209 protein-coding genes, 2 tRNA genes and 6 pseudogenes (2 of these 217 running past the window's edge) are annotated in these 222,839 nt (G+C 68.2%); 94 read left to right on the top strand and 123 right to left on the bottom strand.

Features of this window, described 5'->3' with window-relative positions:
• On the top strand, positions 1 to 765 hold the 3' portion of the coding sequence (locus IEY36_RS05230; protein ID WP_188965858.1) for an HpcH/HpaI aldolase family protein. Its footprint begins 15 nt before the window's first position; 765 of the gene's 780 nt are visible here — the last part of the coding sequence; the start codon falls outside the window, past its left edge; it ends in the stop codon at positions 763 to 765.
• Positions 766 to 784: 19 nt separating this feature from the next.
• Positions 785 to 1,723, top strand: a complete 939-nt coding sequence (locus IEY36_RS05225) for an SMP-30/gluconolactonase/LRE family protein (protein ID WP_188965857.1) — start codon at positions 785 to 787, stop codon at positions 1,721 to 1,723.
• Here the strand turns inward: IEY36_RS05225 and IEY36_RS05220 are convergent.
• Positions 1,710 to 2,660 carry a Bug family tripartite tricarboxylate transporter substrate binding protein gene (locus IEY36_RS05220; protein ID WP_188965856.1) on the bottom strand — a complete coding sequence of 317 codons (951 nt, stop codon included), beginning with the start codon at positions 2,658 to 2,660 and terminating at the stop codon, positions 1,710 to 1,712. The two genes, IEY36_RS05225 and IEY36_RS05220, sit on opposite strands and share 14 nt — an antisense overlap.
• Here IEY36_RS05220 and IEY36_RS05215 point away from each other — a divergent pair.
• Positions 2,650 to 3,921 (top strand): SMP-30/gluconolactonase/LRE family protein, encoded by a 1,272-nt coding sequence (locus IEY36_RS05215; RefSeq protein WP_229681143.1) that lies wholly within the window; start codon positions 2,650 to 2,652, stop codon positions 3,919 to 3,921. The two genes, IEY36_RS05220 and IEY36_RS05215, sit on opposite strands and share 11 nt — an antisense overlap.
• Positions 3,922 to 3,979: 58 nt before the next feature.
• Here IEY36_RS05215 and IEY36_RS05210 read toward each other — a convergent pair whose 3' ends face one another.
• Positions 3,980 to 4,822, bottom strand: coding sequence for an IclR family transcriptional regulator domain-containing protein (locus IEY36_RS05210; protein WP_188965855.1), 843 nt, complete (start codon positions 4,820 to 4,822; stop codon positions 3,980 to 3,982).
• Positions 4,823 to 4,909: 87 nt separating this feature from the next.
• On the opposite strand from IEY36_RS05210, the gene IEY36_RS05205 reads away from it, so the two are divergent.
• The 4 genes from IEY36_RS05205 to IEY36_RS05190 are packed head-to-tail and all read left to right on the top strand — an operon-like array spanning position 4,910 to position 8,761.
• Positions 4,910 to 5,890, top strand: a complete 981-nt coding sequence (locus tag IEY36_RS05205; RefSeq protein WP_188965854.1) for a Bug family tripartite tricarboxylate transporter substrate binding protein — start codon at positions 4,910 to 4,912, stop codon at positions 5,888 to 5,890.
• A gap of 5 nt (positions 5,891 to 5,895) precedes the next feature.
• On the top strand, positions 5,896 to 7,125 hold the full coding sequence (locus IEY36_RS05200) for a thiolase family protein (protein ID WP_188965853.1): 1,230 nt from the start codon (positions 5,896 to 5,898) through the stop codon (positions 7,123 to 7,125).
• Entirely contained in the window at positions 7,122 to 7,583 is a 462-nt protein-coding gene (locus IEY36_RS05195; protein WP_188965852.1) for a Zn-ribbon domain-containing OB-fold protein, read from the top strand. Before IEY36_RS05200 ends, IEY36_RS05195 begins: the two co-directional genes overlap by 4 nt.
• Positions 7,580 to 8,761: a CaiB/BaiF CoA transferase family protein gene (locus tag IEY36_RS05190; RefSeq protein WP_188965851.1), complete on the top strand. Its 1,182-nt coding sequence runs from the start codon at positions 7,580 to 7,582 to the stop codon at positions 8,759 to 8,761. Before IEY36_RS05195 ends, IEY36_RS05190 begins: the two co-directional genes overlap by 4 nt.
• A gap of 248 nt (positions 8,762 to 9,009) precedes the next feature.
• Here the strand turns inward: IEY36_RS05190 and IEY36_RS05185 are convergent, their stop codons facing one another.
• Entirely contained in the window at positions 9,010 to 9,951 is a 942-nt protein-coding gene (locus IEY36_RS05185; protein WP_188965850.1) for a LysR family transcriptional regulator, read from the bottom strand.
• Between the two features lie 124 nt (positions 9,952 to 10,075).
• Between IEY36_RS05185 and IEY36_RS05180 the strand changes: the two genes are divergently transcribed.
• The 8 genes from IEY36_RS05180 to IEY36_RS05145 are packed head-to-tail and all read left to right on the top strand — an operon-like array spanning position 10,076 to position 17,100.
• Positions 10,076 to 11,053 carry a Bug family tripartite tricarboxylate transporter substrate binding protein gene (locus tag IEY36_RS05180; protein ID WP_188965849.1) on the top strand — a complete coding sequence of 326 codons (978 nt, stop codon included), beginning with the start codon at positions 10,076 to 10,078 and terminating at the stop codon, positions 11,051 to 11,053.
• 21 nt (positions 11,054 to 11,074) lie between these two features.
• Complete coding sequence (locus IEY36_RS05175) at positions 11,075 to 11,734, top strand: RraA family protein (protein ID WP_188965848.1); 660 nt, start codon at positions 11,075 to 11,077, stop codon at positions 11,732 to 11,734.
• A gap of 14 nt (positions 11,735 to 11,748) precedes the next feature.
• The gene (locus tag IEY36_RS05170) at positions 11,749 to 12,711 is read left to right on the top strand and encodes a Bug family tripartite tricarboxylate transporter substrate binding protein (protein ID WP_188965847.1); all 963 of its coding nucleotides are present in this window, start codon (positions 11,749 to 11,751) and stop codon (positions 12,709 to 12,711) included.
• Between the two features lie 13 nt (positions 12,712 to 12,724).
• Positions 12,725 to 13,690: a Bug family tripartite tricarboxylate transporter substrate binding protein gene (locus IEY36_RS05165; RefSeq protein ID WP_188965846.1), complete on the top strand. Its 966-nt coding sequence runs from the start codon at positions 12,725 to 12,727 to the stop codon at positions 13,688 to 13,690.
• A gap of 9 nt (positions 13,691 to 13,699) precedes the next feature.
• On the top strand, positions 13,700 to 14,470 hold the full coding sequence (locus IEY36_RS05160; RefSeq protein WP_188965845.1) for an HpcH/HpaI aldolase family protein: 771 nt from the start codon (positions 13,700 to 13,702) through the stop codon (positions 14,468 to 14,470).
• A 13-nt stretch (positions 14,471 to 14,483) separates the two neighbouring features.
• Complete coding sequence (locus IEY36_RS05155; RefSeq protein ID WP_188965844.1) at positions 14,484 to 15,524, top strand: ABC transporter substrate-binding protein; 1,041 nt, start codon at positions 14,484 to 14,486, stop codon at positions 15,522 to 15,524.
• Positions 15,521 to 16,315 carry an ABC transporter ATP-binding protein gene (locus IEY36_RS05150; protein ID WP_188965843.1) on the top strand — a complete coding sequence of 265 codons (795 nt, stop codon included), beginning with the start codon at positions 15,521 to 15,523 and terminating at the stop codon, positions 16,313 to 16,315. The genes IEY36_RS05155 and IEY36_RS05150 overlap by 4 nt, the downstream gene beginning before the upstream one ends.
• On the top strand, positions 16,312 to 17,100 hold the full coding sequence (locus IEY36_RS05145) for an ABC transporter permease (protein ID WP_229681142.1): 789 nt from the start codon (positions 16,312 to 16,314) through the stop codon (positions 17,098 to 17,100). The genes IEY36_RS05150 and IEY36_RS05145 overlap by 4 nt, the downstream gene beginning before the upstream one ends.
• Positions 17,101 to 17,429: 329 nt before the next feature.
• Here IEY36_RS05145 and IEY36_RS05140 read toward each other — a convergent pair.
• Both IEY36_RS05140 and pip read right to left on the bottom strand, forming a co-directional pair.
• Positions 17,430 to 17,506: transfer RNA gene (locus IEY36_RS05140), tRNA-Arg, on the bottom strand.
• Between the two features lie 26 nt (positions 17,507 to 17,532).
• Positions 17,533 to 18,480, bottom strand: coding sequence for a prolyl aminopeptidase (gene pip / locus IEY36_RS05135; protein WP_188966113.1), 948 nt, complete (start codon positions 18,478 to 18,480; stop codon positions 17,533 to 17,535).
• 180 nt (positions 18,481 to 18,660) lie between these two features.
• Between pip and IEY36_RS05130 the strand changes: the two genes are divergently transcribed.
• The 3 genes from IEY36_RS05130 (at position 18,661) to IEY36_RS05120 (ending at position 21,234) form a co-directional block, all read left to right on the top strand.
• Positions 18,661 to 19,416: a hypothetical protein gene (locus IEY36_RS05130; protein WP_188965842.1), complete on the top strand. Its 756-nt coding sequence runs from the start codon at positions 18,661 to 18,663 to the stop codon at positions 19,414 to 19,416.
• Between the two features lie 77 nt (positions 19,417 to 19,493).
• Entirely contained in the window at positions 19,494 to 20,444 is a 951-nt protein-coding gene (locus tag IEY36_RS05125; RefSeq protein ID WP_229681141.1) for a metal ABC transporter substrate-binding protein, read from the top strand.
• Positions 20,445 to 20,538: 94 nt separating this feature from the next.
• The gene (locus IEY36_RS05120; RefSeq protein WP_229681140.1) at positions 20,539 to 21,234 is read left to right on the top strand and encodes an endonuclease V; all 696 of its coding nucleotides are present in this window, start codon (positions 20,539 to 20,541) and stop codon (positions 21,232 to 21,234) included.
• Between the two features lie 7 nt (positions 21,235 to 21,241).
• Here the strand turns inward: IEY36_RS05120 and pap are convergent, their stop codons facing one another.
• The 4 genes from pap to fsa all read right to left on the bottom strand — a co-directional run bounded on the left by pap (position 21,242) and on the right by fsa (position 25,176).
• Positions 21,242 to 22,720, bottom strand: a complete 1,479-nt coding sequence (gene pap, locus IEY36_RS05115) for a polyphosphate:AMP phosphotransferase (RefSeq protein WP_188965840.1) — start codon at positions 22,718 to 22,720, stop codon at positions 21,242 to 21,244.
• Positions 22,721 to 22,913: 193 nt separating this feature from the next.
• The gene (locus IEY36_RS05110) at positions 22,914 to 23,846 is read right to left on the bottom strand and encodes a tyrosine recombinase XerC (protein ID WP_188965839.1); all 933 of its coding nucleotides are present in this window, start codon (positions 23,844 to 23,846) and stop codon (positions 22,914 to 22,916) included.
• Positions 23,843 to 24,523 (bottom strand): DUF484 family protein, encoded by a 681-nt coding sequence (locus IEY36_RS05105; protein ID WP_188965838.1) that lies wholly within the window; start codon positions 24,521 to 24,523, stop codon positions 23,843 to 23,845. The genes IEY36_RS05110 and IEY36_RS05105 overlap by 4 nt, the downstream gene beginning before the upstream one ends.
• The gene (fsa, locus tag IEY36_RS05100) at positions 24,520 to 25,176 is read right to left on the bottom strand and encodes a fructose-6-phosphate aldolase (RefSeq protein WP_188965837.1); all 657 of its coding nucleotides are present in this window, start codon (positions 25,174 to 25,176) and stop codon (positions 24,520 to 24,522) included. The genes IEY36_RS05105 and fsa overlap by 4 nt, the downstream gene beginning before the upstream one ends.
• A gap of 73 nt (positions 25,177 to 25,249) precedes the next feature.
• Here fsa and IEY36_RS05095 point away from each other — a divergent pair, with 73 nt between their 5' ends.
• Complete coding sequence (locus IEY36_RS05095) at positions 25,250 to 27,472, top strand: primosomal protein N' (RefSeq protein WP_373290304.1); 2,223 nt, start codon at positions 25,250 to 25,252, stop codon at positions 27,470 to 27,472.
• A gap of 210 nt (positions 27,473 to 27,682) precedes the next feature.
• On the opposite strand, the gene IEY36_RS05090 is transcribed toward IEY36_RS05095, so the two are convergent.
• The 6 genes from IEY36_RS05090 to IEY36_RS05065 all read right to left on the bottom strand — a co-directional run bounded on the left by IEY36_RS05090 (position 27,683) and on the right by IEY36_RS05065 (position 31,805).
• On the bottom strand, positions 27,683 to 28,264 hold the full coding sequence (locus IEY36_RS05090) for a histidine phosphatase family protein (RefSeq protein WP_188965836.1): 582 nt from the start codon (positions 28,262 to 28,264) through the stop codon (positions 27,683 to 27,685).
• Positions 28,261 to 28,908: a glutathione S-transferase family protein gene (locus IEY36_RS05085; RefSeq protein WP_188965835.1), complete on the bottom strand. Its 648-nt coding sequence runs from the start codon at positions 28,906 to 28,908 to the stop codon at positions 28,261 to 28,263. The genes IEY36_RS05090 and IEY36_RS05085 overlap by 4 nt, the downstream gene beginning before the upstream one ends.
• Complete coding sequence (locus IEY36_RS05080; RefSeq protein ID WP_188965834.1) at positions 28,905 to 29,303, bottom strand: RidA family protein; 399 nt, start codon at positions 29,301 to 29,303, stop codon at positions 28,905 to 28,907. Before IEY36_RS05080 ends, IEY36_RS05085 begins: the two co-directional genes overlap by 4 nt.
• A complete protein-coding gene (locus tag IEY36_RS05075; protein WP_188965833.1) occupies positions 29,300 to 29,917 on the bottom strand; it encodes a glutathione S-transferase family protein in 618 nt (205 codons plus the stop codon). The genes IEY36_RS05080 and IEY36_RS05075 overlap by 4 nt, the downstream gene beginning before the upstream one ends.
• A gap of 74 nt (positions 29,918 to 29,991) precedes the next feature.
• The gene (locus IEY36_RS05070; protein ID WP_188965832.1) at positions 29,992 to 30,591 is read right to left on the bottom strand and encodes a class I SAM-dependent methyltransferase; all 600 of its coding nucleotides are present in this window, start codon (positions 30,589 to 30,591) and stop codon (positions 29,992 to 29,994) included.
• 281 nt (positions 30,592 to 30,872) lie between these two features.
• Complete coding sequence (locus IEY36_RS05065; protein WP_188965831.1) at positions 30,873 to 31,805, bottom strand: ribose-phosphate pyrophosphokinase; 933 nt, start codon at positions 31,803 to 31,805, stop codon at positions 30,873 to 30,875.
• 141 nt (positions 31,806 to 31,946) lie between these two features.
• Here IEY36_RS05065 and IEY36_RS05060 point away from each other — a divergent pair, with 141 nt between their 5' ends.
• Entirely contained in the window at positions 31,947 to 32,291 is a 345-nt protein-coding gene (locus IEY36_RS05060) for a hypothetical protein (RefSeq protein ID WP_188965830.1), read from the top strand.
• A gap of 220 nt (positions 32,292 to 32,511) precedes the next feature.
• On the opposite strand, the gene IEY36_RS05055 is transcribed toward IEY36_RS05060, so the two are convergent.
• The 7 genes from IEY36_RS05055 to IEY36_RS05025 all read right to left on the bottom strand — a co-directional run bounded on the left by IEY36_RS05055 (position 32,512) and on the right by IEY36_RS05025 (position 38,633).
• Positions 32,512 to 32,940, bottom strand: a complete 429-nt coding sequence (locus tag IEY36_RS05055; protein WP_229681139.1) for a phasin family protein — start codon at positions 32,938 to 32,940, stop codon at positions 32,512 to 32,514.
• Positions 32,941 to 33,107: 167 nt separating this feature from the next.
• Complete coding sequence (locus IEY36_RS05050) at positions 33,108 to 33,716, bottom strand: TetR family transcriptional regulator (RefSeq protein WP_188965829.1); 609 nt, start codon at positions 33,714 to 33,716, stop codon at positions 33,108 to 33,110.
• 25 nt (positions 33,717 to 33,741) lie between these two features.
• Positions 33,742 to 34,554 carry a pyrroline-5-carboxylate reductase gene (gene proC, locus IEY36_RS05045; protein ID WP_188965828.1) on the bottom strand — a complete coding sequence of 271 codons (813 nt, stop codon included), beginning with the start codon at positions 34,552 to 34,554 and terminating at the stop codon, positions 33,742 to 33,744.
• A gap of 144 nt (positions 34,555 to 34,698) precedes the next feature.
• Entirely contained in the window at positions 34,699 to 36,189 is a 1,491-nt protein-coding gene (locus IEY36_RS05040; RefSeq protein WP_188965827.1) for an MFS transporter, read from the bottom strand.
• An 84-nt stretch (positions 36,190 to 36,273) separates the two neighbouring features.
• Complete coding sequence (locus tag IEY36_RS05035; RefSeq protein ID WP_188965826.1) at positions 36,274 to 37,230, bottom strand: acetyl-CoA carboxylase carboxyltransferase subunit alpha; 957 nt, start codon at positions 37,228 to 37,230, stop codon at positions 36,274 to 36,276.
• 312 nt (positions 37,231 to 37,542) lie between these two features.
• Entirely contained in the window at positions 37,543 to 38,478 is a 936-nt protein-coding gene (locus IEY36_RS05030; protein WP_188965825.1) for a tyrosine recombinase, read from the bottom strand.
• A gap of 5 nt (positions 38,479 to 38,483) precedes the next feature.
• Positions 38,484 to 38,633, bottom strand: coding sequence for a hypothetical protein (locus tag IEY36_RS05025; protein WP_188965824.1), 150 nt, complete (start codon positions 38,631 to 38,633; stop codon positions 38,484 to 38,486).
• Between the two features lie 57 nt (positions 38,634 to 38,690).
• Here IEY36_RS05025 and aroB point away from each other — a divergent pair, with 57 nt between their 5' ends.
• Both aroB and IEY36_RS05015 read left to right on the top strand, forming a co-directional pair.
• The gene (aroB, locus tag IEY36_RS05020; protein ID WP_188965823.1) at positions 38,691 to 40,472 is read left to right on the top strand and encodes a 3-dehydroquinate synthase; all 1,782 of its coding nucleotides are present in this window, start codon (positions 38,691 to 38,693) and stop codon (positions 40,470 to 40,472) included.
• Between the two features lie 360 nt (positions 40,473 to 40,832).
• On the top strand, positions 40,833 to 41,399 hold the full coding sequence (locus IEY36_RS05015) for a DUF2889 domain-containing protein (protein WP_188965822.1): 567 nt from the start codon (positions 40,833 to 40,835) through the stop codon (positions 41,397 to 41,399).
• Between the two features lie 227 nt (positions 41,400 to 41,626).
• Here IEY36_RS05015 and IEY36_RS05010 read toward each other — a convergent pair whose 3' ends face one another.
• Entirely contained in the window at positions 41,627 to 42,580 is a 954-nt protein-coding gene (locus tag IEY36_RS05010) for a hypothetical protein (RefSeq protein WP_188965821.1), read from the bottom strand.
• 107 nt (positions 42,581 to 42,687) lie between these two features.
• On the opposite strand from IEY36_RS05010, the gene IEY36_RS05005 reads away from it, so the two are divergent.
• Positions 42,688 to 42,945 (top strand): hypothetical protein, encoded by a 258-nt coding sequence (locus IEY36_RS05005; protein ID WP_188965820.1) that lies wholly within the window; start codon positions 42,688 to 42,690, stop codon positions 42,943 to 42,945.
• A 40-nt stretch (positions 42,946 to 42,985) separates the two neighbouring features.
• Here the strand turns inward: IEY36_RS05005 and IEY36_RS05000 are convergent, their stop codons facing one another.
• From IEY36_RS05000 to IEY36_RS04985, 4 genes are all read right to left on the bottom strand, one after another.
• Positions 42,986 to 43,402 carry an META domain-containing protein gene (locus IEY36_RS05000; protein WP_188965819.1) on the bottom strand — a complete coding sequence of 139 codons (417 nt, stop codon included), beginning with the start codon at positions 43,400 to 43,402 and terminating at the stop codon, positions 42,986 to 42,988.
• 132 nt (positions 43,403 to 43,534) lie between these two features.
• On the bottom strand, positions 43,535 to 44,650 hold the full coding sequence (locus tag IEY36_RS04995; protein WP_188965818.1) for a THUMP domain-containing class I SAM-dependent RNA methyltransferase: 1,116 nt from the start codon (positions 44,648 to 44,650) through the stop codon (positions 43,535 to 43,537).
• A gap of 435 nt (positions 44,651 to 45,085) precedes the next feature.
• Positions 45,086 to 45,775 (bottom strand): J domain-containing protein, encoded by a 690-nt coding sequence (locus IEY36_RS04990; protein WP_188965817.1) that lies wholly within the window; start codon positions 45,773 to 45,775, stop codon positions 45,086 to 45,088.
• Positions 45,772 to 46,482 carry a vWA domain-containing protein gene (locus IEY36_RS04985; RefSeq protein WP_188965816.1) on the bottom strand — a complete coding sequence of 237 codons (711 nt, stop codon included), beginning with the start codon at positions 46,480 to 46,482 and terminating at the stop codon, positions 45,772 to 45,774. Before IEY36_RS04985 ends, IEY36_RS04990 begins: the two co-directional genes overlap by 4 nt.
• A 135-nt stretch (positions 46,483 to 46,617) precedes the next feature.
• Here IEY36_RS04985 and IEY36_RS31075 point away from each other — a divergent pair, with 135 nt between their 5' ends.
• On the top strand, positions 46,618 to 48,135 hold the full coding sequence (locus IEY36_RS31075) for a hypothetical protein (RefSeq protein ID WP_188965815.1): 1,518 nt from the start codon (positions 46,618 to 46,620) through the stop codon (positions 48,133 to 48,135).
• Between the two features lie 334 nt (positions 48,136 to 48,469).
• On the opposite strand, the gene IEY36_RS04975 is transcribed toward IEY36_RS31075, so the two are convergent.
• Together IEY36_RS04975 and IEY36_RS04970 are read right to left on the bottom strand one after the other, a co-directional pair.
• Positions 48,470 to 50,743 (bottom strand): NADP-dependent malic enzyme, encoded by a 2,274-nt coding sequence (locus IEY36_RS04975; RefSeq protein ID WP_188965814.1) that lies wholly within the window; start codon positions 50,741 to 50,743, stop codon positions 48,470 to 48,472.
• Positions 50,744 to 50,807: 64 nt separating this feature from the next.
• A complete protein-coding gene (locus IEY36_RS04970) occupies positions 50,808 to 52,100 on the bottom strand; it encodes a methyl-accepting chemotaxis protein (protein ID WP_188965813.1) in 1,293 nt (430 codons plus the stop codon).
• 386 nt (positions 52,101 to 52,486) lie between these two features.
• On the opposite strand from IEY36_RS04970, the gene IEY36_RS04965 reads away from it, so the two are divergent.
• The 4 genes from IEY36_RS04965 to IEY36_RS04950 all read left to right on the top strand — a co-directional run bounded on the left by IEY36_RS04965 (position 52,487) and on the right by IEY36_RS04950 (position 56,733).
• Complete coding sequence (locus IEY36_RS04965) at positions 52,487 to 53,839, top strand: tyrosine-type recombinase/integrase (protein ID WP_188965812.1); 1,353 nt, start codon at positions 52,487 to 52,489, stop codon at positions 53,837 to 53,839.
• The gene (locus IEY36_RS04960) at positions 53,836 to 54,423 is read left to right on the top strand and encodes a hypothetical protein (protein WP_188965811.1); all 588 of its coding nucleotides are present in this window, start codon (positions 53,836 to 53,838) and stop codon (positions 54,421 to 54,423) included. Before IEY36_RS04965 ends, IEY36_RS04960 begins: the two co-directional genes overlap by 4 nt.
• 117 nt (positions 54,424 to 54,540) lie before the next feature.
• Positions 54,541 to 54,765, top strand: coding sequence for a helix-turn-helix domain-containing protein (locus IEY36_RS04955; protein WP_188965810.1), 225 nt, complete (start codon positions 54,541 to 54,543; stop codon positions 54,763 to 54,765).
• Between the two features lie 147 nt (positions 54,766 to 54,912).
• Complete coding sequence (locus IEY36_RS04950) at positions 54,913 to 56,733, top strand: primase C-terminal domain-containing protein (RefSeq protein WP_188965809.1); 1,821 nt, start codon at positions 54,913 to 54,915, stop codon at positions 56,731 to 56,733.
• Between the two features lie 88 nt (positions 56,734 to 56,821).
• Here the strand turns inward: IEY36_RS04950 and IEY36_RS04945 are convergent, their stop codons facing one another.
• From IEY36_RS04945 to IEY36_RS04930, 4 genes and pseudogenes are all read right to left on the bottom strand, one after another.
• Positions 56,822 to 57,151, bottom strand: a complete 330-nt coding sequence (locus IEY36_RS04945; RefSeq protein WP_229681178.1) for a BRO-N domain-containing protein — start codon at positions 57,149 to 57,151, stop codon at positions 56,822 to 56,824.
• Positions 57,117 to 57,584, bottom strand: coding sequence for an antA/AntB antirepressor family protein (locus IEY36_RS31250; RefSeq protein ID WP_308423121.1), 468 nt, complete (start codon positions 57,582 to 57,584; stop codon positions 57,117 to 57,119). Before IEY36_RS31250 ends, IEY36_RS04945 begins: the two co-directional genes overlap by 35 nt.
• A gap of 483 nt (positions 57,585 to 58,067) precedes the next feature.
• The gene (locus tag IEY36_RS04935; protein ID WP_188965808.1) at positions 58,068 to 58,247 is read right to left on the bottom strand and encodes a hypothetical protein; all 180 of its coding nucleotides are present in this window, start codon (positions 58,245 to 58,247) and stop codon (positions 58,068 to 58,070) included.
• Between the two features lie 74 nt (positions 58,248 to 58,321).
• A pseudogene (locus IEY36_RS04930) lies at positions 58,322 to 58,852 on the bottom strand (transposase); the annotation flags it as partial.
• 540 nt (positions 58,853 to 59,392) lie between these two features.
• Between IEY36_RS04930 and IEY36_RS31300 the strand changes: the two are divergent.
• Together IEY36_RS31300 and IEY36_RS04925 are read left to right on the top strand one after the other, a co-directional pair.
• Positions 59,393 to 59,488 (top strand): annotated as a pseudogene (locus IEY36_RS31300) (hypothetical protein); the annotation flags it as partial.
• 114 nt (positions 59,489 to 59,602) lie between these two features.
• A pseudogene (locus IEY36_RS04925) lies at positions 59,603 to 60,838 on the top strand (IS3 family transposase).
• A gap of 441 nt (positions 60,839 to 61,279) precedes the next feature.
• Here IEY36_RS04925 and IEY36_RS04920 read toward each other — a convergent pair.
• Positions 61,280 to 62,313, bottom strand: a protein-coding gene (locus tag IEY36_RS04920) for an IS630 family transposase (RefSeq protein ID WP_188965807.1) whose coding sequence is annotated in 2 segments (ribosomal slippage) — positions 61,280 to 61,851 and positions 61,851 to 62,313 — 1,035 coding nt in all. Because the reading frame shifts where the segments join, the coding sequence is not laid out codon by codon here.
• 359 nt (positions 62,314 to 62,672) lie between these two features.
• Between IEY36_RS04920 and IEY36_RS04915 the strand changes: the two genes are divergently transcribed.
• Complete coding sequence (locus tag IEY36_RS04915) at positions 62,673 to 64,307, top strand: Na+/H+ antiporter (protein WP_188965806.1); 1,635 nt, start codon at positions 62,673 to 62,675, stop codon at positions 64,305 to 64,307.
• A 264-nt stretch (positions 64,308 to 64,571) separates the two neighbouring features.
• On the opposite strand, the gene IEY36_RS04910 is transcribed toward IEY36_RS04915, so the two are convergent.
• The 15 genes from IEY36_RS04910 to mdcA all read right to left on the bottom strand — a co-directional run bounded on the left by IEY36_RS04910 (position 64,572) and on the right by mdcA (position 79,609).
• Positions 64,572 to 66,011, bottom strand: a complete 1,440-nt coding sequence (locus IEY36_RS04910; protein WP_229681136.1) for a TolC family protein — start codon at positions 66,009 to 66,011, stop codon at positions 64,572 to 64,574.
• Between the two features lie 91 nt (positions 66,012 to 66,102).
• Complete coding sequence (locus tag IEY36_RS30555; RefSeq protein WP_229681135.1) at positions 66,103 to 67,953, bottom strand: FUSC family protein; 1,851 nt, start codon at positions 67,951 to 67,953, stop codon at positions 66,103 to 66,105.
• 70 nt (positions 67,954 to 68,023) lie between these two features.
• Positions 68,024 to 69,073, bottom strand: coding sequence for a multidrug transporter subunit MdtN (mdtN, locus tag IEY36_RS04905; protein WP_188965804.1), 1,050 nt, complete (start codon positions 69,071 to 69,073; stop codon positions 68,024 to 68,026).
• The gene (locus tag IEY36_RS04900) at positions 69,070 to 69,342 is read right to left on the bottom strand and encodes a YtcA family lipoprotein (RefSeq protein ID WP_188965803.1); all 273 of its coding nucleotides are present in this window, start codon (positions 69,340 to 69,342) and stop codon (positions 69,070 to 69,072) included. The genes mdtN and IEY36_RS04900 overlap by 4 nt, the downstream gene beginning before the upstream one ends.
• Before the next feature lie 13 nt (positions 69,343 to 69,355).
• Positions 69,356 to 69,742 carry a tautomerase family protein gene (locus IEY36_RS04895; RefSeq protein WP_188965802.1) on the bottom strand — a complete coding sequence of 129 codons (387 nt, stop codon included), beginning with the start codon at positions 69,740 to 69,742 and terminating at the stop codon, positions 69,356 to 69,358.
• Positions 69,743 to 69,769: 27 nt separating this feature from the next.
• On the bottom strand, positions 69,770 to 71,491 hold the full coding sequence (poxB, locus tag IEY36_RS04890; protein ID WP_188965801.1) for a ubiquinone-dependent pyruvate dehydrogenase: 1,722 nt from the start codon (positions 71,489 to 71,491) through the stop codon (positions 69,770 to 69,772).
• A gap of 30 nt (positions 71,492 to 71,521) precedes the next feature.
• Positions 71,522 to 72,322 (bottom strand): acetoacetate decarboxylase family protein, encoded by an 801-nt coding sequence (locus IEY36_RS04885; protein ID WP_188965800.1) that lies wholly within the window; start codon positions 72,320 to 72,322, stop codon positions 71,522 to 71,524.
• 122 nt (positions 72,323 to 72,444) lie between these two features.
• Entirely contained in the window at positions 72,445 to 73,383 is a 939-nt protein-coding gene (locus IEY36_RS04880; protein WP_229681134.1) for an acyltransferase domain-containing protein, read from the bottom strand.
• Complete coding sequence (locus IEY36_RS04875; protein ID WP_188965799.1) at positions 73,380 to 74,315, bottom strand: AEC family transporter; 936 nt, start codon at positions 74,313 to 74,315, stop codon at positions 73,380 to 73,382. The genes IEY36_RS04880 and IEY36_RS04875 overlap by 4 nt, the downstream gene beginning before the upstream one ends.
• Positions 74,312 to 75,190, bottom strand: coding sequence for a triphosphoribosyl-dephospho-CoA synthase MdcB (gene mdcB, locus IEY36_RS04870; RefSeq protein WP_188965798.1), 879 nt, complete (start codon positions 75,188 to 75,190; stop codon positions 74,312 to 74,314). Before mdcB ends, IEY36_RS04875 begins: the two co-directional genes overlap by 4 nt.
• Positions 75,187 to 75,876, bottom strand: a complete 690-nt coding sequence (gene mdcG / locus IEY36_RS04865) for a malonate decarboxylase holo-[acyl-carrier-protein] synthase (RefSeq protein WP_188965797.1) — start codon at positions 75,874 to 75,876, stop codon at positions 75,187 to 75,189. Before mdcG ends, mdcB begins: the two co-directional genes overlap by 4 nt.
• Positions 75,869 to 76,594 (bottom strand): biotin-independent malonate decarboxylase subunit gamma, encoded by a 726-nt coding sequence (locus tag IEY36_RS04860; RefSeq protein WP_188965796.1) that lies wholly within the window; start codon positions 76,592 to 76,594, stop codon positions 75,869 to 75,871. The genes mdcG and IEY36_RS04860 overlap by 8 nt, the downstream gene beginning before the upstream one ends.
• Positions 76,581 to 77,495: a biotin-independent malonate decarboxylase subunit beta gene (locus tag IEY36_RS04855; protein ID WP_188965795.1), complete on the bottom strand. Its 915-nt coding sequence runs from the start codon at positions 77,493 to 77,495 to the stop codon at positions 76,581 to 76,583. The genes IEY36_RS04860 and IEY36_RS04855 overlap by 14 nt, the downstream gene beginning before the upstream one ends.
• The gene (gene mdcC / locus IEY36_RS04850; protein ID WP_188965794.1) at positions 77,492 to 77,806 is read right to left on the bottom strand and encodes a malonate decarboxylase acyl carrier protein; all 315 of its coding nucleotides are present in this window, start codon (positions 77,804 to 77,806) and stop codon (positions 77,492 to 77,494) included. The genes IEY36_RS04855 and mdcC overlap by 4 nt, the downstream gene beginning before the upstream one ends.
• Positions 77,807 to 77,818: 12 nt before the next feature.
• Complete coding sequence (mdcA, locus tag IEY36_RS04845) at positions 77,819 to 79,609, bottom strand: malonate decarboxylase subunit alpha (protein ID WP_229681133.1); 1,791 nt, start codon at positions 79,607 to 79,609, stop codon at positions 77,819 to 77,821.
• 158 nt (positions 79,610 to 79,767) lie between these two features.
• Here mdcA and IEY36_RS04840 point away from each other — a divergent pair, with 158 nt between their 5' ends.
• Positions 79,768 to 80,430 (top strand): helix-turn-helix domain-containing protein, encoded by a 663-nt coding sequence (locus IEY36_RS04840; protein ID WP_229681132.1) that lies wholly within the window; start codon positions 79,768 to 79,770, stop codon positions 80,428 to 80,430.
• Positions 80,431 to 80,452: 22 nt separating this feature from the next.
• Here IEY36_RS04840 and IEY36_RS04835 read toward each other — a convergent pair whose 3' ends face one another.
• Positions 80,453 to 83,182, bottom strand: coding sequence for an ATP-binding protein (locus tag IEY36_RS04835; RefSeq protein ID WP_188965793.1), 2,730 nt, complete (start codon positions 83,180 to 83,182; stop codon positions 80,453 to 80,455).
• 298 nt (positions 83,183 to 83,480) lie between these two features.
• Here IEY36_RS04835 and IEY36_RS04830 point away from each other — a divergent pair, with 298 nt between their 5' ends.
• Positions 83,481 to 84,128 (top strand): response regulator transcription factor, encoded by a 648-nt coding sequence (locus IEY36_RS04830; RefSeq protein ID WP_188965792.1) that lies wholly within the window; start codon positions 83,481 to 83,483, stop codon positions 84,126 to 84,128.
• Between the two features lie 150 nt (positions 84,129 to 84,278).
• Here IEY36_RS04830 and IEY36_RS04825 read toward each other — a convergent pair whose 3' ends face one another.
• Positions 84,279 to 84,707: an organic hydroperoxide resistance protein gene (locus IEY36_RS04825; RefSeq protein WP_188965791.1), complete on the bottom strand. Its 429-nt coding sequence runs from the start codon at positions 84,705 to 84,707 to the stop codon at positions 84,279 to 84,281.
• 80 nt (positions 84,708 to 84,787) lie between these two features.
• Positions 84,788 to 85,573 (bottom strand): alpha/beta hydrolase, encoded by a 786-nt coding sequence (locus IEY36_RS04820; RefSeq protein ID WP_188965790.1) that lies wholly within the window; start codon positions 85,571 to 85,573, stop codon positions 84,788 to 84,790.
• A gap of 602 nt (positions 85,574 to 86,175) precedes the next feature.
• Between IEY36_RS04820 and IEY36_RS04815 the strand changes: the two genes are divergently transcribed.
• Complete coding sequence (locus IEY36_RS04815) at positions 86,176 to 87,741, top strand: ABC transporter substrate-binding protein (protein WP_188965789.1); 1,566 nt, start codon at positions 86,176 to 86,178, stop codon at positions 87,739 to 87,741.
• A gap of 597 nt (positions 87,742 to 88,338) precedes the next feature.
• Here IEY36_RS04815 and cydB read toward each other — a convergent pair.
• From cydB to IEY36_RS04790, 5 genes are all read right to left on the bottom strand, one after another.
• Positions 88,339 to 89,379 carry a cytochrome d ubiquinol oxidase subunit II gene (gene cydB / locus IEY36_RS04810; protein ID WP_188965788.1) on the bottom strand — a complete coding sequence of 347 codons (1,041 nt, stop codon included), beginning with the start codon at positions 89,377 to 89,379 and terminating at the stop codon, positions 88,339 to 88,341.
• A 4-nt stretch (positions 89,380 to 89,383) separates the two neighbouring features.
• Positions 89,384 to 90,769 (bottom strand): cytochrome ubiquinol oxidase subunit I, encoded by a 1,386-nt coding sequence (locus IEY36_RS04805; RefSeq protein WP_188965787.1) that lies wholly within the window; start codon positions 90,767 to 90,769, stop codon positions 89,384 to 89,386.
• Positions 90,770 to 90,771: 2 nt separating this feature from the next.
• Positions 90,772 to 93,072: an FdhF/YdeP family oxidoreductase gene (locus tag IEY36_RS04800; RefSeq protein WP_188965786.1), complete on the bottom strand. Its 2,301-nt coding sequence runs from the start codon at positions 93,070 to 93,072 to the stop codon at positions 90,772 to 90,774.
• 39 nt (positions 93,073 to 93,111) lie between these two features.
• Positions 93,112 to 93,630: a Dps family protein gene (locus tag IEY36_RS04795; RefSeq protein ID WP_188965785.1), complete on the bottom strand. Its 519-nt coding sequence runs from the start codon at positions 93,628 to 93,630 to the stop codon at positions 93,112 to 93,114.
• A 144-nt stretch (positions 93,631 to 93,774) separates the two neighbouring features.
• Positions 93,775 to 95,013, bottom strand: coding sequence for a cupin domain-containing protein (locus tag IEY36_RS04790; RefSeq protein WP_229681130.1), 1,239 nt, complete (start codon positions 95,011 to 95,013; stop codon positions 93,775 to 93,777).
• 212 nt (positions 95,014 to 95,225) lie between these two features.
• Here IEY36_RS04790 and IEY36_RS04785 point away from each other — a divergent pair, with 212 nt between their 5' ends.
• The 5 genes from IEY36_RS04785 (at position 95,226) to IEY36_RS04765 (ending at position 99,665) form a co-directional block, all read left to right on the top strand.
• On the top strand, positions 95,226 to 96,770 hold the full coding sequence (locus IEY36_RS04785; RefSeq protein WP_188965784.1) for a PAS domain-containing sensor histidine kinase: 1,545 nt from the start codon (positions 95,226 to 95,228) through the stop codon (positions 96,768 to 96,770).
• Between the two features lie 62 nt (positions 96,771 to 96,832).
• Entirely contained in the window at positions 96,833 to 97,423 is a 591-nt protein-coding gene (locus IEY36_RS04780) for a response regulator transcription factor (RefSeq protein WP_308423114.1), read from the top strand.
• Between the two features lie 110 nt (positions 97,424 to 97,533).
• Positions 97,534 to 97,950 (top strand): response regulator transcription factor, encoded by a 417-nt coding sequence (locus IEY36_RS04775; RefSeq protein ID WP_188965782.1) that lies wholly within the window; start codon positions 97,534 to 97,536, stop codon positions 97,948 to 97,950.
• 161 nt (positions 97,951 to 98,111) lie between these two features.
• On the top strand, positions 98,112 to 98,438 hold the full coding sequence (locus IEY36_RS04770) for a biotin/lipoyl-binding protein (protein ID WP_188965781.1): 327 nt from the start codon (positions 98,112 to 98,114) through the stop codon (positions 98,436 to 98,438).
• Between the two features lie 45 nt (positions 98,439 to 98,483).
• Entirely contained in the window at positions 98,484 to 99,665 is a 1,182-nt protein-coding gene (locus IEY36_RS04765) for a cysteine desulfurase family protein (RefSeq protein WP_308423113.1), read from the top strand.
• A gap of 6 nt (positions 99,666 to 99,671) precedes the next feature.
• Here IEY36_RS04765 and fdhD read toward each other — a convergent pair whose 3' ends face one another.
• Positions 99,672 to 100,514 carry a formate dehydrogenase accessory sulfurtransferase FdhD gene (gene fdhD, locus IEY36_RS04760; RefSeq protein WP_229681127.1) on the bottom strand — a complete coding sequence of 281 codons (843 nt, stop codon included), beginning with the start codon at positions 100,512 to 100,514 and terminating at the stop codon, positions 99,672 to 99,674.
• A 156-nt stretch (positions 100,515 to 100,670) separates the two neighbouring features.
• Positions 100,671 to 101,297: a helix-turn-helix domain-containing protein gene (locus IEY36_RS04755; protein ID WP_229681126.1), complete on the bottom strand. Its 627-nt coding sequence runs from the start codon at positions 101,295 to 101,297 to the stop codon at positions 100,671 to 100,673.
• Positions 101,298 to 101,547: 250 nt separating this feature from the next.
• Between IEY36_RS04755 and IEY36_RS04750 the strand changes: the two genes are divergently transcribed.
• Both IEY36_RS04750 and IEY36_RS04745 read left to right on the top strand, forming a co-directional pair.
• On the top strand, positions 101,548 to 102,660 hold the full coding sequence (locus IEY36_RS04750; protein WP_188965780.1) for an efflux RND transporter periplasmic adaptor subunit: 1,113 nt from the start codon (positions 101,548 to 101,550) through the stop codon (positions 102,658 to 102,660).
• Positions 102,657 to 105,761 carry an efflux RND transporter permease subunit gene (locus IEY36_RS04745; RefSeq protein WP_188965779.1) on the top strand — a complete coding sequence of 1,035 codons (3,105 nt, stop codon included), beginning with the start codon at positions 102,657 to 102,659 and terminating at the stop codon, positions 105,759 to 105,761. Before IEY36_RS04750 ends, IEY36_RS04745 begins: the two co-directional genes overlap by 4 nt.
• A gap of 540 nt (positions 105,762 to 106,301) precedes the next feature.
• Here IEY36_RS04745 and IEY36_RS04740 read toward each other — a convergent pair.
• On the bottom strand, positions 106,302 to 107,945 hold the full coding sequence (locus IEY36_RS04740; RefSeq protein WP_188965778.1) for a mechanosensitive ion channel family protein: 1,644 nt from the start codon (positions 107,943 to 107,945) through the stop codon (positions 106,302 to 106,304).
• Positions 107,946 to 108,659: 714 nt separating this feature from the next.
• Here IEY36_RS04740 and IEY36_RS04735 point away from each other — a divergent pair.
• Positions 108,660 to 108,827 carry a hypothetical protein gene (locus IEY36_RS04735; protein WP_188965777.1) on the top strand — a complete coding sequence of 56 codons (168 nt, stop codon included), beginning with the start codon at positions 108,660 to 108,662 and terminating at the stop codon, positions 108,825 to 108,827.
• On the opposite strand, the gene IEY36_RS04730 is transcribed toward IEY36_RS04735, so the two are convergent.
• The 4 genes from IEY36_RS04730 to IEY36_RS04715 form a co-directional block, all read right to left on the bottom strand.
• Positions 108,817 to 109,659 (bottom strand): alpha/beta fold hydrolase, encoded by an 843-nt coding sequence (locus IEY36_RS04730; protein ID WP_188965776.1) that lies wholly within the window; start codon positions 109,657 to 109,659, stop codon positions 108,817 to 108,819. The genes IEY36_RS04735 and IEY36_RS04730 overlap by 11 nt on opposite strands.
• A 62-nt stretch (positions 109,660 to 109,721) precedes the next feature.
• Entirely contained in the window at positions 109,722 to 110,267 is a 546-nt protein-coding gene (locus IEY36_RS04725; protein ID WP_188965775.1) for a DsbA family protein, read from the bottom strand.
• Entirely contained in the window at positions 110,264 to 110,773 is a 510-nt protein-coding gene (locus IEY36_RS04720; RefSeq protein ID WP_188965774.1) for a redoxin domain-containing protein, read from the bottom strand. The genes IEY36_RS04725 and IEY36_RS04720 overlap by 4 nt, the downstream gene beginning before the upstream one ends.
• Positions 110,774 to 110,804: 31 nt before the next feature.
• Positions 110,805 to 111,323 (bottom strand): Dps family protein, encoded by a 519-nt coding sequence (locus IEY36_RS04715; RefSeq protein ID WP_188965773.1) that lies wholly within the window; start codon positions 111,321 to 111,323, stop codon positions 110,805 to 110,807.
• Positions 111,324 to 111,505: 182 nt separating this feature from the next.
• On the opposite strand from IEY36_RS04715, the pseudogene IEY36_RS04710 reads away from it, so the two are divergent.
• A pseudogene (locus IEY36_RS04710) lies at positions 111,506 to 111,918 on the top strand (integrase core domain-containing protein); the annotation flags it as partial.
• A gap of 241 nt (positions 111,919 to 112,159) precedes the next feature.
• Here the strand turns inward: IEY36_RS04710 and IEY36_RS30550 are convergent.
• Together IEY36_RS30550 and IEY36_RS04705 are read right to left on the bottom strand one after the other, a co-directional pair.
• A pseudogene (locus tag IEY36_RS30550) lies at positions 112,160 to 112,614 on the bottom strand (IS3 family transposase); the annotation flags it as partial.
• Between the two features lie 412 nt (positions 112,615 to 113,026).
• Positions 113,027 to 113,380 (bottom strand): phage antirepressor KilAC domain-containing protein, encoded by a 354-nt coding sequence (locus tag IEY36_RS04705; protein WP_188965772.1) that lies wholly within the window; start codon positions 113,378 to 113,380, stop codon positions 113,027 to 113,029.
• A 286-nt stretch (positions 113,381 to 113,666) separates the two neighbouring features.
• Here IEY36_RS04705 and IEY36_RS04700 point away from each other — a divergent pair, with 286 nt between their 5' ends.
• Entirely contained in the window at positions 113,667 to 114,263 is a 597-nt protein-coding gene (locus tag IEY36_RS04700; RefSeq protein WP_188965771.1) for a hypothetical protein, read from the top strand.
• A gap of 204 nt (positions 114,264 to 114,467) precedes the next feature.
• On the opposite strand, the gene IEY36_RS31295 is transcribed toward IEY36_RS04700, so the two are convergent.
• Genes IEY36_RS31295 through IEY36_RS04680 form a run of 4 tightly spaced genes read right to left on the bottom strand, consistent with a single transcriptional unit; the run spans position 114,468 to position 116,993 of the window.
• On the bottom strand, positions 114,468 to 114,917 hold the full coding sequence (locus IEY36_RS31295; RefSeq protein ID WP_188965770.1) for a helix-turn-helix domain-containing protein: 450 nt from the start codon (positions 114,915 to 114,917) through the stop codon (positions 114,468 to 114,470).
• Positions 114,918 to 114,970: 53 nt separating this feature from the next.
• Positions 114,971 to 115,558, bottom strand: a complete 588-nt coding sequence (locus IEY36_RS04690; RefSeq protein ID WP_188965769.1) for a hypothetical protein — start codon at positions 115,556 to 115,558, stop codon at positions 114,971 to 114,973.
• Between the two features lie 5 nt (positions 115,559 to 115,563).
• Entirely contained in the window at positions 115,564 to 116,529 is a 966-nt protein-coding gene (locus IEY36_RS04685; RefSeq protein ID WP_188965768.1) for a Bug family tripartite tricarboxylate transporter substrate binding protein, read from the bottom strand.
• Between the two features lie 11 nt (positions 116,530 to 116,540).
• On the bottom strand, positions 116,541 to 116,993 hold the full coding sequence (locus tag IEY36_RS04680) for a PaaI family thioesterase (RefSeq protein WP_229681125.1): 453 nt from the start codon (positions 116,991 to 116,993) through the stop codon (positions 116,541 to 116,543).
• Positions 116,994 to 117,092: 99 nt separating this feature from the next.
• Here IEY36_RS04680 and IEY36_RS04675 point away from each other — a divergent pair, with 99 nt between their 5' ends.
• Positions 117,093 to 118,415 (top strand): hypothetical protein, encoded by a 1,323-nt coding sequence (locus IEY36_RS04675; RefSeq protein WP_188965767.1) that lies wholly within the window; start codon positions 117,093 to 117,095, stop codon positions 118,413 to 118,415.
• Between the two features lie 152 nt (positions 118,416 to 118,567).
• Here IEY36_RS04675 and IEY36_RS04670 read toward each other — a convergent pair whose 3' ends face one another.
• A complete protein-coding gene (locus tag IEY36_RS04670) occupies positions 118,568 to 120,199 on the bottom strand; it encodes a hypothetical protein (protein WP_188965766.1) in 1,632 nt (543 codons plus the stop codon).
• Positions 120,200 to 120,305: 106 nt separating this feature from the next.
• On the opposite strand from IEY36_RS04670, the gene IEY36_RS04665 reads away from it, so the two are divergent.
• The 4 genes and pseudogenes from IEY36_RS04665 (at position 120,306) to IEY36_RS04645 (ending at position 121,919) form a co-directional block, all read left to right on the top strand.
• The gene (locus tag IEY36_RS04665) at positions 120,306 to 120,479 is read left to right on the top strand and encodes a hypothetical protein (protein ID WP_188965765.1); all 174 of its coding nucleotides are present in this window, start codon (positions 120,306 to 120,308) and stop codon (positions 120,477 to 120,479) included.
• 33 nt (positions 120,480 to 120,512) lie between these two features.
• A complete protein-coding gene (locus IEY36_RS04660; protein ID WP_188965764.1) occupies positions 120,513 to 120,674 on the top strand; it encodes a hypothetical protein in 162 nt (53 codons plus the stop codon).
• A 71-nt stretch (positions 120,675 to 120,745) separates the two neighbouring features.
• Positions 120,746 to 121,485, top strand: a pseudogene (locus IEY36_RS31065) (SOS response-associated peptidase).
• 53 nt (positions 121,486 to 121,538) lie between these two features.
• A complete protein-coding gene (locus IEY36_RS04645) occupies positions 121,539 to 121,919 on the top strand; it encodes a nucleotidyltransferase domain-containing protein (RefSeq protein WP_188965761.1) in 381 nt (126 codons plus the stop codon).
• Between the two features lie 590 nt (positions 121,920 to 122,509).
• Here IEY36_RS04645 and IEY36_RS04640 read toward each other — a convergent pair.
• Positions 122,510 to 122,595 (bottom strand) — tRNA-Leu (locus tag IEY36_RS04640).
• 30 nt (positions 122,596 to 122,625) lie between these two features.
• On the opposite strand from IEY36_RS04640, the gene lipB reads away from it, so the two are divergent.
• Both lipB and IEY36_RS04630 read left to right on the top strand, forming a co-directional pair.
• On the top strand, positions 122,626 to 123,285 hold the full coding sequence (lipB, locus tag IEY36_RS04635) for a lipoyl(octanoyl) transferase LipB (protein WP_188965760.1): 660 nt from the start codon (positions 122,626 to 122,628) through the stop codon (positions 123,283 to 123,285).
• Positions 123,286 to 123,370: 85 nt separating this feature from the next.
• Complete coding sequence (locus tag IEY36_RS04630) at positions 123,371 to 124,369, top strand: TAXI family TRAP transporter solute-binding subunit (RefSeq protein WP_188965759.1); 999 nt, start codon at positions 123,371 to 123,373, stop codon at positions 124,367 to 124,369.
• 39 nt (positions 124,370 to 124,408) lie between these two features.
• Here IEY36_RS04630 and IEY36_RS04625 read toward each other — a convergent pair whose 3' ends face one another.
• The 6 genes from IEY36_RS04625 to IEY36_RS04600 all read right to left on the bottom strand — a co-directional run bounded on the left by IEY36_RS04625 (position 124,409) and on the right by IEY36_RS04600 (position 132,088).
• Positions 124,409 to 126,394 carry a TRAP transporter permease gene (locus IEY36_RS04625; protein WP_188965758.1) on the bottom strand — a complete coding sequence of 662 codons (1,986 nt, stop codon included), beginning with the start codon at positions 126,392 to 126,394 and terminating at the stop codon, positions 124,409 to 124,411.
• A gap of 219 nt (positions 126,395 to 126,613) precedes the next feature.
• Positions 126,614 to 127,306: a carbonic anhydrase gene (locus IEY36_RS04620; protein WP_188965757.1), complete on the bottom strand. Its 693-nt coding sequence runs from the start codon at positions 127,304 to 127,306 to the stop codon at positions 126,614 to 126,616.
• Between the two features lie 128 nt (positions 127,307 to 127,434).
• Positions 127,435 to 128,853, bottom strand: coding sequence for a DEAD/DEAH box helicase (locus tag IEY36_RS04615; protein WP_188965756.1), 1,419 nt, complete (start codon positions 128,851 to 128,853; stop codon positions 127,435 to 127,437).
• Positions 128,854 to 129,346: 493 nt separating this feature from the next.
• Complete coding sequence (locus tag IEY36_RS04610) at positions 129,347 to 130,684, bottom strand: ATP-binding protein (protein ID WP_188965755.1); 1,338 nt, start codon at positions 130,682 to 130,684, stop codon at positions 129,347 to 129,349.
• A gap of 142 nt (positions 130,685 to 130,826) precedes the next feature.
• On the bottom strand, positions 130,827 to 131,537 hold the full coding sequence (locus IEY36_RS04605) for a response regulator (protein WP_188965754.1): 711 nt from the start codon (positions 131,535 to 131,537) through the stop codon (positions 130,827 to 130,829).
• Positions 131,534 to 132,088 (bottom strand): MarR family winged helix-turn-helix transcriptional regulator, encoded by a 555-nt coding sequence (locus IEY36_RS04600; protein ID WP_188965753.1) that lies wholly within the window; start codon positions 132,086 to 132,088, stop codon positions 131,534 to 131,536. Before IEY36_RS04600 ends, IEY36_RS04605 begins: the two co-directional genes overlap by 4 nt.
• Before the next feature lie 256 nt (positions 132,089 to 132,344).
• Between IEY36_RS04600 and IEY36_RS04595 the strand changes: the two genes are divergently transcribed.
• Together IEY36_RS04595 and IEY36_RS04590 are read left to right on the top strand one after the other, a co-directional pair.
• Entirely contained in the window at positions 132,345 to 133,427 is a 1,083-nt protein-coding gene (locus tag IEY36_RS04595; RefSeq protein ID WP_188965752.1) for a branched-chain amino acid aminotransferase, read from the top strand.
• A gap of 17 nt (positions 133,428 to 133,444) precedes the next feature.
• Positions 133,445 to 133,966: a GNAT family N-acetyltransferase gene (locus IEY36_RS04590; protein WP_188965751.1), complete on the top strand. Its 522-nt coding sequence runs from the start codon at positions 133,445 to 133,447 to the stop codon at positions 133,964 to 133,966.
• 15 nt (positions 133,967 to 133,981) lie between these two features.
• Here IEY36_RS04590 and IEY36_RS04585 read toward each other — a convergent pair whose 3' ends face one another.
• The 5 genes from IEY36_RS04585 to IEY36_RS04565 all read right to left on the bottom strand — a co-directional run bounded on the left by IEY36_RS04585 (position 133,982) and on the right by IEY36_RS04565 (position 139,737).
• Entirely contained in the window at positions 133,982 to 135,061 is a 1,080-nt protein-coding gene (locus tag IEY36_RS04585; protein ID WP_188965750.1) for a linear amide C-N hydrolase, read from the bottom strand.
• A 156-nt stretch (positions 135,062 to 135,217) separates the two neighbouring features.
• Positions 135,218 to 135,493 carry an acylphosphatase gene (locus IEY36_RS04580; RefSeq protein ID WP_188965749.1) on the bottom strand — a complete coding sequence of 92 codons (276 nt, stop codon included), beginning with the start codon at positions 135,491 to 135,493 and terminating at the stop codon, positions 135,218 to 135,220.
• The gene (locus tag IEY36_RS04575) at positions 135,490 to 136,197 is read right to left on the bottom strand and encodes an ATP12 family chaperone protein (protein WP_188965748.1); all 708 of its coding nucleotides are present in this window, start codon (positions 136,195 to 136,197) and stop codon (positions 135,490 to 135,492) included. Before IEY36_RS04575 ends, IEY36_RS04580 begins: the two co-directional genes overlap by 4 nt.
• Positions 136,198 to 136,253: 56 nt before the next feature.
• Positions 136,254 to 138,761 (bottom strand): AsmA family protein, encoded by a 2,508-nt coding sequence (locus tag IEY36_RS04570; protein WP_188965747.1) that lies wholly within the window; start codon positions 138,759 to 138,761, stop codon positions 136,254 to 136,256.
• A 1-nt stretch (position 138,762) separates the two neighbouring features.
• Positions 138,763 to 139,737: an RluA family pseudouridine synthase gene (locus IEY36_RS04565; protein ID WP_188965746.1), complete on the bottom strand. Its 975-nt coding sequence runs from the start codon at positions 139,735 to 139,737 to the stop codon at positions 138,763 to 138,765.
• 68 nt (positions 139,738 to 139,805) lie between these two features.
• Between IEY36_RS04565 and IEY36_RS04560 the strand changes: the two genes are divergently transcribed.
• On the top strand, positions 139,806 to 140,912 hold the full coding sequence (locus tag IEY36_RS04560; protein WP_188966101.1) for a 4-oxalomesaconate tautomerase: 1,107 nt from the start codon (positions 139,806 to 139,808) through the stop codon (positions 140,910 to 140,912).
• On the opposite strand, the gene IEY36_RS04555 is transcribed toward IEY36_RS04560, so the two are convergent.
• A complete protein-coding gene (locus IEY36_RS04555) occupies positions 140,902 to 141,270 on the bottom strand; it encodes a fluoride efflux transporter FluC (protein ID WP_229681124.1) in 369 nt (122 codons plus the stop codon). The genes IEY36_RS04560 and IEY36_RS04555 overlap by 11 nt on opposite strands.
• Positions 141,271 to 141,394: 124 nt before the next feature.
• Here IEY36_RS04555 and IEY36_RS04550 point away from each other — a divergent pair, with 124 nt between their 5' ends.
• The 3 genes from IEY36_RS04550 (at position 141,395) to IEY36_RS04540 (ending at position 143,519) form a co-directional block, all read left to right on the top strand.
• Complete coding sequence (locus IEY36_RS04550) at positions 141,395 to 142,024, top strand: YopT-type cysteine protease domain-containing protein (protein WP_188965745.1); 630 nt, start codon at positions 141,395 to 141,397, stop codon at positions 142,022 to 142,024.
• A gap of 71 nt (positions 142,025 to 142,095) precedes the next feature.
• A complete protein-coding gene (locus IEY36_RS04545; protein WP_188965744.1) occupies positions 142,096 to 142,755 on the top strand; it encodes a hypothetical protein in 660 nt (219 codons plus the stop codon).
• Between the two features lie 347 nt (positions 142,756 to 143,102).
• Complete coding sequence (locus IEY36_RS04540) at positions 143,103 to 143,519, top strand: hypothetical protein (protein ID WP_188965743.1); 417 nt, start codon at positions 143,103 to 143,105, stop codon at positions 143,517 to 143,519.
• On the opposite strand, the gene IEY36_RS04535 is transcribed toward IEY36_RS04540, so the two are convergent.
• Positions 143,520 to 144,866 (bottom strand): replication-associated recombination protein A, encoded by a 1,347-nt coding sequence (locus IEY36_RS04535; protein ID WP_229681121.1) that lies wholly within the window; start codon positions 144,864 to 144,866, stop codon positions 143,520 to 143,522. It lies immediately after the preceding gene.
• Between the two features lie 232 nt (positions 144,867 to 145,098).
• Between IEY36_RS04535 and IEY36_RS04530 the strand changes: the two genes are divergently transcribed.
• Together IEY36_RS04530 and IEY36_RS04525 are read left to right on the top strand one after the other, a co-directional pair.
• Entirely contained in the window at positions 145,099 to 146,058 is a 960-nt protein-coding gene (locus IEY36_RS04530) for a Bug family tripartite tricarboxylate transporter substrate binding protein (RefSeq protein WP_188965741.1), read from the top strand.
• 203 nt (positions 146,059 to 146,261) lie between these two features.
• A complete protein-coding gene (locus IEY36_RS04525) occupies positions 146,262 to 146,954 on the top strand; it encodes a CBS domain-containing protein (protein ID WP_188965740.1) in 693 nt (230 codons plus the stop codon).
• A 37-nt stretch (positions 146,955 to 146,991) separates the two neighbouring features.
• On the opposite strand, the gene IEY36_RS04520 is transcribed toward IEY36_RS04525, so the two are convergent.
• Together IEY36_RS04520 and IEY36_RS04515 are read right to left on the bottom strand one after the other, a co-directional pair.
• Positions 146,992 to 147,957 carry a tripartite tricarboxylate transporter substrate binding protein gene (locus tag IEY36_RS04520; protein ID WP_188965739.1) on the bottom strand — a complete coding sequence of 322 codons (966 nt, stop codon included), beginning with the start codon at positions 147,955 to 147,957 and terminating at the stop codon, positions 146,992 to 146,994.
• Between the two features lie 10 nt (positions 147,958 to 147,967).
• Positions 147,968 to 148,966, bottom strand: a complete 999-nt coding sequence (locus tag IEY36_RS04515) for a tripartite tricarboxylate transporter substrate binding protein (RefSeq protein WP_188965738.1) — start codon at positions 148,964 to 148,966, stop codon at positions 147,968 to 147,970.
• Positions 148,967 to 149,137: 171 nt separating this feature from the next.
• Between IEY36_RS04515 and lpdA the strand changes: the two genes are divergently transcribed.
• Positions 149,138 to 150,556 (top strand): dihydrolipoyl dehydrogenase, encoded by a 1,419-nt coding sequence (lpdA, locus tag IEY36_RS04510; protein WP_188965737.1) that lies wholly within the window; start codon positions 149,138 to 149,140, stop codon positions 150,554 to 150,556.
• A 593-nt stretch (positions 150,557 to 151,149) separates the two neighbouring features.
• On the opposite strand, the gene IEY36_RS04505 is transcribed toward lpdA, so the two are convergent.
• Both IEY36_RS04505 and IEY36_RS04500 read right to left on the bottom strand, forming a co-directional pair.
• Positions 151,150 to 152,064, bottom strand: coding sequence for a DMT family transporter (locus IEY36_RS04505; protein ID WP_188965736.1), 915 nt, complete (start codon positions 152,062 to 152,064; stop codon positions 151,150 to 151,152).
• A 44-nt stretch (positions 152,065 to 152,108) separates the two neighbouring features.
• The gene (locus IEY36_RS04500; protein ID WP_229681118.1) at positions 152,109 to 152,270 is read right to left on the bottom strand and encodes a DUF1127 domain-containing protein; all 162 of its coding nucleotides are present in this window, start codon (positions 152,268 to 152,270) and stop codon (positions 152,109 to 152,111) included.
• 270 nt (positions 152,271 to 152,540) lie between these two features.
• Here IEY36_RS04500 and IEY36_RS04495 point away from each other — a divergent pair, with 270 nt between their 5' ends.
• Complete coding sequence (locus IEY36_RS04495; protein WP_188965734.1) at positions 152,541 to 154,133, top strand: winged helix-turn-helix domain-containing tetratricopeptide repeat protein; 1,593 nt, start codon at positions 152,541 to 152,543, stop codon at positions 154,131 to 154,133.
• Here IEY36_RS04495 and IEY36_RS04490 read toward each other — a convergent pair.
• The 7 genes from IEY36_RS04490 to IEY36_RS04460 form a co-directional block, all read right to left on the bottom strand.
• Positions 154,130 to 154,285, bottom strand: coding sequence for a hypothetical protein (locus IEY36_RS04490; RefSeq protein WP_188965733.1), 156 nt, complete (start codon positions 154,283 to 154,285; stop codon positions 154,130 to 154,132). The two genes, IEY36_RS04495 and IEY36_RS04490, sit on opposite strands and share 4 nt — an antisense overlap.
• Before the next feature lie 222 nt (positions 154,286 to 154,507).
• Positions 154,508 to 154,951, bottom strand: coding sequence for a MaoC family dehydratase (locus IEY36_RS04485; protein WP_188965732.1), 444 nt, complete (start codon positions 154,949 to 154,951; stop codon positions 154,508 to 154,510).
• Entirely contained in the window at positions 154,948 to 156,093 is a 1,146-nt protein-coding gene (locus tag IEY36_RS04480; RefSeq protein ID WP_229681116.1) for an NAD(P)/FAD-dependent oxidoreductase, read from the bottom strand. Before IEY36_RS04480 ends, IEY36_RS04485 begins: the two co-directional genes overlap by 4 nt.
• A gap of 14 nt (positions 156,094 to 156,107) precedes the next feature.
• Positions 156,108 to 157,340, bottom strand: a complete 1,233-nt coding sequence (locus IEY36_RS04475) for an NAD(P)-binding domain-containing protein (RefSeq protein WP_188965731.1) — start codon at positions 157,338 to 157,340, stop codon at positions 156,108 to 156,110.
• Between the two features lie 60 nt (positions 157,341 to 157,400).
• Positions 157,401 to 158,003, bottom strand: coding sequence for an OsmC family protein (locus IEY36_RS04470; protein ID WP_188965730.1), 603 nt, complete (start codon positions 158,001 to 158,003; stop codon positions 157,401 to 157,403).
• Positions 158,004 to 158,632: 629 nt separating this feature from the next.
• Positions 158,633 to 158,944 (bottom strand): hypothetical protein, encoded by a 312-nt coding sequence (locus IEY36_RS04465; RefSeq protein WP_188965729.1) that lies wholly within the window; start codon positions 158,942 to 158,944, stop codon positions 158,633 to 158,635.
• A 300-nt stretch (positions 158,945 to 159,244) separates the two neighbouring features.
• Positions 159,245 to 159,826, bottom strand: coding sequence for a CapA family protein (locus IEY36_RS04460; protein ID WP_229681115.1), 582 nt, complete (start codon positions 159,824 to 159,826; stop codon positions 159,245 to 159,247).
• On the opposite strand from IEY36_RS04460, the gene IEY36_RS04455 reads away from it, so the two are divergent.
• Positions 159,813 to 160,298 carry a GNAT family N-acetyltransferase gene (locus IEY36_RS04455; protein ID WP_188965727.1) on the top strand — a complete coding sequence of 162 codons (486 nt, stop codon included), beginning with the start codon at positions 159,813 to 159,815 and terminating at the stop codon, positions 160,296 to 160,298. The two genes, IEY36_RS04460 and IEY36_RS04455, sit on opposite strands and share 14 nt — an antisense overlap.
• A gap of 4 nt (positions 160,299 to 160,302) precedes the next feature.
• Here the strand turns inward: IEY36_RS04455 and IEY36_RS04450 are convergent, their stop codons facing one another.
• A complete protein-coding gene (locus tag IEY36_RS04450; protein WP_188965726.1) occupies positions 160,303 to 161,640 on the bottom strand; it encodes a sensor histidine kinase in 1,338 nt (445 codons plus the stop codon).
• A complete protein-coding gene (locus IEY36_RS04445) occupies positions 161,633 to 162,310 on the bottom strand; it encodes a winged helix-turn-helix domain-containing protein (RefSeq protein ID WP_188965725.1) in 678 nt (225 codons plus the stop codon). The genes IEY36_RS04450 and IEY36_RS04445 overlap by 8 nt, the downstream gene beginning before the upstream one ends.
• A gap of 232 nt (positions 162,311 to 162,542) precedes the next feature.
• Here IEY36_RS04445 and IEY36_RS04440 point away from each other — a divergent pair, with 232 nt between their 5' ends.
• Positions 162,543 to 163,994, top strand: a complete 1,452-nt coding sequence (locus tag IEY36_RS04440) for a Do family serine endopeptidase (RefSeq protein ID WP_188965724.1) — start codon at positions 162,543 to 162,545, stop codon at positions 163,992 to 163,994.
• A gap of 275 nt (positions 163,995 to 164,269) precedes the next feature.
• Here the strand turns inward: IEY36_RS04440 and ilvE are convergent, their stop codons facing one another.
• A complete protein-coding gene (gene ilvE, locus IEY36_RS04435; RefSeq protein ID WP_188965723.1) occupies positions 164,270 to 165,181 on the bottom strand; it encodes a branched-chain-amino-acid transaminase in 912 nt (303 codons plus the stop codon).
• Positions 165,182 to 165,306: 125 nt separating this feature from the next.
• On the opposite strand from ilvE, the gene IEY36_RS04430 reads away from it, so the two are divergent.
• From IEY36_RS04430 to IEY36_RS04400, 7 genes are read left to right on the top strand one after another with little or no spacing between them, the layout of a single operon-like run.
• Positions 165,307 to 166,125: an enoyl-CoA hydratase gene (locus IEY36_RS04430; protein WP_188965722.1), complete on the top strand. Its 819-nt coding sequence runs from the start codon at positions 165,307 to 165,309 to the stop codon at positions 166,123 to 166,125.
• 10 nt (positions 166,126 to 166,135) lie between these two features.
• On the top strand, positions 166,136 to 167,764 hold the full coding sequence (locus IEY36_RS04425; protein ID WP_188965721.1) for an acyl-CoA synthetase: 1,629 nt from the start codon (positions 166,136 to 166,138) through the stop codon (positions 167,762 to 167,764).
• The gene (locus IEY36_RS04420) at positions 167,761 to 169,149 is read left to right on the top strand and encodes a M20/M25/M40 family metallo-hydrolase (protein WP_188965720.1); all 1,389 of its coding nucleotides are present in this window, start codon (positions 167,761 to 167,763) and stop codon (positions 169,147 to 169,149) included. Before IEY36_RS04425 ends, IEY36_RS04420 begins: the two co-directional genes overlap by 4 nt.
• Before the next feature lie 24 nt (positions 169,150 to 169,173).
• Positions 169,174 to 170,088 carry a DnaJ C-terminal domain-containing protein gene (locus IEY36_RS04415; protein ID WP_188965719.1) on the top strand — a complete coding sequence of 305 codons (915 nt, stop codon included), beginning with the start codon at positions 169,174 to 169,176 and terminating at the stop codon, positions 170,086 to 170,088.
• 1 nt (position 170,089) lies between these two features.
• A complete protein-coding gene (locus IEY36_RS04410) occupies positions 170,090 to 170,410 on the top strand; it encodes a chaperone modulator CbpM (RefSeq protein ID WP_188965718.1) in 321 nt (106 codons plus the stop codon).
• Between the two features lie 43 nt (positions 170,411 to 170,453).
• Positions 170,454 to 171,629 carry a Bcr/CflA family multidrug efflux MFS transporter gene (locus IEY36_RS04405; RefSeq protein WP_229681113.1) on the top strand — a complete coding sequence of 392 codons (1,176 nt, stop codon included), beginning with the start codon at positions 170,454 to 170,456 and terminating at the stop codon, positions 171,627 to 171,629.
• Complete coding sequence (locus tag IEY36_RS04400) at positions 171,626 to 172,189, top strand: GNAT family N-acetyltransferase (protein ID WP_229681111.1); 564 nt, start codon at positions 171,626 to 171,628, stop codon at positions 172,187 to 172,189. Before IEY36_RS04405 ends, IEY36_RS04400 begins: the two co-directional genes overlap by 4 nt.
• A 113-nt stretch (positions 172,190 to 172,302) precedes the next feature.
• Here IEY36_RS04400 and IEY36_RS04395 read toward each other — a convergent pair whose 3' ends face one another.
• Positions 172,303 to 173,979: a thiamine pyrophosphate-binding protein gene (locus tag IEY36_RS04395; RefSeq protein ID WP_188965717.1), complete on the bottom strand. Its 1,677-nt coding sequence runs from the start codon at positions 173,977 to 173,979 to the stop codon at positions 172,303 to 172,305.
• 98 nt (positions 173,980 to 174,077) lie between these two features.
• Entirely contained in the window at positions 174,078 to 176,072 is a 1,995-nt protein-coding gene (locus IEY36_RS04390) for an elongation factor G (RefSeq protein WP_456307041.1), read from the bottom strand.
• A 324-nt stretch (positions 176,073 to 176,396) separates the two neighbouring features.
• On the opposite strand from IEY36_RS04390, the gene IEY36_RS04385 reads away from it, so the two are divergent.
• Both IEY36_RS04385 and IEY36_RS31290 read left to right on the top strand, forming a co-directional pair.
• Complete coding sequence (locus IEY36_RS04385; RefSeq protein ID WP_456307040.1) at positions 176,397 to 177,086, top strand: outer membrane protein; 690 nt, start codon at positions 176,397 to 176,399, stop codon at positions 177,084 to 177,086.
• Positions 177,061 to 177,375, top strand: coding sequence for an OmpA family protein (locus tag IEY36_RS31290; protein ID WP_373290298.1), 315 nt, complete (start codon positions 177,061 to 177,063; stop codon positions 177,373 to 177,375). The genes IEY36_RS04385 and IEY36_RS31290 overlap by 26 nt, the downstream gene beginning before the upstream one ends.
• 55 nt (positions 177,376 to 177,430) lie before the next feature.
• Here IEY36_RS31290 and IEY36_RS04380 read toward each other — a convergent pair whose 3' ends face one another.
• From IEY36_RS04380 to IEY36_RS04345, 8 genes are all read right to left on the bottom strand, one after another.
• Positions 177,431 to 178,276 carry a UPF0280 family protein gene (locus IEY36_RS04380; protein WP_188965716.1) on the bottom strand — a complete coding sequence of 282 codons (846 nt, stop codon included), beginning with the start codon at positions 178,274 to 178,276 and terminating at the stop codon, positions 177,431 to 177,433.
• A 169-nt stretch (positions 178,277 to 178,445) separates the two neighbouring features.
• Positions 178,446 to 179,930 (bottom strand): 6-hydroxynicotinate reductase, encoded by a 1,485-nt coding sequence (locus IEY36_RS04375; protein WP_188965715.1) that lies wholly within the window; start codon positions 179,928 to 179,930, stop codon positions 178,446 to 178,448.
• Positions 179,927 to 181,735, bottom strand: coding sequence for a hydantoinase B/oxoprolinase family protein (locus IEY36_RS04370; RefSeq protein ID WP_188965714.1), 1,809 nt, complete (start codon positions 181,733 to 181,735; stop codon positions 179,927 to 179,929). Before IEY36_RS04370 ends, IEY36_RS04375 begins: the two co-directional genes overlap by 4 nt.
• A gap of 145 nt (positions 181,736 to 181,880) precedes the next feature.
• Positions 181,881 to 183,899: a hydantoinase/oxoprolinase family protein gene (locus IEY36_RS04365; RefSeq protein ID WP_188965713.1), complete on the bottom strand. Its 2,019-nt coding sequence runs from the start codon at positions 183,897 to 183,899 to the stop codon at positions 181,881 to 181,883.
• Between the two features lie 5 nt (positions 183,900 to 183,904).
• Entirely contained in the window at positions 183,905 to 184,618 is a 714-nt protein-coding gene (locus IEY36_RS04360; protein ID WP_188965712.1) for an ABC transporter ATP-binding protein, read from the bottom strand.
• The gene (locus IEY36_RS04355; protein WP_188965711.1) at positions 184,611 to 185,393 is read right to left on the bottom strand and encodes an ABC transporter ATP-binding protein; all 783 of its coding nucleotides are present in this window, start codon (positions 185,391 to 185,393) and stop codon (positions 184,611 to 184,613) included. The genes IEY36_RS04360 and IEY36_RS04355 overlap by 8 nt, the downstream gene beginning before the upstream one ends.
• On the bottom strand, positions 185,390 to 187,243 hold the full coding sequence (locus IEY36_RS04350; RefSeq protein WP_188965710.1) for an ABC transporter permease: 1,854 nt from the start codon (positions 187,241 to 187,243) through the stop codon (positions 185,390 to 185,392). Before IEY36_RS04350 ends, IEY36_RS04355 begins: the two co-directional genes overlap by 4 nt.
• 6 nt (positions 187,244 to 187,249) lie before the next feature.
• The gene (locus IEY36_RS04345; RefSeq protein WP_188965709.1) at positions 187,250 to 188,464 is read right to left on the bottom strand and encodes an ABC transporter substrate-binding protein; all 1,215 of its coding nucleotides are present in this window, start codon (positions 188,462 to 188,464) and stop codon (positions 187,250 to 187,252) included.
• A gap of 114 nt (positions 188,465 to 188,578) precedes the next feature.
• On the opposite strand from IEY36_RS04345, the gene IEY36_RS04340 reads away from it, so the two are divergent.
• The 5 genes from IEY36_RS04340 to IEY36_RS04320 all read left to right on the top strand — a co-directional run bounded on the left by IEY36_RS04340 (position 188,579) and on the right by IEY36_RS04320 (position 192,244).
• A complete protein-coding gene (locus IEY36_RS04340; RefSeq protein WP_188965708.1) occupies positions 188,579 to 189,118 on the top strand; it encodes a sigma-70 family RNA polymerase sigma factor in 540 nt (179 codons plus the stop codon).
• The gene (locus IEY36_RS04335) at positions 189,115 to 189,801 is read left to right on the top strand and encodes an anti-sigma factor (protein WP_188965707.1); all 687 of its coding nucleotides are present in this window, start codon (positions 189,115 to 189,117) and stop codon (positions 189,799 to 189,801) included. Before IEY36_RS04340 ends, IEY36_RS04335 begins: the two co-directional genes overlap by 4 nt.
• A 128-nt stretch (positions 189,802 to 189,929) precedes the next feature.
• Positions 189,930 to 190,715, top strand: coding sequence for a DUF4394 domain-containing protein (locus tag IEY36_RS04330; RefSeq protein WP_188965706.1), 786 nt, complete (start codon positions 189,930 to 189,932; stop codon positions 190,713 to 190,715).
• A 124-nt stretch (positions 190,716 to 190,839) separates the two neighbouring features.
• On the top strand, positions 190,840 to 191,154 hold the full coding sequence (locus IEY36_RS04325; RefSeq protein WP_188965705.1) for a hypothetical protein: 315 nt from the start codon (positions 190,840 to 190,842) through the stop codon (positions 191,152 to 191,154).
• Between the two features lie 334 nt (positions 191,155 to 191,488).
• Positions 191,489 to 192,244 (top strand): hypothetical protein, encoded by a 756-nt coding sequence (locus tag IEY36_RS04320; protein ID WP_188965704.1) that lies wholly within the window; start codon positions 191,489 to 191,491, stop codon positions 192,242 to 192,244.
• 324 nt (positions 192,245 to 192,568) lie between these two features.
• On the opposite strand, the gene IEY36_RS04315 is transcribed toward IEY36_RS04320, so the two are convergent.
• Together IEY36_RS04315 and secA are read right to left on the bottom strand one after the other, a co-directional pair.
• Positions 192,569 to 193,042, bottom strand: coding sequence for a hypothetical protein (locus IEY36_RS04315; protein WP_188965703.1), 474 nt, complete (start codon positions 193,040 to 193,042; stop codon positions 192,569 to 192,571).
• Positions 193,043 to 193,044: 2 nt separating this feature from the next.
• Positions 193,045 to 195,789, bottom strand: coding sequence for a preprotein translocase subunit SecA (gene secA / locus IEY36_RS04310; protein ID WP_188965702.1), 2,745 nt, complete (start codon positions 195,787 to 195,789; stop codon positions 193,045 to 193,047).
• 312 nt (positions 195,790 to 196,101) lie between these two features.
• Here secA and IEY36_RS04305 point away from each other — a divergent pair, with 312 nt between their 5' ends.
• From IEY36_RS04305 to IEY36_RS31235, 5 genes are all read left to right on the top strand, one after another.
• Positions 196,102 to 197,058, top strand: a complete 957-nt coding sequence (locus tag IEY36_RS04305; RefSeq protein ID WP_188965701.1) for a peptidylprolyl isomerase — start codon at positions 196,102 to 196,104, stop codon at positions 197,056 to 197,058.
• A 38-nt stretch (positions 197,059 to 197,096) separates the two neighbouring features.
• Positions 197,097 to 198,326, top strand: a complete 1,230-nt coding sequence (argJ, locus tag IEY36_RS04300) for a bifunctional glutamate N-acetyltransferase/amino-acid acetyltransferase ArgJ (RefSeq protein ID WP_188965700.1) — start codon at positions 197,097 to 197,099, stop codon at positions 198,324 to 198,326.
• Positions 198,327 to 198,651: 325 nt separating this feature from the next.
• The gene (locus tag IEY36_RS04295) at positions 198,652 to 199,824 is read left to right on the top strand and encodes a glycosyltransferase (RefSeq protein WP_188965699.1); all 1,173 of its coding nucleotides are present in this window, start codon (positions 198,652 to 198,654) and stop codon (positions 199,822 to 199,824) included.
• A complete protein-coding gene (locus IEY36_RS04290) occupies positions 199,821 to 200,744 on the top strand; it encodes a class I SAM-dependent methyltransferase (RefSeq protein WP_188965698.1) in 924 nt (307 codons plus the stop codon). The genes IEY36_RS04295 and IEY36_RS04290 overlap by 4 nt, the downstream gene beginning before the upstream one ends.
• 34 nt (positions 200,745 to 200,778) lie before the next feature.
• Entirely contained in the window at positions 200,779 to 201,783 is a 1,005-nt protein-coding gene (locus IEY36_RS31235; protein WP_188965697.1) for a bifunctional GNAT family N-acetyltransferase/(deoxy)nucleoside triphosphate pyrophosphohydrolase, read from the top strand.
• 388 nt (positions 201,784 to 202,171) lie between these two features.
• On the opposite strand, the gene ybaL is transcribed toward IEY36_RS31235, so the two are convergent.
• Complete coding sequence (gene ybaL, locus IEY36_RS04280) at positions 202,172 to 203,848, bottom strand: YbaL family putative K(+) efflux transporter (protein WP_188965696.1); 1,677 nt, start codon at positions 203,846 to 203,848, stop codon at positions 202,172 to 202,174.
• Between the two features lie 110 nt (positions 203,849 to 203,958).
• Here ybaL and IEY36_RS04275 point away from each other — a divergent pair, with 110 nt between their 5' ends.
• The 4 genes from IEY36_RS04275 (at position 203,959) to IEY36_RS04260 (ending at position 207,973) form a co-directional block, all read left to right on the top strand.
• Positions 203,959 to 204,189, top strand: a complete 231-nt coding sequence (locus IEY36_RS04275) for a helix-turn-helix domain-containing protein (RefSeq protein ID WP_188965695.1) — start codon at positions 203,959 to 203,961, stop codon at positions 204,187 to 204,189.
• A gap of 91 nt (positions 204,190 to 204,280) precedes the next feature.
• Positions 204,281 to 206,314, top strand: coding sequence for a transketolase (gene tkt, locus IEY36_RS04270; protein WP_373290312.1), 2,034 nt, complete (start codon positions 204,281 to 204,283; stop codon positions 206,312 to 206,314).
• A gap of 35 nt (positions 206,315 to 206,349) precedes the next feature.
• Positions 206,350 to 207,372, top strand: coding sequence for a type I glyceraldehyde-3-phosphate dehydrogenase (gene gap, locus IEY36_RS04265; protein WP_188965694.1), 1,023 nt, complete (start codon positions 206,350 to 206,352; stop codon positions 207,370 to 207,372).
• A 70-nt stretch (positions 207,373 to 207,442) separates the two neighbouring features.
• The gene (locus tag IEY36_RS04260; RefSeq protein ID WP_188965693.1) at positions 207,443 to 207,973 is read left to right on the top strand and encodes a flavin reductase family protein; all 531 of its coding nucleotides are present in this window, start codon (positions 207,443 to 207,445) and stop codon (positions 207,971 to 207,973) included.
• A 198-nt stretch (positions 207,974 to 208,171) separates the two neighbouring features.
• Here IEY36_RS04260 and IEY36_RS04255 read toward each other — a convergent pair whose 3' ends face one another.
• From IEY36_RS04255 to IEY36_RS04235, 5 genes are all read right to left on the bottom strand, one after another.
• Positions 208,172 to 208,318, bottom strand: coding sequence for a hypothetical protein (locus IEY36_RS04255; protein WP_188965692.1), 147 nt, complete (start codon positions 208,316 to 208,318; stop codon positions 208,172 to 208,174).
• 90 nt (positions 208,319 to 208,408) lie between these two features.
• Positions 208,409 to 209,332 carry a Hint domain-containing protein gene (locus IEY36_RS04250; RefSeq protein ID WP_188965691.1) on the bottom strand — a complete coding sequence of 308 codons (924 nt, stop codon included), beginning with the start codon at positions 209,330 to 209,332 and terminating at the stop codon, positions 208,409 to 208,411.
• Positions 209,333 to 209,411: 79 nt separating this feature from the next.
• Complete coding sequence (locus IEY36_RS04245; RefSeq protein WP_188965690.1) at positions 209,412 to 209,654, bottom strand: hypothetical protein; 243 nt, start codon at positions 209,652 to 209,654, stop codon at positions 209,412 to 209,414.
• A 209-nt stretch (positions 209,655 to 209,863) separates the two neighbouring features.
• Complete coding sequence (locus IEY36_RS04240; protein ID WP_188965689.1) at positions 209,864 to 210,814, bottom strand: helix-turn-helix transcriptional regulator; 951 nt, start codon at positions 210,812 to 210,814, stop codon at positions 209,864 to 209,866.
• A gap of 139 nt (positions 210,815 to 210,953) precedes the next feature.
• Complete coding sequence (locus IEY36_RS04235; protein WP_188965688.1) at positions 210,954 to 211,340, bottom strand: DUF6636 domain-containing protein; 387 nt, start codon at positions 211,338 to 211,340, stop codon at positions 210,954 to 210,956.
• A gap of 31 nt (positions 211,341 to 211,371) precedes the next feature.
• Here IEY36_RS04235 and IEY36_RS04230 point away from each other — a divergent pair, with 31 nt between their 5' ends.
• The 4 genes from IEY36_RS04230 to IEY36_RS04215 all read left to right on the top strand — a co-directional run bounded on the left by IEY36_RS04230 (position 211,372) and on the right by IEY36_RS04215 (position 213,960).
• A complete protein-coding gene (locus IEY36_RS04230; RefSeq protein WP_188965687.1) occupies positions 211,372 to 212,565 on the top strand; it encodes a phosphoglycerate kinase in 1,194 nt (397 codons plus the stop codon).
• Between the two features lie 162 nt (positions 212,566 to 212,727).
• Positions 212,728 to 212,937 carry a hypothetical protein gene (locus IEY36_RS04225; protein ID WP_188965686.1) on the top strand — a complete coding sequence of 70 codons (210 nt, stop codon included), beginning with the start codon at positions 212,728 to 212,730 and terminating at the stop codon, positions 212,935 to 212,937.
• A gap of 82 nt (positions 212,938 to 213,019) precedes the next feature.
• A complete protein-coding gene (locus IEY36_RS04220) occupies positions 213,020 to 213,556 on the top strand; it encodes an NUDIX hydrolase (protein WP_188965685.1) in 537 nt (178 codons plus the stop codon).
• Positions 213,553 to 213,960, top strand: coding sequence for a hypothetical protein (locus IEY36_RS04215; RefSeq protein WP_188965684.1), 408 nt, complete (start codon positions 213,553 to 213,555; stop codon positions 213,958 to 213,960). The genes IEY36_RS04220 and IEY36_RS04215 overlap by 4 nt, the downstream gene beginning before the upstream one ends.
• 100 nt (positions 213,961 to 214,060) lie before the next feature.
• On the opposite strand, the gene IEY36_RS04210 is transcribed toward IEY36_RS04215, so the two are convergent.
• Positions 214,061 to 214,342 (bottom strand): BolA family protein, encoded by a 282-nt coding sequence (locus IEY36_RS04210; protein WP_188965683.1) that lies wholly within the window; start codon positions 214,340 to 214,342, stop codon positions 214,061 to 214,063.
• A 140-nt stretch (positions 214,343 to 214,482) separates the two neighbouring features.
• Here IEY36_RS04210 and IEY36_RS04205 point away from each other — a divergent pair, with 140 nt between their 5' ends.
• The 4 genes from IEY36_RS04205 to cobT are packed head-to-tail and all read left to right on the top strand — an operon-like array spanning position 214,483 to position 218,606.
• On the top strand, positions 214,483 to 215,040 hold the full coding sequence (locus tag IEY36_RS04205; protein ID WP_229681109.1) for a J domain-containing protein: 558 nt from the start codon (positions 214,483 to 214,485) through the stop codon (positions 215,038 to 215,040).
• A gap of 57 nt (positions 215,041 to 215,097) precedes the next feature.
• On the top strand, positions 215,098 to 216,102 hold the full coding sequence (gene cobS, locus IEY36_RS04200; RefSeq protein ID WP_188965681.1) for a cobaltochelatase subunit CobS: 1,005 nt from the start codon (positions 215,098 to 215,100) through the stop codon (positions 216,100 to 216,102).
• A gap of 3 nt (positions 216,103 to 216,105) precedes the next feature.
• Entirely contained in the window at positions 216,106 to 216,735 is a 630-nt protein-coding gene (locus IEY36_RS04195) for a glutathione S-transferase family protein (RefSeq protein WP_188965680.1), read from the top strand.
• Positions 216,732 to 218,606: a cobaltochelatase subunit CobT gene (gene cobT, locus IEY36_RS04190; protein ID WP_188965679.1), complete on the top strand. Its 1,875-nt coding sequence runs from the start codon at positions 216,732 to 216,734 to the stop codon at positions 218,604 to 218,606. Before IEY36_RS04195 ends, cobT begins: the two co-directional genes overlap by 4 nt.
• Before the next feature lie 33 nt (positions 218,607 to 218,639).
• Here cobT and IEY36_RS04185 read toward each other — a convergent pair whose 3' ends face one another.
• From IEY36_RS04185 to rfaD, 5 genes are all read right to left on the bottom strand, one after another.
• The gene (locus IEY36_RS04185; protein ID WP_188965678.1) at positions 218,640 to 219,632 is read right to left on the bottom strand and encodes a hypothetical protein; all 993 of its coding nucleotides are present in this window, start codon (positions 219,630 to 219,632) and stop codon (positions 218,640 to 218,642) included.
• Between the two features lie 389 nt (positions 219,633 to 220,021).
• Positions 220,022 to 220,795 carry a peptidoglycan editing factor PgeF gene (gene pgeF / locus IEY36_RS04180; protein ID WP_188965677.1) on the bottom strand — a complete coding sequence of 258 codons (774 nt, stop codon included), beginning with the start codon at positions 220,793 to 220,795 and terminating at the stop codon, positions 220,022 to 220,024.
• The gene (locus IEY36_RS04175) at positions 220,795 to 221,844 is read right to left on the bottom strand and encodes a class I SAM-dependent methyltransferase (RefSeq protein ID WP_229681107.1); all 1,050 of its coding nucleotides are present in this window, start codon (positions 221,842 to 221,844) and stop codon (positions 220,795 to 220,797) included. Before IEY36_RS04175 ends, pgeF begins: the two co-directional genes overlap by 1 nt.
• Entirely contained in the window at positions 221,837 to 222,640 is an 804-nt protein-coding gene (gene lgt, locus IEY36_RS04170) for a prolipoprotein diacylglyceryl transferase (RefSeq protein WP_188965675.1), read from the bottom strand. Before lgt ends, IEY36_RS04175 begins: the two co-directional genes overlap by 8 nt.
• On the bottom strand, positions 222,640 to 222,839 hold the end of the coding sequence (rfaD, locus tag IEY36_RS04165) for an ADP-glyceromanno-heptose 6-epimerase (protein WP_188965674.1). Its footprint extends 784 nt past the window's final position; the window shows 200 of its 984 coding nt (coding positions 785-984); its start codon lies off the right edge, out of view — the gene reads right to left on this strand; the stop codon is at positions 222,640 to 222,642. Before rfaD ends, lgt begins: the two co-directional genes overlap by 1 nt.

Here is a 222,839-nt window from a genome sequence, read left to right as displayed (position 1 = left end):
ACGCTGAAGGCCAAACTGCGCGCCCGCGAGCCAATGTTCGCCTGCTTCTGCAGCATGCCCTCGCCTGACATGGTGGAGATGATCGGCTACGCCGGCTTCGATTACGTGATCATCGATGCGGAGCATGGCACCATCTCACCTGAGACAATGGTGCACATGATCCGCGCCGCGGATGTCGCCGGCATCCCAGCGCTGGTGCGCGTGCCTTCCGCATCGGAGTTCCACATCCTCGGCGTGTTGGAGATGGGCGCGGCCGGCGTGCAGGTGCCGCATGTCCGCAATGCCGACCAGGCGCGGGAGATCGTGAAGCACGCTCTCTACTCGCCACTCGGCGAGCGCGGCATCAGCAGCCGAACGCGCGCCGCCATGCACGGCATGGTCCGGCCGGCCGACTATCTCTCGTCCCAGGCCCAGCAGACCAGCATCGTACTGATGATTGAGGATGCGGCGACGATCCCGGAAGTAGATGCAATCGCCCGCGTGCCGGGCGTGGATGCGATCTTCGTAGGGCCGTCCGACCTGTCGGCCTCGCTCGGCCGCATCGGCAATCCGAAGCATCCAGACGTGGTGGCGGCGCTGGACACCATCCACCGCAAGGTGCTGGCCGCTGAAGGGCCGGCGCTGGCGACAACGATTCAGACCGCCGCCGACATCCCCGCGATCCGTGCCGCCGGCGCCACAGCGCTGTGCCTCAACGCCGTCTACATCCTGGCGACGCGGCTGCAGGCGGTGGTGAAGGAGTTGCACCCCGAGGTCAGGCCGTGACGGTACGGAGCGTCGGGCGATGACGGGCCAGCGCGTCACCCGCCTGGAGCAGCCCTTCGACGTGGAGGCGGCGTGTTGGGCCCGCCTACCCGACGCACTGCGCCATACCGGCGAGCCCAGCGAATGGGCGCGAATGAATCGCCCCGGCCTGAGCATGCATTCCTTCCTCGAAGGCCCGTCCTTCGATGCCGATGGCAATCTCTGGCTGGTCGATATTCCTTATGGCCGCATCTTCTGCATCGACCCCGACGGCGGCTGGACCGTCGCACATGCCTATGACGGCAACCCACATTGCCTGGCGCATCTCGGCGATGGCCGCCTGGTGGTGACTGATCGCCGCGGTGGGCTGATGCGGCTCGACCCCGCGCGCGGCACCATGGACGTGATCTGTAGCGGCGTGAACTTCGAGAATTTTCGCGCTTTGAGCGACGTCGCTGTGGCGCCGAACGGCGATCTCTGGTTCACCGACCCCGGTCGCAGCAGCCCATCCGATCCGACGGGGCGGTTGATGCGGCTGCGGCGCGGGGCGGCCGGCCCCGAGATCGTGCTCGCTAACATCCCCTATCCCAACAGCGTGGCGCTGGACGCGAGCGGACGGCAGGTCTTCGTCTCGGTGACGCGCGCCAACTGCATCTGGCGGCTGCTCGCGGATGCGCCCGATCCGGTCTTCCCGATGGTGAGCACCTTCGCGCATCTGTCCGGCGGCAACGGGCCGGACGGGCTGTCCATCGACAACAGGGGCCGCGTTGCGGTGGCGCAGTCGCAGGCCGGGCGCGCCTATGTTTTCGATGCACTGGGCGATTTGCTCTGCCGCATCAGGACGCCGGGCGGCGCCTGGACCACCGCCTGCGCCTTCAGCCCGGATGGCGGCGCGCTCTATATCCTGGAGGCGCAGGAAGGCGCGGTGTACCGCGCCGACCTGGATTTCCTTGGGGCGGATCCCGTCACTCCGCCCTAATGCCGCGCTCGCGGACGATCCTCTCCCAGCGCGCCAGCTCGCTATCGATATGCTGCTGGAAGCGCTCGGGGGAGCCGCCCTCCGCCACCAGACTCATTTCGCGGAAGCGCGTCTGCACCATTTCGGTCTGCAGGGCCCGGTTGAAGGCGCTGTTCAGCGTGGCGACGACCGCCGGCGGCATATGGGCCGGACCGACGAAGCCGAACCAGGCGAGCACCACCATGTCGCGATAGCCGAGTTCCGTGAAGCTCGGCAGGTCGGGTGCGGCCTCGCTGCGCGTCGGGCCAGTGACGGCGAGCGGGCGGATGGCGCCGTCGCGCGCTGGACCCACCACGGTCGAGATGTTCTCGATCATGAAGTCGATGCGGCCGCCCATGAGATCCTGCATCGCCGGGCCGGCGCCGCGATAGGGCACGTGTTCAAAGCGCACGCCGAGCTGCGGTCCCAGCAGTTCCGCCGACATGTGATGCAGGCTGCCGATGCCGGAAGAGCCGTAGAAGAGCGTCCGCGTGCGTGCGAGGGCGATGAACTCCTCCACGTTGCGCACCGGCAGGCGGGCGTTGACGGCTAGCGCGTTGGTCAGGCTGACCGCCCAGAACACCGGCTGGATCTCGGTGCGGATGTCGTAGGGCATGCGGTAGAGGAACGGGTTCACCGTGCAGGTGCCGATCGCACAGTTGCCGAGCGTGTAGCCATCCGGCGCCGATTTCGCGACGGCATCCATGCCGACATTCCCGTTCCCACCAGGCCGGCTTTCCACCACCACTCGCTGACCCAGGAACGGTGTCGCCGCCTCCGCGATGATGCGCGTGACGATATCGGAACTGCCGCCGGGTGCGGTGGGGACGATGATGCGGATCGGGCGGTCGGGAAACTCCGCTCGGGCCGAGGTGGCGACGAGACAACACGCAGCGACCGCGCTGACGATGCGGATCATATGTTTCCTCCTGCACGCGACGTTCCGCGCCATTGTCAGCGCGGGGGGATTATCCTGGACCCGGGAACGACATCATCGTGTCGTTGATGTGTCAACACATATCGCGACAGGTTGTGGTCTGCTGGCGGTGGCTGTCCGAGGCTTTCGAGCACGGATCACCCGCCGTTTCATTATATGCGCGCTTCACGGCGATATCGAGATCGCAGCGATTGCGGACTGCTGGCATCGTCGCAGCACCGTGCCAATGATCGGCATGAAGTTGACTGATCAATCTAATTCAATACCCTCAGGGCGGCGAACCCACCGCCCAAGGCTCGCCGTCATCGGAGGAAGCAACCGCATGTATGCCCCACCGCGCGAAGTCCGTGCCGAGCTCTACACAGCCCTGCCCGACGCGCTGCACTGGAAGGGGCCGCCGAGCCTTTGGGCACGGACGCGCCCCGCGGCGATGGGCCCCGTACATTCCTTCCTCGAGGGTCCCGCCTTCGATCGTGAGGGGCAGCTCTGGTGCGTCGACATCCCGCATGGCCGCATCTTCCGCATCGATCGTGACCGATGCTGGACGCTGGCCGCGCAGTATGATGGCGAGCCGAATGGCTTAAAGATCCACCGGGACGGGCGCATCTTCCTGGCCGATCGCGAGCATGGGATCATGGTGATGGACCCGGTGGAGCGCGTCGTTCGCCCCTTCGCCACGCGGCCGAACTTCGAGCGTTTCCGCGGCCTCAACGATCTGTTCTTCGGACCGGATGGATCGCTCTATGTCACGGATCCCGGCCGGAGCCATCTCGGCGATCCGACCGGCCGCGTGTTTCGCGCCTCGCCGGACGGCGCGATCCTGGAATTGCTGGTGGACAACGTACCAACGCCCAACGGCCTGGTGCTGGATCAGGCAGGAACGCATCTGCTGCTCGGCGTGACGCGGGGGAACGCCGTGTGGCGCTTCCCTGTCGCGGGCGGTTACACGTCGCGTCAGATCGAATTGTTCATCCAATTGAGCGGCGGGCTCGGGCCGGACGGCATGGCGCTGGACGAGGCCGGCAACCTGATCGTCGTGCACGCACGCAACGGCATCGTCTGGCAGTTCTCGCCCAATGGAGAACCCCTCCTGCGCATTCGGTCCTGCACCGGCATGTACGTCACCAACGTTGCGTACGGCGGCCCAGACCGCCGCACGCTGTTCATCCTGGAGGCGCATACCGGGTCGGTGATGCAGGTGCCAATGGACGTGCCCGGTCGGGCCATGTACTCGCACGCCTGAGCGCGGCACGACAGAAGCCGGGACGCGGCGCGTCGGTCTTCGCTCGCGTGCCCGCGCATCACCGTCCTTGCAGGCTGTCGGCGTCGCGAGCCTTCAGCGCCTGCGCGAGAGACACGGCCGTCTCGCGCAGGCGCGGCAGGAAATGTGCCTCCATCTCAGACACTGAATTCCGGGAAACCTCGGTGCTGGTGCCGAGCGCGGCGACGACGCGTCCGCCCACCGTCACCGGTACGGCGAGGGAGCGCAGCCCCATGATGGTCTCCTGGTCGTTCAGCGCGTAGCCACGTTCGGCCACCATCGCGATCTGCCGCAGCAGTTCCTCGACATCCGTGACGGTACAGGGGGTCAGACGCTGCAGTTTCCGCCCCGCCAGCATAGCGCGCCGATCCCCATGCGGCATTCCCGCGAGCAGTACCTTGCCGGGCGAGGTTGCGTGCGCAGGCATGCGCGTACCGACCGACATATAGTCGCGCCGCAGATGCCGACCCGTGGCCCGCGCAACATAGACCACATCCATCCCGTCCAGCACCGCCACATAGGCCGTCTCCCCGGTCGCGCCGGTGGTTGCCGTCAGTAACGGCTGGGCGATCGCCACCGCCGGCAGCGAGGCGAGGTAGGAATAGCCAAGCTGAAGCGTGCGCGGCCGCAGCGAGTAGTGCCCGTCCGCGCACCCGACATAGCCGAGCCGGTCGAGGGTACGCAGGATCCGCTGCGCTGAGCCGGGCGTCACGCCGATGCGACGCGCCACTTCGCTCAACGTCATGCGCGGATGCTCGACATCGAAGGCCTCGATGGCGGCAAGGCCCTTTGCCAAAGACTGGACGAGGTCGGGCTCAAGCCCGCCAAAGCGCGTTGACAGGGGTGTGTTCTCCTTGCAGGCTTCTTCCGGTAAGCGGATCATCTTCCGGAATGCGGAAGTTTACATCGCTCCCGGACGCAGCGCCAGCGCCGCAGGGGGGGGCTCCAACAACGGCGCAGGAGACGTTCAATGTTCTCTCGCCGCATCGCGCTCAGCGCGTGGCTCGTGTCACCCGTGCTCGCTCCCTCGGCGTGGGCGCAGACAACCGAGCCTTTTCCGAACCGCCCGATCCGTCTGGTGGTACCCTATGCACCTGGCACCGCCACGGACCTGCTGGCGCGCACGCTCACGCCACGGTTCTCCGATGTGCTCGGCCAACGCATGGTGGTGGAGAACCGCGCCGGCGCAGGCGGCATCGTCGGCGCAGAAGCCGTCGCGCGCGCCACGCCGGATGGCTACACGCTGGGCTTCGCCGGCAGCCAGACGAACGCCATCAATGTCAGCCTCTATCGTTCGCTGCCGTACAATCCGCAGACCGACTTCACGCCGATCGCCCGCATCGCCGCCCAGCCCATGGTGCTGGTCGTGAATCCCGACCTGCCGGTGCGCTCGGTGGCCGAACTCGTCGCGCTCGCGAAGGCGCGTCCGGGCGAGCTCAACTTCGCTTCCACAGGCAGTGGCACCTCGGCGCATCTCTCGGGGGAGGCGCTGCGTAGCCAAGCGGCGATCGACATCGTCCATGTGCCCTATGCGAGCAGCGGGCAGGTCTTCACCGAGTTGCTCGCTGGGCGCACACAGCTGATGTTCTATCCCTATCAGCCACTGAAGCCGCATATCGATGCAGGACGGCTGCGGGCGCTCGCCACCACCGGTGAGACACGGCCGGCCTGGCTGCCCGACCTGCCAACCATGATCGAGGCAGGCTATTCGAATTTCGTTGTGATCCCCTGGTTCGCCCTGTTCGGCCCAGCCGGCACGCCGCAGGCCGCGGTGGCAACGCTGAGCGCCGCCACGGAGCGAGTGCTCGCCGATCCAGACCTGCGCGCCGCACTCGCCGCCACCGGCACCGAGCCATGGTTCGCCGGCCCACTGGTGCTCGCTGATTTCACGCAGGCCGAGATTGCGCGGTACCGTGAGGTCATCACGGCCTCCGGCGCGCGGGTGGATTGACGCGCATGGCTACGACCACCATCGGCAGCGCGACAGCCATCGTTGGCATGGGCCGGGCACTCGGCCAACGCGACGATCCGGACGGGCCGAAGACCCCGCTTCAACTCGGTGCCATCGCCGCTCGGCGCGCCATGGCTGCCGCCGGTATCACCCGTGCCGAGGTCGGCGCGCTGTTCACCGGCCGCACGCCGCAATCCTACATGGTGCTGCAATACAATCAGGCCCTGCTCAACGAGCTGAAGATCGGTCCTACGTTCAATACCGAGGTCACGGCACACGGAGGCGGCGCGCTGGGTACGCTGCAACTTGCGGCGCTCGCCCTGCATGCCGGGGTCATCGACTACGCACTCTGCGTGACGAACGAGGCGAGCGGCCTGTGGATGGACCAGGTCGGTTCCAATGCCGCCTGGGAGGGCGACCTGCAGTTCGAAGCGCCCTACGGTCCCTCGACACCCTCCATCTACGCTCAGTTCGCCTGCCGCTACATGCATGAGACCGGGACCACGCCCGAGATGTGTGCCCATGTGTCGGTCGAAAACCGGCACTGGGCGCTGCAACACCCGTATGCTGCGATGCGCCACAAGGGGCCGATCACCATCGAGGATGTTCTCGCCTCGCGCATGATCGCCTCGCCGCTGCGTATGCTCGACTGCGCTGTGTGGTATCCGGGCGGCATCGCGACGGCGATCGTGCTGACGCGCGCGGACATTGCCCGTGGCGGCCGCCACGCCGAGGCGACGTGGCTCGCGGGCTTTGGCCAATGCAGCACCCATGAATGGGTCGGCGAACGCATGGGCAGCTGGGGGTTCGCGCCTCTTGAGGACGGCCCAAACCTTGTCCGCACCGGGACCGCGCTTGCCGCGAAGCAGGCCTATGCCATGTCGGGCCTCAGCGCGCATGACATGCATATCGCGCAAAGCTCGGCACCATTTTCCTTCGCCAACCTCATGATACTCGAAGAACTCGGCTTCTGCCCCTTCGGTGAGGGCGGGCGGTTCGCGGCGGATGGCGGCATCGCGTTCGACGGCGGACTGCCCTTCAACACCATGGGCGGCTACCTGTCCTTCGGCCAGGTCGCCCAGGGCCTCTATAACCTCCAGGAGGTGGTGGACCAGATCCATGGCCGCGCCGAAGGCCGCCAGGTGCCCGGCGTCGAGGCCGGCATCGTGCACGGCCATGGCGGTCCAATGGCCTGCCATTCCGTCGTCATCCTCACTCGGGAGCCCACGCGATGAGCTTCGCGCCACAAAAAGTCGATTGGTCACGCGGCGTGCCGCTACGGGCCGGCGACTGGTTCATCGGTCTCTATCAACCGTCGCCAGAGACGGTCGGGTTCTGGGATGCCGTGCAGCACGGCGAGCTGGTGTTGAAATACTGCCCAGCCTGCGACAAGTGCTTTCATCCGAAGCGCATTGTCTGCACCGATTGCGGCTCTGCTGACCTGGCCTGGCGCACTGCCTCGGGCCGGGGGCATGTCTACAGCTACAGCGAGGTGCATCGCGCGCCGAGCGGCGACTTCGCGGGTTCCACGCCTTACACCGTCGGGATCGTGGCGCTGGAGGAAGGGGTGCACCTCTTCACACGGCTGATCGCCGAGCCGGAGCCGATAGCCATCGACGCACCTGTGACGGTGGATTTCCGTGTGTTGGAACTCGGTCAGCTGCTGCCGGTGTTCGTCGTGGGCGCGGCATGAGCGGGGGCCCTCTCGCGGGCATCCGCGTTCTCGACACGACGCGCGCCCTGGCAGGGCCGCTCGCGACCATGGTCCTGGGCGATCTCGGCGCCGAAGTGCTCAAGGTGGAGGTCCCCGGCGTGGGCGACGAGACACGCTTCTGGGGACCTCCCTTCGCCGGAGACGCCGGGCCGACACTGATCGGCTACAACCGCAACAAGAAGTCGGTGGCCATCGACCTGCGCACGACCGAAGGTCGACAGGCGTGCCTCGACCTGGCGCGCAGTTGCGACATCTTCGTGGAGAATTTTCGGCCCGGCACGGTCCGGCGCTTCGGTGTGGACTACAACGCGGTGCGGGTCGTCCGACCCGACGTCATCTACTGCTCGATCAGCGGTTATGGGCAGACCGGGCCGATGGCGTCACGTCCGGCGGTCGACCTCATGGTTCAGGCGGTAGGCGGCCTGATGGCGCAGACTGGTGAGGCCGATGGCCGCCCAATGAAGGCCGCCGCGCCGGTGGCCGACACGATGGGCGGGTTGTCTGCGGCCATCGCAATCCTCGGCGCGCTGATGGAACGAGGACGCACGGGCGAGGGTCGCTATCTCGACATCAGCATGCTCGACGGGTTGGTCGCGCTGATGGGCCAGTCGGTGGCCGCCTGGGGCATGAGCGGCAAGGTGCCGAGCCGCTGGGGCAATGCGCATCCGCTGATGGCACCTTACGAGAGCTTCCGCACTGCCGACCGCGAAATCGTCATCGCTGTCACCAACGAGAAGAACTGGACGGGCCTTGTGGCGCTGCCCGACTTTGCCCCACTCACTGCCGATCGGCGATACGAAGATCAGCCCTCCCGCAACCGCAACCGCGCGACTCTGGTGCCGGCAGTCGAGGCAATATTGATGACACGCCCGGCAACGCATTGGATCGCGGTGTTCGACGCCGCGGGCATTCCTGTCGAACCGATCAACACGCTCGCCGAGACGCTCGCGCTGCCGCAACTTGTCGAACGCGGGATGCTTGTCGAGGTGGAGTATCCCCCGGGTTCCGGCAACCGCATCCGTACGGCGGGCATGCCTTGGCGCGATGTGGCGCGCGAAGGCCCGGTACGCAGCCCACCCGCACTTGGGGAACACACCACGGAAGTGCTGAACGCGATTGAACGCGAGAGCCAGCCAACGCTCCCGCAATCGCAATGACCTGCCTTCTTCCAACGTAGGTGTGGCAGGCTGATCCTATAACTCGACCTTGACCCTCGGCGACCTCACCACAGATCGACGTCGCCGGCGACTCGCTCGCTTGTGGAGAAAGGCGCGCCGCACGCATTGCGCACCTACCTGCTGAACCGACCTGGCTGCCCCCACCACGTCGGTACATGCGTACGGCTCGATAGGCGACGCGAAGGTGCCCGATGCATCGTCGCCGATCACGGCGGCGTCCGGCGATGCTATCGGTGCCTTCGTTGCGTGGCGGTGGTCGCAGCAATGCCCGGCAATTCGCAATGCCTGATGCAGGCGCACATGATTTCCTCGAAGACCCGCATGCCGGCCGTAGGCACAAACGCCGAGGATTGCAGAATGCCCACCTCGCGCTCGATGACAGGGTCGGCCAAGGGCCGCATCGTCAGGTTCGGATGGTCAGGCTTTGGGCCACCGAGCATCGGCAATGCTGTCACGCCGACGCCGGCCTCGACCATCTTCAGCACCGTCGCCGACTGCGCCAGCGTCATGACCGGGCGCAACGCCAGGTTTGCCCGCTCCAGCCCATCGTGCAGCGCCTCATAACCGGCGCTGCCGGTGGGGAAGGCGATGAAGTCGTGCGCGAGGGCGTCGTTCCAGTTCACGGCAGCCTGGCGTGCGAGCGGGTGGCTGCGCGGCAGCACCAGGGCGAAGCGCTCGCGAAACAGTGGGCGAAAGCGCACCGTGTCCCGCTCTCGCAGGCGGCTGGCGAGGGCAAGGTCGATCTGGCCCGATTCAATGCCGGCATAGAGCACGTCCGAGGTGCCATCGGTCACGGCAACCTCGGCGGCCGGATAGCGCAGCCGGAACAGGCGGAGGATATCGGCAAGGAAGATCGTCGCATGCGACGGCAGCGTCCCGACCGAGATCCTGGGCCGCAGCGTAGCGCCCTGCCGTCGCACGGCGCCGACCGCGTCCTCGACGCTGGCGAGGATGGCCTCCGCATGCGGTACCAGCAGCGCGCCTTCCCGCGTCAGCCGAACCGAGCGCGTCGTGCGGTCGAACAGCCGCGCGTCCAGCGTGCCCTCCATCTGCGATATCGCCTGGCTGAGTGCGGGCTGGGACATGCCGAGGGCTTCCGCCGCGCGGGCGAAGGAGCCGAGGCGGGCGACCTTGAGGAAGGCGGCGAACTGGCGGAGCGTCGGACTCATAAGCGAAATGGAAGAATGCTTTGAATCTTCCGATTTGTCGAACAGTCGAGCTGCTCCTTAGATGACGTCGCCGCCATGAAGGATCCGGAACAGGGTTCTCAGATCGGGCGGCGAGGAAACGCCGATGTCCATTCGACCGTCCCGCCGGGCGTTGCTGGGGGGTGCTGCCACGCTGCTGAGCTTGCCCCGCATCGCGACGGCGCAAGCCTATCCCAGCCGACCCATCACCCTGATCGTGCCTTTCGCCGCGGGCAGTTCCACGGACGTGGTCGGCCGTCAGGCGGCGCGCGCGATTTCCGAGGCGATCGGCGGCCAGGTCGTCGTCGAGAATCGCACCGGCGCCGGCGGCATCATCGGTGCCCAGGCCGTCGCCCGGTCGCGGCCCGATGGCTACACGCTGCTCGTCGTCACCAATTCGACCCACGCGGCGAACACTGCGCTTTTCCGCAACCTGCCATACGATCCGGTGGCGGATTTCGCGCCGGTGTCTAACCTCGCGACTGGGCCGCTGGTGCTGCTCAGCCATCCCTCCCTGCCGGTGCGCAACGTGCAGCAACTGGTGGCGTATGGCCGCGCCAATCCCGGCAAGCTGACCTACGGCTATTCAGGCAGCTCGTCGCAGATCGCGGCGGTGATGCTGACGCATGACGGACAGTTCGAAGCGCTCGGCGTGCAGTACCGCTCGATCCCGCCGCAGGTGACAGACCTGCTGGGCGGGCAGCTCTCCTTCACCTTTGCCGACCCGGCCAATGCGCTGCCGCATATCCGTTCGGGCGGCGCGATCGGTCTCGGCGTCACCGCGGCAGCACGCACGCCGCTCGCCCCCGACCTGCCGACGCTGACCGAGGCCGGGCTGCCCGGCTTCCAGCTTGTGCCCTGGCAGGGCATGGCCGCGCCGGCCGGCACCGATCTGGCAATCATCCGTCGCCTCTTCGATGCGCTGCGCGCCCGCTACGACACGGAGGAGGTGCGGCGCACCTACGCAGCGCTCGGCTTCGAGGTGTCCCTCTCCGACTCCCCTGAAGCCTATGCCGACTTCATACGCAGCGAGACCAGGCGCTGGGGCGACCTGGTGCGGCTGGCGCGCATCGAACCTCAGTGACCGCCAAGGAAACGATACAGCATGAACGCGACTGACATGTCCGCCATCTGCGCCCGCCTGCGCGAGATCGGTCCGAGCACGGTGGGCGGCGCACTCGATGCGCTCGGCATCGAAGGGTTGGTGGTGCCGCCGATCCGCCCCGTCGCGGCGGACCGCAAATTCGCCGGACCGGCCTTCACAGTGAATGTCGCGGTCGGTGCGCTCGGCACCTTTGCGCCGGAGGAATTCGACATACCCGCCTATGTGGACAACGCCGCGCCGGGCGAGGTGATCGCGATCGATGCCGGTGGCGCCCATGTCTCGATGATGGGCGGGGCGGCGGCGACGGCGGCGAAGCTGCGCGGCATCGCCGGCATCGTGATCGATGGCGGCGTGCGCGACCTCGGCGAGATCATCGACAGCGGCATGGACCTCTTCGTGAAGCACGCCGTGCCGGTCAGCGGCCGCACCCGCGTGCGCACCGCCGTGACGCAGGTCCCGATCAAGCTGGAAGGTGTGACGGTGAATCCCGGCGACATCCTGGTCGGTGACAGTACCGGCGTCGTCTGCATCCCGCGCGCCCGACTGATGGAAGTCTTCGAGCGCGCCGAGAAGGCCGAGGCGATGGATCAGCGGATCTTCGAGCATGTGCGTGCCGGCAAGGGTATTGGCGAGGCGGCGCGCCTCGCCAAAGGCGGCTGAGGAGGAAGCGGGACATGGTCGCACGACGAAGCCTGCTCGCCACGCCAGCGTTGCTACTCGGTGCCGGATCCGCCTGGGCCCAGTCGGGTCGCCCGATGCGGCCGGTACGCATCATCGTCCCATATCCGCCCGGCGGGGTATCGGACATCACCGCACGCCTGCTTGCGGAACATCTGACCCCGATCTGGGGCCAGGCGGTGACGGTCGAGAACCGCCCCGGCGCCAACGGCATGATCGGCGCCGAGGCGATGGCGCGCGCCACGCCGGACGGAACAACGCTGTGCCTCGCCGGCACGGCGCATTCCATCAGCCCGGCACTGTACCGCACGCCCTACGACACGATGCGGGACATCGCCTACATCACGACGACGTCGCAGACGCCGCAGGCGCTGATCGTCGCTCCCGACTTCCCGCCGAACAGCGCCTCGGAGTTCGTGGCGTATGTGAAGGCGAGGCCCGGCCAGACGAGCTACGCGACCTTCGGGGCCCTCGGCATGGAACTGCTCTGCCACCAGGCGGGGCTGCAGATGACGCGCGTACCCTATCGCGGGTCCACGCAGGGTCATCCGGACCTGATCGCCGGGCGCGTGAACGCGATGCTCGACACCGTCACGCCGACGCTGCCGCATGTGCGCGCGGGCCGCATGAAGATGCTCGCGACGTGCGGTGCGGGTCGCGCATCGCAGGCGCTCGAGATCCCGACCGTGGGCGAGACCATCCTGCCCGGCTTCACCAGTACCGTCTGGGGCATCCTGATGGCCCCGGCCGGCACGCCGCCCGAGGTGATCGGGCGGATCCAGTCGGATGCGATGGCGCTGCTGCACCGCCCCGACATCGTGGCGAGGCACGACAGCCTCGGCACGACGATCTGGACATGCTCACCCGAGGAAGCGACGCGCTTCATGTCGAGCGAGGTGAGCAAATGGGAGGAGACCGCGCGGGCGATCGGCGCCGAGCGCGAGGCTCCGCCACGTTGATGGAGGCTGGCCGATGTTCCGTCGTATCCTGATCGGTCTCACGGCCGCGTGGGCTGTCACCGCCTCTGTCGCGGCGCAGGACGCCTGGCCGTCGCGGCCGATCCGCGTCATCGTGCCCTTCGGCGCTGGTGGCACGACCGACCTCACCGCGCGCATTGTTGGCGCGCCGCTGGCCCAGCGTCTGGGCCAGCCCTGGGTGGTGGAAAACCGCGCCGGCGCCGGCGGCAATGTCGGCAGCGATGCCTGTGCGAAGGCGCCGCCGGACGGCTACACGCTCTGCGTCGGCACGATCAGCAGCCATGCGATCAATAACGCGGTCTATGCGCGCATGCCCTATGACAATCTGCGGGACTTCGCACCGATCGCGCTGATCAGCCTGCAGCCGAATGCGCTGTTCGTGCCGGCTTCCTCAACGGCCAATAGCGTAGCGGAGCTGGTGGCTCAGATGCGCGCGCATCCGGGGCAGTTCAACTATGCCTCCTCCGGCGTCGGAACCTCGATCCATCTGGCCGGCGCGCTGTTCACCCAACTCACCGGCACGACGGCGGAGCATGTGCCCTATCGCTCCTCCGGTCAGCTCATGACCGAGCTGATGGCGGGTAACGTCCAGATGGCCTTCGACAACATCTCCTCCGGCCTGCCGCATGTGCGCGCCGGAACGATGAAGCTGCTTGGTGTGGCGAGCCCCGCGCGCGTCGCCATCGCGCCGGACGCACCCACCATCGCGGAGACGCTGCCCGGGTTCGAATCATTGACGTGGGGAGTGCTGTTTGCGCCGGCCGGAACGCCGCGACCCATCATCGAACGACTCAATCGGGAGGTGAACGCGGTGCTGCAGATGCCCGAGGTGGCCTCGCGCTTCGCCGAGCTCGGTATCACCACGCGTGCCCTGACGCCTGACGAAGTGGCCGCTTTCGTCGCCGCCGAGACGCGGCGCTGGGGTGAGGTCGCGCGCCGGGCGAATATCCGGGCGGAATAGGAGAACACCATGCTAGCCAATCGAATGGGCGCGGCGCTTGCGCGCGGCGAAGTGCAGATCGGCACCTGGGTGACCATGGTGCGCAACCCGTCCTTGCTGATGTTGCTGAAGGCTTCCGGCGTCGATTTCGCTCGGATTGACATGGAACATGCGGCGATGTCCATCGAGACGATCGCCGACATGGCGGCGATGGCCCGCGCGCTCGACTTCCCGATCGCGGTGCGCCCACCGCGCGCCAACCGGGAATGGATCACGCGGCTGCTCGATGTCGGGGTCTGGAACATCCATTGCCCGCAGGTGGAATCGGCCGCCCATGCGCGGGAAATCGTGGCGGCGTCGCGCTACGCCCCGCGCGGTCTGCGCGGCAATGGCGGCCTGAGCGCGATGACCGAATATCGCAACATGCCGGTAGCCGAACGCCGTGCCTTCGCCAACGAACAGGTCCATGTCACGGTGATGTTCGAGACCGGGGCTGCCTTCGCAGACCTCGATGCGATCGCTGCCATGGACGGCATCGACGCACTGACCTTGGGCCCGGCAGACCTCGCGCAGGATCTGGGCGTCTTCGGCACGCCGGACCAGGCGCGGATGATCGACGAGAAGCGCAACCTGATCCTCGATGCCGCACGCCGGCACAGCAAGACCTGCGCCATGCTGTGCTTCAGCCCCGAGCAGGTGCGGCAATGGAAGGAGGCCGGAGCGCTGCTGCTCGCCTATTCCAGCGATGTCGAAGTGCTCCAGGAGGGCTTCGCTGCCGCCATGAAGCGCCTGAAGGCGTAAGGGAGGACAGGACATGACGACACGCATCACCCGCCGCGCATTGAGTATTGGAACGGCCGCGGGGCTCGGCGCGCCGGCCCGGCTCGCCTTCGCCAAGGACAAGCTGACCGTCGTGATGTCCAGCTTCGACATGCTGTTCTGGGTGACGCTGACTGCCCAGGCGCTCGGCTACTTCGGCGCGCAGGACCTCGAGGTCGATATCGTGCGGGCCAATGGTGGCGCGCGCTCGCTGGCCGCGGTCGCCGGCGGCGACGCGCAGTTCAACATCGGCGCGCCGGCATCGGCGTTCCGGGCACGGGCACGCGGCAGCGACGTGATGATGATCGCCCCGGCTGTCGTGCAATACGTCGACAACATCACCATGTCCGGCGACTGGGCGCGCAAGCAGGGCATCACCGCGCAGAGCACCTACCAGGACCGGTTGCGCGCGCTGCGCGGCATGACACTCGCCGTCTCCTCCGTGGGCGGTGGAGCGGACCAGCTCGTGCGCTTCCTGTGCAAGCAGGCCGGCATCAACCCGGATCGCGAATTGACCATCACCGCCATCCCGGACGGAGCGAACATGTTGGCGGCCATGTCGCGCGGCCGCATCGACGGCTTCGTGATCCCGCCGCCGACCGGGGAGGATGCGGTGCGCAATCACGGCGCGCAGCCACTGATCTGGGCCGGCCGCGGCGAGGTCCCGCAGCTCGACGGATTCGTCTACATCGGCGTCATTGCGCGGGAATCCTGGTTGACGCGCAATCGCGAGGTCGCGATCCGGTTCCTGCGCGCGCAACAGCGCGCCATGACGGCCGTCCACAACGCCGAGGAAGGCATGCGCGCCCGGGAGGCGGTCTGGAACGGCTGGCATTCGCGGACCGACAAGGGCCTGTTCGACGAGGTCTGGCGCAACGCTATCCCTGCATATCCCCACAGCGTGGCGGTCGAGCCGGCAATGATCGACCGTATCGTCGCCTTCGTGAACGAGACCCAGCCCGAGCCGTTGGATGCCCAGGCGACGCGCTCCGCGTGGACGAACGACTACGCCGCGGCAGCGCTCCAGCAGACATGACGGCGGAAGCGCTCATTGCGTTCCGCGGCGTCGGCAAGACCTTCACTGTCGGCGACCGGGTTGTTGAGGCGGTGCGCAGTATCGATCTCGACGTCCGGCGCGGTGAGTTCGTGACGTTAGTTGGACCTTCCGGCTGCGGAAAATCCACCCTGCTGAACATGACGGCGGGTCTGTTTGCCCCAAGCAGCGGCACCGTGCAGTACGACGGCGGCCCGGTGACGGGCGTCAATCTGCGCACGGGCTACATGACGCAGAGCGACCACCTGCTGCCTTGGCGTACCGTCGCGGCGAACATCCAGGTGCCGCTCGAGATCCATGGTCGGCCGCGTGGCGAGATGCGCGACAGGGTGGCCGCCTTGATGGAGCTTGTCGGTCTGGCCGGCTTCGAGAAATCCTATCCTTCGCAACTCTCGGGCGGCATGCGCAAGCGGGCGGCGCTGGCACGGCTGCTGGCCTATGATCCCGAGACCCTTCTGCTTGACGAGCCCTTCGCGGCGCTCGACGCGCAGCTGCGGCTGAACATGCAGATCGAGCTTCTGCGGCTGAGCCGGCAGCTGAACAAGACCGTGCTGTTCGTGACGCATGACCTCGATGAGGCGGCGGCGCTGTGCGATCGCTGTGTCGTCTTCTCCGGCCGTCCGGGAACGATCCGCGCGGTCCTCGATTCGCCGCTGCCACGCGACCGCGACCTGCTGCGGCTCCGTCACGATGGCCGCTATGTCGCGCTCGCGGCTGAGCTGTGGGACATGATCACCCCGATGCTCACCCAGACGAGGGGAGAGAGTTCATGACCTCCGAGATCACCCCAACGCGCATGGTCGTCTACCGGTTGATTCTGGCAATGGCGATCCTGGTCGCCTGGGAGCTCGCCTCAGGTCGGCTGATTGCCGAGTTCTTCGTCAGCAAGCCAAGCGCCATCCTTGCTGCCTTTCGGCGGCTGATCGTCAGCGGCGATCTGTTCTTCCATGCCGCGGTTACCGCGAGCGAGGCCTTCGCGGGCTTCATCATCGGCGGCACCATCGGTATCGCGGCCGGGGTGCTGCTGGGCCGGAGCACCTTCCTGGCGGACCTGCTGCAACCGTTCATCCTGGCCTTCTACAGCCTGCCAAAGATTGCTCTCGCGCCGCTGTTCGTGCTGTGGATCGGTATCGGCATGTCAATGAAAATCGTGCTGACCGCGACTGTGGTGTTCTTTCTCGTCTTCCTCAATACCTTCACAGGCGTGCGCAGCGTCAGCCGGGAGCTCGTGACCATCGTCCGCCTGATGGGAGCGAATGAGCGTCACGTCCTCGGGAAAATCGTGCTGCCATCGGCCATTACCTGGGTCTTCGCCGGGCTGCGGATCTCGGTCCCCTATGCGCTGATCGGCGCGATCGTAGGCGAGTTGATCGCCGCCAATCGGGGGCTCGGCTTCGTACTGGCCAGTGCCTCCGGTCAGTTCGACACCGCCGGGGTCTTCGCCGCCCTTATCGCCATCATGATGCTGGCGTTTTCGCTAAACGCGATGGTGCGCATCGCCGAACGCAAGCTCATGCCCTGGAAGATATCTGAAGCGACACGGGAGGTAACGATTTGACGTTCCGGTCGCGCTCCGCACGGTAAGCGAGGCTGAGGCTCGGATTGCACCGAGTGATCCGGAAATGGTGCTGGGCGACATTCGGCCTAGATGTGGTGGCGGGTCCTTCCCGGCGGGTTGGCTACCGCAGGTATTTCGCGGCGCGGTCGGTCGCTGAATGTTTCAACAAAAACAACAGCTTATGCTGTTCGTCCTGTTCCTGACCGCTGGTGATCCTCGCGGTGCGCCAGTCATTCGCCCGCCCTGGGCAGGGGCTCGCAGATAAGTCCGCAGTGGTCGGCGTGCTTCAGGGCAGGGGCGGGCGGTTGGGCTGAAACCCAAGAAATCTGTGGTGTCCCCGGCGAGATTCGAACTCACGGCCCCAGGATTAGGAATCCTGTGCTCTATCCTGCTGAGCTACGGGGACCCACCGCCGCGCCCTATACCACGCGACTAACGCCGCCGGAACCGATCCACCGCGCCCACCAGTGCCGTCCGCACGCCCGGCTCCAGCGCCGAATGCCCCGCATCGGGCACCACCGTCAGCCGTGCCCCCGGCCAGGCTGCCGCCAGTTCGAAGGCCGTCTCCGGCGGGCAGACCATGTCGTAGCGCCCCTGCACGATCTCGGCCGGGATATTGGTCAGCCGGCCGATGCGCCCGAGCAGCCCTTCTTCCGGCAAGAACAGGTCATGCGCGAAGTAATGCGCCTCGATCCGCGCCAGCCCCAGCGCGGTGCGGTCCTGTGCGAAACTCGCCACGGTGTCGGGGGAGGGCAGCAGGGTCGAGCATGACCCCTCATACTGGCTCCAGGCGCGCGCCGCCGGCAGATGCACCGCCGGGTCCGGGTGGCAGAGCCGCTTCAGGTAATTGCCCAGCACGTCGCCGCGCTCGGCCTCCGGCAGATGCTCGACGAACAACGCCCAGGCATCGGGGAAGACGCGCTTCAGCCCATGGAGGAACCACTCCACCTCCGCCTGGCGCCCGAGGAAGACGCCGCGCAGCACGCAGCCCACCACCCGTTCCGGGTGCTCCTGCGCATAGGCCAAGGCCAGGGTGGACCCCCAGGAGCCGCCGAACAGCAGCCAGCGCTCGATGCCGAGGAAGCGGCGCAGCATCTCGATGTCCGAGACCAGATGCGGCGTCGTATTGTCGCGCAATTCGCCCAGCGGGCGCGACCGCCCGGCACCGCGTTGGTCGAAGATGATGACGCGCCAATGCCCCGGGTCAAAGAAACGCCGATGCACCGCCCCGGCCCCGGCGCCCGGACCGCCATGCAGGAACAGCACCGGCTGGCCGCGCGGATTGCCGACCTGCTCCCAATACATGACGTGCCCCCCCGACAGCGGTAGCAAGCCGGTTTCGTAGGGCGCGATATCGGGGAATAGGTCGCCGCGGGGCATGGACACCATGTGCCCAAGCCTGAGCCGCACTGCAATGGTGCAGCGGTTGTGGAAGGGCCGCCACCAGCGTGAATCGATCGTCTCGCGAAACCGTGACGGCATACGGCGATGCCTCAGATCGCGACGGGCACGCGCAACCCGATACCGGCGCCGCGCGAATTGGTCTAAGATGACTATTCCATGGCCGCGTCGTCCTCCGCCCAGCCCCGTTCCGCCACCGCAGGCCAGGTCGTCTGCGGCGTTTGCGGACGCGAGAGCCGGCAATCCCCCTTCCGCCCGCCGCCGCCCGAGCAGGCGCCCGACCTCGACCTGCGCCCGGGCGAGCCGGTGCGCTCGACCATGGCGCGCTGGCTGCAGCAATGCCCGCATTGCCACTACACCGCGCCGTCGATCGCCCGCGCGCATCCGGGTGCCGCCGCGGCGGTCTCGGCCGCCCCGTTCCGCGCGCTGATCCTCGATGCCGGCCACCCACCACTGGCGCGGCGTTTCCTCGCCTGGGCCCATGTGCTCGAGGAAACCGGCGCGCTGCACGCCGCCGCCGAGGCCACCCTGCACGCCGCCTGGGTCGCCGATGATGCCGGCAAGGCCGACCTCGCCCATCTCTGGCGGCAGGAAGCCATCGCCCTGTGGCGCAGCGGCCCGCCGCTCGATGCCGAACAGACCGTACGCATCATCGACGCGCTGCGCCGCGCCGAAGCATGGGAGGATGCCGAAGCCACGGCAGCCGAACTCACCATGCTCTCCCCGCCCGAGGCGGTCGGGCATGTCATCGCGCTGGAACGCCGCCTGGTCGCGGCCAAGGATGCCGGCCGGCACACCGTCGCCAGCGCGCTGCCGCCACCGGCGCGCCGCCCCCATGCGACGCATCGTCGCCGCGACTCCACGACGGGCGGCGGTATTGTCGGCTGGTTGAAGCGACTGTTCCGCAAGGGCTGACGCCAGGCAGGCACGACTCTTGCGGAGTTTCCGGCGCAATGGCAATGTTATGGTATAACATTTCAGGATTATCTGCCGTGAACCGTCGCTCCCTTCTCGCCTTGCCGGCGCTGTTCGCCGCGCGCATCGCCGCGGCGCAGACGACGCTGCCCGTCGTCGCCTCCTTCTCCATCCTCGGCGACATGGTGGCGCAGGTCGGCGGCGAGCGGATCAGCCTGCGCGTCATTGTCGGGCCGGATGTCGATGCGCATGGCTTCCAGCCCCGGCCTTCCGATGTCGTCGCGCTGCGCCAGGCAAGGCTGGTGCTGCGCAACGGCCTCGGCTTCGATGGCTGGATGGACCGCATGGTTGGCGCGGCCGGCTACCGCGGCCCGCTGGTGACGGCGACCGACGGCATCACGCCGCGCACCATGGACGCGGATGACGACGACCACGGCCATGCCCGCGGCACCGGACGCGCCCAGCCGCGCGGCACCGGCCCGCATCGCGTGCTCGACCCGCATGCCTGGCAGGATCTGCGCCTCGGCCAGGTCTATGTTCGCAACATCGCTGCCGGGTTGATCGCCGCCGACCCGGCCGGAGAAGCGTTCTACCGCCAGCGCGCCGAGGCCTACGCCGCCCGCCTCGCCGTGCTCGACGCCTGGGTGCGCGAGCAGATCGCCACTGTCCCCGAGGACCGCCGCCGCGTCGTCACCAGCCATGACGCCTTCGGCTATTTTGCCGCCGCCTATGGCGTCGAGTTCGCAGCGCCGCAGGGCGTCTCGACGGAATCGGAACCTTCCGCCGCTGAGGTCGCCCGGCTGATCCGCCAGATCCGCGCCGAACACGTCACCGCCATTTTCCTCGAGAACATGACGAGCCCGGCGATGATCCGCCGTGTTGCCGCAGAGGCCGGCGTCCATCTCGGCGGCCGGCTGTTCTCCGATGCGCTGTCACTGCCGAGCGGCCCGGCCACCACCTATGAGGCGATGTTCCGCAACAATGTCGGCCTGCTGGTCCCGGCCATGCGCGGCGAAACGGCACGATAAGACTACAGGTGATCGGGTGGCCGGGCGTGTCCCGTTTCCGGGGGGCGGCGGGCCGTTTCACCGCCGCCTGCCGAATCATGCGATGCTCCGGCCCATGAGGCCGCAGACCCCGTTTCACTGGCTGCACCCGCGCGACATCGCCGAGGCGCGCGCCGCCCAGGGGGAGATGGCCGCGCACCTCATCACCACGGATGATCTGCCACTCAACCTCGCCTGCCTTGGCGGTGCCGATGTCTCCAACACGCGCTTCGATCCGACGAAGCGCGTGCATGCGGCCCTGGTCACCCTCGATGCCACGACCGATGCGGCGCTGGCGACCGCGACCGAGACCCGCATCGCCGACTTTCCGTACGTGCCGGGCTATCTCGGCTTCCGCGAGGTGCCGTCGTTGGTCGCCGCCTGGTCGCGGCTCGCGACGAAGCCCGATGTCATGCTGGTGGACGGCCAGGGCATGGCACATCCGCGCGGCCTCGGCCTCGCCTGCCACCTCGGCCTGGTGCTCGGCGTGCCGACCATCGGCGTGGCGAAGTCATTGCTCGTGGGCGTCGGCGAGCCCGGCCCCGAGCCCGGCGACACCGCCCCGCTGCTGTGGAAGGGCGAGCGCATCGGTACGGCGCTGCGCAGCCGGCGCGGGGCGAAGCCGCTCTATGTCTCGGTCGGCCATCGCGTGTCGCTGGGCACGGCGGTCGCCATCGTGCTGGCGGCAACGCGCGGGCGCCGCCTCGCCGCGCCGATCCGTGCCGCGCATGACGCGGCGAACCGCGCCCGGCGCGCCGCCGCCCTCGCCTGAACGCCGCCTACCGCCGCAGCGCCGCCTCCACGCGGTCCGCCAGGGTCGAGATCACCTTCACGCGCGCGTGCAGCTTGTTGTCCGCCTCGACCAGCGTCCAGGGCGCCATCCCGGTCGAGGTGCGTTCGACCATCTCGCACACCGCCGCCTCGTAGGCATCCCACTTCTCGCGGTTGCGCCAATCCTCGGCGGTGATTTTGTGCTGCTTGAACGGCGTCGCCTCGCGTTCCTTGAAGCGGCGGTGCTGTTCATCCTTGCTGATGGCGAGCCAGAACTTCGCTATCACCACGCCGTGGCCGGCGAGCTGTTCCTCGAAATCATTGATCTCGCCATAGGCGCGGCGCCAGTCATGCTCGGCGGCGAACCCCTCGACGCGTTCGACCAGCACGCGCCCATACCAGGACCGGTCGAACACCGTCAGCCGGCCAGGCCGCGGCGCATGCCGCCAGAAACGCCAGAGATAGGGCTGCGCGCGCTCTTCCTCGGTGGGGGCGGCGACCGGCACGATGCGATAGGCGCGCGGATCCAGCGCCGCGCCGAGCCGGCGGATGGCGCCGCCCTTGCCGGCGGCGTCATTGCCCTCGAACACAGCGATGACGCTGATGTCGCCATAGCGCTTGTGCCGCGTGGCGCGCGCGAGCCTGCCCTGCGCCTCGACCAGCGCGTCGTCATACTGCTCGCGCGTCATCGGCTGCTTCAATGTGAGCGAACGGATGATGTTCACCTTGTCCGGCACGGGCGTGGTGGAGGCTGGAGGCACGGCCGGCGCCGTCGTCGTGGCCAGGCGCGCCTGCAGCGCCCCCAGCAGATGCCGCCCGACGAACAGCGCGCGGTACCGGTCATCGGCTGCCGGCACGACGGTCCAGGGCGCCTCGCCGGTCGAGGTCTCGCGCAGGAAGGGTTCGCAGACCGCGATGAACTCATCGTAGTGCTCGAACAGCGCGTGGTCGTAGCGGCTGACCTTCCACGACGTCTCGCGCCGCTTCTCCAGCGCCTTGATGCGCTTCTTCTGCTGCGTCTTGGACAGATGGAACCAGTATTTGATCAGCAGCACGCCCTCGGCGGCGAGCATGCGTTCCAGGCGCATGATCTCCTCCATCCGCGCCGCGAAGCCGCCGGCGCCGAGCTTGCCGAGCACGCGTTCGAGGATCGGCATGGTCTGCCAGGCGCCGAAGAACACGCCGATGCGCCCCTTGGCCGGCAGCGCGCGCCAGAAGCGCCACATTGGCGGATGGGCGGCCTCCTCCTCTGTCGGTAGGGCGAAGCCGGTCACCTCGATGAAGCGCGGATCGAGCCATTCATTCAGCAGATGAACCGTCTCGCTCTTGCCCGCCCCCTCGACGCCGGCGATCAGGATCAGCACCGGAAAGCGTCGCTGTTCGCCCAAGGCGCGCTGCGCGTCCAACAGGGTGCGGCGGAGGTCGGCCTCCTCCCGCTTGTAGTCGGCCTTGGCTACCTTGTGGTCGAGCTCGGCGGCTTCGAACATCGCGTCACCCTCCTGCCGCGCGCCTCGGGTTGGGCGCTTCACTGAACTGTCATGGTGCATGAGGCGATAGCGTCGCGATAGAGCGCGATGGCCGCAGGCGCGACGGCGCCGAAGGGCTGAATCGCGCGCCACAACGACGACCTGATCCATGCCATCCGACCCGAGGCGACCGCCACATCGACCCACGACGCGGTCACCCGGCCCGCGGATGCGCCTTCTTCCACGTCGCCAGCAGCCCTGCCGCATCCACCGCCGTGTAGCGCTGCGTGGTGGACAGGCTGGCATGGCCGAGAAGTTCCTGGATGGCGCGCAGATCCGCCCCTGCCCCCAGCAGATGCGTCGCGAAGGAATGCCGCAGCGCATGCGGCGTCGCATGCTCCGGCAGGCCGGCGAGGCGACGGAAATCGCGCAGCGCCTTCTGCGCTACCGCCGCATCCAAGCGCTTGCCGCGCGCGCCGAGGAACAGCGCCTCATCCGGCCCACCCGGCCCGCGTTGGCGCAGATACAGCGCGATCGCCGCACGCACCGCGGGCAGCACCGGCACCAGCCTTTCTTTCGATCCCTTGCCGATGACACGCAGCGCCGAATCCTGCCCCGGCAGCGGCGCGTCGCGCAAGTTGAGCGACAGTGCCTCGGCAATGCGCAGCCCGGCGCCATACAGCAGGGCGAACAGCGCCGTGTCCCGCGCCGCCTGCATCTCGGGCTTCTCGTGGTGCCCGAGCGCATAGGCCTCGCCGGCATCCCGTGCGACCGCGCGCGCCTGGTCGGGCGTTAGCGCGCGCGGGATGGGCGGCTTCGGCCGCGGCCCGCGGATCGCGCCGAGCGGCAGCGCCGTCATGCCGTGATGCCGGGTCAGGAATCGCAGGAAACCGCGGATCGCCGCCAGCCGTCGCGCCCGCGTGGCGGTGGAATCCCCCTGCATCGCCCGCTCGGCGAGGAAAGCCCGCAGATCGGCCGGGCGCAGCGCGCCGAGGGCGGCGAGGTCGACCTCCCCCCCCAGATGACGGGTCAGGAATCCAAGGAATTCGGCGGCGTCATGGCCATAGGCTTCGAGCGTATTGACGCTCGCCCGGCGTTCACGCGCCAGCCAGTCGAGCCAGGCGCTGCGTGCCTGGTCGCCGGTCACCGCGACAGCGCGGCAGCCACGGCACGCCCGAGGAAGGCAAGCACCGCAACAGTCTGCCGCGACGGCAGCGCGGCGGGGTCGCGCGCGCCGACCGCGATCAGCGTCGGCGGCCCGATCGGCAGCGGCACCCGGGCCAGCGCGTCGCGCACCACGAGCGGCGCGGCCTCGGCATGTAGCAGGTCGAGATCGGTCGGCGCGCTGCGCACCACCGCGTCGCGGCCATGGCCGACCAGCCGCGCCACCGCGCCACGCGGCAGACGCAACACGCCCGCCGGCAGGGCGCCGGGGCCCGAGGCGGGTTCGGATGCCAGGGTGCAGGTCTCGACCCCGAGCAGCGCCGGGATCTCGTGTGTCACCGCTTCCATCACATCAGAGGCGCGCATCAGTGCCAGCACTGCGAGGCGCACCCGCACCGTCAGCCCGGCCCCGGCGCGCCCGGCTTCCAGTGCCGAATGCACCTCCGCCTCCACCGCCCGCACGCGATTGCGTTCGGCGGCAAGCATCGCCGCCATATGGTCGGCGAGCGATTCACCGTGCACGCGCCGTGGTGGCAGCAGTACGCGGTAGATATCCGGCCGTTCCGTGAGGAATCCGGGATGGGCCCGCAGGAAGGCCTCTACCTCCTCCGCCTGGAGTTCCGGTATCGGGACAGCCGTGGCGCGGAGGGAGCGTCTCATAGGATGGATTGACCCGTCTTGTTCCAGTCGGCCAGGAAGGCCTCCAGGCCGCGATCGGTCAGCGGGTGCTTCAGCAGCATCCGGATGACGGAAGGCGGAAGGGTTGCGACATGGGCACCGAGCTTCGCCGATTCGATCAGATGGATCGGGTGGCGCACCGAGGCGACCAGAACCTCGGTCTTCAACGCGGGGTAGTTGCGGTAGATCTGGACGATGTCCGCGATCAGCCGCATCCCGTCGGTTGCGATGTCATCGAGCCGGCCGACGAAAGGAGAGATGAAGGTGGCACCCGCCTTGGCGGCCAGCAGCGCCTGTGCGGCACTGAAGCAGAGCGTGACGTTGACCATGGCACCCTCGCCCGACAACGTGCGGCAGGCGACGAGGCCGGCTTCGGTCAACGGCACCTTCACGCAGACATTGGGGGCGATGGCACGCAGCACGCGGCCTTCGGCGAGCATGCCGGCGGCATCGGTCGCGGTCACTTCGGCGCTGACGGGCCCGGGCGTGATGGCACAGATCTCGGCGACGACGGTCTTCATGTCGCGGCCGGACTTCGCGATCAGCGACGGGTTCGTCGTGACACCATCGACGAGGCCTGCCTCGGCAAGCGACCGTATGTCGGCAACCTCGGCGGTATCGACGAAGAACTTCATGCTTGGAGACCTTCCAACGGCAGATTGCGGCATCCGTGAAACGAAGACCGTGTTCGGGATCACAGTGTAACTCATGATGCATGCAAAAAAGGAGCAGCATGAAGACAAAATAGAGCTTGTTCCGTTCACGGTACGGCTGCGTGTCCTGCTGCCGCTGCCACTTGCCGATGCATATGATTACCGCGCGCCGGCCGGGCCACCTGTTCCGCTCGGGTCGTTCGTCGTGGTTCCGCTCGGCCGGCGCCAGGCGATCGGCGTGGTGTGGGACGGCACGCCCGACCCCAGCCTGCCCGAATCCCGGCTGCGCGGCGTGGAGCAGGTGCTCGACGCACCGCCGATGACCGAGACGCTGCGCCGCTTCGTCGCCTGGGTCGCGGCCTATACGCTCAGCCCGCCCGGCGCCGTGCTGCGCATGGCCATGAGCGCGCCCTCCGCCCTGGAAGCGCGCGCCCCGCAGGCCGGCTGGCGTCGCGCGCCGCACCCGCCCGAGGGCGCGCGCGTGACCCCGCCGCGTCGGCGCGTCCTCGATGCGGTGGCCGATGGCGTCCCACGCGCGGGCGGCGAGATCGCCGAGGCCGCCGGCGTCACCCCCGCCATCCTGCGCGGCATGGCCGATGCCGGGCTGATCGAACCCGCCCTGCTGCCCCATCGGCGCGTCTTCGCCACCCCCGACCCGGCCCATCCTGGCCCGGCGCTCGGCCCCGAACAGGCGGCCGCCGCGGCCACCCTGCGCGAGGCGGTCGGCCGCCACGCCTTCTCGACCACGCTGCTGACCGGCGTCACCGGGTCGGGCAAGACCGAGGTGTATTTCGAGGCCGTCGCCGCCTGCCTGGCGCAAGGCCGCCAGGCCCTGGTGCTGCTGCCGGAAATCGCCCTGTCATCGCAATGGCTCGACCGTTTCCGTGCCCGCTTCGGCGTGGCCCCGGCGCTGTGGCATTCCGAGCTGACTTCCCGCACCCGGCGCGAGACCTGGCGTGCCGTGGCGGAAGGCGAGGCCCCGGTGCTGGTCGGCGCCCGTTCGGCCTTGTTCCTGCCATTCCCCGATCTCGGCCTGATCGTTGTGGATGAGGAGCACGAGACCGCCTTCAAGCAGGAGGAAGGCGTCGTCTATCACGCCCGCGACATGGCGGTGGTGCGCGCGCGGCTGTCCTCGGCCACCTGCGTGCTGGCGAGTGCCACCCCCTCGCTGGAGAGCACGACCAATGCCGCCACCGGCCGCTACGCCACCGTCCACCTGCCGGCGCGCCACGGCGGGGCGGAGATGCCTGATGTCGCACTGATCGACCTGCGCCGCACGCCACCCGAACGCGGCCGGTTCCTCAGCCCGCCCTTGGTCGCGGCGGTGACGGAAACCCTGGCGCGCGGCGAACAGGCGATGCTGTTCCTGAACCGCCGCGGCTATGCGCCGATGACGCTGTGCCGCGCCTGCGGCCACCGCATGCGCTGCCCGAACTGCACCGCCTGGCTGGTCGAACACCGCGCCCAGCGTCGCCTGCAATGCCACCATTGCGGCCATGTCGAGGCCCCGCCCGAGGCCTGCCCCGAATGCGGCGCCGCCCACTCCACCGTGCCGATCGGCCCGGGTGTGGAGCGCGTGCTGGAGGAAGCCGCCGCCCTGTGGCCTGAGGCGCGGCGGCTGGTCATGGCGTCCGACACCATCCCCGGCCCCGCCGCCGCCGCCGCCGCCGCGCAATCCATCCAGCGACGCGAGGTGGACCTGATCATCGGCACCCAGATCGTCGCCAAGGGCTGGCATTTCCCGCATCTGACGCTGGTCGGCGTGGTCGATGCCGATCTCGGCCTCGCCGGTGGCGACCTGCGCGCGGCCGAGCGCACGGTGCAACTGCTGCACCAGGTGGCCGGCCGGGCCGGGCGGGAGGAGCATCGCGGCCATGTCCTGCTACAGTCCTTCGCGCCGGAGCATCCGGTGATGCAGGCGCTGGTCTCAGGCGACCTCGACGCCTTCATGGCGGCCGAGGCGGATGACCGTCGCCCCGGCCACTGGCCGCCCTTCGGCCGCCTCGCCGCGCTGATCGTCAGCGCGGAGGATGAACGCGCCGCCGACCGCACGGCGCGCGACCTTGGCCTGGCGGCGCCGGGCGGGGAGGGCATCGAGGTGCTCGGCCCCGCGCCCGCACCGCTGGCCATCCTGCGCGGACGGCATCGGCGACGCCTGTTGTTGAAGACGCGGCGGGACATCGCGGTGCAGCCGCTGCTGGAGGCTTGGCTCGCCAAGGTCAGCGTGCCCGGTAGCGTCCGGGTGCAGGTGGATGTGGACCCGGTGGGGTTCCTATGATGCCAAAAAGTTGGCGGGGCGACCCATGGTGCGGCGGTGAGAGCGGTTTGCGTTCGACTGCGCCCAGGCAAAACGATCTACGCCATTGTTTGATCGAGCATCTTCACGCGCCTGACTGACTCCGGTCAGGCGCGATCTGCTCCAGGAACCAGAGAGGGGCAAAGCCCCTTCTGTGTGCAGAGGATGAGCAGGGAAGCCTGGGACCAACAGTCAGGCCGGCAGATGCGGCAAGGTCACCGGGCTGATGTCCCACACCTTCCCGCTCGCCGGCGGCGCGCAGAGGGTCGGCAGCGCGTTCGGCGTGCGCACATTCGGCGCGTGGCCCAGCGCGCGGCGCAGCGCCCGGAACAGCGCGCCATGCGCCACCACAAGCACCGGCCCGGGCAACGCGGTGGCACGGTTGATCGCCGCGACCGCGCGGTCATGCAGGCCGTTGAAGGTCTCGGCACCGTCCGGCGTATAGGTGCCGGCGACCCAGTCGTCGTACCAGTCGCCCATCGGCTTGCCTTCCTCAGTGCCGAAGCAGACTTCCTGCAACTCGGCATCCGTACCGACCGGCAGGTTCAGCGCCTCGGCCACGATCTCCGCGGTGCGCAACGCGCGCGACAGCGGCGAGGCCACGATGGTGGTGATGTCGCGATCGACCATCGCCAGCGCCGCGCGCCGCGCCTGCGCCAGCCCCACCGTGTTCAGCGGGATGTCGGTGCGGCCCTGGCTGCGGCCCTCGGCGTTCCAGTCGGTCTCCCCGTGGCGGAGAAACCAGAAGGGAATGGGGTTCAGCACGAGGGTCATCCGATCTCCTGTTCCCGCGCGATGGCGGCGGCAATGGCGGGCACGGCGGCGACCTTGGTGCCGAGGGCGGTGAGGTGGGTGAGGTCATCCGTCGGCACGGCGAGGAAGCCCGCGAAACGCAGTATCGCGGCGAGGAAGATGTCGGCCGCACTCACCTGCGTCGTGCCGAGGATCGTGCCATTCGACTGTTTGGCGAGCTGCGCCTCGGCGAAGACCAGCGCCGCGCGCGCGCGGGTCGTGGCGGTGGCGCGCAATGCGGCGGCGGCGGCTTCATCCCCGCCGGTCAGGCGCTTGGCCTGGAAGGCGAGGGTGAAGGTATTGGCCATGCGGAAATGGCACCAGGCGAGCCATTCCATGCCCTTCGCCCGGCCGAGCGGGTCGATGGGCAGCAGGCCCGACGCCGGGGCGGCCTCGGCGAGCCACAGCGCCATGGCGGGGATTTCGGTGATGGTCACGCCGGCACCGGGCAATTGCAGGGCCGCGACCTCGCCCTTCGGGTTGATGGCAAGGTAGTCGGCCGTCTTGTGCTCGCCTTGGCGCAGGCTGATGAAGCGCACGTCGATGTCGAGCCCGGAGGCCGCGGCCATCTGGTGCACGATGGTCCCGCTGGTGTGGGTCGAGGTCCACAGGATCGGCCTGGTCATGACGCGTCTCCGGCTAGGGCGATGCAGGCGAAGGCGACCTTCGCCTCGGTCGGCACGCCGAAACGCGCGGTGTGGCGCGCTGGCAGGCCGTTCGGGAAATGCGTCACATATTCGGCGTTGCACTCGGCATAGTCGGCCGGGTCGGTGATCAGCATGGTCACCTGCACGGCGCGGTCGAGGCTGCTGCCCGCTTCGCGCAGGATGCTGTCCACCATAGCTAGGGCGTTGCGCGTCTGCTCGGCGGCGGTTGCACCGCGGTCGATGCCGGTGGCCGGGTCGTGCGGAGCGGAATGCCCCGACACGAACACCAGGCCACCGGCGCGCGTCGCCCGGCTGAAGGGGCGGCGCTCACCGGGGCCGGGATGGCCGATGATCGCGAAGGGCGTGTCGTTCACGCCAGGCCTTCGGCCGCCAGCACGCGCTGCACGGCGGGCCGCGCCTTCATGCGCGCGAAGTGCGCCGCGACATTGGCCGGCAATTCCTTGCCCATGCGGCCGTTCCACCAGAAGGAGACATAGAACAGCGCGCTGTCGGCGAAGGAATAGGTGCCGGCGAGCCATTCCTTGCCCTCCAGCGCCTTGTCCATCAGCGCCAGGCCCTTGGAGAAGATCTCGGCGCCGCGTGCCTTCACCGCCTCGGCATCGGCTTCGGAGGGGGCGAAGTTGGACGGGCGGAACATACGGGAGAAGCCCTGCATGTGCATCGTCGCGACACAGTAGTCAGCGCATTCCAGGGCCCGCGCCTGGGCGTCCATCCCTGCCGGCATCAGCCCCGCGGTCGGGAAGCGGGAGGCGAGCCAGAAGGCGATGGCGGGGTATTCGGTCATCACCGAACCATCGTCGCGTTCGAGGGTTGGGACCTTCGACTTCGGGTTGACGCCGGTGAATTCCGGCTTGAACTGCGCGCCCTCGCGCAGGTTGACCAGCACGGCCTCATACGGCGCGCCGATCTCCTCGAGCAGTACATGGATGCCGATCGAGCAGGCGCCGGGTGAATAGTAGAGCTTCATGCCGTGTTCCTTCCGTATCCGCGCAAGGCGGCCCGGCGGGAAGATCGGGCCGCTGGGAAGGCTTGGCAAGGCGGTCATCCGCGCTGGGCGAGCCATACGGTGCGGCCGCCACAGGACGGGTCCTCGGGCACATGATCCATCACGGCGAATCCCTGCGCGGCCAGTAGGGCGCGGTATTCCGCCGGGTCGAGGCTCGCATGAAACAACGTCTCGTCGGCGAAGCTTCCCAGCGCGATGCCATGCGACGGGCCCGAGGTGAACATCAGCGCGGCGCGCGGCGCGGCATGGGCGGCGAAGCGGGGGAACATGGCGCGCTGCGCGTCATGGTCGAGGTGGAAGAAACTGTCCCAGGCGACCAGCCCGTCGAAGGTCCGGCCGAGCGCGAGTTCGCGCATGTCGCCGAGGATCCATTGCTGTGCCGGGTGGCGTTCGCGCGCGAGGGCGAGCAGCGGCGGGGAGGCATCGAGGCCGGTGACCGGGTGGCCGGCGCGGACCAGCGTGCCGGCGATCGGCTCGCCACCGCCGCAGCCGAGGTCGAGCACAGTTCCGCCCGGTGGCAGCAGGGCCATGAAGCGGGCAGGCCAGGCGCCTTCGGCGGCCGCGGTGCCGCGCATGGCAACCCAGGCGAGGCCGTGGCGGGTGTAGAGGTCGATGATGGTGTCGGCTGGGTTCATGGCGCGCGTGGGATGGGGTGATGGAGGCTGCCCGGACGAGATGGGCTTTGCCGCTCTCGGGCTCTCCCCATCAAAGGCCTATGGGCGTCGGGACACCAATACCTGATGCTCGGCATCAATGCCTTGGCGCAGGGTGCGTGCGACGCGGGGGCAGCATGCCGATGATGCCCGTGCCAAACATGGCATTCTAAATGACACTGTCATTTCGCGGGGTGGTTTGGAGGGGCAGAGCCCCTCCAAACCTTGTTGCGGCACGCAGAAGCGGCGCCCGCCGATCCGGCTCAGTTGAACAGCGACGAGACCGACGATTCCTCGCTGATCCGCTTCATCGCCTCGGCGAGCAGCGGCGCGATGGTGAGCTGGCGCAGGTTGCGCGAGACGCGCACCGCCTCGGTCGCCTGGATCGAGTCGGTCACCGTCATCATCTCAATCGGTGCGGCGCCGATCCGCGCGACGGCGCCGCCCGAGAAGACGCCATGCGTCACATAGACGCCGACCGACTGCGCGCCGTTCTTCAGCAGCGCCTCGGCGGCGTTGCACAGCGTACCGCCGGAATCGACGATGTCATCGACCAGCAGGCAGTGGCGGCCTTCGACCTCGCCGATCACGTTCATCACTTCCGACACGCCGGCGCGCGGGCGCCGCTTGTCGATGATGGCAAGATCGACGCCAAGCCGTGCCGCGATCGCGCGCGCACGCACCACGCCGCCGACGTCGGGCGAGACGATCATCAATTCGCGGCCGGCGTAGCGTTCCTGGATGTCGCGCGAGAACAGCGGCGCGGCAAAGAGGTTGTCGACCGGGATGTCGAAGAAGCCCTGGATCTGCGCGGCGTGCAGATCCATCGTCAGCACGCGGTTGGCGCCCGCGGCGGTGATCAGGTTGGCCACCAGCTTGGCGCTGATCGGCGTGCGGGGACCGGATTTCCGATCCTGCCGGGCATAGCCAAAATACGGGATCACCGCCGTGATGCGCCGCGCGGAGGACCGCTTCAGCGCATCAAGGGTGATCAGCAGTTCGAGCAGGTTGTCATTCGCCGGGTAGCTGGTGGACTGCACCACGAAGACATCCTCGCCGCGGATGTTCTCGTGGATCTCCACGAACACCTCCATATCGGCGAAACGGCGGACCGAGGCGTTGGTCAGCGGTATTCCGCAGGCGGCGGCGACCGCCTCGGCCAGCGGCCGGTTGCTGTTGCAGGCGACAATTTTCATGGCCGGGGGGGCTCCGGGCGCCGCGGAGGCGACGGTGGCAGAAGGGCGGGCGGTTGGTAGCAACGTGACGCGATTGTGTAAATCAGATGGCCATATCTCCGCCGCAGCCTGACGCGACTTTGTTGGGACGGAGGACCCTTCATGCCCGCCACCATCAACCGCTTCGCCTATTTCCTGGTGCTGGCCGCGCTGGTCACCGCGCCGGGCGGCGTCGCGGCGCAGGTGGGCCGGCAATACGACTCGTCGGGCCGTTCCGTTGGCCGGGCCGAAGGGCAGGGAACCCAGCGGCAATACGACGCCGCGGGCCGGCTCACCGGACGGACCGAGACGCGGCGCGACACCACGCGCCGCTACGACGCGGCCGGCCGGTCGCAGGGCCGCAGCGAACAGCGCGGCGATACGCTGCGCCACTATGATTCATCGGGGCGTTCGGTGGGGCGCACGGAATGGTCGGGGGATCGTGCGCGGCTGTATGATTCCTCATGATTCCTCGGGCCGCAGCACCGGGCGCATCGAGCGCAGCGGCGACGGCTGGCGCCGCAATGACGCGCAGGGGCGCCTTGTCGGCCGCGGCACTGGGCCAGTGCCCGACCGGTAGGACAGCTGCCGTGCGGATAGGCGCCGCCGTACCGGCGGCGATGCCCGACCCGAAATGGCTGCCATGACGCTGCCGGCACGCGCCGTGCTGCACATGCCGGCCGGGCATTCAGCCCTTTGTGACGAGGCCCTTCACCTCATCCATCGCCTCGGCGAAGCGCTTGTTCAGCACGGAGAGCGCCTCGGCGTTCGACTTCTGGATGAGGTCGGCGATCTCCTGCAGGTTGCCCACCGCCTTCTCATAGGTGAGCTTGGCGATCTCGGCCTGCTTGGACGCCTTGTCCTGCGGGGCATCGGCGGTGGAGAAGGCCTTCATCATCTCGGTCATCTCGGTGACCGAGTTCTGCATGATCTCCATGTGCCGCCGCGCGACCGCCTGCGCGCCTTCCAGCGCGACGCGGTTGGCGGTGGACAGCGCCTCGATATTGCGTCGCTGGGCGGCCGCCAGCGCTTCCATGTTGGGCAGCGCCGGCATGCGGAACTCCCCGAGCGTCTTCATCATGTCGAAATCGGGCTTGAAACCGAATTTGTCAGACATCGCCTGCTCCCGCGCGTTGCGGAGACAGCCTAGACCCAATTTCGCCGCACTGCATCATGAACGGCATGTGTCATGCATTCCAGGCCATGACGCCCTGCACGGTCGGACGGGCGCGGCCCGAAGGCTTGAGGCCGCCGACGCGGATGCGCCCCGTGGCACGTGGCGGGTCAGGCCTCGGCCGGGGCCTCCGCCGCCGGCGCCGCCTCGGCGGGCAACAGCCGGAAGGTCCGCGCGACCTGCCCCGCACGGTCCAGCAGGCGGTCGAGCGCGGCCATGCTGTGGCCGAGATCCTCGCTGTCATCCTCGGCCCAGGCGCGCACCGTACCGCCCCAGACGCCGACCAGCCCAAGGGCCAGCAGGCGCCGTAGCCCGGCATCGGCCTCGACCTCGGCCGCATCCAGCATCCAGCGCATTGACAGCGCCAAGTGCGGGGCGAGCAGCGCGGCAAGCCCCGGGTCGCGCGGCACATCGCGCAGGAAGCGCAGGATGCCGGTGCGATGCGACTGCATGGCATCGAGCCGCCGCATCAGCACGTCGAACAGCCGGTCACGCGCGAGGCCTCCCTGGCCGGGGATGGTGCCGGCCAGCACGGCCCGGTCCACCACGCGGCCGTGCAGCACCAGCAGGTCGAGCCGGCTGGGGAAGCGTTCGCGCAGAAGCGACAACGGCAGGCCGGCCTCCGCCGCGAGGCGCCCCATGGTCAGGCCGCACCATCCATGCGCCGCGATGACGCGCCACAGCGCCGCGATCACGGTGTCGTCTTCGGTCTCGCTCATGGGGGCAGCATATGGGGTGACGGGGTCAACCCGCCAGTTCGCGGGCGCGATCGGTCGCGGCCTGGATCGCCTTCGACATCGCCGCCGGCCAAGCATCGGGCTCCATGAGCACCGCGAGCGCGCGTTCGGTGGTGCCCTTGGGGCTGGTCACGGCCTTGCGGAGGTCCGCCGCATCCTGCGTGCTGGCGGCGAGCAGCGCGCCGGACCCGGCGACGGTCGCACGCGCCATGCGCCGGGCGAGGTCGGGCGGCAGGCCCTGTTCGATCGCTGCCTTCTCCATCACCTCGGCGAGCAGGAAGACATAGGCCGGGCCACCACCCGAGACGGCGGTGACCGGGTTGATCTGGTCCTCCTCGGTGACCCAGGCGACCTCGCCCACCGCCTGGAGCAGGGCATCGGCCAGGGCCTTCTGGTTTTCCGTCACGCCGGCGGCGGGGAAGGCGGCGGTGAAACCCTGGCGCACCGCGGCGGGGGTGTTCGGCATGGCGCGCACCACCGCTGCCTGCGCACCGAGCGCGGCACGCATCGAGGCGACCGAGCGCCCGGCCATGATCGAGACGAACAGTGTCTCCCCGGTCGCGAAGCGGGCGAAGGCGGGCAGCGTGGCCGGCGCTTCCTGCGGCTTGATCGCGAGGATCACCGCGGCGGGGCGGAAATCGGCGGGGATCGAGGCGGCGTCCGGCACGATGGTGGCGCGCCCGGCGAAGGCCTCGGCGGCCGGCGCGTACGGCTCCACCACCACGGCGCGCGACAGGCCGCGTTCGAGCCAGCCGGACAGCATGGCGCCGCCCATCTTGCCACAGCCGATCAGAAGGAGGTCAGGGAGGGTCTCGTTCATGGCAATACCCTAGGAGCGTCGATGGCCGGCGGCTAGAAGCGGTTTCCGACCCGGCGGATGCGGCACCCCGGCCCGCACCCCCGCCAGGCCGGTCATCCCGGATCCGGTCGGATGCGACCCGGTGCAGGCTGATTGGAAGCCGCTCTAGAACCGCTGCAATGGCACGCGCCGGGCAAAGACCGCACCGGCCGCCGTCAGCACCGCGGCGCAGACGAACAGCATGCGGAACGCCTCGGCCAACTCGGTGCGCAGCACGGCCGCCGCTTCCGGCCCCATCGCGGCGACGAAGCCCGAGCCCTCCGCCACCAGACGTTGGAAGGCCGGCGCCGTCCCCGGGCCGGACAGGCTGATGGCAGCGAAAACGATGGCGGCGATCAGCGCCGTGCCCGTCGCCGCGCCGATACTGCGCGAGAAGGCGACCCCGGCCGAGGCGGCGCCAAGCCTCTCGCGCCCCGCCGCCGTCTGAACCGTGACCTGCACCACGGGGAAGGAACTTCCCGAACAGAAGGAGGCAGCGGCGAGCAGCGGGACGAAGGCGGTCAGCGGCAGGTCCGGCGCGTAGGCGGCGAGGCCCGCCCAGATCGCGCTGCCGACCGGCAGGAGCATGGCCGGCCAGCGCATGCCATGGCCGCTGCGCGCCACCATCCGCCCGGCGAAGAAGGCCCCCGAGGCACCCCCCACTGACATCGCCAGCAACATCAGCCCCGACTGGCCCGGCGCCAGGCCGCGCACCGTCTGCAACCAGACCGGCAAGAAGGAGACCACGCCCACCTGTGCGCCCACTACGCAGGCCGAGACCGCGTAGGAACGCCAGATCGACGGTTCGGCGAAGACGGCGATCGGCAGCAGCGGGTCGCGCGCCGCGCGCTCCACCCGCAGCAGCAGCGCCCCGGCGACCAACGCCAGCACGGCGAGCCCGCCAGCCAGCGGCAGCAAGGCCGGGTCGAGCCGTCGCGCCCGGTCGAGCGCCACCAGCGCCGAAGCCACCATCACCACGAACAGCCCGAGGCCGCTCCAGTCGAAGCGCAGCCTCACCCCCCGGCGCGCCGGTTCGACATGCGGCAGCCGTACCGCCAGCGCGGCGCAGAGCACCGCCAGCGGCAGCAGCGTCAGGAACACCGAGCGCCAGCCGAAGCCCTCGGTCAGGTAGCCGCCGGCGACCGGCCCGAAGGCCGAGGCGAAGGCGTAGGAACCGGCGATGCGCGCCTGGTAGCGGCCACGGTCGCGCGGCGGCACCGCCTCGCCGATCAGCGCCTGGGCGAGGGTCAGCAGCGCGCCGCCGCCGAATCCCTGCACGATGCGCGCGCTGACCAGCACCGGTAGCGTCGTTGACAGCGCGCAGCCCAGGCAGCCGGCGAAGAACACCGCCAGCGCGCCGAACAGCATGGTGCGCCGGCCGAATACGTCGCCCAATTGCCCGAAGACCGGCGCCGCGCAGGTGGCGGCCACCAGATAGGCGACCAGGATCCAGGAGGTGCGCTCGATACCCCCCATGCTGGCGGCGATGGCGGGCAGCGCGGTCGCGACGATGGTCTGGTCGACGGCGGAGAGGAAAATGACCAGCGCGACCGCCGGGAAGGCGCGCATGAAGCGGTCGCGCAGGGCGATGGCGTCGGGGTCAGCGGCTGCGGTCATGGGCGCTCATTGAGGGCGGGCAGGATACCCGCAAGCCGCCAGCCGTCCATTCGCCCCGCCAGTCCCGGGGCGGCGCGGCACGGGCTACAGACTCCCGCTGCGCCCCATTTCGAGGAACTTCTCCTGCCGCCGCGCCCGCAACGTCGCGCCATCCAGCTCGACCAGCGGGGCGAGCAGTTCGGCGATCTTGTCGCCAAGTGCTGCAATCGTCGCGGCCGCGTCGCGATGCGCGCCGCCGAGGGGTTCGGGCACCGTGGCATCGACCAGGTTCAGCCGGCGCAGATCCTCGGCGGTCAGCTTGAGTGCCTCGGCCGCCGTGGAGGCTTGGGCGGCGTCGCGCCACAGGATGGAGGCGCAGCCTTCCGGGCTGATCACCGAATAGATCGCGTGCTCCAGCATGATGATGCGGTCGGCCGCGGCGAGCGCGATGGCGCCGCCGGACCCGCCCTCACCGATGATGGTGGCGATGAAGGGCACCGGGGCGTCGAGCCCGGCCTCGATCGACCGCGCAATGGCCTCGGCCTGGCCGCGCGCCTCGGCATCGATGCCGGGAAAGGCGCCGGCGGTGTCGACGAAGGTCAGGATCGGCAGGCCGAAGCGGCCGGCCAGCTCCATCAGCCGGCGCGCCTTGCGGTAGCCCTCGGGCCGCGCCATGCCGAAATTGTGCTTCACCCGGCTTTCGGTGTCATTGCCGCGCTCGGTGCCCAGCACCATCACCGCACGGCCGCGGAAGCGGCCCATGCCGCCGATGATCGCCTGGTCATCGGCATAAGCGCGGTCGCCGGCGAGCGGGGTGTAGTCGTCGATCAGCGCGGCGATGAAGTCGGAACAATGCGGGCGATCCGGGTGGCGGGCGACCTGCGCCTTCTGCCACGGGGTCAGCTTGGCATAGGTGCCCTTGAGCAGGGCCTGCGCCTTGTCGCGCAGCCGGCCGACCTCCTCGGCAACATCGATGCCGCCGGCGTCGGTGGTGCGACGCAGCTCCTCGATCTTGCCCTCGAGCTCGGCGATCGGTTTTTCGAAATCCAGGAAATGGCGCATGGCGGGCCGGGGGTTAGCGGAATTCGGGGGCGGGCGCGAGACCCTGGGTGCGGGGAAGGGCGTGAGGTGGGGCCGGGTGGAAGGTTGGAGGGGCTCTGCCCCACCAAACCACCCCACCAAATGACAGTGTCATTGGGAAAGCCATCTGTTGGCACGGGGCTATGGTGACTGGCTGCCCGATGGCACGCGCGCCGTGCACAACGGCGGGTCTCCGGATGTCGTGTGCCCAATGCCAAGTATTTGGTGTCCAGAGGCCCTTTGGCCTTTGGTGGGGAGGGTCCGTGAGGGGCAAATCCCCTCCTGGCCTTTCTTTCACCTCGCCAGCGGGTGATGCGCCTCCACCAGCGCCTTCAACCGCCCTTCCAGCACCTTCGTATAAATCTGCGTAGTCGCGATATCCGCATGCCCCAGCAGCACCTGCAGGCTTCGCAGATCCGCCCCCCGCCCGAGCAGATGCGACGCGAAGGAATGCCGCAGCACATGCGGGCTGACCCGCTCCGGGTCGGTCCCGGCCGCCAGTGCCACGTCCTTCAACAGCAGCCCGAGCGATTGCCGCGTCAAATGCCCCGAGGCGGCGCGGGAGGGAAACAGCCAGCGCGCGCCCTTCGCCCCGGCCCGTTCCGCCGCCTCGGTGCGGGCGGCGAGCGCGAGGTCCCGCGCGCGGGCCGAGACGGGCACCAGGCGTTCCTTGCCGCCCTTGCCGCGCACGGCGACCAGCCCTTCCTCGGCACGCAGCGCACCGGCCGGCAGCGAGACCAATTCACTGGCGCGCAGGCCGGAACAGTACAGCAGCTCGACCGCGGCGGCGGCGACCAGGCCCTTGCGGCCAGGCAGGGCCGCAGCGGCGGCGATCAGCGACTCCATCTCGGCCTCGCTCAGCGCCTTGGGCAGGCTGGCCGGCAGGCGCGGGCTTTCGAGCAATTCGGTCGGGTCGTCGGGGCGGACGCCCTCGCGCGCCAGGAAGCGGTGGAATTGGCGGATCGCGGAGACGCGCCGCGCCTGGGTGCGCGCGGCATAGCCGGCGCCGGCGAGCTGCCGCACCCAGCCGCGCAGCGCATCGGCATCGGCGGCATGGATGGCGATGCCGCGCGCTGCGGTAAAGCCGGCGAAGTCATCGAGGTCCGCCTGGTAGGCGGCGAGCGTGTTGCGCGCCGCGCCACGTTCGGCGACCAGCATTTCCAGGAAGGCCTCGACATGGCGCGACGCCGCCGCGCCACCACCCGGAACGGCGCGGTCGGGGCGTGCCATGGCGCTCAGCGGCTCGACTGGAACCGTTCGTTCGGGATGGTACGCTGAACCGGCTCGGGGGGCACATTCGGCGGGAAGGCACCGAGCGCCAGCAGCCCGACGGCAACGGCGCCCAGGACCAGCAGCAGGATGAGGATGAATGGGCTGCGGGACATCGGGCGCGGCTTCTCCCTTGCGGATAGTCGTCAGATTGCCAGGGCAACGGACATAAGATGCTCAAGAATCGGGATATTTCAGGGCCCGAAATTCGTTGGGACGATTTCATCCGAACGGATATTGCTCTAGCCTCCGGCCCTGTGTCGCGCAACTCCGCCCTCGATCTTCATGATGAAGACCCCCCGAATGTCCTGCCCCCGTCCGCGCCGCAGCGGGCGGTGGTGCTGGTTGGCATGCCTGGCGCCGGGAAGACGGCGATCGGGCGGCGACTCGCCGCGCGCTTCGGCCTGCCGTTCCGCGACGCGGATACCGAGATCGAATCGGCCGCCGGCATGCCGATCACGGAAATTTTCGCCCGCTACGGCGAATCCCATTTCCGCGCTGGCGAGCGCCGGGTGATCACCCGCCTGCTGGCCGGCCCGCCGCTGGTGCTGGCAACCGGCGGCGGCGCCTTCGCCGACCCGGCGACACGCGCGGCGATCAAATCCTCCGGCGCCGTGACCGTCTGGCTGAAATGCGAATTGCCGACCCTGCTGCGCCGCGTGGCGGGGCGCGAACACCGGCCGATGTTCCTCAATGCCGACCCCGCCGTGGTGCTGCAGCGCCTGATGACGACGCGCCACCCCTTCTATGCCGAGGCCGACCTGACCGTGACCTGCACCGATGAAAGCCCCGAGGTGACCACCCGCCGCGTGCAGGACGCCGTGGAGGGTGCGAAGCCGCCGCAGCGCCTGCCGGTGGGCCTTGGCGACCGTGCCTATGACGTGGTGATCGGGCCCGGGCTGCTGGCGCGCGCCGGCGGGCTGATTGCCCCGGTGCTGCCGGCGCGGCGCGTGGTGGTGGTCAGCGACGCCTCGGTCGCCGCGATCCATCTGCCGGCCTTGCGCGCCGGCCTGGAGGTGGCGGGCTTCCACGTGCTGGCCGAGATCGCCGTGCCGCCCGGGGAGGGCTCCAAGGCCTTCGAGCGGTTGCAGGATGTGCTTGAGCAGATGCTCGGCGCCGGGCTGGACCGGCGGACGGCGGTCGTCGCGCTCGGCGGCGGTGTGGTTGGTGATTTGGCCGGTTTCGCCGCCGCCGTGGCGATGCGCGGTGTGCCCTTCGTGCAGGTGCCGACGACGCTGCTCGCCCAAGTCGATTCCTCGGTCGGCGGCAAGACGGGGGTGAATCTGCGCGCGGGCAAGAACCTCGCCGGGGCTTTCCACCAGCCGCGCATCGTGCTGGCCGATACCGACACGCTGGCGACGCTGCCCGCCCGTGAACTGCGCGCCGGCTATGCCGAGGTCGCCAAGCACGGGTTGTTGCAGGGGCCGCTGTGGGACTGGTGCGAGACGCATGGCGCCGCCGCGGTGGCTGGCGACATTGGCGCGCTGACCCATGCGGTGCTGGAATCCTGCCGGCTGAAGGCGGCTGTGGTTGCCGCGGATGAGCGCGAGGAAAGTGTGGAGGGCGGCCGCGCGCTGCTCAATCTCGGTCACACCTTCGGTCATGCGCTGGAGGCCGAGGCGGGGTTCGACGGCACGCTGCTGCATGGCGAGGCGGTGGCGATCGGGCTGGGCCTGGCGGCCTCGATCTCGGCACGGCTGGGGCATTGCAGCCAGGAATGGCCGTCGCGGGTCATCGCGCATCTGACGGCCTGCGGGTTGCCGGCGCGGATCGGCGATCTCGACCGGCGCTTCACCGTGGAGGCGCTGATGGGGCGGATGGCGAAGGACAAGAAGAACCGCGATGGCAGGATGCGCTTCGTGCTGCTGCGCGGGCCGGGGGATGTGTTCACCAGCGCGGATGTGCCCGCGGAGGCCGTGACGGCGCTGCTGTGGGATGAGGGGGCGGTCGGGTAGGTTGGAGGGGCGCCGCCCCTCCGAGCCACCCCGCAACCGGGCCACGCCCTCTTGAATGCCATCTTCGGCGTCGAGCGCCGTTGGCGCGATGAATGCCTGGACCCACTTTCGGGCCCGGCGGTTTCCTCGGGCCGGGTTGGCCCGTGACGCCGGCGCCAAATCGAGGTTTCCAAAGGCCGTTGGGCCAATGGGTACCCGTGGCGGGGTGAAGTCCGGAGCGTGGCGGCGCCGCTCTCCGTGTGCCCGTCGAGCCTCCGGCGCCCACCGACATGCCTGCCCCGCGCCGTGCTTGGCCAGTCGCGGGTTTCCCGATCTTGCGCGGCGACAATATGATGCGTCGCAGCAAGACCGGAACGAACCATGCCTCTTTCAGCCCCTGCCGACCGCGAGCCCCTGCATCGCCGCCAGATCGACATGCACGGCTATCGCCGGGCCGATGGGCTGTTCGACATCGAGGGCCATCTACTCGACACCAAGGCCTATGGTTTCGACAATGAGGAGAAGGGCTACCTCGCCCCCGGCACACCGCTGCACGGCATGTGGATCCGCCTGACCATCGACGACGACCTGTTGATCCATCACTGCGAGGCGGCGTCAGACCACACGCCCTATGCCGTCTGCCCGCAGGCAGCGCCGAATTTCGCGCGCCTGGCCGGGCTGAAGATCGGGCCGGGCTTCAACCGGGCGGTGCAGGAGCGGGTGGGTGGCGTGCTCGGCTGCACCCATATCCGGGAGATGTTGGCCCAGATCGCCACCGTTGCCTACCAGACGCTGTATCCGGTGCGGCGGCAGAAGGAATTGGCGCGCGAGGGGGTGACCGGCGTGCGGGAGAGGCCGCGCATCATCGGCACCTGCCTGGCCTATGAGCCGTCATCCCCGGTGGTGAAGATGCGCTGGCCGTGGCTGGTGCAGGACGCGGCGGAGTAGGGCAGATCCCGATCAGGTGGAATCACCTGATCGGGTGAAGATGCTCGTGAAGACAAATCTACGGAGCGGTTTTCGTGAGCCAGGGCGAACGGAAACCGCTCCAGCCGCCTGATCGCGGGTCGCGTTCAGAGGCCGTTTGATCAGCCCGGTAGTTGCCACACATTCGAGGACACTGGCGTGCGTGGCCGGGCGGCCGTGCGACCGGTGCCGCTTGATCCGAACAGGCGCTAACTTGGCCGGCGCATCATGGTGGCGTGCCAGCGCAGCAGCCGCAACCGGCCTTGCTGCATCAGGCGCAGGCGGAGCAGCCACGCCTCGGCCTCGGTCACCAGGGCAATGGCGGCCTGTGGGGTCGGGCGTTCCGATTCATGGCGCAGCGCCTCGAGAAGCGCGGCCCAGCCGAGCAAAGCCGACCGTTGGTGCCGAGCCCCGGCATCCTCGACGACATGGACGCGAAACCCAGACTTTTCGAGGGCGCGGGTCATGACGGTCTCGCCCGGCGGCGAGAGGCGGTCCTCCAGCTTGAGCCAACGCGCCTCGGTGATGGGTTCGCGCGCCACGAGGTCGAGCAGCACGACCTCGCCGCTGTCGCGCAGGGCCGAGGCGGTCGCCCGCAGCAGGCGTTCGGGCGCGCCACCGTGCCGGAAGGGTTCGAGCAGCAACGCGTGCTGGTGATAGGCGGGGCGGAATTCCGGGGCGTCGGGCGAAAAGTCGGCAGCGGTGACACGCTTGGGCGGCTTGCGGCGGCGCGGTGCCGCCTCGCCTGGGACGATCAGGTCATGGGCGGCGACGAAGCAACCGCGCGCCCCGGAGATCACCGTGCCGGCCGATTGCGCGCCGAGCCCCGCCAGCAGCACCGTATGCGCGGGCGCGAGCGGCAACAGGGCGGCCAGACGCAGCACTTCCTCCGCGCCGCCCGGCATGGCCATGCCCTCGCCCCAGAGCCGGTCCGTCCAGATGGTGCGACTGAAAGGAGCCGCCGGCCGGTGGGGTGATGCCTCGGCAGCCGGTGTCGCGGCGGTCGTCGGGACGGTCGTGCTCGGTACGGCCGGGGACAGGGCCGGCGCCTGGAAGCCGCGCAGCAGCCGCTGGCCGGAGGCGACCACGCGCCGCAACAGGCTGTCCTGTGCGTCCCAGGGCTGGACCTCGGCCAGAGGCTCGCGTCGCGACGGTGTGGCCATGGGCGCCATCAAGGCAGGGTTTGGTGAAGGAAGCCTTGCCGCGACGCGGTTCTTGACGGAATTAGGATTTTTGTCTTATATCCCGCCCGCAGGAAGGAGACTTGCCGATGCCCGCCGTGCCGGTTCTGCTCAAGGTCTCGCCCCAGGGACAGGTCACGCTGCGTCGCGCGATGCGGGCGGCGCTGAAGGATCCGCGCCACTTCGAAGCCTGGATCGAGAACGGGACCTTGATGCTGCGGCCGGCCCTGGCGGCCAGTCCGGCCGAGGCGGAAGCGCTGTTCAGCACCCAGGCGATCACCCGTGAGGTGCTGGTCGAGGCGCTGCGCGTGGTGCGGGAGCGGCGTGCGCGGCAATCGCGGTCTTGAAAAATTTCCTATGACAGGACTGAGTGTCGAGAATCAAGCATCATCCAGCCTCGGCGCGCAGCAGGCGCAGCACCGTGGCGCCCGTGCCATCGGTTAGCAGCAGCGCCGGCCCCTCGAGCCGCCAGCCGCGCACCGCGGCCAGGGCGTCGAGGAAGCGCTGTTCCACCTCCATCGCCGGCGGTTCGCAGGCCATGCGGGTGCCGGCGATCGGGTCGAAGCGCAGCGCGGCGCCGTCCAGCGTGAAGCCACCCATGAAGCGGCTGCAGCCACTGCTGCCATAGGCGCGGCCCTCGGCGCCGAAGGTGATGTCCGGGTGCGGCGTGGCGGGCAGTCGCGCCGCGCCGATGGCGTCGGTACGCCAGTGGCCAGAAAGGTTGGAAGGGGCCTGGGCGAAGGCCGCCGGCGCGGCGGTAAGAGCGAGGCAGGCGAGCATGGCGGAGCGGCGCGAGAGTGGCATGGGCGCAGCTTGGCCCATGGTTGGGGCAAGGGCGTGGCGGCGATCCGGCGAGGTCGAGACCGCCGGCGGCCTGTCGGGCTTTCGTGACGGCCTCCCTCGGCGAGGCGGGGCCAAGGCGGCGCGCCAGGACTGTCAGGCCAGCGGCGCGGTCTGGTACAGCGCAACCCGCAGTCCGCCATGCGGCACCGGCGGCCCGTTCGGCAGGAAGGGCAAGCCGGTCATGTGGGCCAGCCGCGCTTCATTGGCGATCAGCCCGATGCGCCAGCCCTTGAAGCGCGTCATCAGCGTCTGCCCGAAGGCTTGGTACAGCGGCGCGAGCTTCTTGCTGTCGCCCAGCCGGTTGCCATAGGGCGGGTTGGCGATGACCAGCCCCGGCGGCCCCTCGGGCGGGACAATCTCGCTGATCGTCGCCTGGCGGAATTCGGTGAACTCGCTGACGCCGGCGCGGGCGGCATTGGCGCGGCTCATCTCGACCGCCCCGGCATCGCGGTCGCTGCCGTAGAAGCGGCATGCCGGCACGCGGGCGCTCTTGACCGCGCGCATCGTCTGCCAGGCCTCGGCATCGAAGGTGGCGAGCAGTTCGAAGGCGAACGCACGCGCCCGGCCGGGGTTGAGCCGCGCGGCGATCTCCGCCGCCTCGATGACGAAGGTGCCGGAGCCGCACATCGGGTCGAGCACCGGCTCGCTGCCGTCGAAGCCACATTGGCGCAGGAACAGCGAGGCCATGGTCTCGCGCATCGGCGCGGCATTGACCGCCTCCTTGTAGCCGCGTTTGTGCAACGGCTCGCCCGAGGTATCGATGCTGATGGTGCAGAGATCGTTCTCGATGCGCGCCATCACCACGACGGCGGCCTCAGGTGAGGACGGCGCACCGAGTGTGTCGCGGATCGCGGTCTCGATCCGCTGCGCCGCCGCGCCGCTGTGATAGATGCGCGACCCGGCGCAGGAGGCCTCGACACGGAACGGCACATCGGGCCGCAGCACATCGGCCCAGGGCACGCGGTGGGCCAGGTCATCGAGCTGCGCGAGATGCACCACGCGGAAGGAGGCGATGCGGGCGAGCACACGCCCGGCGCCGCGCACCCACAGATTGGCCCGCCAGACGACCGGCCAGCCGCCCCTGATGGTGACGCCACCAGGCACCTGCTTTGGCTGCTTGAAACCCTTGAAGCGCACCTCGTCATGCAGCACGGGCTCCAGGCCCGGCGCCGTGGCGAGGAAGATCTCGAAATCCTGGGTATTCGTCATTGTGTCCGCGGGTCAAGAAGCGATGGTCGCAGCGGCAATTCTGTCCGTCCGCCAGAGTGACGGGGCAACAACAATGACGCCGGGCCTTCTACCAGCCCGGGCGACGGACAGCCATGGCGGCGTCTCGTGCCGGGGCCCTTGCCCCATGGGCGCGAAGCTTGCGCGGCGAGGCGGTGGGAGCCGGAGAGGGCTTTGCCCCCTCCGGACCTCCCCCACCAAAGGCCCGGGGCCTTTGGAAACCAATACGTGGCGTTGGGCCCGACGAGTGCGCCCATTCATGAACGCCGAGCCGGGTACGGGCGTACATTCGGGTATCCGTCCTGCCTGTCATGCCCTGCGCCAGGTAACGGTTTCCAAAGGCCTCGGGCCTTTGGCGGGGTGGCTTGGAGGGGCAGCGCCCCTCCGACCTCAGCGCCAATGAGCCCCCGGCTCCCCTCATTCCCCCAGCAACAGGTCCCGCGCCGCGTTCAACCGCGACGCCAGCCAGGCGCTGCCCCCCTGGTCCGGATGCGCGCCGCGCATCAGGCGCCGATGTGCGGCCTTGATCTCCGCCTCGGTCGCGCCCTCGGCCAACCCCAATACGGCCAGCGCTTCCGCCCGGTCGAGCGGGCCATCGGCGGTCGGCGGCGCGGCCTCCCGCCAGTCGGGATGCGCGCGGTCGAGCCAGGCTTCGAGCAGCGGTATACTTTCCGCGTCCTCCCGCGTGCAATCGTCGCGCAGGCCCAGCAGGTCCGGCAGCGACAACGCGGCGAGGTCGGTCCCGGCGAAGGCGCCGCGTTTCACCGTGCCGGTCATCCGCCCGCTGTCGTGGTGCAACACCATCTCCAGCGTCGCCGTATCGACCCGCGTCTCCTGCCCGGGGCTGGCCTGCCCACCACGGGAGAAGGTGCGGGCGCTCCGCCAGGACTGCCAGGCCCGCAGCAGCAGCGGGGCGAAGAAGCCGAGGGACCAGATCGCCTGCAACCCGCGCCCGCTGAGCAGCAGCGCGGCGAGCAGCACGACGCCGAGCCCGCCGGCAATCCAGGCGAGCGCCGCCTTCACGGTGCGGACCGGGGCGTTGGCGAAGGCGTTCAGCGCCATCATCAACACCACCAGCGCCAGGCCGCCAAGGGCAAGCCAGGTCATCGGGCTGCCTTCGGGGCCGGTAATTGCCCGGCGATGCGCGCGGCGGCCGGCCCGCCGAGCCGGGCCAGCGCGCTGCGCCCGCCGGCGGCGAAGACCGCGACGGCGCGCAACAGGTCGCGCAGCGTCCCGGCCGCCGAGGAATCGAAGGGCGCATAGGCCCCGCCCGAAACCTTGGCGATCTGGCGGAACGCATTGCCGGCGATGGCGTTGCCGCCCTCGTGGAAGCAGAACACGGGCGTGCCGCGCAGGCCGAGTTCGCCGGCGGCCTGGCACAGCGCGTCGATATCCTCCTCCACCGCATCGCCGACCAGGACGAGGGCGCCGACCTTCTCATGCTGCGTCTCGGCCAATGCGTGGCGCAGCGCGCGCAGGATTTGGGTATTGCCGCCGAGGCAGGTGACGGTGGACATCCGCCGCGCCAGCTCCGCTCCGTCGGTCAGGAAGGGGGTGGCGGCGAACTCGCCGAAGCCGCGCCAATAGGCCAGCGAGACGGCCAACCCGCCGAGGTCGCGGGTGGCGAGGAACATCTCCCCGGTCAGCGCGCAGGCACGGTCCCAGGCCGGTTGGCGGGAGGCGGTGGCATCGACGGCGAAGACCAGCCGGCCGGGCCTGGTGCTGGCGGCGCGGACAGCCGGCATGCGGGCCACCTTGTCGAGGAAGGCGGCGACTTCGGCACTCGGGCCTGGACGCGTCGGGGGGCGAGGCATGCTGCATCCCATGGTGGCATTCGTTGTCGAACATGTGAAATGCGTCACTCGCCACGCCAAGGGGGGACAGGCGAAGGTAGCGGCATCGCGGGCCGTGGGCTTTACTGCGGCGCCGCAACAGGAAGGGCGTCGGGAATGAACGCAGCACGCAGCATGGGTTTCAGGGCCGTGGCGCTGGCGACGGTCGCGGGGCTCGCCCTGTCGGGCGCGGCGATGGCGCAAAAGCCCTCCGCGCTGGGCGCGCCCGCGGCCCCTGCCTTGCCGACCGCCAAGCCGCCGCCGCTCGGCGCGCCGCAGCAGGTGGCGCCGGACCCGGTCCGCCCCACCCCGCCCGTGGTGCAGGCGCCTGCCCCGGCGCCCCCGCCCTCGATCGCCAGGCCGCAGGTCATCCCGCCCAATGAGCCGGCCGCGGTCACCCGGCTGCGCGGGCTGTTCGGTCCGGAGACGCGGCTCTCCTACGCCACGGTCGAGACGCTCGATGGCGCCGCCGGCGAGCAGGTGCGCATGACCGCCGTGGTGCTCGAACGCCCCGGCAAGCGCGCCACCATTGACGAGGTCGCGCTCAACGGCCTGCGCGCCGATGGCGTTGCCGAGGCGGTGCTGCGTGGCTTCGCCACCACCGAGGACGGCAATACCGTCAATATCGGCATGCTGCGCGTCGCCGGGCTGACGGTGCCGCGCAACCCGGGCGGCGGGCCGCCGCAGCCCGAACAGGTGAGCCTCGATACCCTGCAACTGTCGAACCTTCAGGTGTCCGGCACGACGACGCTGACGCTGGCCTCGCTGGAACTGGGCGGCTGGGCGGCGGGCAAGCCGACCCGCTTCGTCATGGAAGGGTTGCAGACCGCCCAGCCCGGCGCCGGCGTGGTCGACGGCGTGCGCATGGCCCGCTTGGCCATGAACGGGGTGGATGCGGCGCGCATCCTCGGTGCGGTGATCCGCGGCGAGCGGGTGCCGAGCCTGGTCGGCCATTCCAGCCTCGAGATGCGGGGCCTTGAGTTGACCGGAGCCGGCCAGCCGGTCGGCGGCATCTCCGAGCTTCAGATGGCGGCCGACCTGACCGCCGAGGATGGTTCGGGCCGCGGTACCTTCGCCGCCCGGGGCATCCGGGTGGAACCGCTGCCGATGATCGCGCCCTGGCTGACGCAGTTCGGCTACCAGGGGATCGAGGGCGAGATTTCCGCTTCGACCGTGCATGACGCGAGCACCGGTCGGGTCGAGGTCAACGACCTCACCATCGCGGCGCGGCAGGCCGGTACGCTGACCTTCTCGGTCACTGTGGACGGGGTGACGGCCGAGCGCCTGCAGGCGAGCGACTTCTCGCAGGCGCGGCTGGTCTCAGCCGCGCTGGGATATGCGGATGCCTCGCTGTTCGGGCGGTTCCTCGCCATGCAGTCGACGCAGACCCGCACGCCCGAGCCGCAGCTGCGCGAGCAATTCGCCGCCATGGTCGGCGGCACGTTGAGCCAGCCGGGGGCGGTGGCGCTCGACCCGATCCGCGAGGCGGTGCTGAGCTTCATCCGGGGGCAGGCGCAGTCGGTGCAGATCCAGCTGAAGCCGCCGCAGCCGATCGGCGTGGAGCAGATGCAGGCCGTGCCGCCAAGCCCGGCGGAGATGCAGCGCGTGCTGGGGATTACCGCCACGGCGCGGTGACGGGTTGGAGAGGCGGCGCTCCTTGCGCGCGGGGGGTGGAACCGGAGAGGGCATGGCCCCCTCCGGGCCACCCCACCAAAGGCCTGCGGCCTTTGGAAACCGATACCTGTTGAGGGCAGGGCGGGATGCTCACCCCGCCAGGAGCCATGCGTCTTGCGGGGCATCGGGCCCGGCAAGACGCTACCTTCTCGGTCAGACCGTCGGGCCCAACGCCAGGTCGAGGTGTCCAGAGGCCTTTAGGTCGATGGGCTCCCGTTGGCGTTGCTTCGCAACGTCATTGGGTACCCGTGGCGGGGTGAGGTCCGGCGAGGGGTGGCGCCCCTCTCCGTCCGGCTCAAGCCATCGCATTCGCCTGCGCCACGGCGAGCGCCGTGACGTTCAGGATGCCGCGCGCGGTGACGCTCGGCACCAGCACATGGATCGGCTTGTTCATCCCCAGCAGCAGCGGGCCGAGCTGCAGCCCGTCCGTCGCCGCCTTCACCAGGTTGAACGAGATGTTGGCGGCGTCGATCCCCGGCATCACCAGCAGGTTCGCCGCCCCTTCCAGCCGGCCATCATGCACGGCGCGGCTTCGGATGGCGGGGATCAGCGCGGCATCGGCGTGCATCTCCCCGTCCACTTCAAGGTCGGGGTTCTGCTGGCGGATCAAGGCCAGCGCCTGGCGCATCCGCCGTGCCGAGGGCGCATGCGACGCGCCGAAGGAGGAATGCGACAGTAGCGCGACCTTGGGCGTGATGCCGAAGGCATGCACCTGCTCGGCGGCGAGCAGCGTCATTTCGGCGATCTGCTCGGCGGTCGGCTCAAGGCATAGATGCGTGTCGACAACGAACAGGTGCTCGCCGGCGCGGGTGACGACGCCGGACAGCGCGTAGACGCGCCCGACATCGTCGCGCTTGCCGATGACGTCGAGCACATGCTTCCACTGCCCCATCCAGTCGCCGGTGCCACCGCAGATGGCCGCGTCCACATGCCCGGCTTCGAGCAGCAGGGAGGCGGCGACGGCCGGGCGCGTGCGCATCCGGCGGTCCACCGCGTCCGGCGGCGTGCCGCGGCGGCCGACCTTGACGCGGTAGAGTTCGGCGAGCGGACCGAAGACATCGGCATCCTGCGACGGGTCGAGAATGCGGACGCTGTCGCCCAGCGCCATGCGCAGGCCGAGCGCCTTGACCTTCGCCGCGATGATGTCGTGCCGGCCGATCAGGATCGGTTCGGCGATGCCCTCATCCACCACGGACTGGACGGCGCGGAGCGTGCGTTCGTCCTCGCCCTCGGCATAGGCGACGCGGCGGGGGCGCTTGCGGGCGGCCTCGAAGACCGGGCGCATCAGGTTGCCGGAGCGGAAGACGTTGCGCTCCAACTCGCGGCGATAGACGTCGAAATCGGGAATCGGGCGGGTCGCCACGCCGGATTCCATCGCCGCGCGGGCGACGGCCGGCGCGATCTCAAGGATCAGCCGCGGGTCGAAGGGCTTGGGGATGATGTAGTCCTGGCCGAAGACCGGCGCCTGGCCGCCATAGGCGGCGGCGACGACTTCCGAGGCCTCGACGCGTGCCAGCGCCGCGATGGCATCGGCGGCGGCGATCTTCATCTCCTCATTGATCGTGGTGGCGCCGCAATCCAGCGCGCCGCGGAAGATGAAGGGGAAGCACAGGACGTTGTTGACCTGGTTCGGGTAGTCGGTGCGCCCCGTCGCGACGATCGCATCCGGCCGCGCGGCGCGCACCGCCTCGGGCAGGATCTCCGGCTCGGGGTTGGCGAGGGCGAGCACCAGCGGCTTCGGCGCGAGCAGCTTCAACCATTCCGGCTTGAGCACGCGCGGCGCCGACAGGCCGAGAAAGATGTCCGCCCCCGGCAGCGCATCCTCCAGCGTGCGGGCCTCGGTGTCGCGGGCGTAGCGGGCGCGGTAGGGGTCGAGGTCGTTGCGTCCGGTATGGAGCACGCCGCCGATGTCGCAGACGGTGATGTTCTCCTGCTTCAGCCCCATCGAGACCAGCAGGTCGAGGCAGGCGAGGGCGGCCGCGCCGCCGCCGGTATTGACCAGCTTCACATCCTCGAGGCGCTTGCCCTGCACCAGCAGCCCGTTACGCACCGCGGCGGCGACGATAATGGCGGTGCCGTGCTGGTCGTCATGGAAGACCGGGATCTTCATCCGCTCGCGCAACGTGCGCTCGATGATGAAGCATTCGGGGGACTTGATGTCCTCGAGATTGATGGCGCCGAAGGAGGGTTCCAGCGCGGCGACGATCTCGATGAATTTCGCCGGGTCGCGTTCCTCGATCTCGATATCGATGGAATCGATGCCGGCGAACTTCTTGAAGAGGACCGCCTTGCCCTCCATTACCGGCTTGGAGGCGAGTGCGCCGATGGCACCGAGGCCCAGCACCGCCGTGCCATTGGTGATGACGGCGACCATGTTGCCGCGCGTGGTGTAGTCGTAGGCGGCGGCGGGGTCGGCGACGATCGCTTCGCAGGCGGCGGCGACGCCAGGCGAGTAGGCCATGCCGAGGTCGCGCTGCGTTGCCATGCGCTTGGTCGGCTCGACGGCCAGCTTCCCGGGGCGCGGGAGCCGGTGATAGTCGAGCGCAGCGCGCCGGAAATCGTCGTCCATCAGGTACCTCCGGCGCGGAGGATAGAGCCTTTGGCGCCGGAGCGTCAGTCCCGCAGGGCGGCCGTCAGGCCGCGCGCAGCTCTCCGAGGAAGCCATCGACGCGGGCGCGCATGGTCTGCGCCTGCTGGGCCAGTTCCTGTGCGGCTTGGGTCATGCCGCCGGACACCTTCCCGGTTTCCGATGCCGCGCCGCTGACCGCCTGAATGCTGCCGGCGACCTGCTGCGTGGCGCCGGCCATCTGGTGGACGTTGCGGGCGATCTCGGCGGTGGTGGCACCCTGTTCCTCGACCGCGGCGGCGATCGCGGTTGCGGCTTCGGCGAGCTGGTCTATGGTGCGGGCGACGGCGTCGATCGCGAGGGAGACATTGCCCGTCGCGTCGCGCACCGCGCTGATGCGGGCGGTGATCTCCTCAGTCGCCTTGGCGGTCTGGGCGGCCAGGGTCTTCACCTCGGAGGCGACCACGGCGAAGCCCTTGCCGGCTTCCCCGGCGCGGGCCGCCTCGATGGTGGCGTTGAGGGCGAGCAGGTTGGTCTGGCCGGCGATATCGCTGATCAGCTTCACCACATCGCCGATTTTCTGTACGTCGCCGACCAGACCATGCACCACCTGGGTCGCCTGCTGCGCCTGGTTGGTCGCGGTGCTCGTTGCCTGGGTGCTGCGCGTCACCTGCTGGGCGATTTCGCGAATCGAGGCGGTGACCTCCTCGGTCGCGGCGGTGACGGACTGGACATTGGCGGCGGCGGCCTCGGAGGCGGTGGCGACCTGGCCGGCGCGGCGCGAGGCCTCCCCGGCCGAGCCGTTCATCAGTCCGGCATCGCGTTCCAGCCGCTGGGCGGCGGCGGCGACATCGCCCACGGCGGCGAGGATCTCGGCTTCGAAGCGGCGCGCCAGCGTTTCGGTCATGTTGCGGCGCCTGGCCTCCGCCTCGCGCGCGTCATGGATGTCGACGAGGCTGCCACAGGCGCGGCGCGGCGTGCGGTTGGCATCGAGGATCACCCCGCCCGTCGCGCGGAACCAGCGATAGCTGCCGTCGCGCACCTTCAGGCGATAGGTGACGTCATAGCCGGCGCCGGTGGCCAGCGCCTGGCCAAAGGCGGCGAAGGTCGCGTCCACATCCTCGGGGTGCAGGCGGTCGGACCAGGACTGCACGACATCGGGAAATTCAGCGACGGAGGAAAAGCCGACCAAGCGGCGGAACTCGGCGGACCAGGTCCAGCGCGCCTTGGGGTGCATGGCGTCGCCATTGTACAGGATGGCGTCCCACAGGCCGACGCCGGCATGGCTGGACAGGACTTCGAGCCATTCGGCTGCATTGCGCAGGTCCTGGCTGGCGCTGTTGCGGTTCAGGAGTTTCATAGAGCCTCATCCTCTGAGGCCGCATCATGCGTCGGTTCTTGCTGCGGAACGCTTAATGGCGCGGCGGCAAGACTCGCCGAAGGAGAGCGCGAGACCCATGTGACGCAGCGGCGCCTGGCCGGCGCGACGATAGGGCGGCCATGAGACGCACGACGCCAGAGTATTCAGAGGCTCAGGAGAAAACTGGTGCGGTCGAGAGAAACCAAAATAGCGAATCAGACCGGATCAGGCTGATTCGATTTCTGAGGTATTAGCTAGAAAATCCGCCGTATTCTACGCCAACACGGATCACATCAGATCAGGCTAGCGCAGGCTTGATGTGGGCACTATTGTGGGCTCCGGATCAAGGCCCCGATGACGGTGCCCACATGCCCGGAGTGCGGAACGTGGCGCTGACGGTGAAGGCCCTAGATGCTCTGAAGGGTCGGGAGAAGCCCTATCGCGTCGTCGCGGGGAAGGGGCTCCTGGTGGTGGTGAAGCCCTCCGGTACCAAGACCTGGATCGCCAGGATCGTGATCGACGGGAGGCGCCGCGACATGGGCCTCGGCGGTGGCTATCCCGATATCGGCCTGAAGGAAGCGCAGGAGCGCGCCGATGCCGCGCGAAAGGCCGCGCGGGCCGGTGATGATCCGATCCGAACGGCGCGGGCTGAGAAGGAGGAGAAGCGCAATCAGCGTGCGGCCGAGGACGTGGCCATCGCCCGCACCTTCCGGCATGTCGCAGAGCGATGCATCAAAGCCGAGATGCCGGGCTGGAAAAGCCCGCGGACTGCGCAGCAGTGGGGTTCCGCTCTGGAACGGCACATCTATCCGAAGATCGGTGACACGCCCGTTGCAGATATCGACCGGGCCGCGGTGCGCGACGCCATAGGCGACGTTTGGGCGTCGGCGCCGGCGGTGGCCAAGAAGACGTTGCAGTATGTCGCCGTCATCCTTCGGTTCGCCGCGGCGCACGGCTGGCGCGCCAACGACAACCCCGCAGACCCCAAGATGCTGCGCTACACCGGGCTGGCGCCGCTTCGCGGGAAGCAGAAACAGCCGTCCCTCCCTTGGTTGAAGGTGCCTGCATTCTTCACGGCCCTGAAGAAGGTCGAGGGCGCGTCGGCGTTGGCGCTGCGCTTCCTCGGCCTGACGGCACTTCGCTCTGGCGAGGTGCGGCAGGCTCGGTGGTCTTGGTTATCGTTCGACGGTGCTACGCCAGTCATGACTATTCCCGGCGAGGTCATGAAGGGACGGAAGACGGCCGACAGGGTGGCGCACCGGGTTCCGCTGGTGCCCGCCGCCCTGGATGTTCTCGCCTTGGCCTATGCGGATGCCACCGGCATAGCGGCGACGACAGAGAAGCTCCCCGCCCTGGCCGCCCTGCGCGGAGATGCCATGATCTTTCAGGGCCGGAAGCGCACCGTGCCGCTGTCCGACATGTCGCTGTCCGCCGTCATGCGACGCATGAACGCCGATCGGCCGAACGGCGCGCCGGCGCCGTGGAGGGACCCGGACGGGCGTGAGGCGGTGCCGCATGGCCTGCGCTCCTCGTTCTCGACATGGGTTGACGACACCCGGCCTCACGAACGGGAAGCCGCCGAACGCGCGCTGGCCCACCAGATCGCAAACTCCGCGTCAGCGGCGTATCGGCGCAGTGACATGCTCGATCGGCGGATCAGCCTTATGGGGGCGTGGGCCTCCCACTGCTTGGGCGTGGACAGCGAGGAAGCGGGGAAAGGCAAGAGCGCGGGGCGATGATCCCAGCGGAGAAAGCCGAGCGGGCGCGGGCCGATGGCAAGGCCACCCAAAAGGCCGCGGCCGGGCGCCGGAAGCGATGGGAGTACGACTTCGCCCAGCTCCGGCGGCACCTCGCCATCGGAGCGCCCGAATTGACCGGTCCCAAAGGGATAGACCCCCAGATGAACGATCTCGCGTCTGCGAAAACCCAACAGGCATGGGATCGTGCTGTCGCGGGGCTTGTCGCCCGGCTCCTCCGCATCATCGGCCGGGGCGGCGATTCCTACGCCTCCAACCAGTACACCGTCGTCGTGGGGCGCCTGTCGGGCTTCCTCGCCAACGGGTTCGTGCCGGCGGCTGCAAAGGCCACGGACTCCGCTGCAATCCAGCATGAGGGCTGGATTTTGGAGCACGAGCAGCCGGGCACCCTGCCCGAAGCCGTGGCCGTGCTCGACCGCTGGGAACGGGCATCGCTGCTGCCCGGCCAGGAGTTTATCGAGGAGCCAGCCAAGACGAGAAATGATCGCCTGCGCCGCCGCGCCGAAACTGCTGCGAAGGCAGTCGGGATCAAGCTAGAGACAAGGCCGAAGGCCCCCTCCAAGTAGCCCCCTAGAAATGGAAATTAGGGGGTGCCTACTATCCATTTCCATAAACAAAATCATACGCTTACTAGGCGTGTCGGACCGGCGCACATCGCGCCATATCGCAGAGGCGAAACCGACATGACCACCCCCGACAGCAAGCAGAACACGCCGGGCGCGCGCCGTATCAACCCCCTGGCCTTCTCCTACACGCTGACCGATGCGGCCGAGATGAGCGGGCTGTCGATCGCGACGCTCCGCCGCCGCCAGAAGGATGGCGCGCTGGCTTTCGTGAATGCCGGCAAGCGCACGCTGGTGAATGGCGACAGCCTCCGCAAGTTCTGCGGCGCCACGGCCGCGGCGTAAGGGGGAAGGCCCAGAAAAGGAAACCGGCCGGCACCGCAAGGGCACCGACCGGGGGAAAGCACAAAGAAGTCGAGTTCGACGGCGCCATTCTACTAATAGTGCCTCCTCCGTTTCAAGCCCTACTATTTGTGGTGTCGCCAGCCTCCCATGGCGGCGATCCTCCCCATCCCCATCGAGCCTACTGCCCCCCGCGCCAGCTTCCGCGCGGCGGGCCGCGTAGGTGATTGGAACCGCCGCCGCCCCGACCTCCTGAGCGCGGCGCTCGATCGGGTTCGCCGAACCGCGCCGGCCGCGCTGGGCCTCGCTCACGAAATCCTGCCGCGCCTGCCCCGCAATGTGCGGTGCAGCCAGAATCATCGCACCAGTTGCCGCGCCCGCTTTTCGTTTGAGATCGGCCTGGATATCGCCGCCACCATCCCTTGGGTGTCCCTCGACAGCGAGACGCGCCGCAACGCCCTGGTCCTCGACATTGACCACGCCGACGTAATCGAGCTGGCCGCGGCGCTGCCTCCGCACGTCCGGCCAATGCTGGTGATCGACCCGCGCAGCGGCCGGAGCCATGCGATTTTCTTCCTCCGCACTCCCGTTGCGATGGGCAAGGACGCAAGCCGAAAAGCGCAATGGGCCGCCGACTATACGATCCGCCTGCTGGCGGCTTTCTTCCGCGCCACGCCGCTGGGGCACCGGTGCCTGGTGAAGAACCCGCTTGGCTTGGTGTCTGACCTGGCCGGCGAACGACTTCTGCGCGGCGTCAGGCCGGAGACGCCGGCTGTATGGGATGCGTGGAAGGCAGCCGGCACCGGGCTTGTGTGGCACACCATCCCCGGCGCCGGCCCGGTCGAGCTGCGCGACATCATCGCGGCGCTCGCCGAGGAGCATGGCGAGGAAGCGAAGGAGATGGCGCGGGAGCGCGCCCGGCGCGAACGCCGCCGGAAGGCCCGGCCGGAACCTTCGGCCCTCGGCCGCAACTGCTCGCTTTTCGACTTGGTCCGGTGGTGGGCCTACGACCGCGATGAACGCGACGGTGGCCTGATCCTGGCCGAGGCGATGCGCGTCAACGCCACCTTCGCCGAGCCGCTGCCCGCCGCTGAGGTGACGGCCACGGCGAAGTCGATCGCCAGGTTCATGCTGTCCCGGTTTCGGCCCGGCACCGGCGCCAGCAGCACGCGCGGGCGGGACAGCACCATCGGTGCAGGGCTGACCATCGAGGCGCGCCAGATCGTCGCCGGTCGCGTTTCAGCCGCCGCACGGGCCGCCACGACCGATGCGAAGATCGCCGCCGCGATGGATCGGCTGCGCGAAGGGGCAAAGCGCGTCACCCAGGCCGCAGTGGCGGGCGAGGCCGGCGTGTCGCTGCGGACGGTGAAGGCCCGCTGGATCGGCCTCACTCAGCCGCCGGTTATGGTGCAAGACGGTGTCCTATCAGGTAGTGCCACGGCTATCCGGGCCTCTCAGATGGAGGAGGAGACCCCGGCGGCGAGCGGCGCGGCAATTAGCGGCCGGCCGACCTTGGCGCCAGAACTGGACTCAATCGGCCAGGACACGCCGCGCGCTGGCGATGACGGTCTCGAGCTGGCGCCGTTCCACCACCAGCAGCCGGCGGCGGGCGGGGATGCAGGGGTGGCCAAGATCGGCCAGCGCCACCGCCAGCCGTTCCTTCGCCGCGACAAGGATGCGTCGCTCCGCCGCATGGGTCTCCGCCGCCAGCGCGGCCAGGTCGAGAAGGCGCGCACGCAGTTCGCCTATCGGCGGCATGGCGGATTCATCGGGCGGAGGCGGGTGCGGCACGCGCCGATGTCGCCGCAGCCCTCTCTCCGTCAGCGAGTCATTCGGCATTGGCGAAGGCGGCCCCGGGACGGACCCGATCGCCACAGCACCAGCTCGGCGCGCTTGCAACGCCCGGCGCTTCGCCTGATATTCGCCGCGGTGCTGCTTCCTACCCGTGTGGTGCGCCCTGGGGGTCGCTGAAAGGCACCCGACTGGCCGGTAACGGAGCTGTCGAATACCAGGAATGGTTGTTCCGAAACCCCGCCCTCACTCGGCGGGGTTTCCACTTTCAGGGCCTTTGCAAAGCGGGCACCGCGACGGCGAGCTGCGCCTTCTGGCGCTCGACGGTGGCCTGAAGCATCCCCATGGCGCGCGCCGCCAGCTCCTCAACCGTCTCCTCCGGGCGCGCCAGCATGTAGCCGCCATCCTTGCGGATCGACGGAAGCACCTCGCCCGTAACCCACTTCTTGAACCGGCGGGCGCCCTCCTTCCGGCTGGTCATCACGGTGGAGTAGAGGCCAGACTCGTTGACAAGGCCGGTTTTCTGCGGCCCGCCAGGGGTATCCATGGTGTGGATACCCTTCTCATCGTCGTCCAAGCGGGCGGCGGCGTTCCCCACATTCGTGATGCCCAGCACCGCGCAGACATCCGCCAGGACGAACCCACGGCGCGCCGTCGCGCATGACGACGCGCACCTCGGCGCCCTCGAAGACGAAGGGCATCGCCGCCGGCGGCGCCATGACGGCGGGCGCGTTGACAAGCGGCAGGGCCGACAGGTCGCCGTCCGCCGCCGCCTTCAGCCGGCGCTCGCAGCCGATGAAGTAGCGCCGCGCCTCACGCCCCTTCTCGTTCTTCTCGACCATGGCCAGCTCCTTTGCCATGTCGAGGGTCAGAAACCACTCCTTCGCCGGGCGGCCCCGCTTTCCCTTTTCCTTCAGATTTGAAGGAAAAGAATCGCGCACAAAATCAACACCTTCGCTGAAGCCGTATTCCTCAATGCGGCGCTCGAGCCATAGGGGGCACGCGGTCGCGAGCTCGAGGAAGGTGTGCAGCTTGGTCGCGGCGATGGTCTCGACCGGGCCCTCGCCGATGCGGTGCGGCTGAACCGGCAGGAGCTTCGCGATCGCAACCGCATCCAGAAACGCGAAACCCCGCCATAGGGCGGGGCTCGCCCAGTTCTACACGGTTTTCAGGGCGCCAGGCCCACCGCCATTCCTGGCGTTCCGCTGCCACCGCCTCCCGCGAAGGAGGGCGTCCGGCTGAGGCGCACCCTCTATGGCGGCTTCCGCTTGAACGGACAATGTCATGCCGGCTATCAGGCCCGTGCCGCGAGCGGATACCGCCCCAAAAGGCGATGGCAACCGGGCAGGCTTCGGCCGGCCGCGACCAGATGGCGCAGCAATCGGAAGTTCCGTAGCCCCCACTTCGCCCACCACGGGGTGGGGGCACCTCACCCGAGGTTCGACTTAAGTTGAACCTGTGGTCGCACTCAAGTTGAACCACCGCGACATGCGCCTCGCGCAAACCCAGCATCTTCAAGGCATTGCCACGCGCAGCAGGGCGATCGTCGCCACATCACCAGCCTGCGCCTCGAGCTGGTCCTGGTGCTCGGCGGCCAGGCGGAGGGCGGCGGAGAGCGTGCGCGGCATAGCCGGCCCGGCGGCACCTTTCAGCGTCGCCTCCAGCCGCTTCGTCGTCGTGGCGCGCGCGAACATTGCGATGCGCCGCCTCATGGTCGCGTCAAATGACCCAGCCGCCCCCGAATGGCGCTGGCTGATGGACGCGATCGAGGGGCTCGGCGAGCACTTTCAGGAAGCGTGCGAGGCGATCGGGCCGCCCGGTCCGCCTCGGTGTTTCGCTGCTTCGGCGCGGCGATGATGGTCGCATCCACGATCTGTCCGCCCATCGCCAGGTAGTCGGCAGCGCGCAGCGTGGCATCGAACTGCGCGAACAGCCGCTAGACCGCGCCGGTGCGCTTCAGCGCCTCGCGGAACGCCCAGATCGTGATGGCATCCGGCACCGGGTCGGCCAGCCTGAGGCCGAGGAAGCGCATGAACGCCAGACGGTCCTTGATGAGGTACTCGCAGCGTTCGTCCGAAAGCCCATGCATCGTCTGCAGTAGCAGGATCTTGAACATCAGCACGTGATCGAAGGCGGGCCGGCCGCCCTTGGTACCCTCCGAACGCGGCACGGCCTGCTCCAGCTCGGCGCGGAACATAGCGAAATCCACCAGCACGGCGATCCGCTCGAGGTCATCGCCTTTGGCTGATGATTCGCGCAGCGGTTCCTCAACATCGAAGAACCCAGGCGGCCGTATCATCGCCTTCTCCCGCCCCGATCTCATCTGCGAATCAGCTCGTGGGCATCATGACGAGAGGGTTTCTGGAGGCGTCCAACTCCCCCATTCGGCCCGCACGAGCCTCCCTATCGGCCAGCCTCGCGCGATCCGCACTGCTAGCAGCGCACGGGCGATCTTAGCCCGTCCTTGACTGGCGACCCCTGGCAGCGGCGGCTCCGATCAGATTCGGTTGCCTTCGATATTTACGTACAATTCGTATATTTATATTTACGTAATATACGTAAATTTATGATCGGTGCCGATGACGGAAACTCGCCGGTTCGAACTCCATACCTCCAAGGACCTGGATGCTCAGTTCAGCGCCTGGCGGGCCGTCACCCCGATCTGCCAGACCGCTCGAAGGCTGCGCGCCTTCTAGTTCAGCGCGGCACAGAAGCCGACAACGCGCTGGCGGCCGTAGCACCGGGTGCAACTGTCGCCGACCATACAATCCCGGCGCCGACGGCAAAGCCGTGGCGAGACGCACCCTGGAATGCAGCAACGGTGCGAGAGAATGGCGACATGCCCTGTAGTGCGCGCATAGGCGACCCCGAGGCCTACATCGCCGCCGTGCTCGACCGCCTCGCCAAGGGGCACCTCGCCACCAGGATCGATGATCTGATGCCGTGGAACATCAGCATAGAACCGCGAGCCGTGGGTGGAGCGGCCCCCAATTCGACCGGACAGGTGGCAGAGCCGGGAGGGCCTGGGTTCAAGCCTAGGCGCACGCCTATGTCGAAGCCCATCGAGCGCGTCGAGATCATCACCGGCATCCACCGCCGCCGGCGCTACACTGCCGAGGAAAAGGTCCGGCTGGTCGAGCAGACCATGCAGCCCGGCATGACGGTATCCGCCGTCGCGCGGCTGCACGGCGTCTCGCCCAGCCTGCTGTTCCAGTGGAGGCGGCGCATGGCCGAGGGCGGGCAGGAGGCGGTCAGGGCCGACGAGGAGGTCGTACCCATCTGCCGCGTCCGGGAACTCGAGAACCGCGTCCGCGAGCTCGAGCGCCTGCTCGGTCGCAAGACGATGGAAACCGAGATCCTGCGCGAGGCCCTCGAGCAGGCCCGCCCAAAAAGACACACGTGGCGCTTGCCGTCGCCGCCACCGGCAGGTTCGCGGTGAAAGCCGTGGCCGACACCATCGGCGTCGCCAGGTCCAACCTGGCCGACCATCTCCGCCGCCCCGAGCGGCCGCGGCGCGGCCCTTATCGCCGCGCCGAGGATAATGCCGTGCTGGCCGAGGTCCGCACCATCACCGACGCGCGCCCGACCTACGGATATCGCCGCGTCACGGCGCTGCTCAACCGCGCCAGGCGCAGCTCGGGCGAGGCCCCGCTCAATCACAAGCGCGTCTTCCGCCTCATGCGCCACGCTTCATTGCTGCTGCAACCCCACACCGGCCGGCGCGCCATCCGCGCGCACGAAGGCACCGTCGTCACCGCGGCCTCGAACCAGCGCTGGTCCTCGGACGGCTTCGAGATCCCCTGCTGGAATGGCGAGATCGTGCGCGTCGCCTTCGCCATCGACACCCACGACCGCGAGGTCATGGCCTGGGTCGCCACCACCGGCGGTGGCATCGGCGGCGAGATGATCCGCGACATGATGCTCGACTGCGTCGAACGGCGCTTCGATTCCCTGTGCCCCCGCAGCCCATTCAGTGGCTCGCCGACAACGGTTCCGCCTACACCGCCGGCGAGACCACCGACTTCGCCGTCGCACTGAACCTCGTAGCCTGCTTCACGCCCGTGCGCAGCCCGGAAAGCAACGGGGTCTGCGAGGCCTTCGTGAAGACCTTCAAGCGCGACTACGTCCGCGTGAGCCCCAGGCCAGACGCCATCTCGGTCCTCCAGCATCTGGTCGAATGGTTCGAGGACTACAACACCATCCACCCTCACAGCGGCTTGCGCATGCGCTCGCCCGTGAATTCATCGCTGCGCAATTAGCAACCCAAGCCGCATGTCCGGTTTGATGGGGGCAACTCCAGTGGGGAAGGGCTGACGCTTACGAAGCAACGCTGCCCGGCGCCGGTGATGAAGCCGCGGCGCACCCCTTCGGATCGGTGAGGAAAGGCGCCTTCGACTTCCTTACCCTCGCCTGTTCATCACGGCGCGGCGGTTGGCTGAAAGCTAGGCCGGTGCTGCGCTGCGCGACTTATCAACAGGTCCACTCGTGGGAAAAGTTCGCCGTCAGTGATGAGAATGTGAGGAAATCCGGGTTTCTAGGCTCGGTCGGTGATGAGGCTGCTGGCGGGATCGGAACAACCGCAGATTGGAAACTTCGGGACCTGCCACGCCCGGCAGTGCGCCAGTGCCGGCCGGGTGTTTGTGAGGTGGCAAGTAGGTGGTCGCGGAAGGTGGGGCGGCGCGACGGGCGCGCATCCTCGCAGTCGCCTTATACCAACTCCTGCTGATTAGAACCGATGTGCCCAATCGCGCAGTCCGATGGACATGATGCGCCAGGGTTGGTCGACGAGGCGGTTCCAGTGATGGCAGCAGTGTTCGACGATGTCGTCGTGGTCCTGGAAGACCCGGTTGGATAGCCAGTTGTCACGCATGAACTGCCAGACGTTCTCCATCACGTTCAGCTCCGGACATTTCGGCGGCAGCGGCAGCAGAGTGATGTTGTCCGGCACCGCGACGTCGCCCGAGAGGTGCCATCCGGCCTGATCGAGCAGCAGCACGGCGTGCTTGCCGGGGCTGACCATCTCGCCGATCTCGGCCAGATGGAGGTTCATCGCCGCGGTGTTGCAAAAGGGCAGGACCAGGGCCGCGCCCTTGCCGCCCTCGGGACAGACGGCGCCGAAGATGTAGGTCGATGCGTAGCGCTGGTCCTGCGGCGCGCAGGGCCTGGTCCCGCGCCGGGCCCAGCGCCGGGGGATGCTGTTTTTCTGGCCCACCCTGGCCTCGTCGGCGAACCAGATTTCTACCGCGTCGAGACCGAGGCCCTGCTCGCGCGCGATGCCTGCCAGCGTGGCGGGGAAGTTTTTTTGAACGTCTCGATGGCGCCCTCGGCCTGGGCATGGTGCTTCGGGCGCGCCGAGAGCTTGCGGTAGCCCATCGCGCGCACCTCCCGGCTCAATGTCTGCATCGAGACCGAGACGCCGAACTCCTCCCACAGCCACTGGCCGAGATCGACCAGCCGCCAGCGCACCACGCCGTGGCTTGCGGGGATCGGGCCGCGGTCGATCTGCGCGGCCAGCGCCTGACGGTGCACGTCGGTCAGCCTGTCCGGCCCCTCGGCGTTGAACCGCACCACCCAATCCCTGACGATCTGCATCGTCACGTTGCCGATCCGCGCCGCTTCCGAGCGCGTGCCGCCGTCGTAGATCGCTGCCAGCGCCAGCGCCAGCAGACGGCGGGCCTGGGCGGCATCCTTGCTACGCCGCGCCAGGCGGCGAAGCTCGGTAGCGCTGAAGTCGGAACGCAGGGCAATGGCGCGCGCCATGGTGAGCCTCCGAGGATCACCACCTTGAATCACATCACCGCCGCATCAGGGAATCCCTCCCGTGAGTCACACGCCACGGGAGTTGGTATTACACCTTGCGCAGGTCAACTCTCTCGAGACCAACTCCGACATGCGATCGCGCAACGATACCAATGATTGGAAATATCCGATGGGTTGAGGCACATACCATTGGTTAATGTTGGTCGGATGAGCGGAGGCGGACCACCCCCACGAAGCGTGATCACCCGGAGTGTTCCATGTCACCGAGTGTCTCGCCTCCGACACGAATGGAGGTCGCCCTGCCTACACTGATCGGCGCCGTCGCTGCGAGCGTATGGTCCGCGCCGGCCTGACGCGTCATGGGTCAGTTTGGCAACATTCTCCTCCTTTTGTCTGTGGTGGTTCTGACGCAATGGATCGCAAAGGTCCTTGGCAATCGCATCGCCTTGCCTCTTGTGCAGATATTGGCGGGCTCGATTCTCGGCCTGGCGATGGATCTCCGCCTCGAACTCGATCCGGCGCTCTTCTTCGTCCTCTTCTTGCCGCCATTGCTCTTCCTCGACGGCTGGCGGGTGCCGCAGCGGGATCTGCGGGCGAATGCCCGCACAGTGCTATCTCTAGCCTTCGGTCTGGTGTTCTTCACCGTGCTCGGCCTCGGCTACCTGCTCCACTTTCTTCTGGTATTCACGCCATTGCCAGTCTGCTTCGCGCTGGCGGCGGTACTCGCGCCAACCGATGTGGTGGCGGCGACGGCCATGCTAGCGAAAGTGCGCGTCCCGAATCGGGTCCTTCGAATCCTTCAGGGGGAGGCGCTGTTCAACGACGCATCCGGGCTTGTCTGCTTGCATCTTGCCGTCGTGGCCACGATGACCGGTGCCTTCTCGGTCTGGTGGACGGCGGGGGAAGTGGTATGGGCCGCCGCCGGTGGCATCACCGTCGGCGCAGCCTTCAGTTTTCTCGTCTCCATACTCAAGTTCCGTGTCACCGTGCGTCTTGGGGAGGAGGCACCGGTGCAGATCCTCATTAGCCTTCTCACGCCTTACGGTGCGTTCATCCTGGCCGATTCCCTAGATTGCTCCTCGGTACTCGCTGCGGTGGCCGCAGGCTTGGTGATGAGCCGGGTGGAAGTTGGTGGCCGTGCACTGGCCGAGACGCGGATCCAGCGCAACGCTGTCTGGCAGACTCTGCAATTCGTGCTGAACGGTGCGATCTTCCTACTCCTTGGTGAGCAGCTGCCAGGCATACTGGCGCGCGCGGAAATTCTTGCAGGTAGCGGCGACAAATCCGCGTGGCTCGCCCTCACTGTACTGATCGTCACCGTAACGTTGGCACTCCTTCGCTTCGCCTGGGTATGGACCTCGATCTTCGTGTGGCAGGGCGTAATTCGGCCACGGGAGCAGCGGCGCGAGTGGCCTAGTTGCCGGCTGACGACAGCGATGTCTGTGGCTGGCGTGCGCGGCGCAGTAAGTCTTGCCGGTGCTTTGAGTCTTCCTCTCGCGCTACCGGATGGCGGAGCGTTTCCATCGCGTGACCTTGTGATCATCATCGTGGCCGGCGTGATCCTGTTGTCGCTGCTGTCGGCAAACATCTTGTTGCCCCGTATGTTTCGTTCCCTCGGCGCCTTGCCAGAGGCTGTAATCGACGGACAGGAGAAACAGGCACGGATCGCCGCCGCCGAAGCGGCGATTGCCGTACTCACGGCCCGTACAGAAGCCACAACGGCTAGCGAAGAGGGGTTACACGGCGCGCTGGCAGTCGTCGCCGACCATTACCGTCAGCGCCTCGATTCTTTGCGTACGGACGATTCCATGCCCCAGACGGGAGGCAACCAGGAGCGGCAGACGGAGCGTGTACGGGTTATCGCGGTTCGCGCCGAGCGCTCAGCGATCGCCGGGTTAGCGCTGCATGGTCGTCTTTCAGACGATGTGGCGCATAAACTCCTGCGTGAGACGGACCTCGCCGAACTGGCCCTACGGGCACGGCTGGAGTCTTAGTGAGACCCGCATGCGGGTAGTCTCCTGCCGCCGCGCATTCTGGTGTCCGAGCACGTCTCATCGACGCACGCGGATCCTGACATGTGCGAGCCACGACTTACGTCTGCGGGATCTTCAGCAGCCTGTCAAACATCGTCCTGCCAAGGCGCCAACGACTGATGCTGGGCGACGTGGCCCCTGGATGCTTCCAGTCACGCGCAGAGTCCTCTGCTTTGGTGGCTGCTGATCCTGCCGCTCTGGTCGAAGATCGGCTCGCCCGTCGGCTCACGGTCCGCCACGTAGCATCCCCATCGCGAAAGCCAACCCGGCAGCAGCGATCTGCGCTGCGCTGTAGCTATCTTCGCGGGCCATCCGCGCATCGAGAAGGCCATTCTGCGCCACTGTGGCAGCGGTCAGCGTGCCCGTGCCGTTCCGATAGCTCGCCAGGGCCGCGTCGAAAGTCGTGTTCGCGGCAGATTCCAGGATTGTCGCCGCCACGTGCGACGCCACGCTCGTTCGCAGCGCATTCTCGGCCATGACGATGTCCCGCACCGCGTCGTCGCGCGTTCGCCGCAGCGCGGCCCCGGCGCTATCCGCTCGCGCCTGCGCCTGACGCAGCGTCGTGCTGCGGACGCCGCCGTCATAGATTGGCACGGCAAGGCCGCCGAGGATCAACGAGCTGAACTGGCGCCCCGACAGATTGAGCGTCGAGGTCCCCATCTCGCCTACGGCCGGCAAGGACGATATGCCGAGCCGCCCATCGGTTCCCGCGATATTGCCGGTGGCAAAGAAGCTCGGGAAGAAGGATGCGCGTGCTGCGGTTATGCCGGCCTCGGCGGCGCGCAGCCTGGCGAAGGCGGCGAGTACGTCCGGACGCCGCGCCACCGCCTCGTTCATGGTGGCCTCGGCCAGCGTGTCCACATTCGGGGGCAGCGGGCGCCGAGCCGTCGTGGCAACGCGCAGAGCCGCGCGCGGGGGCAGCCCCGTCGCGGTAACGATGGTCTGATGGCTGTCCTGGGCGCGGCCCCGCGCCTGGACCAGGCGCAGCTCCGTTTGCGCCGTCGCCTGGCGCGCCTGCGCCACCTCGACGACCGTTCCCTGGCCCTGCTGCACGGCCGCCTCAGCTGCCGCCTGGACCGCGCGGGCATTCGCCAGGGATCGTTCGAGCAGCGCAACGCGCTCCCGCGCCGTGGCATTCATGTAGTAGGCCAAGGTCACGTCGTAGATGACCTGCTGGTGCGCGGCCGTAAACGCTACGTTTGCGGCAATGGCCGTCTGTCCGGCCGCATCAACCAGCGCCGCCCGCTGCCCGAAATCGAAGATCAGCCACTGCAGCCCGAGAACCGCGGCGCCGCCCGTGAGGTTGTCGTCCGACTGGCTGCTCACGGCGCGTCGGCCCAGCTGTGTCGTGTCATCCCCGCTGCCGTAGCGGTAGCCGCCGACGACCACAGCGGTCAGTCGCGGCAGGAAGGTGCTCTGCGCAAGGCCCACGGCCAGCGCCGCCTCACGTGCGGCGTTCCAGGCGATGCGGGTGGATGGGTTGCTGCGTTGCGCGATGTCGATGAGTTCGGCGAGCGTGTGGGCCTGGTTCGCATTGGCGCCAGCCGCTTCGGGGATGGGTGGCAGCGCCCTGTTGGAGGGCAGAACGAACCCTCCCTGTGCCCCCGCCGCCGGTAGCACCGGGCGACCCGGCACGATCTCTCCGCTCGCATTCGTCGGCGGCACCCAAGGTTCGTCTGGCCGCGGTGGAGCGAGGTCGGCAGTCCCTGCACAGCCGGCCAGAGCGATGGATGCGGCAGGCAGCAAGCGCTGCAGGTTAAGACGCCACGGCATGTTGCACTCCCAACGGCGGCATGGGCTGCCGGAGTAGGTCACGTTCGATCCGCGACAGTCGCCACTCGATGCCCGGATCGAGCACAGGCCGGATGGGTTCCGGCCGCCTCCTGCCGTTCATTGCGGAGGCCAGGCACGCCTCGATCTGCGCTAGCCTGGTATCCACGACGGGGCGGTCACCCGCCCGCAAGCCGACCATCAACGCGGCCGAGAGCGCGGCCATGTCGGCGATCGCACGCGTGCGGCGCGCCACCAGCATGGGCTGCGGTCTGATGTTGGCGGGCTCCAGCGGGATCAGCGCGAACGCTTCCTCGGCCGCACGAAGCTCGGCCTGGAGCGGCCCCATCGCCGCGACACGCTGCGCCCGCGATGACGAGACGAGAGCTCGCATCAAGTCCACGACCCGCGACAGTGCGGGATCGATCCGGCGCGCCACGCTGGTCGGCCAGGCCGTTGTGAAGACGGCATAGACCACGACATTGCCCAGCAGGATCCCGATGACGCGGTCTCGCGCCGTCTCCATGTCGAAGGCCGGTCCGTAGCCCTGGATGACCGACAGGTAGCAGGCGAAGGCGAACTGGAAGCCGGCGTAGGCTATGCGCGGGCTTCCCGCGGCAACCCACCCACCGATGAGCGTGCAGAAGGCAATGACGAGCAGAAGCTGATCGATCCCCGTGATGGCGGGGACCACCATGATGATCGCACCGATCCCGACCGCCGCGCCGGCTATCGCGCCAGTGATCCGTAGGAGAAGCTTTTGAGTCGTCTCCGCCATGCTCGGTAGGGCGACGACGTAGCAGGTGAGGAAGGCCGTGTGGATCGTCGGCCAGTCGAGGATCATGTATAGGAAGTAGCAGGCGAGTGCCGCCGCCGTGGTCTTCAGCGCATAGCGCGCGTGATCGGGGTTGGTGAACGCGTCCGGCAGGAAGAAGCTGTCGCGCGGCATGGCAGGCGCATGAACGGCGTCGGTCACTGTGAAACGGCCCACTATCTCCCACAACTCCGTCGCTACGGGTCCGGCGCCGGTGCTGTCGGCTGGGATCGCCGCCGAGACTGGGACGCCGCCGGCGGCAAAGATCACCGCCATTTCGTCGATCGCCTCAGCGAGTGCCGCCCGCGTCGCCTCGGGCAGGGCCGCCGCCGGCGCTTGGCTCGTGAGGTCGAGCAGCGCCAGAAGTGCGACGCTGGAGGATGAGGCCTGGCGCAGGCTGGCGAGATCGCCCTCGGCCGAAACGTGTTCCAGTGCAGCGCGCTTCAGCAGACCGAGCAGCTCCGCATCGCCTTCGCGCAGCATTGTGGTCAGGGCGCTGCGGGTTTCATCGTCAGGGGAACGGAGGAAACGCGCGGCGATCCGAAGCCGCACGGCGAGCGCGCGCTGGACCAGACTGCGCGGCGTCGGCCCGACGAGTAGGTTCACAACGATCGAGATCCCCGCCGGCACGGCGATCACCAACCAAATGTAGAGCACTGCCCGTGTGGCCAGCTCGCCCACCGGCAATTGGCCAAGCGTGTCCAACGCATAGCCGACGATCAGTGCAACGGTGGCTGCGACGGGCCGCAGCTTGCTTGCCGATCCCAGAAAGAGCAGCAGGAAGGACAGCATGCCGATGCTCATGACCTGCCAGAAAGTCTGATCGACCGTCAGCAGCAGGACGCCCAGGATGAGAGTGATGCAGAATGTGAGCAGCAGCGTCATCGTCACGCAAACGATGATGCTGCTGGTGCGGTCCGGCCGGTTCAGGAAGAAGACGACATAGACGGCGAGCGCGAGATCGGGGAGCTGGTAGACCTCCCCCACCAACGCGACGACCACGGTGATCGCGGTCAGCCGCAAGGCGAATTCAAGGCGTCCGGGTGACGGCACCACCAGCAGGTGCGCCAGACTCCTGGGGGAGACCGCGGAGCTAACGACAGGCCGGGCCATGGCGGATCTCGATCGAGGCCGTGGCGCCGAGGCGCACCAGTTGCTCCGGCGGCGCCTCCAGCCGGATGCGAACAGGGAAGCGCTGTGCGACCCGGACCCAATCCATGGTTCGTGCGACGACTGGAAGCGCGCGCGGCAGGTTGATGCGGTCATCTGTCTGCACGCCCCAACCGATGCTCTCGACGCGGCCTGCAATCGGGTGCCGGCGATCAATCATCGAAAAGACGGTCGCGCAGTCGCCGACAGTGAGCCTGCGCAGATCCACTTCCCGTACATTTGCTACGGCGAACCATTCCGCGGTGCTGACAAGGGTGAACAGGGGCTGCGACGGCGCCAGGATCTCGCCGACAGTCTTCGTCAGCCCGGTGACCCGCCCGGGCACGGTGGCATGGACCTGGGTATGGCGCAGATCGCGCTGCGCCGTGGCAAGCATCGCCTGGGCCGCCTGCACGCCGGCGGTGGCGCCCTCCAGGGTGCCAATGGCGGTGCGCGACGCGGCCTCATGTTCGCGCGCCTGGGTCAGCGCGGTATCCGCGTCCCGCAGCGCGACCTGTGCCTGGTCCAATTGCTGTGCGGGAACGTAGCCGTGAGTGGCAAGCGGCCCCAGCCGCTCCACGGTCCGCGCGGCGAGGTCGCGATTGGTCTGGGCGCGAGTGACCTGCTCCTGCGCGATGGAGGCGTCCGTGGTTTCAGTCGAGACCACGCGCCGCCTTGTGTCCAGCGCCGCCCGCGAGATCGCGAGCGCTGCTTCGGCCCGATCCACGGCAAGCTGGTAGGGCTCTGGATCGATGCGAAACAGCAGGTCGCCCCGCGCCACCAGCTGGTTGTCGCGAATGGGGATCTCGATCACCCGGCCACCGACCGTGGCCGCGACCTGCACGATATCCGCATCGATGCTCGCATCATCGGACGAAGGGAAGGCGGTGACGCGGCGATCGACATAGATGCCGACGCCAACGGCAGCACCGACCAGCAGCAGCGCCAGGAGGGTGCCGACGAGATTGCGGCGTTGCAGCCCGACCGCCCTCATGGCGCGGGACCGTACCAGATCAGCCAGCACACAGCCGCGACCGTCACGGCGATCGCGCTGTAGGAGAACAGCCGAAATGCCATGATCGCATCGAGGCCGACCAGGATGAAGGCCGCGCGTGCTGCCAAGGCGGCGGCAATTCCGATCAGCGCGCAGAGCATCCAGGCCGGGAAATAGGACCCGAACAGGACGAGCGACGGGGCGCCCTGCGGCGCGCATCCCGTCAACAGCACCGTGGCCAGAGGGGCGGCTCGCCGGGCTTCGGTCATCGCCTGGGCCATCCTATGGCGCCGCCGACACATCGGCGACGTCCGGCATGGTGCGGCCCATCTCCATGGCCTGGCTGGGCGGCACTTCCTGGATATCGAGGACGATCTGGTCATCCGGCAGGCGTGTCGTTACTTGGACGATCGCCCAGATGCGTTGCAGGAGGTCGCGCTTGTAGTCCGACGACCGACCCGTGCGGATGACGAGCGTCAGCGCCAGTACCGGTGCAGGTACGCCGGCTGTAAAACCATGACCGGGCGCGTAGTCCTGAAAAACCACATGGATCCAGCTGGGCGGCACGCCGGCGGCTTCGGAATGCAGCGTGGTCAGCTTGCGCACGAGGTCCGATCGCTTCGCTTGGTCAAGCAACTTGGCCTCAGTCATCACTGTGTAGAGAGGCATCGCATCCACTCCTGGATCCGTCGGCGGTTATCGGAAGGCGTTCGTCCGAGCGAGGTCGATGAGCTCCCCAGCGCGGCCATCCAACACCGCCTTGAGCATGAACATCCCGAAGCTGCGGGCCTCGCCCAGGGTCTTGGTCGGCGGCATGACGAGCTCCTGGCGTGCGCTGACGACATCGAGCAGGGCCGGGCCATCATGCGCGAGGACCTCTTGCACCGCTGCGCGCAAGTCACCGGGGGCTTCGACGCGGACACCCTTGATGCCCATCGCCTCCGCCATCCGCGCGAAGTTCGGATTCTTCAGGTCACAGCCGGCGTCGAGGAAGCCCGATGCCTTCATCTCCAGCTCGACGAAGCCGAGCGTGCCGTTGTTCAGCACGATGACCTTCACCGGAAGTTCGTGCTGCAGAAGGGTCACGAACTCGCCCATCATCATTGTGAAGCCGCCATCACCCGAAAAGGAGATCACCTGGCGGTCCGGGAAGCGGGCCTGAGCGCCGATCGCATGCGGCAGGGCGTTCGCCATGGACCCGTGGTTGAAGGAGCCGACGAGCCGGCGGCGTCCGTTCATCGCCAGATAGCGAGCGGACCAGGCGACCGGCGTACCAACATCGCAGGTGAAGATGGCATCCTCTGTCGCCAGTTCACTGACAAGGCGGTACAGCAATTGCGGATGGATCACGTGGCCGTCTGGCTTCTCGACCGCCTGCGCGTCGAGACCACCGCGGGATCGGCGATAGTCAGCGAGTGCGGCGTCGAGATGGGTCCTGTCTTCCTTCCGGTCGATCAACGGCAGCAATGCATCGAGCGTGTCGACAACGGTCCCAAGGACGCCGAGTTCGATCGGACAGCGATTGCCTAGCGCGGCAGCGCGAATATCCACCTGCGCGATCCGCGCACCCTTCGGAAAAAACTGCCGGTAAGGAAAATCTGTGCCGAGCAGTAGAAGCGTGTCGCATTCCATCATGGCGCGGTAGCCGGACCCGAAGCCCAGCAGGCCGGTCATGCCGACATCGAACGGGTTGTCGTATTCGAGGTACTCCTTGCCGCGCAGGGCATGGACGACCGGTGCGTTCAGCACGTCAGCCAATGCCACGACCGTGTCGTGAGCATCGCGACAGCCTGCACCGCAGAACAGGGTTACGCGCTCCCCTGCGTTCAGCATCCCGGCCAATTCCGCCAGCGTGTCTTCGGCAGGGCGGACGACGGGCGGCGCTGGCAGCATCCATGATGGCGCGAGCGCGTCGAGCGGCTGGAGGGCGACGTCCCCGGGGATGACGACGACGGCCACGCCACGCTCTGCCACTGCCACGCGCACGGCCCGTGCCAGAACCTGCGGAAGCTGCTCCGCGTGACTCACCAGCTCCGTGTAATGGCTGCATTCCTTGAACAGCAATTCGGGATGCGTAGCCTGGAAATAGTCGATGCCGACTTCGCTGCTCGGGATGTGGGCCGCGATAGCCAGGACCGGTACCCGGCTGCGCTGCGCGTCGAAGAGACCGTTGATGAGATGAAGGTTGCCAGGCCCGCAACTGCCTGCGCAGACGGCCAGGCTTCCTGTCAGGTGCGCTTCCGCTCCGGCGGCGAAGGCGGCACCTTCTTCATGGCGCATATGGATCCAATCGATGGATCCGAGTCGCCTCAGCGCATCGGTGAAGCCGTTCAGGGAGTCACCCACCACGCCATAGATGCGACGCACGCCGATATCGGCCAGCGTCCTCGCGAGATAGTCGGCAGCGCTCGTGCTCATCCTACTGCTCCCCGAACCAGTTGTTGGCCGTCACGCCGTGTAGTCCTTGAGGATCTGCAGATCGGTCACGGAATAGGCCATGCTGAAGCGATAGCCGCGACCGACCTTGAGCGGGGCGAGGGTGTGCATCTCCTCGCCGCGCACCTCAGGAAGCTGGAGCTCGGCGGAGCCCGCCCAAAGGTCGACGATGGTCAGGTTGTCGGTCAGAGAAAGTGTCAGTTCGTTCACTGGCGGCTTGTCGCGATCGGTCAGAGTCAGGCGCGGAAAATAGCGACGGATCGTCGTCGGGCGCCTGAAGACGGTCGTAGGGTCGGCGATCGCCTCCTCAAGCTGGATACGTGCTGTCGCGATGCGTTCCCCATGCGCGGAGACGCTGGCGCCGAACCGACTGCCCGTCGCGAGCGGCGCGGCCGCCGGGCTCGGCGCAGCGAAGCTGCGGGTCTGGAAGATGCTGCCAAGCTTCTTCGGAAAGCCCTGGATCCAACCACGCGCAAGGGCGGCATCATTGTCGACGAAGATGAAGGGGCAGTAGTTGACCGCCATTCCCTCGAAGCGAGCCTCGGCGAGGATGAAGGCCTCCCGGTACTGGTAACGGGCGGGATCCGTGAGCTCGTCATTGGATCCGGTGAACTGCCAGTCGAGGAACCATAGGAAGCACCGGCCCATCGACGCGGTATCCGGCACCATGCCGGGCGGCAGCAGCGCCGCGACCGCCGCCGGGTCGGCCCAGTACTCGATCGCCATGCAGTCGCTCGAATAATGCCAGGGCGGCGGCGGCGTGAGCGCGGAGTTGCCCTGCGGCGTCAGCGGGACGGTGAAGCCCTGCAGCATCGGATCAGATCCTTCCTGGGCGGCCTCGACCGCGGTGCCGCATCTTCGTCTCGCGCAGGGCTTGGGATATTTCGTGCAGCACGCCGGGATTGCCGGTTCCCATGCGTCGTGCGGATCCGGCGTCAGCGCGTCGCCGCTTGGACCCAGTCGCGCAGGCCGGCGATACTGCGAAAATCCTCGACCGCGCGCAGGTTTCGAGCCGGGAACCACGCCGCAGCTCCACGACTCAGTATTGTCCCAGGCCCAAGCTCCAACGCGGCCTCCGCAAGGCAGGCCTGGCAGCTTTCCAGGCATGCCGCCCAGTCGATCGTGCAGGAGATCTGGCGCGCGAGTTTGTCGGCACCGGCCTCGATGTCCCGCACGCTTGTGCCGTCGATGCCGCTCAGCAATCGGCAAGCTGAGGCCGGAAGGCGCGGCGCCGTCGCGCGCAGCGCCTCCCGGAACGGCGCCGACGCAGAGCCCAGCCGTGGTGTGTGCGATGGGACCGCAACCCGTAGCCTCACCACCCGCCTTGCGCCCGCCGCCGCGGCATCCTGGCAGGCCGCATCGAGATCGGTTCCGGCACCGCCGATGACGAAAGTATCCACGTCGTCGATGATCGCGATGGAGACCGCGTGACGCGTGACGATGCTCTCCAAGGTCGCGCGGCGCAGGCCGACGATGGCGACGAGGCGGCCATCGGCCGGGGCCGCGTTGTCCATGAGCACTGCCCGCTGCTGTACCAGGCGGAGCAGCGGCTCGACGTCGATCGCGCCGGCGCAGCCCCAGGCCGCGACCTCGCCAACGCTGTAGCCTGCCATGACCGTGGAGCGCGGTTTCGCCGATCCGAGCGCTTCCCATGCCGCCATCGCAGCCGTGCAACAGAGGATCTGACCGATCCGGTCCGAGTAAAGGTCCGCCGCATCCGCCCTGTGCACGAAATCGCGCGGGTCCTGCCCGAGGATCAGTGACGCAGCGGCGAAAACGGGTTCCGCCTCGGAGCAGGTCGCGACCAGGTCGAACATCCCCGGATTCTGCGCGCCCTGACCGGAGCACAGGATCGCCAAAGGGCGATCAGTCACGTCAGGATCAGTGCGATGGGAAGGGTGATGGCGCTGGCGAGGGAGCTGACGATCAGCGTCGATCCGGCTAGGCCAGAATCGACGCCGTACCGCAAGGAGAACAGCGCGCCGAAGAAGCCGGATGGCAAGGCACAGAGCAGGATCGCCGCTCGCCGTGCCTCGGCATCCAGGGGCAGCGCCGCAAGCAGCACCATAGCAAGCACGGGGTGCGCGACGTTCTTCAAAAGCGCGCCGCTCCAGACATTGGTGCCCAGTGCGGTGCGCTGGGCAGAGAGGATTAGCCCGGTCAGGAACAGTGCAACGCCCCCAGCCGTCTGGCCGATCAGCGCAAAGGAGCGTTCCGCCGCATCGGGCAGCTCGATACCGAGCAGAGAGATGGCGATGCCGGCCAGTGGCGCCAGCACGACCGGTTTGCACAGCGAACGGCTGATGGCCCGGATCACACCAGCAGGTCCGGCTGCGCGGGGACCCCTGGCACTGCCGGCTTCGAGGACGGCGAGCGTGAGAGGTGACAGCACAATGGAGGCCGTGGCGAGGGCTAGCGCCACATAGAGGGTGCCGGCCGGACCGAAGACGGCAGCGCTCAGCGGCAGACCCGCGGCGGCATAGTTGGGCTGCGCCACCGTCAGGGCCTGCACGGATGCCGCCGCTGCGCCGAGGCCGTACAGCGTGCGCTGCATTGCGAAGGACACCGTATACAGCAGCAGCATCGAACCAGCGAAGACGCCAACGAGTGGTAGCTGGTCCAGCAACACGGCGCGTGGCGTCGCGGCGGTGGCGGCAAAGAGGGAGGCAGGCAACGCAAAGTCCATCACCAGCGCGGTCAGTTCTCCGACATGACGATTGTCGATGTCCCGCATCCAGCCCGCCAGGTAGCCGAGCGCCATGACGGCGAAGATCGGCGCCAATGCATTGAGCAGGATGGTTGTCATTGCGGCGCGTCCAGGCCGCCCAAGCTGCCGACGGTGTCGACGAACAGTGTCATGGCCAGTAGGTCGGCACAGCCGCCCGGGCTCAGGCCCAGAGCGACGAAGACCGCATGGGCCGCCGTCGCCCGCGCGCGCCAATCCCTGTTTCCGACCCCGCCGCACCGCAGAAAGAAGTCTGCCATCGTGGCAGCCATGCGTTGCCCGGACACCCCGCCGCGATGCAGCAGGTTGGTGTCCTGCACGCGTGCGATGAGGGCAAAGCATGCGTGGACGGCCGCCGCATCCCGGTCCTTTGGCTGCAGCGCGCGACCCCGACGCAAGGCCGGCAGGCCGATGTCGTGGACGCTGCGGAAGCCGCTGGCGGCTTCGGCCCGCGCGCCTCCAGCGCCGTATTGCCGTAGCGCGGCGGTGCCATGGCTGAAGAGCGGCACTGGGCCGCGCATTATCTCATGCCCCCAGCATCGCCGTACCACCTCGCCCAGGCCGGACGGCACGATCGCGCGCCCCATTTGCCCCGCGGCGGCGCACAGCAGCCCTAGTCCGAAGATCGCACCGCGATGCGTGTTCACACCGCCCGTCGCCGCGAGCATCGCCGTCTCGGCGCGTAGTCCGATCGCCCGTAATTCACCCATCGCCGCGCCAGCCTGCCCGGCCAGTGCGAGTTCGGCGAAGAACGGGCGCAGCGCCTCGGCGCTCTCCGCCAACATGTCGGCGTCCATATCCTTGTGGCTGCCACTGTCGATGCGGCTCACCAGACCCGGCTTCGGCCAGGCGTCAAGTTCCTTCAGCAGCGCGTCCACCGCGCAATCGGCAATGAGGCGCGAGGCTTCGGGCCGCGGCGGAATGGCAGCAAGCCGGCGAGACGGCGCGGCCATCATGCGTCGTACCCGGATGGCACAACGCTGCTCCGCGCGATTAGCCGCACACCAGCCAGGCTCTTTCCGAGGATCTCGGCATCGTCCGAGCCCAGCCTCGCATTCCAAAGCTCGCGCCACTGCACGGCCGTGCTGTCGGGCAGGATCAATTCGCCGTCTATCCTCAGGCACGCGGTCTGCTGAACGCGGGCGATGCCGTCCAGCAACGGATACGCGTCGCGAAGGCACCGGATCGGCCAGAGGAGATCCAGATCCGAACTGGGCGTCAGGTACGGCAGGCCCGTGAGGTGCTGCCACAGCAGGCTGCCGACGACGGCAGGTTCGACGTGTCGCCGTTCGCCCAGCTCGAGCAGGGCATTGATCGTCGCACGCCAGGCCGGGTCGGCTGCCCAGGCCGCCGCCCGGAGAGTTGGCGGTCGCCGGATATGCAGGATCGCCGCGCGTGGCAGCAGGAGTGCCACGCGATGTCGCCCTGCCCCGGGCGGCAGCGGCAGACCGACTGGCACGAGGTCGCTATCCTCATGCTCGGCGTGTCGGCGCAGGATGACGGGCCAGCCGCGCTCGGACCAACCACGCACGAAGGGCAGCTCGGCGACAAGGGGCGCGCTGCCAAGGGCGAGGCGCCAAGCCACGGGCGCCACCTGAAGCAGATCGTGCCGCTGCCAGGACCTGTCACGAATATCAGTCATGGGCGGCGGCCGCGGCGACCTGTCGTGCGACCTCCCCAGCCAGCAGGCGGCCATGCCGCTCGAACCCAAGCTGGTCCCGCGTATCCACCGCCGCATGGTCGCCCGCGAGCAGCACGGCCAAACGCGCGGCGAAGTCATCGCCGGCCTGCCACGCCTCCGTCACCGCTCCGGTGGCGAGGAGCGGCACAACGCCCGGCGCGAAGATTGGCGTTGTCTGCGCCAGGCTCGCCAGGCGGTCCAGCGGCAGTTTGGTGACGCGGGAGATGGATGGCAGGTCCATCACGCTCGGCGCGGCGCCGGGGAGCGCGACCAGGATCTGGCTGGAGAGAGCGGCGGCAATGAAAGCGCCTGCGGCGGCCGGGCCGTACAGCACGCTGACGGTCCGGTGCCCCTCCATCGCGGCGAAGGCCAGGCTCTTGGCAAGATGGGCTAGGTATTCGTTGAGCCCGAGCAGTTCCTCGCGCCGCGCCATCGCCTGGCTGGAGGTGTCGACCAGCACGATGATCGGCTCCTTCCGGCCGGCCCGCACGGCATCGAGGACATGACCCGCGAGCAGGAGGGCCCCGCCGATACCGAGCGGCGTGCCGCCGGCGATGCCAACGACGATGATCTCGCCCGCCCCTTTGATGCGCGCCGTGCCGTCGATGGTGCCGAAAGGGCCAGGCTGTACCGTATGGCCGCCAGGGAACAGGGCGGCCAGAACCTCATCGAGCGTCATGATCCGCCCCCGCTATCCGTGGCATGGTAAGAAACGCCTCGTCATCAATGTCGCCGACGCGGTCGGGCTCCGGCAGGCCGGCTGCCCGCCAGATCTCCGGTGCATCGCGGCAGGCGCCGAAGCGATGCAACCGGTCCGTGAGGCGCTGCTGTTCGGCCTGCAGCATCGTCATACCAAAGGACGGCACATCGGCGATCATCGCGGCGGCCGCCTTGCGCATTGCGGCGATGCTGCCGGTCACGTAGCCATCAGCGCCACCCAGCAGGTAGCGTGATCGAGCGCCGCAGACCCTCCAGACCAGCGCGCGGTCGCGGGAGTCGAATTCCTCCACACCCTTGTTGGTCTCGATTACCTCCGGACCGCTGACGCTGATCCGCGCATGCTCGGCCACCACGATGCGGCTGCAGCAGGCGGTGATGATGCCGCCGCCGCCGAAGGCACCGGCGCGGCCGCCGATCAGCGCTATGACCGGAACGCCGGAACGGCGCAGGTTCAGGATCGCGTGGATGACCTCGGAGATCGCGAGTTCCCCGGCATTCGCCTCCTGCAGGCGGACGCCGCCGGTATCAAGCAGCAGAAGGACGGCGCGTGGCGGGCGTTCGCGCGCTCCGCGCAACAGACCGAGGAGCTTCGCCCCATGGACCTCGCCGAAGGCACCGCCGAGGAAGCGACCCTCCTGCGCCGCGACCAGCACCGCCTGTCCATCGAGCGTCCCGCGCCCAACCGCGATGCCGTCATCAAAGGCACCGGTCAGGTCGAACTGGGCCAGATGCGGGCTCATGATCCGTTGCTCGGGACCGAGGAACTCGACGAAGCTCCCTGCATCGAGAAGGCCGGCGATACGATCTCGTGCCGATGCCTCGTACCAATCGGCGCGACCGATCTGAACCGCGGCGATCATGGCTCGCGCTCCATCAGCCGCACGCTTTGCAACAAGCGCAGCATCACGGTATCGGGCCGCGCACCGCCGTCGTTGATCGAAAAGCGCAGGCCGCCCGGCGAGGCGCGGGTGAAGAAATCCTGCGCGACCGCATCCCAGGTTCCGCGGAAGCCGGCGACAGCGGTCGTCACCTCGACCATGCACTCGTGGTCGGCAAGCACACGTTCCACCAGGATCTCGAGATTGCCGGACGCATTCACGCCGGTCAGTGCCTGGCGCCGCGTCCCGCCGGCCCGACGCACCGCCTTGCCCTGGAGTTGGAACTGCTCCATGCGAGTCTCTCCTCACCAGTTCCGGAAGCGCGAGGGCGGCCGGTAGAGACCGCCCGACCAACGCGCCAAATCCTCGATGGACCGCGCGGCAAGAAGCTGCCGGCTCACCGCGAGGAGATCGATGCCGAGATCCTCCGGCCGACGGATGATGCCGCGCCGGCGTAGATCCTCTGCCGCCACAGGGTCGCGGCCGCGACCGACCTCGGTGTAGCCTGCCACCCCGCGTATCGCCTGCTCGCGTTCGCCCGGACCGCGGCAGAGCAGCAGGTTGGCGATACCTTCCTCGGTGACGATATGCGTCACGTCGTCGCCGTAGATCATCACCGGCGCGAGTTCGAAATGCAGATCCTTCGCCATGGCGACGGCGTCGAGCGTTTCGACGAAGTTCGGCGTCATCTTGTCGCCGAAGGTCTCCAGGATCTGGACCACCAGCTTGCGCCCGCGCGTGAGTGTCGTGGGTTCGTCGACCGCCTCTCGTCCAGCCTTCAGCCAGGCGGGGCTCGGATGGCGACGGCCGCGAGCGTCCGAGCCCATGTTTGGTGCGCCGCCGAAACCCGCGATACGTCCGGTGGTGACAGTGGAGCTGTTGCCCATGAGATCGACCTGCAGGGTCGAGCCGATGAACATGTCGCAAGCGTAGAGACCGGCCGTTTGGCACAGCAAGCGATTGGACCGTAGCGTCCCGTCATGGCCAGTGAAGAACACATCGGGGCGGGCCGACATGTAGTTGTCCATGCCGACCTCGCTGCCGAAGCAGTGGACCTGCTGGACCCAGCCGCTTTCAATGGCGGGGATCAAGGTCGGATGAGGGTTGAGCGCCCAATGGGTCGCGATGCGGCCCTTCAGGCCGAGCGTCTCGCCATAGGTCGGCAGCAGTAATTCGATCGCCGCAGTGGGAAAGCCGATGCCGTGGTTGAGCCGCGTGACGCCATACTCGGCATAGATGCCCTTGATCGCCATCATGGCCATCAGGATCTGGGTTTCGGTGATCGCCGCGGGATCCCGGGTGAACAGCGGCTCAACATAGAAGGGACGGTCGACCTGGATCACGAAGTCCACGCGGTCGCCAGGTATGTCCACGCGCGGCAGCGTATCGACGATCCGATTGACCTGGGCGATGACGATGCCCGACTTAAAGGCGGTCGCCTCGACGATGGTCGGCGTGTCCTCCGTATTCGGGCCGGTGTAGAGGTTGCCGGCGTGATCGGCCTCCACCGCCGCAATCAACGCGACATGGGGCGTCAGGTCCACGAAGTAGCGAGCGAAAAGTTCGATATAGGTGTGGATCGCGCCAAGCTCGATCCGCCCGCCGGTCAGGGCGCGCGCAATGGCCGCGCCCTGCGGGCCGGAGTACGAAAAATCTAGCTTCCGCGCGATGCCCTTCTCAAAGAGATCGATATGGGCCTGGAGCACAAGCCCCGACTGGACGATGTGCAGGTCGTGGATGCGCTGGGGATCGACGGCCGCGAGGCATTCCGCCAGGAAATCCGCCTGCTTCTGGTTGTCTCCTTCGAGGCAGACCCTGTCACCGGGCCTGATGACCGCCTCGAGCAGCGCCTTCGCTTGGTCCGCCGCCACAATCTTGCGGGAGGCCGACGTTGCCGCCGCGCCGAGGCGAGCATCCCGGTCCTGTTTCTGTCTGTTCCAACCGTTCATGATCAGACTTGGCCCGCTAAACGGCGCTGGATCTCGGTTCGTGCCACCTTCTTCCCTCGCTCCCGACTGCGTGTCGTCCCGCGTCGAACGATACCGGCTGCGGCGATCGGGCTTTTCCGACCCCACGCAGAACTTGCCACTTCGCATGTCGCTATCCTCGCGGATGAACGCCTTCAGGTTTCTTCAGGATTGCGTCCGGGATTCCACGGCCCTCGACAACTACGGTCAGTCCCGGGCCCCCTTGGGTCCAGGCAGCGACAACGTCTGGATCCCTCCTGAGGAGCCAAGCAGAAGGAATCGACGCCATGCACGCGATCGGCACCCCCCCGCAGTTCCCAGGGAACTGGCAAGAGTGTTCGACTCAGGAAGTGAGTTGGGAGCAGTCAATTCCGGACGGCCGGATGGACCTCGCGATCATGCACTTCGCCCGGGCGATCCTGCCGGAGGATCAGGCCGAGGAGGTGATCCATGGCTACTACACCGAAGCGTTCCACGGGCGACTAATGGAATGCCTCTCGGCGTTGCGGGTGCAGCCGCGCCTGCGAGGCGGCCGACGGATCTCTCCCTTGCCGCGCTGGAAGCTGCGCAAGGTGGTCATGCATATCGACGCGAACATCGGCGACCGCATCCTGCTTGCCGAGGTTGCGAGCCACGTTGGACTCAGCGCAATGCATTTTGCGGCGCAGTTCAGGCTCGCAGCAGGCCAACGGCTGCATGACTACGTCACGCATCGCAGGATCCTTGTCGCACGCCAGCTTCTGCACAATTCGCGCGAACCGATCGTGCAAATCGCCCTCGCGGTCGGCTTCCAGACGCAAGCGCATTTCACGACGGTCTTCAAGCGTGTTGTCGGCGTGACGCCCAATCAATGGCGTCGGGGCGGGCGGGATGAGACCGCCGCAGGTGCGTCGTTCGAAGCCGGCGTCTCTTCCCCGACGGAGACCAACGCGGCAGCAAGCCGGTTCTGATCGCTCCCCGACGCCGTGCGGACTAGATGTTGGCCAAGCTCTCTGCCGCCTTCTGCTCCCAAAGCACGGCGCCTTGCTCGCGGGCCATTTCGAGGGCACGTCGGACGCATATCTCCGCTTCGGTGTCCTGGCCCAGCGACTTCCTCAGTTCGCCGGCGATCCGCAGAAGCTCCGGAAGGCACCAGAGCTCCCGACCGGCCTCCGCAAGTGCGATGGCACGCCTGATGGTTGTGGAAGCGTCAACGACATCACCGTTGAGCGCGAGCGCCTCGGCCAAGCTGCCCATGAATTCCGGGTTGCGCATCTGCCAGCCCGCACGGGCGCGGGGCTGTATCCCGGCGCGCAACAACGATATTGCGCGTGCCGGTTGCCCACGCCTTAGTTCGAACTGGCCTTGCAGGCACTGCGCCCAACCGTGCCAGAAGGTAATGCCGCTGAGGTTGGTGAGTTCGGAGAGGAGCGCAATGGCTGATTCTGCACGCGACAAGTTCCCCGACGTGAGCGCCACTGGGAAGACCGCATTGCGTAAGGCGTGGCAGATCGAAAGCTTGCTCCCCGTTCGATGGGCTTCTTCGAGGCTTTCCTCCGCTGTGCTTTGTGCCGACTCTACGTCGCCCTGCAGCAGCATGACGCGCGCGAGCATGGCGCGCGCGAAGTACCATGTCGCGCGCTCTGGTTCCCGGCTCGTTTGCCGTGCTTCAAGCGCGCGCTCCAACAGTAGGCGCGCCTCGGTCTGGCGCCCAAGATAATGCAATGCTGTCCCCCGGAACCTTAGTCCTGCCCTCGTGTCCGAAGGATTCCCGCGCCTCTCGGCAAGCTGGGAAAGCCGCTGAGCGGCCTGGTATGCCTCTTCAAAGAGGCCCTCATTGATATGCAAACTCCAAGTTGCTTTCAGCGCGCGCATTTGCGCTTCGGCGTTGCCGCTCTGCTCGGCGAGTCCGAGCCCCCGCTTCAGGACCTCACCCGCGTGATCAGCCGGCCCCAAGCTGTATAACATCGCTGACGCGAGATTCGTGCGCAGATCGATCGCGGAGATGTCATCCACGGCCAAACCAGACTCGAAGAACCCCAAGGCTCGACGAACGGCATCAGCGCACTCGGCGGCGAGGAGGAGGGCCAACCATACGGGGACATAGGCCGCAGTCAGCTCTACGCCGATGAGCGGATCTCCGTCGGGTCCGAACGACCAGGCGATGGCCGCCCTGACATTATCCAGTTCCAGCTCCAGCCGCGCGAGGTCCGACTGGGCTGCCCCGGCCGAGGTGGCTGCGACAATGAGGCCATGGACATGCGCGGCATGCCGCCGCCTCACTCCATTCAGTTCGCCGGCCTCCGTCAGGCACTCCATGGCGTAGGCGCGCGTCGTCTCCAACAGGCGCCACTGCGAGCGGCCCGCCGCATCTTCGAGCGTGATCATCGACTTCGCCGCCAGGTTGGAAAGTCCATCCACGACGGTGCTGGCGTCGCCAACGACATTGCCAGCCACGGCCAGGACCGCATCCATGGTCGCGGAAGCGGGAAACACCGACATGGCCCGCAGCAGCCTCTGATCCGACGCGTCCAGTAGGTCATAGCTCCAGTCGAGGGTCGCGCGCAGCGTGCGGTGTTTCGGCAGCGCGGTACGGCGGCCTCCGGTCAGTAAGCTGAATCGCTCATCGAGCCGTGCCAGGACGGGGGCAGTGCCGAGCGATGCGATCCGGCCGGCCGCGAGTTCAAGGGCAAGGGGAATCCCGTCCAGCCTGCGGCATATCGCAGCCAAACCCGGCATGTCCGCATCGCCAATCGACCCTTCACCGCGCTGGGCGGCGATCTGCGACAGCAGCAATCGGACGGCGCTGTGTTCCGCGAGGACCCGAGGATCTCGCAAACGCTCGGGCGGTGTGTCGAGCGCCGGGACACGAAAGCAGAACTCGCCGTCGATATGCAGCATCTCGCGGCTCGTTGCGAGAAGGTGCACGTTTGGACAGCGCCGCAGGATGGCGTCCGCCATGGAGGCGCTCGCTTCGAGGACATGTTCGCAGTTGTCCAGTACGATCAGGATCGCGCGATCACCAATTGCTTCCGCGATCCGTGCCGGCGAAGCATCGGCGGTGCCGAGGTCGAGCCGGACGGCGACGGCAAGGGCTGAGTGGACCACGCCGGGATCTCTCAGGGCGGCAAGATCGACGAAGCGCACATCCTGATCGGACCTCTTTGCCAGGCGTCCCGCCGCTTCGAGCGCGAGACGGGTTTTGCCGATACCGCCGGGACCAGTGAGCGTGACGAGGCGGTAGGCGGACAGATAATCATCCAGCCGACGTAGCGCATCAGTCCTGCCGATGAGCGGACCCGGCGCCAAGGGAATGTCGCCACTGCCCCTCGCAAAGGGGGGCGTGACCGCGATTTCGGCGGTCGGAGGCGCGGCGGGGGCGGTGTCGTCTCGCCGTCGCCAATCACCCGAGAGGGTGTAGCCACGCCCCCATACCGAGCGGAGCAGGCCATGATCGGCCCCCAAAGCCTTGCGGATAGCGCGGATATGCACCTGGAGGGTGTTCTCCTCCACGATTGCCCCGGGCCAGACCTCGGCCATCAGTGCAGACTTGGCGACGAGATGGCCGTTGGCGCTGACCAGGAGATGCAGGATGTCGAAGGCGCGGCCGCCCAAGGGCGAGACCACACCGCCGTTACGCATTTCCCGTCGAGCCGTGTCGATCACCCAGCCGCCATGGACGTACGCGGGAAGGGCTACTCGAAAGGCTCCGTCGGCCTGCATGCCAAGCGCCTCCCGTCCCACGTTCCGGTGTATGCCCACGAGGGGTCCAGCGTTGCGAGCGACGCTTTCCCAGCCACAGGTCTAAATAGACGAAGCATGGCAGGCGTCTATTATGGATTTCTATGACTCTGATCCCGGAATAGAATGACAAGGCAGGTGTTTTGAGGGCCGTGCTATCAGCGACGATAAGTATCATCAGGCAGGCGCAGTGCGTGGTTCGCGCCCGGTGTCGACTGTCGAGGATTTGGGCGCATCCGGCGATTCCCGACTTCACTCTGCCCACAATTTTGGACGACGCATGACTCAGATGCAGAGTGGGATCGTCTATATCGTCGATGATGATCGGCGTATTTGCGAGGCGCTGGGCGAGCTTCTGTCAGCAATCGGCGTTTCGTCGAAAGCTTTCCATTCGATCTCCGACTATCTGGAGCATCGGCGATCTGACGAGCCAAGTTGCCTGGTCCTTGACGTCAACCTCCCTGACATTAACGGCTTGGAGTTCCAGGAGCAGGCAGGAGACGGCCATCCACCGATCATATTCATTACCGGCCACGGCGACATTCGATCCTCGGTGCGCGCCATGAAGGCAGGCGCCGTAAACTACCTAACGAAGCCATTCGACGCGTCGGAACTCCTGGCGTCCATTGCGGCCGCGATCACGCAGGACCGGGCCGCGCGGCGCGATCGCCAGGAGCTTGCCGTCATGCGGGGATGCTATGCCAACCTCACCGCCCGGGAACGGGAGATATTGCCACTTGTGGTCAGCGGGCTCCGAACCAGACAGGCCGCGGCTGAACTCGGCATCAGCGAGGTCACCATGCAGATCCATCGCGGCAGGATCATGCAGAAAATGCAAGCGACTTCCCTCGCCGACCTTGTCCGCGTCGCGTATGAATTGGGTATTCCGGTCCGCCATACGCACAGACGCGACGATCGCGCGCAATGACGCGCGCTCCATTTGCGTCAAACTCCTCCGACTCGGAAGGCGTGTTCAAACGCGGGCAGTACGCAATCCTCTTGTATCGTTCGCTGGAACGGCTGCAGCCAATTTTCCTGGCCTGCTAGAGCGACGCTGATCCCTCGCCCCGCTGCGTCGTCATCGCACGGCGACTGAGATGGCGACTTCGACATTGCCGCGGATGGCGTTGGAATAGGGACAGATGTCGTCAGCACCGCGCACAAGCGTCTCGGCTGTGCCCTGATCGACGCTCGCGATGGTCACGGCGAGCGCTGCATGCAGCACGAAGGCGCCGGCTTCGTTGCGGCTGAGGCCGATCTCGGCGATCACCTCGACATCGCCGTCAGCGAAGCGATGGCCTGATTGGCGCCCGACGCGCAGCAGCGCATTCTCGAAGCAGGCCGCATAGCCTCCGGCAAAGAGCTGCTCCGGATTCGTTGCGCCACCCATGCCGCCCAGTTCCTTTGGAATGGCAAGCTGCAGATCCAGTATGCCGTCCGCACTGTGGATCCGGCCTTTCCGACCGCCAGCCGCGGAAACCCTGGTCGCATAGAGGATGATCGTCATCGGTCTTTCCTGAGTTGACGGCCCTGCTTCACAGAAGGCGGCCCGCCCCGGCGAACGGCGCGGGGCGGATCCGGCGATGCCTATCGCGTTCTTTCCAGAGCTTTTCGCGCGGCTTCCTCAATGACCGCGGCAACCTGCACGGGATGGGATTCATAGACGGAGTGGCTCGCGCCCGGGATGACGATGAAGGGTGCGCCGGCACGCTCGTAATAGAAGCGTTCAAGGTCGGGATTGATGATCTGGTCGTTGCCCGCGACGATGCCCCAGCTCGGCTTGGTCTTCCACGCGGCCTCGGTCAGCGGGGTGCTGAACACCTCTGCCTTGGCGAACACCTGAGAACGGGCGACGAACTCAGCCCGCTCGCGCGGCAGGTCAGGCGCGAAGAGCCGCGGAAACAGTTCGGGGTCCAGATAGGTGTAGCCATCGGGGGTGCGCTTGATCGCACCTTCCGTCCGCGCGAGCACGCTGGGCATCCTTCTGCCCAAGGCGGCCTCATCCTCGCCGACATCAGGCGCGTGGGCGGCGATATAGACGAGGCCGGCAACCTTCGGGTGCACGCCGGCCTCGGTGACAATCGATCCCCCATAGGAATGCCCAACCAGGATCGTCGGCCCATTCTGCATGTCGAGCACGCGCCGGGCCGCGTCGACATCGGCGCGGAAGGAGGTTTCAGGTTCCTGGACCATGGAGACGTTCAGATCCCTCCGCCGGAGGAGTTCATAGACTGGCTTCCAGCCGGAGCCATCCACCCAGGCACCATGCACAAGAACGACGTTCCTGATCGGGATGGCCTGCGCGGCTGCCGGTCCGGCGAGAGCAAGAACCGCGGCAGGGATCAGGGCGGCAGTGGCGCGGCGGGTTGGCATAAGGTCACCTCATCAATTGTGGCGGATGTCTCGGATGAGCGCCGAGACGACATGCGTTGCATTGGTGGGCACAACGCTGCCTCGAGGCTTCCATGCTGCTCTCCGCTCTTTCGGGAATCCCCGTCACCGTCGTCGACTCTTTCGCCCCATTCGGGTGACCTGCACCAGATAGGGATTCACGGGCTGAGAGCCTGACTCAGAAGTTATACAGCGACGCGGATCCGCGCCCGGTTGGTGGCACGATTATGCCGCCGAGGCCCGGATCGCCAGCAGCACCGTCGCAAGCAATGCGCCGCCCGTGCCGGCGATTTCGGCGCGGGCGCCTAGCTGAGCGTCGGTATCGACATCGCCGACACGATGGGCGCGAAGCCCGACTCGGAGGCTATGCCGGCTTGGTCACGCATCTGCGCAGCCTGGCCGCCCCGCCGCTGGCCGCGCGGCTGGCTTCTGCCACGACGATCGCGGGGCACGACTACGACTGGGCGCTGAACGACGCTGGCGGCTGACGCGCGCGGCCCGGCCGGTGGCACGGACCATTCCGGGGCTGCGCCCGGCCCCGGCGACGTGGCATGTTGAAAGCCCCATCGGCCGAGGTGAACCGCATGCGCCACACCCTCATCGCCCTGCTCGCGGCCGCCGTCCTGCCCGCGCCGGCGGCGGCGCAGACCTTGATCATGGGGGTCGGCGCACCCTCGACCTCGCTCGACCCGCATTTCTTCAACGCGGCGCCGAATACCGCGGTGGCCTCGCACATCTTCTCACGCCTGGTCGAACGCGACGCGCTGGTGCGCCCCTATTCGGGCCTGGCGGAATCCTGGCGCGCCGTATCATCCACCGTGTGGGAGTTCCGGCTGCGTCCGGGCGTGAAGTGGCATGATGGGCGGGATTTCACGGCGGACGACGTGGTCTTCACCTTCTCCCGCGCGTCCAACGTGCCCAACAGCCCCGGCGGCTTCGGCGGCTTCCTGCGCATGATCAAGAGCGTCGAGGTTGCCGACCCGCTGACGCTGCGCATCACCACGCACGCGCCGCACCCGCTCTTGCCGGTCGACCTCTCCTACATCTTCATCGTCTCGCGCCATGCCGGCCAAGCGGCGAGCACCGAGGACTACAATGCCGGACGCGCCGCCATCGGCACCGGCCCCTACCGGCTGCGCTCACACATGCCCGGCTCACGCGTGGAATTCGAGCGCAACGACGCCTATTGGGGCCCGCGCGAGCACTGGGCGCGCGCCACCTGGAGCGTGATCGCCAATGATTCCGCGCGCACCGCCGCGCTGATCGCTGGCGATGTGGACCTGATCGACCAGGTGCCGTCATCGGACGTCGACCGGCTGCGGCGCGATGCGCGGGTGGCGCTGCATCAGGTCCAGGGCCTCCGCATGATCTGCCTGCAGGCAGATTTCTCACGCGACGACAACGTGCCGGGCGTGTCAGACCATGCCGGCCAGCCCATCGCCGGCAATCCGTTCCGCGACCTGCGCGTGCGCCGTGCGCTGTCCGCCGCCATTGACCGCGAAGCGCTGGCCGAGCGCGTGATGGAAGGCAGCGCTGTGCCCTCGGGCCAGTGGCTGCCGCCCGGCGTCTACTCCTTCAACCCGGCTGTCCCGGTGCCCGCTTTCGATCCCGAGGCAGCGCGCCGCCTGCTGGCCGAGGCCGGCTTCCCGGAGGGCTTCCGCCTGACCTTGCATACGCCCAACGACCGCTATCCGAACGACGCGCGCACGGCGCAGGCCATTGCGCAAATGTGGACGCGCGTGGGCATCCGCACCGAGGTCGCGGCGCTGCCCTGGGCATCCTTCTCCGGACGCAGCTCGCGGCAGGAATTCGGTATGCGGCTGAGCGGTTGGGGATCCTCGACCGGCGAGGCCTCCTTTGCCGCCATTCACATCATGGGCACATACAACCGCGAACAGCGGCGCGGCGCGTCCAATATCGGGCGGTATTCCAACCCGGCAATGGATGCACTGGTGGATCGCGCGACGACCATCCTCGATGACGGCGAGCGCGAGGTCGTGCTGCACGAGGTGGTGCGCATGGCTATGGAGGATGTCGCCGTCATCCCATTGTTTCATCTGGTGAACAGCTGGGCGACGCGGCGCGGCGTGACCTACGAGGCACGGATGGACGAGACTACGCGTGCCATGGCGGCGCGCCCCGCGCTCTGAAGCGTGGCGCGGACGAGGCGGAGGACGGGAAGGCCGTCCTCACGAAGGCAGCAGGTTGAGCCGGCGGACCAGCGCGCGCTCCGGGTGGCCGGTGGGGGAGCGGGCCGGTGGAGGACGAGGAGGTGCTGCAATTAGGCCGCGATGTACCGCGAACTCGCCCGCCCGATCGAGCGCCTGCACGAGACATTGCCCGACGCCGTGGTGCTGCCCATCTGGCGCGCGCCGGGGGCATCGTGACGTCCGGCGCGGTGCGCATGGGCGCCGCCGGCGGCCTGATAAGGTGGTCTCATTCTGTCGGACAGTTTGACGGCCTGGCTGAGCTCGGTCTTGGTTGTCGTCAGGCCGCCAATCTCATCATCCCGGCCAGCCCGTAGGCCTCGTCGGGTGTCTGGGCCATTAGCGCCGCTATATGAGCCTTGACCCTCGCGCCATCAGCGATGCTCCCAACGTCAGCCTGCCCGCCCTGGCAACCTGACCGCGGCTCACACCCGCTCAGGAGACCAGGGCGCTCCTACACCACGTCACGGGACACGACCCGGAGAGATTCATTTCAGGGGGGACGTTAGTGCATGCTGGATCCCGTTCGGCGCGGCGGAGTCAGGGCTCACTGGCACTGGCCGCTGCACCATATCCCTGGCCGGGCCTCACCTTGCCGCGGAACACGCGATAGGCGTGCGCCTGGTAGGCGAGGACGACAGGCAATACGCAGGCTACGCCGACCCCGATGAAGACCAACGATTGGCGATCAGCGACCCCGTCCCAGATTGTGACGTGTCGCGGCACCACATAGGGCCAGAGACTGGCGACCAAACCCACAAAGCCCATGGCGAAGACTACCAACCCCATCAGGAACAGCAGGCCGTCCCGCCCGGTCCAGATGCGCCGCCACGCTGTGACCAGCGCGACAGCAGTCACGATCGGTGCCGGCGCCAGCCACAGGCTGTCGGGCCAGGAGATCCAGCGGGCTGCGACCTCGGGTACCAGAAGGGCGCTCAGCCCGCTGACGGTGCACAGCATGGCCGCCGTGAGGATCAGGGCCGAATGCGCAACCTCACGTGCAAACAGCTGCGTCTGCCCGCCGGTCTTCATGATCAGCCATCCGGCGCCGAGCAGCGCATAACCGCCGACCAGCCCCAACCCGCAGGCCAGCCCCAGAGGCGTGAGGAAGTCGAAAGTACCGCCGGCAAAGGCGCCATTGCGCATCGTGACGCCGGTGATGAGCCCACCGAGGACAATTCCCTGGCACAGCGCCGCGACGAGCGAACCGCCGGCGAAGACCACGTCCCACACCCTCTGCAAGTCGACCGACTCCTGGCGGAAGCCGAACGCGACGCCCCGCATGACCAAGGCGAAGAGCATGAAGATGATCGGCAGGTAGAAGGCCGGCAGCAGGACGTAGTAGCCGGCCGGAAAGGTCGCCAACAGCAGGACCCCGCCCATGACGAGCCAAGTCTCGTTGCCGTCCCAGGTCGGCTCGACACTCGCCAGCATCATGTCCCGCTCGGCCGGACGCGGGGCCAGAAGGAGCAGAATGCCGACGCCAATGTCGAAGCCGTCGGCGAGCACATAGACGACAACACAGAAGGCTACGAGCGCCGCGAACAGGACCGGCAGGTTGGCCGCAATCTCGATCGGCATTGGCTTAGTCTCCCGGATTGAGGTCGGCCACGGTCCCGGCCATCACGGTCGGCCGGCGCGCAGGCACGGGCGCGCCGGGGCCGAGAATCTGCGGTCCGCGCAACAGGATGCGTGCGATGAACCATAGAAAGACCAGCAGCAGCGCCGCGTAGATCACAACGAAGAGCAGCAGGCTCAGCAGCACCGCATGGGCTGCGACCGGTGACACCGCATCGGCGGTGCGGAGCGCGCCGTAGACGACCCAGGGCTGACGCCCAGCCTCTGTCGTGGTCCAGCCGGCAAGCACCGCGATGAAGCCGAGCGGCGCGGTTCCCATGGCCAGGAAATGAAACCAGCGACTGCTGTAGAGCCGACCGCGCAGGCGCAGGATTGCGCCCGTCACCGCCGTTGCCAACAGCACGACGCCGATGCCCACCATGATGCGGAACGCGAAGAAGACGATCGGCACGTTCGGCCAGTCTGCGCGCGGCACGGCATCGAGGCCTCGTACCTCGCCGTTCCACGAATGAGTCAGGTAGAGGCTCGCCAGATGCGGCACCTCGATCGCATAGAGATTGCGCGCCTGTTCCATATCCGGCCAGGCGATGATTGTCATCGGAGCGCCGCGGGTGGTCTGCCAGAGCCCTTCCATTGCGGCCAGCTTGGTTGGCTGATGGACCAAGGTGTTCCGCCCATGCATGTCGCCCAGCAGGATCTGGGTCGGGGTCAGGATCAGCGCCATCCACATGGCGAGGGAAAGTCCCAGCCGGCTCGCCTCCGGATGGCGGCCGCGCCAGAGGTGGAAGCAGGAGACGCCGGCGATGACAAAGGCCGACGTGATGAAACTCGCCACGACCATATGGGCGAGGCGGTGTGGGAAGGAGGGCGTGAAGACGACGCTCCACCAGTCGACAACATGGAAGATGCCGTCGGCATCGGCCACCGCACCAGCCGGCGTCTGCATCCAACTGTTAGCGGCGAGGATCCAAGTTGCCGAGAGCAGCGTGCCGAATGACACCATGCAGCAGGCGAAGGCATGGGCGCCCCGGCTGACGCGACCTTCGCCGAAAAGCATGATGCCGATGAAGCCAGCTTCGAGGAAAAAGGCGGTCAGCACCTCATAGGCGAAGAGCGGTCCGATGACATTGGACACAGCGCGGGAGAAGCCGGCCCAATTGGTGCCTATCTGGTAACTGAGCACAAGGCCGGTCACCACGCCCATGCCGAAGGCCAGAGCGAAGATCCGGCTCCAAAACCGGAACAGGTCACGATAGACAGGCCGTCCGGTGCGCCACCACAGAACGCTGAGCAGCGCCAGGAATCCCGCCAGCCCAATGGTGAAGGTCGGCCACAAGATGTGGAAGCCGACGGTGAAGGCGAATTGCAGCCTCGCGAGTATAACCGCGTCCATGTTCAGCGCACCTCCGTCGCGGGCTGGGCGCGCCGGATGCGGATCGGTATGCCCTTGTAGGACGGCGTGAAGCTCATGGGATCGTAGGCCCCGAGCGGCACCAGCGGATTGGTCTCCGGGTAGTAGGCGGCGCAGCTCCGGTCGGGAAAAGCGTAGGGGACGAGTTCGAAACCGTGTACGGCGCGCTCGATCCCATCGGACGATTCTGTCACGAGGTCGACACGATCGCCGGGTGAGAGGCCCCGCCGGGCGATCTCGGCCTCGCTGATGAACAGCACGTCGCGCCGGCCGAAGACGCCGCGGTAGCGGTCGGACATGGAATAGATCGTCGTGTTGTACTGGTCGTGGCTGCGGACACTGGTCAGCCAGAGGATTTCGGCATCCTCCGGGTCGGGATCCTCGGAGAGGCCATCATAGAGCAGGAGATTGGCCTTGCCGGACGGCGTCGCCCAGATGCGCTCGCGTGCCATTGAGGTCAGATGGAAGCCGCCGGGAACCCGGATGCGGTCATTGTAGCCCTGGAAAATGGGGAAGACCGCCTCGATGGCGTCGCGGATGCGGTCGTAGTCGGCCACCATCCCCTCCCAATCGACCACCGAGCGCTTGCCGAGCGTCGCGCGGGCAATACCGGCGACAATGGCCGGCTCGCTCCTCAGGTGCTCCGAAGCGGGGCGGTTCATCCCGCGCGAGGCATGAACCATCGACATCGAATCCTCGACGCTGACGGATTGCCGGCCGCCCGCCTGGCGGTCGATCTCTGTGCGGCCGAGGCAGGGCAGGATCAGTGCCGCCTTCCCGTGCACCAGATGGCTGCGGTTGAGCTTGGTCGAGACATGCACTGTCAGGTCGAGGCCGCGGAAGGCGGCATGGGTGACCTGCCAGTCCGGGATGGCCGCGGCGATATTGCCTCCCATGGCGAAGAAGACGCGCGACTGGCCGCGCCCCATCGCCTCCAGCGCGGTGACGACGTTGTGGCCATGGGCCTGGGGCGGCGTGAACCCGAAATGAGATCCCAGCCGCGAAAGGAATTCCGGCGTCGGAATCTCGGTGATGCCGACGGTGCGGTCACCCTGAACATTGGAATGGCCGCGCACCGGGCAGATCCCGGCACCGTCCTTCCCGATATTGCCGCGCAGCAGGCAGAGATTGGCGAGTTGCTGAACGTTGCGCGCGCCATGGCGGTGCTGCGTCAGCCCCATCCCATAGACGACGATGGCGCGCTGCGCACGCATGTAGATGTGCGCGGCTTCCTCGATGGCAGACCGCTGGAGCCCAGACCGCGCCTCGATATCCGGCCAGGTGGTCGTCTTCAGGTCGACGATGAGCGCCTCTACGCCTGTCGTGTGGCCTCGGATGAAGTCCCAGTCGAGGATCGGGCCCGTATTCTCTTTGCGGGTCTGTTCATCCTCCTCGACCATCACCTTCATCAGGCCCTTGAGGACGGCAATGTCGCCACCGACCCGGACCTGATGCAACGCCTCGCTGATCGGTGTCGAGGTCAAGGAAAGCATCTCGACCGGATTCTGCGGTGCTTGGAAGCGTTCGAGCGCACGTTCGCGGAAGGGATTGAACGAGATGATCGGCACCCCGCGGCGCGAGGCGTCTCGCAGGCTTGTCATCATCCGCGGACTGTTGGTGCCCGGATTCTGGCCGAAGATGAAGATGCAGTCGGTCTTGTCGAAATCCTCGAGCAGCACGGTTCCCTTGCCGACCCCGATCGATTGCGGAAGGCCGACGCTGGTTGCCTCGTGGCACATGTTCGAGCAGTCGGGGAAATTGTTGGTGCCAAATTCCCGGACGAAGAGCTGATACAGGAAGGCGGCCTCGTTCGACGTCCGGCCCGAGGTGTAGAATTCCGCCATGTTGGGGTCGGGCAGCGCGATCAGATGCCGCGCGATGGTCGCGAAGGCATCGTCCCAGCCGATCGGCACATAACGGTCGCTTGCTGCGTCATACGTCATGGGGTGTGTGAGGCGCCCGGCCATCTCGAGCTGATAGTCGCTCCAGCCACCCAGATCGGTGACGCTGTGTTCCGCGAAGAACTCGGGCGTGCAGCGCTTGGTCGTGACCTCCCAGGCGATGGCCTTCGCGCCGTTCTCGCAGAACTCGAAGGACGAAGTGTGCTTCGGGTCGGGCCAGGCGCAGCCGGGGCAGTCGAATCCCTCGGGTTGATTCATGCGCAGTAGGGTGGTGGCACCCTTGATGGGGATATCCTGCTCGATCAAATGGCTTCCAACGGCCCACAAGGCGCCCCAGCCGCCGGCCGGCTCGTCATAGCGTCGAATACGTGGCTTTTCCGACATCGGGCCCTCCGGTGGTGAGGAACGTGGCTAGGCAGGTCGTCAGGCAGCTGAACGCGTGCATTCGAAAAGGAACCATGCGCGACGTTCGGCCTCGTCGATCCAGACCTCGATCGCGCTGGTCGAGCCGACGTCGTTGTGCGCGTCGCAAACCGCATGAGCGGCACGCAGGAAGCCGATCAGCTGGCGATTGTCATCCGCCAGTTCCGCCAGCATATCTTCGGGCGGGACGTAGTCCGCTTCATTGTCGGACAGCCGTTGCAGCCGAGCGATGTGACCGATCGACCGCAGCGTCGTGCCGCCCACCTTGCGGACACGTTCGGCCAGCGCGTCGGTCGTCGCGAATATCTGATCGCCCTGCTCGTCGAGCATCAGGTGGTAGTCGCGGAAATGCGGGCCGGAGAGGTGCCAGTGGAAGTTCTTGGTCTTGAGGTAGAGCGCGAACATGTCGGCCAGGACGCCGGTCAGCGCGACCGAGATGTCCTTAGTGGCGTTGGGGCCCAGGTCGGTCGGTGTGCGCGGAGGCGCCTTCCGTCGGGCGGCACGAACGGTGTCATTCATCGCATCTCTCCTTCGTGGGCCCGGCCGGCATCAGCGCACGATACGTCGCGCCAAACCCCGGACAGCTGCCGGAAACGCTGGGGTTCCCGATCGATCAGGTGAATCGGAGGAAGGCATGCTCCGTTCATGCCTTCGTCTGACGATCTATCGTGGCGCGACGCCCGGGTCTTCGGATGCCAGTCGCGCTAGCACGGTCGGATCCATACGGAGATGCTGCGCGACCATCGCCGATGGCGTGCGCTTCAGCCACTCGATCAACGAGACTTCCTGGTACTCGGCGGCGCGGAACAGCGCGAGAAAGACCAGGTCCGTGTCGCCGGTGTTCTGCACATAGTGACCGCTGGCGCGAGGTACGACACCCACGTCACCGGCATGGAAGTCTGCGGTCTGCGCGCGCGGCCCGGCCGAAAAAACGGTCATGCGACCCTGCCCCTGGATGTAGTACTGCCATTCATCCGCGTTCGGGTGCCAATGCATGGTGCGGACGCCACCGGGCTTGATCGTCTCCAGCCCGGCGGCAATCGTCTTCGACGCCTTGAAGTTCGAACTGTCGGCGAGCCGGATTGATCCTCCGCGGGATTCCTTCAGCGGCGGTAGCGAGGCGAGCGAGAAGGTGAATGGTTCGGGCGGCGTGCCGCCCGAGCGTACTGCCGCCTGGTCGGCGGCGAGTGGCCCCGGTTCGGTGCCCTGGAAGATCCACAGGTCTGTGAGCGGGATGTCGCGGAAGCTGTCGGCTGGCACGCCGAAGTTGGCGGCAAGGATTTCCGGCGGCGTATGCGCCACCCAGTCGCTCAACAGCAGCGTATTGTATTCCGACTGGGATCCATCGTCGAAGGCGATCAGGAATTCGCACCCGTCCGGGCCGAGCCCCTGAAGCGAGTGCGGCAGGCCCGCCGGAAAGAACCACAGATCGCCGACGCCGACATCTTGGACATAGGCGCGTCCTTTGGCGTCCATCACCGTGATGCGGCATCGACCCGCGGTCATGTAGGCCCATTCGGAGGCCGTATGCCAATGCAGTTCACGGATACCGCCAGCGGCGAGCCGCATGTTCACGCCGGAGATGGTCGTGGCAATAGGGAACCCCTCCTGCGTGACCTGGCGTGCCCATCCGCCACCCTGGATCCGGCGATGCGCAATGTTGAAGGAACTCCAGAAGGGCTGCATCGTCCCGACATCGGTCGGGGGCGGGGAGAAGGAGGACGGAAACTGCCGCGTGATCGCCGGTGTCCGCGGCCCCGGGTCGCTCAACGCCTGGGGCGAGGCGTTCACCGCGCCTTCCGCGGGGCGGTCGGGATTGCCGAAACCGGTGGCGGAAGCCGGGATGGCGAGCGTGGCACCCGCGATGCCGGTCAGGCTGCGACGGCTGATCGAAGACATCATGGCCCCTTCTGACTGCGCAAGCACGACTTTGCCTGCAAGGCCATTCACACATGTTGGACGGCGGCGGTCTTTCGATCTGCAGCACCAAATCTTTCCTGAAGGCATGACATCCGGCCTCCGGGTTGCCTCACCCACGGTCAAACCTGAGTATGGTTTCGGCCATTCCTTCGGCGGGACATTCTGTGTCCGCTGGACAGTTGGGGATCGGGAATATGCAGAGCAGCGGGACAGCGAAGGATGAGTGGTCATCAGGCCTTCGACCCTCTCATCACGCGCCGCGCCTCGGCCACCTTTGGATCCCGGCGGGCCTGCTGACCCTGGCCATATTCCTCGTGGACATCCTCACGCCGATCGACGGCGCGGTCGCCGTTCTTTACGTCGTGGTGGTATTGATCTCCGGCCGCTCGGGGCGCCGGCGTGACACCCTGATCGCTGCCGGCGTGGCAATCCTGCTGACCATCTACGCTTATGCCGACACGCATGGGTTTCGTCACATCGGCTCACCAACCCTTCGTGTCTTCGTCAGCCTCGCAGCGATCGCCATCGCCGGCGTGCTCGTGCTCCAGGGACAGACCGCCGCTGGCGCTTTGTTGCGCAGCGAGCGGCGCTATAGGCGTATGTTCGATGCCAGCCGCATCGGCATCGTGGAGGAGGATTGGCGCGCAATCCGCAGTGCCGTTGGCGGGGCACCGCAAGACCGAGACGCCACTGTACGACGACTGCGGGGATTGATCCGCATAGTCGACGTCAATCCAGCGATGCTTGTCATGTTGGGCTGGGACACCGCTGCGCCAATCATCGGCACCGCGCACAACTTTCTGATGGTGAGCGAGCGCATTTTCGCCGAAACGCTCGACGCCTATCTGCGCGGCGACGCTTTTTTCGAGGCTGAGGCGGAGATCATGCGTGCAAACGGCAACACGCTTCCTGCGCTTCTCTCTATTACCTTCCCGCCGCGGGAGGACCCCGACGGAACGGTATTGATCTTCGTCGTGGACACCACCGAACGACGGCAGGCACAGCACGCGCTGCTGCGCGCCCAGGCCGAACTGGCCCACGCCGCGCGCACCGCCACCCTCGGCGAACTTTCGGCCTCGATTGCGCATGAGGTGAACCAGCCCTTGATGGCGGTCGTCACCAGCGGTGAGGCCGGTCTGCGCTGGTTGCGGCGCGACGAGCCCGATCTTGCCGAAGTCGAGCAGTCGATCACGCGTATCGTTGCCGAAGGCCGCCGCGCCAGCCAGATCGTCGCGCGCATCAGGTCCTTCGTGAAGAAGGCGCCGGTGCAGATGGAACTACTCGACGTCGCGACGCTCGTCGAGGATTCCGTGCTGTTGGTCGAAAGCGAGCTTTCGACCGTGCACGTCGTGCTTGACCGTGCTGTCGCACCGGGTCTGCCGGCGCTGCGCGGCGATCGGATCCAGCTTCAGCAGATCCTGGTGAACCTTATGGTCAATGCGAGCCAGGCCATGGCCGCGCAATCGGCGCCGCGGCGCCTACGCATCGCCGCACACCGCGACGGCGAGGATCGCATCCTGATCACGGTCGGTGACACCGGGCCAGGCATCGCGCCAGAGGACCTGCCACGCCTGTTCGAGCCCTTCTTCACCACGCGGCAGGAAGGCTTGGGCATGGGCCTGGCTATTTGCCGCACGACGGCCGAGGCGCATGGCGGCCGGCTTGCCGTCGAGAGCTGCCAGGGTGAGGGTACCGCCTTCATCTTGCGCCTACCCGCAGCGGAGACAGAGCTGGCATGATGCCCTCAGGAAAGAGCGGTGCAACGCCCGCGAAGCCGACCCCGGAAGCAATGATCATTATCGTGGACGACGACGCGGCGGTGCGGGAGTCCCTCGACAGCCTGTTCCGTTCCGTCGGTTTCGCAACGCGGCTCCATGCCGCCCCCGCCGAGCTGCTTGCGGCACCGCTGCCGGATCTGCCCGGCTGCATCATCCTCGATGTGCGGCTGCCGGGGATCAGCGGGCTGGACCTCCAGGGCGAACTGGCGCGCAGCGGCATCGCACTGCCGATCATCTTCATGACCGGCCATGGTGACATACCGATGAGCGTCCGAGCCATGAAGGCAGGCGCGGTGGATTTTCTAGCCAAGCCGTTCAGGGACCAGGACATGCTTGACGCCGCCTCGGTGGCGATCACGCGCGACCGGCAGCGCCGTCGCGAGACGCAGGCGGTGGACGGTCTTCGCGCCCGATACGAAACGCTGACGGCCCGCGAGCGCGAGGTGATGGTCCATGTCGTCGACGGGCTGATGAACAAGCAGGTCGCGGGTCGGCTGGGACTCAGCGAGATCACGGTGAAGATTCATCGCGGCAACGCCATGCGGAAAATGCTGGCAAGGTCCCTGGCCGAGTTGGTCCGCCAGGCAGAGACATTAGGCCTGCCACGACCATGATTGGCGGGGGCAAACCTCCGTATGATTCCATGCCCTTCCGCGCTGCGCCATAACCGACCCACGCCGCGCCGGGTATTGTCCCGAGCCATGCGGTGCGGAGGTACGTCTCGATGCATCCCGTTCCCCTGATTGCCGTCGTCGATGATGACGAGGCCGTACGGGGTTCGCTCTCGAGCCTGCTGCGGTCACTGGGCTATGGCGTGCGCTGCTACGGCTCTGCGGACGCATTCCTCAGGACCGAGGAACCTCGGCCGCCGGCCTGCCTCATTCTCGACGTTCAGATGCCGGGGATGACCGGGCCGGAGTTGCAGGTAAGCCTGGCCGCCTCGGGCCGTTCGATCCCGATCATCTTCATGACCGGCTTCCCCACCGAGGCGGTGCGCCAACAGGTCATGCAGGCCGGTGCCCGTGCGTATCTTAACAAGCCCGTCGATGGCGACACCATCGCGCAGTGCCTGGCGCACGCCCTTGCAGACGCATGTGTAGCAGGACCTTCGCGCGTCGATCCGGCCGCTTCATCCATGTGATCAGGCTTCTGCCGGCCCCGCCGCCGTTAGGAATGGCAAACAAGCGTGGTGTCACGGAAGCCGCGGATCGATCCAAGAATCAGAATGGCGACTGACGAGCGCTGGGTTGTCCCCCGAACAGCCGCTGGATGGTCTCGTCAGTAGGAAATGAGGTCCGTCCCATGGGTGATGATGCCGCCATGCTGTTCCCCGTCGCGAGGCCTGCGGATGCCACGCCCGCAATGCGGCCGCCGGTCGGGCGCACCAGCGTCCTTGTGTGCCATCCGCGACACGCCGTGGCGGCATCCCTCCTAGGGGTGTTGTTTCTTGCCGGCGGCGTCGTCCACCGGGACCACGCGCGCCGGTTCGACGCGATGGACGACGCCTTCATCACGGCGGGACCGATTGCCATCGCACCCCGAGTTTCGGGCAACCTCATGTCGCTCCCGATCACCGACAACCAGCATGTCGGCACCGGCGACGTGATCGTGCGCGTCTGCGCCACTTGACGCTGGGCGGCACACGCCACGACGCGCCTGAAGCCGGAGGTCCGCATGATTTCAGTCCAGGCAATCGATCCTGATACCGGCATCGCGGCGCGCCGCATGCCGATCTATCTGGATCACCATGCGACGACCCCACTCGACCCCCGCGTGCAGGACGCCATGCTGCCATTCTTCAACGCCCTATTTGGCAATGCCGGCTCTGCCGAACATCGATATGGATGGCGCGCGCAGGAAGCGGTCGAGGATGCCCGGGCCCGGGTCGCGGCACTGGTCGGGGCGCGATCCGCCGAGATCGTCTTCACCTCAGGGGCAACCGAGGCCAACAACATCGCCCTGATGGGTAGCGGTGACCACGCGAAGCGGCATCTGATCACGACTGGCATCGAACATGCCTCCGTGGCGGCTTGCGCTGCCGAACGCGAACGCCGAGGCGGTCCCATCACCATCCTTCCCGTCGATCGCGACGGCCGCATCGATCCGGCACAGGTCGCGACGGCGATCCGGCCCGACACCGGACTGATCTCGATTGCCTTGGCTAATCACGAAATCGGAGCCATCCAGCCGCTTGACGATATCGGTAACCTGGCGCGGCGGCACGGGATACTATTCCATGTCGATGCCACGCAGGCGGCCGGACACATCCCGGTCTCCCTACCCGCGCTGCAGGCTGATTTCCTTAGCCTTTCGGCCCACAAACTGCATGGACCGACGGGTGTCGGTGCACTCGTCGTGACCCGGCAGGCACGCCGACATCTTCGCCCCATCCTCTTCGGCGGCGACCAGGAGCGCGGCTTCCGACCCGGCACGCTGCCAGTGCCGTTGATCGTTGGCTTCGGCGCCGCGGCGGAGATCGCGCGCGAGGCGATGCCCGAGGAGTCTTTGCACCTCGCCGCGCTGCGTGGCCGGCTGCTCGACCGCCTGGCCGTCCTGCCGGGATTGCGCGTGCATGGCGGAATGCGATTCCGGCTGCCGGGAAACCTCAATGTCGGATGGCCGGGGCTGGTGGCGCGGGATCTGATCGACCTGCTCCGCGACCATGTCGCCCTCTCATCAGGCTCGGCGTGCGGATCGGCGACGCTGCACCCCTCGCCAGTGCTGCGAGCGATCGGATTGACGGCGGAGGAGGCCTTGGGCGGCCTACGCTTCGGTCTCGGCCGCTTCACGACTGAAGCCGAGGTGGAGCGGGCCGCCACCGCCATCCTGCGAGCCGCACCGCTGCTTCGGCGGTAGCGGCCGCTACGCGCCCCTGATGCGATGCGGATGCGTGCAGATCGTCCAGCGATCGCCGCGCGCCCATGCCGCCAAGGTCAGCCCCGCTTCCGCCGCAACATCCAGCGCAAGTTGCGTCGGTGCCGACATGGCGATGAGCACGCCGATGCCGGCGGCCACGGCTTTCTGCACCATCTCGTAACTGCAGCGGCTGGTGATGAGCGCGAAGCCCTGCGCGGGGTCCGCGCCCTGTGTCGCCATCGCGCCGATCAGCTTGTCGAGGGCATTATGCCGACCGACATCCTCACGCAGCAGAACCACCTCACCGCCGATGGAGGCCCAGCCGGCGGCATGTACCGCATGGTCCCTTTTGCGCAACGCCTGCAGACCAGGCAGCCCCGCCACAGCTCGGCGGATCGCATCGCCCGCGACGGTCGGCCCCGTCCCGGCCACCTCACCGCCGAAGCGTATCTGGTCCAGGCTCTCGACGCCGCACAGGCCACAGCCGGTTCGCCCGACCAGATTCCTCCTCCGCGACAGCAGCGCCGCGAAGCGTTCGTAGGTGACGGTCATCTCCACGGTCATGCCCCGGAACGCCGGCTTCACCTCGATGTCCAGCAATTCGTGCTCGCCGGCGATAGTGCCTTCCGTCAGCGAGAACCCCAAGGCGAGATCCTCAAGGTCCTGCGGCGTCGCCATCATGACCACATGGGATAGCCCGTTGTAGGTCAGGGCCACCGGCACTTCCTCCGCGATCTGGCGCAGCGGCCGGGCACGGGGCGATACCGCGCCCGCGTGGTGCGAGGCGGCGAGGGCGATGCGCCGTTTCAAATGAAGCGCGGCGCTGTCCACCTGATCGATCATGGCCATCCTGGCTCCTTCCCGCATCGTCTTGCCTATCGCGACAACGGCCCACGGGCTTTCCAATCACCGATCCGGAAGCAGGCCAGACGCACGACAACGTCACGTGCATAGAAGCTGCTGGGGGAGCCGCGCAGGCGGCGGTGCTTCCCCTTATCGTCCCCATCATTCGGCTGCGACTACATGGCCAAGCCGCGCTGTCGAGCGATCCTTGTCCTCGGTCAGCGCCGACTGGCGCCACCGATACGGCGTTATCCCCACCACTCGCTTGAAGGTTGTTGTGAAATGCGCCTGAGTTTGGAAGCCAACCGCCAGCGCCACCTGCACGATGGATTCGTTTGTCTCCATCATCATCCTCCGTGCGTGCTGGATCCGGCGATGCATCACGTAGTCATGCGGCCTCTGCCCGGTCGCGAGCCTGAACTGCGCGGCGAAGTGCATCTCGCTCAGCCCCGCGGCGCCGGCGAGATCGGCAAGGGTGATCCGCTCGCCGATGTTGTCGTTCACATGCGATTCTACCTGGCGAAGCTTCCACTTCGGCAGCGGACAGACCCGCCGCCGGCTCGTCTGGGTAGTGTCCCCCCGAAGCGCGGCGAGGCGGCTGAGCAAGCTGGCGTGGAATGCATCTGTGTAGAACCCGCTGAGTACCTCCTCCGCCTCCTGTGATGGCAGCAAGTGCCGCACGAAGCTCGCCATCGCCGCATCGCCAGGGCCATCGCGGCGCGGCAGGAGGGCCTCAGTCATCAGATGGTCGTGGGCGGATGCGGGGCTCGCCTGGCGTCCGATCATCATCAGTCTGTTTCCCTCGCTATCGTATTGGTGCACCCATATGACGACAGCCGGGACCGTAGTGAAATTCTACGCTTGGGGGTGCGCGTCGAACCTGCGGATGGCGTGACCTAAACGAAAGGATGGTCGGGCGAGGCCAACTGATCGTCGTGTGGCCCGGCAAAGCGTGGTGCGATTAGGAAGCACGGGGCGGTCGCCGGAAAGTATGCAGCCTGACGCGCTTCACCATCCGGCGCGGCGTGAGGAGGTGACCATGGCCCACAGGCTTTCCGCACGGATCAGGTTGCTACTACTGCTCCTCGCGGTGGCCGCGCCGGGCAGCGCCGCCGCGCAGGTGGCTCCGATCCCGGTGGAAATCGCAACGCTCCGTCTCGCGGATGTCCCGATTACGGTGGAAGGTATCGGCACGGTGCAGGCGGCGAACACCGTCAGTATCCGCGCGCAGGTTGACGGCATCCTGCAGGAGGTACGCTTCCGAGAGGGAGAGAGGGTGCGCCCCGGCGACGTGCTGGGCCAGATCGATCCTCGGCCATATCAGGCCGTGCTCGATCAGGTCTTGGCCCGAAAGGCGCAGGATGAGGCGCAGCTCCAAAACGCGCAGCTCAACCTTCAACGCTTCGCCACCTTGGCCCGGGACGACTTCGCCTCCAGGCAACAACTCACAAACCAGCAGGCAATGGTCGCGCAGCTTCAGGCGCAGGTGCAAGGTGACGAGGCCGCCATCTCCCAAGCCCGCGTGCAACTCGGGTTCACAACGCTGACCTCACCCACTGATGGCATTACCGGCATCAGGCAGGTGAGCCCCGGCAACCTGCTGCGTGCCGCGGAGGCGACCACGCTCGTCGTCATCACCCAGATTCAGCCGATCGACGTGATCTTCACCCTGCCGGCCGGCAACCTGACCGAGATCCGGCAGGCGATGGCCCGCGGTGCGTTGGAGGCAACAGTCTTTGAGCGCCAGGGCGACCGGACGCTCGGCGAGGGAACCCTGCTGCTGGTGGACAACGAGATCGACCCCTCGACCGGTCAACTGCGATTGAAGGCGCGCCTGCCCAACGCGGACGGAGCCTTGTGGCCCGGCCAGTTCGTCACGGTGCGCTTGCTGGTGCGGACCGATGCGGGCGTACCAACCATCCCATCCAGCGCGATCCAGCGCGGCCCCGACGGATACTGGGTCTATGTGGTGGGGTCGGAGGCGACGGTCACGCCACATCCCGTGCGGCTCCGTCATCTCGCGGGCGGGATTGCTGCGCTGGAGGACGGCCTTCCCGTCGGCACGCGGGTGGTGTCCGCGGGTCAGTACCGCCTCCAACCCGGAAGCCGCATCCTGGCCACGAACAGCGCACCTGCGGCGAGGCCGGAGTGAACATCTCGGCTCCGTTCATCGTTCGGCCTGTCGCGACCATCCTGCTGATGGTGGCGCTGCTGATGGCCGGCCTCATCAGCTATCGGCTGTTACCCGTTGCTCCCCTGCCGCAGATCGATTTCCCGACTATCACCGTCACCACACAGCTCCCCGGCGCGAGCCCTGAAATCATGGCCAGCTCGGTCACGGCGCCTCTCGAACGCCAGTTCGGGCAGATCCCGGGCGTCTCGTCCATGACATCCAGCAGCGTGCTCGGCACGAGCATCATCACGGTTCAGTTCGACCTCAGCCGAGCCATCGACGGTGCGGCCCTTGACGTCCAGGCCGCGATCAACCAGGCCGCGGGACAACTTCCCTCGAACCTCCCAGCCCCACCGCAATACCGGAAAGTGAATCCGGCCGATGCGCCGATCCTCGTCCTCGCCGTGCAGTCGGACCTGCTGCCGCTCATCCAGGTGGACGATTACGCCGAGACAGTCCTGGCCGAGCATATCGGTCAGATCGAAGGCGTCGCTCAGGTCGGCGTCAATGGGCAGCAGAAGCCCGCCGTGCGCATTCAGATCGATACGGCAAAGCTTGCTTCGCTTGGCCTGTCGCTTGAGGATGTGCGCACCGCCATTGGGGCGCTGACGACCATTGCTCCACAGGGATCCTTGGAACGCAACACCCGCAGCTTCACCATCTACGACAATGGCCAGCTGCTGAATGCCGAACCCTGGAACGATGCGATCATCGCCTACCGCAACGGGGCGCCGGTACGCGTCCGCGATGTGGGCCAGGCCGTGGACGCCGCCGAGAATGAACGCCTCGCCGCCTATGCCAATGGCCGGCCGGCGATCCTGCTGGCGATCAGCCGCGTGCCGGGGGCCAATGTGATCGACACGGTGGAGCGGATACGTGCCGCCCTGCCGCGGCTTCAGACCGCCATCCCGCCCACGGTGACGATCAGCGTGCTGAGCGACCGGACACAGACCATCCGTGCCGCCGTGGTGGACGTCCAACGCACCTTGCTGCTGACAATCGGCCTTGTCGTCGTCGTGATCTTCTTCTTCCTCGGCAGCGCGCGTATGACACTGATCCCGACACTGTCGGTGCCCTTGGCGCTGGTTGCGACCTTCGGCGTGCTCTACGTGCTGGGCTACAGCCTGGACAACCTTTCACTAATGGCGCTCACCATCGCGGTGGGCTTCGTCGTGGACGACGCCATCGTGATGCTCGAGAACATCGAGCGGCATCGCCAGGCCGGACTTGCGTCCAGGGAGGCGGCGCTGCGGGGATCGGCTGAAATCGGCTTCACCATCGTGTCCATCAGCCTCTCGCTCGTGGCCGTCTTCATACCGCTCTTCCTCATGCCAGGGGTCGTCGGTCGGTTGTTTCGCGAGTTCGCCGTGACCGTTGCGGCCACGATCGTGATCTCGGTCATTGTATCCTTGACCCTGACGCCGATGATGGCGGCACGGCTTCTGCCACCACGGGGCGCGGCGTCAGGCCCAGGGGCGTTCCAGCGCATGTCCGAGCGCGGCTTCAACACACTGCAGGCCGGCTATGAACGCCTTCTGGATACTGCGCTGCGCCACCACGCGCTGACCCTCATGGTCTTCCTCGCGAGCATCATCGCCACCGGCGTGGCCTTTATGAATATCCCGAAGGGCTTTTTCCCGCAGCAGGATACCGGGCTGATCCTCGGGACCATCCAGTCCGCGCCCGAGACGTCCTTCCGCGAAATGACACGGCTTTCGCTGCGGCTTTCCAGCCTTGTGCAGCAGGATCCCGATGTCGCCACCGTGGGCCTCAGCCTCGGTAGCGCCGCCGGGCTGACGGAGAACCAGGGGCGCCTATTCATCAGCCTCAAGCCGCGTGACGACAGGGCCGCATCGGCCGATGAAATCATCCGCCGTCTCGCACCACAGCTCGCCGGCGTGCCGGGCGTTCGGAGCTATCTACAGTCCGTACAGGACCTCAATGTGGGCGGGCGTCTGGCGAGCACGCAGTACCAGTATACGTTGCAGGATGCCGATGCCGAGGCCCTCGACACATGGGCGCCTCGCATCGCCACTGCGCTCGGCGCGCTGCCGCAGCTGCGAGACCTGGCCAGCGACCAGCAGAGCGGCGGAACCACCCTTACCATTGAGATCGATCGTGACGCCGCGGGCCGCTACGGCATCACCCCCCAAAAGATCAACAACACGCTCTACGACGCCTTCGGCCAGCGCCAGGCCACGCAATACTTCACCCAGACCAACGCCTACCACGTCGTGCTCGAGGCGCTGCCGACGATCCAGGCTTCCGCCTCCGCGCTCCAGCAAATCTTCATCACTTCGCCGGTCACTGGCCGCCCGGTGCCGATGTCATCCCTGGCGCGCTGGACCACGCGGCCGACGCGGCCGATTGCGGTCAATCACCAGGCGCTTTTCCCTTCGGTAACCCTCAGCTTTAACCTTGCGCCCGGTGTGGCGCTCAGCGAGGCGGTCGCAGCGATCGACCGAAGCATGAACGATCTCCGGCTTCCAGGCGGCCTGCGCGGAAGCTTCCAGGGCAACGCCCAAGCCTTCCAATCCTCGCTGAGTAGCGTGCCGCTCCTGATCCTCGGCGCGCTGTGCGTCATCTACCTGATCCTCGGCATTCTCTACGAAAGCTTCATCCACCCGCTGACAATCCTATCCACCCTGCCGTCCGCGGGGTTGGGCGCGATTCTCATCCTCTGGGCCACCGGGCATGAGTTCGACCTGATTGCCATGATCGCAGTCATTCTCCTGATCGGCATCGTCAAGAAGAACGGTATCATGCTGGTGGACTTTGCTCTGTCCGCTGAGCGCAATGACGGCAAGGCGCCCGCTGAAGCCATCCGCGAGGCCTGCCTGTTGCGCTTCCGCCCGATCCTCATGACCACCGCCGCGGCGCTGTTCGGTGCCGTTCCGCTCATGCTTGCGACTGGAACAGGAGCGGAACTGCGTGTGCCTCTCGGCCTTGCCATCGTTGGCGGCCTGGCTGTGAGCCAGGTCCTGACTCTCTTCACCACGCCTGTCATTTACCTTGCGCTAAACCGGCTACGGCGACGCATTCCGAGTGACGCCGTACATGGGGATGGCATCCAACCTTGAACTACCGAGGAGGCTATTGAATTCCGCCGGCTCAAAGGCGAGCCCGAATGATGTGAGGCCGACGAGGTGCGCGCCTATGCATATCAAATCGATCTGCGCCAGGACGGGCGCATAGTCGGCGAGCATCGTTGGGCGTCTGGGTGCGGCCACGTGGTGTTCGACCCTTGGCACTGGGCTCCATTACTGGCGCGCAATCTGGTGCATGGCCTGCATCTGCCGGCAGAGCAAAATTACCCGATGGTGGGCCCGGACGAGGGACACGCCTTGCGCCCCGCGCGACCAGCCCGAGGCAGGCTTCGTCCGCTGCTGCTAAACCCAGCACGTCTCCGCGCGGCTCGTCGTGCTTCAACTTGATCATGGCGCCGCCGGCCGCCTGCAAAACCGTTCGTCTAGCAATTCATGCGAGAAAACTAGCTCTCAAACCGAGTGTTCCCAGACCATGACGCCTCGCCGATCACGAGACCGGGCCCAGCAACAGCTCGCCGCACGATCCCGACAAATCAGGTGCTCTGCCGGCGCAACCACGCGCCCGAGTTCTCATCACAGAGGCTCGGCATTAGAATTTGACGCGGGCATGTCCGACACGGGCTCGTATGCGCCTACCCCGTCCAATGACGACAGAATGACCAGGATTAGTTCCTGTTGAACTTCAAGAAAGGTCGCCTCTTGCGACGTCAGGATCTGAGCCGCGATGTCGATCTCGAGCGATGTCTCGGTCACAGCGACCAATCGAGCGCGGGGCCAGCCGGGTAGAATGGCGACGCTTTCATGCGCCTCCAGCTTTGCCTGGATATCCTCCAACAGAGCGAGAATCCTTTCGCGTTTGGTGTGGCGCGGAACCCCGATGCGGTGCTGGAAAGTCCACCGTTCGCGCGCGGAGAGGTTGGTTACATGCGTCTTCGCCAAGTCCGCATTCGGCACGGTCGTAATCCGGCCGTCGCTGGCCCGGATCCGGCTCGATCGCGGGCCGATTGAAACGACCTGTCCGGTCGCGCTGCCAAAGGCAATGATATCGCCAACCCGAAACGGGCGGTCGGCGAAGATCGAGACACCACCATAAAGATTCTCTACCGTGGACTGCGCGGCAAGAGCCAGAGCCACACCGCCGATCGAAACGCCGGCTAGCAGGCCGAGTGCTGGAATTCCTATGTCGTTCGCGCCAAGCATGAGGAGCCCGCCTGCGCAGAGCAGCGATCCGACCCGTGCAACGAGGCGAATCAGGTTTGCGTCGTACATTTCGTTTGAGAACAATGGTGAGGCGACAACCGCCTCGGCCAGCAGCCACCAGCCCAGCCATGCTGCCCAGGCAGCCGCAATGTAGAGAATGATGACCACTGTCAACATTCCGATATCTGACACGATGCCGGTCGGGATCACCTCAAACAGGACAAAGGAATAGGTGAGGACGGCCAGCGCGGCCATCAGCAAGGGCGTTGTGAACGAGACCGCATAGGATTTCCATGGCGAGAGCTGCGCGCTCCATTGCCGCACTCGGCGCCACCACATGCTGGTTACGCCTAGCGTCACGAGGAAGGCGAGAAGAGTCGCCAGTGCTTTCCAGAGCGGGGTCTCGTCGATGGTGAAATGCAGGAAGGCGGGTAGCGAATTGGTAGGCAGATGCGAGAGAAGCGGTCCGGTCGCACTGCGCTGCATGCCTCGCCAGTTAAAAATCACTGTATCGCGGACCGGGGGGTCATTGATGATGTCAGCATGCCAGCTCGGGAGGGTGGCAAGAGTATGGGCGGAGAATACGTAGTCGCCTGCGCGCACACCATCCGTCAGGCGAACAAGCCGAATCTCAGTGCCCGGCAGCGTCCAATGCGCGGGCGGGTCGCCCGAAGGTGAGCCGCCGGTATATTCGGGGAGCCGATTGAGGATGTCCGCAAGATAGCCGACGCCAGTGGCCGCGTGCTTGAGCCGGGTCGCCGCTGGCACTTCGCGCAGGTCGAAGACTGCGGTGCCGAGGCGGAGATGGGCGCGAGCGACCGCGATCTCATTGGCGTAGGTTGGGTTCTGCTGATAGGCACGGAACAGGCCTTCAATGCGCTGCGTCTCGGCAATGAAGGAACGATAAGTGCTGATCGGGCTCGAGGTGTCGAGCTCCGACTGCAATCCGGCGGCTGACGAAAGCCGGCATGCTGTCATGCAGGCGAGAAGCGCTATCAGTAGCTGCAGTAGTCGCATCGACCTCTACCCGAAATGCTTTGCAGACAACCCAGCGCGGGCGGTCGCGATACCGCCAATCGACATCGGGGGATGCGCGCCAGTCCCGCACGGCTACGGCGAGCCAATGTCGAGATGGCTTTGGTCGTGGAGGGCGACGCGGCACCGTGTCGCATGGACCTCGTACCCATCAGCTTGGTCTTCCGCGCCCATGCATTGTGCGATCGCTTTGTCGACGATGATGGCGATACTGCGAACGAATTCGCGGCGCAGAAAGGTGTGACTAAATCCGGGATCACGCGCGTCGCCCGGCTATCCAGCGATCTTGTGTGGCTGTCGGCGCGCCTTTCGCGCCCGAGGGTGCTCAGCAATGGCTTTGACGGCGGGACTTTTGGCTCGCCGATATCGTTGTCAGGCAATACCCGTCCGCATCACGTCGAGACACAGTATGTATGCTTTGCAGCGCTTCCTGCTTTTGCGAAGCGGTACAGAGTTGCGTGTTGTCACGGTGGAGCGGCCCCTAATGCGCCCGGACCCGTGGATAGCCCAGAGGTCCTGAGTTCAAGCGGAAGGATACGTCCATGCTAAAGCCCTTGACCGCGTTGAGATCATCACCCGAACCCACCGCCGCAAATGCTGCACGGTTGAGGAAAAGGTCCGGCTGATTCAGCAGACCGCGCAGATCGGCATGACGGTCTCCGCCGGCTCCCGGCTGCGCGCGCGCAGGGTCTCATCATGACCGATTTGCCGGCGCATGGGACCTCTGCGCCCGCGTGCTCACCTCATCGCGCCTCGCGCATCTTCGCGTGCCCGCGCATTGGCAACGATCTCGGCGAGCCGCGGACGTTCCAGCGCTACCGCCGCCTTGTCCAGGAAGCCCTCAATCGCGCGTTCAGCCCCTGACGAAGGCCAGCAAGTCCGGGTTGATCACATTGGCGTGGGTCGTCAGCATGCCGTGCGGATAGCCAGGGTAAGTCTTCAGCACGCCATTCTTCAGCAGCTTCACCGACAGCAGTGCGGCGTCGGCGATCGGAACGATCTGGTCGTCCTCACCATGAAGCACCATCACCGGCACGCCGATCGCCTTCAGGTCCTCGGTCTGGTCGGTCTCAGAGAACGCCCTGATGCCGTCGTAATGGGCGTTGGTGCCGCCCATCATCCCCTGCCGCCACCAGTTCTGGATGACGCCCGGATAGCTCGTCGCGCCGGGACGGTTGAAGCCGTAGAAGGGCCCGGTCGGGACATCGAGGAAGAATTGCGCGCGATTGGCGGCGAGCGCGCTGCGGAAGCCATCGAACACCTCGATCGGCTGGCCGCCGGGGTTCGCCGCGGTCTTCAGCATCAGGGGCGGCACGGCGCTGACCAGGACGGCCTTGGCCACGCGGCCGCGCGGCTCGCCGAACTTCGCGACATAGCGCGCCACCTCGCCACCGCCGGTCGAATGGCCGATGTGAACGGCGCGGCGCAGGTCGAGGTGTTCCGCCACAGCCGCGGCATCCGCGGCGTAGTGGTCCATGTCGTGGCCGAAATCCACCTGCTGGGACCGGCCATGCCCACGACGATCGTGGGCGACGACACGGTAGCCCGCCTTGAGGAAGAACAGCATCTGCGCGTCCCAGTCATCGGACGACAGTGGCCAGCCGTGATGGAACACGATGGGCTGGGCATCCTTCGGGCCCCAATCCTTGTAGAAGATGGAAACGCCGTCCTGGGTGGTGACAAAATTGCTGTGCATGGGTGTCACGTCTCGCAATGTGGGTTGATCGAGGGTGGCGGGTTTCGGCCGTGTCAGACTGCTCACCCACCGCCGGCCGCGGACGACAAGGCTTCTGCCTGCCGCAGGATCATGATGAGGCTGTCGGCATCGCGCGGGCCGTCGTATCGCAAACCGTTGATGAACAGCGTCGGTGTGCCGTTGACGCCGCTGCGCACGCCGCCACGGAAGTCGTCGCGGATCTTCTGGTCGAAGCGCCCGTCAAAGGCGCCCGCCACGACGTCCGAGGGCAGGCCCAGGCGATGGCCATAGGCGAGAAGGTCGCGCTCGCCGAGCGCCTCCTGGTTTTCGTACAGCAGGTCATGGGCCTGCCAGAACAGCCCGGCGCCAGCCGCCATCTCGGCGAATTCGGCGGCACGCAGCGCGTGCGGGTGCATCTCCGTCAGCGGAAAGTTGCGAAAGACGAAGCGCAGGCCGTCCCCCATCGTACGCTGGACGGCCTTCAAGATCGGATAAGCCTCCCCGCAATGGGGGCATTGGTAGTCGCCGTACTCGACGAGGGTGACCGCGGCGTTGTCGGCGCCCTGCGCATGGTCGCTGGCGCTGACCGGAATGCTGAGGCGGCTCATGCCACGGTCTCCGTCTTGCCGGTGCTCGCCGCGATGTCCTGCAGCGCTTTAAGGATGCCGTCGGCACCGGGGTTGATGCCGAGCGGGGAGACATGGCTCCATCGGATGACGCCATCCGCATCGATGACGAAAAGGGCGCGCTCCGTGATGCCCTCCTTCTCGCGATAGACCCCGTAGCGTCGCGCGACATCTCCCTTTGGTTCGAAATCGGCGAGCAGCGGAAAGTGCAGCTTGCGCTCCGCTGCGAAGGCAGCATGGCACCAGACGCCATCGACCGAGATGCCGACGAGCTGCGCGCCGAGGCCGCGAAACTCGGACAGAATCTCGTTGTACAGCGCCATCTGGTCACCGCAGACCGGGCTCCAATCCGCGGGATAAAACGCCAGGATCACCGGACTGCCCCGCAGATCGCCGAGGGAGATTATCTGATCGGGTGTCGCGGGCAGGCTGAACGCCGGGGCGGTTGCCCCGGCACGCAGCGCCGCATCGGGTTGGTGGGAGGACATCGGGGGAACCTCGCTGAGCGGGATGGCGTGATCAGCGCGGGGCGCGTGTCGATTCGAATAGGAACCAGGCGCGGCGTTCGGCTTCGTCGATCCAGACCTCGAGCAGGCTCGTCGAGGCGGCGTCATTGTGAGCCTCGCACACGGCATGAGCGGCGCGCAGGAAACCGACCATGCGGCGATTATCCTCGGCCAGCTCCGCGAGCATGCCCTCCGGCGTGACGTAGTCGGCGTCATTGTCGGACAGCCGCTGCAGGCGTGCGATGTGGCCAATCGAACGTAGGGTCGTGCCGCCAACCTTGCGCGCCCGTTCGGCCAGCGCGTCGGTGGTCGCGAAGATCTGCTCGCCCTGCTCGTCCAGCATCAGGTGGTAGTCGCGGAAATGCGGCCCGGACATGTGCCAGTGGAAATTCTTGGTCTTGAGGTAGAGCGCGAACATGTCGGCGAGTACGCCGGTCAGCGCCGCGGCGATGTCCTTCGTGGCATTTGTGCCAAGGTCGGTCGGCGTGCGCAGCGGCGCCGTCTTGCGGGTCGCGAGCGTGGTGTCGGTCATCGTGGCTCTCCGTGGTTCGGTTCCGTCCGCCGGTTCGTCCGCCACCGGCGTCGTGCCGGTCTGCGGGCTGGTCCTGACGGGCGTTGTTCCCGTGGCCAGAGTCTTAGAAGACTGCCTGCCGGGAATGAATCAGCGGGAAGCATCGTCAGACCATACTTTGGTGCTACCGGCGGGACCGTATGAGGTTTCGCATGCTCAACATGATCGACGAGTTCACCCGGGAATGCCTGGCCATCCGGATTGACCGGAAGCTGAAGTCGACAGGCGTGATCGATGTGCTGTCGGATCTGTTCATCTTGCGCGGGGCGCCGGGGCCATATCCCCTCGGACAATCGGCCTGAATTCATCGCCAAGGCGGTGAGTGACTGGATCGCCGCGGTTGGCGGGCAGGGGGCGTTCATTGAGCCGGGCTGGCCTTGGGAGAACGGCTTTTGCGAGAGCTTCAACAGCAAGCTGCGCGACGAGTTGCTGAATGGGGAGATCTTCTACTCGCCGGCCAAGGCGCGGGTCGTCATTGAGCGCTGGCGTCAGCACCAAAACACAGTGCGTCCACACTCGTCGCTCGCATACAAGCCACCTGCACCAAGTGACTTGAGCTGGCCGCCGACACGGGCTCAGCCTGCCATACCGGTCACCCCGGACGTGGCAGACAAGCGGTCGATACATTATTTTCCACCCCGGACCACGTCATGGGGGCAGGCCAGAATATGCGTTTTGCCGCGAATGTCGCTCAGCCGCCGCATCCGGGCCGGTTCCCTCCATGTGCAACCTCTACAGCAGTGTCTCCGACCGCAGGCCGTCCTCCAGCTTTCGAGGGCGTCCGGGGGCGCGGCCGGCAAACGATGCCGCGCCGGCAAGTGGGACTGCGCGACGGTGCGGATGACTTCGAGCTTCTCGTTGGCGGGGTATCTCACGAATTGGTTATCGCCAGCCGCGAGAATGTTTTTTTCAGCAGGCGTAGTTCAAGTACCTGTTCGGCCACGACCTCCTTCAGCGCGCGGGCTTCCTGGCGGAGTTCCTTGCCCTCGTCGGTAGTGGCTGCGCACGCAGTGTCGCCGGTCAGGCGGAGCTTGCCGGCCTTCAGGAACTACTTCGACCAGACGTAGTACAGGCTCTCGGCGAAGGCTTCGCGGCGGTACAGGCAGCAATGCTGTCGTCGACGCGTAGGTCTTCGAGGACGATGCGGATCTTGTCCTCGGCCGAGCGGGGCTTTGCGGGTCGCGCGGCGGATGTCGCGCACCACCTTTTCGGCCGTCGACCTTGAGGCAGGGGCGGAGGAATTCTGGCTCATCTTCACTCTCTTGGGGGTTACGATGAGCCAGAAATCCTCCGCTCTTCAACGTCGCCATCCTGTCTCAGAGGTGATGACGCTGGACACTCGGTATTTCCGTAAACATCGTATATCAGCAATCCAGGGCCGTTCAGATGGACGAAAGCCGCGGCTATTGCCGGCAAGGCGGTGCCAGCGACAACCGTTAAGCCGGGGCGTGATGCCTTGTAGAATTCCGCATCTGCGCAAATGAATCGGACCGTTGTTGCAGCGAGCATTGTAAGCGGTGCCCGCGTCCCGGCTTGCCTAGTTGGACTGGGGGAGCCCGGTAAGCGGTGGCTCCCCCCATTCGCAGTCCGAGAGTGATATGAACCTGATTCGTAACAAAAATTAAGACATCCCTAGTAGAATTCGAACTGACGCTTCATCCCCTTTACTGAAGGGTTGCGCACCCGCGGTCCAATTGGGATCGGAACTCCTCCAGGACGCGCTTGTAAATTGCCGACGTATCGGGGAGGCCATTAATGCGGCGCGCGAGTTGCTCGAGGCCGCGCGCTGTGACGTGCGCGCGCCTCCGCATGAAGCCAAATTCGACGGCAAACTGGGTAGCCACCCACGCGCCGCCGTTGGACCTTTGGATCCACCCGATCGTGCTCATGAAATCGAAGAGCTGCCGAAGCTTCGTGAAGCGCAGCATTTTCCCGACATCGGAGATGCAGAACTCGCCTTCGCTTGTCCCCACTTTTTTAAGTTCTACCTCGTCGCTATCCCAACCGACCACGCACATGATCCCTTTCTGTGCAAGCTAGAGATTGTGGCCTAGCTGTCGTGCGATTCGCTGCATTCCATCAATGCAACAATCGCGGAGCAGATCTGCCAAATTCGGGAAGCTCGTATGTGTGGGCTCGCTCCGCGCCGTTGTTGAGTGCGCGGGTTCGACCGTTGCTCGCCGCTTGGTTGCGCCGGCCATTGACGGGTCGACTAACACCGCGACCCTCCCGATGCCCTGCCGCGCCTACACGGTGCTCGCCGGCATGTCTCCTGTGCTGCGGCACTTATGTAGTCGAGCACCCATGCCGAGCCGTCGCCGTTCGGGGTACGGCTCGCTGGCAATGCCAGCAAAGCCGCTCCTGCTGCAGCAGCGGCAATCAATGGGGGTTAGCGAGTTTCCGAAAATTACGGCAACATCGATATCCGGTAAATTCGTTCATTACGTAACATCATTCCTTGAGGACCGCGATATGCCCGAAACCCGCCGCTTCGAATTCCATGTTTCAAAAGAGCTGGACGACAATCTGGATGCGTGGCGGCGTCGCCACCCTGACCTGCCGGACCGCTCGAAGGCTGCGCGCCTTCTCATCCAGCGCGGCATCGAAGCTGATGGCGTAGCGGAGCCTCCTCGTCTCGAAGCGGTGCCGATCCATAAGCCCATCCCCACCCTCACTCCGCCCCCGACCCCGACGGCGAAGCCGTGGCGCGATGCGCCGTGGAATGCCGCGTCTGTCCGCGACGACCGCACCATCCCGTGCAACGCGCGAATCAACGAGCGTATCCACGTCCAACTAGATTGGCTCCTGGGTGCAACCCGGCGCGCAAAGAGGGAGGTCGTTGAGGCCGCCCTTTCGCAGTACCTTGCGCAGGAAATCGCTAAACACGGGATTAAGGTGTAGTCGAAGCGGGAGCGACCCGTTCGCAACGGCACTCCAAATGCGGAAACTGTGCGGTGTGCAAAGCCGATCCGCGCGATCAATCTTACTGACACGGGTCCGCGCTACGCAGATCGCGGGCCAGCCCCGTTGATGCCCACCACCAGCACCCAGGGCGGGGGCGGCCAGCGAAGGCCGACGCCCCTGGCCAAGTCAACCCGCCGGCACCTACTGGCCGGACTGCTGGACCGGGCCCAGATCGGCGACGTGGCCGGGGCGGAGGCCCTGATCCGCCTCGGCTTGACGGCGGACGCGGCGGCGCAGAAGGGACCGCGCCGCCGCGTCCGCCCCACCGGCGAGTAGCCGCGCCATTTCCGCCGATCTCCTCCCCGAGATGTTCCACTGCGGTCTCATACCGAGCGTACTAAGGAATGACCGGTCGGGCTCAATGGAAGTCGGCCAATGATCGGATGGCCCGCCGCGATTGTAGCGGATGACCCAGCCCCGCAACGTCTGCCGGTCCATCCCCGCAATCCGCGCCGCCGCCTGTCGACTCATGCCCTCCCGCGCCGCCGCAATCGCCAGCAGCCGCCGCGCCACGCGTGGGTCACTCTCGACCTTCGCCAGTCCTCGCAGTTCACCGGGCGGCCTGTCCTCTCGGATCATCAGCGCTGACATGCTCCGCTCCCCGACGCCACACCCGCCAATGAATTACACCCGACCGCGTCGCCTTAAGCCCACGGGTCAGCCCTTCGTGCGCCGGGTATCAGGACATGCGCCTGGCGGTCACCCGTGGCCCGCTCACCGAACTGGCGGTGGTGACGAACGCCGCCATGACCGGGCGCCTCCTCTACGCCAGGGAAGCGCCTGGTCGCCGTCCGGCATTGTTCACCGGCTCGGATGGCGTAGCGCCGTCGCGGAAGATCGGGAGCAGCATTGCCTGCGCTGGCCTGCTCGCCGGGGTGATGACCGCCGTCGGCAGGACCGTCGCCACGCATCGAGACAATCAACAGCGCCGGCATCGTGCAACTGCGCAGCATCGCGAAGAGATTGCCGCAGTTGCCAACGCCCGATGACTGGATCGCCAGCACGGACCGCATGCCCCCGAGCCAAGCGCCAGAAATGACGCCCACCCCTTCCTCCTCGGTTGTCAGCGGAACGACGGTAATGGCGGGATCCGCCTCGCAACGGGCGATAAGTGGGGCGTTCCCGCCGTCGGGCACATGCGCCAGGAGACGCACCCCACGTGCGGTCAGCGCGGTATGAATCGCCGCCGGCCAGGCGCCGCGGGCAGTGCCGAAATCGTAGTCCTCAGCCATTGCGTTCACTCCGCGCGCAGCCCAAGCGAGGTGACCAGACCGCTCCAACGGCTTGTCTCCTCGCGGACATAGGTTTCGAGGCGATCCTCGCCGACGCTGGACGGCTCGGCGCCCTGCTGCTGCCAGACCCGCTGCACGGCAGGAGAGGCAAGGGCCGCACGTACCTCCGCCCGCAACCGCGCCAGGATCGGCACGGGGATCCCGGCCGGTGCCCAAAGCGCATACCAGGTGCCGGCATCGATCGCAGGCCCGCCCGCCTCGGACATTGTCGGGATATCCGGGAAGAGCGCCGATCGCCGCGATACTGTGAGGGCAATCGGCCGAAGCCTCTGCCCCTGGATCTGCGGCGCCGAGGTGCCCATGCCGTCAAACATCATCGGGCACACTCCGGCGAGCAGGTCGTTCATCGCTGGTGCGGTACCGCGATACGGGACATGCAGCATGCGCAGCCCGGTCTCGCGCAGGAACATCTCCGCGATGATGTGCTGAGATGTGCCACTACCAGAGGAACAGTAGGTCAGGCTGTCCGGCGTCGCCCGCGCGCGGTCCATCAGGGTACGAAGGTCGGTCAACCCCGAAGCCGGGTTCACCACCAGCACGTTGGGCACGACAGCGGTTATCGCCACCGGGACGAAATCCGCATCGATGCGATATCCTCGCTGCGGATAGAGCGCCTCTGCCATCGGCTGGTGTACGCCGCCGGACAGCAGTGTGTAGCCATCGGCCGGAGCGCGCGCGGCATTCAGCACGCCTATGGTGCCGCCCGCGCCGGCGCGGTTATCCACGACGACGGACTGCCCGAGTTGTGCCTGGAGTTGCGCCGCTACCGGCCGCGTGAAGCTATCTACCCCACCGCCCGGACCATAGGGCACGACGATGCGGATGGGACGGTCGGGCCAGGCGGGTGCCTGGGCAAATGCGGGGGCGGTGGCCAGGCCGAGTGCGGCTGCCAGGAGAATTCGGGTGCTCATTTGGGCGTCTCCTACGGTTTCGCGGCTCTTTCGGCCGTCTTGAGTAGCTTCCAGGTGGAGGTGGCGTAGGCGATCAGCAGGCCTGCGTCGTCGCGCGCCTCGGCACGTAGGAAACAAGTGCCGCCCCGCCGCAGAGCCTCTCCTCGGCAGATCACACGCCCGGTGTGGATTGCCGCTAGGAACTGCACCTTCATTTCGAGCGTCGTGCCTGCCCCTGCCTGGTTGTGGATCAGATGCCCCATCGCGATGTCGAGCGCGGTGGCGAGGACGCCGCCATGGAGCGTGCCCTGCGGATTGAGTAGGAAGTCCTCCGCGTCGAAGGCCACCTCGCAGGCATCGCCCGGATAGGTAATCTGGAGACCCAGGAACCGCGCGAGGAAAAAGTTCCCGAATTGTTCCTGGCGTCCGGCCGCCGCGCGGTCGAATGCAGCACGGGCCCGGTCGATATCCACCTCGCGGGTCACGCCGGCGTCCCTAGCCAGTCCTGCATCACTTCTGCCTGGTGCTGGCCGAAGGCATTCGCCCTCTCCATTGTCGGGGAGAAGGGAGCTCCCCTCGCGGAGATGGCCAAGGCGTTTGCGACGGACGCGGAAATGCAAGAGGAGATCCTCGCGCGCGCCCGTCCCCTCCCTGACCGGTTGAGGTCGAAGCTGACTGATCACGTCTCCCGCAAGACCTCGGCTTCCCCGAGCTTGCGGGCGCTCCTCCCGCAGTACGTCGCCGAAAGAAACCCTATCGTCAGGGCGTCCGCCGAGACGGGGTATCACCGCCGACTGTCGAGGGACGAACGGACGAGCCCGGAAAACCTGGGCCGCCTTGCCTCCGAGATTCGGGCCGTCGGACCCGACTTGGACGTCGTGCGCGGGGCGGCTATCGCGGCCGCGATCGAATGTGAATGCCTGGGAGAGGTGCTGGCGATCGCATCGCCCGAAGGCGGGCCAATCTTCTCCTCCCTAAGTCACCTCAGGATGGGCGAGAACGGACGACTGCTGACAACCCTTCTCCGTAAGTGGAGCTACCTACGCAGCGTCCTGGGCGACGACGTCATCAAAGGTCTTCTCCGCGACGGAGGTGACAATGGTTATATCTGGGACCAACTGGCCACGGAACTGACTGGCGGCTCCGATGCCCGGCAACCGTTCCTGGACTACTGCTCGAGCGTCGAGAATGCGTTGGAACCTTCCTCTTTGCGAGCGCTGGCGCGCCTCGCGCCACATACGGCGCTGTTACGCGACCACTCGCTCCGCGCTGTGCGCATGCGGCCCGGTCAAGCTAACCTGCACCAATACCAGCGAAGCGTGGAGGCCGGCATAATTCTCGGCACAAGTTTCTCCGCCGACGCGGAAGTGGCACGGTGTCTGCAGCGCGAACTGGAGACCGACTCCGTCGGGGTCGTTGTCGGCCTGACGATCGGCTGGCCGCGGAGCCCGGACCTCGCGTCTTACGAGCAGGCTGCTAGGGTACAGGGGATGCAAATGCCGCGCGTGAGCGCGCTGAGTCTTCTCTCCGTCTTCGGCACGTCTGAGGGACGGACAAGAGCCATCCTGCGTAGCATCGACGAGATCACGGGTGACACATGGGATTTGGTGCCCGAGGTCGTCGCGGCGGCGATCCGAATCCTTCGGGCGGACGAGGAAGTCGGGAGAACCCTCCTCACCCGCTTAAATGGCGACGACGCTACCGCAAGCGAAAGGGCGTCAATCCCCCGCCTGCTCGCCGCCGCCGGGGTGGAGGGAGAGGCAGTACGTCGTTGGAGCGAGGCCGCGCTCGCCGCGTCCAGCGAGAACTATTCGCTTAGGGACGTCGGTCTCGACCTCGTAACTGGGGATCACCGGCCAGTTCCCCATGCCCTCCTCGATGTGCTTCTGCCGTATGGGCCGGGTTAACAGAAGGCCGGCACCCCGGATGACCGCGATTGCAAGCACGGACAATCAGCATGGCCGCAATCTCCGGTAAGTCATTCGCCAACGGACTACACATCCAAGACACCGCGCATGGACTGCTCGTTCAACAAGGCGATATCGATGCGATCGTCGGGCTACGGCGTTGGCCGCGGTGGATTCAGAAGCATCTGCTTTCGGCAGAACATCATGGCGGACAAGAAGTCGCGGGTCGCATCATGCAGCTCCGGCTCCGTCCAACTGGTCGTGCCCTGGTGTGTCCCGACGTTGCGGTTCAGGACGACCCGGAGAAGGGTCTGGCCCAGTTCACGCTGCGGGACACCGGGCGGGATCGCCGCGATTCTGAGCAGTTGATCCGCGCGGGTGGTTTCACCCCAGGTTGCGACTAAGCCCCTGTTTCCGGTGAGAAGGCCGGAAACCTCTGAATCCTCACGCCAGAAGCGACGCATCTTCGCCATGAGCTGGTCCGGCATGGGCACGCCGACCTCACGAAACATATCGTTGAGAAGCAGTTCCACCGCGTCGCCAAGGGACTGCACCTCCTTGGACAAAGCCTCTCGATCGACAGGGTCACCGCTGAACTGGCGCCTTATGATCTCCGCGATCGACAGCGCCACCCTGAATGACTGTCGACGTTCAAGCCAATCGCACAGATCCGTCACGTCTGAACTGGTTAGGGACAAGGCGCCTGCGGCCGGCGCGTTGGGGAGTACGCTGTGCTGTAGCGCTTGCTCAAGACGCTCGCGTGCTCCGCGCCACCAGTCAGGAAAGACAGCATCGAGCGTGAGCCCGAAATGTCCTGTCACGCGCCCGACCCGTTGCGCCAGAAGTTCGCGATCAAGGCTGTAGGCCGTCATCGCCATATTCGTCGCCAGCGCAATCTGCCGACGGTATTCGGCCGCCAGCAAGGAGCGGTCGCGATTTCGCCACTCGCCCCAGCGTTCGCAGAGATATCGAATGAACTCGACTACTGAATCCTCGGTCGCACCGAGCGCGTCGAGCGCCTGTAGAGCCCTTTCGCGCTGGGCTCGGTCAAGGTCAACTTGCTCGATCTCGCTTACGGGGGCGGGCGGACCGACATGATGGAGGGAGATGGACCACAATTTGCGCCGCCGAACCTCAAGCGTGCGCGCTGCCGCATCAAAATATCCGCTCCACCGAGTTCCTGTCGTGAGGCCGCGAGGTGCCCAGTAGGGGATCTCGCGGAATTTCGGAAATCCCTGGAGTTCTGCGAGCGATCCATTGTGGACGATGGTGTTCACTTCGGTTCTGCGGGTATCAACGATCACCCGCACGCCCGTTTCAACGGCATCTGCAACCAGCAACGCTTGCCAGTCGTGATAGTAGGTATCCACGGCGCCATCCGCGAAGTGGCCCGGATGGCCAGGATTGGGCACCTCCGTCCTGAATAGCTCCCACGCTTCGAACGCTTCGACAGCGACATCTTTTGTGATGAGTGAAGCGCCCGGGGAGCCAACTACGTCCAGCGGGTGCTCCGCCTCGGCTTCGGCATCGGGACCTCTCCAGCGACGCAAAGCGCTCATCAGAGCGTCCGCCTCCGCCCTTGCTTCCGCCGTGACTGGCGGGTCGGGAATACCGTCATGGTCCTCAACGATCATCCCGCGCGGCCAGCGGATGCGAGCCACCGGGACCACCATTCGCTCGCATTCAAGAAACTCTAAAATCTGGTCTTGGAAGATATTCTCTCGGATCTTCAGATCTGCGAGCAGGCGGCCAAACTCGCGCGTGGATAAGTATCGTCCCGTCACCGCGCATTCCTCTGAGTGTTAGTGCCGATGATAGCTACGGCTTCGGGCATCAGGCCGGGCGGCATCGGCGAACATGGCCGGAAAGATAGCCATGCGATCGTGCAAAATGCACGGAGCCGCCATAGCCTTCGCGGCGATGAACCACGCCCACCTCGAAGCCTGCAACCGCCACCTGTGGGTGGTCGCGGCAGGCACCCGCCTCGCCGATGATGCAATCCATGCAGCCCTGGGCCGGCCGGGCTACCCGCCACCCTATTCCACCGTCCCCGGGATGGCCTAGACGCTGATGCCGCCGGGATACGAGGCCTTCACCATGAGCCTGGGCAGGCGTTGGCATGCGATGTCGCGGCTGGGCGAGGCCGACCGCTTCACGGCGCAGGCGGCCAGCCCCGTCTTGTCCCGGCTGTCGGCGATCCTCCAGGCGGTGGCGCGGGAGGCCCGGCGCGGCGAGGGCGACCAATGGAGGGCAGGATGACCAAACGCAGCCATGACCTTGTGGGATTGAACTCCCTCATCAACCCGCCGGCGCCCGGGTAGGCCAGGGCGATGTGCGGCAGGTTCGCGAAGTTCGCATCCAGCGCCGAGCGTGCTGCCATGCGGGCGGAGGACTGGCGATCGATCCGAGAGGAATGGCGGCCTAGGCCGGGGCGCGAAGGCGCCGACCCGGATGGCCGGCTATCGCGGGGCCGCTTCAACATCGGCCCGGCCCAGACGATCAAGGCGATCCGCCGGAACCCCGAGACGGATGAACTGCTGACCGACCCGCTGCTGTGGGGCCTCGTCCCGCGATGGACCAAGGACCTGAAGCAGGCCCGCAAGCCCATCAACGCGAGGTCGGAGACGGTACGGACCTCGGGCATGTTCAAGGACTGCTTTGCGCGCCGGCGATGCCTCGTGCCGATGGATGCCTATTACGAATGGTCGGGCGAGAAGCCGCCGAAGCAGCCTTGGGCGATCGGGCGGCGCGACGGCCACGAGTTCCTTGTCGGGGCGATTTGGGACGGCTGGCGGGCGCGGATGGCGCGATCCTGCGGACCATCGCGCTGATCACTACCGTGCCGAACGAGCCACTGGCGAAGATTCACGACCGGATGCCGGTGATAGTCCGGCATGATGATGTGGAGACTTGGATCGGGGAGGATGCCGACGCGGCCGCGGGCCTGATGGTGTCGGCGCCGGACACGTACCTGCGCGCCTGGGCGGTTGGCAGGGCGGTGGGCGATGTGCGGAATGACGGGCCGGAACTGCTCGCGCCGATCAATCTGCCGGCGGGGCCGGATGAATGATCCGGGTGCCGTTCTATGCCGGCCAGCGGGACCCTGGGCGGAACTGAAGGGACATGCTCCCTGATCCGCCCATTGAGGCGATCCTGTCCGCGGAGGCTGACTGGGCGCGGCTGGAACCGCTGATCCGCTTCGTCTGGCTTTTCGGGAGCAGGGCGCGCGGCGACCACCGGCCGGATAGCGATATCGACCTCGCCGTCTCCCACGACATTGACCCGGAATTTCTGCGGCAGGTTCGGGGCGATGTCGCTTGGGCTCAGGCCCTGACGTGGTCAGGCTGCCACAAGCGAGGGGTCGCCACCCTGGCATCGGCCTTTCGGGTGCCTGTGCACGTTGAGGTCATTGGCCGCGACGACCAGCGGGTTAGGCCTGCGGTTCTTCGGGATGGGCTGCTGCTGTATTGGCGGGGCCGCCTCTTGCTGACCCAATGCCGCTGACCCGCCCGGCTCCCGGCGCCCCGGCCCGGACAGCCAGCCCCGGCCCTCCCAGCCGCCGCCCGTGCTGGCCCTGAGCCTGCCGGACCGCGCCCGGGGGCCTTTTTCCCCGCCCCGGCGCCGGGGCCCGTCCCTGCGCGTCCCCTGAGCGGCCCGGGACCGGCCCCGCGGGGCAGCCCGACCCGGCAGCCCGGAGCAGCGCCGGGACAGCGGCGGCCGTCCCCAAGCCCGCCGGGGGTGTCCCCGGCCGGCCCAAAGTGTCCCCTGCACGTCCCCGAATATCCTCGTTGGTAGCGGCGGGCGGACTTGAACCGCCGACCCCGGCATTATGAGGCCCATAACCACGGTTGAAGAGGCCCAATGCATCCTATCGGACAGCACGGATCTGACCGGCCAACCCTTCGTAAGCGCGCGGTGCCTTGCGCCATGGAAAGTGTGAAGGGCCAAATCGACGTCAAACGCGGAGGTTAGGCGGCGTCACATCGTATCACTGCGGATCAGACCAGCGCATTCCAAACGTGGGGACTAATGTGGGCGCCGATGCGTGCAGTGTTAATTTTATCGAGTAAATTCAAATTGTTAGCGTTAGAAAATGGTGCGGTCGAGAAGATTCGAACTTCCACAGGGTTGCCCCTACCAGCACCTCAAGCTGGCGCGTCTACCATTCCGCCACGACCGCAAACCGGGTAGAGGGCGCGGCGTATAACCCATGACCGCGCCGCCATCAACATGCCCTCTCGATTGGATCGTCAGCGAGGGGCGAACCCCCTATGCTGAGGCGCTCTCGGCCATGGAGGCCCACGTCGCCGCGATCCGCGCCGAGGGCGCACGCGAACGCGTCTGGCTGGTGGAGCACGACCCCACCTACACCGCCGGCACCTCGGCCAAGGCCGACGACCTGCGCGACGCCCGATTCCCGGTGTTCAACGCCGGGCGTGGCGGGCAATGGACCTATCACGGGCCCGGACAACGCACCGGCTACGTGATGCTTGACCTGCAGAACGCTCACGGGTCGGTGCCCGCCCGCGACATCCGCGCCTATGTCCATGGGCTGGAGGAATGGATGATCCGCGCCCTGGACCGGTTCAACGTCAGGGCGGAACGGCGCGAGGGCCGAGTCGGGCTGTGGGTGGCCAACCGCGCCGGCGGGGAAGACAAGATCGCCGCGATCGGCGTGCGGGTGACCCGGTGGGTGAGCTGGCACGGGGTTGCCCTGAACGTGGACCCGGATCTCGACCATTTCAGCGGGATCGTACCGTGCGGGATCAGTGAATTCGGGGTGACCAGCCTGCATGGGCAGGGGGTCCTGGCGACGATGGAAGAAGCGGATGCGGCACTGAAGGCGGCTTGGGGCGAGGTATTCGGCTGACGCCATGGCCGCCCGGGCAATGATTGCCATGCGTGCCGCCTGTCAGGCATTACAGAATCTACATCCAGATCACCGGGAGGATCCGATGACAATCAATAGACGCAACATGATGGCCGGCGCTGGCGCTGGCCTCGCCGTGCTGGGGCTTGGCCGGCAGGCCACTGCCCAACCGCGCAACCCGGCCTGGCCGCGCGCGCTCAACATGGGCACCGCGGCGCCCGGCGGCACCTATGCGCTGTATGGTCCGGCCTGGGGCCAGATCGTCCAGGAAGCGACGGGGATCAACATTTCCTTTCGCACGACGCAGGGGCCGAACCAGAATATCATCCTGGTCCAGCGTCGCGAGGTCGAACTCGGCATGGTGACCATGGGTGTCGCGCTGCAGGCCTGGAACGGCGAGGGCGCCTGGACGCAAGGCAACAAGTTCCGCGATATCCGCGCCCTGTTCCCGATGTATGACACGCCATTCCACGGCATCGCGTTGAAGCGCAGCGGCATCACCCAGATGTCGCAGCTGGCGGGCAAGAATGTCGGCGTCGGGCCGCGCGGCGGCACGCCCGGTACCTATTTCCCGCTGATGCTCGACCGGCTCGGCTACAAGCCGGCCACGATACGCTTCGGGTCGGGGTCTGACATGTCGGGGCAGTTGCAGGACGGGTTGCTGGACGCCTTCCTGTTCGCCTCGGGCGTGCCGATCCCGGCCTTCAGCGAGGCGGAGACGCAGGGTGAGGTCAATTTCCTCGACTTCACCGCCGAGGATGTGACGAAGCTGACCCAGGCCTTTCCGGAACTGTCCGCCGGTACCGTGGCGGGCAGCACCTATCGCACCGCGGGTCGCGACCTGCGCGTGGTCGGCATGTTCAACTTCGCCATCGGCCACAAGTCGCTGTCGGATGACCTGGTCTATGAGATGGTGAAGGCGGTGCTGAGCCAGAATGCGCGGCTGAAGCAGGTGATCGCGGCGGGATCGGAGACCTTGGCGTCGAACGCCAGCAAGAACACCTTCCTGCCGTTCCACCCTGGTGCCGCGCGCTACCTGCGCGAGGTGGGGCAGACGATCCCGGACAACCTGGTCCTGGCCTGAACAACGGGCGGCCGGGGCAGCGATGCGCCGGCCGCGCCGTCAGCTCTGCACCACCGCTCGGCCCGCGTCCTCCTTCGGGTAGAGACGTTGCTGCCGGAACCACAGCAGCCCCGCCACGGCCAGGCCGGCCACGTCCGTCATCAGTTCAGGCACCATCAGCCCCAGCCCTGCGGCGCCGCTGAGCAGCCGCAGCAGCAGTGGCAGGGGGCCGTTTTGCATCCAGCCCTCTGTCGCGCAGGCGAGCAGATAGACGCCGAGCGTCGCCGTGATGAAGGCCTGCAGGATGTCTGGCAGCGGCCCCTGGGCGAGCAGGGCCGGCGAGATCCAGAACATGTAGGGCACGATGAAGGTCGCCAGGCCCAGCTTCAGCGCGATCACGCTGGTCTTCCACATATCCGCCCTCGCCATCGAGGCGGCGGCGAAGGAGGCGAGCGCGACCGGTGGCGTGATCGCCGACAGGATCGCGAAGTAGAAGATGAACATATGCGCCGAGAGCGGTGGCACGCCGATACGGATCAGCCCCGGTGCAACCACGGCGGCGGCGATCGCGTAGGCTGCTGTCGTCGGGACCCCCATGCCGAGGATGATCGCCACGCACATGGCGAAGACCATCGCCAGGAAGGCCGAGGCGCCCGCGACATCGAGCAGCATGGTCGCGAAGCGCCCACCCACGCCGGTCACGCCAATAACGCCGGCGACGATGCCCGCGGCGGCGCAGACGGCGATGAGCTGCATCATCTCCTTCATCGAACCATGCAGCGTCGCGTAGATGGATGCCAACGTCTCGTGCAGCGCGCCGATCATCGCCACGAGGGGATTCTGGCCCTGGCGCGTGATGCGATGAGTCAGCGCGGTGCCGAGCATGATCACCAGCGTCGCCGCGATGCCCCAGGCAGCGGCGCGGAAGGGTGAGAAGCCCTGCACGAGCATGTAGATCAGCAACACCAAGGGGGCGGCCATGTAGGCATGGCGCGCGAGGTTCACCCAACGCGGCAATTCCTCCTTCGGCAAGCCGCGGATGCCGGATTTGCGCGCGTTCAGATCGCAGTGGATGTAGTTGGCGACATAGAAGAGCAGCGCCGGGATCAGCCCGGCGAGCGCGATTTCGGTGTAGGGGATGCCCAGCACCTCGGCCATGATGAAGGCACCGGCGCCCATCACCGGCGGGGTGATCTGGCCGCCGGTGGAGCTGGTGGCCTCCACCGCGCCGGCGGTGGCGCGGTCATAGCCGACGCGCCGCATCATCGGGATGGTGAAGGCGCCGGAGGCGACCACATTGGCGACCGCGGAGCCGGAAATGGTGCCGAAGAGGATGCCGGAGATGACGGTGACCTTGGCGGGGCCGCCACGCAGGCGGCCGACCAAGGCGAGGGCAAAGTCGTTGAAGTAGTCGCCGGCCTTCGAGGTCTGCAGGAAGGTCGCGAAGACCACGAACATGATGATGAAGGTGGCGCTGACCTGCACGATGGTGCCCAGCACGCCGTTGTTGTTGAAGAGTTCGACCAGTGCCTGGTCGAACGACACGCCACGGTGCCACAGGATGCCAGGCAGCCAGGGGCCGACGAAGCAATAGGCGATGAAGGTGATGGCGATCAGCGGCATGACCAGCCCGGCCGTGCGCCGCGCGAACTCCAGCACCAACAGGATGCCCACGCCGGCGGCGAGCAGGTCCTGCGTGTTGGGGCCCATGAAGGTCCGCATCTCGATGCCATCGGCATCGAAGATGTAGTGCAGAGGGATCAGCAAGGCCGGGATGATGAAGATCAGCTCATACCAGGGCACCCTGTTGCCCGGCTGGCCCGAACTGCGCGGGGCGAACAACGAAAAGCCCAATGCCGCACCGAAGAAGACATGAACGGCGCGCGAGACGGTGGGGTCCACCGGTTCGACCAGCAGAATCCATAAATGCCAGAAGACAAAGGCCGCGGCGCAGGCACGCCAGAGATGGACCTGCCAGCCGGTCAGCTCTCGCCGCGCGGAGGCGAACTCCATGTCGTCGACATCGGTGTTGACGGTGTCTGTCACTGAACGCGTGTCTGCCAACAGCCCGGCCCCCCTTTGATTAAGGCAGGGCTTAGACTGAAAAGCAGGGGCGGGGGAAGGTCAGTGCGCCCGAACTTTGTCTACTGCTGGGCCTAACCGCAGCGGGTGGGTGCGGCCGTCGCCCCCCGAGCATCCATTCGACAGACAAAGAACGGAGGGGGGGCGGGGGAGTTAGTTCTCTCCCCCGGCCTTCAGCCCGCCTCACAGGTCCAGCAACTCGATCTTCCCCTCATGCAGGTCGTACCGCGCTGCGACCACTTTCAGTTTCCCGGCGCTGATCTTCTCCGCGAAATCCGGCTGGCGGATCAGGGACCGGGCGCCGGCCTTGGCGTTTTCCCGTACGGCGTTGTCGATCATGTCGCCGGGTTGGTCGCGGACGGCGTTCACCGCGAAGATGATGGGCCCGAGCATGGGTTGCATGATGGGGGGCACCATGGCGCCGCGGGTGACGACGTCGACGGCGGCGGTGACGGCGCCGCAGCCTTCGTGGCCGAGCACCATGATGGCGGGCGTGCCGAGGGCTTCGACGCCGTAGGCGACGGTGGCCAGGTCGACGGGAGGGATGGTGTTGCCGGCGACGCGGCTGACGAAGACTTCGCCGAGGCCGGCGTGGACCAGGGTTTCGGGGGCGGCGCGGCTGTCGGCGCAGCAGATGATGGTGGCGAAGGGGGCTTGGCCGGCGGTCAGGCTGGCGCGGCGGCCGCGGCCGATGTCGACCGGGGAGGGGTCGTCGGCAACGAAGCGGCGGTTGCCGTCGAGCAGGCGTTCGATCGCTTGGTCGGGCGTGAGGGTGGTGCGGGCGACGGGGGTGTTGGCGCGCACGCGTGGCGCGGCGAAGAGGCCGGCGCAAGCCAGGCAGGCCATGCCGCCGAGGGCGGATCGTCGTGACAGCATTGGTGTCCTCACCGGTGATGACGGGGCGCTAACGGCCTGAAGTCTGTGTCATTACCGGTGAAGAACTGGTTTGCCGCCCGGGGGCGGCGTGGGTGGGGGAGGCGGGCTCCCCCGACCCGTGTGCCGGGTTACCGGCCGCGGCGCAGGAAGGCCGGGGCGGAGGAGCCGTCGCGGAAGTCGCCTTCGCGCCAGGAGCGGTCGCGGCGCGGTTCTTCCTGGCCGACGCCGGCGGTGGCGGTGCGGCGGCGGGCCTGTTCGCCGCCCTGGGAGGCGGGCTTGCCGTTGCCGGTCGGCTTGAAGGAGGTGCCGTGGCCAGCCGGGCGGTGCTGGGCCTGACGCTGCTGCGGCTTGCGCTGCTGCTGCTGGCGCGGCGGGCGCGGAGCCTCGGGCGGCCGGGCGGCCAGTTCCTCGGCCGTCGCGCCGGGGCGCTGTTCGGACGGGATGGTCTGGCGGATCAGCTTCTCGATCGCGCGCAGCTTGTCGCGGTCCTCGTGCGAGCACAGGGCCACGGCTTCGCCCGAGGCGCCGGCGCGCGCGGTGCGGCCGATGCGGTGGACGTAGGTTTCGGGCACTTCCGGCAGGTCGAACTGGATGACGTGGGTGACGCCGTCCACATCGATGCCGCGAGCGGCGATGTCGGTGGCGATCAGCACCGGCGCCGAGCCGTCGCGGAAGGCGGCCAGCGCCCGTTCGCGGGCGTTCTGCGCCTTGTTGCCGTGGATGGCGTTGGCGGCGATGCCGTCCTGGTCGAGTTGCTTCACGATGCGGTCGGCGCCGTGCTTGGTGCGGCTGAACACCAGGGTGCGGCCGACGCCTTCGCTCTTGAGGATTTCGGCGAGCACGCGGCGCTTGCCGGAAGCCGGCACGTTGATGACCCGCTGGGCGACCTTCTCGGCGGTCGTCGCCACGGGGGCGACGGCGACGCGGGCGGGGTCCTTCAGCATCTCGGCCGCGAGACGGTTGATTTCCTGCGGCATGGTGGCGCTGAAGAACAGCGTCTGGCGTTCCTTGGGGATGGTCTTGAGCAGGCGGCGGATGGCCGGCAGGAAGCCCTTGTCGAGCATCTGGTCGGCTTCATCGAGCACCAGGGTGGTGACCATGTCGAGCCGGCCGGCGTTCTGGTCGAGCAGGTCCTGCAGGCGGCCCGGCGTGGCGACGAGGATGTCGACGCCGCGCGAAAGCGCCTGGCGCTGCGGCCCGAAGCCGACGCCGCCGAAGATGACGGCGACCGACAGGCCGAGATGACGGCCGTAGGTCTTCACGCTGTCTGCGATCTGCGAGGCGAGTTCGCGCGTCGGGGACAGCACGAGCACGCGGCAGCCGCCGCGCGGCGGGCGCCCGGAAGTCTGCGACAGGCGGTGCAGGATCGGCAGCGCGAAGGCCGCCGTCTTGCCGGTGCCGGTCTGCGCGATGCCCAGCAGGTCGCGCCCTTCGAGCACGATGGGGATGGACTGCGCCTGGATGGGGGTTGGGGTGGTGTAACCCTCCTCGGCGAGAGCCTGGAGGATGCGAGTGTCGAGGCCGAGGGCCTCGAAGGTATTGGTCAAGATAAATCCTGTGGCACGCGCGCGGCGATATTCGCGGCGCACGTCGCTGCGGTAAGAAAGCCCCGCGGGATAGGGACAGTCCGGTGGGTGGCGCGCCAGTTCCCGACCCGGGCCCGCACCGCGCTTCTTAGTGAGCGACGGGGACCGATCACGCGGCCGGGTGGCGCGTGGCGCGCAGGGGACCCACGCGATGACGGGTGTATGCGCCTTCGCGGGTGCGAAAGGCAAGCGAAAGCGTTGGCGGGGTGGCGGAATACGGGCAGCGGTGCCGCCCCTCTGCGGACCTCATCCTGCCAAGGGCCCTTGGCAACCTCGATTTGGCGCTGGGTATCGCGGTCACGCCGGCCCGTGGGAGGCGCTTCGGGCGCAAGGGCGTGTCTCGGCGCCTATCCCGCCCGCGGCGCACGATGCCAACGGACGGCTTTTCACATGACACTGTCATTTGGCGGGGTGGTCTAGCGGGGCAAAGCCCCTCCATCGACAGCATCTCCTGTCAGACCGGCAGCCTGATCCGGGCGCGCAAGCCGCCGAGCGGGCTGTCCTCCAGGACGATGTCCCCGCCATGGGCGCGCGCGATGTCTCGCGCGATGGCCAGCCCAAGCCCGGTGCCGCCGGCCGAGAAGGTCGCGAAGGGGCGGAAGGCGTCCTCACGCTGGTCTTCCGGCAGGCCGGGGCCATCGTCATCCACCGTCACCATGGCCCAGCTGCCCGATTCCTCGCGCGGTACGCTGGTCAGGCCGATGGCGATACGCCGCGCGTGCTTGCGCGCGTTGTCGAGGAGGTTGCCCAGGCAGCGGCGCAGCGCATCCGCGCGCACCGGCAGCACCAGCGGTTCCGTCGGCAAGGCAAGATCCACCTGGGCGCCGTCGCGCCGGGCCTTGGCGGCGGCTTCCTCGACCAGTTCGGCAAGGTCGGCCGGAGCGTATTGCTCGGTGCCCTCGCCGCGGGCGAAGGCGAGATAGGCGGCGATCAGCCGGTCCATCTCCTCGACATCCTGGGTCATCGCCGCCGCGTCGTCCTGCACCGAGGCGGGCAGCATGGCGATGCCCAGGCGCAGCCGCGTCAATGGCGTGCGCAGATCGTGGCTGATGCCGGCGAGCATTTCCGTGCGGCTTTCAACGAAGCGGCGGATGCGCGACTGCATCGAGTTGTAGGCGATCGCCGCCTGGCGGGCCTCGGCCGCGCCCTCGGGCTTCATCGGGCCGATATCGCGGCCGCGGCCGAATGCGTCGGCGGCCTCGGCGAGGCGGCGGATAGCGCGCACCTGGTTCTTCATGAACAGCGCCGCCACCAGGAACAGCAGCAGCGACGAGCCCACCACCCAGATGACGAACAGGTACAGCGTGCTGCTGAACAGGCGTTTGCGTGCGGCTTCGACATGCAGCACGCCGTCGGGCAGTTGCACGCGGATGATCACGCTGCGGCTGTCGGTCTGCCAATCCGTGTCGAAGGGCAGGCGGACGCGTTCGCGCATGGCGTCGTCGAGGTCTTCCTCTAGCGGCAGCAGCGGCAGGGAGGCTTGGCGGTTGCCGGTGCTGCCGAGCGCGGCGCCGGTCTCGAAGGCCAGCGACAGGTCGAGCCGCCAGGCGGCTTCGCGGAAGATCCAGCCACGGTCCTCGGGGTGCGGGTTGCGCGCCAGCAGCTCGACCACCATCGCGATGTCTCCGGCCACGGCGCCGGCCAGGCGGCGCGAGATGACATCGAGATGGCTGCCATAGAAGAGGAAGAGCGCGATGATCTGCAGTGCGACCAGCGGCACCAGGATGATCAGCAGCGCGCGACCCAGCAGGCCGCGCGGGACCAGGTAGCGGCAGAGGCGGGTGGGGGTCATGGGCAGGAAAGGTCGGGGGAGAGAACTCCCCCGAACCCCCTCCTTTTTCTGACTGTTGGCGACCGACATCGGCGGGATGGCGCCAATTGATAGAAAACGGCGAGGGATTCGGGGGAGGTGTTCCTCCCCCGCTCTTTCCTCATCACGGCCCCGGCCTCAACACATACCCACGATGCCGCACGGTCTGGATGAATCGCGGCTCGCGCGGGTCGGTCTCCACCTTCCGGCGCAGCCGCGTCACCTGCACGTCGATCGCGCGTTCGCCGGCTTCGGGCGTGCCGAGGGCGGTGCCGATCTCCTCGCGGCTCAGCACTTCGCCGACGCGGCGGGCGAGTGCCTGCAACAGCGCCGATTCACCGCCGGTCAGGCGGATGACGCCCTCGGGGCCGCGCAGTTCGGCGCGTTCGACATCGAACCAGCAGGGGCCGAGCTGCACCGGGGCGATGGGGAGGCCATGCGTCGCGACGGGTGGCGCGGCGCGGCGCAGGATGGTGCGGATGCGCAGGGCCAGCTCGCGCGGGTCGAAGGGCTTGGCGAGGTAGTCGTCGACGCCGTGTTCGAGGCCGGCGATGCGGTCTTCCGGCGCGCCGCGCGCGGTCAGCATCAGGATGGGGACTTCGTTGCCGTCGCGGCGCAGCGATTCGGCGAGGGTGAGGCCGGATTCGCCGGGCATCATCACGTCGAGCACCATCAGGTCGAACATCATGGAGGCGATGGCGCGCCGCGCGGCGGCGGCGTCGGCCACGGCGGTGATGCGGAATCCCTGCTCGTTCAGGAAGCGCTGCAGCAGGTCGCGCAACCGGGCATCGTCATCGACGACGAGAAGATGCGCGGTATCGACCGAACCGTTCATCGGGCCGGCCCCAGGGCGGGCGGGCCTTCGAGCGTGTCGCAGGCGGCGCGCGCCTGGTCGCCCATCAGGCCGTGCATGACGCGGCGGAAGCCTTCCACGGCGGCGGGGCCGGCCTCGCGATAGGCGCGCATCACCGTCTCGCGCTGGCGATCGAACAGCCGGCGTTCGAGGGCGGCGCCCTTCTCGGTCAAGGTCAGCAGGCGCTGGCGGCGGTCGCTGCGGCCTGGTGTTTGCGTCACATAGCCCTCCTCGACCAGGGGCTGCAGGACACGGCCGAGGCTCTGCTTGGTGATGGCCAGGATGCCGAGCAGGTCGCCCACCGTGATGCCGGGGCGGCGGCCGACGAAGTGCAGCACGCGGTGATGGGCGCGGCCCATGCCGAGCTCGGCGAGGATCTCGTCCGCGCCGGCGGTGAAGTCCCGATAGCCGAAGAACAGCAGGTCCTGAGCGAGGCGGAGCTCCTCCTCCCGCAGGAACAGCAGGTTGCGGCCGGCGGCGAGGGTGCTGCGCTCGGGGACGTCGGTGATCTGCGCGCTGCTCTTGGCTGGCATGTTCGGGCGTGGGCCTCCACTTTGGTCAGTATCATTGACGCATACGGCGTGTCATTTTAACTTATGGCCGTCTGAAGCAACATTCTTTCGTTCGACATGGCGTTCGCATTGCAAGCCGATGGGCCGAAACACGGAGCAGGAGGATACATCATGATGCTGTCGCCGTCCGCGCCCCGGAACTGCCGTCATGGCTTGTTGCACCCTCGCCGCGCCGTGTCGCAGGCTTAAGATAAGAAACCCTGGAAGGATACGCAGCATGGGCCAGTTTCCGATCACCCGCACCACCGCGCCCAAGCGCAAGCCGGCGGACGACACGCTGACCTTCGGCAAGGTCACCACCGACCACATGTTCCTGATGAACTATGAGGAAGGGAAGGGCTGGCACAATCCGCGCATCGAACCCTATGGCCCGCTCAGCCTCGATCCGGCGACCTCGGTGCTGCATTACGGCCAGGCGATCTTCGACGGGCTGAAGGCGTTCCGCGGCGATGACGGGCAGATCCGCCTGTTCCGCGCCGACCGCCATGCGCAGCGCTTCAACCGGTCCGCCAAGCTGATGAGCATGCCGGAACTGCCGGTGGATGTGATCCGCGACAGCTTCGACGCGCTGGTTGGCCTGGACGCCGACTGGGTGCCGCACAAGGCGGGCACCTCCCTGTATCTGCGCCCGACGATCATCGCGACCGATGTGATGCTGGGCGTGCATCCGGCGCACAGCCTGCTGTATTTCCTGATCCTTTCGCCCGTCGGCTCCTACTACAAGGAGGGCGTGAAGCCGGTACGCATCCTCGCCACCGACAAGCATGTGCGCGCCGTGAAGGGCGGCACGGGCGAGGCGAAGACGGCGGCGAACTACGCGCAGTCGCTGGCTGGGCAACGCGATGCCGAGGCGGCCGGCTACACCCAGGTGCTGTATCTCGATGGCGTGCACCGCCAGTATCTCGACGAGGTCGGCACCATGAACATCATGGTGAAGATCGGCGACGAGGTGATCACGCCGCCGCTGGCCGGCACCATCCTCGATGGCGTGACGCGCGCCTCCACGCTCCAGTTGATGCGCGACTGGGGGCTGAAGGTGTCCGAGCGGCCGATCACCATCGACGAGGTGATGGCGGCTGGGCGCGACAGCTCGCTGAAGGAGATGTGGGGCACGGGCACGGCGGCGGTGGTCTCGCCGGTCGGCACGCTCGGCTACAAGGGCGAGGATGTGCAGATCAATGGCGGGCAGACCGGCGAACTGACGCAGAAGCTTTACGACGCGATCGTCGGCATCCAGTACGGGCGCACCAATGACGCGCATGGCTGGACCAGCGTGGTGAAAGTGCCGGTGACGGCCTGACGGCGGCGCCGGTGCCGGTGGACGGCACCACCACGTTTCGTGCGGCGATGGCATCCGACGCCGATGCCATCGCCGATCTGCTGACGGCCTCCTGGCAGGAGAGCTACGCCGCGCTGCTGCCGGCCGAGCTGCTGCAGCGCCAGTTGCCGGGGCTGCATCGGGCCATGTGGCGCACGCATTTCGGCGCGCCACGGCCGGGCGTGGTGCTGCTCGCCGAAGCGGCCGACGGGCTGCGCGGCTTCTGCGCCACCTGGCTCGATGGCGGCGAGGCCTATGTCGACTATCTGCACCTGCGCCCGGGCCTGCGCGGCGGCGGGCTCGGTCGGTTGCTGCTCGGGCGCGCCGTCGCGGCAGTGATGGCGCAGGGGGCGACGCACGCGGCACTGACCATCATCGAAGGCAATGACGGCGCGCTGCGCTTCTATGAGCGGCTCGGCGGCCTCGCCGGTGCGGCCTATGACGCCGTGCTGCATGGCGTGCCGACGCGCTATCGCCGCATCGCCTGGCCCGATGCGGGGACGATGGTCAGCGCCTGTTGAGCAGGCCGCCGGCGCTCAGCCGGCCGGAAGGAAGGCGAAGGGCGGCGTCGGGACGAACTTCGCCGAGACCTCGCCGCCATAGATCTCGCCACCGGCCAGCGGCAGTTTGCGCGACGGCGCGCCGGCCCTCAGGCCGAGCGCGGCCAGGCTGACCCAGAACACGTTCGGCCGCGTCGCGCTGTCGAACATGTAGGTCAGGTTCTTCTGGTCGGCCGCCGAGCGCCAGATGGTCGAGGCGATGTTCGGCTCGGTCGGCGTGGTGATGCCGAGCGGCACGCTGACGCCACGGATCACGCTGACCACCGAGGCGAGCGCCTGGGTGGCGAAGTCATGGCCCGGCACGCCGGCGATATAGGCCGGCGCGACCTCGGTCGGGATGGCGCCGAGCAGGAAGGAAGCGCGAGCGTAGCGGTCGGCGGCGCGGTTGGTGCCGGGCAGGAAGTTGGTCCCGCCGACGGTGGTCCAGTAGCGGTTGACCGCGAGCTGCTGGTCGTAGCTCGGCGAATTGGTCATCACCACGTAGTCGCGCCCATGATGGATGACGAGGTTGCCGCCGATGTATTCGAAGATGGCGGAATCGCCGCTGCGGTCGGACAGCGCCAGGTGCAGCGAGGCGGCGGAACCATTCGGCAAGGCTGGGGCGGCGATGCGAAAGGGTTCGGCGCGCAATGCCGTCACCGCCTCGGCGACCGTGGCGTAGTTGTCGAGTGCGTATTGCGCCCAGAGGGTGATCGACAGGCGCGGCTTGCCGGAGACCGCCGGGCCGTAGTCCGATTCCGCCAGGTACAGCGCGTGGGCCGCGAGGCCTTGGTCGTTCAGCCCTTCCGCCGTGCCGATGTTGTAGGCGGCCGCGATGACGCTGCCGTAGCGGGCGGTCCATCGCGGCGTGTCGGCCCCGGCGGCGCCGTCGCGCGTCATGCCGGCGGGGAAGGCCCAGAGGTCGGTCGCCATGTCCTCCATCCAGTCCATCGACCGGGCGGTGATCACGACATCGTCCGACCCGCGATAGAGCACGCGGGTGCAGGCCATGGCCGGCGCCGGCAGCATCCCGGCGAGGGCGGCGGCGAGGAGATGGCGACGACGAGTTCGGAGCATGGGTATCCGCCTGCTGGTTGATCGGGCGCGAAGATCGCTCGCAAAACACGAATCAACCACTACAAAAACAACCGGAAGGCGTTGGCGGATCGCGCGGCCGGGCTCGAGCGCGTTGCGGTCACGCCGCCGGGTGGTTCGATCGGCAGGAGATTCGCTCTACCTCGTCGGTAGGCGGAGAAATCCGGGCTCCGCGGGCGGGTCGGCGAATTCCTCCGTGATGTCGATGACCAGCGCCAGCAATGGTCCGCGCCGGCAGGCCGAGAGCAAGGCCTGCACCGCCGCTTCCTCGCCGGCGACCAGCGCTTCCACCGTGTCGTCGCGGCGGTTGCGCACCCAGCCCTGCACGCCGAGCCGTGCGGCTTCGCCGGCCATCCAGTCACGATAGCCGACACCCTGGACGCGGCCCGAGATGATGACCCGGCGCGCTCTCATGACCGCACCAGCGCCAGGAAGCGTTCGGCGAGGTCGAGGTCGGCGGCGGCCCGGATGCGGCGCTCCTCGGCTTCCCAATCGGTGCCCCAGCGCTGTTCCTGCCAGGCCTCGTCGAGCGTTGCCAGACGGTGCGCCGTCACCGCGTCCAGCCGCCCGGCGGACAGCGCCAGGCCAAGCACCAGGCTGCCGAGCGAGGGCACTGCCAGGCCCAGCGCGGCGAGTTCCTCGGTCGCGTGGGTGGCGACGGCATCGCGCAGGGCATCGAGGCTCGCGGACGGCTGCGCCACCGGCATCAGCCCGGCGGTGACGGCCAAGGGCGCGCCATGCGTCTCGGCAACCCAGTCGAGCAGGGGTTGCCATTCGCGCGCCTGCATCGCCGCCAGCACCGGGTCCTCGGCGCGGTAGCAGAGCAGGTCGGTCTCGGCGTATTTCGCCAGGCCGATGACCATGGCCGAGGGATCGGGCGCGATGCGGTCCTGCGCGGTGCCCAGTAGGCGGGTCAGCGGCACCGCCTCCATCGTCATCTCGCCATCCTTCGCGCCGCCCGCGGCCTGCCATTCGGCGGCGATCGCCTCGGCCAGGGCGGCGAAGCCGGTGGCCAGCGGCGCACCGCCCGGCAGGCGCAGCGGCTTGCCGTCGAGCAGCACGGCATGGCCGCCCTCCGGACGGGGGACGGCAACGGCATGGGTCCAGAAGCGCTTCATGGAGGTGTATTTAGCGCGGCGGGGTGCAAGGTTGGAGGGGCGGCGCTCCTCCGCCCTTACCGTCGCGGCCCACCGAACAACCCGCGCAGCATTTCCTGCGCCGCCCCCTGCAATTCCCGTGGCACGCCCGGCACCACCTCCGGTGCCGAGGGCGCCGGCCCTGCCGCGCCCATGCGCGCGAGTCGCAGCTGCTCGACGCAGGCCCCTGCCGGGTGTCCGCCCGGCAGTTGCCCGCGCAGCCATTCCACCGTCGGGTCGCGCCACAGCCGGTTGGCCACGGTGTCGTCGATCACCTGCACCAGGGCGCGGCCCGGTTCCACGCCGATGCGCGGCGCCGCCAGCGTGCCGCCGATGCCGACCGGCGCACGTACCCGCACGCCGAACAACTGCACATCGGGCAGCAGCCGCGCGGCGATGCGTTCGCTGTGCAGGTTCACCGCCGCCATGCCGGTGACCTCACCGGCCGAGGTCTCGGCCAACAGGGCGCTGGTGGTGGCGACGCCATCCTGGGCACTGACGCGCAGGGCTAGGCAGCGCAGCGCCAGCCCATCCTGCGGCGCACCGGGCAAGAGGAGCGCGACCAGGTCGGGGCCGAGGCGCAGCAGCCCGTGGCGGGCAAGCCGGCCATCCACCATGGCGAGGCCGGCCTCGCCGGTCAGGCTGGCGGCCAGGGCGCGGGTGGTGGCGCCGCGGGCGGTGACCTCGATGGTGACCTGGGCGCGGCCTTCGACGCTGGGGGCTTCGCCCCGGGCCCGACGCAGGGCGCCGAGATCGAGGCCGCGCCCCTCGCTCCGCAAGGTCAGGGCGAGGGCGGGCGGGTTGGCGTGGCGGTCGAGGCGCAACTCGCCCTGCACCGGGCCGCCGGGGCTGGTGACGGTGAGCGGCGCGATGCGCAGAATGTCGTTCTCCTGCGTGATGGCGGCGTGCAGGTCGCGCCAGTCCATGTCCTCGATGCGGATTTGCGTCGCGCGCAGGTCGAGCTGGCCGTGCCAGGTGGCCAGGGCAGCGAGCGGCAGGGCGATGTTCGGGATGACGCGGCGCTCCCCGTCGGCGGCGGGGGGCGGTGCGGCGGGCGCGGGTGGAGTCGCGGGCAGGGCGGGCGGAGGCACGGCCGGGGTGGATGCGGTCTCCGCCGGCGCCGCCGGGACGCGCCGCGCCAGGGCGTCGAGGTCGAGCCGCGCAGCGACCAGCCGCCCGTCGATGCCGAAGGGCTTGCCGGGGGTGAGGCGGATGTCGCCTTCCGCCACCAGGGCGGGCGCATCGATGCGCAGCGCCTCGATGCGCAGGGGGCCGCGCAGGGAACCCTCGGCGGTGATGCGCCCGGCGATGGTGGCGTCCCGCAGCGGCAGCGGGTCCGGCAGCACGGCGGCCAGCGCCAGCATGTCCGGCACCGACAGGCGCAGGTCGAAGGCGGCGCCTTCCAGCCGGCGCGGGCGCTGGATGGTACCAGTCGCCTCGGCCCGCGCGCCGGCGGCCTCGGCCTGCAGGGTGACGCCGAGCGGGGCCTCGGCTGCCCAGGGCAGCAGCGTGCCCGGCCGGTCGAGGCGCAGCGTCGCGGTGAAGGGCAGGCCGGATTGGCTGGCCTCAATGGTCACTTCGGCGGGTTGGTCAAGGCCCGGCGCGGCGAGGTTGAGCCGCGCCAGGCGCAGGCCCGGCCGGTAGGCGGCGAGGTCCACCTCCCCGGCCTGCAGCGTCGCGGCAACCGGGCGCAGGTCGGGGCCGAGCCGCAAGGTCGCGGTGATCGGCGGCAGGGCGGGCGGCAATGCCATGGTGGGGGCGAGGGCGGCGAGCAGCGGGCGCAGCGCGGCGTAGTCGGGGATGGTGGCCTCGAAGCTGATCGCCGCGCCAGGCCGGCCCTGCGCGGTCAGGTGGTTGCCGCCGGTCGAGATGGTGGCGCGGATGGGCGCGGGGTCGTTCGGCACCTCACCGATCAAGGCGAGGGTGGCGCCATGCACGCCGAGCCTTGCGGTGAAGGTCTCCGGCCCGCCGCTGCCCAGGCCCTGCAGCCGCGCCGCCTCAATGGCGACGGTGCCCAGGCGCGGGTCGGGCAGGGTGACGCGGCTGTCGGTGATGTTCACCACGTCGATGGCAAGGCGCCGGCGCGGACGCTCGGCGGCGGGCGGGGCACCGGCGGGGGCGGTCGGCGCGGCGTCACGCGGGGCGGGATGGAAGTCCCAGTTGGGCGTGCCGTCGGGACGCTGTTCCAGCAGGATGTCGGCGCCCTCGACCGCGATGCGGGTGAAGGCGATGTCGCCGCTCAGCAGCGGCCACAGGGCGAGATTCGCCTCCATGTGGCGGATGCGCGCCATATCGGGCCGCGCGCCGCCGGGCAGGTTGGCGAGCGTCGCGTTCTCCACCGTCACGCGCGGCGTCAGGCCGAGGCCGATCGAGACATGGCCGAGCGTGGCGGCGCGGCCGGTCGCGGCCTCGATGGCGGCGAGGATGCGCGGCGTCAACGCCCCGGCATCCAGCGCGTAGGTCAGCGCGGCGATGCCGCCCGCGGCCAGCACCACCACGCCGCCGAGCAGCCCGGCCACCCATTTGATCGCGCGCTTGGCCTGCATCTCAGCGGACTCGCTTGCAGGCCGGCGTGCGCGGCTTGTCGAAGCCGAGGAAGGTGAAGGTGTCCTTCATATGCGGCGGCAGGGGGGCGGCGAGTTCGACGAACCCGCCTTCGGGATGCGGCAGTTTCAGCGCACGGGCATGCAGGTGCAGGGTGCGGTCGCCGAAGCCGTCCGGGTGGGCGGCGGCGCCACCGTATTTGCCGTCGCCGAGGATCGGGCAGGACAGCGCGGTGGCGCAATGGACGCGCAACTGGTGGGTGCGGCCGGTGAGCGGCGTCAGCTCCAGCCAGGCGGCCTGTTTCTGCGCCGTGTCGATGGTCCGGTAGAGCGTGACGGCATGCGTCGCGTCCTTCGCGTCCGAGGCGACGACGCGTTCGCCGTGGCCGCCGGCATGCTTGGCCAGCGGCATGCTGATGCGCCCTTCCAGCGGGTGCGGCCGGCCGACGACGATGGCCCAATAGGTCTTTTGCGTGTCGCGGCCGCGGAAGGCGGCGGCGAGCCTGGAGGCGGCCGCCGGGGTGCGGGCCAGCACCAGCACGCCGGTGGTGTCGCGGTCGAGCCGGTGGACCAGGCGCGGCCGGTCCTCGCTGCCGAAGCGCAGCGCGTCGAGCATGCCGTCGAGGTGCTTGGCGATGCCCGGCCCCCCTTGGACGGCCATGCCCTGCGGCTTGTCGATCGCGATGATGCTGTCGTCGCGGTAGATGACAAGGCGTTCGAGGGCGCTCGCCTCGCGCGGGTCGACCGGCTTGGGTTCGGCCATCGGCGCCTGGCCCTCGGGCATCGGCGGGACGCGGACGACCTGGCCGGGGAGGATGCGGGTATTCGCTTCCACCCGCTTGCCATCCACGCGGATCTGGCCGGAACGCAGCATTTTCTGCAGCGCGCCCTGGGTAAGCAGCGGGAAGTAACGGTGGAACCAGCGGTCGAGGCGGACTTCGCCATCGGAGGCGCGGACGGTGCGATTGGTGACAGGCATGGGTGCTCCATAGCACGACAACGCCGGGGGTGCTGACGGCGCGCCGCGGCGGGCTTATCGTGCCGCTTATGACCCAGACCGCGATCCCCTGCACCCTGATGCGCGGCGGCACCAGCCGCGGCCCGTATTTCCTCGCCTCCGACCTGCCCGACAGCCGGGCAAGCATTGCCGAGGTGCTGCTTGCCGCGATGGGGTCGCCCGATGCACGGCAGATCGACGGGCTGGGCGGCGCGACGACGCTGACCAGCAAGGTGTGCATCGTCTCCCCGGCGGCCGAGGGGGAGAAGCAGCAGGTGGACTACCTGTTCGCCCAGGTGTCGGTGGACAAGGCCTTCGTCGATTTCGGGCCGACCTGCGGCAACATGCTGGCGGGCATCGGCCCCTTCGCGATCGAGAAGGGCCTGGTGCCGGTGGCCGATGGCGAGACCGCCGTGCGCATCCGCGCGGTGAATACCGGCGCGTTGATCGAGGCGGTGGTGCAGACGCCCGGCGGGCGGGTGACCTATGACGGCAACACGGCGATCGCCGGCGTGCCGGGGACCGCCGCACCCATCGTGCTGAACTTCGCCGATGCGGTCGGCGGGGCGACCGGCAGGCTGATGCCGACGGGCAATGCGAAGGATATGATCGAGGGGGTGGAGGTCACCTGCCTCGACGTCTGCATGCCGGTGGTGATCGCCCGCGCGGCCGACCTCGGCAAGACGGCGCGCGAGAGTGCCAAGGAGCTCGACGCCGACAAGGCGTTCATGGCGCGCATCGAGACCATTCGTCGCGCCGCCTCGCTGGCGATGGGCATGGGCGATGCCGAGGGCAAGGTGATGCCGAAATTCGCCATGGTCGCCGAGCCGGCGGGCGGGGCGGGGATCGCGGCGCGCTATTTCACGCCACTCGCCTGCCATGAGGCGATGGCGGTGACCGGGGGCATCTGCATCGCCACCGCCTGCATGCTGCCGGGCACGGTGGCGGACGGGCTGGCGAAGATCGGGCCGCATGAGCGCGAGACGATCGCGCTCGAACATCCGACGGGGCTGATGGAGGCGGTGATCTCGACCCGCCGCAGCGGCAACGAGGCGGTGGAGGTGCTCGGCGGCGGCACGCTGCGCACGGCGCGCAAGCTGATGGCCGGGGAGGTGTTCATCCCGGCGCGGGTGTGGGGCGGCAAGCCTACCGCCTGAACAGCCAGATGCCGGCGAGGCAGAAGGCGCCGCCGAGGATGATCGAGGCCGCGACGTAGCCGGCCGACAGGGCCGGAGAGCGCGACCACAGCATCGTCGCTTCCAGCGAGAAGGCGGAAAAGGTGGTGAAGCCGCCGAGGAAGCCTGTCACCAGCAGCAGCCTCGACCCTCCTTCGACATCGGCGCCGGCAAGCGCGCCGATCAGGAAGCTGCCAAGGGCGTTGACCGCCAGCGTGCCCCAGGGAAAAGCCGGGCCGAGCAGTTCGATCGCGAGCACCGAGGTGACATAGCGCGCCAGCGAACCGGTCGCGCCGCCCGCCGCGACCAGGGTAAGGGAAAGCAATGTGAAACCTTGCATAGGTTGGCCGTCATCGCTCCGCTGTGCCGTTGCCGTTCCATGCCGAGGCTTCTAGCCTCCCGCCGAAGGTGGACAGGGGATCATCCGGAACATGGAAGTCGAAGGTTACAAGAAAACGTTTGCCATGGACCAGGGCGTGATCCTGAGCAACGACCAGAACTTCCAGGCCATGTACGGCGCCCCGCTGACCGACCCAAAACGGAGTGGCATCTGTACCGGCCTGTCGATGATCTGGCTGGCGCGGACCATGACCTTCCCTGACGACAACGCCAAGAAGCGCGAGGCGGCGCTCAACGAAGCCGCCTTCATCTGGGGCGGCAGGACGCAGGACCAGCACCTGGCGCTCGGAGACCCCGGCGGCAGCATGGACAGCTTCTTCCACCATGCCTATGGCGAGCCGCTGCGCGCCTATTCGCTGGTGATTTCACCCAAGAGCACGGTGGAGGTCGATGTCTCCACCTTGGCCGGCGCGGCTGCGAACTTCGCGCCGCACGTCAAGGACAAGGGCACCTATCGGCTGTGGAACATCGGTCTGAAGACGGCCGGCGGTTCGGCCGGGCACATGGTCGCGTCCTATGCCTCGGGCGGGAAGATGGGCTTCTTCCGGCACCTGTATTTCTTCGACCCGAACCTGGGCGAATACAAGATCGACACCGGCGACACCGCGAAGTTCGTGGAGGCCTGGCTCAAGGCCTATGACAACACTTTTCTTGGCGTGCTGTGGCTGGCGTCCTTCGAGGTGGAATACGGCTGACGGGCAAGGGTTGCCCGCATTCAGGCGCCGTCATTCGGCGCCCGGCATCAAGCGACCAGGGAGAACAGACGATGCAGGTGGATGGCTACAAGAAGACGTTCTCGATGGACCAGGGACAGGTCCTCGGCAATGACCAGACGTTTCAGGCGCTCTACAATGCGCCGCTGACGGACGGCAAGCGCGAGGGCATCTGTTCGGGGCTCTCGATGATCTGGCTGGCCCGGCGGATGATGTTCCATGATGAATCCGCCGAGCAGCGCTACCAGGCGCTGTTCACCGGCGCGGGCTTCCGCTGGGGCGGCAAGACGCAGGACGGCATGGGCGGGGTTGTCGGCAGCAATTGGGCCGAATATTTCCAGTCGATGCACGGTGACCAGCTTGCGGTCTACGCGCTGCGGATCATCGCGAAGTCGGTCGTCAATTGCGACCACACCTCGGGCGCCGGGGACGCCTCGGCGATCTGGCCCACGGTCAAGCATTCGGGCGCCTACTGCCTCTATAATATCGGGCTCACCACCGCGTCGGGTCCGGCCGCCCACATGGTGGCTTCCTATGCCTCAGGCGGGACACTCGGCCTGAACCGGCATTTCTACCTGTTCGACCCGAACATGGGCGAGTACCGCATCAGCCTGAGCGACGGTGAGAGCTTCCTCGCCAAATGGGTCGAGGCCTATGAGGCCGCCTTCTCCGGCGTGACGTACTTCTCCGCCTTCGAGGTCGAACGCGGCTGACCTGCCACCAGCATGGGGATCCGGCGATGCGCGCCAGGTTGCACTGTGTTTGAGCCTAGCCTACCGGCTCATCCCGCTCCCTGGTTCCGGAAAGCAGATCCATGGACGTTCGTGGCTATACCAAGACCTTCGACATGAACCAGGGCACGATCCTCGGGAACGACCAGGAGTCCCAGGCGCTGTTAACGCGCGGCTGACCGACGGAAAGCGGCAGGGCATCTGTTGCGGCCTGTCGATGATCTGGGCGGCGCGACGCATGATTTACCACGACGAAACCGCCCGAGCAGCGCAAGCAGGCGCCGGTCAGCCATGGCGGCTTCCGCTTCGGCGGGCGCAGCCAGGACATCATGATGGCCAAGGGCGACGCGGATGGCGGTGTCGAGGACCTGTACCGCGGCTGGTTCGGTGATTCGCTCGCGACGCATGTGCTGCGGATCGTCGGCGGGTCGGTGCTCGACAATCCAAGCCCGGTCTCGATGGACGCGCTTGTCGATGGGGCGAGTTCCTCGGGCGCCTATTGCCTGTACAACATGGGCCTGTCCACGGCGGGCGGCGGCGCGGCGCACATGGTCGCATCCTGCATGTCGCACGGGACGTTCGGGCTCGGGTTCAACCGGCACTTCTACTTCTTCGACCCGAACATGGGCGAATACCGAATCGGGACGGACGACATGCAGCCCTTCCTGCGAGGCGTGATGGACGCCTATGAGAGCAGCTTCCTGGGCGTGAACTATTTCGACCAGTTCCAGGTCGAGCGTGACTGATCAGCGGCGGCGGCGGCGCATCTCCTCCCATCGCGCCATGCGTTCGCCGATCGCGGCCTCCGCCCCGCGATCGGTCGGGCGGTAGAAGGCCTGCCGCGCCATCTCCTCGGGGAAGTAGTTCTGGCCCGAGAAGGCTTCATCCGCATCGTGGTCGTATTCGTAGCCGCTGCCGTAGCCGATCTCCTTCATCAGCTTGGTCGGCGCGTTGAGGATGTGCTTGGGCGGCATCAGCGACCCGGTTTCCTTCGCCGCGCGCATCGCCGCGCCGAAGGCCGTATAGACCGCGTTGGATTTCGGCGCCGTCGCCAGATGCACCACGAGCTGCGCCAGCGCCAATTCGCCCTCGGGCGAGCCCATCCGCTCATAGGTCTCCCAGGCTGCGATGGCGAAGGGCAGCAGGCGTGGGTCGGCCATGCCGATATCCTCGGCGGCGAAGCGCGTCAGGCGGCGGGCGATGTAGCGTGGATCCTCGCCGCCGGTGAGCATGCGGGCGAGCCAGTACAGCGCCGCATCTGGGTCCGAGCCGCGCATCGACTTATGTAGGGCGGAGATGAGGTTGTAGTGCTCCTCCCGATCCTTGTCGTAGAGCGCGGCACGCTTGGCCAGCAGCGTGGAGAGCGCGGCGGCGTCGAGCGGCTTCGTGCGTTCCGGCAGCGCGAAGAGCTGCTCGGCCATGTTGAGTAGGTAGCGGCCATCGCCATCGGCCATGGCGCGCAGCGTGACGCGCGCGTCGGGCAGCAAGGGCAAGGAGCGGCCGGTCTCCTCTTCCGCGCGCGCCAGCAGCAGGTCGAGCGCGGCGTCGTCCAGCCGCTTGAGCACCATCACCTGGCAGCGTGACAGCAGCGCGCCGTTCAGCGCGAAGGACGGATTTTCGGTGGTCGCACCGACCAGCGTGACGGTGCCGTCCTCGACCACCGGCAGGAAGCCGTCCTGCTGGGCGCGGTTGAAGCGGTGGATCTCATCGACGAAGAGCAGCGTGCCCTGGCCGTTCGACTTGCGGGCGCGGGCTTCGTCGAAGGCGCGCTTGAGGTCCGCGACACCCGAGAACACCGCCGACAGCGCGGTGAAACGCAACCCGGCGGCCTCGGCCAGCAGGCGGGCGATGGTGGTCTTGCCGACACCCGGCGGGCCCCACAGGATCAGGGAGGCGAGCGAGCCACGCTCGAGCATGCGGGCGATGGCGCCCTCCGGGCCGAGGAGTTGGTCCTGGCCGACCACCTCCGCCAGCACGCGCGGGCGCAGCCGGTCGGCAAGGGGGCGTGCGGCGTTTCGGGCCTCGGTCGCGGGTTCGTCGGTGGCGCCGAACAGGTCGGGTATTGAGGGCGGGGGGTTGGCCATGCCCGCCATATTGCCCCCGGATCGCCGCGCGATCCATGCAGGCCGCCGGTACACCATGGCGCGCTTCACCGGCAGGGGAACCCCGTCATGGCCCCGGACACCGGTCACGGCCCGGCTGGCTGCCAGGGCGGCACAGGAGCATGTGGCGCGCGGTTGCGTTCACGCCGCCTGGCCCGGCCATTCGCCTCGACAGTCGCGGCGCGGCGGGGCATGAAATTCCCATCACCGGGAGGACAACCACATGTTTCGCCGCGCCCTGCTCGCCGCCACCATCGCCACGCCTGCCCTCGCCCAGGCGCCCTGGACGCCCGTGCGGCCGATCCGCCTGGTCGCGCCGTATCCGCCGGGGGGCGGCGTCGACACCACCTCCCGCCTGCTCGCGACGCCGATGGGGGCCTTTCTCGGTCAGGCGGTGGTGGTTGAGAATCGGGGCGGCGCGGGCGGATCGATCGGCGCGGGGGAGGTCGCCCGCAGCGCGCCGGATGGCCAGACCATCATGATCGACGCCATGGCCCATACGGTGAACCAGTACCTGATCCGGGGCCTGGCCTTCGACTACGCGACGGCCTTCGCGCCGATCAGCCAGGTGGTGGTGCTGCCGCAGATCCTTGCGGTGAACCCGCGCCATTGCCCGGCCAAGACCGTGCCGGAATTCGTCACCTGGGCGCGGAGCCGCACGGGGACGCTGTCCTATGGTTCCTCGGGCAATGCGACCGCGGCGCACCTGGCGGCGGCCATGTTCCTCAACCGTGCTGGGCTCGACATCACCCATGTGCCGTATCGTGGCGGCACCCCGGCCCTGCAGGACCTGCTGGGCGGCAACATCGCCTTCGTGTTCGGCACGGTGTCATCGACGCTGCAGCTAGTGCGCGACGGGCAGTTGGTGGCGCTCGGCGTCACCACGAAGGAGCGCATCGCGCCGCTGCCGGATGTGCAGACCATCGCCGAGCAGGGCTTCGCGGGCTTCGAGCTGAATGAGTGGAACGGCCTTTATGCCCCCGCCGGCACGCCAGCGCCGGTTGTGCAGCGGCTGTATGAAGCGGCGAAGCACGCGCTGGCGGATGAGACGGTCCGCCAGCGGCTGGCGACGCTCGGCGCGCTGCCGATCGGCACCGACCCGGTGGTCTTCGCGCGGTATCTCGAGGAACAGCGGGCGCTGATGGGTCGGCTGGTGCGCGAGGCGCATATCGAGGCGGGTTGAGACGAGGCGTCGCGGCCCGGGGGCGGATCTTCTTGATCCGCGTCAAGGTTGCCGGCCGTGCGGCGCGCCATCCTGGCGTGACCGGAGCGGATCCCGGTCGGGTCAAATCGCCTGATCGGGTGAAGATGCTCGCAAGAACAATAGCCTGGGGCGCAATCCGTGAGCCGGAGCGAACGGAAGCCGCCCTGACGTTGGAGGAAGCCATGCGCGCACGCGACATCATGACCACCGACCCCGTGACGGTGCCGCCGGAGACGCCGCTCGAGGCCGTGGCGGCGCTGATGGCTGAACGGGCCATCTCCGGCCTGCCGGTGGTCGATGCAGCCGGGCAGCTGGTCGGGCTAGTGACGGATGGCGACCTGATGCGGCGCCTCTCGGCCAAGGAGGACAAGCCGGCCTCCTTCTTCGCGGCACTGCTCGGCGCCAATGCGGATCAGGCGATCGCCTATGCCCGCGCGCATGGGCGTCTGGTGCGCGACGTGATGAGCACGGACCTCGCGACGGTCTCCGAGGAGGCGACGGTCGAGGAAGTGGCGCATCTCCTGGAGAGCAGGCGCATCCGTCGCGTGCCGGTGCTGCGCGGCAAGCAGTTGGTGGGCGTCGTCTCGCGTGCCGACCTGTTGCGCGCGGTGATGGCGCCGGTCGCCTCGGGCGCGGCGGAGGATGCCTCCGACCCGCGCATCCGGCGGGAATTATTCGCCCGCATGGCCGCCGAATCCTGGATCAGCACGCGCTTCGTGTTTCCCGCGGTGAAGGATGGCGTCGTCACCTTCCACGGCTTCCTGGGGCAGCAGGCGGCGGTCGCGCTGCGTGTGCTCGCCGAGGGCGTGCCGGGGGTGAAGCAGGTAATCTTCGATACCACACCGCCGCCGGCGATCATGCTCGGCGTGCCGTGACGAGCGCTGGAGGGGCGCCGCCCCTCCAGGCCATGCGTCAGTCGATGCTGAGGTTGAGCCGCGTCACCATCCGCTGTTCATACACCGCCCGTTCGCGGGCGAAGGCCAGGTAGTCCGCCGGGCCGAGATATTCATCCGGCATGTCGTTCTGCGCCATGTAGGCCTGTATGCGGTCGCTCTGCTGCATGCGGTGGAAGGCCTGATGGAGGAACTCGGTCACCTCCGGCTCCATCCCCTTCGGCCCGGCGACGCCGTAGGGCGAGGTCACCACCATGCCGTAGCCGAGTTCGGAGAGCGTCGGCGCATCGGGGAAGGAGCGCAGTCTGGTGCGTGTCCAGACCGCGAGCAGCTTCAATTGCCCGGCCTCGACATTCGGCGCCCAGGAATTGGCGTTGGCGATGCAGTCGAGCTGTCGCGCCAGGATCGCGGTGATGTTCTCCGAGGTCCCGCGATAGGGAACGTGCAGCATCTGCACGCCTTCCTTCTCGCACAGTTCCTCCATCGCCAGGTGGTTGGTGGTGGCGACGCCCGAGGTTCCGTAGGTGAGCGCCCCGGGCCGGGCGCGGGCGGCCGCCCACATGTCGGCCAGCGAGTTCCAGCCCGAGGCCGGGTGCACCACATGGCCGAATACGAAGCCGGTCTGCTGCATGATGTAGGTGAAGTCGTTGACCGGGTCCCAGCTCGGCTGCTTGGTCAGGAAGGGATAGCGGATCACCGAAAGATGATGATGCGCGATGGTGTAGCCATCGGGCCTGGTGCCCGAGAGCAGCGCGCGCGCCGCCAGCGTGCCGCGCGCGCCGGGCCGATTCTCGACGATCAGCGGCTGGCCGAATTCCTGCTGGAACATCTCGCCCTGCAGGCGGATGAAGCCGTCGAGCACGCCACCCGGCGCCCAGGGGATGAGGAAGCGGACCGGGCGGTTGGGGAACCGCCCCTGGCCGAGCGAAGGCCGCGCCAGCAGCGGCAGCGCCGCGCCGGCGAGCAGGAGGCGTCGCTGGATCATGGCGCGCCGCTCAGCCGTCGAGGCTCAGATTCAGGCGCCGTACCATCGCCTTCTCGTATTCGGTCCGCTCGGCGATGAAGGCGCGGTAGGTCTGGGTGTCCTGATAGACGAGCGGCATGTCGAAGCGCGACCGCACTTCGGTGTTCTCCGGCGTCATGAGAGCGTCCTTCATGACGTCGTGCAGGACGCGGACGACGCCTTCATCCATCCCCTTCGGGCCACTGACGCCATAGGGCGAGGTCACGGTCAGGTCGTAGCCAAGTTCCACCAGCGTCGGCACGGTGGGGAAGCGGCGCACCCGCTCGGCGGTCCAGACCGACAAGGCGCGCATCTGGTTGTTCTCGACGAAAGGCGCCCAGGTCGAGCTGTCGCAGACCATGTCCACCTGGCCGGCGAGCACCGCGGTGACGGCTTCGTTGGAGCCGCGATAGGGGACGTGGGTGAGTTGCACGCCGTCCTTTTCCTGGATGGTCTCCATCGCCAGATGGTTGGTGGTGCCGATGCCCGAGGTGGTGAAGGTCAGCTTGCCCGGATTGGCGCGGGCATAGGCGATCATCTGCGGCCAGGTCTGGAACGGGCTGTCGGCCTTCACGGCGCAGCCGAACAGCCAGCCGGTCATGCCGATGATGTGGGTGAAATCCGCCACCGGGTCCCATTGCGGGGTCCGCATCATCCAGGGGCGGCGCAGCACCGAGAGGTGCATCTGGGTGAGAGTGTAGCCATCGGGGCGGCCCTGCTGGGCGACCGAGAGCGGGCCCAGCGTGCCGCCGGCGCCCGGCCGGTTCTGAATCACCACAGGCTGGCCGATGGCGCGGCCCGCGAGGTCGCCGATCGAGCGCAACTGCACATCGGCCGACCCGCCGGCCGGCCAGGGCACCACGAGCTGGATGGGCCGGTCCGGATAGCGCCCCTGGGCCCGGGCGATGGCCGGCATGGCGATTGTGGCCGCGCCGGACAGGACCAGCAGGCGGCGCGTCATGGGGACGGCGCGGGATTCCCGGTCGTTCATTGGATTGTCTTCCTCCTCCGGGCGGCGCATCTGATGGCGCCGGCCCACACGGAAAGCAGGATAAGCAAGGCCCGGCACGGCACCCAAGGCTTTTCCGAGCCTTGATCCCGCAGCGCGGGAGGGGCAGTTTCCGCCCGCCTCAACGGAACCCCGAGCGCAGGACACCAGTTCATGCCCGAAACTTTCGATGTCATCGTCATCGGCGCCGGCCCTGGTGGCTATGTCTGCGCCATTCGCGCGGCCCAGCTCGGGCTGAGGGTCGCCTGCGTCGAGAAGCGCGAGACGCTCGGCGGCACCTGTCTCAACATCGGCTGCATCCCGTCCAAGGCGCTGCTGCATTCCTCCGAGGTGTTCGAGGAGACGACGCACCACTTGGCCGAGCAGGGCATCATCGTCGGTCAGGTCGGGCTGGACCTCGCCAAGATGCAGGTGCGCAAGGGCGAGGTCGTCTCGGCCAACGTCAAGGGCGTCGAGTTCCTGTTCAAGAAGAACAAGGTCACCTGGCTGAAGGGCGAGGGGCGCATTGTCGCGCCCCCCGGGCGCGCGGACCAGGAAACGCCGGGCGTGGTGAACGTCGCCGGCACCGACTACGCGGCGAAGAGCATCGTCATCGCGACTGGTTCGGAATCCACCCCGCTGCGCGGCGTCGAGGTCGATGAGAAGCGCATCGTCACCTCGACCGGCGCTCTGGAACTGGCCGAGGTGCCGAAGTCGATGGTGGTGATCGGCGGCGGCGTCATTGGGTTGGAACTGGGTTCGGTCTGGCGGCGCCTCGGTGCCGAGGTGACGGTGGTCGAATTCCTTGACGGCATCCTGCCCGGCATGGATGGCGAGGTGCGCAAGCAGTTCGAGCGCCTGCTGACCAAGCAGGGCTTCAAGTTCCGCCTGAAGTCGAAGGTGACCAGCGCGGTCGCTGACGACACGGGCGTGACGCTGAAGGTGCAGCCCGCCGCGGGTGGCGAGGCGGAGGAACTGCGCGCCGATGTCGTGCTGCTGGCGATCGGCCGGCGGCCCTATGTCGAGGCGCTCGGCCTCGACGCCGTGGGGGTGGCGCTGGATGAGCGCGGGCGCGTGAAGACCGATGCGCATTTTGCCACCAGCATCCCGGGCATCTACGCGATCGGCGACGCCATCACCGGCGCGATGCTGGCCCACAAGGCCGAGGATGAAGGCTATGCGCTGGCCGAAATGCTGGTCGGGCAGAAGCCGCACATCAATTACGATGCCATTCCGGGTGTCGTTTACACGTGGCCGGAAGTCGCCGCCGTCGGCGCGACCGAGGAAGCCCTGAAGGCCGCTGGCGTGGCCTACAAGGTCGGCAAATTCCCCTTCACGGCCAATGGCCGCGCGCGGGCGATGGGGGCGACCGATGGCTTCGTGAAGATCCTCGCCGACAAGGCGACGGACAAGGTGCTCGGCGCGCATATCATCGGGCCGGATGCCGGGACGCTGATCGCCGAGGTCGCGCTGGCCATCGAGTTCGGCGCGAGCGCCGAGGATGTGGCGCGGACCAGCCACGCGCATCCGTCGCTGAACGAGGCGGTGAAGGAAGCGGCGCTCGCGGCGTGGGACAAGGCGGTGCATATCTGAGAGGGCGCGCCGGAGAGGGGCTTTGCCCCTCTCCTCACCTTGGCGGCGGAGCCGCCAAGCCCACCAAAGGCCTAAGAGACCGTTTGAAGAGCCCAGCACCGGCCCGCACCCCCACCCGGCCACCCATTCCAGATACTGACGTGGGTGGCCGGGTGGGGGTGCGGGCCGGTGCTGGACTTCAAAATGCGCCCCCTGGCGCATTTTCAAACGGTCTCTGAGGTCCTTTGGACACCACTATCTGGCGCCGGGCGCTGCTGACAGACTCAGCGCCGAGACCCGCCCTTGCGCACGGCGCACGCGACGCCGAAGCAGCGAACCCGCCCCGCCCAGCACCAGAATGCGGCTTTCCCAATGACACTGTCAGTTGGGGGGTGGTTGGAGAGGCATATCCACTCATTCCGAACATGCCTTCATCCGTCATGACGGCGGGCCTTCCCGAGGGCGACAGTCCGATTGCAGGTTCAAGTGTGGACCCGCAACCGACGATCCCAATACGTGGCGCTCACAATCTGAGCGCCGCCCTGTTCCGCCTGTTCGTGCCTACGGTGAGGTTCAGGGTTGAAATGCTGCGGGGATTGGAAGCGCGAGCAGAACTACTTGCGCACAATGGTACTGGCACGAAGGCGCGCGCCCGATGCCTGGGCCGCGAGTGCGACCCCGATGCAGGAGGCGACCACCGCGGTCACGGTCGGCGCGTCCGGCACCTCGCCGAGCAGCGCGAACCCACCAGCGCAGGCCGCACCGGGGCTGAGGCTGCCGAAGGCGGCGGCCTGCGACACGCCCAACCGCTGAACCGCCGCGGCGAAGGCCACCGGGGCAAGGATCCCGGAGGCAAGGCCCTGGAACGCCGCCTGCAATGCAATGTCATGCAGTGGCACCCCTCCCATGCCGGGCTCCATTGCCAGGAGGTAGAACGGGCCCAGCACGACCACGGAGCCGACACTGACGAAGGCTGCCGCCTCCCACGCGCCGATGCCGCTGCGCCGCAGCGCGATCGTGTATCCTGCCGCCAACAAGGCAGCCAGGAGCAGGAGCAGATAGCCCGGCCAGCGCGCCTCGGCGCCATCTGCGATCGAAGGCATGACGACCGCCGCGACCGATCCGCCGATCAGCACCAGCCCGGCTACGCGCAGCATGCTGATCCGCTCACCCATCGCCATGGAGACCAGCGCCACGCAAAGCGGCACGGTCCCCGGCAGCAGCGCCCCCGCCTCGGCGGCGCCGGCGACGCGCAGGCCGTTGCCGGCAACGAGCACGAAGGGCGCGCCGCCGCCGGCAAGCAAAAGCGCAAGGTGCCATACGGGGACCTGGCGCAGCCGTGGCCAGGCACGGCGCAGCACGGGCAACAGCAGCAGCGCCGGGCCGATGAAGCGCAGCATCGCGATGTCCATCGGATCGAGCGGCACCTCGCCCGAGACGCCGAGGCGCGTCACGGCGAGCGCGCCACCCCAGATCGCCGACGCGGCGAGCCCAGCGACGACGCCGAAAGATGAATGCGTATTGGTCATGTCGGATGCCTCCGGTCTTGCCGGCGGCGGGCGACGCTTGCGCGTCAGTCCCGCCACCAGGGCTTGGCGGCCTCCGCCGCGGCGATGTCCCGTGAAATGCCGATGTCCTTCAGCAACCGGGCATCCATCTCGAGCAGCAGCTTCCGCCCCCGGGCGCGCTCCCGGATGAGAGCGAAGCCGTCGATCAGCGTTCCGATGGTGGTCATGGCATGCGTTCCTTCCATTCCTTGCCGCCGGCAGGAGCGTCGTGCGGCCCATGGACTGTGCGTCGGGGCGCTGCGGCGCGCTTGGCGCCGCGCTTGCCGGGCGCTGGAGATTTCCTTGTGGATTCGGCGATCCGCGTGACCTAGCGCACTCGGTTGTTGAGCCGGGCCGTGCGAGTAGCGGATACTCATCGTCTCGCGGCATCGCCGCGGGTCTCGCCTGATGCCGGGGCGTCATCCGTCCCATGGCGGTTGCTTGCGGGGAGGATGGCCATGCCTCTGACCTTCGCCGGGCACGAAGTTGATCTGCGCCGGCAGGAATTGCGTCGTGGTGGTGACCGCGTGCATGTGGAGCCGCAGGTTTTCGACCTGCTGGTTCACCTGTTGCGCCATCGCGACCGGGTGGTGAGCAAGGACGAACTGCTCGACGAGATCTGGAACGGGCGCATCGTCTCCGAGGCGGCCCTGAGCAGCCGCATCAATGCCGCGCGCAAGGCCGTGGGCGACGATGGTGAACGGCAGACCCTGATCAAGACCATCCACAAGCGCGGCTTCCGGTTCGTGGGCGAAGTCGTCGACCTGCCCGAGGAGCCGGTTCCCGAACCGGCGCCGGCGCCGGCGCCGGAGGCCCCTGCCGAAGAACCGTCGCGCCGGCCCTCCGTCGTCGTGCTGCCCTTCGCCAATCTCAGCGCCGAGCCCGATACCGACTATTTCAGCTATGGCCTGACGGAAGATGTCATTCGCCTGCTTGCACGGCATCGCTGGATGGATGTGCTGAGCCGCCACACCGCGGCCGCCTTTCGCGACCGGGACGTGGATCCGCGCGAGATCGGCGCAACCTTCGGGGTGCGATACCTGGTGCATGGCAGCGTCTCCAAGCGCGGCGACCATGTGCGGCTCGCGGCCGACCTCGTTTCCTGCGAGAGCGGGCGGCAGCTCTGGTCCGAGTCCTATGATCTGGCTCTTGCCGACATGCTCGACGTGCAGCGCGCCATGTCCGAGCAGATCGCCGCAGCGATCGAACCCGAGCTCGCACGGCTTGAACGCGAGTCGGCTGCGCGACGCCCGCCGGTCAATCTTGGCGCCTGGGACTGCTACCAGCGCGGGTTGTTCCATCTGTGGGGCTTCACCCAGCCAGGCATGGCCGAGGCGGAGGCGATGTTCCGCCGCGCCATCGCGCTGGACCCGACCTTCGCGCGCGCCCATGGCGGGCTGGCCTATGTGCTGCTGCAGGAGGCTGTGGTGGATGGCCCTGCGGAGCGTCGGGTTCGGATCGAGGAAGCGTTGCGCGCGAGCCGCAACGCCGTTTCACTCGACAACCAGGATTGCATGAATCTTTGCGTGCTGGGTCGTGTCCATGCGTTCCGCCACGATTACGAGGAGGCGATCGCGCTGCTTGTCGAGGCCGTGGCGCTCAATCCAAGTTTCGCGCAGGCGCATTACGCGTTGGGCTGCACCATGATCTGGAGCGGCCGGCCGCGGGACGGGATCGTGCATATCGATCGCGCCGTGGAACTCAGCCCGCGCGACCCGCATCTGTCGAGTTTTCATGCAGCGCGCGCTCTCGCGCATATCGATCTCGGCGAACTGGACGAAGCGGTGGACGACGCCCGCCGCGCGACGCGGGTGCCGAACGCCAAATCCTGGCCGCACATGATGCTGACCGCATCACTCGGGCTGCTCGGGCGGGAGGAGGAGGCGGGCCGCGCGCTGTCGAGGCTGCTGGAGAAGGCGCCGGGCTACACCCTCAGCGCCGCCCGCGCGGATTTCTTCTTCTGTGCGGATGAGACGCTGATCGAACGCTGCCTCGAGGGCCTGCGGCGGGCGGGCCTCGACGATGGCCCGCCCGTCGCGGCCGGCGCCTAGCCGGGCGGAAAGAGCAGGGCCAACTCGTCGATCCAGGACAGTGCTTCGTGCTTCCTGTCACGCTCCGACATCGCCCTGCCGGCTATGTGAAGGGTCCATTCAGGGCCCGTCCGGCGCGGCGTGGCGGTCTTCAAGGCGTCGGTGGTGTTCATGGTTGTTCTCCTCGCTTCCATGCCCGATCCGGTGATGGCGGGCCGGGTGGAAGTCTCGCGGCTTGGCCGTCGCATCGCTTGAAGAATGGCTTGCGGCGACATGGAGATGGCGTGGGCATTAGAACGACTTGCGTTCGCCTCTGCTCACGCCAGGCGCCCTGGCCTCTTGTTCGGGCGAGCAACTTCATGCGCCTGCGAGATTCCACCCAGGCGCGATCCGCTCTATGCGGGGGGCCGCAGAGGCGCGGTCCAGGTCACGGCGGTGCCGGTCAGGCAAGCCTCGCCTGCCGCATTGCGGACGGAGGTGGCCAGGGTGCAGATCGGCTTGTCGTCCCGCACGCTCAACACCTCGACGCGCGCGGTGATGGTCTCGCCGACATGCACCGCCTTCACGAAGCGCCATTCGACGCCGAGGAAAACACTGCCCGGGCCCGGCAGGTCCTCCGCCACCACGGCGTTGAGCAGGCCCGAGGTGACGCCGCCCTGCACGATCAGGCCGCCGAAGGGCGACGCGGCGGCGAGTGCCGCATCGTAATGCAGCGGGTTGCGGTCGCCGGTGATCGCGGTGAATGCCTCGACATCGGCCATGGTGGTGCGGCGCGTGCGCTCGGCCGCCTGGCGCGGACTCGGCCTGCCGGCGATGGTGCGGGACCAGGCGTCGCTCATGACACCGCCTCCATCGCCAGCGCTGCTACCTCGCGCTTCATCGCCTGGTTGAGCGCGCGATGGAGTTCCTTCGCCTGGTCCAGCGTCCAGCCATAGCCGGCGATCTCATCCGTGACGCGGAACAGCGGCAGCGAGAGATCGTCGCGCTGCTCGGCGAAGCGGGCGAGGGCGGCATCACTGCCCTCAGCGGCGGCATCGGCGAGAAGCGCGGCATCGCGCAGTGCATCGGTGATGCCATGGGCGGTGATCGGGTCCTTGAAGTACCCGGCATCGCCGATCAGCGCCCAGCCTGGCCCGGTGGGGCGGCGCAGGTAACCCTTGCGGCCGGCGAAGGCGTGCGGCTCGCCATCCGGCTCCAGCGCGGTGAGATCTTCTGCCAGCGCCGGCGCCACGGTCGCCAGCGCGCGCCGCAGCGCCGCGAGACGGTCGCCTTGCATCTCCGTGCGGAAACGTGCTCGCGGCACCGAGACGAAAATGCAGTGCCGCCCTGCATTGGTCGGGATGCGTCCCGCGCTGACGCCGGGCGCATAATGCCAATGCGTGCCGGTATCGGTCAGTCCGGCCACATAGGCGTAGAGGCATGTCGCGGCATGGCGCGCTGCTTGCGTCACCGTTGCGCCGGCGAGACGCGCGACGGTGGATCCGGCGCCGTCCGCACCGACCACGAGGCCGGCCGCGATGACGTGTTCGCGCCCCGCGTCATCGACCACCACGGCGCCGCTGACGCGGCCGGTTGCGTCGCGCAGCAGCGATGCGAGCGTCTGGTGATGCCGGATCTCCGCGCCAGCCTGCCAGGCGGCATCCACCAGCGTGCTGTCGAGCAACGTCCGGCGCGGCGCATACAGCGCATCGATCCCGTCGCCCGGACGCAGGTCGACCGGAATGGCCTCCGCGCCGTAGTGGAAGGTCGTGCGGCGGATTGGCGGCGTGCCGGCCTCGATCAGGTGCGGTAGCAGGCCCCAGCGGGCGAGCAGCATCACGCCGCCGCGCATCAGCGCATGGGTCGACAGCGTGTCGGACCCATAGGCGCCGCGATCAACGGCGAGCACGCGCATGCCGTGCCGCGCCATCAGCATCGCTGCGGCGGCGCCGGCGCAGCGCGCGCCGACGACCAGGACATCGAAGCGTTCCATCGGCTTCATGGCATTCTCCTCCGTCAGGCCGCGATGCGGCCGCGTGTGGCGAGATGGGCGTGGAGTTCGGCGGCCAGCGCCTCGGCATCGGCACCGACGCCGTCGAGGAAGTTCGAGTTCCGGCGGCGCAGGAAGCGCAGCCCGAGCACGTAGAGTCCCGGCGCAGGTGTCACGCCGCCGGCGTGGCGGATCTCGCCCGCATCATCGAGGACGGGCACCTGCAGCCAGTCGTAGTCGCGACGGAAGCCGGTGGCCCAGACCACCGTGCGGATGCCTTCCGCCGCCAGGTCGATGGCAGGTGGCGAAGGCGGGAATGGCGTGAGGGGCCGCGGGGGCGGCGCCTGCGGCGCGCCTTCAATGTCCGCGATGGCGGCGAGGCGCGCGATCAGCCGGTCGAGCCTGCGGTGTGCGGCCGTGGTCGTTTCCGCCAGATCGTCGCGCAGCGCGACGCGGCCATCCGCGATGCCCACCACGCGGCCCACCACCCGCACGCCGATGGCGCGCAGCGTGCCGAGATCGAGGTCCGCGTGATCCGGTCGGCCAGCCAATTGCAGGGAAGGCTGCGCCCGTGCCGCGTCGAGGTCGCGCACCGTCTCCGCTGCTTCGGTCAGCACGCCGGCGCGGGCCATCCAGTCGAGAATGTCCCGGCTGCGCCAGCGTCGCGGCAGCCGCGTGTGCCGTCCCGCCGCGAGCGTCACCGGACGACCGGCACGGTGGATCTCCTCGGCGATCTGCACACCCGACGCGGAGGCACCGACCACCAACACACCGCCCGGCACGAGCGCATCCGGGGTACGATAGGATGACGGCGTGACCTGCCGCACCGCCTTGGGCAAGGATGCGGCGATTGCGGGGATGTTCGGCAGGTCGCATTGCCCGGTGGCGATCACGACGGCCGAAGCCAGCACGTCGCCGGCACTGGTCGTGATGCGATAGCCGAAGGGCGCCGGCCGCAGCGCCCGCACCGCGACGCCCGTGGCGATGGGGGCACCCACGGCATAGCCATCGAGGAACCGGACGACCTCGGGCATCGTCATGAAGCCTTCGGGATCGTCGCCGCGATAGGACCAGCCGGGCAGGCGGGTCATCCAGTTCGGGGTCAGCAGGCGAAGGCTGTCCCACCGTTCGCTGCGCCAGCGCTCGGCGACCCGGCCGCGTTCCAGAACCAGGTGGTCGATGCCGCGCGCGGCGAGGCAATGGCTCATGGCGAGCCCGGCCTGGCCGGCGCCGATGATGATGGCGTCGGTGTTCCGCATGGCGTCCTCGGGTGAAGGAGGAGGCCAGCGGCGAGGGGGCGCGCCGCCGGCCGGGTGTGCTCAGGCCTCCACGGCGATGGAGACCGGCACGCCGTTTGTCAGGATGTCGAAGACGGCGGAGCGCGCCTTGGATTGCATGACCAGCGCCTTCAGCGTCTCGGTCGGTGCATCGCCGGCGACCTTGAAGGTCACGCGCACGTCGCTGAAGCCGTTGCGCACCACATCCGACAGCCCGAGGATGCCTTGCAGGTCGATATCGGCCTCGACCATCGCCTCGACCGAATGCAGCTTCACCCCGCGGACGGCGGCGATGTTCGCGATGCCGGCAGTGAGGCAGCCTGCGAGGCCATGCAGGATCCACTCGACCGGGGTCGGGCCTTCATCCTCCCCGCACAGCACGGCGGGGTGGTCGGTATGGGCCATGGTGGCGAACTTGTGCGCATGGTCCCCGCCGGCGCCGGAGAATCCGAGCATGGTACCCTGCATGTGCGTGCCGGACTTCCACTGGCCATGGGCACGGAACTGGAATTTGGCGAGTGCCGGCTGGCTGGCGACGACGCCGATGGTGGCGAGCAGCGCCGGCGTGTTCACGCCGTTAAGCGGCGGCTTTTCCTTCTTCGTCGCGGGAGCGGGGGCTTCGACGGCAGCGGTGGTGGCGTTCATGGATGCTCTCCAGGGTTCTGTTGCGGGCGGGTTGCGCGGCGCAATGGGTTGCGACGGGTGGTCGCGTCCTCCGACGCTGGTCCGGCTGCCTGGCAGGACGGCGTCGGTGACGTGGCGAAACCCTAGGGAGGCGTGGCGTGCAGCGCTTGGAGACGATCTTTAGAAATGCTTGCCAAGCTGTGGATTTCGGCCGGGAAGCCTGGCTTGGCCGCACGCCTGCGGCAGGTACGCCGCGGGGCAGCAGCGTGCGTGAACGGCGTGTAGCGAGGACCGTATGGCGCGCAGCGTGACGGAAGCGAACGGGTCGACCCGTGGCTTTGCCGGCGTGGATTCGGTGGATGGCACTCAACTACGCGCATGTGCCGGACCTGTCGGCGAGCGCGAGGGATGCAGACTTGGCTCCATATTCTTGGCAAGCGGCATTGTAGTGGCAGCCGGCGGCACATGATCCGTCCCGGATGCGGTGTTCCCGGGAGCCCGGCATTCGTTCGGATGATGTCACCTGAAGGAATGTCGCTTGATGGGGGCGATGCCCCTCGGATCTGCCAGCCAATGGTTACAGGGCGTCAGCGCGGGCCCCGTTCCCGTGGTTCATGGGATCGGGACCCGTCTGACAGGTGCGAACGGGGTCAATTCCCCGTCGGGACATGCACCACGGAGATGTTCTCCCCGCTTCCGGCGATCACGGCGACGTAGCCGGGAGACGTCGGGGGCGGCACGTCGAGATGCTGCACGGAGAGATTCTCGCCCGTGCCGGCGATGATCGCGCGTGGCTGAATGGTGCCCATCACGTCCATCGGCGCGACGACGGACTGGTTCTCACCATAACCACTGACCCGCGGCGCAGAGGTCGATGATTGACGGAAGGCATGGGCATCGGGTGCGCCGGCGATGCACGTTACCGCGGCGGCGGCGGCAATGCGGAGGAAGATGCTGGGCATGATCTGTCTCCAAGGGTTTGGCCGAACGATCGGGGGATGCCGGCCGGTTTCACTGGTGTGTCGCCCCGCGCCGGACCATCCGGCCTTCCCGGGCGAAAGCCCTTGGGGACGTGTCCGGACCCTACCCGGCGGTGGCCGCGGAGGCTTTGAGACGGGCTGAAGAAGTCGTGGTGAATCGCGGGATTTCCGCGTGAGGCGCGGCCACGGTGCCAACCCGTTACTGCGCCGTCTTCGCCGGCGGCCGCCGCGGTTGCAGGCCCATGGCGGGTCGACGTACGCCCGGTTGGCGCCTGGCGCCGGTCAGCCCGCGCCTGCGGGCAGGCGCAATTCCAATCCCTCTGCCGTTTCCTGAAGGCGCGTGCCGAGAGCGGCGCTGGCGGTGCGCATGCGCGCCATCATGGCCTGCTTTTCGCGCCCCTGTGCCAGCCGGACAGGCCAGGGCCGCGTGCGTATCGGCACCAGGCGCAGCCGAGATGGCCGCCCGTCCAGAAGGTCGAGCAGGAAGATGCAGCCCCAATGCTGGTCGAAGAACGGCAGGGGCCAGTAATCATCGATGACGTTGCCGGTGTCGTAGAGTGTAAGCCCTCGTCCCATGGCCTCCACGCCATGCAGGATGTGGGCGGAATGGCCATGGATGACATCGAAGCCGGCCGCCAGCGCGGCACGGGCGAAGGCACGGCTGTGGTCGAAGGGCCGCAGGCGCCTTTCCCAACGGAGATGACGCCAAGAGCCGCAATCTTGTCGCTGGTTTGTCCTCGTGTTCGGCAAAAGGGACCATGAGGGGGCCAGGCCGCCCCATCTCTCTGCATCGCCTGCGGTACGCCAGCCTGCATTGCGACGCGCCAGCCCGCGGCCGCATAATCCCGCCATGACGGCACCCACCTTTCGCATCAGCACGGTCCGTACGGCGGATGAAGTCGCCGCGGTGGCGCGTCTGTTTCGCGCCTATGCGGACTCCCTGCCCGTCGATCTGGCCTATCAGGATTTCGCGACGGAGCTTGCTGGCCTGCCCGGTAAGTACGAGGCGCCGACGGGGGCGCTGCTGATCGCGTGCAATGCGGCGGGCGACCCGCTGGGCTGCGTGGCGTTGCGGCCGATGCAGGCCTCCGGACGGTGCGAGATGAAGCGGTTGTACGTCGCGCCGGCGGGGCGTGGCCTCGGCCTGGGGCGGGCGCTGGTGGAGGCGATCTGCGCCGAGGCGCGGCGCCTCGGCTATGGCGAGATTTGCCTCGACACCCTGCCCAGCATGACCGAGGCGATCGCACTTTACACCCGATCGGGCTTCGTCCGCATCGAGCCCTATTACGACACGCCGGTGGCCGGCACGCTGTTCCTGTCGCGCGTTCTCGACTGACGGGTCACGGCGGCGGCAGGGTGAGGCGCACCCGCAGCCCCGGCGCGGCATCCTCCAGCGTGATGGCGATGCCGTGCAGCTCGGCGACGGCGCGCACCAGCGCGAGGCCAAGCCCGCTGCCGGGCGTCGAGCGCGAGGCATCCAGCCGGTGGAAGCGGTGGAACACCTTCTCGCGTTCCGCCTCGGGAATGCCGGGGCCGTCGTCGGCGACCGTAATGCCCGCCGTGGTGACGCCAAGGCTCACTCGCCCTTCGGCGCGGCCATGGCGGATCGCGTTCTCCACCAGGTTCGCCAGCATCTGCGTCAGCAGCGCCGGATCGCCGGTGATCGAAACGCCGGGCTCGATCTCGCTCGCCAGCACCTGCCCGCGCTCCTCGGCGGCGGGCGTGTACACTTCGGCGACGGAGTCGGCGATGGCCGAGAGATCCACCGTCGCGAAGCCCGCGCGCTGGGTGCCGGATTCGACCTGCGCGATGCGCAGCAGCGCGGCGAAGATTTCTAGCAGCCGGTCGGCCTCGGCCTGCGCCGCTTCGATCGCTTCGGTGGTCGGTGCGCGGGCGGCGTCGTCGAGGCGCTGGCGCAGCCGCGTGAGCGGTGTGCGCAGGTCATGGGCGATGTCATCGGTCACCTCGCGCAGCGCGGCCATCAGGGCCTGCAACCGGTCGAGCGTCGCATTGATGCGCAGCGCGAGGCGGTCGAATTCATCGCCGCCGGTGCGCACGGCCAGGCGGCGGTCGAGGTCGCCGCCCTGCACTGCTGCGAGCGCCGTCTCCATCGCCGCCGCGCGCCGCGCGACCGAGCGGCCGATAAGCAACCCACCGGCCAGGCCGAGCAGCAGCACCGCCCCGCCGACCCAGCCGGCGCTGGTCAGCAGCCGTTGTTCCAGGGCGCGCGCATTGGTCAGGTCACGCCCGACCACCAGCGCGCCGCCACCGGGCAGAGGCGCGGCAAGCATCAGCACCGGCGCGGCGGTCCCGTCCGGCTGGCGGATCGTGCCCTCGCGCCAGCCACGCTCGCTGGAGACGCCGGAAAGGTTGCCGGCGAGACGCTGCCCATCGGGTGCGGCCAGCAGGTAGAATTCCTGCCCGCTGCGATCGGCGGCGAGCCGCGCCTCGATCGACAGCGCGACGCCGCGTGCGCCGGACAGCGCGCCGGCCTGCAGCAGCACGCCCATGCCGCGGTCGATCTCTTCGCCCGCCTGGCGGATCGCGTAACCGGCCGTCACCCACCAGGCGACACCGCCGACCAGCGCCGTCCCTGTCAGCGTCAGCAACAGATGCAACAGCGTGACGCGGAACGCCGTGGTGCGCGCGAAGGCCCAGCGGGACGACGGTTCAGCCATCGGCGCGAATGACGTAGCCGGCGCCGCGCACCGTGTGCAGCAGTTCCTGCCCGAAGCCCTTGTCCACCTTGCCGCGCAGCCGACTGATATGGGTCTCGACGACGCTGGTCTTGGGGTCGAAGTGGAAGTCCCACACGCCTTCGAGCAGCATGGTGCGCGTCACCACCTGGCCTTCGCGGCGCATGAGGAATTCGAGCAGGCGGAATTCGCGCGGCTGCAACTCGATCCGCTTGCCAGCGCGACTGACGCTGCGGCGGATCAAATCCATCTCCAGGTCGCCGACGCGCAGCACGGTGATTTCCTGCTGCAAGGGCGGGCGGCGGGCCAGCGCATTGATGCGCGCGAGCAGTTCGGCGAAGGCGAAGGGCTTGGCCAGGTAGTCGTCGCCGCCGGCTTCCAGTCCCTCGATGCGGTCGCCCAAACCGGCGCGCGCGGTCAGGAAGATCGCCGGCGTCGCTATGCCCGCGGCGCGCACGGCGCGCACCATCGACAGCCCGTCGAGCTTGGGCAGCATGCGGTCCACCACCATCACGTCATGGCCGCCGCCAGTGGCGAGGAACAGGCCGTCCTGGCCGTCCGCCGCGCGGTCCACGACATGGCCCGCCTCCTCCAGCCCGCGCGCCACGAAGGCGGCGGTCTCGGCGTCATCCTCGACCAGCAGGATCCTCACGGTGGCTTCGTCCCCTTGCGATCACTCGGGCAGGCCGGCATCGGCCCGTGCCCCATTCAGGCCACGACATTATCCCGGATGGGGATGCTGTCCCGCGCCTGAACCGACGTCACCAGCATACGGATCAGTAAGGGAGGCGACAGGGGGCGAGCAGGCGGCGAGGTGCTTTCTGTCGTCACGCCAAGCCCTCGCGGCGCGGCATCGAGACCTTCGACTGGGAGAGACCTTAGAGATGACGACCCGCTTCAACCTCCGCCGCCCCGCGATCATTGCCGGCGTGCTGGCGCTGGCGCTCGGCACCACCGCGCTGACCGCGATCCCGGGCACCGCGCAGACCCAGCCGGCGCCGGTCGCCGGCGTGGCGCTGCCGCGGCCGGCTGGTCCGGACTTCGCTGATGTCGCCGCCCGCGTCGGCCCCTCGGTGGTGCGCGTGCTGACCGTGGAGCGTGCGACCCCGGCTCGCGCCGAGATGCGGCCCGGCCAGGGCGGCAACCCGCTAGAAGAGATGATGCGCCGCTTCGACGGCCGCCAGGGCCCGCAGCAGCCTGAGCAGGGCCAGCGTCGCGCCGGCCAGGGTTCGGGCTTCGTCATCGACGCCGGCGGCTACATCGTGACCAACGCCCATGTGGTGGGTGAGAACGCCGCGGTCCAGGTGGTGATGGCCGATGGCCGCGAGCTGCCGGCGACCGTGATCGGCCGCGACACCGCGACCGACGTGGCGCTGATCAAGGTCGATGCCGGCTCGCCGCTGCCCGCGATCGCCTTCGGCAATTCCGACAGCACTCGCGTCGGTGAATGGGTGATGGCGATGGGCAACCCCTTCGGCCTCGGCGGCACGGTGACGGCGGGTATCGTCTCGGCGCGCGGCCGGCAGATCGGCGCGGGTCCGTATGACGACTTCATCCAGACCGATGCCTCGATCAACCCGGGCAATTCCGGCGGGCCGCTGTTCAATGCGGCGGGCCAGGTGGTCGGCATGAACACGGCGATCTTCTCTCCCTCGGGCGGGAATATCGGCATCGGCTTCGCGGTGCCGTCGAAGATGGTGCAGCACATCGTCAACCAGCTGCGCGACCATGGCTCGGTGCAGCGCGGTTGGCTGGGCGTGAGCCTGCAGCCGATGGACCAGGAGCTGGCGACGGCGATGCGCGCAGCCGATACCAAGGGCGCGCTGGTCTCCGCAGTGGAGCCGGACAGCCCGGCGGCCAAGGCCGGCCTGCGGGCCGGTGACGTGATCACCGGCATCAACGGCCAGGCGGTTGCCAGCCCGCGTGACCTTGCCGCCGGCGTGGCGGATGTGGCCCCGGGTGGGACCGCGACCCTCGCGGTGCTGCGTGACGGCACGGCGATGGAGCAGCGCGTCGAGGTCGGCACCAACCCGGCCAACGTCGCCGCGGCGACGAAGCCGGGCCAGCCGGGCCAGCCTTCGCTCGGCATCGCCCTGGCGCCGCGCCGTGACGGCGGTGTTGAGATCACCCGCGTCGAGCCGGGCTCGGTGGCGGCCGAACGTGGCCTTCGCCCTGGTGACGTGGTGCTGCGGGCCGGCGAGCGCGAAGCCGCTAACCCGCAGGATGTGGTCGCCGCAGTGCGCAGCGCCCGTGAGGCGGGCCGGCCTTCCATCGCCTTCCAGGTGGAACGCGACGGCGCCCGCCGCTTCATCGCCCTGCCGCTGCGCGCGGCGTAAGGAAACGGCGTCCGGCGGGTACGATCCCCCTCAGCCTGCCGGATACGCCGATCGGAGCGGGAAGCCGCCTTTAAACTTCCCCCGAAGACGGTCCGCTCCCCACTGGCGCACGTTGGTCATCAGACCGGCGTGCGCCATTCCATTTGAAGGTTGGGGGAGAGAACTCCCCCAAACCCCCTCCTTCTTCTATCTGTTGGAGACTGAGTTCGGCGGTCGGTGCCAATAGACAAAAAAAGGAGGGGGATCGGGGGAGTTCTCTCCCCCGACCTTTCTTCTCACACCGCCGTGCGCCACTGCGCATGAGCATCCGTCGTACCCCGCACCACGGATTCATACGCCGCCTGCAACTGCATGGTGATCGGCCCCGGCTTGCCGTCCCCCACCGGCAGGCGATCGACCATCGCCGCCGGCACCAGCTCCTGCCCGGTGCCGCAGAGGAAGACCTCGTCGGCGACGTAGAGCTCGCTGCGATCGGTGCGGCGTTCGGCGGTCGGCAGGCCGAGCTCGGCGGCCAGGGCCAGCACCGTGTCGCGCGTCACGCTTTCGAGGATGTCGCTGTCGCGCGCGGGGGTGATGACGACGCCGTCGCGCACCATGAACAGACACGCGCCGGCGGATTCGCTGACCTTGCCGTCGCGCGTCAGCAGGATTGGCGCGTCATAGCCATCGGCCTTGGACTGCAGCGTGGCGATGCGTCCGGCGTGGTAGTTCGCCGTCGCCTTGATGCGCGCGGGCATGGTGTTGTCGGCGATGCGCGTCCAGGAGGAGACTCCGAGCGACAGCCCGCTCTCGCGCTTGGGCGAACGCTCACGCGGGATGGCGGCGCAGACCCAGCCGACCATGCCGGTGGTGGATTGGTTGCCCATGCTTTCGATATGCACCTGCAACCGGATGTAGCAATCGTCATCCGGCGCATTGGCGCGCACCGAATCGAGCACGCCCTGGCGCAGCGCGTCGCGCGAGGGTGGGTTGTCGAAGCGCATGAACTTCATGCCCTGGTCGAGCCGCACCAGATGTTCCTCCAGCCGGAATACGGAGAGCCGCCCGGTGGCCGGGTTCATGTAGGCGCGGATGCCCTCGAACACCGCGGCGCCGTAGGCGAGGCCGACGGCCAGTGGATGGATGCGAGCTTCCTCGAAGGGAATCGCCTTTCCGTTCTGGATGATGGTGTGTGCGGTCCAGGCCATGGTGGTTCCCCCAAGATGCTTCCCGGAGGCTGGCCCGGACGGCGCGGGGCGGCAAGGCCCGGCGGCCATACCGCGGGGGCGCGAAACCCGGTAGGATGGCGCGTCATGGCGTAAGGGTTCGAACAATGAGCGCAGCAACCGAGGCACAGGCGGCACCGATGCTGCTGCGCGGCGATCACGCCGACGGCGTCACGGTGCTGACGCTGAACCGACCGGCCTCGCGCAACAGCCTGTCGTTGCAGATGCTGGAGACGCTTGAGGTCGCGCTGGCCGACATTGGCGAAGATGCCAGCCGGCGCTGCATCGTGCTGGCCGCGGCGGGACCGGTGTTCAGTGCCGGGCATGATTTGCGCGAAATCATCGCGCATCGTGCCGACCCCGACCAGGGTCGCGGCTTCTACGGCCGTGCCATGGAGACCTGTTCGCGCGTGATGCAGGCGATCACCGCCCTGCCGCAGCCGGTTATCGCCGCCGTGCAGGGCGTGGCGACCGCGGCCGGCTGCCAGCTGGTCGCGACCTGCGATCTGGCGGTGGCCTCCGACCAGGCGCGCTTCTGCACGCCGGGGGTGGATATCGGGCTGTTCTGCTCGACGCCCGCCGTCGCCCTGGCGCGCGCGGTGCCGCGCAAGGCGGCGATGGAGATGCTGATGCTGGGCGACATGGTCGGCGCCGAGGAGGCTCTGCGCCTCGGCCTGGTCAACCGCGTGGTGGCGCCGGACCAGGTGATGGCGACCGCGCTGCATCTGGCCGGGCGCATCGCGGCGCGTTCGGCGCTGACGGTGCGGATGGGCAAGCGCGGATTCTATCGCCAGATCGACCTGCCGCTGGCCGAGGCCTATCGCGAAGCCGCCTGCGTCATGGCGGATAATCTGATGGCGCATGACGCCAGCGAGGGGATCGGCGCATTTCTCGAGAAGCGCCGGCCCGTCTGGGAAGATCGTTGAGGAACGCAACATGGCCGATTACGACACGCATCTCGCCCGCAACGCGGCGAACCACCAGCCGCTGACGCCGCTGCTGTTTCTCGAACGCGCGGCGCAGGTCTATCCGGACAACCTCGCGGTGGTGCATGGGCCGACACGGCGGACCTATCGCGAATTGCGCAGGCGCTGCGTGCGCCTGGCCCATGCGCTGGCGAAGCGCGGCATCGGGCGCGGCGACACGGTGGCCGCGCTGCTGCCCAACATCCCCGAGATGCTGGAATGCCATTACGGCGTGCCGATGGCCGGCGCAGTGCTGAACACCATCAACACGCGGCTCGATGCGGCGACGATCGCCTATATCCTCGACCATGGGGAAGCGAAGGTTGTTGTCGCGGACAGGGAATTCATGCCCGTGCTGCGCCTCGCTCTGGTGCAGGCCAAGGCGAGGCCGCTGGTAATCGAGGTGGATGACCCGCTCGCCCCCGCCGCCGTCCAGGCCGAGACCCTGGGCGGCATCGGTTACGAGGCATTGCTGCATGAAGGCGACGAACACTTCGCCTGGAAGCTGCCGGCGGATGAGTGGGATGCCATCACGCTGAACTACACCTCCGGCACCACGGGCAAGCCGAAGGGCGTGGTGTATCACCATCGCGGCGCGCAGTTGCTGGCGGTGGGCAATGTGCTCTCGGCGGGGATGGGCAAGCATCCGGTCTATCTGTGGACGCTGCCGATGTTCCACTGCAATGGCTGGTGTTTTCCCTGGACGGTGACGGCGCAGGCGGGCGTGCATGTCTGCCTGCGCGCGGTGCGCGGCCCGGACATGTGGCAGCTGATGGGCGACGAGGGGGTAACGCATATGTGCGGCGCGCCCATCGTCATGGCGACGCTGCTGGCGACGCCGGAGGCGGAGAAGCGCGTCCTGCCTACCCAGGTGCAGTTCGTCGTCGCCGGCGCGCCGCCGCCCGAGGCGGTGCTCGCAGCGATGCAGGAGGCCGGTTTCGCGGTCTGCCACGTCTATGGGCTGACCGAAGTCTATGGTCCGGCGGTGGTCAATGAATGGCATGCGGAATGGACGGCGCGGCCAGTGCATGAACAGGCGGCGCTGATGGCGCGGCAGGGGGTGCGGTATCTCGCGCTCGAAGGCCTCGACGTGATGGATTCCGAGACGATGCAGCCGGTCTCGGCCGATGGCGCCTCGCTCGGCGAGGTGATGATGCGCGGCAACGTCGTGATGAAGGGCTACCTCAAGGACGCCGCGGCCACGGATGCGGCGTTCAAGGGTGGCTGGTTCCATACCGGCGACCTCGCGGTGAAGCATCCGGACGGGTACATCCAGTTGAAGGATCGCTCGAAGGACATCATCATCTCGGGCGGGGAGAACATCTCCTCCATCGAGGTCGAGGATGCGCTGTACAAGCACCCCGCCGTCGCGATGGTGGGGGTGGTGGCACGGCCGGACGAGAAATGGGGCGAGACGCCCTGCGCCTTCGTCGAGTTGAAGCCGGGCGCCACCGCCACCGCCGAGGAACTGATCGCCTTTGCCAAGCTGCATCTGGCGGGGTTCAAGGTTCCGCGTCACATCGTCTTCGCCGAGATCCCGAAGACCTCCACCGGCAAGATCCAGAAGCACGTCTTGCGTAGTCAGGCCAAGGAAGCATGACCTCAGTCGACACCATCCTCGCTTATGCCGCCGCGCGGCGCGACGATTCTCGCGCGCGCTGGTTCGAATGGCTGCGCATCCCTTCCGTCTCGGCGCAGCCGCCGCATGCGGGGGATTGCCGCCGTGCCGCCGCATGGCTGGCTGAGCAACTGCGCGGTATCGGCTTCACTGCCGAGCTGAAGGACACCGCGGGGCACCCCGTCGTGCTTGGCCATCACTCGGGGCCGGAAGGGGCGACGCGGCACCTGCTGTTCTATGGCCACTACGACGTGCAGCCGGCCGAGCCGATGGAGCTGTGGACCAGCCCGCCCTTCGAGCCAGTGATGGTCGAGGGGCCGAACGGGCCGCGCGTCGTCGCGCGCGGTGCGGTGGATGACAAGGGCCAGGTGATGATGTGGCTGGAGGCGCTGCGTTTCTGGCACGACACGCAGGGCGGCCCGCCGTGCCGCATCACCGTCATGGTGGAAGGCGAGGAGGAGGTCGGCTCGAAGAACCTGCCGGACTTCCTCGAGGCCCATGCCGATGCGCTGCGCGCCGATGTCGTCGTCATCAGCGACAGCAACATGTGGAATATCGACACGCCCTCGATCGTCACCAGCGTGCGCGGGCTGCTCTACACGCAGCTCGACATCACTGCGGCGAACAAGGATTTGCATTCGGGGCTGTTCGGCGGTTCGGCGCTGAACCCGATCAACCTGATCACCCGCATCCTTGGCGACCTGAAGGATGACACGGGGGAGATCCTGATCCCTGGCTTCTACGACGACGTGCCGGAGCTTTCCGCCGAGCAGCGCGCGCAGTGGGACGCGCTGAAATTTGACGAGGGCGCATTCCTCGGCAGTGTCGGCCTGTCGGTGCCGGCCGGCGAGATGACGCGCGGCCCGCTCGAACGGCTGTGGGCGCGGCCGACCGTCGATGTGAACGGCATCTGGGGCGGCTATACCGGGGAGGGGGCGAAGACTGTCATCCCCTCCGATGCGCATGCCAAGGTCTCCTTCCGCCTGGTCGCCGGGCAGAGCGCGACGAAGGTGCTGGCCGGCTTCCGCGACTTCATCGTCGCCCGCCTGCCCGAGGATGCGCAGGTGAAGATCCAGGTCTTCAGCATTGGTGAAGGGCTGAAGATCCCGTCGGACAGCCCGTTCATCCGCGCTGCGCAGGTCGCGTTGACCGCAGAATTCGGCAAGCCGGCGGTGTTGCAGGGCGGTGGCGGCTCGCTGCCGGTGGTCAGTCAGATCAAGGAGATTCTCGATCTCGACTGCCTGTTGGTCGGCTTTGGGCTTGACGATGACCAGGTACACAGCCCGAACGAGAAGTTCGACGTCGTCTGTTTCGAGCGCGGCATCGACAGCCATGTCCGGCTGCTCGCGGCGCTGGCGACGGCCTGACCAGATGAGGTGCGGGACAGCAGCATGAGTGACGATCCCTATGCCGTGCTGGGCGTGAAGCGCGATGCCTCGCAGGATGACATCCGCAAGGCTTATCGCGCCCTGGCCCGCAAGCATCACCCCGACCTCAACCCCGGCGACAAGGCGGCGGAGGAGCGCTTCAAGGCGATCTCCGCCGCCAACGACCTGCTGGGCGATGCCGAGAAGCGCGCGCGCTTCGACCGTGGCGAGATCGATGCCACCGGCGCCGAACGCCCGCCTCCGGGCTATTACCGCGACCATGCCGGGGCGAACCCGTCCTATGGCAGCGACGCCGGCTTCGCCGACATGGTGGATGAGGATGAACTGCTTGCGCATATTTTCGGCCGTGGCGCGCGGCGGGGGCACGGGGCGGGCATCCGCATGAAGGGCGGCAACATCACGGCGCGGCTGGACATCGACTTCCTCGATGCCGTCAACGGCGCGACGAAGCGGGTGACGCTGCCGGACGGCACCGTCGTCGATGTCACGGTGCCGCCCGGCACGCATGAAGGCCAGGTGCTGCGGCTGCGCGGCAAGGGGACGCCGGGCATCGGCGGCGGGGCGCCGGGGGACCTGCTGGTCGAGGTGATGGTCGGCGCGCATCGCCACTTCACCCGGCGCGACGACGACATCCTGCTCGACCTGCCGATCAGCCTCAGCGAGGCAGTGCTTGGCGGCCGCGTCGAGGTGCCGACGCCGGCCGGGCCTGTGGCGATGAAGATCCCGAAGGGCTCGAACACCGGCACGGTGCTGCGGCTGAAGGGGCGCGGCGTGAAGCGGCGCGACGGCACGCGCGGGGATGCCTTCGCGACGCTGCGCGTCGTGCTGCCCGATGCGCCGGATGCCGAGTTGGAAGCCTTCGCCGAAGGTTGGGAGGCTGGGCGCGCACAGAATCCGCGTGCCGGCATGGAGAGCTGAGATGGCCGAGGACAGTGACAAGCTGCGCCGGCTGCGCATCGAGGCCGCGACGCTGGAGCAATGGGTCGCGGTCGGCTGGATCGCGCCGGAGAAGCCGGAGTACAGCGACTCCGACCTCGCCCGTGCCTGCCTGATCCGCGACTTGCGCGAGGCGATGGGTGTGAATGACGAGGGTGTCGGCGTGGCGCTCGGCCTGCTCGACCAGATCCATGGGTTGCGTCGCGCGCTGCGCCAAGTCTCGGCGGCCATGCAGGGGTTGCCCGAACCGGTGCGGCAGGAGGTGCTGGTGATTCTGCGCGAGATGGATGAGGGGCCGGCGTGACGGATAGGCGTGACGTGATGGCCTTCGCGGCTGCGCCAACAGCGTGAGCGCGCCGCATCATCGGAGGCTCGCGCTCATCCTGGGCGCGATGGCGGCGATCGGGCCATTCTCCATCGACATGTACCTGCCGGCGCTGCCGGCGATCGGCGCTTCGCTCAACGCGACGGCCGGCGCGGTGCAGGGGACGCTTGCCATCTACTTCCTGGGGCTTGCCTTCGGGCAGGTGTTCTATGGGCCGCTGTCGGACCGGTATGGGCGGCGTGCGCCGCTGTTCGTCGGCTTCGGGCTCTACACGCTCGCGGCGATCGCCTGCGCGCTGGCGCCGGATGTGCAGGCGCTGACCGCGGCACGGCTGGTGCAGGCGCTGGGCGGTTGTGCGGGCATGGTGATCGCCCGCGCGGTGGTGCGCGACGTGACGGATGAACGCGGCGCGGTACGACTGATGGCGCAATTAATGTTGGTGATGGGCGTCGCCCCCATCGTCGCGCCGATGGTCGGCGGGGCGGTGCTGCCGGCCTTTGGCTGGCGCGGCATCTTTTGGTTGTTGGCGATCTATGGTGCGACGATGCTCACCCTCATCGCGCTGTTCCTGCCGGAATCGCTGCCGGAGGAACGTCGCCGCCGTGACGGGTTGTTTGCGGTGGTCCGCGTGTGGCGCGAACTGCTGGGCAATCGTCGCTTCGTCGGTCATGCGCTGACGGGCGGCTTCATCATCGGCGGGATGTTCGCCTATATCAGCGGCTCGCCCTTCGTGTTCATGGAACTGCATGGCGTGCGTGCCGAGCATTTCGGTTTCTATTTCGGCGCCAATGCGCTCGGCATCATGGTGATGGGGCAGGTGGTGGGGCGGCTGGCGCAGCGCATCGCGCCGGCGCGCCTGCTGCCGGTGGTGATCTGGGTGCCGTTCGTCGCGGGGCTTGCGCTGCTGTTCGTCTCGGCGACGGGCATTGGCGGATTCGTCGCGCTGCTGGTCACGCTGTTCGGCTACATCGCGATGATCGGGGCGGTGATGCCGCTGACGGTCGCGCTCGGCATGGGGCCGCATGGGGCGGTGGCGGGCAGTGCCTCGGCGCTGATGGGCACGCTGCAATTCAGCATCGGAGCGGGCGTGGGGGCGCTGCTCGGCGCGTTGCAGAACGGGACGGCGGTGCCGATGGCGCTGGTGATCGCGGGCTGCGGCGTGGCGGGGTGGACGGCGCGGCGCGTCCTGGCGCCGTGAACGCGACCACGCTGATCCGGCCGGGGCGGGAGGCGCTGGCGGGCTATGTCGCCGCGCTGCGCGGGGGTTGGTCGCCGGCGAATGTCGCGGGGGATGCGGTGGTGCGCGCGCATCTCGCGGCCATCGAGCGCGATGCGGATGCGTTTCTCGGCAGCCTGCATGATCCCGAGGCGCGCGGGGCGCCGATCACGCTGCCGGATGGGTCCAGCGTTCCGCGGCTGCCGGCCTATACGCGCTGGATCTGGGATGGCGAATTCTGCGGCGCGATTCATCTGCGTTGGCAGGACGGCACCGAGGCGCTGCCGCTGCATGTGCTCGGCCATATCGGCTATGCGGTGGTGCTGGGCAAGCGAGGGCGGGGGCATGCGACACGGGCGCTGGCGCTGATGTTGCCGGAGGCGCGGGCGCTCGGGCTGCGGCATGTCGAGCTGACGACGGACCCGGAGAATGTCGCGTCGCAGCGGGTGATCACGGCGAATGGCGGGGTGTTATTGGGATGCTTCCGAAAGGAGGCGGCCTATGGCGACGCCGAGGGCCTGCGCTTCCGCATCATGCTGTAACGGCTACGTCGCGCCCGGCGTCAGGTATTGGTTTCCAAAGGCCTCGGGCCCCATTCACATTGCACTGCAACGTGAATGGTACCTGTGGAGGGGTCGAAGCCCCGCGGTCGATGCTACTGCCGCGCCCGCTCCGCATGCTTGCCCATGGTGGCATAGGGTGCGTAGGGCGGCACCGCGCCGATCGCGCGCATGTCCACTTCGACCACCGCCGGCCCTTTCACCGCCAGTGCCTGCGCCAGGACGTCGCCGACTGTCTCCGCGCTGCTCACCTTGAAATACGGCAGCCCCGCCAGCGACGCGAGGCCTTGCAGTTCCGGCGTGAGCAGGTCATGTCCGAACTGTCGCCCATCGGCGACCGCGTCCTGGATGTGCCGGATGACGCCGTAGCCGCCGTCGTTCATTACCATCGTCACCAAATCGGGCTTTTCCTGCGCCACCGTGAACAGCTCGCACATGCCTAGCGAGAAGCCGCCATCACCGCACATCGCGATCGTCTTGCGTCCCTGTGCGGCGACCGACGCACCGATGCCCAGCGCCAGCCCCGGCCCGATCGCCGCGCCCACCGGATAGACGGAATTGCGCGGGTCATAGAGCGGGAAGACACGGTTGCCCCAAGTGGAATTGGCGATGGTGATGTCACGCACCCAGACGCCGTCGCGCGGCAGGGCAGCGCGGATCGCCTCGGGGAAGCCGGCATAGGGGCCGAGCGTCGCGAGGTATTCCGCCCGAGCGCGTGCCTTCATCGCGGCGAAATCCGCGGCGTAGCCAGGCTCGACGGAAGCGCGCCCGGCCAGGCGATCGGCGATGCCCGCCATCACCAGTGCGGCGTCGCCATGCACGAACAGGCTGTTGGGGTAGGTGCGGCCATTCGCGGTGGCGTCGCAATCCGCATGGATCAGCGTGGCGGGCAGCTTCATCGAGAAGTCGCCCGTCTCGTGCCCACGCAGCCGCGAGCCGACCACCAGCATCGCATCGACGCTGCCGTAGAACTCCTGCACGCGCGGCGAACCGTTGCCGTGCAGGCCGCCCAGGCTCATCGGGTGGTCTTCGGGGATGGTGCCGCGCCCATTCCACGATGACACCGCGCCGAAGCCTAGGCCCATCAGCCGCAGGGCTTCGTCGCGCGCCTGCTTCGCGCCATTGCCGAGCCACAGCATCGGCCGTTTCGCGCCGGCCAGAATCTCGGCCGCGGCGTCGAGTTCGGCGGCGTTGGGCGGCAGCGGCGCGGCGATCGGCAGCACCAGCGCGTCGAGTCCGGCCGGCCGCGTGATCGTCGCACGCTGGAGGTCGATGGGGATTTCCACGGACACCGGTCCGCGCGGCGCGGACAGTGCGGCGGCCGCCGCGCGCACCAGCACGCCGAAGGCCTCGTTCGCGCTGCGCACGCGGAAGGCGGCCTTGCAGGCGGCGGCGAGCATCGCCGTCTGGCCCGGCACGTCATGCACCGTGCCGACATCGCGGTCGACGTGCTTCGTCGCCGTCTGGCCGGTGATGTGCAGCACCGGGGAGCCGGCGAAGCGTGCTTCGACCAGGCCGGGGATGGCGTTGGCCATGCCGGGGCCGGTGCTAGTGAAGACCACGCCGAGATGCCCGCTCACCCGCGCATAGGCATCGGCCATGTGCGCCCCGCCCATCTCGCCACGCGCCATCACGTAGCGCAGCGCATTGCGCTGGCCGATCGCATCCAGCATCGGGATGTTGTGGACCGAGACGATGCCGAAGACGGTCGAGACGCCGATCTGCGGCAGGAAATCTGCGACGAGATCGGCGACGGTGTAATGGCTGGCCATGTGGCGTTTCCCCTTTGATGGGCGGGAGTGTGCCACGTCGGGCCGCGCTGCAAAGTCCCGGCCCACGCGGGGGAGGGCATCCTCCCCCGCAACGCTGCCTATCGCCCGCGCGCTTCCGCCAGGTGGTCGAAGCGTCGCGTGTAGGTGCCAAGGCCCATGGTGAGCGAGCGCAGCTCGATGATCAGGTCGTGCAACTCGGCCTCGGGCACCAGCGCCTGCACTTCGTCCCAGCCGGGCCAATCCTCCTTTTCCGCGAAGCCGAGGATCTGCCCGCGCCGGCCGCTGAGCAGCCGCTGCGCCGCCGGCGTGCCGTCCTGCGGTACCAGGATCGTCACATGGTCGATCGGTTCGAGCATCACGGGCTCGGCCTTGGCCAGCGCCTCCTGCATCGCCATCCGCGTCGCGGTGGCGAAGGCCATGTCGGATGAATCGACCGAATGGAAGGCGCCGTCGAGCAACGCGACGGCGATATCCACCACAGGGTGGCCGAGCGGCCCCTGGTGGGAGGCCTCCGCAGCCGCGTCGCCCACCGCGGGGATGAATTTGCGCGGGATGGCGCCGCCAACGATGCGGTCCTCGAAGGCGAAGCCTTCGCCGCGCGGCCGCGGCGTCACTTCCAGCGTCACATCGGCGAATTGGCCGTGGCCGCCGGTCTGGCGCCGGTGCCGCGCATGGTGGCGGGCGGCCTGGCGGATCGTCTCGCGAAACGCGATGCGCGGGCGTGCCGTGGTGACGCGTAGCCCATGCGCCTCGGCGAGCCGCGCGACCGCATGGCCGAGATGAATGTCGCCCTGCCCGCCAAGCAGGATCTGCCCGGTCTCGGCATCGTGCAGCACGGTGAGGGAGGGGTCTTCCTCCGCCAGGCGCTGCAAGGCGCCGGAAAGGCGGACATCGTCCTTGCGGTCCTCATTGACGATGGCGAGCGCATAGACCGGCGCGGGCGGCGCCGGGAAGGGCAGGGCGGGCGCCGCCCCTGAGGGCGACAGCGTCGCGCCGGTTGAGACCGTGTCGAGCCGGCCGAGGGCGACCACCTCCCCGGCGCCGGCCTCGGCGACCTTGGCGGCCTCGCCGGCGGGAAAACGGGTGATGCCGCCGATCCGCGCGCCGTTGACGGTCGCGCCATCCTTAAGTGTGCCGCGCCAGATCCGGGCGAAGGAGAGCCGCCCGCCATGGCCGGCATGCAGCGTGCGGAACACCTGGGCAAGCGCTTCGCCCTCGGCCTCGACACCATGACGCGCGGCGGTCTCGGCCGGGTACGGGGCGTCGTGGCGCAGTGCCTTCCACAGCCGCATCACGCCATGCCGGCGCTCGGCCGAGCCAAACAGCACGGGGTCGAGGCCGCCGGCCACGACATCGGCATGCAGCGGGCGATAGAGGTCCTCCGGTGTCGGGATGGTGTCCTCGACAACCTTTTCGAGGAGTGCGTCGTCATGGTCGGCCAGCGCCTCGGCGAGGGCGGCGCGGGCCTCCGCCTCGCGCGACTGCATCGCCTCGGGGATGCGGATCAGCTCGGACGGCTCGCCGCGCCGCCAGCGATAGGCGCGCTCGCTGACCAGGTCGACATAGCCGGCGACCTCGCCTGCCTCACGGATCGGCACCTGGCGCAGCACCAGCGGCCGCCGGGAATGCGCCTGCAGGGCGGCGATGGTGTCGCGGATGCGTCCCTCGCCCATCGAATCGGCCTTGTTGACGAAGACCATCGCCGGTAGCCCGGCGCGCTCCAGAGCGTGGAAGGCCGGCGCCAGCGCGGCGGCGCGGGCTGGGTCGGGCTCGCAGACCACCAGGGCGATGTCGGCGATGGCGAGTGCGGCAGTGGCTTCCTGGCCAAATTCGACCGAGCCGGGGCAGTCGAGCAAGGCCCAGTCCTCGCCCATCCAGGTGCAATGGCCGAGTCGTGTCTCGGTGCCCATGACGCGGGCGCGCGCCTCCGTTCGGCGGGGCGGCGAGCTGCCAGCGGCGGTGAGCAGCGCGTCGAACAGGCTGGACTTGCCGCTGCCCTGGGGGCCGATCAGGGCGACGGCGCGCGGGCCGGCCCCGCTTGGCGTTCTCGACGCGGGGGTGGCCTTGGCTGAACCATTGGTCATGGCGCTCATGGCGACGTTTCCTCCTTTGCCCGGCCGTGGACCGGCCGTGTGCGACGGCGGCCAGGCGGGAGGGCCGCCACGGAGGAGACTAGACCCGGCGCGCCGCGGGCGCGGCGAAAATCCTGTCAGAACCGGATTCGGGCCGGTGCCGGGGGCGGCCGGCCCGCGGACTCCCCGGTGCCACAGGGTGTGGCGCTGTCGCCACACTGTCCCGGCGATGTTGCAGCGAGGCGATGATCACCTCAGCAAGCAATGTCGAGTTGTGATTAAGTACTGATCGAACCCCTGCATGGGGGACGCCATGAGCACCGGCGGTGTCGGTGCGGGATCCGGATGCGAGGAATGACGATGAGCTTCAGGAAGACGCTTCTTGCCGCGACGCTGCTGTCGGTGCCGATGGTCGCGACCGCGAACGCGCAGAGCTGGGACCCGCGGGTGACGGGCGTGTATGTTGGCGCCGGCGCCGGCTTCAACTTTCTCGACGACTCGGACAGCGACCGCAACATCTCGATTTCCTTCGAGTGGGGCTTCGCCGGTGTGGTCTCCGTCGGCTACGGCTTCGGCAACGGCCTGCGCCTCGAAGTCGAGGGCAACTACCGCCAGAACGACGTCGACACCATCTCGACCAATGGCGGCAACCTGCCGCGCACGACCGGCACGGTCCGCAGCTACGGCGCCATGGTCAACGTGCTGTATGACTTCGTGCTCGGCCCTGTGATGCCGTATGTCGGCGTCGGCGGCGGCTACGTCTGGAACGACTACGACAGCGTCGGCTTCCAGGTCCGCAACGGTAACAACAACGCCTCGTTCAATGCCGGCGGCACCAACGGTGCGTTCGGCTACCAGGCGATCCTCGGTGTTGCCTTCCCGATCCAGTCTGTCCCTGGCCTGGCGCTGACCGCCGAAGGCCGCTTCATGGGCACGACGGGTGACGACATCGACGGCCGCTTCAACAGCAACGCGACGGTGAACGGCCAGNCCGGCGCGCACCTTCCTGGTGTTCTTCGACTGGAACCGCGCTGACCTGACCGCCCGCGCTCGCCAGATCATCGGCGAAGCGGCCCAGGCCCGCACGACCCAGGCTGTGACCCGCATCGAAGTGAACGGCTACACCGACACCTCGGGCTCGGCGCAGTACAACCAGGGCCTGTCGGTCCGTCGCGCCAACACCGTGGCTGCCGAGCTGGTTCGCCTGGGCGTGCCGCGCAACGAGATCGTCGCCCGCGGCTTCGGCGAGACCAACCTGCTCGTGCCGACCCCGGACAACACTCGCGAGCCGCAGAACCGCCGCGTGGAAATCATCCTGCGCTGATCAGCCGATCAGTCGCGGAGAGTGGGAAGGGCGCCGCGAGGCGCCCTTTCTGCGTTCAGGGGCTTGGCAGGGTCGCGATGCCGGTGGTGCGCAGGGCTTCACCCAGCCGCAGTGCCGCGCCGATGATGTGGCCGGCGGCGCGGAAGGCCTCCGCCCGCGCCAGCCCGGCCGCGAGCGCCTGGGCGACCTCGGCATCGCTGAGCGGGCCGAGGCCGGCCGTCACCAGCCGGTCGCCGAGGTCGCTGTCCGGATCGAGCGCCCGCGCCGGCGTCCGGCGCACTGCGGGGCTGTCGCAATCCACCGCATTGGCGACCAGCGTCGCTGCCGCATCGGCGGTCGCAGCATCGCGCGCCAGCACCGTTACCGCATCGGCAATGCCGAGGGAGAAGGATCGCCCGTGCCGGCCGGACGTGGCCACGCCGCCGATCCCCGACCCGGCGGTGACGCGCAGCGCACCATCCAGCGCGAAGCTCGGCGGGTCGGCTGCCAGCCCGATGGCGAGGGTCTCGCCGGGGGCGACATGCAGCGCGATGTCGCCCCCGTCATTCACGTAGGCGCGTGACAGTGGGGCCGCCGCACGCATCTCGGCCAGCAGCGTATCCGCCACGCTGCCGGCGACGGCGGCCATGGGCGTCAGGAAGATCGGCGCGAAAGGCGCGCAGGCGGCAACCATGCGGCGGGCGACGGGGCCCGTGACGCGTGGCAACTCGGCCATCGGGCGACGCAGGACCGGCAATTCGGCGACCAAGCCGGGCAGGATGCCGGGGAACAGCCCGATGGCGGCGGCCTCGGCGGCCTGCACGGCGTCGGCGCTGCCCCAGACACGCAGCACCACGTCGATAGGCCCGTGCGAGAGATGCAGGCGTCGGTCGCTGAGCCGTTGGACCGTAGGGCCGGTCATCGGCATGCAGGGCCGGTGCCCGCTGCGCGACCTGCCAACGAATTTCTGGAGGGGGACATCCGGTCTTCGCCATCCCGCGCAACCCGGTGTGGCGCCCGGCGCCCGCCGTGCACCCTCAATGGTTGGGTGGCGTGGGCTGCGGTCCGCAGAGCGGCGACGCCCGTCCCGGTCACCGCCCGAAGGGCCAAGGATTCTCCGGATGCCAGGTCTCGACGCGCAGATCCGCCCCGAGCCCCCGCATCACCTCCTCCACCGGCACGATCTCCTCCATATGCCCGCCAAGTTGTTCATACAGCACCCGCGGCAAGGTGAATTCGATGGGTGCGACGATCGCCGGCGTCGGCACATGGCCGAAGGACAGTTTCGGCATGCGCAGCACATCGGACATGACGGTGATGCCGCCGCCCGGCCACAGATAGACCGGTGCGCCGCCCATGGTGACGCGCGTTTCCCCCCGCGCGACGGATTGCGTCAGCAGCACGGGATTGCCCGTCACGCCCGCGCGCAGTGACCCACCGGCACCGGCCACGAACACCACCGAACACAGCGAGGGCTCGCAATTCTCGCCGATGCGGTCGACGACGACGCGCACCGGCGCGGGCATCTCAGCCGCCACGGGCGTCAGCGTGTCGTCGAGCACGCAATACAGCGCATCCTCGCCGGTGGTGCTGGTCAGCAACAGTCGCAGACCGGGCCAGGCGGTCTTGGGATCGATGCGCTCGATGATGGCGAGCGGGTCGGTGATGTCCGTCCCGCCCCAACCCATCCCCGGCTGCGCCACCTGGAAATACCGCCCCGGCGTGGAGCGCCGGCCGCGCACGCGGATGCCGGCCGGGCGCATGTTCAGTACCTTGCCGGCCTGGTGTTCGCTCAGCACGCCGGTGATGTGGTCGTCGACCACGATGACTTCATCGACATGCCCGAGCCATTGCTGCGCGAAGATGCCGACCGTCGCGCTGCCGCAGCCCACGCGCATGCGGCGCTCCGGCACGCCGTCGACGATCGGCGCGGCGCCTGCCTGCACGACGACGCCGTGGCCACCATCGATGCTCATCTCGACAGGCTCGGCACCGCACAGCTTCAGCAGCGTGTCGCAGGTGACCACACCCTCCTTCTTCGACCCGCCGGTCAGATGCCGCACGCCGCCGATCGAGAGCATCTGCGAGCCGTACTCGGCCGTCGTCACATGGCCGACCTGCTCGCCATTCACCCGCACCGGCGCGGCCTCCGGGCCGAGGTGGCGGTCCGTGTCGATCTTCACCTTCACGCCGCAGTAGCTGAACATCCCCTCCGTCACGACGGTGACGGTGTCCACACCTTCATGCGTGCTGCCGACGATGAAGGGTGCTGGCTTGTAGTCGGGATAGGTCGTGCCGGCGCCGACTCCGGTGACGAAGGCGCGCGACGGGTCGAGCATCTCGCCGTCCCAGTCGGCACCAGCGAAGGCGACGACGGGACGGTTGCCCTCGATCGCCCGCGCCAGTGTCAGCGCCGGGTCGGTGCGCACCAGCACGCCGTCCTGGTTGGCGTAGCGTGAGCAGGCGCCGGCGCGGCCCGGGCGGATGCGGCACAGGACAGGGCAGGCATCGCAGCGGATGATGCCATCGCCCTCGGCGACGCCGAATTTATCGCTGCGGGCGGCGCGGGATGTCATGCGGCGGCCTCCGGCGGCCGGGGGAGAGAACTCCCCCGGTCCCCCTCCTTTTTCTGGCTATCGGCGCGGCCGGTGGCCACGCCTCTGCGAAGGGTGGTGGCGGCGTCGTCGACGTCGCCGGCGCCGGTCAGAACGACGCGCCACAAGGCGGCCGCCTCAGCCGCGGTGTAGTAGCCACGGCGCACATCGCGCGCGACCAGCGCCGGGTCACGCGTCAAGGGATCGCCATAGCCGCCGCCGCCGGGCGTCATTACTTCCACCCGATCGCCTGGCGCGAGCGCGATGCCCTGGTCCTTCGACAGATGCAGCGGCACCGTCGTGGTCCCGTCGCGGTGGATGCGCACCTCATTCGGTGCGCCATCGCCACCGCCCAGCACCCCCGGCGGCCCGAACCGGCCATGGTCCATCACGAACGACGCCCGCGCCTCGCCGCGCAGCAGCTCGACTTCGTAGTGTACGCCAAAGCCGCCGCGATGCGCCCCCGCGCCGCCAGATCCCTCACGCAACGCAAACCGCGTGAACAGAATTGGGTAGTACTGCTCCATCACTTCGACCGGCGCCGTCTTGCTGATGCCGATGGTCGAGCAGCCATTCGACAACCCATCCTCCCGCGCATTGCCGCCATAGCCGCCGCCGGTGATCTGATACATCACATAGGAGGTGCCCCGCGCCGGATCGCTCCCACCCAAGGCGAAGTTGCCCGACGTGCCGGCCGGCGCGGCGGTGACTTCGTCCGGCAGCGCCTGCACCAGGCACAGGAACACCGCTTCCGCGATGCGCTGGCTGACCTCCGCCGCGCAGCCCGACACCGGTCGCGGATACCGCGCATCGAGGAAGGTCCCCTCCGGCCGGATGATGTCGAGCGGTTCGAAGGTTCCCGCATTGATCGGCACATCGGGAAAGATGTGCTTCACGCCCAGGCACACTGCCGAATAGGTCGTTGCCCAGACCGAATTCATTGGCCCCGCGCAGGGCTTCGAGGACCCGCTGAAATCAAAGGTCAGCGTATCGCCGGCGCGCGTGACCGCGAGCGCGATGCGCAGCGGTTCGTTCACCACGCCATCGGAATCGACGAAGGCTTCGGCGTGCCAGGTCGCTTCCGGCATGCGGCGGATCTCCGCGCGCATGCGTTCGGCGGCGCGTTCGCGGATCAGCGCGATGGCGTCGCGCAGCGTCTCCGCGCCATAGCGTGCGACGATCTCCGCCAGACGCTTCTCGCCCACCAGCAAGGCGGCGGCCTGCGCCTTGATGTCCCCGATGCGCTGGTCGGGGACGCGGATATTGGATTGGATGATCGACAGGATCTCGCGATCCATCACCCCGCGCTTGAACAGCTTCACCGGCGGCAGGCGCAGGCCTTCCTGCTCGACCTCCGTCGCATGCGCGCTGAACCCGCCCGGCACCATGCCACCGGTATCCGGCCAATGCCCAGTATTCTGCAGCCAGCAGAACAACGCGCCTTCGACGAAAAACGGCCTGGCGAAGCGCACATCCATCAGATGCGTGCCGCCGAGATAGGGGTCGTTGACGATGTAGATGTCGCCCGGTTCCGGCGCCGCCACCGCGCCCTCGTTGATCAGCCGGATGATGTGCCCGGCAGAATGCTGCATGGCCCCGACGAAGACCGGCAGGCCACCCTCGCCCTGGGCGATCAGCGCGCCATCCTCGGCGGCGTAGATGCCATCGGAACGGTCATCGGCCTCGGCGATCACGGGCGAGAAGGCCGAGCGCGAAAACGCCAGGTCCATCTCGTTGCAGACTTGGGTGAGGCCGGCCGAGATGACGGAGAGGGTGAGGGGGTCCATCAGGCAGGAAGGTCGGGGGAGAGAACTCCCCCGAACCCCCTCCTTTTTCTATCTGTTTGGCGCCGTCCCCCGCTGTCAGTTCCCAACCGATAGAAAGCGGAGGGGGATTCGGGGGAGGTGCTCCTCCCCCGACTTTCTTTCTCCATCACACCCGCACCCTCAGATTGCCGAGTGAATCCACCGCAGCCTCGCACCCCGGTTCCAGGATGATCGTTGCATCCGCCTGTTGCAGTACGGCCGGCCCGGCGATGCCTGCGCCTTCAGCCAGCGCCTCGCGTCGCCACACCGAAGCATCGTGCCAGACGCCATCGGCATACAAGCGCCGTGTGCCCAATCGCGCCTCGCCTGCCGGACCGGCGGCCAACGCGCGCAGATCGAAGGCGTGGCGACGACCGACTACGCTCGTCGTCAGGTTCACCAGCACGGCGCGGATTTCCGGCAACGCGACTTGAAAGCGTGCGAAATACGCGGTCTCGAAGGCGGTCTGCACCTCGGCGCGGGACGGTGTGGCGGAAGCGAGCGGCACGCGGATGAGATGCGTCTGGCCACGGAACTGCATCTCGGCGACGTGGCGGGTTTCAATGCGCTCCACCTCCGCGCCGCCGGCCTCGACGCCCGCAAGGCCACGCGCGGATTGCGCGGCGAGCACGGCGGCGATCTCCGCCTCCCCGATATCGTCGAGCCCACGGTTCAGCGTGTTCACCACATCCTGCCGCAGATCCGCGACGAGACAGCCCAGCGCATTGGTGAGCCCGGGGCGGAAGGGGACGATGACCTCCGGGATGCCGATCTCGCGCGCCAGTGCGACGGCATGCAGTGGGCCGGCGCCGCCGAAGGCGAACAGCGCGAAGTCCCGCGGGTCATGCCCGCGCGACAGCGACACCATGCGGATCGCACCCGCCATCAACACATTCGCCAAACGGATCACGGCTTCGGCCGCCTGTTCGGGCGTCATGCCGAGCGGGTCGCCGATCTCGCGCCTGAAGGCCTGGCGCACTTCATCAACCGAGACACGCCGCCCGGTCGCCAGCAGCGCATCGGGGTCGAGCCGGCCAAGCAGTAGGTTCGCGTCGGTGACGGTCGGCCGCACGCCGCCGCGCCCGTAGCAAATCGGCCCTGGCGTGGAGCCCGCACTCTCCGGCCCGACGCGCAGCATGCCGCCGCGATCGATCCAGGCGGTCGATCCGCCGCCCGCACCGACCGTGCGCACATCGACCATCGGCAGATGGATGGGCAGGCCGTAGGCGATGGACAGTTCGGCGGAGACTTCCGGCACGCCGCCGGCGATGAGCGCGACATCGGTCGAGGTGCCGCCCATGTCGCAGGTGATAGCATTGCGTACGCCCGATTGCGTGAGCGTCGCTGCGGCGGCCATCACGCCGGATGCCGGGCCGGACATCACCGTCTTCGCCGCTTCCGCCGCCACGGCGCGGGCCGGCACGGTGCCGCCATTGCCGTTCATCACCAGCAGGTCGCGCGCATGGCCGGCTTCCGCGAGCCTGTCCTGCAGATGCCGGATGTAGCGATCGAGCACCGGCTGCACCGCCGCATTTACGCTCGCCGTGGTGCCGCGTTCGTATTCGCGGAATTCGGAGAGCAGCGCATGGCCGAGCGTAACGTAGCTGTTCGGCCAGATCGCGCGGGCAATCTCGCCGGCGCGGATTTCATGCTCGGGATTGGCGTAGGCATGCAGGAAATGGATGACCAATGCCTCGCAGCCCTCGGCGAGCAAAGCGCGCACCTCGCGTTCCACCGCGGCCTCGTCCAGCGCCGTGACGACGCCGCCGCGCGCATCCATCCGCTCCGCGACTTCGCGCCGCCATTCGCGCGGGATCAGCGGTTCGAAGGACCCGGTCATGCCATAGGCGCGCGGCCGCGTGCGGCGGCCAAGTTCCAGCACGTCGCGAAACCCCGCCGTGGTGATCAGCCCGACCTTCGCCAGCTTGCGTTCCAGCACCGCATTCGTCGTCGCCGTGGTGCCATGCACGATGAGATCGAGCGCGGCGGGCGTGGTGCCGGCGGCTTCGATCGCGGCGAGCACGCCGCCGGCCTGGTTGGCGCTGGTGGTCGGCACCTTGGCGATGCGGATGGAGCCATCGGCGTCCTGCATCACCAAATCGGTGAAGGTGCCGCCCACATCGATGCCGGCGATCCGTCGGGCCATGCGCGTCACACCGTCAGGTAGGCGCGGCGGATGTCCTCATCCGCCTCGAGCGTTGCGATATCGCCCTGCCAGCGCACGGTGCCCTTTTCCAGGATCAGCGCGCGATCGGCGACGGCGGCGGCGAAGTCGAGATTCTGTTCGGAGACCAGCACGGCGAGGCCTTCATCCTTCATGCGCAGCACGGCGTCCGCCATCTGCTCGACGATGACCGGCGCTAGGCCTTCCGAGGGTTCATCGAGCAGCACGGCCTCGGGGTTGCCCATCAGCGTGCGCGCGATGGTCAACATCTGCTGCTCGCCGCCCGACATCGCGCCGGCGCGACGGTGGCGCATCTCGGCGAGGTTGGGGAAGAACGCAAACAGCCGTTCCGGCGTCCACGCCTCGCGCCCCGGCGGCGCGGCGCGGCGCCCGACCGCCAAGTTCTCCATCACCGTCAAATCGGTGAAGATGCGCCGCTCCTCCGGCACATAGCCTAGGCCGAGCCGCGCGATGCGATACGGCGCCATCCCTGCGATCTCCTGCCCGGCGAAGCGCACCGTGCCGGCGCGCGGCGTGAGCAGCCCCATGATCGCCTTGAGCGTGGTGGATTTGCCAGCGCCATTGCGGCCCATCAACGCGGCAACCTCGCCACGCGCGAGCGTCAGGTCAACGCCGAACAGCACCTCTGCCGGGCCATAGCCGGCGCGCAGGCCGGTGACATCAAGCACCGTGTCAACCATGGACGGGCCTCCGCGCCCGGCCGGCGGCGCGCGTACCGGAATGGCCAAGATAGACGCGCTGCACTTCCGGGTCGGCGCGCACCTCCTCGGGCGATCCGCGCGCGATGATCTCGCCGCGCACCAAAACGAGGATGCGGTCGGCATGGGCGAAGACGGCGTCCATGTCGTGCTCGGTGAACAGCACGCCGATGCGCTCGGCGCGCGCGATGCCGGCGACCAGTGCCATCAGCGCGGTGCGTTCGGAGGGCGCCATGCCGGCGGTCGGCTCGTCCATCAGCAGCAGGCGCGGTGCGGCGGCGAGTGCGATGGCGAGTTCCACCCGCTTTACATCGCCATAGGCAAGTTCGCCGATCGGCCGCCCCGCCTGCGCCGCCATGCCGACACGGTCGAGCAACGCCAGCGCCGCGTCCCGATGCATCACCGCGGCGTCACTCAGCAATTGCCGCGTCTGGCCGTGATGCGCCAGCAGCGCCATCTGCACATTGCCGAGCACGGAGAAGGACAGGAAGGTCTGCGCCACCTGGAAGGTGCGTCCGACGCCCATGCGGCAGAGCGCGCGCGAGGGCAGGCCGGTCACATCCTTCCCCGCCAGCATCACGGAACCACCATCCGGACGAAGCTGCCCGCCCACCATGTTGAAGGTGGTCGATTTGCCCGCGCCGTTCGGCCCGATGATGGCGAGCATCTCGCCTTCATCCAGCGCGAAACTCACGCTCTTGGCGGCGAGCACGCCGCCGAAGCGCTTGGTCAGCCCCTCGACCGCGAGCAGCGTCATGCCGGCCGCCGCCGCAGTGAGGCGAAGGCACCCGCGAGTCCACGCGGGAACACCAGCACCATGGCGATGATCGACAGGCCGAGCAGCAGCCGCCAGTGGTCCGTCAGCGGGAGGAAGAAGTCCTTCAGCGAGTGGAACGCCGCCGCGCCGGCGACCGGCCCGAGCACCGACTGGATGCCGCCGAGCAGGATCATCGACAGGAAATCGACGCTCATTGGAATGCCGAGCAGCGTCGGGTCGATCGAGCCCTTGGAAAACGCGTAAAGGCCACCGGCCAGCCCCGCCGCCGCACCCGCCAGGGTGAAGCCGAGCCAGCGATGCATGCGCACATCGATGCCGATCGCATCCGCGCGCTGCGCCGAATCCCGTGCCGCGCGCAACGTCGCGCCGAAGGGCGCGTGGATGACGCGGCGCAGGAAGACGATGGCGGCGAGCGTCAGCACAGCGGTCAGGTAGTGATAGACCTCGCGCGACGCCGCCCAATGCGATGGCCAGACGCCGACCAGCCCGTTGTCGCCGCCGGTCACCTCTACCCATTGGAACACAACGGCATAGGCGATCTGCGCGAAGGCCATCGTCAGCATCGCGAGATAAATCCCCGACAGCCGCACAACGAAAAAGCCGAACAACGCGGCGGCGAGCCCGCCGGCGATGGGTGCGGCGATCAGCGCCGGTTCCATCGGCAGCCCGGCCTTCACCACCAGCAGCCCCGCGCCATAGGCGCCGAGCCCGAAATATGCCGCATGGCCGAAGGAGACGATGCCGCCATTGCCCACCAGGAAATTCAGCGAGACCGCGGCGAGCGCGAAGATCAGGACCTCCGTGCCGACCTTCACCGCATAGGCGTCGATCAGCGGCAAGGCGAGCATCACGGCCAGCGCGACGACGGCAAGCACCTTGCCGGCCCAATCCATCCGCCCGGGGTCGAGAATGCCTTCCGGCAGCACCGCCCGTCCGGCCGCCGCTTCCGGTCTTCCGAGCAACCCCCAGGGCTTCACCACGAGAACTGCCGCCATCAGCAGGAACACCAGCACCAGCGTGATCTTCGGGAAGATCAGCACGCCGAAGGCCTGCAACAGCCCGATCAGCAGCGCCGCGATGAAGGCTCCCGGCACCGAGCCCATGCCGCCAATGACGGTGACGACGAAGGCCTCGGTGATGACCGACAGATCCATATGTGCATTGGCCGAGATGCGCGGGATCTGCAGCGCGCCGCCCAGGCCCGCCAGCGCCGCGCCGAGGAACAGCGTGCCGGTGAACAGCATCGCCTGGTTGACGCCGAGCGCGCCGACCATCTCGCGGTCCTGCGTTGCGGCGCGGATCAGCACGCCGAAGCGCGTACGGTGCATCAGCAGCCACAGCAGCGCCAGCACCGCGGGGCCGACGACAATCAGGAACAGCTCATAGGCCGGGAAACGCTGGTCGAGGATGGTCACGCCATGGCGCAGCCCCGGCGCGCGCGGCCCGGGAATATCCATCGGCCCCCAGGCCAGTTGCACCAGATCCTGCACGATCAGCACGACGCCGAAGGTCGCCAGCAGCTGGAACAGTTCCGGCACGCGATAGATGCGCCGCAACAGCAGCATCTCCATCGCCACGCCGAGCAGCCCCACCACCAGCGCCGAGGCCAGCACGCCGACGAAGAACAGTGTCGGCGAGCGGTCGAACTCGAGCAGCCACGGCACGATGGTGACCGCGAGATAGGCGCCCAGCATGTAGAAGGAGCCATGCGCGAAATTGACGATGCGCGTCACGCCGAAGACGATCGTCAGCCCCGAGGCGATGACGAACAGCGATGAAGCGCTGGCCAGGCCCGACAGGGCCTGGACCAGCAGGAAGCTCCATTCCACCCCGCGTCAGGCCGGCGGACGCGCGGCGCGGACCTCGGTCTCGGAGAACATGTAGTTGGCGCCATCGGCGTAGCGGGCGTTCTTCATGGTACCCTTGCCGCGGCTAAGCGTGGTCTCGCCCACCCAGGTGCCGAGCGTGCCCTGGTGGTCCAGCGCGCGCATCGACACGCCGCCGACGATCGTGTCGGTGGCGAGCCCGGCCAGCGCGTTCACCAGCGCCTCGGTCTCGAGCGTGTTCGCCTTGTTCAGCAGGTTGGCGATGATCTGCACCGTCACGTAGCCGAGCAGCGAACCGAGCCGCGGCGTGTCGTTGAAGCGAGCCTTGTAGGCCTCGATGAAGGCCTTGTGCGCGGGCGGCGCGTCGATCTGGTCGGGCGCGTAGCCGGTGACGATCCAGCCCTCCGGCGTCTCGTCGCCGAGCGGGATGAGGTATTCCGGCTCGCCGGTCAGCAGCGAGACCACGGTGCGGCGTTCGAACAGCCCGCGCGTGTTGCCCTCGCGCACGAAGGCCGTCAGGTCCGGGCCGAAAAGCACGTTGAAGATGCCATCGGGGCGCGACTGCGCGAGCGCGCCCACCGTCGCCCCCGCATCGACGCGGCCGAGCGCGGGGAATTGTTCCGCCACGATCTCGGCACCCGGGATTGCATCGCCCAGCATGCGCTTGAAGTTCGCTGCCGCCGACTGGCCGTATTCATAGTTCGGCGCGACGATCGCCCAGCGCTTGGCGGTCTTGCCGCGGATCGCCTCTATCAGCATCTTCGTCTGCATGTAGGTGCCCGGCCGCACGCGGAAGGTGTAGCGGTTGCCCTGCGCCATGGTGATCGCGTCTGTCAGCGGTTCGGTCGCCAGGAACAGCCGCTTGCGCTGATTCGCGAAATCCGCGACCGCCAGGCCGACATTCGACAGGAAGGTGCCGGCGAGGAAGGCGACGTTCTCGCGCGTCAGCAATTCCTCGGCGACGCGCACCGCATCGCCGGGCGTCGAGCCGTCGTCGCGGAACACCAGCTCCATCGGGCGGCCGCCCATCACGCCGCCGGCGGCGTTCACCGCATCCTGCGCGAGCTGCATGGCATTGCGGTAGGGCACGGCGAAGGCGGCCATGCGCGAATAGGAATTGAGCTCACCGATGCGGATCGGCGTCGCCTGCGCGAAGGCCGGCCGCGCCAGCGTGGCGAGCGCCGCGGCGCCGAGCGCCCGGCGGGGAAGGGTGATGCGCGTCATGCGGAAGTCTCCTGGAAACCCTGCTGGCGGGGATGATCGGTGCGGCGGGGCCCCGGCGCAATGGGTCATTGCGCTTGACCAGGCGCACGGCGGCATGGCCTGTTCGCGCGCCGCATGGATGCCGAGACCGACCTTTCCACCCTGCTGACATCCGTTGCCGAGGGCGACAGGGCGGCCCTGCGCGCGGTCTATGAACGCCAGTCGGTGCGGCTGTTCGGCGTCGCCAACGCCATCCTGCGCGACCGCGACACCGCCGCCGACGCATTGCAGGACGCCTTCATCCGCATCGCCCGCCGCGCCGCGCAGTTCGACGCGACGCGTGGCGCGCCGGAGGCCTGGCTCGGCGCTATCGTCCGCCATGCCGCGCTCGACATCATCCGCGCCCGCGGCCGCGAGGTCCCGACCGACGACCCCGCGCTCGGCGACCAGGCAGTGGCGCCGGAGGCCGAGGAACGGCTCTCGGCCAGCGTCGAGGGCCAGCGGCTGCGTCATTGCCTCGACGGGCTTGAACCGAAGAACCGCGACGGGATCATCCTCGCCTTCGTGCATGGCCTGTCGCACCCGCAGATCGCCGAGCGTCTCGGCACGCCGCTGGGGACGGTGAAGTCTTGGATCCGCCGCGGCCTGCAGTCGCTGAAGGAGTGCCTGGCGTGATCCCGACCGATCCCGTCGAACGCGACGCGCTGGCTGCGGAATACGTTCTCGGCACGCTGGATGCTCGCGCGGCGCGACAGGTCGAGCAGGCGATGGAGACCGACGCCGCGCTGCGCGAGATGGTGGCGGCGTGGGAGGCGCGGCTGTCGCCGCTGACCGCTCTCGCCGTGCCGGAAGCGCCGCCGCCGGGGCTGTGGGGCCGCATCGCGACAACCCTCGATCGCCCGGCCGCGCCGGCGCCTGCCGCCGCGCGGGCCTCGCCGTTCTGGCGCTTCTGGGCGCTGGGGGCGAGCATGGTCGCGGCCGGCCTTGCCGCTCTGCTGCTGCTGCGCCCAGTGCCCGAGGAGCGGCTGATGACCGTGCTGCTGACCCAGCGCGACCAGCCGGCCTGGCTGGTGGAAGCCGATGGCGGGGCGCTGCGCCTGGCCTCGCTGAACCCACAGCCGGTGCCGGCGGACCGGGTGATGCAGCTCTGGGCACTGCCGCAGGGGGCGACGGCGCCGACCTCGCTCGGCCTGATCCCGGCAGCGCAGGGGCGATTGACGGTGACGCCGTCCAGCATCCGGCCGGAGCCGGGGATGTTGATCGAGATCTCGCTGGAACCGCCCGGCGGGTCGCCGACGGGGCGGCCGACCGGGCCGGTGCTGTTCATCGGGCGACTGGCGGCGGCCCGCGGGGCGTAGGGAGCGCTGCCTCTCCGAATACGGCCTCGCAAACTCGTGAACGTTCTCTCCGCATCTGCGCCGCATCTACCTCCGTAAGGCGGTCAGCGGGGCCGGTGGCGGCCTCGCCGCAACCCGGAGAGACCGCCATGAACACCACCCTTCGCTACACCCTCGCCGCCTTCGGCACGATCGCCGCCGCGCAGGCCGCCGAGGCCACCTCGCTGGTCGGCCTGACCGCCGATAACGCGCTGGTCGTGATCGACAGCGAGACGCGCCGTGCCGCGCCGCCGATCCGCATCACCGGCACCGATGGCCGGCTGATCGGCATCGACCAGCGCCCGCAGGACGGAAAGCTGTATGGCGTGACCGACCGCGGCCAGATCGTCACGATCGACGTCGCCAGCGGCCGCGCCATGCAGGTCAGCCGGCTCGCCACCGCCTTCGAATCGGGCGGTCGCGCCATCGTGGATTTCAACCCGGTCGCCAATCGCCTGCGCCTGATGGGCATGAACGGCGTGAACCTGCGGGTGAATGTCGAGACCGGCCAGGCGGTGACCGATGGCGCGGTGAAATATGCCGCCGGCACGCCCTATGCCGAGACCACGCCGCGCGTCGTCGCCGGCGCCTACACCAACAGCATGGCCGGCGCGCAGCAGACCGCGCTGTACACGATCGACACGCTGACCCGCCGCTTCAACCTGCAGGCGCCGCCCAACGACGGCGTGCAGCAGCCGCGCGGCGAACTCGCGGCGAGCCTGCCGGCCGGCGTCGCATTCGACATCCTGTCGGACGGGCAGGGGGCCAACATGACCTTCCTGCTCGCCGCCGGCACGCTGCACGGCGTCAACCTCGACACCGGCATGGCGACCGCCACGGGCCCGGTGACCGGCCTGCCCGGCGCCGAGGTGATCGACATCGCCGCGATGCGGTGATGCCGGCGCACCCCCGGGACCGGGCGCGACTGCACCCCGCGCGGAGCAACTGCCCCCCTCCGCGCCGCCCGTCCCGGGGGGAAGCGACGACCCGATCCATCAATCAAACCGGGGAACCAAGACCATGAACCGCCGCATCCTGCGGATCGCCGTGGCCATCATCGGCCTGGCCGATGCCCAGGGCGCCCCGGCGCAACAGGCCATCGCGACCGGGAGCGGCATGAACCTCTCGGTCGCCTATCCGGACGGCGCGGGGGCGGTGCGGCAAACATCGGCGGGCGTGATGACCGGCAGCGGCGAAAGCCAGACCGCCGAGCATGTCGGCCCGGTCGAGGGCGGCTTCCGCACGCCGGGCTACACCGTCATCGTCACCGGTAGCGGCGAGAACCGGTCGGTCGGTTATGTCCGCAACGCGGTGCCCGCCGCGCCGCACGGCTGATCGCCGGGCGGGACGGCGGTGGTGAGGGCGGTTTCCCCCGCCGGGCCTTGCACTGGCCGAGGTCCTCATGTGCCGTTCCGCAAGGTTCGGGCAGTGGTCACCATGCGGCGGCCAGGCCTTCTTCGGCGATACCCGGCCGGGCCTGCGGGCGGGACCGTTCGGGCGGTGGCGGTGCCGAGGTGTTTCTTCCGGTCGCCACCGTTGCCGCGTCCGGGCGTTCGGCGGCACCCGCCGGTGCTGCGAGCCGCGGCGTGGGCGGCAGCTGCTCGTGAATCGTCACGGATGCGTGTTGTTGAGAACACGGACATGTGCTCATGTCAGGACATACGCAGGATTGGCCGGAAATCGGGCGCATACCGATTTGTTTCTGGTGGCCATGGCACGCGTCGGCTCGACCAGCGTGCAATTCGTGCGCAGGCGGCCAGAACAGGAGACGCGCCGAACGTCACGGAGCCCCTACACCGGCGACGCATCGAAGGCTGTACTCAGCTTCGCAAATACCAATGGTGGCGACGTATTCGCTCATTGGCTCCGGGGCGAGTTGATGAAGGAACTCGGATACTTTTCTCCAAATGCAATCTACCTTGATAATGTAGCGTCACGACAGGAACCTGGTGCCATTCGCCATAGTGGAGGCGTCAATCCATTCCAAATGAGTGCGGATAACGAAGGCGTTTCCATCATTGGGCCGAATACCTTCCAGCGGGACGTCACTCTCAATCAGATCGGCGTGGCGAATGACGGCCGCTATCTGACGATCGGTGCGGTCCACTCAGCATGGTTCGAGATGTGGAAGACGGCCCTGAACCAATCGAAGATTCTGCTGCAGGTTCAGACAAGCGACTATTTTGAACGCGAGGCCTGCATCAAGGAAATGCAAAGGATCGAGGAGGCGCGCAATTCCGGCGCCAAATTCCATACGCTCGCATTGAAAGCGGACGACCTTCCGGATGTGGTTGTCGGGTCCGATACGACGCCGATCTATTTGATCAAGGCAGGTCCGGTCTCGGCGCATCTGCCGGGTTCCTGGAAGATCAGCGCCACCCAGGTCGGCGAGATTGCGAGCATCATGAAGGCCTACGGATGCTGACAGGCTGAGTGGGGCGTCGGCAACACGCCAGACGGTTCATGCCCTGGCGTGGCGACCGCATCGGTGATCCGAGGCGGATGAATTTGCGCCTAACGGGCGCGCCGATGGCCGCACCTCGTCTGACGCAGCCGGCCGGACGTGGTGATCCTGCGAGGCCGCTTGCCCGACCTTCCGGCGCCCTTGTGGACGAGCATGTCGGCCTCGTCGGGGGCGACATCGGCACGGCAGGCTCCGCTCATCACCGGTATTGACGAGAGCGGGCCGGTCGCCTGTGTCCGCGGCGTGAGGCTCGACGCGCATCGGCGGCGGTGCCGCAGCGCCTCGTCAAACCCCGCGCGCGCAGTGCAGCAGGGTGGCCGGCCGTCCCGGGGCCAGTTGCAGATCGATCTCGTCGGGCCGAGTCCAGCCGAGGGTTTCGATCCCCCCGCCGGTCGGCGGGTCCTGGCCGCGCTCCTGCGGCGCGCCGAACTGGCGTTCGAGCCGGGCCCGCAGCGTCGGGCCCTGGATTTCATCGGCCTGGGCCGATACGCAGACCAGCCCACCGCTGCGACCGTCAAAGGCGAAAGCGACGCGCAGGTTCAGGGTGCCGCTGCGGAATTCGCCGCCGACCCGGTATTCGATGCGCGCCCCGGGGATGGGTCGGCGATCCGCCGGCGGCAGGGCGCGGACCGACCCGCGCAGGGCGGCGATGACCTGTGCCTCCGACATGCCCCATCGGGTGTTTTCCCAATGCGCGTCGGCCGGCCCGGCCGCCAGGGCGAAGCAGGCCGCCAGCAGCGCCGCGAGGCAGGCGCGCATGCTCATCCGCGCCCGTGGCAGGCCTTGAACTTCTTGCCAGACCCGCAGGGGCAGGGCGCGTTGCGCGGCGTGCGGCCCCAGGTGGAGGGGTCGTTCGGGTCGACCCCTTCGGCGATCGGGCGCGGCGCGGCGGTGCCGATCGCCATCGGCACGGCCTCGTAGGTGGTGCCGCCGCCACTGACCATTTCCAGTTCGGCCGCGGCCATCGCCGGGTCGGGGTGGCGCATGTCCATGAAGCCGAGGCCCTCAGGCGAGGGTGGCGGCGCATCCGGGCGCAGCTCGATGCGCAGCAGCAGCGAGGTCACCCGCTCGCGCAGGTCCGAGAGCATGCCGTTGAACAGCGCGAAGGCTTCCGACTTGTACTCGTTCAGCGGATCGCGCTGGCCATAGGCGCGCAGGCCGATGCCCTGGCGCAGATGGTCGAGCGCCAGCAGGTGTTCCTTCCACACCTGGTCGAACACCTGCAGCAGCAGGGACTTCTCGACCTGACGCATGATGTCGGGGCCGACATTGGCGGCGCGGGCGGCATAGGCGCGGTCGGCGGCTTCCTGCAGGCGCTCGCGCACGGTCTCGTCGTCGATGCCTTCCTCGCGCGCCCAGTCGGCGACCGGCACGTCGAGGTTCAGCACGTCCTGCACTTGGCGTTCCAGCGTCGCCAGGTCCCATTGCTCGGGATAGGCGTTCTCGGGAATGCAGCGGGCGACCAGGTCGCCGATCGTCTCCTGGCGCATTTCCTGGATGGATTCGAAGACGTTGTCGGCGACCATGAAAGCACGGCGCTGGGAATACACTTCCTTGCGCTGGTCGTTCATGACGTCGTCGTATTTGAGAAGGTTCTTGCGCATGTCGAAGTTGCGCGCCTCGACCTTCTTCTGCGCCTTCTCCAGCGCCTTGTTGATCCAGGGATGGACGATCGCCTCGCCTTCCTTGAGACCAAGCTTGGTCAGCATCCCGCCCATGCGGTCCGACCCGAAGATGCGCATCAGGTCGTCTTCGAGGGAGAGGAAGAAGCGGCTCGCCCCCGGGTCGCCCTGGCGGCCCGACCGGCCGCGCAGCTGGTTGTCGATGCGCCGCGATTCATGGCGCTCGGTGCCGATGACGAACAGGCCGCCGGCCGCCTTCACCGCCGGGCGCACCGCCTCGACCTCGGCCTTGTGCTTGATGATCAGCGCTTCGTATTCGGGGCCTTCATTGGTGCCGGCCTCGTGGCGCGCCAGCATCTCGTAGTTGCCGCCGAGCTGGATGTCGGTGCCGCGGCCGGCCATGTTGGTCGCGATGGTCACCGCGCCCGGCCGGCCGGCCTGGGCGACGATGCCGGCTTCCTGTTCGTGGTAGCGCGCGTTCAGCACCTGGTGCGGAACGTTCTTCTTCTTCAGCAGTTCGGAGATCAGCTCCGACTTCTCGATGCTGGTGGTGCCGACGAGGCAGGGCTGGCCGCGCTCGCGCGCCTCGGCGATCAGGGCGGCGACGGCCTCGTACTTCTCCATCGCGGTGCGATAGACCTCGTCATCGCCATCCTCGCGCGCCACCGGCACGTTGGTCGGGATCTCGACGACCTCGAGCTTGTAGATCTCGGCGAATTCGTCGGCCTCGGTCGCCGCCGTGCCGGTCATGCCGGCGAGCTTCGGGTAGAGGCGGAAATAGTTCTGGAAGGTGATCGAGGCGAGCGTCTGGTTCTCGGGCTGGACCGTGACGTGTTCCTTGGCCTCGAGCGCCTGGTGCAGGCCATCGGAATAGCGCCGGCCTTCCATCATGCGGCCGGTGAACTCGTCGATGATGACGATCTTGTCCTGGCGCACGACGTATTCGACATCGCGCTTGAACAGCGCATGCGCGCGCACCGACTGGTTGACGTGGTGCACCAGCGTGACGTTGTGGATGTCGTACAGGTCGCCTTCGGTCAGCAGGCCGGCATCCTTGAGCATCTGCTCGATACGCTCGCTGCCCAGTTCGGTCAGCGTGACGGTGCGCTGCTTCTCGTCCTTCTCGATCGTCGCCGGGTCCTTGACCAGCTCCTTCACCACGTCATCGGCCTGGCGATAGAGGTCGGAGCTGTCGTCGGAGGGGCCGGAGATGATCAGCGGCGTGCGCGCCTCATCCACTAGGATGCTGTCGACCTCGTCGACGATCGCATAGGCGAAGTCGCGCTGGACCATGTCCTCCAGCCGGTACTTCATGTTGTCGCGCAGATAGTCGAAGCCGTATTCGTTGTTGGTGCCGTAGGTGATGTCGCAGGCATAGGCGTCGCGGCGCTGCTCATCCGTCAGGCCATGGACGATGACGCCCGTGGTCAGGCCGAGGAAGCCGTACAGCTTGCCCATCCACTCCGCGTCGCGGCTGGCGAGGTAGTCGTTCACGGTGACGACATGCACGCCCTTGGCGGGCAGCGCGTTCAGATAGACCGGCAGGGTGGCGACCAGGGTCTTGCCCTCGCCGGTCTTCATCTCGGCGATTCGGCCGTCATGCAGCACCATGCCGCCGATCATCTGCACGTCGAAATGGCGCATCCCCAGCGCCCGGCGCGCGGCCTCGCGCACCGTGGCGAAGGCCTCGGGCAGGATGTCGTCCAGCGTCTCGCCCTTGGCGAGGCGTTCGCGGAAGACCACGGTCTGGTTGGCCAGCGCCTCGTCCGACAGGGCCTCCATCGCGGGTTCAAGCGCGTTGATGGCCGGCACGCGGCCCTGGTAGCGCTTCAGGGCGCGGTCGTTCGAGGTGCCAAAGATGGCGGCGGCGAGGCGGGCGAACATCGGGGGTGTCGGTCTCCGTCGGGCTGGGTGCCCGGTCGAGCGCGCCCCCACCGGGGGGCATGGACTCGGGACGCGCAGCGCCCGGCTGGACCGATCAGGGCTCCGGCCAGGGTGCAACGCGACCCCGGGACAGATAGGCGGGCGGACAGGGTGGGTCAACGCCGCGGCCCCGCGAGGCGGGCGCCTTTTTCGCCGGCTGACGCGGCGGTTTCCGCGATGTTACGGCAAGTTATCCCGCCGGTGGGCATGCCGTCACCTTGTCGCCCCCAGACGCATCGGCCATGTTCCTGCCCTTCCCGCCCCCGAGGTTCCATGTCCCCGCGCCGCCGTCCCGCCCATCCCCTTCGTGCGGGCCTTGCCCTCGCGGTGGCGCTTTGCGCCGCCCAGCCGCTCAGTGCACAGCAGCCGGCTCCCGCGCCCTCGCAGGCAGCGACCCCCGCCACCCCGGCGGGCGATACCGTGCTCGCCCGGGTCGACGGCGAGCCGATCACCATGGCCGACCTCGCCGCCGCGGCGCAGGAACTGCCGCAGGAACTGCGCGGCACGCCGCCGCAGGTGCTCTATCCGCTGCTGCTCGACCAAATGATCGCCGGGCGCGCGGTGACCGCGGCGGCCCGCCGCGCCGGGCTCGACCGGGATGAGGCGGTGCGCGCGCGCATCCGCCGCGCGGAGGAACAGGAGCTCCAGCAGGCCTGGCTGACCGCCGAGCTCGCCAGCCGCATCAGCGACGAGGCGGTGCGCGCCCGCTACGACCAGCAGATCGCCAGCCGCCCGGCCGATGAGGAGGTGCATGCGCGCCACATCCTGGTGCCGACCGAATCCGCGGCGCGCGAGGCGCTGGCGGAAGTTCGCGGCGGGGCGGATTTCGCCGATGTCGCGCGGCGGCGTTCGACCGGGCCGGGTTCGGCCGAGGGCGGCGACCTCGGCTTCTTCCGCCGCGGCGACATGGTGCCGGAATTCGCCAATGCGGCCTTCGCGCTGCAGGCCGGGCAGGTCAGCGAGAATCCGGTGCAGTCGCCCTTCGGCTGGCACGTGATCAAGGTGGAGGAGCGCCGCCAGGCCGCCCCGCCGCCCTTCGATGAGGTCGCCCAGACGATCCGCCAGCAGCTGGTGCAGGCCGAGGTGCAGGGGGCGGTCGAACGCGCCCGCGCCGCTGCCCGGATCGAGCGCTTCAACCTCGACGGTTCCGCCCCGCGCCCAACCGACAGCGCCGAGCCGCCCGCCCCGGCGGCCCCCGCTGCCCGGCCAGGCGGGCCGATCCGCCGCTGAGACCCGACGTTCAGGCAAGAAACCAGAGGACGCGCCCGATGGCCCATCCCGTCTCCCCCCTCGCGCTGCCCATGCCGGCGCTGCCGCCAATCCCCGGCGTGCGCGTCGCCACCGGCATGGCGGAGATCCGCTATCGCGCCCGTGAGGACGTGATGGCCATGGCTTTTCCGGCCGGTACGACCGTCGCTGGCGTCTTCACCAAGAACCGCTGCCCCGGCGCGCCGGTGGAATGGTCCCGCGCGGCGCTCAAGTCGGGCAAGGCGCGCGGGCTGGTGGTGACCTCGGGCAACTCCAACGTCTTCACCGGCAAGGCCGGGCGCGAGACCTGCGCGAAGACCGCTGAGGCGACCGCGAAAATCCTGGGCTGCAAGCCGAAGGAGGTGTTTCTCGCCTCCACCGGCGTGATCGGCGAGCGTCTGCCGACCGAAAAGCTGGTCGGCGCCCTGCCCAAGGTGTTCGACGCGGCGACCGAGGCCGGCTTCACCGCCGCTGCGGCCGCCATCATGACTACCGACACCTTCCCCAAGGCTTCGGTGCATACCGCGGTGATCGGCGAGACGACGGTGACCATCGCGGGCATCGCCAAGGGCTCGGGCATGATCGCGCCGGACATGGCGACGATGCTGTCCTTCCTGGCGACCGACGCGAAGATCCCGGCGGCGGCACTGCAGGCGATGTTGAAGAAGGGCTGCGACAAGTCCTTCAACTGCGTGACAGTGGATTCCGACACCTCGACCTCGGACACCGTGCTGCTGTTCGCGACGGGTGCGGCCAAGCACCCCCGCGTGCCGGCCGAGGGCGGGCCCATGCTGAAGGACTTTGCCCGCGCGTTGAATGCGGTGCTGATGGACCTAGCGCTGATGGTCGCGCGGGATGGCGAGGGGGCGCAGAAGCTCATCCGCATCGACGTGACGGGCGCCGTCACCGCGCGGTCCGCGCACAAGATCGGCATGTGCATCGCCAATTCGCCGCTGGTGAAGACCGCCATCGCCGGCGAGGACGCCAATTGGGGCCGCATCGTCATGGCGGTGGGAAAGTCGGGCGAACCGGCGGACCGCGACAGTCTGTCGATCGCGGTCGGTGGTGTGTGGATGGCGCGCGATGGCGGCGTCGTCGAAGGCTATGACGAGACGCCGGTCGTCGCCCACATGAAGGGGCGCGAGGTGGAGATCACGGTCGATATTGGGCTCGGCAAGGGCAAGGCCACGGTTTGGACCTGCGATCTGACGCATGGTTATATCGACATCAACGGGTCGTATCGGAGCTAGTGCAGGCACGGGCGGAACCAGGGAGGGCTCTGCCCTGCCCGGACCCCACCCGCCAAGGGCTTGGGGCCCTTGGAACCCTCGACTTAAGGGATTGGGCGGGGAGCGTAGCCGAGGCGGGCGACCGCGCAGCGATTCGGCTGGCTAGGCAACTGGTGTCTGGCCCCGGTCGGCAGGACGACCACGCTGCCACACGGCGGGCACAAGGATGCGCCTTGGCATCCATGCTGACGACGGCGCGCATCGCCAACAGACGGCATTCCAAAGGGCACTGCCCTTTGGCGGGGTGGCTTGGAGGGGCGGCGCCCCTCCAACCTTCGCACGCCCCATGACGATCGCCCTCGGCACCACCGCCCTGCTGGCCACACTCGCCTGGCTTGCCGGCGTCATCTGGTTCATCCGCTTTTTCCGCCCCCCCGCCATCGAGGTCCCCGGCCAGGTCACCCTGCTGCTCGCCGTCACCGGCCGCACCGAAGGCCTGCCGCAGCTCTTCGCCGCCCTGGCGCGGCAGACCCTGCGCCCGCGCCGCCTGCTGGTGGCGGTGGAGGCCGAGACCGACCCGGCGCTCGACCAGGTCCGCGAACTGGAACACCTGCTGCCCTTCCCGGTCGAAATCGTCATTGCCGGTCTCGACGACACGCGCAGCCAGAAGGCGACCAACATGATGGCCGCCTGCGCGCGGGTGGACGCGGGCGACGACGCGCTGGTGCTGCTCGACGCCGATATCCTGCCGCAGGACCATTGGCTGTCCTGGCTCGCCACGCCCGCCATGAACGGGGCCGCAGATGTCGTCACCGGCTATCGGTGGCATGCGCTCGATGGCGCCGGGCCGGGGCGGCACGTGGTGGCGTGGCTCGACCGCTCGCTGGCGCTGGGGCCGCGCTTCCTGGCCTCGGGGCTGGTCTGGGGCGGCTCGGTGGCGGTCTCCCGCGACGCCTTCGCCCGCATGGACCTGCCGGGGGCGCTGAGCCGCACCTTCTCGACCGACGGCGCGATCAGCCGGCGGGCGCGGGCGCTGGGGCTGCGGGTGCTGACGCGCCGCGCGGTGCTGCTGCCCACCCCGCCCGAGGGCGGCGACCGCGAGGCGATCGCCTTCAAGACCAGGCAATTGCAGATCGTGCATGTCTATGTACCCTCGCTGTGGGTGTGGCTGGGGGTGGCGCTGCATGCCGAGGCGCTCGCCCTGCCGGTCGCGCTGTTGGGCGTGGCGGGGGATGCGGTGGCCCTCGGCTTCCTGGCGGCGATCGCGTCGGTGGGGCTGTTGCGCGCCGCCTTGCATGATCGGGTGACGCGAGCGGTCGGCATCCGTGAAGGCGTGGCCGCGCGGCTCGCGCAACTGGCACTGGGGGCACTCGCCCCGGTCACCGCGCCGGCCGCTGCATCGCTGTTCTGGACCAGCGCGCGGACGCGGGTGATCCGTTGGCGTCACATTGATTACGAGGTGTTGGGGCCGGAACAGGTGCGCGTGCTGCACCGCCGCACCCCCGGCGACGCGGCGTGACGCCGGGCGTCTGCCCGATCACCGCCGCGCCGGCCGAGCTGGTGCAGGAGGTCTCGCCCGCCCTGTTGCGCGGGCTGTGGCGCCGCGTCTTCGGGGTGGCGCCGACGCCGTCGCCGGCCGGGCGCATCGGCCTGTATCGCGCACCCTGCGGGCTGGTGTTCTTCGCACCGGCCGAGGCGGGGGACGGGGCCTTCTACGATGCGCTGTATCGCCGCCTCGATGCCGGCGGCCGGGTGCGGGCAGCCGGGCGGGACCGCGCTGAATACCCCCATGCCGCCGCGCGTATCCGACCCCGCGATGCGGTGCTGGAGGTCGGCGCCGGCGCCGGCGCCTTCGCCCGGCACATCCCCGCGGCGCGCTATGTTGGGCTGGACCCCAACGCCGGCGCCTATGCCGAGCATGATGGGGAGGTCCGGGCGGAAAGCCTGGACGTCCACGCCACGACGCATGAGGGCACCTATGACGCCGCCTGCGCCTTCCAGGTGATCGAGCATGTCGCCGAGCCGCGCGCCATGGCGGCGGCGATGGTGCGCTGCCTCAAGCCTGGCGGGTTGTTGATGCTGGGGGCGCCGATCTGGCCCTCGGCGATGACGGCGATCCCCAACTTCGTCTTCAACGCGCCGCCGCATCATCTGTCCTGGTGGAATGAAGGCGCGATGCGGGCGCTGGCCGACAGCCTGGGCCTGGTGGTCGAGGAAGTGCGGCCGCTCGCGCCGGTCGCGGCCCAGCCGCTGATCCATTGGATGGGCCGGCTCGCGCCGCTGAAGACGCGGCCGGAGGGGCCCTGGTTCGCCGCGCGGCGGTCCTGGTATGTGGCGTTGGCGGTGTCATTCCTGTTGGGGCGGGTGGCGGCGGCGCTGCTGCCGCTTCCGCGCAACGCCCCGCCCATGTTCGTGTTGCTGGTGGCCCGCAAACCTTGACGAGGGCGGCGGCCTCGCCGTTCCTGGCGGCCGGATGCCCGACTCCACCCTGACCTTCGCCCCCCTCGAGACCGAGCGCTTCCTGCTGCGCCCGCTGCGCACGACGGATGCCGCCGAACTGCATCGCCTGGTCAATGACTGGGAGGTGGCCAAGACCTTGGCCCGCGTGCCGTTTCCCTATCCGCGCGACCTTGCCGATGACTGGATCGCCTCGACCGTCGAACGCATCGACGAGGGCGAGGCCTATCACTTGGCCATCGCGCGGCGGGAGGATGACGTGCTGGTCGGCTGCGTCGGGCTGACGCGCGACCGTGAGGGCCGCTCGGCCGAGCTTGGCTACTGGGTCGGGCGGCGGCATTGGGGGCAGGGGATCGCGCCCGAAGTCGCCGGGCGGCTGGCGCGCTGGGCGCTCGCCAATCTCGACCTCGACCGGATCGTGGCGAGTGCACTGCTGGACAATGCGCGCTCGGCGGCGGTGCTCAAGCGCATCGGGTTTCGCGAGACGGGGACGGGGGCGCAGGATTTCCTCTCGCGCGGCAAGGCGATGCCGGTGCGGCGCTTCGAGGCCGGGCGGGCGGATATGGTGATCGATGCCGCCCCCGCCGCGCCGGCCGCGCTGGCGCTGCCCGAAGGCGGAGGCAAGCGGATCCTGCTGGTGGCCGCCGTCGGGCTGATCGACCCGGATGGCCGCGTGCTGCTGGCGCGGAGGCCTGAGGGCAAGCCGCTCGCGGGCCTGTGGGAATTCCCCGGTGGCAAGGTGCATGCGGGCGAGACGCCGGAAGCGGCGCTGATCCGCGAGTTGAAGGAAGAACTCGGCATCGATGTGACCGAGGCCTGTCTCGCGCCCTTCGCCTTCGCCTCGCATGGGTATGAGGCGTTCCATCTGCTGATGCCGCTGTTCCTGTGCCGGCGCTGGGAAGGGGTGGTGACGGCGATGGAAGGCCAGGCGCTGGCCTGGGTGCGGCCGCAGAAGCTGGCGGATTACGCGATGCCCCCGGCGGACCGGCCGCTGGTGGCGCTGTTGCGGGATTTTCTGTGACCCGATGAGGGCGGGGTGGGCTTTATCCTTGTCCGCCCAGGGGGCGAAGCCATGGGGAACCATCGGCCGGCACGGGAGAGCCCACGTGCGGCGAACGGTAAGTCCCTGAATCGACACACTTTAAAATTTTAGGATTTTATCTGCCCGGGCGGGTTGGGTGGCCCAGCGCGCTTTGCGCACGATTGATTGTTGGAACGTACTATGAACATCAGGGTGTTTCCAGCACTGTCCTGCTGCCAGGGCGGCTCATGGTTTCCATAGGCCTCGGTCCGAGGGGCTTCCATTGGCGTTGCTCTGCAACGTCAATGGGAGCCCGTGGTGGGGGTGGTCCGGAGGGGACGAACCCCCTCCGGTCCCAACTTTCGCGCCTACGGGGCGGTGCCCAGGCTCAGTGCCCTCCAGCAGGAGCTGCTGACGCCGGTCGCGCCCCCGGCCGCCCCAGCGCCCGTTCCAACATCCGGTGCGCGATCTCGCGTTCGCCCATCACCGTCAGCGTCGCGCCAAGCCTGGTGAGGTGTTCCACCGCCTCGTCCGAATCCGCCCGGGCGAGGATTTCGAGCCCCGCCTTGGCGGCGCGGGCCTGTTCGACGACCTGGCCGGCTTCGAAGGTCTCCGGAATGGCGACGAAGATGTGGCGCGCCGCGGCGATGTCGGCCTCGGCCAGTACCGTCGGGTCGGCGGCATTGCCGGAGATGACGCGGGCGCCGTCGGCGCGGGCGGCTTCGGCGGCCTGCTCGCCGGCCTCGATCACCACCACGGTCCGCCCGGCTGCGGCTAGGCGCTTGCCGACCAGCCCGCCGACCCGGCCGTAGCCGACGACGATCTCATGGCCCGTCTCGGCCGGGGCGGGGGTGGGGGGCGGCGGCACCGGGGACTTCACGGCGGCCGGCAGGCGGCGTTCGACCAGCAGGAACAACAGCGGGTTCACCAGGATGGACAGGATCGCCCCGGCCAGCACGAGGTCGCGCCCTTCCGGCGGCAGCACCGCCAACGACACGCCGATCCCGGCCAGGATGAAGGAGAATTCGCCGATCTGCGCGAGCGAGGCGGCGATGGTCAGCGCCGTGCCGTGGCCATGGCCGAAGGCGCGCACGATGCCATAGGCTGCGACCGATTTGCCAACGACGATGATCAGCACCGTGCCGATCACGCCGAGCGGATCGCGCAGCAGCACGCCGGGGTCGAACAACATGCCGACCGAGACGAAGAACAGCACCGCGAAGGCGTCGCGGAGCGGCATGGCTTCCTCTGCCGCGCGCTGGGACAGCTTGCTCTCGGACAGCACCATGCCGGCGAAGAAGGCGCCGAGCGCGAAGGAGACACCGAACAGCTTGGCCGCGCCGAAGGCGACGCCGAGGGCGATGACATAGACGGCGAGGCGGAACAGCTCACGCGAGCCGGTATGGGCGACGTAGTGCAGCAGCCAGGGAATGGCGCGGCGGCCGATGACCAGCATCGAGGCGCCGAACAGCGCGACCTTTCCGAAGGTCAGGGCGAGTGTCAAAGCGAGGTCCCCGGCGCCGAACTGCCCGGCGAGGCTGGACCCCGCCAGGGCGGGCAGCAGCACCAGGGCGATGACCATGGCGAGGTCCTCGACCACCAGCCAGCCGACGGCGATGCGGCCGCGCTCGCTGTCCATGATCCGGCGTTCCTGCAGCGCGCGCACCAGCACGACGGTGGAGGCGACCGACAGTGCCAGGCCGAAGACCAGCCCTGCCGGGAGCGACCATCCGAGCAGCCAAGCGAGGCCGAAGCCGAGCAAGGTCGCCACGCCGATCTGCACGACCGCGCCGGGGATGGCGATGGCGCCCACCGACATCAGGTCGCGCCAGGAAAAATGCAGCCCGACCGCGAACATCAGCAGGATGATGCCGATCTCGGCCAGTTCGCCGGCCAGGGAGGCATCGGCGATGAAGCCCGGGGTGAAGGGGCCGACGGCGACGCCGGCCAGGAGGTAACCCACCAGCGGTGAGATGCGCAGCCGCTGCGCCGCCAGGCCGAAGGCGAAGGCCAGCGCAAGACCGACGACGATGGTCGTGATCAGGGGGGTACCATGGTCGGGCATCGGCCCTCCTCGCGCGGTGAATTGTCAGGTTCAGCTGGGGGGTGGTGGTCGGTATTTCAATGTTTTTAGTCAATATTGACGTCCATGTGTAACATCCCCATCTGACCGCTATGCTGCTCACCGCGCCGCAATGCCGCGCTGCCCGCGCCCTGCTGGACTGGACCCAGGCCGAGCTGGCGCACCGTGCCGCGGTCAGTCCCGGCACGGTGCGCGGCTTCGAATCCAGCCGCCATGTGCTGCACCGCGCGACCCTCGCGGCGATCCGCCAGGCGCTAGAAGCGGCGGGCATCGTCTTCCTCGAGCCCGACGCGGCGGGCGGGGAGGGCGTGCGCCGCGCATGACCGCCCCGTGTCACGCCCGGTTGCCGCCGGGCGACCCCGCCTCTATAGCGGCCCGACCCCCCGACGCAGCCCTAGGTGTAACTTGGCCAGCATCGCCCCGACGCCCGACGCCTCCATGAACCCGGCACTCGCTGCCCAGGCAGAGATCCTCGCCCGGCCGGTGACGGACGCAAGGCGGTTGGCCGATGCCATCCGCGCGCTCGCCATCGATGCGGTGGAGGCGGCGAAGTCCGGCCATCCGGGCATGCCGATGGGCATGGCCGATGTGGCGACGGTGCTGTTCACCAAGTTCCTGAAATACGACGCGGCCGACCCGCGCTGGGCCGACCGCGACCGCTTCGTGCTGTCGGCCGGGCATGGCTCAATGCTGCTGTATTCCCTGCTGCATCTGACCGGCCATGCCGGCATGGGCATCGAGGAGCTGAAGCGCTTCCGCCAGTTGCATTCGCCCGCCGCCGGCCACCCTGAATATGGCGAGCATCCGGGCATCGAGACGACGACCGGTCCGCTGGGGCAGGGCATCGCCACTTCAGTCGGCATGGCGCTGGCCGAACGGATGCTGGCGGCGCGCTTCGGGGCGTCGCTGGTGGATCATCGCACCTGGGTCATCGCCTCCGATGGCGACCTGCAGGAAGGCGTGAGCCATGAGGCGGCGTCGCTGGCCGGGCATTATGGCCTGTCGAAGCTCTGCGTGCTGTGGGACGACAACCACATCTCGATCGACGGCGACACCGCGCTGTCCTTTACCGACGACACGCTGAAGCGGTTCCAGGCCTATGGCTGGGCGACGCGGCGCGTCGATGGCCACGACCCCGAGGCCGTCGCCAGTGCGATGGCTTGGGCGACGCGCAACCGCAAGCCGACGCTGATCGCGTGCCGCACCATCATCGGCCTCGGCGCGCCGACCAAGGCGGGCACCGCCGGGTCGCATGGCTCGCCGCTCGGGGCTGGCGAGGCGGCGGCGGCGAAGGAAGCTCTGGGCTGGACCGCGGCGCCCTTCACCGTGCCGCAGGACATCAAGTCGTCATGGGAAGAGGCCGGGCGCCGCGGTGCGGGCACGCGCCGGTCCTGGCTGAAGCGGCTGGCCAAGCATCCGCAGCAGGCGGAATTCGACCGCGCCATTTCCGGCAAGCTGCCGGAAGCCTGGCATGAGGCGCTCGCCGCGCTGCGCGTGAAGCATGCCGAGGAGAAGCCGAAGCTCGCGACGCGCGTTTCCTCGCAGCGCGCGCTGGAAGCCCTGGTGCCGTCCGTCCCGGAGATGGTGGGCGGGTCGGCCGACCTCACCGGGTCGAACAACACCAATGTGAAGGGCGTCCCGGCCATCGCGCCGGGCAATTTCGCAGGGCGCTTCGTCCATTGGGGCGTGCGCGAACACGGCATGGCCGCCGCGATGAACGGCATGGCGCTGCATGGCGGCATCATCCCGTATTCGGGCACCTTCCTGGTGTTCAGCGACTACCTGCGCCCGGCCGTGCGGCTCGCGGCGCTGATGGGCACGCGCGTCATCCATGTGCTGACACATGACAGCATCGGCCTGGGCGAGGATGGGCCGACCCATCAGCCGGTCGAGCACCTGGCGTCGTTCCGCGCCATGCCGAATGTCTTCGTCTTCCGCCCGGCGGATGCGATGGAGACGGCGGAGTGCTGGGAATTAGCGGTGAAGCGCGCCGATGGGCCGTCGATGCTGGCGCTGTCGCGGCAGAACCTGCCGGCGTTGCGCAGCGATACCGGCGAGAATCGCTGCGCGCGGGGTGGGTATATCCTAGCCGAGGCCTCCGGGCCGCGGAAAGCCACGCTGATCGCGACGGGCTCGGAAGTGCATCTGGCGATCGCCGCCCGCGAGACGCTGGAGGCCGAGGGCATCCCGACCGCCGTTGTCTCGCTGCCCTGCTGGGAGATCTTCGCCCTGCAGGATGCGGGCTATCGCGAGCAGGTGTTGGGCAGCGCGCTGCGCGTCGGCGTCGAGGCGCTGATCGGCTTCGGCTGGGAGCGCTGGCTGGGTGCCGATGGCATCTTCATCGGCATGGCCGGTTTCGGCGCTTCGGCGCCGGCCGAGGAATTGTACAAGCATTTCGGCATCACCTCCGATGCCGTGACGGCGGCGGTGAAGAAGCGCCTCGCCTGATCCACTGAGTTCCTGACGGGAAGGATACGAAGACTATGGCCGTGAAGGTTGCCATCAACGGGTTCGGGCGCATCGGTCGCCTGGTGCTGCGCGCTGCCTGCGAGGCGGGCCGGCAGGACCTGGAATTCGTCACCATCAACGACCTCGGCTCGGTCGAGGCGAATGCGCATCTGTTCCGCTATGACAGCGTGCATGGCCGTTTCCCGGGCGAGGTGATCGTCGAGGGCGACACCATCACCATCAAGAACGGCGGCAAGAGCTGGGGCCCGATCAAGATCACCGCCGAGCGGGATCCGTCCAAGCTGCCGCTCGCCGGCATCGATGTCGCGATGGAATGCACCGGTATCTTCACGTCGAAGGAAAAGGCTTCGGCGCTGCTGACCGCCGGCGCGCGCAAGGTCGTTATCTCCGCCCCCGGCGACAACGCCGACGCGACCATCGTCTATGGCGTGAACGAGAAGACGCTGACGAAGGAGATGACGGTCATCTCCAACGCGTCCTGCACCACCAATTGCCTCGCGCCTGTCGCGAAGGTGCTGCACGACAATTTCGGCATCGTCCGCGGCTACATGGTGACGATCCACGCCTATACGGGCGACCAGAACACAGTCGATACGCTGCACAAGGACCTGCACCGCGCGCGTGCGGCGGCCGTGTCCGCGATCCCGACCTCGACCGGTGCGGCCAAGGCCGTCGGCCTGGTGATGCCGGAGCTGAAGGGCAAGCTGGACGGCACCGCCATCCGCATCCCGACGCCGAATGTCTCGCTGGTGTCGCTCGACTTCGTGCCGGCCAAGACCGAAGGGCTGACCAAGGAAGCGATCAACGCGGTGATGAAGGCCGCGTCCGAGAGCGGGCCGCTCAAGGGCATCCTCGGCTACAACACGGCGCCGCTGGTTTCCATCGACTTCAACCACAACCCGATGTCGTCCACCTTCGACGCGACGCAGACCCAGGTGGTCGATGGCGGGCTGGTGCGCGTGATGTCCTGGTACGACAATGAGTGGGGCTTCTCGAACCGCATGAGCGACACGACGGCGCTGTTCGGGTCGCTGTGACGTGACGCGGGGGGGTACGGCTCCCTCGCGACGACCTGCCAGGGGCCGCAAGGCCCTTGGTTCCGGCCATATGCGGACCCTGCCGCTGGACCGGGTCTATCAGTTGATCGAGCCGGGGCCGGTGGTGCTGGTGGCCACCAGCCAGCGCGGCACGCCGAACGTCATGACCATGTCCTGGCACATGATGGTCGAGTTCACGCCGCCGCAGATCGCCTGCATCGTCAGCAACCGGAACCACTCCTTCACGGCGCTGCGCCGGATCAAGGAATGCGTCATCGCCATCCCGCCGGCGGCATTCGCGAAGACGGTGGTGGCGATCGGCAACTGCTCCGGCGCCGATACCGACAAATTCGCCACGCTTGGCATCGCGACGAGGCCAGCGCGTCACGTCGAAGCGCCGCTGCTGCCGGACTGTTTCGCCAATCTGGAATGCCGCGTGGTCGATACGCGGATGGTCAGCGCGTATTGCATGTTCGTGCTGGAGGTCGTGCACGCCTGGATCGACCCTGAGCGGCGCGACGCGAAGACGATCCATCACCAGGGCTGGGGCAGGTTTGCCGTGGATGGGCGGACCATCCGGCTGGCCTCCGACAAGGCCTGATCTCGCAACGAGGGGCGCCGCCCTACCAGTCCCGCCCGCCAAAGGACGCGGTGTCGGTATCGGGCATCCATATCGTCTCCGGCGCTGCGACCCGTTCCCATGGAGGTCCCCAGGTATCGGTTTCCAAAGGCCTCGGGCCTTTGGTGGGGAGGGTCCGGGAGGGGGCAAAGCCCCTCTCGATTCAGCCCGCCGGGCGCACTAGGACGCTGCCCGCACCGCGATCTCGCGCCGCACGTCCTCGGCAAGCTGCAGACTCAGCGCCGACATCACGCCGCCCGCGACCAGGTCGAGCCGGCGCGCCAGCCGCAAATAGGACCGCCTTGCCGTCTCGGTGGACAGCAGCAACCCCCCCCGCCGTACCAGAGCACCGACTGCACGGCGATGATGGCGACGATGGTCAGGTACAGCCAGGCGAGCGCATCCGGCGGCGCGGGTTCAGGCGGCCGTCCGGCGGCCGTCCATCATCGCTTCGGCGCGCTCGGCGATTCGTGCCCGCAGACGGTCCAGCGCCACGCCGCCGCGTAGCACGGGCGCGCAGGCCGTATCGTCGTAGCGGCCCGATTGGCGCGCCGTGACGAAGTCCTTCACCAGGACGGTGGCGCCGCGATTGTCGAACAACTGCCTGTTGCCGTCGTCGAAATATGATTCCGACACGACGCCCTCGGACACCAGCAGCCCATGGGTGGGCAGTTCGACATGCCAGTAGGTGACCGTCTGGCACCAGGCTTCCTGGACGATGGTCGTCCCGTTCACCAACAGGTTCACCGGCACGAGCAGGCCATCGAGGAACAACGCATGTTCGGGGGACAGGCGCAGGTCGCGCCGCGGCATGCCGTTGCCCAGCGCGCCGGCGCTGACGACGATCGGCGCCGCCTTGGCCGGGTCGGGATGACGGGCGATGTCGAGACGGGTGTGGCCGATCCAGAGGATCGGGCGCAGCGGCGCCGTGCCGCCGTGCATCGTCATCGCCAGGTCGCCGACACGCAGCTGTTCGACGGGCACCTCGCCACGTTCGGTCAGGATGAGCGTGCCTTCGGCGAAGCAGGCGACGTCGATGGGGCCGATCGGGTTGCCGCCGACGACGCCGTCCGAGCTTTCGACGGAAAATACGTAGTCCTGGCTCGGGTCGAGGGCGCTGATGTTGGTCAGGTCGAAGGTCGTCTGTCCGCCGCCGGCGCCGCTGAAGCCGCCGGACTGCCCGACGACGATGGGCGAACCGCCGCCCACCGGCGTGGCCGTGACGATGAAGGAGACCGTCTGCGCCCCGCTATCGAGGGAATAGTTAACCGTCGCGCTTTCCGCGGTGGTTACGTCGATCGGGGTCGTCAGGCTGACCAGGCTGAGGGAGGCCGTGCTCATCGATCGCGTTCCTTAATTGGTGGTGCATTGGGTTCGCCGAATTCACGCCGGGTCAGTACCGGGCGGGCCGGGCAGACTCTCAGCGCCCGCAGTTCGCCGGCGCGACCTGGTCGACCGTCTGGTAGCGGCCCTGGGAGGTCACGACGCGCACGCAGGTGTTCGAGGCCGCATGGAGCCAGTACGCGGTCAGTCCGCGCTGGCGCACATTCGTGAATCCCATCCGTTCCATGCCCATCTCCGCCTGCCCGGCGCGCGCGCCGCGCATGGAGGCGAAGTCGGGGGCGGCTGCCGCCGGGGCGGGCGCCACGACAGGCGCCGCCACCGGCGTCGTTGCCGCAGGCGGGGGGCTGCCGCAGGCCACGAGCCCGAGAGCGAGGGCGACGCCGGCGAGGGGGGGGAAGAGAGCGGATCGGCATGCCGTGGCATCCACTTCATTGAAACGGAGCCCAAACATAAACACCCGGCAAACGCCCGCGATCCGGCAGGCGAAGCCGCTATCCACAATGCGAAGGACGCCGCGAATTGCTGCGATCAGACCTGGCGCAGGCGTCGCGCGAGGGCGGTGGAAGGGTGCTCCCCGAACCGCGCCCGGTAGCGCGCGGCGAAGCGGCCGAAATGCGTCACCCCGCATTCCAGCGCGATCGCCGTGACAGTATCCCCCTGCACCGCATGAGACAGGCGCCGGTGGGCGGCATCGAGCCGGGCGGCCGCGACGACCTGGCTCGGTGTCATGCGACGATGTCGCTGGAAGGCAAGCTGCAGGGCCCGCGTGCTGACGCCGAGATCGGCCGCGAGGCTTGCAACGGAGATATCCTCGGCGAGCCGGGCGAGGATGGCGTCCTCGGCCCGCCGGACCTGCCAATCGGCCGGCAGCACCGTGTCGGAGACAACTTTGGCGGCGGGCTGTACGGCGTCGAGGATGAGGTCGGTCAGCATGGCGGCGGCGGAGCGGCTGGCGCGCTCGGACGTCAGCAGCGTATCGCCGCCATCGAATTCGTCGACCAGGTAGCGCAGGTAGCGCAGCAGCGCGGCACTGCGGCCGCTGACCTCCGCCCAGTCTCGATCAAGCTGCCACCAGTCCAAGGGGTTCCGCGCCGCACGGGCCTGGAGGCGGGCAAGCGGCACTTGCGCGACCAAGCCGACATAGCGTGCTGGAATGGTTGTCCTGCGGCGCCCTGGCCGCGGCAGCGCGACCTCGCCTTCGCGTACAACCAAGCGTCGTTGGCCGTCATTGGTTTCCAGCGTGCCGAGCAATGGGGAAAGGACCGTGACGTTCTCCGAATCCACCGGCTCGATCCTGTGGCCGGTGGTGCCGACCGCGCTTAAGCGAATTCCATCCAGTATCATGGAATTAACGATCATACGGAAGTCGTCGTCGCGTCCGATCGGCCGCAAGCCTGACCTGCCAAAATGGGGGCTGTTGTCGCGGGCCGTGATGACGGAACCCGTCTCCAGGACGCGGTAGCGGCGAAGTGTGTTCATGAGGGCATTGCCACTATCGATGCCTGCCGCATGCTATCGATAGACGCCGTCCGCCCACAACTATTGCGTGTGATGCTCGCCCCGCCATTGCGCCGGTTGCACGGCGGCCGGGACGAGGCGGGGCAGGCGGCCATGTGCGTCAATACAGCCACAGGCGCGCCCGCGCCATCTCGAACCCTCGCCCATCGCCATTCACGCAGCGCAGCCCGGTCTGCGACGCCGTGCAGGCCATCCCCGGCCCCTGCCAGGCGCGGCCATAGCCCAGCACGGGCGAGGCGCGGTTCGCTACCGTATCGCCGTGACAGAGCATCGCCGCCGGGCCCTTGCCGCCGAGTTCGACCGCGTCGCCGTAATCCTGTTCGCAGTCGCGCGGCCGCGCGGGGCGGGGGAAGGTCGATTGCAGGACGTCGCAGCGCAGGGTGCCGTCATACAATGCACAGTGGATGTTGCCCGAGGGCAACTGGAAGGCTTCCTGCGCCGATGCTACGACCGGCAACAGCAGAAACGCCGCGAGCCAGCGGACCATATTCACTCTCCTCGCCCGGGAATTTGACGCGATGTCCTACCGAACGATCGACGCACTCGATGCCCACGGCAAGCGCGTGCTGCTGCGCGCGGACCTCAACGTGCCGGTCCGGGACGGGCTCATCACCGACCGCACGCGCATCGAGCGGCTCTGCCCGACCATCGCCGAACTGGCCAATGACGGCGCCCGCGTCATCGTGTGCAGCCATTTCGACCGCCCCAAGGGCCGCCGCGTGCCCGAGATGTCGCTCAAGCCGCTGCAGGAGGCGCTCGCGGCCGCGCTGCGCCGGCCGGTCGCCTGGGCCGATGACTGCATCGGGCCGGAGGCCGAGGCGGCCGTCGCGGCGTTGCAGGATGGCGAAATCCTGCTGTTGGAGAACACCCGCTTCCATGCCGGCGAGGAAAAGAACGACCCCGCCATGGCCGCCGCGCTGGCCAGGCTCGCCGATGCCTATGTGAATGACGCCTTCTCGGCAGCCCACCGCGCCCATGCGAGCACCGAGGGCGTCGCGCATCTGCTGCCCTCCTTTGCCGGGCGGCTGATGGAGGCCGAGCTCAAGGCGCTCGATGCCGCGCTTGGCAACCCGGCGCGGCCGGTGGTGGCGATCGTCGGCGGGGCGAAGGTCTCGACCAAGCTCGACCTGCTGGGCAACCTGATGAAGAAGGTCGATGTGCTGGTGATCGGCGGGGCGATGGCGAACACCTTCCTCGCCGCGCAGGGGCACCCGGTCGGCAAGTCCTTGCAGGAAGCCGAGATGCACGACACCGCGCGGGAGATCCTGGCGGGCGCGCAGGCGGCGGGCTGCGAGATCCTGCTGCCGGTGGACCTGGTGGTGGCCGAGGAATTCCGCGCCAATGCGGCCACCCGCACGGTGCGCGCCGATGCCGTGCCGGAAGGCTGGATGGCGCTCGATGTCGGGCCGAAATCGGAGGAGGCGATCGAACAGCGGCTGCGCGGCGCCTCGACGCTGGTGTGGAACGGCCCGCTCGGCGCCTTCGAGATCCCACCCTTCGACACGGCTACGGTGGCCGTGGCGCAGATCGTCGCCGCCCTGACGCAATCGGGCGCGCTGAAGTCGATCGGCGGCGGCGGGGATACGGTCTCGGCGCTGCGCCATGCCGAGGTGATCGACCGCATGACCTATGTGTCGAGCGCCGGTGGGGCCTTCCTGGAGTGGCTGGAAGGCAAGACGCTGCCGGGGGTGGCGGCGCTCACGAACAAGTGATTTTCAGCCGAGCGCCTTGCCCGGCTTGCACGCAATGGTTGCTGGAAGGTTAACGGAGTTGCGGCGCAGCTTGCGGGCATGCGCATCCATTCCGTCCGCCCCGTCGATCGTCGCTGGCCGCGGTTAAGCCATTCTTCACGGCTCGGTTGGACAATGCTGTCCATGTTGAGCCTCAATTCCCTGTCGGCCTTCACCCAGGAAGTCACGCGCAATGCCGGCATCCAGCCGGTGCGCGGGACCGACCGGACGGACGCAGCGCGCAGCGCCTCGGCGCAGCCGCAGCGCATCCTGCAAAGCGCCCCGCCGGCCGGCAGCGCTCCGCCCGCGGGCAGCAACCTGCCGCGCGGATCGTTGCTCGACCTGCGGGTCTGAAGGACCACGTCGGCGCCCCAATTCACGGAGGGTCTGCAAGCGCCGCTTGCGTCCGCCGCGGCGGCGCGCGAATGATTCCCGCATGTCCCGTTTTGTCCGGCGCATTCCCGACGGCGATGACCACGAACGACTGATCTGTGCTGATTGCGGGCATGTCTCCTATGAAAACCCGAAGGTCGTCGTCGGTTCCATCGTCGCCGAGGGCGAAACTGTCCTGCTGTGCCGGCGCGCAATCGAACCACGCCACGGTTTCTGGACCATCCCCGTCGGCTACATGGAAATGGGCGAGACCGTCGAGGAAGGGGCGAGGCGCGAAGCCTGGGAGGAAGCGCGCGCCCGCATCGCCCTCGACGGCGTGCTGGCGGTCTATTCCATCGCGCGGCTCGGCCAGGTGCAGGTCATCTTCCGCGCCCGCTTCGCCGAGCCGGGCTTCGAGCCCGGCCCTGAAAGCCTTGAGGTGCGCCGCTTCACCTGGGATGAGATCCCGTGGGACGAGATCGCCTTCCCCTCGGTCCGCTGGGCGCTCAAGGCCTGGCGGGAGGGTTCGGCCGGCGGCGTCGCGCTCAACCCGGCCGAGGACCCGCGCGGGGTTCGCCCGCTGCCTGGCGGCTCGGCGTGATCGCGCGCCGGCATTTGTTGAGCGCGGCCGCCAGCTTCTTCTCCGCCCCGGCGCTGGCCCAGCTGACCGCGGAGACGACGGTCGTCACCCCGCAGCAGGCGGCGCGGCCGCGCGCCGGCGCGCACCGCAACGATCCGCTGCCCTTGCCGCCGCCCGCGCCACCGCCGGTGCCACCCGACCTCGCCAGCCGTGGCGAGCCGGCCCCGGTGCCCGACCGCGACATGGAAGACCCGCAAAGCCGCAACGTTCAGCGCGCGACGCCGCAGCTCAACCCGGCGCTGATCGATCCCGACGCACCGCAGACCGGCACGCAGCGCGACACCAGCAGCCTGCGGGCGCGCGAGGACCGCTTCCTGCGCCAGCCCGCGGCTGGGGCGCGGCTGCGGCTGCCCTTCACTTATTGAACAGCGGGCGCCGCCGGATGGCGCCGACGCGTCAGAGGCTGTTTGGAAACTCCGGCGCCGGCCCGGAAACAGGCCGGCAGGCGTGTTACCGACCGGACTCTCAGGCTTTGGCCGCTTCCTCGGGCGTGGCGAGGCGCAGCGCCAGCGCGTGCAGGCCGCCCTCGAATTCCGCGGCCAGCGCCGCATGCACGGCGCGCGAGCGCGCCACGCGGGACTGCCCGGCGAAGGCCGGCGAGATCACGGCGACCGAGAAATGCGTCTCGCCTTCCGGCCGCGCCCCGGCATGGCCGGCATGGCGGTGGCTGTCATCGGTGACGCTGACCTGCGCCGGGGCGAAGGCGGTTTCGAGGGTGGTGCGGATGCGGTCGGCGCGGGATGTCATGATGCGCGCTTGTCCCGCCTCTGGCCCGCGCTGCCAAGGGGCATCATTGGCTTGCGTGACGTGTCGTGCCTACCCATAACGGTCCGATGCGCCGAACTGGCAGGAAGACAGCGCCGGAACCTGTGGATGACGGCGCACCGATGCGTCGTTGTGAGCATCCCGGCTGCGACGAGGCCGGCCTGTACCGTGCCCCGCGCGACCGCACCCTGCGCGAATTCCACTGGTTCTGCCTGCCGCATGTGCGCGCCTACAACGCCGCCTGGGACTATTACAAAGGCATGGGGCCGAACGAGATCGAGCAGGCGCTGCGCTCCGACAGCTCCTGGCAGCGGCCGTCCTGGCCGCTCGGGCGGCTCGGCGGCGCCGGGCGGTTCGACGCGGATCTGCTGCGCGACCCTTTTTCCGTGCTGGGGCAGGAAGCGCCGACACCGCGCCGCCGCCAGCGCGAGGAGAACCAGGCGCCGCCCGAATTGCGTGCCGCGCTCGACCTGCTGGAACTGGTCTGGCCGCTCGACCAGGTGGATTTGCGCAGCCGCTACAAGGAGTTGGCCAAGCGCTACCACCCGGATGCGACCGGCGGTGACCGGGCTGCAGAAGAAAAGCTCAAGGACATCAATCGGGCGTATAGTCTGCTCAAGCGCCGGGTTCCGCCCCGTGCGGCTGCGCCAGCCCAGCCGGAAGCTGCCGCGGCCGGGTAGCGGGATTGCCCGACCCCTCCTAGTATGTCCCTCGACCGTCACGGAACCGGACTTGCGATGAACAAGGTTGCCCAGATTTCCGAAATCCGCCCGACCTCGGCCATCGAGGCCCCGGACATCACTGTGAAGGCGCGCGAGGTGTTCGGCGTCGACATCGACATGGATGTCCCGGCGTTCTCGATCCGCACCGAGCACGTGCCGGAGATCGACAACACCTACCGCTTCGACAAGGAGACGACGCTCGCCATCCTCGCGGGCTTCGCCTTCAACCGGCGCGTGATGATCCAGGGCTACCACGGCACCGGCAAGTCGACGCACATCGAGCAGGTGGCCGCGCGGCTGAACTGGCCCTGCATCCGCGTGAACCTCGACAGCCACATCTCGCGCATCGACCTGATCGGCAAGGACGCGATCGTCCTCAAGGACGGCAAGCAGGTCACGGAATTCCGCGAAGGCATCCTGCCCTGGGCGCTGCAGCACCCCTGCGCGCTGGTGTTCGACGAATACGATGCCGGCCGCCCGGACGTGATGTTCGTGATCCAGCGCGTGCTGGAGGTCGAGGGCAAGCTCACCCTACTCGACCAGAACAAGGTGATCCGGCCGAACCCGTATTTCCGCCTGTTCTCGACCGCCAACACGGTCGGCCTGGGCGACACGACGGGCCTGTATCACGGCACGCAGCAGATCAATCAGGGCCAGATGGATCGCTGGTCTATCGTCGCCACGCTGAACTACCTGCCGCACAAGCAGGAAACCGACATCGTGCTGGCGAAGATGGGCGCCGAGGGCGACCCGAAGATGAAGAAGCAGGTCGAGGCGATGGTGGCCCTGGCCGACCTGACCCGCGCCGGCTTCATCGCCGGTGACATCTCGACCGTCATGTCGCCGCGCACGGTCATCACCTGGGCCGACAATGCGCGCATCTTTGGCGATATCGGCTTTGCCTTCCGGCTGACCTTCCTCAACAAGTGTGACGAGGCGGAGCGCTCGACGGTGGCCGAGTACTACCAGCGCTGCTTCAACGAGGAAGTCTCGACGGGGCTGCTGCGCAAGGCGGGGTGAGGCATGGCGCCGCGCTTCCTTCTCCACCACGCGCCGAAGTCACGGTCCATGGGCAGCCTCTGGCTGCTCGAAGAGGCGTCTGCGCCTTATGAGGTGCAGTGGCACGACCTTGAGGCCGGCACGCACAAGGCGCCGGGCTTCCTGGCGGTAAACCCGGCCGGGAAGCTGCCGGCGCTGGTCGATCGCGGGCCGGACGGGTCGTGGAATGTGGTGGTGACGGAGGCGGTCGCGATTGCCGCCTATGTCGCGGATCTGTGCCCCGAGGCCGGCCTGGCGCCGACGATCGGCACGCCTGAGCGCGCCGCCTATCAGTTCTGGATGGCCTATGGGCCCGGCGTGGCCGAACCCGCCATGGCGGATGCCGCCTTCCCGCGCGCCAAGCCGGCGCCGCCCATGGCGCTCGGCTGGCCCGACCTGCCGACGGTCCTGGCGCGGATCGAGGGCGCGCTCGACGGCCGCGACTGGCTGGTCGGCAACCGATTCACCGCTGCGGACCTCACGGTTGGTGGTCTGCTCGCCTATATGGCGATGTTCGGCCTGATCCAGCCTTCCCCGGTGCTTGCCCGCTATATTGGGGCGATCAACGCCCGCCCGGCGCGCCAGCGCGCCCTTGCCATGAAGGCGCCCGCATGAGCGGCAAGCAGGACCTGACCCGTCAGGAAGAATTCAAGCGCGCCACCGCCGGCGCCCTGCGCGCCATCGCGCATGCCGACCCCGAGGTGCAGGTGGCGTTCCAGCCCGGCCCGTCCGGCGTTGCCGGCAAGCGCGTGCGCCTGCCGCTGCCGACGCGGGCGCTGCCGGCGGCCGAGATGGCCAAGCTGCGCGGTGCGGCGGACGCCGCCGCCCTGCGGCTGCGCCACCACGACGAATCCCTGCATGCCAGCCGCATCCCCGGCAGGCGCGAGGCGCGGGAAGTGTTCGACGCGTTGGAGCAGGTACGCGTCGAGGCGGTCGGCTCCAAGCACATGTCCGGCGTCGCGGCCAATTTGCGCGCCAAGCTGACCGAGGAATGCGAGGCCGAGGGCTACGATCGCATGACGCGCAAGGACCAGCTGCCGCTGCCCGCGGCGCTGGCCATGCTGGCGCGCGAGAGGCTGTCCGGCGAACCGGCCCCCGAGATCGCCCATCGGGTGCTCGATCTGTGGCGCGACACGCTGGGCGAGAAGGCGGATGAGGCGCTCGCCGAGATGGCGACCTCCGCCGAGGACCAGACCGCCTTCGCCAAGGCGGCACGCAAGCTGCTGACCGCTCTGGATCTCGCCGAAGCCGAGGTCGAGGCCGAATCCGAGCAGCAGGACGAGGAAGGCGAGGAGGGCGGCGAGAGCAGCCCGCAGCAGGACCAGTCCGGCGAAGGCCAGTCCCAGTCCGAGCAGGAGGAGCAGATGCTCGGCGCCCAGCCCGAGCAGATGCAGGGCGAGGCCGCCGAGGAAGAAGGCGAGGAGACCGAGGAGGACGGCGCCGCGGCCGATGGCGACGACAAGCCCGGCGGCCCGCAGCAGCGCCGCGAGGTGCCGCAGGTCGACGACACCACGCGCTACCACGCCTTCACCGGGCAGTTCGACGAGATTGTTTCGGCCGAGGATCTGTGCGACCCGGATGAGCTGAACCGGCTGCGCCAGCAGCTCGACCAGCAGCTGTCGCATCTGCAGGGCGTGGTGTCGAAGCTGGCGAACCGGCTGCAGCGGCGCTTGTTGGCGCAGCAGCAGCGGGCGTGGGATTTCGACCTTGAGGAAGGCATGCTGGACGCGGCGCGGCTGACCCGCGTGGTGACCAACCCGATGCATGCGCTGTCCTACAAGCGCGAGCGCGAGACGGATTTCCGCGACACCGTCGTCTCCCTGCTGATTGACAATTCGGGCTCGATGCGCGGGCGGCCGATCACCGTCGCGGCGATGTGCTGCGACATCCTGGCGCGCACGCTGGAACGCTGCGCGGTCAAGACCGAGATCCTCGGCTTCACCACGCGTGCCTGGAAGGGCGGGCAGTCCCGCGAGCGTTGGGTGCAGGAAGGCAAGCCGCGCAATCCGGGGCGGCTGAACGATTTGCGCCACGTCATCTACAAGGCGGCCGATGCGCCGTGGCGGCGGGCGCGCAAGAATCTCGGGCTGATGCTGCGCGAGGGGTTGCTCAAGGAGAACATCGACGGCGAGGCGCTGGAATGGGCCTACAAGCGGCTGCTGCCGCGGCCCGAGCATCGGCGCATCCTGATGGTGATTTCCGACGGCGCGCCGGTCGATGACAGCACGCTGTCGGTCAATCCGGGCAATTACCTCGAACGCCACCTGCGCAAGGTGATCCATGAGATCGAGGGGCGGAACCAGGTCGAGCTGATCGCCATCGGCATCGGGCATGACGTGACGCGGTATTACCGTCGCGCGGTGACGATCGTGGATGCCGAGGAGTTGGGCGGCACCATGATGAAGAAGCTCGCCGAACTGTTCGACGAGGATGCCGCCGAGGCGTGGCAGCGCGCCGCCGCGGAGCGGGCGCCCGTCCTGGTGTGAGGGGCGGAGGGGCCGCGCGCCCCTCCCTTCCGGTCAATTCGCGGCGGCGGGCTGCGGCGCCGGCAGGGCGTTGCCGTCGCGCGGCAGGGTCAGCCCCTGGCCCGGCTGCGGGGCCGTGCCGGCCGCGGCGGTGCCCGGCGCCGTCGGGAAGCCACCGGCATTGCGCACCACGGTCTGCACGCCGCCTGCGGCCTCAGTCGCCGCGGCGTAGGCGACATCGCCCCAGAAACGGTCGAGCACGCCGACCGGCACTTCATTGAGCTGCAGCACCCGGCCGAGATCGTGCCCGTCCTGGCGGGAGATGGTCCACAGCAGTTCCACCCGTTGCGACCGGTTGCCGGGCTGGTTCACCACATCGACCTGGCCGGTGACGGCGAAGCGCGCGCCCTGGGTGGTGTCCTGTACCAGCATGCCCTGTTGGGCCAGCGCCGCGCGAATGTTGGCGGTGAGCGCCTGGTTGCCGTCCCCGGGGGCGCCGCGGACCATCGGCACATATATGCGCGGCGGGCCATGGGCGAGCAGGGCGGCCGGGTCGTTGCCCTTCAGCGCCGCCTCGGCCCGCAACAGCAGGTCGGCGATGCGCGGCGCGGCGTCGCGGGCGACACGGGCGAGCACTTCGGGGCTGGCGTCGGACCAGTCGCGCGCCGGGATGCGCGAGCCGAGCGTTGCCCCCTGCTGGCGGCCATCCGGGTCGGTGAGGGTGTAGCGGGGCACCACGGCATTGCCCTGCGTCGTCGCCTCGATGGTCAGGCGCCAGTCGAGCGGCAGGGGGTCGGTGACGGAGGCCGGCACCTCGGCGGTCAGCAGGGCGGCTGAGAGCGCCTCGGCGAAGCCCTGGGCTTGGGCGTCGCCGAGCAGGGCGCCGGCCGGCTTGGGCACCGCCAGGCGATAGGCCGGCGGGGCGGCCAACTGCGCCGCCTGGCCGCCCGGATTGCCGCGAAAAGGCTGCGGCAGGTCGCCGCAGGCCGGCAAGGCGAGGATCAGCGCTAGGGCGGCGCCGCGCAAGGCGCGGAAGGACAGGGTCATGGGCCGCGGCACTCCGATAAGTCGTTCGCTCTTGGCCTGATCCCGGCGTCCTCGGGACGTCGTTGTCAGGCCATGAGCCTGTGTCTTCAGTGGCCTGCTTGTCCGTTCGGTTCGCGGGACATCCAGCGAACGTCGCGGGCAGGACACCATGGGCGTCCCCGCTTCCGTCCCGGTGCCAGCGAGTCGCGCTAGATCATCGCGGCGCAGGTCGCGAGCAGGGTCAACAAGGTCAGCAGGCCGAGCATGTAGAGATAGGGCATGGCGCTGGTCCGGCTGTGCCTGATGGGGCGGGCGATGCTTAGAGCAGATCCTGCCCGGGTGGAATCACCCGCGGGGTGAAGATGTGCGCGGCATGAAGGCCGGAGCGGTTCCGGCCTTGGGAAACCGCCTTAGCCGCCGATCACGATCGATGACAATTGATGCCCGATCGGCCCGCCGCCCGCCAGAGTGCGCCGGCGATGGCTGAAGAAGGCGTCTTCCAGGGCGAGGGTGTCGTGCGGGGTGACTTCGGCGGCGACGCCCGCGGCGGTGAGCCGCGCCGCGCAATAGCCGGCGAGGTCGAATTGCCAGCGCCCTTCCCGCACGCCATCGGCGAAGAAGCGAGCATCGGCGGGGTCACGGGCGAGCACGGCGTCGCGCAGGTCGGCGGCGACTTCATAGGACGGTTGGCGGATGCAGGGGCCGACGGCGGTGACGATGCGCCCGCGCCGAGCGCCGAGGGCTTCCATCGCCGCGATGGTGGCTTCCAGCACGCCGGCGACGGCGCCGCGCCAGCCGGCATGGGCGGCGCCGATCACGCCCGATTCGGCATCGGCGAACAGCACCGGCGCGCAATCGGCGGTGACGACGCCAAGGGCGAGGCCCGGCCGGCGCGTCACCAGCGCATCGGCGACGGGGCGGTCATTCTCCGGCCAGGGGGTGTCGAGCACGGCAACATCGATGCCGTGCACCTGGGTCAGCCCGGCCAGGGCGGTGGCCGGGACGCCGAGGGCATCGGCGGCGCGGCGGCGGTTCTCGCGCACTGCATCGGCGTCGTCCTTGCCCGATAGCGAGCAGTTCAGCGCGGCGAAGGGCCCGGCGGAGACGCCGCCGCGGCGAGTGAAGAAGCCATGGGCCAGGCCGGGCAGGCCGGCGAGGGATTCGGCGGTGACGAATTCGGCCATCAGGATTCCTCGAAGCCGGGCAGGGTCGGCAGGCTGGGATGGCAGAGGCAAAGCGCCTTGAACAGCCGGCCCATATGTTCGGGGGCGGTAAGGCGCTGGGCGGCGGCGAGGTGGCGTGTCGCCCCACGCGGGTCGAGCCGCGCGAGGATGGCCGCGCGGGAGAACAGTCCGAGCCGGCCGAGAAACACGCCCTGCGGCAGCGGCCCCTGCACCGTCGCGCCGGCGGCGCGGGCGGCGGTGGCCAGGGCGGCGAAATCGACATGGGCGGTGATGTCGGCCGTCCCGGCCGGGCCGAGCGGGTCCGCCACGCCATGCGCCGCCATGGCCTGGAGACTGTCCCCGAAGCCGGATTCGGCCGGGCCGTAGTCGAGGAACAGCGCGGCACCGCCCTGGCTGGCCAGGCGGGCGGCCAGTGCGGCGGTGACCGCGCGGGCCGCTTCGTTCACCTCCTGGGTGGCGCCGTCCTCAGCCGGTTCGGGCAGGGGTGGGGCGTCGATGGCGGGCGCCTCGACGAAGGCGCCGGCCTGGACGAAGCGTTCCAGCCAGTTGCCGTCGCGGCGGATGAACTGGCGGATCGGCAGGGCGTCGAGGAATTCATTGCCGATGACGATGGCCGGACCTGGCGGCAGGGTGGTGATGTCGTCATGCCAGGCGGCGACGGCGGGGCCGAGGCGCTCGGCCTGGAGGGCGCGCAGGCGGGGGGAGGTCTCGACGAGATGGACGCGCAGGGCGGCGCGGCACTCCGGGACCATCTCGGCGAGGGAGCGCAGCGCATCGGCCATCAGCGTGCCGCGGCCGGGGCCGAGTTCGACCAGCAGCAGCGGGTCGGGCTTGCCCATCGCCTGCCAGGCGATCGCCGCCCAGAGGCCGAGGCATTCGCCGAAGGCCTGGGTCATCTCGGGGGCGGTGATGAAGTCGCCGGAGGCGCCGAAGGCCTGGCGCCGGGCGTAATAGGCGGCGGCGGCGCGGGCCATGAAGCGGTCGAGGCGCTCCGGCATCGCGCCGGCAGGCGCGTCGTCAGGCGTCATGCCGGCAGGCGCGTCAGGCATGGCTCTGGGGCTTGGTCCGTAGGATCAGCCAAGCGCCGACCAGGATCATCGGCAGCGACAGCAACTGCCCCATGGTCGCGCCGGCGAAGAGGAAGCCGAGATGCGCATCTGGCTGGCGGAAGAACTCGCCGATGATGCGTGCCACGCCATAGCCGGCGAGGAAGACGCCAGCGAGGAAGCCGCGCCGGGCGCGCAGGCGCTCGCTGCTGGCGAGGCTCATCAGCAGGACGAAGAGGCAGATGCCCTCCATCCCGGCCTGGTACAGCTGCGAGGGGTGGCGCGGCTCCGGCCCGCCGGTCGGGAACACCATGGCCCATGGCACATCCGGGGCGACGCGGCCCCACAGCTCGCCATTGATGAAATTGGCGATGCGGCCGAAGAACAAGCCGACCGGCACGACGCAGACGATGCGGTCCCCGAAGGCCACCCAGTCGATCGCGGTGCGGCGGCAATAGACATAGGTGGCGATGATGACGCCGAGCGCGCCGCCATGGAACGACATGCCGCCATGCCAGACCGCCAGCGCCTCCCACGGCGCGGTGATGTAGTAGCCGGGCCGGTAGAACAGCACATAGCCGAGCCGCCCGCCGAGGATGATGCCGAGCGTCACCCAGGTGACGTAGTCATCCACCTGTTCGGCGGTGGCGACGGCCGGCGTGCGCTGCACCAGCCCGCGGGCGAGCCGCCAGCCGATGACTATGCCGGCGATATAGGCCAGCGCATACCAGCGGATGGCGAGCGGCCCGACCTGGATCAGCACCGGGTCGATCATCGGGAAAGGGATGGCGAAGAGCATCAGGCGTAAGGGTCCTCGGCGTTCATCAGCACGTCCTGGACGTAGGAGCGGACGCCGTCCTCGATCGATGTCGGCGGGTGGTCGAAGCCGGCGCCGCGCAGGCGGTCCATCCGCGCCTCGGTGAAATACTGGTACTTGCCCTTGAGGTCATCGGGCATCGGGATGAAGCGGATATCGGCGTTTCGGCCGAGCGCCGCGT

The organism is Neoroseomonas lacus, from assembly GCF_014644535.1.
GTDB classification, from domain to species: Bacteria; Pseudomonadota; Alphaproteobacteria; order Acetobacterales; family Acetobacteraceae; genus Neoroseomonas; species Neoroseomonas lacus.
This window is presented reverse-complemented; position numbering and strand designations above follow the sequence as displayed.

Excerpts from the sequence above, each read along its gene's own strand:
- IEY36_RS04275 (WP_188965695.1), top strand. The coding sequence starts at position 203,959 with ATGCTGCTCACCGCGCCGCAATGCCGCGCTGCCCGCGCCCTGCTGGAC.
- IEY36_RS04415 (WP_188965719.1), top strand. The coding sequence starts at position 169,174 with ATGAGTGACGATCCCTATGCCGTGCTGGGCGTGAAGCGCGATGCCTCG.
- IEY36_RS04795 (WP_188965785.1), bottom strand. The coding sequence starts at position 93,630 with ATGAATGACACCGTTCGTGCCGCCCGACGGAAGGCGCCTCCGCGCACA.
- IEY36_RS04315 (WP_188965703.1), bottom strand. The coding sequence starts at position 193,042 with ATGCGCGCCTGCCTCGCGGCGCTGCTGGCGGCCTGCTTCGCCCTGGCG.
- IEY36_RS04185 (WP_188965678.1), bottom strand. The coding sequence starts at position 219,632 with ATGACCCTGTCCTTCCGCGCCTTGCGCGGCGCCGCCCTAGCGCTGATC.
- IEY36_RS04455 (WP_188965727.1), top strand. The coding sequence starts at position 159,813 with ATGACGGCACCCACCTTTCGCATCAGCACGGTCCGTACGGCGGATGAA.
- pap (WP_188965840.1), bottom strand. The coding sequence starts at position 22,720 with ATGTTCGAAGCCGCCGAGCTCGACCACAAGGTAGCCAAGGCCGACTAC.
- IEY36_RS04840 (WP_229681132.1), top strand. The coding sequence starts at position 79,768 with ATGCACGCGATCGGCACCCCCCCGCAGTTCCCAGGGAACTGGCAAGAG.
- IEY36_RS04860 (WP_188965796.1), bottom strand. The coding sequence starts at position 76,594 with ATGACGCTCGATGAGGTTCTGGCCGCCCTGTTCCCTGGCGGCCATACG.
- IEY36_RS04765 (WP_308423113.1), top strand. The coding sequence starts at position 98,484 with ATGATTTCAGTCCAGGCAATCGATCCTGATACCGGCATCGCGGCGCGC.
- IEY36_RS05040 (WP_188965827.1), bottom strand. The coding sequence starts at position 36,189 with ATGACCGCAGCCGCTGACCCCGACGCCATCGCCCTGCGCGACCGCTTC.
- cobS (WP_188965681.1), top strand. The coding sequence starts at position 215,098 with ATGAACAAGGTTGCCCAGATTTCCGAAATCCGCCCGACCTCGGCCATC.
- IEY36_RS04600 (WP_188965753.1), bottom strand. The coding sequence starts at position 132,088 with ATGCCAGCCAAGAGCAGCGCGCAGATCACCGACGTCCCCGAGCGCAGC.
- lgt (WP_188965675.1), bottom strand. The coding sequence starts at position 222,640 with ATGCTCTTCGCCATCCCTTTCCCGATGATCGACCCGGTGCTGATCCAG.
- mdcA (WP_229681133.1), bottom strand. The coding sequence starts at position 79,609 with ATGCGAAGTGGCAAGTTCTGCGTGGGGTCGGAAAAGCCCGATCGCCGC.
- IEY36_RS04340 (WP_188965708.1), top strand. The coding sequence starts at position 188,579 with ATGGATGCCGAGACCGACCTTTCCACCCTGCTGACATCCGTTGCCGAG.
- IEY36_RS04605 (WP_188965754.1), bottom strand. The coding sequence starts at position 131,537 with ATGAACGGTTCGGTCGATACCGCGCATCTTCTCGTCGTCGATGACGAT.
- IEY36_RS04700 (WP_188965771.1), top strand. The coding sequence starts at position 113,667 with ATGCCGAGCCGTCGCCGTTCGGGGTACGGCTCGCTGGCAATGCCAGCA.
- aroB (WP_188965823.1), top strand. The coding sequence starts at position 38,691 with ATGCTCAAGAATCGGGATATTTCAGGGCCCGAAATTCGTTGGGACGAT.
- IEY36_RS04915 (WP_188965806.1), top strand. The coding sequence starts at position 62,673 with ATGGGTCAGTTTGGCAACATTCTCCTCCTTTTGTCTGTGGTGGTTCTG.
- IEY36_RS04740 (WP_188965778.1), bottom strand. The coding sequence starts at position 107,945 with ATGCGACTACTGCAGCTACTGATAGCGCTTCTCGCCTGCATGACAGCA.
- IEY36_RS05065 (WP_188965831.1), bottom strand. The coding sequence starts at position 31,805 with ATGAAAATTGTCGCCTGCAACAGCAACCGGCCGCTGGCCGAGGCGGTC.
- IEY36_RS04465 (WP_188965729.1), bottom strand. The coding sequence starts at position 158,944 with ATGCCCAGCATCTTCCTCCGCATTGCCGCCGCCGCCGCGGTAACGTGC.
- fsa (WP_188965837.1), bottom strand. The coding sequence starts at position 25,176 with ATGAAGTTCTTCGTCGATACCGCCGAGGTTGCCGACATACGGTCGCTT.
- IEY36_RS04875 (WP_188965799.1), bottom strand. The coding sequence starts at position 74,315 with ATGACAACCATCCTGCTCAATGCATTGGCGCCGATCTTCGCCGTCATG.
- fdhD (WP_229681127.1), bottom strand. The coding sequence starts at position 100,514 with ATGGCCATGATCGATCAGGTGGACAGCGCCGCGCTTCATTTGAAACGG.
- IEY36_RS04665 (WP_188965765.1), top strand. The coding sequence starts at position 120,306 with ATGCACGGAGCCGCCATAGCCTTCGCGGCGATGAACCACGCCCACCTC.
- IEY36_RS04685 (WP_188965768.1), bottom strand. The coding sequence starts at position 116,529 with ATGAGCACCCGAATTCTCCTGGCAGCCGCACTCGGCCTGGCCACCGCC.
- IEY36_RS04375 (WP_188965715.1), bottom strand. The coding sequence starts at position 179,930 with ATGACATCCCGCGCCGCCCGCAGCGATAAATTCGGCGTCGCCGAGGGC.
- IEY36_RS04425 (WP_188965721.1), top strand. The coding sequence starts at position 166,136 with ATGGCCGATTACGACACGCATCTCGCCCGCAACGCGGCGAACCACCAG.
- IEY36_RS04225 (WP_188965686.1), top strand. The coding sequence starts at position 212,728 with ATGTTGAGCCTCAATTCCCTGTCGGCCTTCACCCAGGAAGTCACGCGC.
- IEY36_RS04720 (WP_188965774.1), bottom strand. The coding sequence starts at position 110,773 with ATGTCCTCCCACCAACCCGATGCGGCGCTGCGTGCCGGGGCAACCGCC.
- IEY36_RS04660 (WP_188965764.1), top strand. The coding sequence starts at position 120,513 with ATGAGCCTGGGCAGGCGTTGGCATGCGATGTCGCGGCTGGGCGAGGCC.
- IEY36_RS04985 (WP_188965816.1), bottom strand. The coding sequence starts at position 46,482 with ATGCCTCGCCCCCCGACGCGTCCAGGCCCGAGTGCCGAAGTCGCCGCC.
- IEY36_RS04295 (WP_188965699.1), top strand. The coding sequence starts at position 198,652 with ATGACGATCGCCCTCGGCACCACCGCCCTGCTGGCCACACTCGCCTGG.
- cobT (WP_188965679.1), top strand. The coding sequence starts at position 216,732 with ATGAGCGGCAAGCAGGACCTGACCCGTCAGGAAGAATTCAAGCGCGCC.
- pgeF (WP_188965677.1), bottom strand. The coding sequence starts at position 220,795 with ATGGCCGAATTCGTCACCGCCGAATCCCTCGCCGGCCTGCCCGGCCTG.
- IEY36_RS04235 (WP_188965688.1), bottom strand. The coding sequence starts at position 211,340 with ATGGTCCGCTGGCTCGCGGCGTTTCTGCTGTTGCCGGTCGTAGCATCG.
- IEY36_RS04410 (WP_188965718.1), top strand. The coding sequence starts at position 170,090 with ATGGCCGAGGACAGTGACAAGCTGCGCCGGCTGCGCATCGAGGCCGCG.
- IEY36_RS05175 (WP_188965848.1), top strand. The coding sequence starts at position 11,075 with ATGAACGCGACTGACATGTCCGCCATCTGCGCCCGCCTGCGCGAGATC.
- cydB (WP_188965788.1), bottom strand. The coding sequence starts at position 89,379 with ATGCCGATCGAGATTGCGGCCAACCTGCCGGTCCTGTTCGCGGCGCTC.
- IEY36_RS05210 (WP_188965855.1), bottom strand. The coding sequence starts at position 4,822 with ATGATCCGCTTACCGGAAGAAGCCTGCAAGGAGAACACACCCCTGTCA.
- IEY36_RS04775 (WP_188965782.1), top strand. The coding sequence starts at position 97,534 with ATGCATCCCGTTCCCCTGATTGCCGTCGTCGATGATGACGAGGCCGTA.
- IEY36_RS04580 (WP_188965749.1), bottom strand. The coding sequence starts at position 135,493 with ATGAGAGCGCGCCGGGTCATCATCTCGGGCCGCGTCCAGGGTGTCGGC.
- IEY36_RS31075 (WP_188965815.1), top strand. The coding sequence starts at position 46,618 with ATGAACGCAGCACGCAGCATGGGTTTCAGGGCCGTGGCGCTGGCGACG.
- IEY36_RS05030 (WP_188965825.1), bottom strand. The coding sequence starts at position 38,478 with ATGGCACGCCCCGACCGCGCCGTTCCGGGTGGTGGCGCGGCGGCGTCG.
- IEY36_RS04430 (WP_188965722.1), top strand. The coding sequence starts at position 165,307 with ATGAGCGCAGCAACCGAGGCACAGGCGGCACCGATGCTGCTGCGCGGC.
- IEY36_RS04390 (WP_456307041.1), bottom strand. The coding sequence starts at position 176,072 with ATGAGCGCCATGACCAATGGTTCAGCCAAGGCCACCCCCGCGTCGAGA.
- IEY36_RS04520 (WP_188965739.1), bottom strand. The coding sequence starts at position 147,957 with ATGATCCAGCGACGCCTCCTGCTCGCCGGCGCGGCGCTGCCGCTGCTG.
- IEY36_RS05200 (WP_188965853.1), top strand. The coding sequence starts at position 5,896 with ATGGCTACGACCACCATCGGCAGCGCGACAGCCATCGTTGGCATGGGC.
- IEY36_RS04855 (WP_188965795.1), bottom strand. The coding sequence starts at position 77,495 with ATGATCGCCGCGGTTCAGATCGGTCGCGCCGATTGGTACGAGGCATCG.
- IEY36_RS04820 (WP_188965790.1), bottom strand. The coding sequence starts at position 85,573 with ATGCCAACCCGCCGCGCCACTGCCGCCCTGATCCCTGCCGCGGTTCTT.
- pip (WP_188966113.1), bottom strand. The coding sequence starts at position 18,480 with ATGCCCCGCGGCGACCTATTCCCCGATATCGCGCCCTACGAAACCGGC.
- IEY36_RS05185 (WP_188965850.1), bottom strand. The coding sequence starts at position 9,951 with ATGAGTCCGACGCTCCGCCAGTTCGCCGCCTTCCTCAAGGTCGCCCGC.
- IEY36_RS04345 (WP_188965709.1), bottom strand. The coding sequence starts at position 188,464 with ATGACGCGCATCACCCTTCCCCGCCGGGCGCTCGGCGCCGCGGCGCTC.
- IEY36_RS04570 (WP_188965747.1), bottom strand. The coding sequence starts at position 138,761 with ATGCAGGCCAAGCGCGCGATCAAATGGGTGGCCGGGCTGCTCGGCGGC.
- IEY36_RS04360 (WP_188965712.1), bottom strand. The coding sequence starts at position 184,618 with ATGGTTGACACGGTGCTTGATGTCACCGGCCTGCGCGCCGGCTATGGC.
- IEY36_RS04805 (WP_188965787.1), bottom strand. The coding sequence starts at position 90,769 with ATGGACGCGGTTATACTCGCGAGGCTGCAATTCGCCTTCACCGTCGGC.
- IEY36_RS04530 (WP_188965741.1), top strand. The coding sequence starts at position 145,099 with ATGTTTCGCCGCGCCCTGCTCGCCGCCACCATCGCCACGCCTGCCCTC.
- IEY36_RS31235 (WP_188965697.1), top strand. The coding sequence starts at position 200,779 with ATGCCCGACTCCACCCTGACCTTCGCCCCCCTCGAGACCGAGCGCTTC.
- mdcG (WP_188965797.1), bottom strand. The coding sequence starts at position 75,876 with ATGACTGATATTCGTGACAGGTCCTGGCAGCGGCACGATCTGCTTCAG.
- IEY36_RS05120 (WP_229681140.1), top strand. The coding sequence starts at position 20,539 with ATGAGGCCGCAGACCCCGTTTCACTGGCTGCACCCGCGCGACATCGCC.
- IEY36_RS04755 (WP_229681126.1), bottom strand. The coding sequence starts at position 101,297 with ATGATGATCGGACGCCAGGCGAGCCCCGCATCCGCCCACGACCATCTG.
- IEY36_RS04540 (WP_188965743.1), top strand. The coding sequence starts at position 143,103 with ATGATGGCCAAGGGCGACGCGGATGGCGGTGTCGAGGACCTGTACCGC.
- IEY36_RS04575 (WP_188965748.1), bottom strand. The coding sequence starts at position 136,197 with ATGAAGCGCTTCTGGACCCATGCCGTTGCCGTCCCCCGTCCGGAGGGC.
- IEY36_RS04935 (WP_188965808.1), bottom strand. The coding sequence starts at position 58,247 with ATGTTCGCGCGCGCCACGACGACGAAGCGGCTGGAGGCGACGCTGAAA.
- IEY36_RS05215 (WP_229681143.1), top strand. The coding sequence starts at position 2,650 with ATGCGGATCATATGTTTCCTCCTGCACGCGACGTTCCGCGCCATTGTC.
- IEY36_RS04175 (WP_229681107.1), bottom strand. The coding sequence starts at position 221,844 with ATGCCTGACGCGCCTGCCGGCATGACGCCTGACGACGCGCCTGCCGGC.
- IEY36_RS04440 (WP_188965724.1), top strand. The coding sequence starts at position 162,543 with ATGACGACCCGCTTCAACCTCCGCCGCCCCGCGATCATTGCCGGCGTG.
- IEY36_RS04560 (WP_188966101.1), top strand. The coding sequence starts at position 139,806 with ATGACCCAGACCGCGATCCCCTGCACCCTGATGCGCGGCGGCACCAGC.
- gap (WP_188965694.1), top strand. The coding sequence starts at position 206,350 with ATGGCCGTGAAGGTTGCCATCAACGGGTTCGGGCGCATCGGTCGCCTG.
- lpdA (WP_188965737.1), top strand. The coding sequence starts at position 149,138 with ATGCCCGAAACTTTCGATGTCATCGTCATCGGCGCCGGCCCTGGTGGC.
- IEY36_RS04790 (WP_229681130.1), bottom strand. The coding sequence starts at position 95,013 with ATGATGTCTTCGATCAGCCGTCGCAGCCTGACCGGCATCGCGGGTGCC.
- mdtN (WP_188965804.1), bottom strand. The coding sequence starts at position 69,073 with ATGAGGGCGGTCGGGCTGCAACGCCGCAATCTCGTCGGCACCCTCCTG.
- IEY36_RS05000 (WP_188965819.1), bottom strand. The coding sequence starts at position 43,402 with ATGCCACTCTCGCGCCGCTCCGCCATGCTCGCCTGCCTCGCTCTTACC.
- IEY36_RS04885 (WP_188965800.1), bottom strand. The coding sequence starts at position 72,322 with ATGCTGCAGGGCTTCACCGTCCCGCTGACGCCGCAGGGCAACTCCGCG.
- IEY36_RS05060 (WP_188965830.1), top strand. The coding sequence starts at position 31,947 with ATGCCCGCCACCATCAACCGCTTCGCCTATTTCCTGGTGCTGGCCGCG.
- IEY36_RS05190 (WP_188965851.1), top strand. The coding sequence starts at position 7,580 with ATGAGCGGGGGCCCTCTCGCGGGCATCCGCGTTCTCGACACGACGCGC.
- IEY36_RS05075 (WP_188965833.1), bottom strand. The coding sequence starts at position 29,917 with ATGAAGCTCTACTATTCACCCGGCGCCTGCTCGATCGGCATCCATGTA.
- IEY36_RS04500 (WP_229681118.1), bottom strand. The coding sequence starts at position 152,270 with ATGACCACCATCGGAACGCTGATCGACGGCTTCGCTCTCATCCGGGAG.
- IEY36_RS04205 (WP_229681109.1), top strand. The coding sequence starts at position 214,483 with ATGCGTCGTTGTGAGCATCCCGGCTGCGACGAGGCCGGCCTGTACCGT.
- IEY36_RS04470 (WP_188965730.1), bottom strand. The coding sequence starts at position 158,003 with ATGAACGCCACCACCGCTGCCGTCGAAGCCCCCGCTCCCGCGACGAAG.
- IEY36_RS05085 (WP_188965835.1), bottom strand. The coding sequence starts at position 28,908 with ATGACCAGGCCGATCCTGTGGACCTCGACCCACACCAGCGGGACCATC.
- IEY36_RS04620 (WP_188965757.1), bottom strand. The coding sequence starts at position 127,306 with ATGCTGTCACGACGATCCGCCCTCGGCGGCATGGCCTGCCTGGCTTGC.
- lipB (WP_188965760.1), top strand. The coding sequence starts at position 122,626 with ATGACCGCGCCGCCATCAACATGCCCTCTCGATTGGATCGTCAGCGAG.
- IEY36_RS04815 (WP_188965789.1), top strand. The coding sequence starts at position 86,176 with ATGCGCCACACCCTCATCGCCCTGCTCGCGGCCGCCGTCCTGCCCGCG.
- IEY36_RS05070 (WP_188965832.1), bottom strand. The coding sequence starts at position 30,591 with ATGAACCCAGCCGACACCATCATCGACCTCTACACCCGCCACGGCCTC.
- IEY36_RS04210 (WP_188965683.1), bottom strand. The coding sequence starts at position 214,342 with ATGACATCCCGCGCCGACCGCATCCGCACCACCCTCGAAACCGCCTTC.
- IEY36_RS04475 (WP_188965731.1), bottom strand. The coding sequence starts at position 157,340 with ATGCGGAACACCGACGCCATCATCATCGGCGCCGGCCAGGCCGGGCTC.
- IEY36_RS04450 (WP_188965726.1), bottom strand. The coding sequence starts at position 161,640 with ATGGCTGAACCGTCGTCCCGCTGGGCCTTCGCGCGCACCACGGCGTTC.
- IEY36_RS04515 (WP_188965738.1), bottom strand. The coding sequence starts at position 148,966 with ATGAACGACCGGGAATCCCGCGCCGTCCCCATGACGCGCCGCCTGCTG.
- IEY36_RS31295 (WP_188965770.1), bottom strand. The coding sequence starts at position 114,917 with ATGTCAGCGCTGATGATCCGAGAGGACAGGCCGCCCGGTGAACTGCGA.
- IEY36_RS05095 (WP_373290304.1), top strand. The coding sequence starts at position 25,250 with ATGATGCATGCAAAAAAGGAGCAGCATGAAGACAAAATAGAGCTTGTT.
- IEY36_RS04970 (WP_188965813.1), bottom strand. The coding sequence starts at position 52,100 with ATGAAACTCCTGAACCGCAACAGCGCCAGCCAGGACCTGCGCAATGCA.
- IEY36_RS05055 (WP_229681139.1), bottom strand. The coding sequence starts at position 32,940 with ATGTCTGACAAATTCGGTTTCAAGCCCGATTTCGACATGATGAAGACG.
- IEY36_RS04535 (WP_229681121.1), bottom strand. The coding sequence starts at position 144,866 with ATGGCGGGCATGGCCAACCCCCCGCCCTCAATACCCGACCTGTTCGGC.
- proC (WP_188965828.1), bottom strand. The coding sequence starts at position 34,554 with ATGAACGAGACCCTCCCTGACCTCCTTCTGATCGGCTGTGGCAAGATG.
- IEY36_RS04325 (WP_188965705.1), top strand. The coding sequence starts at position 190,840 with ATGAACCGCCGCATCCTGCGGATCGCCGTGGCCATCATCGGCCTGGCC.
- IEY36_RS04355 (WP_188965711.1), bottom strand. The coding sequence starts at position 185,393 with ATGACGCTGCTCGCGGTCGAGGGGCTGACCAAGCGCTTCGGCGGCGTG.
- IEY36_RS05130 (WP_188965842.1), top strand. The coding sequence starts at position 18,661 with ATGGCCGCGTCGTCCTCCGCCCAGCCCCGTTCCGCCACCGCAGGCCAG.
- IEY36_RS04750 (WP_188965780.1), top strand. The coding sequence starts at position 101,548 with ATGGCCCACAGGCTTTCCGCACGGATCAGGTTGCTACTACTGCTCCTC.
- IEY36_RS04995 (WP_188965818.1), bottom strand. The coding sequence starts at position 44,650 with ATGACGAATACCCAGGATTTCGAGATCTTCCTCGCCACGGCGCCGGGC.
- IEY36_RS04365 (WP_188965713.1), bottom strand. The coding sequence starts at position 183,899 with ATGGCCCGACGGATCGCCGGCATCGATGTGGGCGGCACCTTCACCGAT.
- IEY36_RS04230 (WP_188965687.1), top strand. The coding sequence starts at position 211,372 with ATGTCCTACCGAACGATCGACGCACTCGATGCCCACGGCAAGCGCGTG.
- IEY36_RS04395 (WP_188965717.1), bottom strand. The coding sequence starts at position 173,979 with ATGGCCAGCCATTACACCGTCGCCGATCTCGTCGCAGATTTCCTGCCG.
- IEY36_RS04900 (WP_188965803.1), bottom strand. The coding sequence starts at position 69,342 with ATGACCGAAGCCCGGCGAGCCGCCCCTCTGGCCACGGTGCTGTTGACG.
- IEY36_RS05220 (WP_188965856.1), bottom strand. The coding sequence starts at position 2,660 with ATGATCCGCATCGTCAGCGCGGTCGCTGCGTGTTGTCTCGTCGCCACC.
- argJ (WP_188965700.1), top strand. The coding sequence starts at position 197,097 with ATGGCCCATCCCGTCTCCCCCCTCGCGCTGCCCATGCCGGCGCTGCCG.
- IEY36_RS04490 (WP_188965733.1), bottom strand. The coding sequence starts at position 154,285 with ATGAACACCACCGACGCCTTGAAGACCGCCACGCCGCGCCGGACGGGC.
- IEY36_RS04505 (WP_188965736.1), bottom strand. The coding sequence starts at position 152,064 with ATGACCAATACGCATTCATCTTTCGGCGTCGTCGCTGGGCTCGCCGCG.
- IEY36_RS04220 (WP_188965685.1), top strand. The coding sequence starts at position 213,020 with ATGTCCCGTTTTGTCCGGCGCATTCCCGACGGCGATGACCACGAACGA.
- IEY36_RS04725 (WP_188965775.1), bottom strand. The coding sequence starts at position 110,267 with ATGAGCCGCCTCAGCATTCCGGTCAGCGCCAGCGACCATGCGCAGGGC.
- IEY36_RS04585 (WP_188965750.1), bottom strand. The coding sequence starts at position 135,061 with ATGCTCCGAACTCGTCGTCGCCATCTCCTCGCCGCCGCCCTCGCCGGG.
- IEY36_RS04800 (WP_188965786.1), bottom strand. The coding sequence starts at position 93,072 with ATGTCGGAAAAGCCACGTATTCGACGCTATGACGAGCCGGCCGGCGGC.
- IEY36_RS05205 (WP_188965854.1), top strand. The coding sequence starts at position 4,910 with ATGTTCTCTCGCCGCATCGCGCTCAGCGCGTGGCTCGTGTCACCCGTG.
- IEY36_RS04420 (WP_188965720.1), top strand. The coding sequence starts at position 167,761 with ATGACCTCAGTCGACACCATCCTCGCTTATGCCGCCGCGCGGCGCGAC.
- IEY36_RS05195 (WP_188965852.1), top strand. The coding sequence starts at position 7,122 with ATGAGCTTCGCGCCACAAAAAGTCGATTGGTCACGCGGCGTGCCGCTA.
- IEY36_RS04895 (WP_188965802.1), bottom strand. The coding sequence starts at position 69,742 with ATGCCTCTCTACACAGTGATGACTGAGGCCAAGTTGCTTGACCAAGCG.
- IEY36_RS04305 (WP_188965701.1), top strand. The coding sequence starts at position 196,102 with ATGTCCCCGCGCCGCCGTCCCGCCCATCCCCTTCGTGCGGGCCTTGCC.
- IEY36_RS04735 (WP_188965777.1), top strand. The coding sequence starts at position 108,660 with ATGACCGATTTGCCGGCGCATGGGACCTCTGCGCCCGCGTGCTCACCT.
- IEY36_RS04835 (WP_188965793.1), bottom strand. The coding sequence starts at position 83,182 with ATGCAGGCCGACGGAGCCTTTCGAGTAGCCCTTCCCGCGTACGTCCAT.
- IEY36_RS05145 (WP_229681142.1), top strand. The coding sequence starts at position 16,312 with ATGACCTCCGAGATCACCCCAACGCGCATGGTCGTCTACCGGTTGATT.
- IEY36_RS05180 (WP_188965849.1), top strand. The coding sequence starts at position 10,076 with ATGTCCATTCGACCGTCCCGCCGGGCGTTGCTGGGGGGTGCTGCCACG.
- IEY36_RS04480 (WP_229681116.1), bottom strand. The coding sequence starts at position 156,093 with ATGAAGCCGATGGAACGCTTCGATGTCCTGGTCGTCGGCGCGCGCTGC.
- IEY36_RS04950 (WP_188965809.1), top strand. The coding sequence starts at position 54,913 with ATGGCGGCGATCCTCCCCATCCCCATCGAGCCTACTGCCCCCCGCGCC.
- IEY36_RS04595 (WP_188965752.1), top strand. The coding sequence starts at position 132,345 with ATGGGCCAGTTTCCGATCACCCGCACCACCGCGCCCAAGCGCAAGCCG.
- IEY36_RS05025 (WP_188965824.1), bottom strand. The coding sequence starts at position 38,633 with ATGTCCCGCAGCCCATTCATCCTCATCCTGCTGCTGGTCCTGGGCGCC.
- IEY36_RS04565 (WP_188965746.1), bottom strand. The coding sequence starts at position 139,737 with ATGCCTGTCACCAATCGCACCGTCCGCGCCTCCGATGGCGAAGTCCGC.
- IEY36_RS05225 (WP_188965857.1), top strand. The coding sequence starts at position 785 with ATGACGGGCCAGCGCGTCACCCGCCTGGAGCAGCCCTTCGACGTGGAG.
- IEY36_RS04550 (WP_188965745.1), top strand. The coding sequence starts at position 141,395 with ATGGACCAGGGCGTGATCCTGAGCAACGACCAGAACTTCCAGGCCATG.
- ilvE (WP_188965723.1), bottom strand. The coding sequence starts at position 165,181 with ATGGCCTGGACCGCACACACCATCATCCAGAACGGAAAGGCGATTCCC.
- IEY36_RS05050 (WP_188965829.1), bottom strand. The coding sequence starts at position 33,716 with ATGAGCGAGACCGAAGACGACACCGTGATCGCGGCGCTGTGGCGCGTC.
- IEY36_RS05170 (WP_188965847.1), top strand. The coding sequence starts at position 11,749 with ATGGTCGCACGACGAAGCCTGCTCGCCACGCCAGCGTTGCTACTCGGT.
- IEY36_RS05105 (WP_188965838.1), bottom strand. The coding sequence starts at position 24,523 with ATGAGACGCTCCCTCCGCGCCACGGCTGTCCCGATACCGGAACTCCAG.
- IEY36_RS05090 (WP_188965836.1), bottom strand. The coding sequence starts at position 28,264 with ATGACCCTCGTGCTGAACCCCATTCCCTTCTGGTTTCTCCGCCACGGG.
- IEY36_RS04830 (WP_188965792.1), top strand. The coding sequence starts at position 83,481 with ATGACTCAGATGCAGAGTGGGATCGTCTATATCGTCGATGATGATCGG.
- IEY36_RS04715 (WP_188965773.1), bottom strand. The coding sequence starts at position 111,323 with ATGACCGACACCACGCTCGCGACCCGCAAGACGGCGCCGCTGCGCACG.
- secA (WP_188965702.1), bottom strand. The coding sequence starts at position 195,789 with ATGTTCGCCCGCCTCGCCGCCGCCATCTTTGGCACCTCGAACGACCGC.
- IEY36_RS04630 (WP_188965759.1), top strand. The coding sequence starts at position 123,371 with ATGACAATCAATAGACGCAACATGATGGCCGGCGCTGGCGCTGGCCTC.
- IEY36_RS04960 (WP_188965811.1), top strand. The coding sequence starts at position 53,836 with ATGATCCCAGCGGAGAAAGCCGAGCGGGCGCGGGCCGATGGCAAGGCC.
- IEY36_RS05150 (WP_188965843.1), top strand. The coding sequence starts at position 15,521 with ATGACGGCGGAAGCGCTCATTGCGTTCCGCGGCGTCGGCAAGACCTTC.
- IEY36_RS04545 (WP_188965744.1), top strand. The coding sequence starts at position 142,096 with ATGCAGGTGGATGGCTACAAGAAGACGTTCTCGATGGACCAGGGACAG.
- IEY36_RS04645 (WP_188965761.1), top strand. The coding sequence starts at position 121,539 with ATGCTCCCTGATCCGCCCATTGAGGCGATCCTGTCCGCGGAGGCTGAC.
- IEY36_RS04825 (WP_188965791.1), bottom strand. The coding sequence starts at position 84,707 with ATGACGATCATCCTCTATGCGACCAGGGTTTCCGCGGCTGGCGGTCGG.
- mdcB (WP_188965798.1), bottom strand. The coding sequence starts at position 75,190 with ATGATGGCCGCGCCGTCTCGCCGGCTTGCTGCCATTCCGCCGCGGCCC.
- IEY36_RS04975 (WP_188965814.1), bottom strand. The coding sequence starts at position 50,743 with ATGGACGACGATTTCCGGCGCGCTGCGCTCGACTATCACCGGCTCCCG.
- IEY36_RS04250 (WP_188965691.1), bottom strand. The coding sequence starts at position 209,332 with ATGAGCACGGCCTCCCTCAGCCTGGTCAGCCTGACGACCCCGATCGAC.
- IEY36_RS04770 (WP_188965781.1), top strand. The coding sequence starts at position 98,112 with ATGGGTGATGATGCCGCCATGCTGTTCCCCGTCGCGAGGCCTGCGGAT.
- ybaL (WP_188965696.1), bottom strand. The coding sequence starts at position 203,848 with ATGCCCGACCATGGTACCCCCCTGATCACGACCATCGTCGTCGGTCTT.
- IEY36_RS05160 (WP_188965845.1), top strand. The coding sequence starts at position 13,700 with ATGCTAGCCAATCGAATGGGCGCGGCGCTTGCGCGCGGCGAAGTGCAG.
- poxB (WP_188965801.1), bottom strand. The coding sequence starts at position 71,491 with ATGAGCACGAGCGCTGCCGACTATCTCGCGAGGACGCTGGCCGATATC.
- IEY36_RS04955 (WP_188965810.1), top strand. The coding sequence starts at position 54,541 with ATGACCACCCCCGACAGCAAGCAGAACACGCCGGGCGCGCGCCGTATC.
- IEY36_RS04195 (WP_188965680.1), top strand. The coding sequence starts at position 216,106 with ATGGCGCCGCGCTTCCTTCTCCACCACGCGCCGAAGTCACGGTCCATG.
- IEY36_RS04785 (WP_188965784.1), top strand. The coding sequence starts at position 95,226 with ATGCAGAGCAGCGGGACAGCGAAGGATGAGTGGTCATCAGGCCTTCGA.
- IEY36_RS04260 (WP_188965693.1), top strand. The coding sequence starts at position 207,443 with ATGCGGACCCTGCCGCTGGACCGGGTCTATCAGTTGATCGAGCCGGGG.
- IEY36_RS05165 (WP_188965846.1), top strand. The coding sequence starts at position 12,725 with ATGTTCCGTCGTATCCTGATCGGTCTCACGGCCGCGTGGGCTGTCACC.
- IEY36_RS04525 (WP_188965740.1), top strand. The coding sequence starts at position 146,262 with ATGCGCGCACGCGACATCATGACCACCGACCCCGTGACGGTGCCGCCG.
- IEY36_RS04370 (WP_188965714.1), bottom strand. The coding sequence starts at position 181,735 with ATGGACCCCCTCACCCTCTCCGTCATCTCGGCCGGCCTCACCCAAGTC.
- IEY36_RS04705 (WP_188965772.1), bottom strand. The coding sequence starts at position 113,380 with ATGTGCGTGGTCGGTTGGGATAGCGACGAGGTAGAACTTAAAAAAGTG.
- IEY36_RS05005 (WP_188965820.1), top strand. The coding sequence starts at position 42,688 with ATGCCCGCCGTGCCGGTTCTGCTCAAGGTCTCGCCCCAGGGACAGGTC.
- IEY36_RS04555 (WP_229681124.1), bottom strand. The coding sequence starts at position 141,270 with ATGCAAGGTTTCACATTGCTTTCCCTTACCCTGGTCGCGGCGGGCGGC.
- IEY36_RS04990 (WP_188965817.1), bottom strand. The coding sequence starts at position 45,775 with ATGACCTGGCTTGCCCTTGGCGGCCTGGCGCTGGTGGTGTTGATGATG.
- IEY36_RS04730 (WP_188965776.1), bottom strand. The coding sequence starts at position 109,659 with ATGCACAGCAATTTTGTCACCACCCAGGACGGCGTTTCCATCTTCTAC.
- mdcC (WP_188965794.1), bottom strand. The coding sequence starts at position 77,806 with ATGGAGCAGTTCCAACTCCAGGGCAAGGCGGTGCGTCGGGCCGGCGGG.
- IEY36_RS04380 (WP_188965716.1), bottom strand. The coding sequence starts at position 178,276 with ATGACCGGCCCTACGGTCCAACGGCTCAGCGACCGACGCCTGCATCTC.
- IEY36_RS04610 (WP_188965755.1), bottom strand. The coding sequence starts at position 130,684 with ATGACCCCCACCCGCCTCTGCCGCTACCTGGTCCCGCGCGGCCTGCTG.
- IEY36_RS05155 (WP_188965844.1), top strand. The coding sequence starts at position 14,484 with ATGACGACACGCATCACCCGCCGCGCATTGAGTATTGGAACGGCCGCG.
- IEY36_RS05010 (WP_188965821.1), bottom strand. The coding sequence starts at position 42,580 with ATGGCCACACCGTCGCGACGCGAGCCTCTGGCCGAGGTCCAGCCCTGG.
- IEY36_RS04485 (WP_188965732.1), bottom strand. The coding sequence starts at position 154,951 with ATGAGCGACGCCTGGTCCCGCACCATCGCCGGCAGGCCGAGTCCGCGC.
- IEY36_RS04240 (WP_188965689.1), bottom strand. The coding sequence starts at position 210,814 with ATGAACACACTTCGCCGCTACCGCGTCCTGGAGACGGGTTCCGTCATC.
- IEY36_RS04690 (WP_188965769.1), bottom strand. The coding sequence starts at position 115,558 with ATGGCTGAGGACTACGATTTCGGCACTGCCCGCGGCGCCTGGCCGGCG.
- IEY36_RS05015 (WP_188965822.1), top strand. The coding sequence starts at position 40,833 with ATGCCTCTTTCAGCCCCTGCCGACCGCGAGCCCCTGCATCGCCGCCAG.
- IEY36_RS04330 (WP_188965706.1), top strand. The coding sequence starts at position 189,930 with ATGAACACCACCCTTCGCTACACCCTCGCCGCCTTCGGCACGATCGCC.
- IEY36_RS05035 (WP_188965826.1), bottom strand. The coding sequence starts at position 37,230 with ATGCGCCATTTCCTGGATTTCGAAAAACCGATCGCCGAGCTCGAGGGC.
- IEY36_RS04495 (WP_188965734.1), top strand. The coding sequence starts at position 152,541 with ATGCCTCTGACCTTCGCCGGGCACGAAGTTGATCTGCGCCGGCAGGAA.
- IEY36_RS04675 (WP_188965767.1), top strand. The coding sequence starts at position 117,093 with ATGGCCAAGGCGTTTGCGACGGACGCGGAAATGCAAGAGGAGATCCTC.